The sequence below is a fragment of the Mycolicibacterium novocastrense genome, assembly GCF_001499835.1.
Lineage (GTDB): Bacteria > Actinomycetota > Actinomycetes > Mycobacteriales > Mycobacteriaceae > Mycobacterium > Mycobacterium novocastrense.
In genome coordinates this window covers 57,672-264,320 of record NZ_LQIH01000034.1, presented here as the reverse complement: position 1 = coordinate 264,320, position 206,649 = coordinate 57,672, and the positions used below count along the sequence as shown (strand labels likewise).

General features: G+C 66.7%; 200 protein-coding genes, 3 tRNA genes and 4 pseudogenes (1 of these 207 cut by a window edge). 74 read left to right on the top strand and 133 right to left on the bottom strand.

Annotated features, from left to right (window positions below):
* The 5 genes from AU072_RS21090 to AU072_RS21070 form a co-directional block, all read right to left on the bottom strand.
* Positions 1 to 541, bottom strand: a 541-nt coding sequence (locus tag AU072_RS21090; RefSeq protein ID WP_235630308.1) for an MlaE family ABC transporter permease, incomplete at its 3' end; no start/stop codon positions are given.
* 4 nt (positions 542 to 545) lie between these two features.
* Positions 546 to 1,319, bottom strand: a complete 774-nt coding sequence (locus AU072_RS21085; protein ID WP_064415600.1) for an MlaE family ABC transporter permease — start codon at positions 1,317 to 1,319, stop codon at positions 546 to 548.
* Positions 1,320 to 1,508: 189 nt separating this feature from the next.
* The gene (locus AU072_RS21080) at positions 1,509 to 1,703 is read right to left on the bottom strand and encodes a ferredoxin (protein WP_064415565.1); all 195 of its coding nucleotides are present in this window, start codon (positions 1,701 to 1,703) and stop codon (positions 1,509 to 1,511) included.
* On the bottom strand, positions 1,700 to 2,113 hold the full coding sequence (locus tag AU072_RS21075) for a nuclear transport factor 2 family protein (RefSeq protein ID WP_064415564.1): 414 nt from the start codon (positions 2,111 to 2,113) through the stop codon (positions 1,700 to 1,702). Before AU072_RS21075 ends, AU072_RS21080 begins: the two co-directional genes overlap by 4 nt.
* Entirely contained in the window at positions 2,110 to 3,345 is a 1,236-nt protein-coding gene (locus tag AU072_RS21070) for a cytochrome P450 (RefSeq protein ID WP_064415599.1), read from the bottom strand. The genes AU072_RS21075 and AU072_RS21070 overlap by 4 nt, the downstream gene beginning before the upstream one ends.
* A 125-nt stretch (positions 3,346 to 3,470) precedes the next feature.
* On the opposite strand from AU072_RS21070, the gene AU072_RS21065 reads away from it, so the two are divergent.
* The 3 genes from AU072_RS21065 (at position 3,471) to AU072_RS21055 (ending at position 6,514) form a co-directional block, all read left to right on the top strand.
* A complete protein-coding gene (locus tag AU072_RS21065; protein ID WP_064415598.1) occupies positions 3,471 to 4,652 on the top strand; it encodes a LuxR C-terminal-related transcriptional regulator in 1,182 nt (393 codons plus the stop codon).
* A gap of 201 nt (positions 4,653 to 4,853) precedes the next feature.
* Positions 4,854 to 5,246, top strand: coding sequence for a limonene-1,2-epoxide hydrolase family protein (locus AU072_RS21060; RefSeq protein WP_064415563.1), 393 nt, complete (start codon positions 4,854 to 4,856; stop codon positions 5,244 to 5,246).
* Between the two features lie 74 nt (positions 5,247 to 5,320).
* On the top strand, positions 5,321 to 6,514 hold the full coding sequence (locus AU072_RS21055) for a TetR/AcrR family transcriptional regulator (protein ID WP_064415562.1): 1,194 nt from the start codon (positions 5,321 to 5,323) through the stop codon (positions 6,512 to 6,514).
* 144 nt (positions 6,515 to 6,658) lie between these two features.
* Here the strand turns inward: AU072_RS21055 and AU072_RS21050 are convergent, their stop codons facing one another.
* The 6 genes from AU072_RS21050 to AU072_RS21025 are packed head-to-tail and all read right to left on the bottom strand — an operon-like array spanning position 6,659 to position 13,809.
* Positions 6,659 to 7,429 (bottom strand): glucose 1-dehydrogenase, encoded by a 771-nt coding sequence (locus AU072_RS21050; protein WP_064415561.1) that lies wholly within the window; start codon positions 7,427 to 7,429, stop codon positions 6,659 to 6,661.
* A gap of 35 nt (positions 7,430 to 7,464) precedes the next feature.
* Entirely contained in the window at positions 7,465 to 8,547 is a 1,083-nt protein-coding gene (locus tag AU072_RS21045) for a 3,4-dihydroxy-2-butanone-4-phosphate synthase (protein WP_064415560.1), read from the bottom strand.
* On the bottom strand, positions 8,544 to 9,056 hold the full coding sequence (locus AU072_RS21040) for a flavin reductase family protein (protein WP_064415559.1): 513 nt from the start codon (positions 9,054 to 9,056) through the stop codon (positions 8,544 to 8,546). The genes AU072_RS21045 and AU072_RS21040 overlap by 4 nt, the downstream gene beginning before the upstream one ends.
* Positions 9,056 to 10,111: an alpha/beta fold hydrolase gene (locus AU072_RS21035; RefSeq protein ID WP_110765754.1), complete on the bottom strand. Its 1,056-nt coding sequence runs from the start codon at positions 10,109 to 10,111 to the stop codon at positions 9,056 to 9,058. The genes AU072_RS21040 and AU072_RS21035 overlap by 1 nt, the downstream gene beginning before the upstream one ends.
* Before the next feature lie 31 nt (positions 10,112 to 10,142).
* Positions 10,143 to 12,677: a 2Fe-2S iron-sulfur cluster-binding protein gene (locus AU072_RS21030; RefSeq protein ID WP_064415557.1), complete on the bottom strand. Its 2,535-nt coding sequence runs from the start codon at positions 12,675 to 12,677 to the stop codon at positions 10,143 to 10,145.
* A gap of 22 nt (positions 12,678 to 12,699) precedes the next feature.
* A complete protein-coding gene (locus tag AU072_RS21025) occupies positions 12,700 to 13,809 on the bottom strand; it encodes an LLM class flavin-dependent oxidoreductase (protein ID WP_064415556.1) in 1,110 nt (369 codons plus the stop codon).
* Positions 13,810 to 14,039: 230 nt separating this feature from the next.
* Here AU072_RS21025 and AU072_RS21020 point away from each other — a divergent pair, with 230 nt between their 5' ends.
* The 8 genes and pseudogenes from AU072_RS21020 (at position 14,040) to mmsB (ending at position 24,131) form a co-directional block, all read left to right on the top strand.
* Complete coding sequence (locus AU072_RS21020) at positions 14,040 to 14,936, top strand: enoyl-CoA hydratase (protein WP_064415555.1); 897 nt, start codon at positions 14,040 to 14,042, stop codon at positions 14,934 to 14,936.
* Positions 14,937 to 14,949: 13 nt separating this feature from the next.
* Positions 14,950 to 16,164, top strand: coding sequence for an acyl-CoA dehydrogenase (locus AU072_RS21015; protein ID WP_064415554.1), 1,215 nt, complete (start codon positions 14,950 to 14,952; stop codon positions 16,162 to 16,164).
* 1 nt (position 16,165) lies between these two features.
* Positions 16,166 to 17,257, top strand: coding sequence for an acyl-CoA dehydrogenase family protein (locus AU072_RS21010; RefSeq protein ID WP_064415553.1), 1,092 nt, complete (start codon positions 16,166 to 16,168; stop codon positions 17,255 to 17,257).
* A 24-nt stretch (positions 17,258 to 17,281) separates the two neighbouring features.
* A pseudogene (locus tag AU072_RS28670) lies at positions 17,282 to 18,814 on the top strand (long-chain-fatty-acid--CoA ligase); the annotation flags it as partial.
* A complete protein-coding gene (locus AU072_RS28665) occupies positions 18,812 to 20,446 on the top strand; it encodes an AMP-binding protein (protein WP_328586843.1) in 1,635 nt (544 codons plus the stop codon). The pseudogene AU072_RS28670 and the gene AU072_RS28665, both read left to right, overlap by 3 nt.
* Positions 20,447 to 20,535: 89 nt before the next feature.
* The gene (locus AU072_RS21000; protein ID WP_064415552.1) at positions 20,536 to 22,056 is read left to right on the top strand and encodes a CoA-acylating methylmalonate-semialdehyde dehydrogenase; all 1,521 of its coding nucleotides are present in this window, start codon (positions 20,536 to 20,538) and stop codon (positions 22,054 to 22,056) included.
* A gap of 20 nt (positions 22,057 to 22,076) precedes the next feature.
* On the top strand, positions 22,077 to 23,243 hold the full coding sequence (locus AU072_RS20995) for an isobutyryl-CoA dehydrogenase (RefSeq protein WP_064415551.1): 1,167 nt from the start codon (positions 22,077 to 22,079) through the stop codon (positions 23,241 to 23,243).
* A 12-nt stretch (positions 23,244 to 23,255) separates the two neighbouring features.
* Positions 23,256 to 24,131 carry a 3-hydroxyisobutyrate dehydrogenase gene (mmsB, locus tag AU072_RS20990; RefSeq protein WP_064415550.1) on the top strand — a complete coding sequence of 292 codons (876 nt, stop codon included), beginning with the start codon at positions 23,256 to 23,258 and terminating at the stop codon, positions 24,129 to 24,131.
* 7 nt (positions 24,132 to 24,138) lie between these two features.
* Here mmsB and AU072_RS20985 read toward each other — a convergent pair whose 3' ends face one another.
* Together AU072_RS20985 and AU072_RS20980 are read right to left on the bottom strand one after the other, a co-directional pair.
* A complete protein-coding gene (locus tag AU072_RS20985) occupies positions 24,139 to 24,834 on the bottom strand; it encodes a nitroreductase family protein (protein WP_064415549.1) in 696 nt (231 codons plus the stop codon).
* Between the two features lie 44 nt (positions 24,835 to 24,878).
* Positions 24,879 to 25,691 carry an HAD family hydrolase gene (locus AU072_RS20980; RefSeq protein ID WP_064415548.1) on the bottom strand — a complete coding sequence of 271 codons (813 nt, stop codon included), beginning with the start codon at positions 25,689 to 25,691 and terminating at the stop codon, positions 24,879 to 24,881.
* A gap of 125 nt (positions 25,692 to 25,816) precedes the next feature.
* Between AU072_RS20980 and AU072_RS20975 the strand changes: the two genes are divergently transcribed.
* Both AU072_RS20975 and AU072_RS20970 read left to right on the top strand, forming a co-directional pair.
* Positions 25,817 to 26,479 (top strand): response regulator, encoded by a 663-nt coding sequence (locus tag AU072_RS20975; RefSeq protein WP_064415547.1) that lies wholly within the window; start codon positions 25,817 to 25,819, stop codon positions 26,477 to 26,479.
* Positions 26,476 to 27,714 (top strand): GAF domain-containing sensor histidine kinase, encoded by a 1,239-nt coding sequence (locus tag AU072_RS20970; RefSeq protein WP_064415546.1) that lies wholly within the window; start codon positions 26,476 to 26,478, stop codon positions 27,712 to 27,714. The genes AU072_RS20975 and AU072_RS20970 overlap by 4 nt, the downstream gene beginning before the upstream one ends.
* A gap of 6 nt (positions 27,715 to 27,720) precedes the next feature.
* On the opposite strand, the gene AU072_RS20965 is transcribed toward AU072_RS20970, so the two are convergent.
* Positions 27,721 to 28,197: a MarR family winged helix-turn-helix transcriptional regulator gene (locus AU072_RS20965; RefSeq protein WP_064415545.1), complete on the bottom strand. Its 477-nt coding sequence runs from the start codon at positions 28,195 to 28,197 to the stop codon at positions 27,721 to 27,723.
* A gap of 88 nt (positions 28,198 to 28,285) precedes the next feature.
* On the opposite strand from AU072_RS20965, the gene AU072_RS20960 reads away from it, so the two are divergent.
* Positions 28,286 to 29,242 (top strand): NmrA/HSCARG family protein, encoded by a 957-nt coding sequence (locus AU072_RS20960; protein ID WP_235629850.1) that lies wholly within the window; start codon positions 28,286 to 28,288, stop codon positions 29,240 to 29,242.
* An 18-nt stretch (positions 29,243 to 29,260) separates the two neighbouring features.
* Here the strand turns inward: AU072_RS20960 and AU072_RS20955 are convergent, their stop codons facing one another.
* From AU072_RS20955 to AU072_RS20920, 8 genes are all read right to left on the bottom strand, one after another.
* The gene (locus AU072_RS20955) at positions 29,261 to 29,773 is read right to left on the bottom strand and encodes a MarR family winged helix-turn-helix transcriptional regulator (RefSeq protein WP_064415543.1); all 513 of its coding nucleotides are present in this window, start codon (positions 29,771 to 29,773) and stop codon (positions 29,261 to 29,263) included.
* Positions 29,774 to 29,812: 39 nt separating this feature from the next.
* Complete coding sequence (locus tag AU072_RS20950; protein WP_064415596.1) at positions 29,813 to 30,847, bottom strand: pyridoxal phosphate-dependent aminotransferase; 1,035 nt, start codon at positions 30,845 to 30,847, stop codon at positions 29,813 to 29,815.
* Positions 30,847 to 31,857: a 3-oxoacyl-ACP synthase III family protein gene (locus AU072_RS20945; RefSeq protein WP_064415542.1), complete on the bottom strand. Its 1,011-nt coding sequence runs from the start codon at positions 31,855 to 31,857 to the stop codon at positions 30,847 to 30,849. The genes AU072_RS20950 and AU072_RS20945 overlap by 1 nt, the downstream gene beginning before the upstream one ends.
* Positions 31,858 to 31,864: 7 nt before the next feature.
* Positions 31,865 to 32,530: a DUF8713 domain-containing protein gene (locus tag AU072_RS20940; RefSeq protein ID WP_064415541.1), complete on the bottom strand. Its 666-nt coding sequence runs from the start codon at positions 32,528 to 32,530 to the stop codon at positions 31,865 to 31,867.
* Complete coding sequence (locus AU072_RS20935; protein WP_064415540.1) at positions 32,511 to 34,217, bottom strand: thiamine pyrophosphate-binding protein; 1,707 nt, start codon at positions 34,215 to 34,217, stop codon at positions 32,511 to 32,513. Before AU072_RS20935 ends, AU072_RS20940 begins: the two co-directional genes overlap by 20 nt.
* 70 nt (positions 34,218 to 34,287) lie before the next feature.
* Positions 34,288 to 35,013 (bottom strand): anti-sigma factor family protein, encoded by a 726-nt coding sequence (locus AU072_RS20930; RefSeq protein WP_064415539.1) that lies wholly within the window; start codon positions 35,011 to 35,013, stop codon positions 34,288 to 34,290.
* Positions 35,010 to 35,525 carry a sigma-70 family RNA polymerase sigma factor gene (locus AU072_RS20925; RefSeq protein WP_064415538.1) on the bottom strand — a complete coding sequence of 172 codons (516 nt, stop codon included), beginning with the start codon at positions 35,523 to 35,525 and terminating at the stop codon, positions 35,010 to 35,012. Before AU072_RS20925 ends, AU072_RS20930 begins: the two co-directional genes overlap by 4 nt.
* Positions 35,526 to 35,587: 62 nt before the next feature.
* Entirely contained in the window at positions 35,588 to 36,049 is a 462-nt protein-coding gene (locus AU072_RS20920; protein ID WP_064415537.1) for a MarR family winged helix-turn-helix transcriptional regulator, read from the bottom strand.
* 156 nt (positions 36,050 to 36,205) lie between these two features.
* Here AU072_RS20920 and AU072_RS20915 point away from each other — a divergent pair, with 156 nt between their 5' ends.
* Positions 36,206 to 36,637: a Fur family transcriptional regulator gene (locus tag AU072_RS20915; protein ID WP_064415536.1), complete on the top strand. Its 432-nt coding sequence runs from the start codon at positions 36,206 to 36,208 to the stop codon at positions 36,635 to 36,637.
* Positions 36,638 to 36,653: 16 nt separating this feature from the next.
* On the top strand, positions 36,654 to 38,144 hold the full coding sequence (locus AU072_RS20910; protein ID WP_120271085.1) for a catalase: 1,491 nt from the start codon (positions 36,654 to 36,656) through the stop codon (positions 38,142 to 38,144).
* Positions 38,145 to 38,159: 15 nt separating this feature from the next.
* On the opposite strand, the gene map is transcribed toward AU072_RS20910, so the two are convergent.
* The 3 genes from map to secY are packed head-to-tail and all read right to left on the bottom strand — an operon-like array spanning position 38,160 to position 40,845.
* A complete protein-coding gene (gene map / locus AU072_RS20905) occupies positions 38,160 to 38,954 on the bottom strand; it encodes a type I methionyl aminopeptidase (protein ID WP_064415535.1) in 795 nt (264 codons plus the stop codon).
* 5 nt (positions 38,955 to 38,959) lie between these two features.
* Positions 38,960 to 39,508 (bottom strand): adenylate kinase, encoded by a 549-nt coding sequence (locus AU072_RS20900; RefSeq protein ID WP_064415534.1) that lies wholly within the window; start codon positions 39,506 to 39,508, stop codon positions 38,960 to 38,962.
* Entirely contained in the window at positions 39,505 to 40,845 is a 1,341-nt protein-coding gene (secY, locus tag AU072_RS20895) for a preprotein translocase subunit SecY (protein WP_064400094.1), read from the bottom strand. Before secY ends, AU072_RS20900 begins: the two co-directional genes overlap by 4 nt.
* A 264-nt stretch (positions 40,846 to 41,109) precedes the next feature.
* Here secY and AU072_RS20890 point away from each other — a divergent pair, with 264 nt between their 5' ends.
* The 3 genes and pseudogenes from AU072_RS20890 to AU072_RS20880 all read left to right on the top strand — a co-directional run bounded on the left by AU072_RS20890 (position 41,110) and on the right by AU072_RS20880 (position 43,873).
* A complete protein-coding gene (locus AU072_RS20890) occupies positions 41,110 to 42,066 on the top strand; it encodes a class I SAM-dependent methyltransferase (protein WP_064415533.1) in 957 nt (318 codons plus the stop codon).
* Positions 42,063 to 42,964: pseudogene (locus AU072_RS20885) on the top strand (class I SAM-dependent methyltransferase). The gene AU072_RS20890 and the pseudogene AU072_RS20885 overlap by 4 nt, the downstream one beginning before the upstream one ends.
* A gap of 9 nt (positions 42,965 to 42,973) precedes the next feature.
* Complete coding sequence (locus AU072_RS20880; protein WP_064415532.1) at positions 42,974 to 43,873, top strand: class I SAM-dependent methyltransferase; 900 nt, start codon at positions 42,974 to 42,976, stop codon at positions 43,871 to 43,873.
* Positions 43,874 to 43,882: 9 nt separating this feature from the next.
* Here the strand turns inward: AU072_RS20880 and sppA are convergent, their stop codons facing one another.
* The 15 genes from sppA to AU072_RS20805 form a co-directional block, all read right to left on the bottom strand.
* Positions 43,883 to 45,679 carry a signal peptide peptidase SppA gene (gene sppA, locus AU072_RS20875; protein ID WP_064415531.1) on the bottom strand — a complete coding sequence of 599 codons (1,797 nt, stop codon included), beginning with the start codon at positions 45,677 to 45,679 and terminating at the stop codon, positions 43,883 to 43,885.
* Between the two features lie 171 nt (positions 45,680 to 45,850).
* Positions 45,851 to 46,192, bottom strand: coding sequence for a DUF732 domain-containing protein (locus AU072_RS20870; protein WP_064415530.1), 342 nt, complete (start codon positions 46,190 to 46,192; stop codon positions 45,851 to 45,853).
* Between the two features lie 117 nt (positions 46,193 to 46,309).
* The gene (rplO, locus tag AU072_RS20865; protein WP_064415529.1) at positions 46,310 to 46,753 is read right to left on the bottom strand and encodes a 50S ribosomal protein L15; all 444 of its coding nucleotides are present in this window, start codon (positions 46,751 to 46,753) and stop codon (positions 46,310 to 46,312) included.
* Positions 46,750 to 46,932: a 50S ribosomal protein L30 gene (rpmD, locus tag AU072_RS20860; protein WP_064415528.1), complete on the bottom strand. Its 183-nt coding sequence runs from the start codon at positions 46,930 to 46,932 to the stop codon at positions 46,750 to 46,752. The genes rplO and rpmD overlap by 4 nt, the downstream gene beginning before the upstream one ends.
* A 3-nt stretch (positions 46,933 to 46,935) precedes the next feature.
* A complete protein-coding gene (rpsE, locus tag AU072_RS20855; RefSeq protein WP_090340020.1) occupies positions 46,936 to 47,595 on the bottom strand; it encodes a 30S ribosomal protein S5 in 660 nt (219 codons plus the stop codon).
* Between the two features lie 34 nt (positions 47,596 to 47,629).
* Positions 47,630 to 48,040 (bottom strand): 50S ribosomal protein L18, encoded by a 411-nt coding sequence (gene rplR / locus AU072_RS20850; RefSeq protein WP_064415526.1) that lies wholly within the window; start codon positions 48,038 to 48,040, stop codon positions 47,630 to 47,632.
* A complete protein-coding gene (gene rplF / locus AU072_RS20845) occupies positions 48,041 to 48,580 on the bottom strand; it encodes a 50S ribosomal protein L6 (RefSeq protein WP_064415525.1) in 540 nt (179 codons plus the stop codon).
* A gap of 21 nt (positions 48,581 to 48,601) precedes the next feature.
* Complete coding sequence (rpsH, locus tag AU072_RS20840; protein ID WP_064345607.1) at positions 48,602 to 49,000, bottom strand: 30S ribosomal protein S8; 399 nt, start codon at positions 48,998 to 49,000, stop codon at positions 48,602 to 48,604.
* 135 nt (positions 49,001 to 49,135) lie between these two features.
* Positions 49,136 to 49,321: a type Z 30S ribosomal protein S14 gene (locus tag AU072_RS20835; RefSeq protein ID WP_059101363.1), complete on the bottom strand. Its 186-nt coding sequence runs from the start codon at positions 49,319 to 49,321 to the stop codon at positions 49,136 to 49,138.
* A gap of 3 nt (positions 49,322 to 49,324) precedes the next feature.
* On the bottom strand, positions 49,325 to 49,897 hold the full coding sequence (rplE, locus tag AU072_RS20830) for a 50S ribosomal protein L5 (protein WP_064345606.1): 573 nt from the start codon (positions 49,895 to 49,897) through the stop codon (positions 49,325 to 49,327).
* A gap of 1 nt (position 49,898) precedes the next feature.
* The gene (rplX, locus tag AU072_RS20825; protein WP_064345605.1) at positions 49,899 to 50,219 is read right to left on the bottom strand and encodes a 50S ribosomal protein L24; all 321 of its coding nucleotides are present in this window, start codon (positions 50,217 to 50,219) and stop codon (positions 49,899 to 49,901) included.
* Positions 50,220 to 50,588, bottom strand: coding sequence for a 50S ribosomal protein L14 (gene rplN / locus AU072_RS20820; protein WP_064345604.1), 369 nt, complete (start codon positions 50,586 to 50,588; stop codon positions 50,220 to 50,222).
* Between the two features lie 296 nt (positions 50,589 to 50,884).
* Positions 50,885 to 51,577: a hypothetical protein gene (locus tag AU072_RS20815; protein WP_064415524.1), complete on the bottom strand. Its 693-nt coding sequence runs from the start codon at positions 51,575 to 51,577 to the stop codon at positions 50,885 to 50,887.
* A 46-nt stretch (positions 51,578 to 51,623) separates the two neighbouring features.
* The gene (locus AU072_RS20810) at positions 51,624 to 53,975 is read right to left on the bottom strand and encodes an arylsulfatase (RefSeq protein WP_064415523.1); all 2,352 of its coding nucleotides are present in this window, start codon (positions 53,973 to 53,975) and stop codon (positions 51,624 to 51,626) included.
* A 41-nt stretch (positions 53,976 to 54,016) separates the two neighbouring features.
* Positions 54,017 to 54,700: a DUF2306 domain-containing protein gene (locus tag AU072_RS20805; RefSeq protein WP_064415522.1), complete on the bottom strand. Its 684-nt coding sequence runs from the start codon at positions 54,698 to 54,700 to the stop codon at positions 54,017 to 54,019.
* Positions 54,701 to 54,755: 55 nt separating this feature from the next.
* Here AU072_RS20805 and AU072_RS20800 point away from each other — a divergent pair, with 55 nt between their 5' ends.
* From AU072_RS20800 to AU072_RS20790, 3 genes are all read left to right on the top strand, one after another.
* The gene (locus tag AU072_RS20800; protein ID WP_064415521.1) at positions 54,756 to 55,445 is read left to right on the top strand and encodes a TetR/AcrR family transcriptional regulator; all 690 of its coding nucleotides are present in this window, start codon (positions 54,756 to 54,758) and stop codon (positions 55,443 to 55,445) included.
* Positions 55,446 to 55,529: 84 nt separating this feature from the next.
* Positions 55,530 to 56,294 carry a GAF domain-containing protein gene (locus AU072_RS20795; protein WP_082680776.1) on the top strand — a complete coding sequence of 255 codons (765 nt, stop codon included), beginning with the start codon at positions 55,530 to 55,532 and terminating at the stop codon, positions 56,292 to 56,294.
* 138 nt (positions 56,295 to 56,432) lie between these two features.
* A complete protein-coding gene (locus AU072_RS20790; RefSeq protein WP_064415519.1) occupies positions 56,433 to 57,965 on the top strand; it encodes a sugar transferase in 1,533 nt (510 codons plus the stop codon).
* A gap of 60 nt (positions 57,966 to 58,025) precedes the next feature.
* Here the strand turns inward: AU072_RS20790 and rpsQ are convergent, their stop codons facing one another.
* The 12 genes from rpsQ to AU072_RS20730 all read right to left on the bottom strand — a co-directional run bounded on the left by rpsQ (position 58,026) and on the right by AU072_RS20730 (position 65,568).
* Complete coding sequence (rpsQ, locus tag AU072_RS20785; RefSeq protein ID WP_064345598.1) at positions 58,026 to 58,328, bottom strand: 30S ribosomal protein S17; 303 nt, start codon at positions 58,326 to 58,328, stop codon at positions 58,026 to 58,028.
* 2 nt (positions 58,329 to 58,330) lie between these two features.
* Positions 58,331 to 58,564, bottom strand: a complete 234-nt coding sequence (gene rpmC / locus AU072_RS20780) for a 50S ribosomal protein L29 (protein ID WP_064345597.1) — start codon at positions 58,562 to 58,564, stop codon at positions 58,331 to 58,333.
* Positions 58,564 to 58,980: a 50S ribosomal protein L16 gene (rplP, locus tag AU072_RS20775; RefSeq protein WP_059101353.1), complete on the bottom strand. Its 417-nt coding sequence runs from the start codon at positions 58,978 to 58,980 to the stop codon at positions 58,564 to 58,566. Before rplP ends, rpmC begins: the two co-directional genes overlap by 1 nt.
* A gap of 3 nt (positions 58,981 to 58,983) precedes the next feature.
* Positions 58,984 to 59,856, bottom strand: a complete 873-nt coding sequence (gene rpsC, locus AU072_RS20770; RefSeq protein WP_064345596.1) for a 30S ribosomal protein S3 — start codon at positions 59,854 to 59,856, stop codon at positions 58,984 to 58,986.
* On the bottom strand, positions 59,856 to 60,419 hold the full coding sequence (gene rplV, locus AU072_RS20765) for a 50S ribosomal protein L22 (RefSeq protein ID WP_064415518.1): 564 nt from the start codon (positions 60,417 to 60,419) through the stop codon (positions 59,856 to 59,858). The genes rpsC and rplV overlap by 1 nt, the downstream gene beginning before the upstream one ends.
* Positions 60,419 to 60,700, bottom strand: coding sequence for a 30S ribosomal protein S19 (gene rpsS, locus AU072_RS20760; protein ID WP_007167837.1), 282 nt, complete (start codon positions 60,698 to 60,700; stop codon positions 60,419 to 60,421). Before rpsS ends, rplV begins: the two co-directional genes overlap by 1 nt.
* 21 nt (positions 60,701 to 60,721) lie before the next feature.
* Positions 60,722 to 61,558 carry a 50S ribosomal protein L2 gene (rplB, locus tag AU072_RS20755; protein ID WP_064415517.1) on the bottom strand — a complete coding sequence of 279 codons (837 nt, stop codon included), beginning with the start codon at positions 61,556 to 61,558 and terminating at the stop codon, positions 60,722 to 60,724.
* Positions 61,559 to 61,596: 38 nt separating this feature from the next.
* A complete protein-coding gene (gene rplW / locus AU072_RS20750) occupies positions 61,597 to 61,899 on the bottom strand; it encodes a 50S ribosomal protein L23 (RefSeq protein WP_064400118.1) in 303 nt (100 codons plus the stop codon).
* On the bottom strand, positions 61,899 to 62,567 hold the full coding sequence (gene rplD / locus AU072_RS20745; RefSeq protein WP_064415516.1) for a 50S ribosomal protein L4: 669 nt from the start codon (positions 62,565 to 62,567) through the stop codon (positions 61,899 to 61,901). Before rplD ends, rplW begins: the two co-directional genes overlap by 1 nt.
* Entirely contained in the window at positions 62,567 to 63,220 is a 654-nt protein-coding gene (rplC, locus tag AU072_RS20740; RefSeq protein ID WP_064345591.1) for a 50S ribosomal protein L3, read from the bottom strand. The genes rplD and rplC overlap by 1 nt, the downstream gene beginning before the upstream one ends.
* A gap of 11 nt (positions 63,221 to 63,231) precedes the next feature.
* Positions 63,232 to 63,537: a 30S ribosomal protein S10 gene (gene rpsJ, locus AU072_RS20735; protein WP_003883485.1), complete on the bottom strand. Its 306-nt coding sequence runs from the start codon at positions 63,535 to 63,537 to the stop codon at positions 63,232 to 63,234.
* Between the two features lie 393 nt (positions 63,538 to 63,930).
* A complete protein-coding gene (locus tag AU072_RS20730; protein WP_082680775.1) occupies positions 63,931 to 65,568 on the bottom strand; it encodes a carboxylesterase/lipase family protein in 1,638 nt (545 codons plus the stop codon).
* 52 nt (positions 65,569 to 65,620) lie between these two features.
* On the opposite strand from AU072_RS20730, the gene AU072_RS20725 reads away from it, so the two are divergent.
* Together AU072_RS20725 and AU072_RS20720 are read left to right on the top strand one after the other, a co-directional pair.
* The gene (locus AU072_RS20725; RefSeq protein WP_064415515.1) at positions 65,621 to 66,871 is read left to right on the top strand and encodes a cytochrome P450; all 1,251 of its coding nucleotides are present in this window, start codon (positions 65,621 to 65,623) and stop codon (positions 66,869 to 66,871) included.
* Positions 66,872 to 66,996: 125 nt separating this feature from the next.
* Complete coding sequence (locus AU072_RS20720; protein ID WP_064415514.1) at positions 66,997 to 68,259, top strand: cytochrome P450; 1,263 nt, start codon at positions 66,997 to 66,999, stop codon at positions 68,257 to 68,259.
* On the opposite strand, the gene AU072_RS20715 is transcribed toward AU072_RS20720, so the two are convergent.
* Complete coding sequence (locus AU072_RS20715; protein ID WP_064415513.1) at positions 68,225 to 68,878, bottom strand: TetR/AcrR family transcriptional regulator; 654 nt, start codon at positions 68,876 to 68,878, stop codon at positions 68,225 to 68,227. The genes AU072_RS20720 and AU072_RS20715 overlap by 35 nt on opposite strands.
* Before the next feature lie 90 nt (positions 68,879 to 68,968).
* Here AU072_RS20715 and AU072_RS20710 point away from each other — a divergent pair, with 90 nt between their 5' ends.
* A complete protein-coding gene (locus AU072_RS20710; RefSeq protein WP_064415512.1) occupies positions 68,969 to 70,618 on the top strand; it encodes an MFS transporter in 1,650 nt (549 codons plus the stop codon).
* On the opposite strand, the gene mftG is transcribed toward AU072_RS20710, so the two are convergent.
* The 7 genes from mftG to mftA all read right to left on the bottom strand — a co-directional run bounded on the left by mftG (position 70,541) and on the right by mftA (position 77,060).
* A complete protein-coding gene (mftG, locus tag AU072_RS20705; RefSeq protein ID WP_064415511.1) occupies positions 70,541 to 71,989 on the bottom strand; it encodes a mycofactocin dehydrogenase MftG in 1,449 nt (482 codons plus the stop codon). The genes AU072_RS20710 and mftG overlap by 78 nt on opposite strands.
* The gene (mftF, locus tag AU072_RS20700; protein WP_064415510.1) at positions 71,986 to 73,398 is read right to left on the bottom strand and encodes a mycofactocin biosynthesis glycosyltransferase MftF; all 1,413 of its coding nucleotides are present in this window, start codon (positions 73,396 to 73,398) and stop codon (positions 71,986 to 71,988) included. The genes mftG and mftF overlap by 4 nt, the downstream gene beginning before the upstream one ends.
* Entirely contained in the window at positions 73,395 to 74,138 is a 744-nt protein-coding gene (gene mftE / locus AU072_RS20695) for a mycofactocin biosynthesis peptidyl-dipeptidase MftE (protein ID WP_064415509.1), read from the bottom strand. Before mftE ends, mftF begins: the two co-directional genes overlap by 4 nt.
* A gap of 132 nt (positions 74,139 to 74,270) precedes the next feature.
* The gene (gene mftD, locus AU072_RS20690) at positions 74,271 to 75,461 is read right to left on the bottom strand and encodes a pre-mycofactocin synthase MftD (protein ID WP_064415593.1); all 1,191 of its coding nucleotides are present in this window, start codon (positions 75,459 to 75,461) and stop codon (positions 74,271 to 74,273) included.
* A gap of 2 nt (positions 75,462 to 75,463) precedes the next feature.
* Entirely contained in the window at positions 75,464 to 76,669 is a 1,206-nt protein-coding gene (gene mftC, locus AU072_RS20685; RefSeq protein ID WP_064415508.1) for a mycofactocin radical SAM maturase, read from the bottom strand.
* Complete coding sequence (mftB, locus tag AU072_RS20680) at positions 76,666 to 76,983, bottom strand: mycofactocin biosynthesis chaperone MftB (RefSeq protein WP_067387615.1); 318 nt, start codon at positions 76,981 to 76,983, stop codon at positions 76,666 to 76,668. Before mftB ends, mftC begins: the two co-directional genes overlap by 4 nt.
* Positions 76,968 to 77,060 (bottom strand): mycofactocin precursor MftA, encoded by a 93-nt coding sequence (mftA, locus tag AU072_RS27735; protein ID WP_067387614.1) that lies wholly within the window; start codon positions 77,058 to 77,060, stop codon positions 76,968 to 76,970. Before mftA ends, mftB begins: the two co-directional genes overlap by 16 nt.
* A 105-nt stretch (positions 77,061 to 77,165) precedes the next feature.
* Here mftA and mftR point away from each other — a divergent pair, with 105 nt between their 5' ends.
* The 4 genes from mftR to AU072_RS20660 all read left to right on the top strand — a co-directional run bounded on the left by mftR (position 77,166) and on the right by AU072_RS20660 (position 81,416).
* Complete coding sequence (gene mftR / locus AU072_RS20675; protein ID WP_064415507.1) at positions 77,166 to 77,765, top strand: mycofactocin system transcriptional regulator MftR; 600 nt, start codon at positions 77,166 to 77,168, stop codon at positions 77,763 to 77,765.
* Positions 77,766 to 77,823: 58 nt separating this feature from the next.
* Positions 77,824 to 79,482: an NAD-dependent malic enzyme gene (locus AU072_RS20670; RefSeq protein WP_064415506.1), complete on the top strand. Its 1,659-nt coding sequence runs from the start codon at positions 77,824 to 77,826 to the stop codon at positions 79,480 to 79,482.
* A 132-nt stretch (positions 79,483 to 79,614) separates the two neighbouring features.
* A complete protein-coding gene (locus AU072_RS20665) occupies positions 79,615 to 80,139 on the top strand; it encodes an RNA polymerase sigma factor (protein ID WP_064415592.1) in 525 nt (174 codons plus the stop codon).
* Positions 80,136 to 81,416: a VOC family protein gene (locus tag AU072_RS20660; RefSeq protein ID WP_064415505.1), complete on the top strand. Its 1,281-nt coding sequence runs from the start codon at positions 80,136 to 80,138 to the stop codon at positions 81,414 to 81,416. Before AU072_RS20665 ends, AU072_RS20660 begins: the two co-directional genes overlap by 4 nt.
* Before the next feature lie 52 nt (positions 81,417 to 81,468).
* On the opposite strand, the gene AU072_RS20655 is transcribed toward AU072_RS20660, so the two are convergent.
* Entirely contained in the window at positions 81,469 to 82,647 is a 1,179-nt protein-coding gene (locus AU072_RS20655) for an NAD(P)/FAD-dependent oxidoreductase (RefSeq protein ID WP_064415504.1), read from the bottom strand.
* Positions 82,648 to 82,704: 57 nt separating this feature from the next.
* Positions 82,705 to 83,151, bottom strand: coding sequence for an Rv2324 family transcriptional regulator (locus AU072_RS20650; RefSeq protein ID WP_064415591.1), 447 nt, complete (start codon positions 83,149 to 83,151; stop codon positions 82,705 to 82,707).
* Positions 83,152 to 83,266: 115 nt separating this feature from the next.
* On the opposite strand from AU072_RS20650, the gene ddaH reads away from it, so the two are divergent.
* Positions 83,267 to 84,118: a dimethylargininase gene (gene ddaH, locus AU072_RS20645; RefSeq protein WP_064415503.1), complete on the top strand. Its 852-nt coding sequence runs from the start codon at positions 83,267 to 83,269 to the stop codon at positions 84,116 to 84,118.
* Positions 84,091 to 85,326, top strand: coding sequence for an ornithine--oxo-acid transaminase (rocD, locus tag AU072_RS20640; protein ID WP_064415502.1), 1,236 nt, complete (start codon positions 84,091 to 84,093; stop codon positions 85,324 to 85,326). The genes ddaH and rocD overlap by 28 nt, the downstream gene beginning before the upstream one ends.
* Positions 85,327 to 85,344: 18 nt before the next feature.
* Here rocD and AU072_RS20635 read toward each other — a convergent pair whose 3' ends face one another.
* The 5 genes from AU072_RS20635 to AU072_RS20615 form a co-directional block, all read right to left on the bottom strand.
* Positions 85,345 to 86,196 carry a mycofactocin-coupled SDR family oxidoreductase gene (locus AU072_RS20635; protein ID WP_064415501.1) on the bottom strand — a complete coding sequence of 284 codons (852 nt, stop codon included), beginning with the start codon at positions 86,194 to 86,196 and terminating at the stop codon, positions 85,345 to 85,347.
* A gap of 113 nt (positions 86,197 to 86,309) precedes the next feature.
* A complete protein-coding gene (locus tag AU072_RS20630) occupies positions 86,310 to 87,554 on the bottom strand; it encodes an arginine deiminase (RefSeq protein WP_064415590.1) in 1,245 nt (414 codons plus the stop codon).
* A gap of 20 nt (positions 87,555 to 87,574) precedes the next feature.
* A complete protein-coding gene (locus tag AU072_RS20625) occupies positions 87,575 to 89,023 on the bottom strand; it encodes a basic amino acid/polyamine antiporter (RefSeq protein WP_064415500.1) in 1,449 nt (482 codons plus the stop codon).
* Complete coding sequence (gene nhaC, locus AU072_RS20620) at positions 89,020 to 90,504, bottom strand: Na+/H+ antiporter NhaC (RefSeq protein ID WP_064415499.1); 1,485 nt, start codon at positions 90,502 to 90,504, stop codon at positions 89,020 to 89,022. The genes AU072_RS20625 and nhaC overlap by 4 nt, the downstream gene beginning before the upstream one ends.
* Positions 90,505 to 90,576: 72 nt before the next feature.
* On the bottom strand, positions 90,577 to 91,416 hold the full coding sequence (locus AU072_RS20615; RefSeq protein WP_064415498.1) for an SHOCT domain-containing protein: 840 nt from the start codon (positions 91,414 to 91,416) through the stop codon (positions 90,577 to 90,579).
* 80 nt (positions 91,417 to 91,496) lie between these two features.
* Here AU072_RS20615 and AU072_RS20610 point away from each other — a divergent pair, with 80 nt between their 5' ends.
* The gene (locus tag AU072_RS20610) at positions 91,497 to 92,906 is read left to right on the top strand and encodes an MFS transporter (protein ID WP_235629849.1); all 1,410 of its coding nucleotides are present in this window, start codon (positions 91,497 to 91,499) and stop codon (positions 92,904 to 92,906) included.
* Here the strand turns inward: AU072_RS20610 and AU072_RS20605 are convergent.
* The 8 genes from AU072_RS20605 to AU072_RS20570 all read right to left on the bottom strand — a co-directional run bounded on the left by AU072_RS20605 (position 92,854) and on the right by AU072_RS20570 (position 100,317).
* Complete coding sequence (locus tag AU072_RS20605) at positions 92,854 to 93,726, bottom strand: cutinase family protein (RefSeq protein WP_064415497.1); 873 nt, start codon at positions 93,724 to 93,726, stop codon at positions 92,854 to 92,856. The genes AU072_RS20610 and AU072_RS20605 overlap by 53 nt on opposite strands.
* Positions 93,727 to 93,928: 202 nt before the next feature.
* Positions 93,929 to 95,119: an elongation factor Tu gene (gene tuf, locus AU072_RS20600; RefSeq protein WP_064345574.1), complete on the bottom strand. Its 1,191-nt coding sequence runs from the start codon at positions 95,117 to 95,119 to the stop codon at positions 93,929 to 93,931.
* An 82-nt stretch (positions 95,120 to 95,201) separates the two neighbouring features.
* Positions 95,202 to 97,307 carry an elongation factor G gene (fusA, locus tag AU072_RS20595; RefSeq protein WP_082680794.1) on the bottom strand — a complete coding sequence of 702 codons (2,106 nt, stop codon included), beginning with the start codon at positions 97,305 to 97,307 and terminating at the stop codon, positions 95,202 to 95,204.
* A gap of 96 nt (positions 97,308 to 97,403) precedes the next feature.
* Positions 97,404 to 97,874: a 30S ribosomal protein S7 gene (rpsG, locus tag AU072_RS20590; protein ID WP_064345573.1), complete on the bottom strand. Its 471-nt coding sequence runs from the start codon at positions 97,872 to 97,874 to the stop codon at positions 97,404 to 97,406.
* Positions 97,874 to 98,248: a 30S ribosomal protein S12 gene (rpsL, locus tag AU072_RS20585; RefSeq protein ID WP_064345572.1), complete on the bottom strand. Its 375-nt coding sequence runs from the start codon at positions 98,246 to 98,248 to the stop codon at positions 97,874 to 97,876. The genes rpsG and rpsL overlap by 1 nt, the downstream gene beginning before the upstream one ends.
* Positions 98,249 to 98,591: 343 nt before the next feature.
* On the bottom strand, positions 98,592 to 99,179 hold the full coding sequence (locus AU072_RS20580; RefSeq protein WP_064415496.1) for a TetR/AcrR family transcriptional regulator: 588 nt from the start codon (positions 99,177 to 99,179) through the stop codon (positions 98,592 to 98,594).
* A gap of 77 nt (positions 99,180 to 99,256) precedes the next feature.
* Positions 99,257 to 99,790, bottom strand: a complete 534-nt coding sequence (locus AU072_RS20575; RefSeq protein ID WP_235629848.1) for a DUF3558 domain-containing protein — start codon at positions 99,788 to 99,790, stop codon at positions 99,257 to 99,259.
* Positions 99,787 to 100,317 (bottom strand): DUF3558 domain-containing protein, encoded by a 531-nt coding sequence (locus tag AU072_RS20570; protein ID WP_064415495.1) that lies wholly within the window; start codon positions 100,315 to 100,317, stop codon positions 99,787 to 99,789. Before AU072_RS20570 ends, AU072_RS20575 begins: the two co-directional genes overlap by 4 nt.
* 86 nt (positions 100,318 to 100,403) lie before the next feature.
* Between AU072_RS20570 and AU072_RS20565 the strand changes: the two genes are divergently transcribed.
* Positions 100,404 to 100,838, top strand: a complete 435-nt coding sequence (locus tag AU072_RS20565) for a DUF3060 domain-containing protein (RefSeq protein ID WP_064415494.1) — start codon at positions 100,404 to 100,406, stop codon at positions 100,836 to 100,838.
* Between the two features lie 2 nt (positions 100,839 to 100,840).
* Entirely contained in the window at positions 100,841 to 101,248 is a 408-nt protein-coding gene (locus tag AU072_RS20560; protein ID WP_064345568.1) for a DUF3060 domain-containing protein, read from the top strand.
* Positions 101,249 to 101,365: 117 nt separating this feature from the next.
* Here AU072_RS20560 and AU072_RS20555 read toward each other — a convergent pair whose 3' ends face one another.
* The 6 genes from AU072_RS20555 to AU072_RS20530 all read right to left on the bottom strand — a co-directional run bounded on the left by AU072_RS20555 (position 101,366) and on the right by AU072_RS20530 (position 107,579).
* Positions 101,366 to 102,130, bottom strand: coding sequence for a crotonase/enoyl-CoA hydratase family protein (locus AU072_RS20555; RefSeq protein ID WP_174523734.1), 765 nt, complete (start codon positions 102,128 to 102,130; stop codon positions 101,366 to 101,368).
* Positions 102,127 to 102,885, bottom strand: a complete 759-nt coding sequence (locus AU072_RS20550) for a PaaX family transcriptional regulator C-terminal domain-containing protein (protein ID WP_064415493.1) — start codon at positions 102,883 to 102,885, stop codon at positions 102,127 to 102,129. Before AU072_RS20550 ends, AU072_RS20555 begins: the two co-directional genes overlap by 4 nt.
* A complete protein-coding gene (locus tag AU072_RS20545; RefSeq protein ID WP_064415492.1) occupies positions 102,885 to 103,823 on the bottom strand; it encodes a crotonase/enoyl-CoA hydratase family protein in 939 nt (312 codons plus the stop codon). Before AU072_RS20545 ends, AU072_RS20550 begins: the two co-directional genes overlap by 1 nt.
* A complete protein-coding gene (locus AU072_RS20540) occupies positions 103,820 to 105,475 on the bottom strand; it encodes an acyl-CoA dehydrogenase family protein (RefSeq protein WP_064415491.1) in 1,656 nt (551 codons plus the stop codon). Before AU072_RS20540 ends, AU072_RS20545 begins: the two co-directional genes overlap by 4 nt.
* A gap of 63 nt (positions 105,476 to 105,538) precedes the next feature.
* Positions 105,539 to 106,768, bottom strand: coding sequence for a phosphatase PAP2 family protein (locus AU072_RS20535; protein WP_064415490.1), 1,230 nt, complete (start codon positions 106,766 to 106,768; stop codon positions 105,539 to 105,541).
* A gap of 55 nt (positions 106,769 to 106,823) precedes the next feature.
* Positions 106,824 to 107,579: a deoxyribonuclease IV gene (locus tag AU072_RS20530; protein ID WP_064415585.1), complete on the bottom strand. Its 756-nt coding sequence runs from the start codon at positions 107,577 to 107,579 to the stop codon at positions 106,824 to 106,826.
* Positions 107,580 to 107,695: 116 nt separating this feature from the next.
* Here AU072_RS20530 and AU072_RS20525 point away from each other — a divergent pair, with 116 nt between their 5' ends.
* Positions 107,696 to 108,796 (top strand): YihY/virulence factor BrkB family protein, encoded by a 1,101-nt coding sequence (locus AU072_RS20525; RefSeq protein ID WP_235629847.1) that lies wholly within the window; start codon positions 107,696 to 107,698, stop codon positions 108,794 to 108,796.
* On the opposite strand, the gene AU072_RS20520 is transcribed toward AU072_RS20525, so the two are convergent.
* From AU072_RS20520 to AU072_RS20460, 13 genes are all read right to left on the bottom strand, one after another.
* Positions 108,720 to 109,715: a calcium/sodium antiporter gene (locus tag AU072_RS20520; RefSeq protein WP_064415489.1), complete on the bottom strand. Its 996-nt coding sequence runs from the start codon at positions 109,713 to 109,715 to the stop codon at positions 108,720 to 108,722. The two genes, AU072_RS20525 and AU072_RS20520, sit on opposite strands and share 77 nt — an antisense overlap.
* Before the next feature lie 134 nt (positions 109,716 to 109,849).
* Positions 109,850 to 113,794 (bottom strand): DNA-directed RNA polymerase subunit beta', encoded by a 3,945-nt coding sequence (locus tag AU072_RS20515; RefSeq protein WP_064415488.1) that lies wholly within the window; start codon positions 113,792 to 113,794, stop codon positions 109,850 to 109,852.
* 32 nt (positions 113,795 to 113,826) lie between these two features.
* On the bottom strand, positions 113,827 to 117,330 hold the full coding sequence (rpoB, locus tag AU072_RS20510; protein WP_064415487.1) for a DNA-directed RNA polymerase subunit beta: 3,504 nt from the start codon (positions 117,328 to 117,330) through the stop codon (positions 113,827 to 113,829).
* A gap of 381 nt (positions 117,331 to 117,711) precedes the next feature.
* A complete protein-coding gene (locus AU072_RS20505) occupies positions 117,712 to 119,667 on the bottom strand; it encodes an alpha/beta hydrolase (protein ID WP_064415486.1) in 1,956 nt (651 codons plus the stop codon).
* A gap of 58 nt (positions 119,668 to 119,725) precedes the next feature.
* A complete protein-coding gene (locus tag AU072_RS20500) occupies positions 119,726 to 121,966 on the bottom strand; it encodes a molybdopterin-dependent oxidoreductase (protein WP_064415485.1) in 2,241 nt (746 codons plus the stop codon).
* 40 nt (positions 121,967 to 122,006) lie between these two features.
* Positions 122,007 to 123,086 carry an ABC transporter ATP-binding protein gene (locus AU072_RS20495; protein ID WP_064415484.1) on the bottom strand — a complete coding sequence of 360 codons (1,080 nt, stop codon included), beginning with the start codon at positions 123,084 to 123,086 and terminating at the stop codon, positions 122,007 to 122,009.
* A 185-nt stretch (positions 123,087 to 123,271) separates the two neighbouring features.
* The gene (gene rplL, locus AU072_RS20490; RefSeq protein WP_064345556.1) at positions 123,272 to 123,664 is read right to left on the bottom strand and encodes a 50S ribosomal protein L7/L12; all 393 of its coding nucleotides are present in this window, start codon (positions 123,662 to 123,664) and stop codon (positions 123,272 to 123,274) included.
* Between the two features lie 98 nt (positions 123,665 to 123,762).
* The gene (rplJ, locus tag AU072_RS20485) at positions 123,763 to 124,296 is read right to left on the bottom strand and encodes a 50S ribosomal protein L10 (protein ID WP_064415483.1); all 534 of its coding nucleotides are present in this window, start codon (positions 124,294 to 124,296) and stop codon (positions 123,763 to 123,765) included.
* A 336-nt stretch (positions 124,297 to 124,632) separates the two neighbouring features.
* Positions 124,633 to 125,070, bottom strand: coding sequence for an anthrone oxygenase family protein (locus AU072_RS20480; RefSeq protein WP_064415482.1), 438 nt, complete (start codon positions 125,068 to 125,070; stop codon positions 124,633 to 124,635).
* A gap of 136 nt (positions 125,071 to 125,206) precedes the next feature.
* Entirely contained in the window at positions 125,207 to 126,133 is a 927-nt protein-coding gene (locus AU072_RS20475) for an ROK family protein (RefSeq protein WP_064415481.1), read from the bottom strand.
* Positions 126,133 to 126,699, bottom strand: coding sequence for a DUF7158 domain-containing protein (locus AU072_RS20470; protein WP_064415480.1), 567 nt, complete (start codon positions 126,697 to 126,699; stop codon positions 126,133 to 126,135). Before AU072_RS20470 ends, AU072_RS20475 begins: the two co-directional genes overlap by 1 nt.
* Positions 126,696 to 130,871: a glycoside hydrolase family 38 N-terminal domain-containing protein gene (locus AU072_RS20465; protein ID WP_064415479.1), complete on the bottom strand. Its 4,176-nt coding sequence runs from the start codon at positions 130,869 to 130,871 to the stop codon at positions 126,696 to 126,698. Before AU072_RS20465 ends, AU072_RS20470 begins: the two co-directional genes overlap by 4 nt.
* Positions 130,872 to 130,913: 42 nt before the next feature.
* Entirely contained in the window at positions 130,914 to 131,681 is a 768-nt protein-coding gene (locus AU072_RS20460) for an endonuclease/exonuclease/phosphatase family protein (protein WP_064415584.1), read from the bottom strand.
* Between the two features lie 60 nt (positions 131,682 to 131,741).
* Between AU072_RS20460 and AU072_RS20455 the strand changes: the two genes are divergently transcribed.
* Positions 131,742 to 132,293 (top strand): nucleotidyltransferase family protein, encoded by a 552-nt coding sequence (locus tag AU072_RS20455; RefSeq protein WP_094287688.1) that lies wholly within the window; start codon positions 131,742 to 131,744, stop codon positions 132,291 to 132,293.
* On the opposite strand, the gene AU072_RS20450 is transcribed toward AU072_RS20455, so the two are convergent.
* Positions 132,283 to 133,236, bottom strand: a complete 954-nt coding sequence (locus AU072_RS20450) for a helix-turn-helix transcriptional regulator (RefSeq protein WP_064415477.1) — start codon at positions 133,234 to 133,236, stop codon at positions 132,283 to 132,285. The two genes, AU072_RS20455 and AU072_RS20450, sit on opposite strands and share 11 nt — an antisense overlap.
* Positions 133,237 to 133,297: 61 nt before the next feature.
* Here AU072_RS20450 and AU072_RS20445 point away from each other — a divergent pair, with 61 nt between their 5' ends.
* Together AU072_RS20445 and AU072_RS20440 are read left to right on the top strand one after the other, a co-directional pair.
* Positions 133,298 to 133,828 carry a DinB family protein gene (locus AU072_RS20445; RefSeq protein WP_064415476.1) on the top strand — a complete coding sequence of 177 codons (531 nt, stop codon included), beginning with the start codon at positions 133,298 to 133,300 and terminating at the stop codon, positions 133,826 to 133,828.
* A 2-nt stretch (positions 133,829 to 133,830) separates the two neighbouring features.
* Positions 133,831 to 134,433 carry a DinB family protein gene (locus AU072_RS20440; protein WP_064415475.1) on the top strand — a complete coding sequence of 201 codons (603 nt, stop codon included), beginning with the start codon at positions 133,831 to 133,833 and terminating at the stop codon, positions 134,431 to 134,433.
* Here AU072_RS20440 and AU072_RS20435 read toward each other — a convergent pair.
* Together AU072_RS20435 and AU072_RS20430 are read right to left on the bottom strand one after the other, a co-directional pair.
* Entirely contained in the window at positions 134,428 to 134,778 is a 351-nt protein-coding gene (locus AU072_RS20435; protein WP_064415474.1) for a hypothetical protein, read from the bottom strand. The genes AU072_RS20440 and AU072_RS20435 overlap by 6 nt on opposite strands.
* A 191-nt stretch (positions 134,779 to 134,969) precedes the next feature.
* Positions 134,970 to 135,566 carry a TetR/AcrR family transcriptional regulator gene (locus tag AU072_RS20430; protein WP_064415583.1) on the bottom strand — a complete coding sequence of 199 codons (597 nt, stop codon included), beginning with the start codon at positions 135,564 to 135,566 and terminating at the stop codon, positions 134,970 to 134,972.
* A 101-nt stretch (positions 135,567 to 135,667) separates the two neighbouring features.
* Here AU072_RS20430 and AU072_RS20425 point away from each other — a divergent pair, with 101 nt between their 5' ends.
* The 7 genes from AU072_RS20425 (at position 135,668) to AU072_RS20395 (ending at position 144,380) form a co-directional block, all read left to right on the top strand.
* Complete coding sequence (locus tag AU072_RS20425; protein ID WP_064415582.1) at positions 135,668 to 136,666, top strand: oxygenase MpaB family protein; 999 nt, start codon at positions 135,668 to 135,670, stop codon at positions 136,664 to 136,666.
* Positions 136,667 to 136,817: 151 nt separating this feature from the next.
* Complete coding sequence (locus AU072_RS20420) at positions 136,818 to 138,185, top strand: ABC1 kinase family protein (RefSeq protein ID WP_064415473.1); 1,368 nt, start codon at positions 136,818 to 136,820, stop codon at positions 138,183 to 138,185.
* A complete protein-coding gene (locus AU072_RS20415; protein ID WP_064415472.1) occupies positions 138,186 to 139,103 on the top strand; it encodes an alpha/beta fold hydrolase in 918 nt (305 codons plus the stop codon).
* 123 nt (positions 139,104 to 139,226) lie between these two features.
* The gene (locus AU072_RS20410) at positions 139,227 to 140,096 is read left to right on the top strand and encodes a cyclopropane mycolic acid synthase family methyltransferase (protein ID WP_064415471.1); all 870 of its coding nucleotides are present in this window, start codon (positions 139,227 to 139,229) and stop codon (positions 140,094 to 140,096) included.
* 143 nt (positions 140,097 to 140,239) lie between these two features.
* A complete protein-coding gene (locus tag AU072_RS20405) occupies positions 140,240 to 141,136 on the top strand; it encodes a cyclopropane mycolic acid synthase family methyltransferase (RefSeq protein WP_064415470.1) in 897 nt (298 codons plus the stop codon).
* A gap of 60 nt (positions 141,137 to 141,196) precedes the next feature.
* Positions 141,197 to 141,496: a hypothetical protein gene (locus tag AU072_RS20400; protein ID WP_064415469.1), complete on the top strand. Its 300-nt coding sequence runs from the start codon at positions 141,197 to 141,199 to the stop codon at positions 141,494 to 141,496.
* Positions 141,497 to 141,614: 118 nt separating this feature from the next.
* Positions 141,615 to 144,380, top strand: coding sequence for a helix-turn-helix transcriptional regulator (locus AU072_RS20395; protein WP_064415468.1), 2,766 nt, complete (start codon positions 141,615 to 141,617; stop codon positions 144,378 to 144,380).
* Positions 144,381 to 144,415: 35 nt separating this feature from the next.
* Here the strand turns inward: AU072_RS20395 and AU072_RS20390 are convergent, their stop codons facing one another.
* The 15 genes from AU072_RS20390 to AU072_RS20320 form a co-directional block, all read right to left on the bottom strand.
* Complete coding sequence (locus AU072_RS20390) at positions 144,416 to 145,843, bottom strand: sugar nucleotide-binding protein (RefSeq protein WP_064415467.1); 1,428 nt, start codon at positions 145,841 to 145,843, stop codon at positions 144,416 to 144,418.
* Between the two features lie 14 nt (positions 145,844 to 145,857).
* The gene (gene rfbB / locus AU072_RS20385) at positions 145,858 to 146,856 is read right to left on the bottom strand and encodes a dTDP-glucose 4,6-dehydratase (RefSeq protein ID WP_064415466.1); all 999 of its coding nucleotides are present in this window, start codon (positions 146,854 to 146,856) and stop codon (positions 145,858 to 145,860) included.
* The gene (rfbA, locus tag AU072_RS20380; protein WP_064415465.1) at positions 146,856 to 147,725 is read right to left on the bottom strand and encodes a glucose-1-phosphate thymidylyltransferase RfbA; all 870 of its coding nucleotides are present in this window, start codon (positions 147,723 to 147,725) and stop codon (positions 146,856 to 146,858) included. The genes rfbB and rfbA overlap by 1 nt, the downstream gene beginning before the upstream one ends.
* A gap of 68 nt (positions 147,726 to 147,793) precedes the next feature.
* Positions 147,794 to 149,620, bottom strand: coding sequence for a PE-PPE domain-containing protein (locus AU072_RS20375; RefSeq protein ID WP_064415464.1), 1,827 nt, complete (start codon positions 149,618 to 149,620; stop codon positions 147,794 to 147,796).
* Positions 149,621 to 149,917: 297 nt separating this feature from the next.
* Positions 149,918 to 150,625 (bottom strand): 50S ribosomal protein L1, encoded by a 708-nt coding sequence (rplA, locus tag AU072_RS20370; RefSeq protein WP_064415463.1) that lies wholly within the window; start codon positions 150,623 to 150,625, stop codon positions 149,918 to 149,920.
* Between the two features lie 98 nt (positions 150,626 to 150,723).
* Positions 150,724 to 151,152: a 50S ribosomal protein L11 gene (gene rplK, locus AU072_RS20365; protein WP_059101294.1), complete on the bottom strand. Its 429-nt coding sequence runs from the start codon at positions 151,150 to 151,152 to the stop codon at positions 150,724 to 150,726.
* Between the two features lie 90 nt (positions 151,153 to 151,242).
* Positions 151,243 to 152,067: a transcription termination/antitermination protein NusG gene (gene nusG, locus AU072_RS20360; protein ID WP_064415462.1), complete on the bottom strand. Its 825-nt coding sequence runs from the start codon at positions 152,065 to 152,067 to the stop codon at positions 151,243 to 151,245.
* 41 nt (positions 152,068 to 152,108) lie between these two features.
* Positions 152,109 to 152,522, bottom strand: a complete 414-nt coding sequence (gene secE / locus AU072_RS20355; protein WP_064415461.1) for a preprotein translocase subunit SecE — start codon at positions 152,520 to 152,522, stop codon at positions 152,109 to 152,111.
* Positions 152,523 to 152,597: 75 nt separating this feature from the next.
* Positions 152,598 to 152,670, bottom strand: a tRNA-Trp gene (locus tag AU072_RS20350).
* Between the two features lie 193 nt (positions 152,671 to 152,863).
* Positions 152,864 to 153,427: a (3R)-hydroxyacyl-ACP dehydratase subunit HadC gene (gene hadC / locus AU072_RS20345; protein WP_064415460.1), complete on the bottom strand. Its 564-nt coding sequence runs from the start codon at positions 153,425 to 153,427 to the stop codon at positions 152,864 to 152,866.
* 2 nt (positions 153,428 to 153,429) lie between these two features.
* Positions 153,430 to 153,858, bottom strand: a complete 429-nt coding sequence (gene hadB / locus AU072_RS20340) for a (3R)-hydroxyacyl-ACP dehydratase subunit HadB (RefSeq protein WP_064415459.1) — start codon at positions 153,856 to 153,858, stop codon at positions 153,430 to 153,432.
* Positions 153,845 to 154,321 (bottom strand): (3R)-hydroxyacyl-ACP dehydratase subunit HadA, encoded by a 477-nt coding sequence (hadA, locus tag AU072_RS20335; protein WP_064415458.1) that lies wholly within the window; start codon positions 154,319 to 154,321, stop codon positions 153,845 to 153,847. Before hadA ends, hadB begins: the two co-directional genes overlap by 14 nt.
* A 53-nt stretch (positions 154,322 to 154,374) precedes the next feature.
* Positions 154,375 to 154,542 carry a 50S ribosomal protein L33 gene (gene rpmG / locus AU072_RS20330; RefSeq protein ID WP_059101288.1) on the bottom strand — a complete coding sequence of 56 codons (168 nt, stop codon included), beginning with the start codon at positions 154,540 to 154,542 and terminating at the stop codon, positions 154,375 to 154,377.
* Between the two features lie 37 nt (positions 154,543 to 154,579).
* Positions 154,580 to 154,653 (bottom strand) — tRNA-Met (locus tag AU072_RS20325).
* A 33-nt stretch (positions 154,654 to 154,686) separates the two neighbouring features.
* Positions 154,687 to 154,759 (bottom strand) — tRNA-Thr (locus tag AU072_RS20320).
* Between the two features lie 134 nt (positions 154,760 to 154,893).
* Here AU072_RS20320 and AU072_RS20315 point away from each other — a divergent pair.
* The 8 genes from AU072_RS20315 (at position 154,894) to AU072_RS20280 (ending at position 162,633) form a co-directional block, all read left to right on the top strand.
* Positions 154,894 to 155,754, top strand: coding sequence for an NYN domain-containing protein (locus AU072_RS20315; protein ID WP_064415457.1), 861 nt, complete (start codon positions 154,894 to 154,896; stop codon positions 155,752 to 155,754).
* Between the two features lie 21 nt (positions 155,755 to 155,775).
* Positions 155,776 to 156,489, top strand: coding sequence for an MBL fold metallo-hydrolase (locus AU072_RS20310; RefSeq protein ID WP_064415456.1), 714 nt, complete (start codon positions 155,776 to 155,778; stop codon positions 156,487 to 156,489).
* 207 nt (positions 156,490 to 156,696) lie between these two features.
* A complete protein-coding gene (locus AU072_RS20305; RefSeq protein ID WP_082680771.1) occupies positions 156,697 to 157,752 on the top strand; it encodes a phospholipase effector Tle1 domain-containing protein in 1,056 nt (351 codons plus the stop codon).
* A 140-nt stretch (positions 157,753 to 157,892) separates the two neighbouring features.
* Positions 157,893 to 158,711 carry a DUF8453 domain-containing protein gene (locus AU072_RS20300; protein WP_064415581.1) on the top strand — a complete coding sequence of 273 codons (819 nt, stop codon included), beginning with the start codon at positions 157,893 to 157,895 and terminating at the stop codon, positions 158,709 to 158,711.
* Between the two features lie 170 nt (positions 158,712 to 158,881).
* On the top strand, positions 158,882 to 159,583 hold the full coding sequence (locus AU072_RS20295; protein ID WP_064415455.1) for a crotonase/enoyl-CoA hydratase family protein: 702 nt from the start codon (positions 158,882 to 158,884) through the stop codon (positions 159,581 to 159,583).
* A 9-nt stretch (positions 159,584 to 159,592) separates the two neighbouring features.
* Positions 159,593 to 160,201, top strand: coding sequence for a TetR/AcrR family transcriptional regulator (locus AU072_RS20290; protein ID WP_064415454.1), 609 nt, complete (start codon positions 159,593 to 159,595; stop codon positions 160,199 to 160,201).
* 103 nt (positions 160,202 to 160,304) lie between these two features.
* Positions 160,305 to 161,042: a hypothetical protein gene (locus AU072_RS20285; protein ID WP_407937618.1), complete on the top strand. Its 738-nt coding sequence runs from the start codon at positions 160,305 to 160,307 to the stop codon at positions 161,040 to 161,042.
* Positions 161,014 to 162,633 carry an HD domain-containing phosphohydrolase gene (locus AU072_RS20280; protein WP_082680770.1) on the top strand — a complete coding sequence of 540 codons (1,620 nt, stop codon included), beginning with the start codon at positions 161,014 to 161,016 and terminating at the stop codon, positions 162,631 to 162,633. The genes AU072_RS20285 and AU072_RS20280 overlap by 29 nt, the downstream gene beginning before the upstream one ends.
* Before the next feature lie 4 nt (positions 162,634 to 162,637).
* On the opposite strand, the gene AU072_RS20275 is transcribed toward AU072_RS20280, so the two are convergent.
* Together AU072_RS20275 and AU072_RS20270 are read right to left on the bottom strand one after the other, a co-directional pair.
* Positions 162,638 to 163,771, bottom strand: coding sequence for an NAD(P)/FAD-dependent oxidoreductase (locus AU072_RS20275; protein ID WP_064415452.1), 1,134 nt, complete (start codon positions 163,769 to 163,771; stop codon positions 162,638 to 162,640).
* A gap of 60 nt (positions 163,772 to 163,831) precedes the next feature.
* Complete coding sequence (locus AU072_RS20270; protein ID WP_407937617.1) at positions 163,832 to 164,188, bottom strand: VOC family protein; 357 nt, start codon at positions 164,186 to 164,188, stop codon at positions 163,832 to 163,834.
* 69 nt (positions 164,189 to 164,257) lie between these two features.
* Here AU072_RS20270 and AU072_RS20265 point away from each other — a divergent pair, with 69 nt between their 5' ends.
* The gene (locus AU072_RS20265) at positions 164,258 to 164,986 is read left to right on the top strand and encodes a DUF3060 domain-containing protein (protein WP_064415451.1); all 729 of its coding nucleotides are present in this window, start codon (positions 164,258 to 164,260) and stop codon (positions 164,984 to 164,986) included.
* Here AU072_RS20265 and AU072_RS20260 read toward each other — a convergent pair.
* The gene (locus tag AU072_RS20260) at positions 164,983 to 165,879 is read right to left on the bottom strand and encodes a haloalkane dehalogenase (protein ID WP_064415450.1); all 897 of its coding nucleotides are present in this window, start codon (positions 165,877 to 165,879) and stop codon (positions 164,983 to 164,985) included. The genes AU072_RS20265 and AU072_RS20260 overlap by 4 nt on opposite strands.
* Positions 165,880 to 166,050: 171 nt before the next feature.
* Between AU072_RS20260 and AU072_RS20255 the strand changes: the two genes are divergently transcribed.
* Positions 166,051 to 166,293 (top strand): hypothetical protein, encoded by a 243-nt coding sequence (locus AU072_RS20255; RefSeq protein WP_064415449.1) that lies wholly within the window; start codon positions 166,051 to 166,053, stop codon positions 166,291 to 166,293.
* A 57-nt stretch (positions 166,294 to 166,350) separates the two neighbouring features.
* Here the strand turns inward: AU072_RS20255 and AU072_RS20250 are convergent, their stop codons facing one another.
* From AU072_RS20250 to AU072_RS20240, 3 genes are read right to left on the bottom strand one after another with little or no spacing between them, the layout of a single operon-like run.
* Positions 166,351 to 167,199: a sulfurtransferase gene (locus AU072_RS20250; RefSeq protein ID WP_064415448.1), complete on the bottom strand. Its 849-nt coding sequence runs from the start codon at positions 167,197 to 167,199 to the stop codon at positions 166,351 to 166,353.
* Positions 167,200 to 167,202: 3 nt separating this feature from the next.
* The gene (locus AU072_RS20245) at positions 167,203 to 167,811 is read right to left on the bottom strand and encodes an HD domain-containing protein (RefSeq protein ID WP_064415447.1); all 609 of its coding nucleotides are present in this window, start codon (positions 167,809 to 167,811) and stop codon (positions 167,203 to 167,205) included.
* Between the two features lie 14 nt (positions 167,812 to 167,825).
* Complete coding sequence (locus tag AU072_RS20240; protein ID WP_064415446.1) at positions 167,826 to 168,293, bottom strand: LppP/LprE family lipoprotein; 468 nt, start codon at positions 168,291 to 168,293, stop codon at positions 167,826 to 167,828.
* A gap of 106 nt (positions 168,294 to 168,399) precedes the next feature.
* On the opposite strand from AU072_RS20240, the gene recC reads away from it, so the two are divergent.
* From recC to AU072_RS20205, 7 genes are all read left to right on the top strand, one after another.
* Positions 168,400 to 171,642 carry an exodeoxyribonuclease V subunit gamma gene (gene recC / locus AU072_RS20235; RefSeq protein WP_064415578.1) on the top strand — a complete coding sequence of 1,081 codons (3,243 nt, stop codon included), beginning with the start codon at positions 168,400 to 168,402 and terminating at the stop codon, positions 171,640 to 171,642.
* Complete coding sequence (gene recB, locus AU072_RS20230) at positions 171,642 to 174,929, top strand: exodeoxyribonuclease V subunit beta (protein WP_064415445.1); 3,288 nt, start codon at positions 171,642 to 171,644, stop codon at positions 174,927 to 174,929. The genes recC and recB overlap by 1 nt, the downstream gene beginning before the upstream one ends.
* On the top strand, positions 174,926 to 176,614 hold the full coding sequence (gene recD / locus AU072_RS20225) for an exodeoxyribonuclease V subunit alpha (protein WP_064415444.1): 1,689 nt from the start codon (positions 174,926 to 174,928) through the stop codon (positions 176,612 to 176,614). Before recB ends, recD begins: the two co-directional genes overlap by 4 nt.
* A gap of 169 nt (positions 176,615 to 176,783) precedes the next feature.
* Complete coding sequence (locus AU072_RS20220) at positions 176,784 to 178,388, top strand: SLC13 family permease (RefSeq protein ID WP_064415443.1); 1,605 nt, start codon at positions 176,784 to 176,786, stop codon at positions 178,386 to 178,388.
* Entirely contained in the window at positions 178,385 to 179,464 is a 1,080-nt protein-coding gene (locus tag AU072_RS20215) for a tartrate dehydrogenase (protein ID WP_064415442.1), read from the top strand. The genes AU072_RS20220 and AU072_RS20215 overlap by 4 nt, the downstream gene beginning before the upstream one ends.
* Positions 179,465 to 179,684: 220 nt before the next feature.
* Positions 179,685 to 180,131: an SRPBCC family protein gene (locus AU072_RS20210; protein ID WP_064345967.1), complete on the top strand. Its 447-nt coding sequence runs from the start codon at positions 179,685 to 179,687 to the stop codon at positions 180,129 to 180,131.
* Positions 180,128 to 181,882 carry a sulfatase-like hydrolase/transferase gene (locus AU072_RS20205; protein WP_064415441.1) on the top strand — a complete coding sequence of 585 codons (1,755 nt, stop codon included), beginning with the start codon at positions 180,128 to 180,130 and terminating at the stop codon, positions 181,880 to 181,882. The genes AU072_RS20210 and AU072_RS20205 overlap by 4 nt, the downstream gene beginning before the upstream one ends.
* A gap of 15 nt (positions 181,883 to 181,897) precedes the next feature.
* Here AU072_RS20205 and AU072_RS20200 read toward each other — a convergent pair whose 3' ends face one another.
* Together AU072_RS20200 and AU072_RS20195 are read right to left on the bottom strand one after the other, a co-directional pair.
* Complete coding sequence (locus AU072_RS20200; protein WP_064415577.1) at positions 181,898 to 183,025, bottom strand: fatty acid desaturase family protein; 1,128 nt, start codon at positions 183,023 to 183,025, stop codon at positions 181,898 to 181,900.
* Between the two features lie 263 nt (positions 183,026 to 183,288).
* Positions 183,289 to 183,492 (bottom strand): cold-shock protein, encoded by a 204-nt coding sequence (locus AU072_RS20195; RefSeq protein ID WP_064345510.1) that lies wholly within the window; start codon positions 183,490 to 183,492, stop codon positions 183,289 to 183,291.
* Between the two features lie 251 nt (positions 183,493 to 183,743).
* Between AU072_RS20195 and AU072_RS20190 the strand changes: the two genes are divergently transcribed.
* The 3 genes from AU072_RS20190 to AU072_RS20180 are packed head-to-tail and all read left to right on the top strand — an operon-like array spanning position 183,744 to position 187,571.
* Positions 183,744 to 185,195: an LLM class flavin-dependent oxidoreductase gene (locus AU072_RS20190; RefSeq protein WP_064415576.1), complete on the top strand. Its 1,452-nt coding sequence runs from the start codon at positions 183,744 to 183,746 to the stop codon at positions 185,193 to 185,195.
* A 10-nt stretch (positions 185,196 to 185,205) separates the two neighbouring features.
* A complete protein-coding gene (locus tag AU072_RS20185; RefSeq protein ID WP_064415440.1) occupies positions 185,206 to 186,375 on the top strand; it encodes an LLM class flavin-dependent oxidoreductase in 1,170 nt (389 codons plus the stop codon).
* Entirely contained in the window at positions 186,372 to 187,571 is a 1,200-nt protein-coding gene (locus AU072_RS20180; protein ID WP_064415439.1) for an SfnB family sulfur acquisition oxidoreductase, read from the top strand. Before AU072_RS20185 ends, AU072_RS20180 begins: the two co-directional genes overlap by 4 nt.
* Before the next feature lie 81 nt (positions 187,572 to 187,652).
* Here the strand turns inward: AU072_RS20180 and AU072_RS20175 are convergent, their stop codons facing one another.
* The 3 genes from AU072_RS20175 to AU072_RS20165 are packed head-to-tail and all read right to left on the bottom strand — an operon-like array spanning position 187,653 to position 190,369.
* The gene (locus AU072_RS20175; RefSeq protein WP_174523733.1) at positions 187,653 to 188,072 is read right to left on the bottom strand and encodes a pyridoxamine 5'-phosphate oxidase family protein; all 420 of its coding nucleotides are present in this window, start codon (positions 188,070 to 188,072) and stop codon (positions 187,653 to 187,655) included.
* A 3-nt stretch (positions 188,073 to 188,075) separates the two neighbouring features.
* Positions 188,076 to 189,455, bottom strand: a complete 1,380-nt coding sequence (locus AU072_RS20170) for an LLM class flavin-dependent oxidoreductase (protein ID WP_064415438.1) — start codon at positions 189,453 to 189,455, stop codon at positions 188,076 to 188,078.
* Positions 189,452 to 190,369, bottom strand: a complete 918-nt coding sequence (locus AU072_RS20165) for a MetQ/NlpA family ABC transporter substrate-binding protein (RefSeq protein WP_064415574.1) — start codon at positions 190,367 to 190,369, stop codon at positions 189,452 to 189,454. Before AU072_RS20165 ends, AU072_RS20170 begins: the two co-directional genes overlap by 4 nt.
* A 171-nt stretch (positions 190,370 to 190,540) precedes the next feature.
* Between AU072_RS20165 and AU072_RS20160 the strand changes: the two genes are divergently transcribed.
* The 3 genes and pseudogenes from AU072_RS20160 (at position 190,541) to AU072_RS20150 (ending at position 193,162) form a co-directional block, all read left to right on the top strand.
* Positions 190,541 to 191,548: a methionine ABC transporter ATP-binding protein gene (locus AU072_RS20160; RefSeq protein WP_064415437.1), complete on the top strand. Its 1,008-nt coding sequence runs from the start codon at positions 190,541 to 190,543 to the stop codon at positions 191,546 to 191,548.
* Positions 191,545 to 192,256, top strand: a pseudogene (locus AU072_RS20155) (methionine ABC transporter permease). Before AU072_RS20160 ends, AU072_RS20155 begins: the two are co-directional and overlap by 4 nt.
* 9 nt (positions 192,257 to 192,265) lie before the next feature.
* Positions 192,266 to 193,162, top strand: coding sequence for a MetQ/NlpA family ABC transporter substrate-binding protein (locus AU072_RS20150; RefSeq protein ID WP_064415436.1), 897 nt, complete (start codon positions 192,266 to 192,268; stop codon positions 193,160 to 193,162).
* Between the two features lie 3 nt (positions 193,163 to 193,165).
* Here AU072_RS20150 and AU072_RS20145 read toward each other — a convergent pair whose 3' ends face one another.
* Complete coding sequence (locus AU072_RS20145) at positions 193,166 to 193,588, bottom strand: nitroreductase family deazaflavin-dependent oxidoreductase (RefSeq protein WP_064415435.1); 423 nt, start codon at positions 193,586 to 193,588, stop codon at positions 193,166 to 193,168.
* Between the two features lie 67 nt (positions 193,589 to 193,655).
* Between AU072_RS20145 and AU072_RS20140 the strand changes: the two genes are divergently transcribed.
* From AU072_RS20140 to AU072_RS20130, 3 genes are all read left to right on the top strand, one after another.
* On the top strand, positions 193,656 to 194,522 hold the full coding sequence (locus AU072_RS20140) for a formylglycine-generating enzyme family protein (protein ID WP_064415573.1): 867 nt from the start codon (positions 193,656 to 193,658) through the stop codon (positions 194,520 to 194,522).
* 39 nt (positions 194,523 to 194,561) lie between these two features.
* Positions 194,562 to 194,924: a hypothetical protein gene (locus AU072_RS20135; RefSeq protein WP_133147306.1), complete on the top strand. Its 363-nt coding sequence runs from the start codon at positions 194,562 to 194,564 to the stop codon at positions 194,922 to 194,924.
* A 188-nt stretch (positions 194,925 to 195,112) separates the two neighbouring features.
* Positions 195,113 to 196,477, top strand: coding sequence for a flavin monoamine oxidase family protein (locus tag AU072_RS20130; protein ID WP_064415433.1), 1,365 nt, complete (start codon positions 195,113 to 195,115; stop codon positions 196,475 to 196,477).
* On the opposite strand, the gene AU072_RS20125 is transcribed toward AU072_RS20130, so the two are convergent.
* From AU072_RS20125 to AU072_RS20115, 3 genes are all read right to left on the bottom strand, one after another.
* The gene (locus AU072_RS20125) at positions 196,467 to 197,459 is read right to left on the bottom strand and encodes an ERCC4 domain-containing protein (protein WP_064415432.1); all 993 of its coding nucleotides are present in this window, start codon (positions 197,457 to 197,459) and stop codon (positions 196,467 to 196,469) included. The two genes, AU072_RS20130 and AU072_RS20125, sit on opposite strands and share 11 nt — an antisense overlap.
* 62 nt (positions 197,460 to 197,521) lie before the next feature.
* Positions 197,522 to 197,914 (bottom strand): TA system VapC family ribonuclease toxin, encoded by a 393-nt coding sequence (locus AU072_RS20120; RefSeq protein WP_064415431.1) that lies wholly within the window; start codon positions 197,912 to 197,914, stop codon positions 197,522 to 197,524.
* The gene (locus tag AU072_RS20115) at positions 197,915 to 198,139 is read right to left on the bottom strand and encodes a hypothetical protein (protein WP_064415430.1); all 225 of its coding nucleotides are present in this window, start codon (positions 198,137 to 198,139) and stop codon (positions 197,915 to 197,917) included.
* 122 nt (positions 198,140 to 198,261) lie between these two features.
* Here AU072_RS20115 and AU072_RS20110 point away from each other — a divergent pair, with 122 nt between their 5' ends.
* On the top strand, positions 198,262 to 200,598 hold the full coding sequence (locus tag AU072_RS20110) for an AAA family ATPase (RefSeq protein ID WP_082680769.1): 2,337 nt from the start codon (positions 198,262 to 198,264) through the stop codon (positions 200,596 to 200,598).
* A 7-nt stretch (positions 200,599 to 200,605) separates the two neighbouring features.
* Here the strand turns inward: AU072_RS20110 and AU072_RS20105 are convergent.
* Positions 200,606 to 200,910: pseudogene (locus tag AU072_RS20105) on the bottom strand (type II toxin-antitoxin system death-on-curing family toxin).
* Positions 200,911 to 200,937: 27 nt separating this feature from the next.
* On the opposite strand from AU072_RS20105, the gene AU072_RS20100 reads away from it, so the two are divergent.
* Positions 200,938 to 201,972 carry a DUF2293 domain-containing protein gene (locus AU072_RS20100; protein ID WP_064415429.1) on the top strand — a complete coding sequence of 345 codons (1,035 nt, stop codon included), beginning with the start codon at positions 200,938 to 200,940 and terminating at the stop codon, positions 201,970 to 201,972.
* On the opposite strand, the gene AU072_RS28820 is transcribed toward AU072_RS20100, so the two are convergent.
* The 5 genes from AU072_RS28820 to AU072_RS20080 are packed head-to-tail and all read right to left on the bottom strand — an operon-like array spanning position 201,973 to position 206,309.
* The gene (locus AU072_RS28820; RefSeq protein WP_263987711.1) at positions 201,973 to 202,098 is read right to left on the bottom strand and encodes a hypothetical protein; all 126 of its coding nucleotides are present in this window, start codon (positions 202,096 to 202,098) and stop codon (positions 201,973 to 201,975) included. It lies immediately after the preceding gene.
* Positions 202,099 to 202,122: 24 nt separating this feature from the next.
* Entirely contained in the window at positions 202,123 to 202,455 is a 333-nt protein-coding gene (locus AU072_RS20095) for a hypothetical protein (RefSeq protein WP_064415428.1), read from the bottom strand.
* Positions 202,448 to 203,263, bottom strand: a complete 816-nt coding sequence (locus tag AU072_RS20090) for an SPFH domain-containing protein (RefSeq protein WP_235629852.1) — start codon at positions 203,261 to 203,263, stop codon at positions 202,448 to 202,450. Before AU072_RS20090 ends, AU072_RS20095 begins: the two co-directional genes overlap by 8 nt.
* A gap of 11 nt (positions 203,264 to 203,274) precedes the next feature.
* Positions 203,275 to 203,919 (bottom strand): hypothetical protein, encoded by a 645-nt coding sequence (locus tag AU072_RS20085; RefSeq protein WP_064400421.1) that lies wholly within the window; start codon positions 203,917 to 203,919, stop codon positions 203,275 to 203,277.
* The gene (locus AU072_RS20080) at positions 203,916 to 206,309 is read right to left on the bottom strand and encodes a nitric-oxide reductase large subunit (RefSeq protein WP_234787613.1); all 2,394 of its coding nucleotides are present in this window, start codon (positions 206,307 to 206,309) and stop codon (positions 203,916 to 203,918) included. The genes AU072_RS20085 and AU072_RS20080 overlap by 4 nt, the downstream gene beginning before the upstream one ends.
* Before the next feature lie 171 nt (positions 206,310 to 206,480).
* Here AU072_RS20080 and AU072_RS20075 point away from each other — a divergent pair, with 171 nt between their 5' ends.
* A protein-coding gene (locus AU072_RS20075; RefSeq protein ID WP_064415425.1) for a TIGR03617 family F420-dependent LLM class oxidoreductase crosses the window boundary here: on the top strand, positions 206,481 to 206,649 show its 5' end (the start). 848 nt of this gene lie beyond the right edge of the window; the window shows 169 of its 1,017 coding nt (coding positions 1-169); its start codon is at positions 206,481 to 206,483; the stop codon falls past the right edge of the window.

The following is a 206,649-nucleotide window of genomic DNA, read 5'->3' as shown; positions in this document are numbered from 1 at the left end:
TCAGCCCCACACAGAACAGCGGGACCGCCACGATCACTCCGGCCACCACCCGCGTCGACGCCAGGTAACTCACGGTGCGGATACCGATCGCCTCGAGCGCGTCGATCTCCTCGTTGATCCGCATCGCGCCCAACTGGGCCGTAGCGCCGGCACCGATGGTCGCCGCCAGCGCCACCATCACCGTGCCCGGCTGGATTTCGCGGGTATTGAAGAAGGCCGACGCGAACCCGGTCAGCGCCTCCACCCCCACCGATGCCAACTGGTTGTAACCCTGCACCGCCACGATCGCCCCCGTGGTGATCGTCAAGAACGCGATGATCACGACCGTTCCGCCGATCACCGCCAAAGCCCCACTGCCCAAACCCATCTGGGCGATCACCCGCAACAGCTCACTGCGGTATTTGACCACCGCATCGGGAATCCCGGCTAGCGTGGTGGCATAGAACCGCGTCTGCGCTCCGATTCGGTGCCACCCGCCCACCGCAGAGCTCGCAGTGCGCTGTACCCGCGGATGAAGCGTGCTCGGAACACTCACTGCCATGACTTCACCTCACCATGAACGGAACACCGACAGCGGTGACGATGATGTTGATCAGGAACAAGACGATGAACGCGAACACCACCGTTTCGTTCACCGCGCGACCCACACCGGCCGGACCACCGCCCACCGACATGCCCTGATAGCAAGCGATCAGCCCGGCCATCAGCCCGAAAAGGGTCGCCTTGATCATCGAGATGATGACGTCGGCCAAGCCGGTCAACGTGGTCAGGCCCGCCACCCACGCGCCCGCCGAGACGTCCATGAGATAAACCGAACACAGAAACGCGCCAACAAGACCCGTCACGATCAGCACCGAGTTCAGTGCCAGCGACACCGTGGTGGCCGCCAGCACTCGCGGAACAACCAAGGCCTGAATGGGGTCGATGCCCATCACCCGCAGCGCGTCGAGTTCCTCCCGAATGGTCCGCGCCCCCAGATCGGCGCACATGGCGGTGGCACCGGCGCCAGCGACGACCAACACCGTCACGATCGGACCGCTTTGGGACACAGTGAAAATCGCGGCACCCGTGCCGGAGAAATCGGCGGCACCGATGTCGGACAACAGAACGTTGAAAAGAAACCCTGAGATCACCGCCCACGGGATCGTCATCAGCAGTCCCGGAAGGGTCGACACCCGCGCTACGAACCAGCACTGGATCAGATATTCGCGCCACGCGAACGGCGGCCGGAACATCATCACGAAGGTGTCAATGGACATGGCGACGAATCCACCGACCGCGCGCACGGGCCTGGCCATCGTCTGCGCGTCGATCACCATGGCGCCGTGCACCTCCCTCCGGGCAGGTCGATGTGGACGTGTGACATGCGCGAGGGTACGCGGTCCGTCACAGCTATGTCCATAGTCAATACGCTCTCAGCGCGTACTAAGAAACACTAATTGACGCTCTAACAGTCACTTATCTCAAGTCAAGTATCTTATCGATATCGAAGAATATGGATAGCGCAGTCAAGACGGCAACACCTGGATGGCGCCCGACGGGCACAGTCCGACGGCGAGCCGGACCCGTGCTTGCTCGTCGTCGGGCACTGCCGCGCAAGCGAGTACGACGACACCGTCTTCGTCCTGATCGAAGAACTCGCCGGCGGTCATCACGCACATCCCGGCGGACATGCAGATTTCCCGGTCGGCGGTGATTCTCATCGGCTGAACGCCTCCTGGGTCAGGGCGGAATTCATGAAGTCGCGGAAATGCAGCCAGCGCCCGCGGCGGAGCGTGATGATGTGCGCGAACTCCGACTGCCATTCGTACCCGATGTCGATCCTGCGGAAGCGCTGCCGGCCCCACACCGCGAGGTCGTCACCCTGCGCGATGAACTTCCACGGTTCCATCTCGACGATCTCGATGCTCTGCCCGACCCTGGTGAAGAACGTCATCGCTTCCGCGATGCCGTGGTAATCACCGGCATACGGGATCGCCTCGGTGCCGTAGTAGGTAATGCGGACATCTGGATCGAGGTGCCGCAGCGCCGTGTTCAGGTCCCCCGCGAGCACTGCGGTGTAGATGGCCTTCGTCGCCGCGATGTTACGTGCCTCTTCGGTGATGGCGGTCATGACAGGCAAAGGGGCAGACGGACATACGCGTGGGTCAGCAGGCTGGCGGTCTGCTTGGTGCCCGGGTCGTCGCTCAACGCGATGTGCTGATAACGGTCGAGCACCCCGTTGAGCATCGCCGTCACCTCCAGCCGGGCCAGCGAGGAACCGAGGCAGAAATGCAACCCGTGACCGAACGAGAGCTGTCTGCGCAGATTCGGGCGATCGATGTCCAGCCGCGACGGATCGGGAAATACCGCTGGATCGCGATTGGCCGAACCGAAGAACAGCGCCACCCATTCCCCCGCGCGGATCAGCTTGCCCCCCACCTCCACATCGCGGGTGGCGATCCGAAACAGGCGTTGCGGCGGCCCGTCGAGCCGCATCGTCTCCTCGATGAAAACCGTCAACAGTGACCGGTCTGCGCGGATGCGCGCGGCGATCTCGGGTTCGCGCGCCAGGGCATGCAACAGGTTGCCTATCAGAAACGTCGTGGTCTCACTGCCGGCGACCACCAAGGTGACACAGAACCGGACGATCTCCTCCGGAGTCAGCCGCTGACCGTCCACCTCGGCGCGCAACAACGCCGATATCAGATCTTCGGCGTCCTCGACCTCCTCGCTCGTCTCTTGCTGAGCAACCCGGGCGGTGTGGTCGGCGAGCCGTGCGGCGAACGTGGCGACCATCTCCTCGTTGCTCGCGATGCGCTCCTCCGGAGTCAGTGACGACGACAACATGAAAGCGTTGGCCCACCGCCTGAACCGGACATGGTCGCCTTCGGGCAGACCGAGCAGGCGCACCATGGCCCGGGTGGGAATCTCGGCGGCGAACGTCATCACGTCCACTTCATCCTCACCGAGATCGTCGAGCAGTTGCGGTATCAACCCGTTGAGCCAGCCTTCCAGCCGCCTGACCCGACGCGGAGAGAACGCCTGCCCCACCAACTTCCGTTCCACTTCGTGTTTGGGCGGATCCGTGTTGACCAGCATCAGGCTGGGCGCGGAGGAGGCCTCTTGCAAGGGATCGCGCGACGAGAACGTGGCACTGTCACGCGCCGCCTCGAAGATCTGGTCGTAGCGGAAAAGCGCCCAGGCGGTGACGGGTTCGTCGGCGCCCGGCACGGTGCCCGGCGGCCAGTCCCGGTAGCCCGGGACCGGGGAGTGGGTCCGCAGCTGGTCGTACAGCGGATATGGGTCGGCGATGCCCTGCGGCGTGGTCAGCAGCTCGAGCGCCGAAACGGTGGTTGATGACATGTCCATCAGCCTCGGCCAGCCGCGGCAGCAAAGCGATCCCCCGTTGGGGAGTACTCCCGCCCCCGTACGAGGGCAATTTGCGGTTCTGACCGCAACGCAGCCGCCGCCGGAGGACAGTGGGCACCATGATCATCGCCGGCGGCGCACCCGAGTCCGACTCGGCCGAGTCGTTGACCGGCCATCCCGGCTGGGCGTCACGCCCGGCAAGGGAAAGCGAGGCCGCTCGCCGTTACCGGGAGACATTCCAGGGCTGGGGCGTCGACCCCACCGATGATCCGATGGCCGTGGTGTCGGAGGCCATCGACAGCAAGGCCACCGAGGTGCGAAATGCGTTGGAGGCGTGCGGTGACGACGAGGCGCTCCTCGCGCTCGAATCGGTGCTCGATCTGTGCGCACTCGAACGAGAGTTGATCGAGGACGGTGCGAGACGGCGCACCTTCGCGCTGTTGCAGGTGCAGGAGGGTTTGAGCAAGCTGCGCGTGGTCGACGACGTCGCGACGATCGTCGACCGGGCGCCACGGGAATTGGTGGAGTCGTGCGGGTTCGATCGGGCGGTGCTCTTCCGCGTGCACGAGGGCCGGATGTTCATGGAATCGGCGTACTTCGGCGAGGACCGCGAGGGCGCCGAGAAGATGGTTGCGTTCGCCCAGTCAGTGGCGCCTCCGCTGAATCACATGCTGTTGGAAACGCAGATGATCCGCCGCCACGCACCGGCGATCGTGCGGGATGCCCGCAACGACGCGCGAGTCAACAGGCCGATCGTGGACTTCTCGATGACCCATTCCTACGTTGCGGCCCCGGTGATGCCGACGGGGAAGGTGATCGGTTTCCTGCACGCCGACCGGCTGTATTCGGGCCGCCTGGTCGACGAGATCGACCGTGACACGGTGTGGGCGTTCGCGGAGGGCTTCGGCTATGCCTACGAGCGCACGGTGCTATTGGAAAGGATGCGCCGCCAGCACGCGGAGGTACGCAACGCATTGGCGTCGGCGGACGAAGCGGCACGTGCGTTACAGGACGCGGATTTGGACTTGCGCAAGATCGAGCCGCTGGAGCGCAGCCCCGCGGCGCGATCGTTGGCCGAAGTCCAGACGAGGGTGATGGCGATGCTTACGCGCCGCGAGGTCGAGGTGCTTCGGCTGATGGCCGCAGGTCGCACGAATCAACAGATTGCCGATGAGCTGGTGATTTCGGCCGGCACGGTGAAGTCCCACGTGAAGAGGGTGCTGCGAAAGCTGCACGCGACCAACCGTGCCGAGGCGGCATCGGCCTATGTGCGTCTGGCCAGCGTGCCCGAAGTCGGCTGACGCGAGGCCTTTCGGTAATCCGGTGCGTCCGGGGTCGATGCACTACGCAAACCGCTTGGCATCTATGTCTATCACCGGTATCACTTCGCATGACCATTTCACGCCCAAAACACTTGTGATGACTTGCTTTGTAAATTAGTAAGTCTTCTGACAATACTGCTAATATGCGGTAGACGCGGGGCGGGCTCTAAGGAGGTCTCGATGACCGACACTGCACAGGCAACGGAAACGCTTGTTCGCGACTTTCTCGACGCATGGACGACAAGGGATCTCGACACGATCTGTTCGGCCTTCGCCGACGATGCCGTCTACCACAACGTGCCGGTGGACCCGGTTGCCGGCATCACCGACATCCGGGCGATCTTTCAGGCGTTCCTTGACGCCTTCGCCGAGGCCAAGCTGGACATCGTCTCGCTCGCCGCCGCGCCCGGTCTGGCACTCGTCGAACGGGTCGACTACTTCACGCTCAACGACGGCGGCAAGGTCGAATTGCCCGTGACGGGTGTGTTCGAGACGGCGAACGGCAAGATCACCCGCTTCAGCGACTACTTCGACCTCGCGGACTTCGAGCGCCAAAGCGGATTCAAGTTGTAGGAGATTTCGCGGTCGGCGCTTCTGGCAGGATTCGAGGTGCTCCTCGGTCGCGGAGCGAGGAAGGGGGGTCGGACATGGAGTCCGTCGTGGGCGCGGTCAAACGCCGCCCGAAGGATCGTAAGAAGCAGATCCTGCAGCAAGCCGTGCGGCTCTTCACCGAGCGCGGTTTCCACTCGGTGCGCTTGGAGGAGATCGCAGAGGCGGCGGGTGTCACCGCCCGTGCCCTGTACCGCCACTACGAGAACAAGCAGGCGCTGCTCGCCGCCGCGATCATCACCGCGCAGGACGAGTACCAGAGCGTGCGCCGGCCGATGGGCCGGAAATCGGACTCGACCGATCAGCCGCTGCGCGACGAGCTACCGGATCTCATCGCCGCCGCCGTAGCCACCCGCGCGCTGACGGTGCTGTGGCAGCGCGAGGCGCGCTATCTCAACGACGGCGACCGCGCACAGGTACGCAGCAGGATCAACGCCATCGTGGCGGGCATGCAGGCCGGTGTCCGCCTCGAAGTGCCCGGATTGAGCGGCCGGCACTCCGAACTGCGCGCTTGGGCGGTGTCCAGCACGCTGACCAGCCTTGGCAGGCACTCACTGACGTTGCCACGGGAGGAGCTGAAAGACGTTCTCTATCAGGCCTGTATGGCTGCGGCGAAGACGCCTCCGGTCAGCGACCTTTCGCCCACCACGGTGCAGCGGCATGATGAACGCGCCTTGTTCTCCCGACACGAGACGCTGTTGGCCGCGGGCGCGCGGCTGTTTCGGGCTCAGGGCTACCAAGCCGTCAGCACGAGCGAGATCGGGAAGTCGGTCGGCATCGCGGGACCGGGTCTGTACCGGTCGTTCCCCTCGAAACAGGCCATCCTGGACACCCTGATCCACCGTCTCGAAGAATGGTGGACCCTCGAATGCGTCCGCGCGCTGCGGGCCGACGGTGACGACGCCGAGAGCCTGCACCGACTCGTCGCGGGGCGGGTCCGCATCAGCCTGGACGATCCGAATCTGGTGGCGGTCTCGATCACCGAGCTGGCCCACGCCTCCGATGAGGTTCGGGACGGCTATTCCAGGAGCCAGGCGGATCGAGAGGCGGTGTGGAGTGAACTCATCCGCAAACTGGTACCCGAAACCACCGTCGCACAGGCACGCCTACTGGTGGCGGCCGCCGACAGCTTCGTCGACGACGTTTCTCGCACATGGCATCTCACGCGCTATTCCGGCGTGGCCGAGGAGATCACCGCGCTCGCACTGTCGATTCTGACCAGCAGGCGCTGACGCCGTCAGCACTGCCTCATGCACGGACCGGCCGAGTCTGGTGGGCGGCCGCGGGCGCCGGCATGAGGGGTCTGAACGAATCGGCTGTTGCTTGCGTTTCTCGTTCAATTATTCACCGCCGCAGCATGAGTGAGTGCACCGGCGTCACCAGAGCGCGGCGACGGTGCCACCGTCGACGAGCTGTGCCGTGCCGTTGACCATCGACGCGTCATCCGACAATAGGAACGCAACCACGCCGGCCATCTCCTGCGGTCCGGCCATCCGGCCCTGCAGCCGGCCGATCATGGTGTCCGCCCCGCCTTCGCCGAGCACCTCGTCGAACGTCGTCATCGCGGTCCGCTGCATCGGAGTGTCGACGAACGCCGGCAGCACCGCGTTGGATCGGACTCCGACCGACCGTAATTCGGCCGCCGTGATGCGGCTCAGATGGATGATTCCCGCCTTCGACATGCCGTATGCCGCCGTGCCCGCCGCAGCGACCACGCCACCCAGCGACGACATGTTGACGATGGCTCCCCCGCCGCGTTCGATCATCTTCGGCGCGGCGTGCTTGGTGCACAACCACGCACCGCGCAGGTTGATCCGGACGACGCGGTCAAAATCCTCGACCGTGGTGTCGAGCACTGACGCGAAGTGCACCACACCGGCATTGGCGACCAGCTTGTCGACGCCTCCGAACGCAGCCGTGCAGGCGGCGACCATGGCGATCACCTGCCGCTCGTCGCTGACATCGGCAGTATGCGCGACCGCGCCGCACCCGATCGTCGCCGCTGCCCTCTCGGCGGATGAGCCGTCGATGTCAGCGCACAGCACGCGAGCGCCCTCGGCGGCGAGTCGTTCGGCGATGGCGAGGCCGATGCCCGCGCCCGCACCGGTCACGATCGCGGCCTTTCCGGCGAGGTCTGGATGTGTCATCGAATCACCTCGGGTCGTTGCGGCACCCTGCTATTTCACCCCGCGACCCGTAGCCCGTGCTCGCGAATCGCGCCGAAGATCACCAGGCCGAATCCCGGTGCGTCGTCGGACAGCCGGACGGTGTAGACGCCCAGATCGCGCAGAATCCATGCCACCGTCTGTGAGATCGCTTCCGAATCGAACTCTTCGGTGTTCGTCAGGCCGCAGGCGCGCATCGAACCGGGCGGGCGCAAATAGATGACGACCCCGCCGGCTTGCGCCCTCATATCGCTGCGCGCGCGGTCCAGATCGGTACCGCATCGGCAAGCGGTCGACCCGAAGACATCTGCCGTCAGACACTCGACGTGGACGTGCAGCGGTACCGGCACCCCGGCGCCGACATCACCGATGATGATCGCCAGGTGCTCACCGTCGCCGTGCGCGTCACGGAACCCGATGGCACGGAACGCGCTGCCCCCGTTCGGCAGCACTGTCTCGGCGATTCGCACGACCTGGGGCTCGACGCGCCGTCGATAGCTGACGAGCTCCGCCACGGAGACGACGGCCAACCCGTGCTCGAGGGCGAATTCGAGCAGTTCGCCACCTCGCGCCATCGCGGTGGGCCGGTGGCGGGACACGATGTCGCACATCCCCGCGGCCTCTGGCCGGCCTGCGAGGCGGGCGAGGTCGAGGGCTGTCTCGGCAGGACCCGGCCGTCCCAGCACGCCGTCCGGAGCCACCTCGACCGGAACCACGTGCCCGGGCCGGCGAAAGTCCGATGCCTCAGAGCTTTTCGCCGCCAGCGCGGTGATTGTCGCCGCCCGGTCGGTCGCCGATATCCCGGTGCCGGTACCTCGCCAGTCGACCGCCACCCGATGGGCGCCCGTATCGGAGTGGGTGTCGCCGCGGTGGCAGATCGGCGGCAGGTTCAGCCGCTCGCATTCGGCGGTCGGCAGCGCGACCCTGACATAGCCCGAGGAATGCCGGACCGTGAAGGCCAGTAACTGGGACGTGGCCGCTTCGGCGGCGAAAGCGAGATATCCCTCATGGTCGTTCTCCGGGCCCATCGTGATGACCACGGGGCGCCCGGCGCCCACCGCTGTGATTGCGCGACGGACCCTGGTGTCGGTCGTCTTCATATCTGCTCCTGTAAGTCCGCACGGGCGATCCGGTGAAACCGGCTGCCGTGAAACACAAGTGGCGGCATGGCGGCATCCGCGTCCAAGGCACAGACCTCGAGGACCGCGATCGTGTGATCACCTGTCCGTACCTCGCTGCGTAGTCGGCAGTCCAGCCAGGCACTGGCCCTCGACACGACCACCGCTCCGGTCGCCAGCTCCGTCCAGGGCACACCGGCGAACCGGTCACCGTCTTTGCGCGAGAGACTGCGGCATGCATCGCCGTGGTCCTCGGCCAGCACACTGAGGCCCAGCCGCGCGGCCTTTTTCAACCGTGGCCACGTCCTGGAGTCGTTTTGGATACAAATCGAGACGAGCGGCGGTTCGACCGAAACCGACGTGAATGAACTCGCCGCCATCCCCACCGGCTCTCCGTCGACCATCGCGCACACGGCGGTCACCCCCGACGGGTAGCAGCCGTATACCCGTCGCAGTTCGGCGCCGTCAATGGGTGGGGGTCGCAGTTCCACTAGTGCAGCCCCGCCAGGAAATCGAGCAACAGCCGGTTGGTTTCCTTGGGCTCTTCTTGTTGGATCCAGTGCCCGACATCGGCGATCATGTGGGTGCCGCAGTAATTGGGCATCACCTCGTGGGCCCGTTCGACCGCCTCGGCCCCCCATGTCGTCCCGACGTCGTACTCGCCCCCGATGAACAGCGCCGGCGGGGTCAGCGGCGTGCCGTCCTGCTCGGCGAGGTCGCACCAGTCGTTGTCGATGTTGTGGTAGAAGCTCAACGGCCCGGCGAACCCGGATCGCTCGAACTCTGCGGTGTAGAAGTCGAGATCGGCATCGGTGAACCAGTCCGGCATCGTTTCCGGGTAGATGAACGCGTCCTTCAGGCGCGCCCCTGCCGGTAGGCACAACGGGCCGGAGCGGATCACCTCGACGGGATCCATCGACGCCAGATCGACGCCGGCGGCCACCGCCGCCTGGGTGGCCGCGATCATTCCCTGACCCGACACGGTATAGGTCAGGCCGAGCAGCCAGCCGCGGAGATCCTCTTCGATCTCGGCGATGATGGCATCTTGTTCGGAGAAGTAATCCTGGTACCACAGCTTCCCGGGACCGGCCAGCTCGAGGTGGTAATCGTTGGGCCTGCGCTCACCGAATGGGCTACCGGGCAGGCCGATCACCCCACGGCCGGCGAACGGAACACTGATGCCGACGACGCCGCGGCACCTCTCCGGATGCAGCCAGGCCGACGTCCACGCCACCGGGGCGCCCCAGTCGTGGCCGACGACGACCGCCTGCTTCTCGCCGTAGGCGTCGATGACACCCACGATGTCGCCGACCAATTCCTTGATGCGGTAAGCCTTTTGCACCCGGTACTTCGACGAGCGCCCGTAGCCACGCTGGTCGATCGCCACCACGCGGTATCCCGCGTTGGCCAGGGCGGGAATCTGGTGGCGCCACGAGTACCACGACTCCGGGAAGCCGTGCACCAGGATCACCAGCGGTCCCTCACCCTGCTCCACCGCGTGGATGCGGGTTCCGCGGCAGTCGAGCAACCGATGGATTGACGACAGCTGCGATATCTGCGACATGTGGGACCCTTCTCTAGCGGGTATGGCTTGCGGCGAAATCGACTGCCGGTTCTTCGGATTGCGCCAAATGGTCGGGAGGCGGGATGGTGCGGTTCTGGTAGTTGCGGGCTATCAACGTCTGCTGGCCCGAGAGCCTGGTCCGCGCCCACTTGCCCAGGACCCGCCCGGCGACCCTCGGCGACATCAACGCCGCGGGTGGCTTGACCAAATGGACGACCGCCAAGAATTCCCGGTAGGTGTCTGGGTCGTCGTGAACCAGTTCCATCACCCGATCCATGTACCAGGTCAGCGCGCGGAAGTAGAAGGGGCGCTTCTTGGCCACATCTTTCACCCAGTCGAACCGAAGGTTCTGCTCCCTGATCACGAACCACGCCGTATCGGCCAGCTTTGCGATCCGGCGGTAGTACCGCCGTGGCAGCTCAGGATCACCCGGACCGTGGTTGGCGAGGAGCGTCTGCATCTCGCGGACTTCCTTGAGCGCCAGCGTCATACCGAGCCCCGACACCGGGTCGGCGCTGGTGTAGGCGTCACCTACCGCCAGCAGCCCGCGCGGCAGGTTGCGCTTCTTCTCGTAACGCAGCCTCAACATGTTCGGATAGCGGAAGTTGTAGATCTGCGACGCCGGCTCCAGCCCGTCGATGTTCTCGCCGACAACCGGTGAGGGCATCAAATCGGCGAATCGGCGGAACTCCTCGGCGGTCCGTGGTGGCGAATAGCAGTTGTAGGCAACGAGTGTGGTGGACAGGATCGTGCGCGAGCTGTCGGTGTAGTACTGCGCCGCATAGGTGTCCTCGTACGGTCGGTACGCGTAGCAGATCATCATCACCCTGTCCCGCCACTGTCGTTCAGGTGGCACCCGGTGGTGCATGGTCGAGTAGAAGCAGTTGATGATGTCCTGTTCGACCTCGGGCGCCCCGAGCCCCACCTGGTCGAGGAACTCTGGAACACGGGTGTTCTTGCCCGAGGCGTCCACCACGAATTCGGCCGGTATGACCTCTAATTCACCACGCCTGTCCACCGCGACCCCGATCACGGTGTTGGCGTCGCTGTCGTAGACCAGATCGGCGACCTCTGCCTCGTAGTGGAAGTCGACGCGCGGTTCGTCGTCCAACCGACGGCGCACGCACCACTCGAGCAACGGACGACCGGCGCAGACGATCTGGATGTCGCCGGTTCCCGGCTTCTTCCAGGTGCCGCCCAGGCGGATGCGGTACTGGGCGGCCATGTCGACGTCGAATGCGCCTTCGCGCACCATATCGTCGATGATGCCGGGAAAGATGCGCTCCAACTCGATGCGTCCCGCAGTGAGCAGATGGTGCAGGTGCCAGCCCTGCGCCGCGCCCGGCCGGCCCTCGCGGCGGCGGTGCGGGTCATCCTTCTCCAGCACGATCACCCGCTCGAAGAACTCGGTCAGCATCTTGGCGGCCGTGATGCCAGCGATGCTGCCCCCGATGACCACTGCGGTGCCGCTGCCGCGCCGCCGCACGTCGGCCATGTCGACATCGGCATAGTCCAGCCGCAGCGGGGCCCGCCGCCGCGCGGCACCGCTCGGCACGAACTTCTCGTAGTAGAGGCCGACGCGATGAATATTGCGTTCGTCCAGCCAATTCCGGACCGCCTCGACCATCCCGGCCGGGCCGCACAGGTACACGTCGGCATCGCCGCCGCCGAACATGGCGTCGTCCAGCAGGTCGGTCACCAGCCCCACCGGTCCGGACCAGTGGGCGTCTGGGCGCGACACGATGGTGTGCACATGCAGGTCGGGGATCACACGCTGCAGTCGGTCGAGTTCGTCGAGTTTGCAGAGGTCCGCGACGTCGGTCACCCCGTACAGCAGGTGGACGGGCTGACCGGCATTGTGTGCCATGCTCTGCGCCATCGCCAGGATCGCCGACAACCCGGTGCCACCGGCGACCAGCACCACCGGCCGCTGCACCGGCCTCAGATAAAAGCTGCCCTTGCTGCCCCGCAGCGCGATTCGGTCGCCCGGCTTCGCCCGGTCGCGCAGGTAATCCGACATCACCCCGGTGGGGAGCAACCGGATGATGAACTCGAGTTCATCGCGTCCGCCTGCGGGGTGCGCGTAGGAGTAGTTGCGCCATGCCCCGCTGCCGGGGACCTGTAACTGCGCGAACTGGCCGGCCTTGAACGTCAGCGGCGGCATACCCGAAACATCCAGCCGCAGAAGTGCCGTGGTGGACGAGACCAGTTCTACCCCGATCACCGTCGCGTGCCCCGTCACCAGGCTGGCCGCGTTGCCGTCCATCGGATACTGAAGTTCGATCAGGCATTCGGAGTTGGCGAAGGTCTGACAGGTCAATACCTTTCGTGCGTCGCGTTCGACATCGGACAGTCCCTCGGTACGGCCCATCTCGTAATCACCCGACCGGCAGGTGGCCACGCAGGTGCCGCAGATCCCGCTCTGGCACTCGTTGACGATTGCGATGCCGTTTTCTTCGGCCGCCTCCAGAATGGACTGGTCGGGCTGCGCCGTCATCGTCTTGCACGTTCCATCCGAATACCGGACGGTGATCTTCTGCGCCTCCATCGGGATGTCCTTCGGTTGAGCGCTAGGCGATGGCGACCGTGGACTTCTTGGCGATCCGAGCGTTGAGCTTGGGCATGACCTCCTCGGCAAGCAGCCGCATCGACTCCTTCCAAGGTCCGGGGTTGTCGCTGTAATCGCAGCCGAGGATCAGCAGGTGGCCGAAGCCCCCGACCTGGTCATAGGTGGCCTCCAGCTTGTCGACCACCGTCTCGACGGAACCGACCACAAAAGTGTTCTCCGCCAGGTATTCCGGTGTTACGTCCTCATCGGGAACCGAGGGGTTGTGCTTGTAGAACTTGGTCATGCCGAACATCCGGAACGTCGGCAGGACATAGGAGCGCATGAAGCGGCCGATCATACCGTCGACGGCGTACCGAAATGCCTGTTCGTCGGTTTCGGCGACGACGACCTCACGTACCAGTCGCCAGTCACGGCGGTCCGGAGTGCGGCCACTGCGCGCGGCACCCTCGAGCACTGCGTCCCAATGCGTCGCGACGTACTCGGCGTTCAGATCGAGGCTCATCGGGAGATAACCGCGCTCGCCGGCAAGCTTGAGCGTTTCGGAGCCGGCGCTGAACCCGGTGACCCCGATCGGCGGGTGAGGCGCCTGGAAGGGCTTGATGTGCCGATGCATCAGGCCTTCGAACATCGGGGCGATCCCGTTGGCATTCCAGTACTTTCCGCGGTACTCCCACGGGTCGTCCTCGGTCCAGACCTTGAGCATGATCTCGAGTGCTTCCCGGGTCATCTCGCGGTGCTCACCGTTCTGTCCGTCGACATCGAACAGAGCCCAGTCGCCGGGGATGCCGCTGGCACCCACCCCGAGCATGAAGCGGCCTTGGGCAAGGTGGTCGAAATAGGCCACGCGGTGGGCCAGCTCCACCGGATGGTGGTACGGAAGCAGATGGGCCCCGGGCGCCAGCTTGATTGACTTCGTCCGCAGTAGCGCCTGAGCGAGCAGCAGGTCCGGTGCGCAGATGGGCTCCCAGGGCACGGTGAAGTGCTCGCCGACCCACGCCTCGACGTAACCCAGTTCGTCGGCGAGTTGGATCAGCTCCAGATCCCACTGGGTTGCGTCGTACAGGCTGCGCTCCGGCGGGTGCGCCGGCATCAGGAAAAGTCCCAGTTCCATCTTCAACCCTCTCAGTAGTGGTCGCTCGCCCGACGGCTTGCTGCGATGTGCACCACAGTACTAGCAAGATACTTCATTGCGCGCAAGTAGGCTACTGTCTTGGCAATTTACTCCTACAAAAGTTCTACTGTTGACGTACTGGCTATGGACATTTTGGTTTCGCGCCGCGTAGCCTGCAGCTCAGCAGCGTGACCGCGCGCCGAGCGGTGACGACCTGAAGGGAGCACTTCGTGCAGCATTTCGACTACATCGACTACGAACTGCTCGATGGCGGCCGAATCGCCGTGATCACGCTCGATCGCCCGAAACAGCGCAATGCGCAGAACCGCGGCCTGCTCGTCGAGCTCGGAGCGGCGTTCGAACTCGCCGAAGAGGACGACACCGTGCGGGTGGTCATCCTGCGCGGCGCGGGACCATGCTTCTCGGCGGGCCATGACCTGGGTTCCGCCGACGACATCCGCGAGCGATCGTCGGGCCCGGGTCAGCACCCGACGTATCACTGCAACGGCGGGACGTTGGGCGGGGTGGCGACGCGCCATCGCCAGGAGTGGCACTACTTCTTCCAGAACACCAAACGCTGGCGCAACCTGCGCAAGATCACCATCGCCGAGGTGCACGGGATGGTGCTGTCGGCCGGCCTGATGCTGGCATGGTGCTGCGACCTGATCGTCGCCGCCGACGACACGATCTTCGCCGACGTCGTGGGCACTCGCCTCGGAATGTGCGGGGTGGAGTACTTCGGCCATCCGTGGGAGTTCGGTCCGCGCAAGGCCAAGGAGCTGTTGCTCACCGGGGACGCCCTGACTGCCGACGACGCGCATGCACTCGGCATGGTCAGTAAGGTGTTCGACGGTGACGAACTGTCTGACGCCACAGTCGAATTCGCCCGCCGGATCGCCAAGCTGCCGCCACTCACGGCGTTGCTGATCAAGGAGTCGGTGAACCAGACCGTCGATGCCATGGGGTTCGGCGCTGCGCTCGACGCCTGCTTTTCGCTGCACCAACTCAACCACGCCCATTGGGCCGACGTGACCGGCAACCCTTTGGGCATCGGCAGTGTCGAGTACGGCCTCGAGGACTGGCGGCTCACACCGGAGATCCTGCCCGCGGCCAAGCGGCGGCCCTGACCGGAGACCAGAAGTGGACGTCGACTACCCGCCCGAGGCGATCGCCTTCCGCGACCAGATTCGGGAATTTCTGGCCGAACACCTGCCCGCCGAGTGGGGCGGCGCCGGCGCCCTGCCCCCGAACGAACGTGAACAACTCGGGGTTCGATGGCGCAAGGTGCTCGCCGACCGGGGCCTCATCGCGGTGGCCTGGCCGAAGGAGTACGGCGGCGGTGGGCTTTCGGCGATCGAACAGTCGGTGCTCGCCGAAGAGTTCGCCCGCGCAGGTGCACCGGACCGCGCGGAAAACGACCTACTCGGCATCGACCTACTGGGCAACACGATGATCGCGTTGGGCTCCGAGGAGCAGAAGCGCCGATTCCTGCCGCGCATCCTGTCCGGAGAGGACCGCTGGTGCCAGGGCTTCTCCGAACCCGAAGCCGGTTCGGATCTGGCGTCGGTACGGACGAAGGCGGCGCTCGACGACGACGAGTGGGTGATCAACGGACAGAAGATCTGGACGTCGGCCGGACCAACGGCGAACTGGATCTTCGTGCTCGCGCGCACCGATCCGGCTGCGGCCAAGCACAAAGGCTTGTCAGCACTGCTGGTGCCGATCGACCAACCCGGCGTCACGGTCCGGCCGATCGTGAACGCGGCGGGGCACGCGTCCTTCAGCGAGGTCTTCTTCACCGATGCCCGTGCACGGGCAGCCGACGTGCTCGGCGGTGCCGGTGGCGGTTGGCACACCGCAATGACGCTGCTCGGCTTCGAGCGTGGATCGCAGATCACCATTGCGGCGGTGGAATTCGGCAGGGACCTGCAGCGGCTGATAGCCCTGGCCCACGACCACGGCCGGCACACCGATGCTCACATCCGTGACGGACTGGCCTGGTGCTACTCGCGCGTCCAGATCCTGCGGTATCAGGGCTACCGTGGTCTGACCGCATTGCTCCGGGGCGAGCTTCCCGGTGCTCAAGCCGCGATCAACAAAGTGATCTGGAGTGAATACTTCCGGCGCTACACCGAGCTTGCGGTGGAGATCCTCGGTCTCGAAGCGCTGAGCCCACAAGGGCCGGGAAACGGTGCGGCACTGCTGGTTCCGGCAGCAGGCACGCCGAACTCCGCGGCGTGCTGGATGGACGAGCTGCTGTATTCGCGCGCCGCCACCATCTACGCAGGAAGTTCGCAGATCCAGCGCAACGTGATCGGAGAGCAACTGCTCGGACTTCCCAAGGAACCTCGCTGACATGGACTTCCGCTACAGCACCGAGCAGGTCGACTTCCGCGCCGCCCTGCGCGGCTTTCTCACCGAGACCGCGCCCATGGCGCGGGTGCGTGAGGTGGCCATCGCCGGCGGTCACGACCATCGCCTGTGGCGGCGGTTGTGCGGCGAGTTGGAACTACCCGCACTACACCTTCCGCCTGAGCACGGCGGGGTCGGCGGCACACTGGTGGAGGCCGCCATCGCCTTCGAGGAGCTCGGCCGGGCGCTGACGCCGGTTCCGCTGGCGGGCAGTGTCTTCGCGATTGAGTCGGTGCTGCGGATGGGCAATGCGGAGCAACGGCAGCGCTTGCTGCCCGGATTGGTCAGCGGTGAGCGAATCGGAACGTTCACCGCCGTCGGACCCGATGCCGCCGATCCCACGACGGCCACCGTGCGAGCCGACCGCACCGGTCACGGTTCCGTGCTGCATGGCGAATGCGCGCCGGTGATCTATGGGACCGTCGCGGATGTTCTCGTGGTTCCAGCCGAAACCGGCGACGCTGTCACCCCGTACGTCGTCGCCGCCGACGCGCCCGGGGTCACGGTCGAACCGCTCCCCTCGTTCGACACCACTCGGCCGGTGGCCCGTCTGACGTTCACGAACACCCCGGCGGAGGCACTGACCGGTACCCAGGAACTGGACCGTGTGCTCGACACGGCGCGGGTGCTGTTGGCCGCCGAAATGCTCGGCGGCGCCGAGGCATGTCTCGAAACGTCCGTCGAATACGCCGGCAGCAGAAGACAGTTCGACCGCTCGATCGGCTCGTTTCAGGCGGTGAAGCACGCGTGCGCCGAGATGATGATCGAGATCGATGCGACGCGCGTCGCCGTCATGTTCGCCGCGATGAGCGCCACCGACCCCAACCAGCTGGCGATCACCGCGCCCCTGGTCAAGGCGCAGGCCGCCGACACCTTCGCGCTGTGCGCCGGTTCGGCGATCCAGGTGCACGGTGGAATCGCCTTCACCTGGGAACACGACATCCACCTGTACTACCGGCGCGCCAAGACCACCGAGGCACTGTTCGGCAGCAGCACCCACCATCGCGCCCTGCTCGCCGACCGTGCCGGTTTGTAGCCCCGCATCCGGGAGGAGCCGACGATGATCAGCACGCCAACCGTGGCAGTTCCCTCGCCGTCCACGGGAATCACCCTCAGCGACGTTCTCACCCGGCACGCTCGGGTGCGTCCCAGCCACGTCGCGTTCGTCGACTCCCGGCGCCGATGCACCTTCGGTGAGCTGGACGGTCGGGTGACTCGGTGGGCCGATGCGCTGTCCGCACGGGGAATCGGCCCCGGCGATCGGGTCGCCGTGCTGGGGCTGAACAGCCTGGAGATCGTCGAAACCTGGTTCGCTGCACTGCGTGTCGGCGCGATCGTGGTGCCGGTGAACTTCCGGCTCGTCGCCGATGAGGTCGGCTACGTGCTCTCCGACAGCGGTGCTGCGGCACTGATGGTGGACCGGGCCCTGAGCGGCGTGGCCGAACGGGCCCGCGCCGCGGCACCGTCGGTACGCACCGTGCTGACGATCGGGCCGGACTGCGAGGAAGCCATCGCCGCCGCTCCGGCACAAGACATCGCGGTCTCGGTCGCCGACGAGGATCCCGCATTCCTCGTCTACACCTCGGGTACCACGGGTTTCCCGAAGGGCGCGGTGCTCACCCACCGCAACCTGTACCTGCACGCGTTCAGCTCGATCGCCACTCTCGGTCACCGGTATGACGACGACTGCTGGATGGCAGTGGCCCCGCTTTTCCACACCGCGGGCATCTCGGGAATGCTGCCGGCGTTCCTGACCGGCGGCAAGGTCGTGATCACGCCGTCGGGCGGCTTCGATGCCGAGACCACGATCCGCACGATGGCCGACGAGCGGGTGTCGTCGTGCTTCATGACGCCGACACAGTGGCAGAGCGTTTGCGCGATGGACGATCTCGCCGCGCGGGACCTGTCCGGTCTTCGCCGTGTGTGGTGGGGTGCGGCACCGGCCTCGACGACGTTGTTACAGAAGATGATCGAGGCATTCCCCCAGGCCGAGGTCATCGCGGCGTTCGGGCAGACCGAGTGCAGCCCCATCACATGTCTGCTGCGGGGGAAGGACTCGATCCGCAAGATCGGCTCGGTGGGCACGCCGATGCTCAATGTCGAGGTGCGCATCGTCGACGAGGACATGAACGACGTCGCACCCGGCACCGTCGGCGAGATCGTTTATCTGGGCCCGCTGGTGATGAAGGAATACTGGAACAAGCCGGAGGAGACCGCGGACGCCTTCCGCGGAGGGTGGTTCCACTCGGGAGACCTCGTCCGGGAAGACGAAGACGGCTACATTTTCGTCGTCGACCGGAAAAAGGACATGATCATCTCGGGCGGAGAGAACATCTACAGCGCCGAGGTCGAGAACGCCTTGGCGGCTCACCCGAAGGTCGCCGAGGTAGCGGTGATCGGAGCCCCCGACCCGGAGTGGGGCGAGACACCGCTGGCCGTGATCGTTCCGCGCGACGTCTCGGATCCGCCGACCATGGCCGACGTGGAATCGCACTGCCGTGCGCACCTGGCCGCGTACAAGCGACCCCGGCGCATCACGATCGTCGAGGAACTACCCCGCAACGCCGGAGGCAAGGTCTTGAAGAACAAGTTGCGCGACACATACGGCACGCCACTGTCGTATGCGGCCGGGCCCACCGACGTCCCGCTACTCGAGGAGACCATCGGACACAACTTCGAGCGAACAGCCTCGGCCCATCCCGACGTCGATGCCCTCGTCGACATTCGCTCTGGCCGTCATTGGACATACGCCGAGTTGAATTCCGAGATCGATGTCGTTGCAAGAGGTTTGATTGCCAGTGGTATCGAGAAGGGTGACCGGGTCGGTATCTGGGCGCCGAACTGTGCCGAATGGACGATTCTGCAGTACGCCACGGCGAAAGCCGGTGCGATCCTGGTCACCGTCAATCCCGCGTACCGCACACACGAGTTGGCGTACGTCTTGCGACATTCGAGCATGCGGATGTTGGTGTCGGCGACCGAGTTCAAGACTTCCGATTACCGAGCAATGGTCGCAGAGGTGCGGCCCGAGGTCCCCGACCTGACCGAGGTGGTGCTCCTCGGCACCGACGACTGGCAGCGACTCCGGCAGCGCGCGGACGAAGTGTCGCACGAAGAGCTCCGATCGCGAATGGGCGCCTTGGCTTCGACTGATCCGATCAATATTCAATACACCTCCGGCACAACGGGATCCCCGAAAGGGGCCGTGCTGTCACACCGCAACATCTTGAACAACGGATACTTCGTCACCGAGCTGATCAATCTGAGAGAAGGCGATCGGCTGTGCATACCGGTGCCGTTCTATCACTGCTTCGGCATGGTGATGGGCAATCTGGGGTGCACCACCCACGGTGCCACCATGGTGATCCCATCTCCCGGCTTCGACCCCGCGGCGACGTTGGCGGCGATCGAGGCCGAACGGTGCACCGGCGTGTACGGCGTTCCGACCATGTTCGTCGCGATGCTGGCCCACGCAGATATGGCCGACCGAGATCTGTCGTCTCTGCGAACCGGCATCATGGCGGGGTCGACCTGCCCGATGGAACTCATGAAGCGCTGCATCAACGAGCTGAACATGGCGGAGGTGGCGATCGCGTACGGCATGACCGAGACGTCCCCGGTGTCGTGCCAGACCCGGATCGACGACGACCTCGACCGCCGCACCGCCACCGTCGGGCGAGTTCATCCGCACGTCGAGATCAAGATCGTCGACACCGATACAGGCGAGACGGTCGAACGCGGTGCGCCCGGGGAGTTCTGCACCCGGGGCTACTCGGTGATGACCGGCTACTGGGACGACGAGGTCAAGACCCGCGAGGCCGTCGACGCCGACGGCTGGATGCACACCGGCGACCTCGCTGTGATGCGCGACGACGGGTACTGCCAGATCGTCGGGCGCATCAAGGACATGGTGATCCGTGGGGGCGAGAACGTCTATCCCCGTGAGATCGAGGAGTTCCTGCATTCCCACCCGGATATCGAGGATGCCCAGGTCGTCGGCGTGCCCGACGCCAAGTACGGCGAGGAGATCTGCGCCTGGATCAAAATGCGTTCGGGCCGTGCTCCGCTGGACGCCGCGGCGGTGCGCGCATATGCGACGGACAAGCTCGCGCATTACAAGATTCCCCGTTATGTCCATATCGTCGAGGAGTTTCCGATGACGGTGACCGGGAAGGTGCGCAAGGTGGACATGCGGGCCGAGAGCATCCGGCTACTGGGGCTCTAGCACCCTCTCGCGCACGGGCCGAAGCCCCTTGCGTCGCGCACCCCCGCATTACTAGGATATCCAACTATCTAGTAGTGAGGGGCACGCTCATGACCACCCAGGTTCCGCATTTCATCGACGGCAAGCGCACCAACGGCCAGTCGGGCCGCACCGCCGACGTCTTCAACCCCAGCACGGGTGAGGTGCAGGCGCAGGTGGTGATGGCGTCGGCCGCCGACGTCGACGCAGCGGTGGCGGGCGCGGCCGAGGCGCAGAAGTCGTGGGCGGCGTTCAACCCGCAGCGCCGGGCCCGCGTGCTGATGAAGTTCATCGAGCTGGTCAACCAGAACGCCGACGAGCTCGCCCAACTGCTGTCGCTCGAGCACGGCAAGACGCATGCCGATTCCCTCGGCGACATCCAGCGCGGCCTCGAGGTCATCGAGTTCAGCGTCGGCATCCCGCACCTGCTCAAGGGCGAGTACACCGAGGGCGCCGGTCCGGGTATCGACGTGTACTCGCTGCGCCAGCCCCTCGGGGTCGTCGCGGGCATCACGCCGTTCAACTTCCCGGCGATGATCCCGTTGTGGAAAGCCGGTCCCGCGTTGGCGTGCGGCAACGCGTTCATCCTCAAACCGTCCGAACGCGACCCCTCGGTGCCGGTCCGGCTGGCCGAACTGTTCCTCGAGGCCGGTCTGCCCCCCGGCGTCTTCCAGGTGGTGCAGGGCGACAAGGAAGCCGTCGACGCGATCCTCGAACATCCGGCGATCCAGGCGGTCGGCTTCGTCGGCAGCTCCGACATCGCGCAGTACATCTATTCGGGCGCGACCGCAAACGGCAAGCGCGCGCAGTGCTTCGGCGGCGCGAAGAACCACATGATCGTGATGCCCGACGCCGACCTCGACCAGGCCGTCGACGCCCTGATCGGCGCCGGCTACGGCAGTGCGGGTGAGCGCTGCATGGCGATCAGCGTCGCGGTACCTGTCGGCGACGAGACCGCAGATCGCTTGCGCGCCAGGCTCGTCGAGCGAATCAACAACCTACGGGTGGGCCACAGCCTGGACCCGAAGGCCGATTACGGGCCGCTGGTGACCGAGGCGGCGCTTCAGCGGGTGCGCGGCTACATCGACGCCGGCGTCGAGGCGGGCGCCGAGATCGTCGTCGACGGCCGCGAACGCGCCAGCGACGAACTGCAATTCGGTGACGACAGCCTGGAGAACGGCTGGTTCATCGGCCCCACCCTGTTCGACCACGTCACCACCGACATGTCGATCTACACCGATGAGATCTTCGGGCCGGTGCTGTGCATCGTGCGCGCGAAGGACTACGAACAGGCGCTGGCGCTGCCCTCCGAGCATGAGTACGGCAACGGCGTCGCGATCTTCACCCGCGACGGCGACGCGGCCCGCGACTTCGTGTCACGCGTGCAAGTCGGCATGGTCGGGGTCAACGTGCCGATCCCGGTTCCGGTGGCCTACCACACCTTCGGCGGCTGGAAACGGTCCGGTTTCGGGGACCTCAACCAGCACGGTCCGCATTCGATCCTGTTCTACACCAAGACCAAGACCGTCACGCAGCGGTGGCCGTCGGGCATCAAGGACGGCGCGGAGTTCGTCCTGCCGACCATGAAGTAGCGCACGAGAACACCGGCAGCATGGACTACTTCGGGCTCGACGACGACGAGCGCGTGATCGCCGAGACGGCGGCCGCATTCGCCGAGAAGCGGCTCGCGCCGTTCGCGCTGGAGTGGGACAAAACGCACCACTTTCCCACCGACGTGCTACGTGCGGCCGCCGAACTCGGAATGGCCGCGGTCTATTGCAACGAGGACGTCGGTGGCAGTGGGCTGCGCAGGCTCGACGGCGTGCGGATCTTCGAGCAACTCGCGACGGCCGATCCCACGGTGGCGGCGTTCCTGTCCATCCACAACATGTGCACGTGGATGGTCGACACCTACGGCACCCCCGAACAGCGCAAGAGCTGGGTGCCGCGGCTGGCGTCGATGGAGCTGATCGCCAGCTACTGCCTGACCGAACCCGGCGCGGGGTCCGACGCGAGCGCGTTGCGCACCAGGGCCGTTCGGGACGGCGACCACTACGTCCTCGACGGGGTCAAACAGTTCATCTCCGGCGCCGGGTCGTCCGACGTGTACGTGGTGATGGCGCGCACCGGTGGCGAAGGCCCGCGCGGCATCTCGACGTTCCTCGTTGAAAAGGACACGCCCGGCCTCACTTTCGGCGCCGACGAGGAGAAGATGGGCTGGCACGCCCAGCCCACCGCCCAGGTGATCTTCGAAGGGGTCCGTGTGCCCGCCGATGCGATGTTGGGCGGCGCCGACGGCGAGGGCGCCGGCTTCGGGATCGCGATGAACGGGCTCAACGGCGGGCGGATCAACATCGCCGCGTGCTCGCTCGGCGGTGCACAGGCCGCATACGACAAGGCCATCGCCTATGTGCGAGACCGCGAAGCGTTCGGGGGCCCACTTCTCGACGAGCCCACCATCCGGTTCACCCTGGCCGAGATGGCTACTGCGCTGGAGACGTCGCGAAACCTGTTGTGGCGAGCCGCGACTGCGCTGGACGACGACCATCCGGACAAGGTGGAGCTGTGCGCGATGGCCAAGCTCTACGTCACCGATGCCTGCTATGCGGTCGCCGACCAGGCGCTGCAGTTGCACGGGGGCTACGGCTACCTCAACGAGTACGGGTTGGAGAAGATCGTCCGGGACCTACGGGTACACCGGATCCTGGAGGGCACCAACGAAATCATGCGCGTGGTCATCGGGCGGTCGCAGGCCGCCAAGGTGCGGGCGTCCGCTTAGGAGAGGTCATCAATGACGACGATCGCGTTCTTGGGCCTGGGCAACATGGGTGGGCCGATGGCGGCGAACCTGGTCGCCGCCGGCCAGACCGTTCACGGCTTCGATCCCCAGCCCGCGCTGAAATCGGCCGCCGCCGAGCGGGGTGTGTCGGTATTCGACAGCGGCGCCGAGGCGGTCGGCGACGCCGAGGTCGTGATCACCTCGCTGCCCAACGGCGACATCGTCAAAGCCTGCTACGCCGAAGTGCTTCCCGCAGCCAAGGGCAACGCGCTGTTCATCGACACCTCGACCATCTCCGTCGACGACGCGCGGACCATCCACCAGCAGGCCCTCGAGCGCGGATTCGCGCAACTCGACGCCCCGGTGTCGGGCGGGGTGAAGGGCGCCACCGCGGGCACGCTGGCGTTCATGGTCGGCGGTGAGGACGCCGCGGTGGAACGCGCCCGGCCTGTGCTCGAACCGCTGGCAGGCAAGATCATTCACTGCGGCGCCTCCGGTACCGGCCAGGCCGCAAAGCTGTGCAACAACATGGTGCTCGCGGTGCAGCAGATCGCGATCGGCGAGGCATTCGTCCTCGCCGAGAAGCTGGGCCTGTCGGCACAGTCGCTGTTCGACGTGATCACCGGAGCCACCGGCAACTGCTGGTCTGTGCACACCAATTGCCCTGTCCCGGGCCCGGTTCCGACGTCACCGGCCAACAACGACTTCAAACCCGGTTTCGCGACCGCGTTGATGAACAAGGACCTCGGCCTGGCCATGACCGCGGTCGAGTCGACGGGTTCGAATGCGCCACTGGGCAGCCACGCCGCCGAGATCTACCGGACGTTCGCCGCCGACCATGCCGACAAGGACTTCAGCGCGGTGATCGAACTGCTGCGGGGCAACTGACCCGACGTCACCCAGCGTCGGCGTCGAGCCAGGCGCGCTCGCCGTACTTGTCGAGGTGAGCCACCTGTCCGACCGGCTTACGCGTCGTCGGCCCGTAGCGCCCACGCGGCCAGCCCAGGGGCACGACGCAGACCGGTGTCACGGTCAACGGCAGGCCCAGGGTTCGCCGGGCCGATGTCACGCTCCACAGCGGCAGGGTGATCAGCGACGCACCCAGCCCCATCGCCCGGGCAGCGAGCAGCAGGTTCTGCACGCTGGGATAGATCGACCCGAAGAACGACGACTCGCCGACGAACGGCGAGGGCATGTAGGGCAGTCGTGAACCCCCACGCAGGCACGGCACGACGAGCACCGGAATCTCACTGAAATGGTCGACCTGCCACTGCACGGCGCGCAGAATCTTCTGCATCGATTCGTCGCCGGCGGTGAGACGCCTGCCGATCCCGCCGTACAGCGACCAGGCTTGGCGATAACGCTTACCGAGCTGATCCTTGACGGCCTGGTCCTTCACCACGATGAACTCCCAGTTCTGCCCGTTCGACCCGGTGGGGGCCCGCAGCGCCAGCTCGATGCATTTCAGGACGACGGCGTCGTCGACCGGGTCGGGAAGGACGCGGCGCACGGCACGCTGGGTCATCATCGCGTCGATCAGCGGCATGTCGAGCCGGGCGAACGCTTCTTCGGTGCTGGGAATCTCGGCCATGCGTCGAAACTACCGCCGGCCGGCGCGGGCCGGGCCAGCCGCTACTACGCGGCCGTCGGCTTACGGCTCCGCGACCAGCCGGCGTGCAGGCGCTGGCAATCGGCGAGGCGCAGCGGGTCAGCGCCGCCGTAGTCGGGGCGCACGGCCACCGCGGCCGGGATGTCGGGGGTGCCCTCCCCCGTGATCACCAGCGTCGGCATCCCGGCGGAGTTGGCCGCGCGCAGCCCCGAGGCCGATCCGGTGACGGCGAACGCGTCGTCGGCCGACAGGCCGAGTTCCCACAGCGCGTGCCGGTGTGCCTCCGGATCGGGCATCGGCTTGACGATGTCCTCGGCGGCGACCACGACCTCGACGAGGCCCTCGCCGACGAGTTGGCGCACCAGCGGCTCGGCCCAGCCGCGTTGACCGTTCACCACGACGGCCACCTGCACGCCGGCACCGACGGCATCCATCACGAAGTCCACCAGCCCGGCGCGCGGAGACAGGTCGCGCTCGAGGATCAACTCGTCGAACAGCATGGTCTTGGTGGTGTAGATCTCGTCTGCCAGCAGTTTGGTGAGCACGTCGGCCTCGGTGGCCACGCACCGCTTGCGAAGCTCGGCGGCGACCCTCTGGCGCTCGTCGGTGAGCGCGAGCAACTGTCGATACCGCGGCACCGACCACTGGAAATCCAGGCCGTGCGTTGTGAAGGCCGCGTTGTAGGCGACCCGGTGACCATCACATTCGATGTCGGTCAGTGCGTCGAGGTCGAACACCAGACCTCGTACTGCACAGCCGGAACCCGGCCCGGGACCCGCAGGGGCACCCTCCCACCAGAACCGGCCCGCGCGCCACGTCGTCTCCTGCGTTGTCGGCATATGTAGAGGGTGGCCCTCATCACAGCCTCGGGCCTCCCCCAATCGGGGGATCGTCGGTGCCGACTCGGCCCGCCGGGCCGCGCCGACATGCGTTACCTGGGAAATGGCACCTCTAAGGTGGGTGCATGCCGAGCAGCCCACCGGTGCGTCTTGTGCTGGTCGACGACCACGAGATGGTCATCGAGGGCCTCAAGGCGATGCTGGCGGCGTTCGCCGACCGGGTCCAGGTCGTCGGGCAGGCCGTCGGCGCCGAGCGCGCGGTCGCGGTCATCGACGATCTCGATCCCGACATCGTGCTGTGTGATGTGCGGATGCAGGGCGCGAGCGGCCTGGACCTGTGCGCCGAACTGCGCCAGCGCAACGCCGCCCGCAAGATCGTGATGCTGTCGGTCTACGACGACGAGCAGTACCTGTTCCAGGCCCTACGCGTCGGGGCTTCCGGATATCTGCTCAAGAGCATCAGCAGCGACGAACTGGTGCGCCAGCTGGAGTTCGTCCATCGTGGCGAGACCGCGATCGATCCCGGCATGGCGGCCAGGGCCGTCGACACCGCGGCGCGGCTTCAGCGCGACGAGTTCTGGCCGGGTGCGCGCCAGGGGTTGACCCAGCGCGAAAGTGAGATCCTCTCGCTCGTCGTCAACGGGCTGTCCAATCGGGCGATCGCGGCCAAGCTGGTGATCGGCGACGAGACGGTCAAAACCCACCTCAGCTCGATCTACCGCAAGCTCGGGGTCAGCGACCGCACCGGCGCCGTCGCGACGGCCCTGCGTGAGGGAATCTTCAAGTGACCACGGAATCGGGTCCGTCGGACGCGGTACGGGAGCTGAGCCAGTACGCGCTGGCCGCCGACCGCGAACTGGCACTGCTGCGCGAACTGATCCAGGCCGCGTCCAAGGGGCCGGGTGTCGAACCCCTGGCCGCCGCGGCCGCGCGGATGATCACCGCGGCCACCGCCAGCGACGTGTGCTTTGTCCACGTCCTCGACGACAGCGACCGGTCGCTGACGCTGGCGGGCGCCACACCACCCTTCGACGCCGCGATCGGCAAGATCAGACTTCCTCTGGGACAAGGCATCTCGGGCTGGGTCGCCAGCCACCGCGAGCCGGTGGTGATCACCCAGGACAAGGAGTCCGATCCGCGCTACATGCCGTTCCAGTCGCTGCGGGGCAGCGATTTCACATCGATGGTGTCGGTGCCGATGGAGACCGATCCCGGCGGCCTGGTCGGTGTGCTCAACGTGCACACCGTCGAGCGCCGCGAGTTCACCGAGCGCGACGTCGAGCTGCTGGTGGTGATCGGGCGGCTGATCGCAGGGGCCATGCACCAGGCCCGGCTGCACCGGCAGCTGGTGGCGCGCGAGCGGGCGCACGAGAACTTCGTCGAGCAGGTGATCGAGGCGCAAGAACTCGAACGGCGAAGGCTGGCAGGCGATATCCACGACGGTATCTCGCAGCGGCTGGTGACGTTGTCCTACCGACTGGACGCCGCGACCCGATCCGACGACCCCGCGATCGTCGCCGAACAGCTCGGCAAGGCACGCGAGTTGGTCGACCTGACACTGCAGGAGGCCCGCGCGGCGATCAGCGGGCTGCGCCCGCCGGTCCTCGACGACCTCGGACTGGCCGGCGGACTGGCCAGCCTCGCCAGGTCGATACCGCAGATCGGCATCGAGGTGGATCTGGTCGAGCGCCGCCTGCCCGACCACATCGAGCTCGCGCTGTACCGCATCGCCCAGGAGTGCCTGCAGAACGTCGTCAAACACGCCAAGGCCACCTCGGCCCGGCTGATGTTCGCCGTCGACCCCGGCGACAGCGGCGACGTTGCGCGGCTCGAAATCATTGACGACGGAGTCGGTTTCGACACCTTCGAGCATCCGTTGGGCGGGGACGACATGGGCGGCTACGGCCTGCTGTCGATGGCCGAGCGCGCCGAGATCGTCGGCGGCCGACTCAACATCCGGTCGCGCCCGGGAGCGGGGACCGCGGTGACGGCGACCATCCCGTTGCCGTCGGTACCGGACTAGGGCCGATCACTTCAGGGTGCAATCCGTCGCCAGATGTTCCTCGATCGCGGCGATCACGTCTTCGGACACTTCGCGAAGCGCCGCCAGGCGTTTCGGGCCGAGCACGTCGATGAACAACTCCCGCACCCGCGCGGCATTGGCGGGTGCCGACGCCTTGATCGCGTCACGCCCGGTCTCGGTCAGCACGATGTCCGGATAGCGGGCCCCTGAGTCTTCGCGGCGGATCATTCCGCGCTTCTCCATCCGCCGCAGGTGGTGCGACAACCGGGTCTTCTCCCAGTGGGTGGCCCTGCCCAGTTCATAGGCGCGCATCCGGCCCTTCGGTGCCTCCGACAGGTTGACCAGGATCTCGAAATCGGAGTCCGACAGCCCGAATTCCCGCTGCAGGTGGGCTACCAGGTGACGTTCCAGCCCGTGCCGCATCGCCACGAACGCGCGCCACGCGTCCAGTTCTTCCCGCGACAGCCGCCCTTTTCCAGCCATGTCACCGATCCTAGCGCATTGGGTTGACATATCAACCCAACGCGCTACCGTGGGTTGGGTTGACGTATCAACCCAAAAGGAGATGACCATGTCGCAGCAAGTGATCACCGTTGTGGGGGCCACCGGTAAGCAGGGCGGCGGGCTCGCACGAGCCATCCTCACCGATCCGGACCGGCAGTTCCGGGTGCGCGCGATAACGCGCAACCCGCAGTCGGCGCAGGCCAGGCACCTGGCCGACGCCGGCGCGGAAGTGGTCGAGGCCGACCTCTACGACTCCGCCAGCTTGGAGCGCGCATTCGACGGCGCCTCAGCGGCGTTCGTCGTCACGAATTACTGGGCGGACCGAACGGCGCAGGAGGAGGCCGCACGCAGCCGGGCGGAATCCGAGCTGTACCAGGCCGAAACGGCCGCGCGCGCGGCGAAGTCAGCGGGCGTGGCGCACGTCATCTGGTCGACGTTGGAGGACACCCGGGACCACTTCGGCGCCGACGACCGGGTGCCGACCGTCGAGGGACGCTACAAGGTTCCGCACTTCGACGCGAAGGCAGAGGCGGACGGCCTCTTCACCCAACACGGCGTACCCACGACGTTTCTCCGCACCGCTGGGTTCTACGAAGGGTTCACCGCCGACCTGCAACCGGTGCGCGTCGACAGCGGCGAACTCGTGCTGACCCTGCCGATGGCGGACCGGCCGATGGCCGCGATCGCCGTGGAGGACATCGGCCGCACCGCGCTGGGCATATTCAAGCGCGGTACGGAATTCATCAACAAGACGGTGAGCATCGCCGGTGACCACTTGACCGGCGACCAGTTCGCCGCGGAACTCTCGACCCTGCACGGAGAACCGGTGCTCTATCGGCCGCAGGCCTGGGACGAGTTGCGCGCGCTGGGCTTCCCCGGCGCCGTCGAGATAGCCAACATGTTCCAGTACTACGCCGAAGACTGCGAACAATTCATCGCGGTGCGCGATCTGGAGTTCGTGCGGACGCTCAATCCCGATCTGCAGTCATTCCGCGAATGGGTGGCGCGGCAGAAAGCGGCATGATCCACGCCCCGACCGGACCTAGAAGTCCCCGGAGTTGCGCCGCAGCGTCTGGATCGAGTCCGCCAGCGCCCGTGACTCGGCGGCCGACATCCCGATGTCGGCGAAGACCTCGTTGTTCAACGTGACCGTGGCGTCCTCGACGGTCGAGCGGCCGAGGTCGGTGATCCGCACCAGCGTGGTACGCCCGTCGGTCGGGTGGGGAATCCGCTCGACCAGGCCATCGCCCTCCAGCCGCCGGATCGCGTGCGTGACGCTGGTGACGTGCACCTGCAGCCGGTCGGAGGCCTTGGTGATCGGCAGCGCCCCGTCGCGGCTGAACGCCAGCAGCCTGAGCAACTCGAACCGCGAGAAGCTCAGGTCGTAGGGCCGAAGGGCGCTTTCGACGCGGGCCAGCAGGATCTGGTGGGCCCGCATCACCGACGTCACCGCGACCATGCCGTCGGCCACCTCGCCCCACCCGCAGCGCTCCCAGTTGGCCCGCGCGAGCGCGATCGGGTCGCGGTCGTCCTGCCGCGGCGGTTGGGAGGCCACGCCTCTTCATACCGCATCGGCCGACGCGGTCAGCAGATTTCAGCTCATGGCCTGGGCCACCGCCGCCACCACGGCGCGGGTGGATCTGCGGTCTCCCACGGTGATGCGCACGCCGCCGTCGGCGTAGTGGCGGACGCGGACCCCGCTCGCCGAGAAGAACTGCCCCCAGCCCGTCCCGCAGTCGGGCACGTAGACGAAGTTGGCGTGGCTCTCGGTGCTGTAGACACCCATCGACCGTAAACGCATGCCCAGGTACCGACGCTCGCTGGTGATCATCCGGATGCGTTGATGCAGTTCGGCTTCCGCATCGAACGATGCCGCCACCGCGACGAGCGCGGTGATCGCGACGCCGAACGGCAGTTGCATGCTCCACAGTCGGCGAGCCAGCCGGGGCGCGCAGAAGCCGTATCCGATGCGGAGCCCGGCCAACCCGTAGGCCTTCGAAAACGTCCGCAACACCACCACATTGGGGTATCGCGCCACCAATCCGACGGCGTCGATCCGGCACTCCGGCGCCAGAAACTCCGCGTAGGCCTCGTCGAGCAGGACCACGGTCTCCGGCGACAGGTGCCGAATGAACCGCTCGAGGTCGGCCGCATGCTCGATGGTGCCGGTCGGGTTGTGTGGACGGCACACCACCACGACCCTCGCATCCGCCGCGGCCGACGCCATCGCGTCGAGATCATGGTGACCGTGTGCGTCCAATGGAACCGGAACGGATTCCAGCCGCGCCATCTGCGCGAAGATCGGATATCCGTCGAACGTCGGCGAGGCCATGACGATTCGGTCGCCGGGATCTGTCATCGCATGCAGCACCTGCATGATCACACCGGTCGCACCGGCCCCCACCACGACCTGCTCGTCACCCAGACCCGTGTGTGCGGCGATCAGCGAGCGCAGCCGCTCGGGAAGATACTCCGGATACCGGTTGGCCACCTCGATCGAGGCGCTCAGCGCCGAACGCACGGACGGCAGCGGCGGAAAGGGATTCTCGTTGAGCGACAGCGCCATCGGGTTCAACGCGGTGGGTAACGCACCGACCGCCTCGGTTCCGCTGCGCCTCGGTTCGGTCATCAGCCGCGACCGCCCCACCGCACCGCGGCCGCCCCGGCGAAATCACCGGCATGGGCGAACGCCGCCATCAACACAACGCCACCCGGTTCGAGCCTGCCGCGCTCGATCGCACGATCCAGATTGACCGGAATACCCGCGGCGAACAGGTTGCCACACGCGTCGAAGGTGTCGACGTGACGCTCGGGCGGGAGTTCGAGCGCTTCGCGCCAGTTGCGCAGGAACACCCGGTTCGGCTGGTTGGTGACCAGCAGGTCCAGATCGGGGGGTTTGATCCCGATGCGGTCGCACACCGCGTAGGACACCTCGGGAACCTGCCGGTTGCCCCGCGCCAGCACCTTGGTGATCTTGCTCTCGGTGAAGCCGATGTAGCCCTCTCCCGGACCTGGCTGCCACCACTTGCGCGGCGGGTCCGAAGCGATCGTCATATCACCGGCGAATTCACCATAGGTACGACACTCCACGTCGAGGATGGGTGACTGTTCGGACACCGCCACCAACCCGACGGCGGCTCCGTCGCCCGGCACCGACGCCTGCGCCTTGCGCCGCACCCCCGGTTGGTCGAAGACCTGCCCGGCGGCGTTCTGCGCGACGGCGACCAGCGCCGTGCGGCCCGCGCCCGACGACAGCAGTTGCCGCGCCACCTGCAGACTGAACACGAACGCCGCACAGCCGCCGTTGTGCAGATCGAGCACCCACGACGGTTTCATGCCGAGTCGGTGGGCCATGGCGCCGCCGCCACCGTAGAACGGCACGTCGGGCATCTGGGTGTGGGTGATCAGTACATCGGCACCGGCGACGGCGTCCTGGCCGTGACGCTCGATCAGGCCGGCGGCCGCGCGCTCGACCATGTCGACGGCGGTCTCGTCGGGCGCGACGTGGTGCCGGAATCTGGGCGCGCGAAACATCATGTTGTCACGCAGATCGTCGGATTCGGCGAACTGCGCATAGTATTCGGCGCCGATCGGCTCACCCGGCAGGTATGTCGAGACGTCGAGAAGGCTGACGGTCATACCGAACTCACCTCATCCAATCGGGCGTCACGGCAAGGCCGTTGCGGTGCCGGTACTCGGCGATCGCTTTGAGATTGCGCAACTCGAGCAGATGGCCGGGACCGAACATGTCCCAGAAATCGCCGACCCATACCGGTCGCTCGGGCGGGGCCGACTCCGGATACGGATTGCGGTCGTAGAACGGGTGATGACAGTTGGTCCACAGCACCACCGAACCGGGCTTGTCGAACACGACCTGCGCATCGACGACGCGCATCAGGTAGATCATCCACAAGTGCCTGCCCTGATCCCAGGCACAGTGGTAATCCACTGTCATGGCCGCCTTGTTGGCGACCGTGCGCGTGAAGATCTGCGTCTGCGAACCCAGCCGGTCATAGGCCACCCACAGTCCTGGTTCCTCGGTGGGGGTGAAACCGCGCAAGCTGTACGTCCACTCCTCCAAGCAGCGCGTGTCCGACAAGTATTCGAACAATTCGTCTGGCGGACAGTCGATGTAGTCGTTGACCGTGCAGTACTCGCCGTAGACGTAGTCGTGCGGATAGACCGACCGCATCATCTCCATGATGACCGGTGTGGCCTTCTCACGAGGCGATGTCTCGATGCGAATGAGGCCGTCCAGCGGCTCGACAGTGCCGCGGTGGGCGGTGATGTCGTCAAGGGCGGGTAGCGACATGGGTCCGGATCTCCTCTACGGCAGGCGGTTTGATGTTGGTGCGGTCGAGGAACGCCGCGAACGGGGGAATCTCGTCGGCGGAACATTCGACACCGATGACGGCGGGGCCGTCGGTCTCGAGCGCGGCGGTGAGCGCGGCGGGCAGCTTCTCGATCTCCTCGATGTCGGTCGTGGGCAGTCCCGGGAACATCGCGGCCAGCCCGGCACCCAACCGGCTCGGCCCGAACCGGTTGTAGCTGTAGCGATCGCCGTAGAACATCTGCTCGCGGGTCAGGCACATCGCATGCGCGTGGTTGTCGAACAGGAGGAAGGTCACCGGCAGCCCGTACTCTCGCGCGGTGTGAATCTCCATGCCGTGCATGAGGAAACTGCCATCGCCTGCTATCACCAATGTCCGTCTGCCCCGGCCGAAGGCCATTCCGATTCCGGCACCGAAGCTGTAACCCATGCCTCCCATGCCGAGGGCGACGACGAATCGGCCGTCGCGCCGCACGGGCAGGTGATGAATCGCCGCCGCCCCGATGTTGCCCGCGTCGACCACGATGTCCACTCCGTCGGGCAGCGCCGCGTCGAGCGCGGCCATCGCGTCGCGATACCGGACTCCGGGCCCGTGATGGGGCGGCGGCTGTAACTCGTCACGCCTCACCGCGTCGGGAACCCGTAGGTGGGCAGGCCGGCCCGCACCCGACAGCGCATCGGTGAGCACCCGCAGCGAGGCCCGCAGATCGTCGGTGTGCGCGTGTGTGCACGCGAGATACGGTGGGGCGGAACCGATCGAGAACACGGGGACCGCAGCCAGGGCGTCCTCGAGGCCGGCCCGCGCCGTGACCGTCATCCTGGTGCCCACCAGCAGGCACAAGCCACTGTCGGCGAGGGCCGAGGCGATGGTCGGATGACCCATGACTCCCGTCACGCCCAGCGCTGACGACGATCCCATCCCCGGTGTGCCCGCCACGTCCTTCGCGTCGGGCACGGTGGCCACCCGGGCGCGCAGCAGTGCCCGCAGTGCCTCGAGTTCGACGCGTGCATCGTCGCGGGCAACCTGTTCTCCCGCGACGATCGTCACGGGACCCGCGACCCGCCGAAGCGCCCGCACGATCGCGTGCGGGGCAGGCGGTTGCACAACGGTGCGCTCGCCGACCACCACACCGCCGTTGACGGGCAGCTCAGCTTGCTGGATGTCCTTGGGCAGCAACAGCACCGACGGCCCCCGCCGGGCCCGCGCGGCCTCGATCCCGGCGGGAAGTGCGGTCACGATGTCCGCGGGCGTCAGTACCCGCCGGCAGTGCACCGACACCGCCGAGAACAGTGCGTGCGCGTCCAGTGCCCCGTTGCGGCCGCTGGTGTCCTGGAACGCACCCCGCCCGTCGAGCGCGCTCGGCGACTGCCCGATCAGCGCCAGCACCGGCACCCGGCTGGCGAGGGCCTCCCCCAGCGCGGGAACGGTGTTCAGCGCGCCGCCGCCCGATGTCGCCGCCACCACGCCGATGCCGCAGCCGCTGCGGCTGTATCCGTCGGCCATGGTGGCCGCGGAGAACTCGTGTTTGGCGAGCACGGCGTCGATGTCGGAGCGGAAGTACGCCGCGTCGTAGAGGTCTTCGATGTTGGCGCCGTCGACACCGAAGACGAAGCGCACGCCGATCGCAGCGAGGTACTCGACGATGTGGTCGACGACCCGATGGCCCATTGCTCACCTGCTTTCGGAATTCACGAGTGACACGGTGCGCGGGCGTGTGAGGTTCATCGACTCAGCACATTCACAGCGAACGCTCGAGGAGCACTTCGCCGGAGTCGGGTGAAACCAGTTGCACGGCAGCGATTTCGTTCATCTGCATCGGCGTGGTGGCGCTCGGCAGTGCGGTGGCGCCCGACACCCCCAGCCACGTCGCCACCTGGTTGCGGCTGCCGTCATGACCCACGACGACCATCCCCAGGTTCTGCGGCGGCGCATCGCGTCGGCCCCAGTCGCCGTAGGTGCACGCCATGTCGATTCGGGTGCCCCAGCCGTATCCCGTCATCGAGATGGTCGCGTTGATCGGCGTCTCGGAAACCTTCGTCATCTCCAGTTGCTGTCCCGTCGCCTGAGGCGGTGCGCCGGTCTGCAACCCGAACGTCTCCGGTCGGACCGCGACCACGATGCCGATCGCCAACAGCGCGGCGGCCAGACCGATCGCGGCCGAGGCCATCCACCGCGACCGCCTGCGTCGTGCACGCACCGTGTCCAACAGCCCGCCCAGCAGCTCCGGCGGAGGGTCGGCCTGCGCCGGCGCGAGGCCCTCGAACTCGGCGGCTTCCACCCCGCTCAGCAGCACGGGAATGTCGCGCAGTTCGGCGACAGCGGCCGTGCAGCGCCCACACGTTGCAAGATGTGCCTCGTACTCGCGACGCTCCTGTTCCGGTAGCGAACCCAGGACGTAGGCGGCGTCCCACGTCGCGTACCGGTGGTCGTCCACGTGGCCGAGGACTGGTTCGAATGCCGTCACCGCGTCACCCCCATCTCCTCCAACCTGAGCTTGAGCGCACGTACCCCGTAGTGCAGCCGTGACTTCACGGTGCCTTCGGCGATGTGGAGATCGGCGGCGATCTGCGCCGTGGTCCAGCCCTGGTAGTACGCGCGACGGATGACCGCGCGGTGCTCCTCGGAGAGCTCACCGATGGCTTCGCTGAGCATCATTCGGTTCAACGCAGCCTCCACCTCGTCGGGCCCGGCCCGGTCCGCGGTCGTCTCCATGTCGGCGGTGCCGGATTCGCTGCGAAAGCGTGCACTGCGCGTCTCGTCGATGATGAGGTTGCGGGCGACGGTGAACAGCCATGCCCGCGCTGACCTCGAGGCGTCGGCCGTCACCTCGGGGTGTCGCCACGCCCGCAATAGCGTCTCTTGCACCACATCCTCCGCCCGGGCCGTATCGCCGGTCAGCCGGACCGCATAGCGCCAGATTGCTGCGGCATGCTCCGCATAGAGCACCCGCATGACGGTCGCTTCCGGATCGTCCAATATCAACCTCCGCTGTAGACACGAGGTTGGCGGTCATCCGGTTCAGTATCGGCGCTGCGCCCTCACAGCGGGACGGAGTTGCGCCGGGCGCCGGCTTGGGTGTCGGCGAACCGCTCATGCAGGGTGCGCAGCACCGCCGCGCACGCCGCACGCTCGGCCGGGTCGATGTGGTCCAGCACCCGGGCGAGTTCGCGGCGACGGCGAGCGGTCACCTGTCGTACCAGTCGGCGCCCCTGGGCGGTCAGTTCCAGGGTGACGACGCTGCGGTTGGACGGGTCCGAACCGCGCACCAGGTGACCCGACGCATGTAGCCGGTCGGCCAACCGCGTCACCGTGGACCCGACCACGCCGAGCGCCTTGGCGCATTCCGTCGACGTCGACCGGCCCTGCTGCTGCAACACGGCCAGCAACCGGAACTGCGGCAGCGAGACGTCGACCTCGTCGACACTGCGCAGCGCCAGACCCACCAGGTCCCGGGCCGCGGCCTCGAACGCCGTCAGCTCTTCTTTCGGCGTCTTGGTCACATCGGTATTCCGCGCGCGTGCATGCCGAAAGTATCGCACGCAGCCGGTCCCACTCAGCGCAGCCGAGCACCAGGTATTGCGTTTTGCAAGCCTTGCATAATGCAAGTGTTTGGGGCACACTGGATTTTTGACTGGTTCAAGTATTCGGAGGGCGGCATGTCCGTGACTCGCTGGCACGAGGAGCTGCGGGCCGCGGGGCTGCGTGTCACCAAGCCCCGTCTCGCGGTGCTCGCCGAGGTGCAGAAGCGTCCGCACGCCGACGTCGAAGAGATCGCCGCCGCAGCACGCCGGCGCATCGGATCCCTGTCGACACAAGCGGTTTACGACGTGCTCTACGCCCTCACCGGCGCGGGCCTGTTACGCCGCGTCGAGCCGGCCGGCTCACGCGCCCGCTTCGAACTGCAGACCGGCGACAACCATCACCACGTGGTCTGTCGATCCTGCGGCGCCATCGACGACATCGACTGCGCCACCGGGCGAGCCCCGTGCCTACATGCCGACGGCGCCACCGGCTACGTGATCGACGAGGCCGAAGTGACTTTCTGGGGCCTGTGCCCCGACTGCAGAGGCAGCACACAACCCACCTGAATGAATGGAGATTCCCATGACCGCTTCGAAATTCGGCTCCACGACCGGCACCGGCGCACCGGCCCCCAGTGACCGCAACACGCTCAGCGTCGGCTCCAACGGACCACTCGTCCTGCACGACGTGCATTTCTTGGAGCAGATGGCCCATTTCAACCGTGAACGGGTGCCCGAACGCAGCCCGCACGCCAAGGGGTCGGGCGCCTTCGGCGTTTTCACGGCCACCGAGGACGTCTCGCAGTTCACGAAGGCCGCGCTGTTCCAGAAGGGCGCGAAAACCGATCTGCTGATCCGGTTTTCGACCGTGGCCGGCGAGCAGGGCAGCCCGGACACGTGGCGCGACGTACGCGGCTACTCGCTGAAGTTCTACACGTCTGAAGGCAACTATGACCTGGTCGGCAACAACACACCGATCTTCTTCGTGCGCGACCCGATGAAGTTCCCCCACTTCATCCGTAGCCAGAAGCGGCTGCCGGACTCCGGTCTGCGGTCGTCGCAGATGCAGTGGGACTTCTGGAGTTTGAACCCCGAGTCCGCCCACCAGGTGACCTACCTGATGGGTGAGCGCGGCCTGCCGCGGACCTGGCGCCACATGAACGGCTACGGCTCGCACACCTACATGTGGGTCAACGCCGCTGGCGAGAAGTTCTGGGTGAAGTACCACTTCCACACCGACCAGGGTCTGGAGTTCCTCACCAACTCCGAGGCCGCCGCCCTTGCCGGTGAGGACAGCGACTTTCACCGCCGGGACCTCTTCGATGCGATCAACCGCGGCGAGCACCCGAGCTGGCGGCTCTCGGTGCAGGTGATGCCCTACGCCGAGGCGGCCGACTACCGGTTCAACCCGTTCGACCTGACCAAGGTGTGGCCGCACGCGGACTACCCGCTCATCGCGGTCGGCACCTATACGCTCAACCGCAACCCGGAGAACTTCTTCGCCCAGATCGAACAGGCGGCGTTCTCCCCGGGCAACACCGTGCCGGGTATCGGGCTGTCGCCGGACAAGATGCTGCTCGGTCGGGCGTTCGCCTACAGCGACGCACAGCGCAACCGCATCGGCACCAACTTCCACCAGCTGCCGGTGAACCAGCCGCGCGCCGGTGCTCCGATGAACTCCTACATGTTCGACGGCCAGATGGCCTACCACCATTCGGGCGCCGCACCGGTGTACGCGCCCAACAGCGGCGGCCGGCCGTGGTCGGACACCACCGGTCCGGCCGAGGACGGCTGGGAGGCAGACGCCGAACTGGTCCGCTCGGCGTACTCATTGCACGCCGAGGACGACGACTTCGGCCAGGCCGGCACGATGGTGCGCAAGGTGTGGAACGACGCGCAACGCACCGCGGCGGTCGAAACCATCGCGGGCAGCCTCGAGGGGGTCACCGGCGAGGTGCTCGACCGGTCGCTGGACTACTGGCGCAAGGTCGACGACGACCTCGGGGCCCGCATCGAGAAGGCCGTGCGGGCCGAGGCCGTGAGCCAGCCGGTCCAGGGCATGGGTGAGGGCTGAGACTCGGCGGGCGGCTTACTGAGTGAGGATGCGTGGCCCGTCCTCGGTGACGGCCACGGTGTGCTCCCAGTGGGCCGCCCGTGAGCCGTCGGCGGTGACGACGGTCCACTCGTCTTCGAGAACCACCGTCTTGGTGGTGCCCAACGTCAGCATCGGCTCGATGGCCAACACCGAGCCGACCGCCAGATGGGGTCCGCGGCCGGGAGCGCCCTCGTTGGGCAGGAACGGGTCCATGTGCATCTGCCGCCCGATGCCGTGACCGCCGTAGCCGTCGACGATGCCGAACTTGCGGCCGTACCGCTTCTCGGCGGCGCGCGTCGCGGTCTCGATGGCGTGAGAGACATCGGTGAGCCGGTTGCCGGGCACCATCGCCGAAGCGCCGGCCTCCATGGCCTCCTTGGTGGCCTGCGACAACGCCTCGTCGACGGGGATCAGCGTCCCGACACCGAACGTGATCGCCGAGTCGCCGTGCCAGCCGTCGACGATCGCCCCGCAGTCGATGGACACCAGGTCCCCGGGCGCCAGGATCTCTTCTGCAGACGGAATGCCGTGCACGACACGGTCATTGACCGAAGCGCAGATGCTCGCCGGGTAGCCGTGATAGCCGAGGAAGGACGGCACGCCTCCGCCGTCGCGAATCACCGATTCGGCGACCTCGTCGAGCGCCGATGTGGACACTCCGGGGGCGGCGGCCTGACGGACCGCGGCGAGGGCAGACGCCACCAGGGCTCCCGCGACGGCCATCGCGTCGAGTTCACCGGGGGTGCGCTGTGGGACGACCTTGCGTCCACGCAGGCCCATCAGGCCCATATCCGCTACTTACCGAGGGCCTGCAGAGCGCGCGCGAAGACCTCGTCGAGGGCGCCGACCGCGTCGACCTGCTGCAGGTTGTTGCTGCTGTAGTACTCGAGCAGCGGGTAGGTCTCGTCGCGATAGACCTGCATCCGGTTGCGGATCACGTCTTCGGTGTCGTCTTCGCGGCCCCGGGACTTGAGCCGCTTGAACAGCTCGTCCTCGGAGACCTTGAACTCCAGCACCGCGTCGAGCTTGGAGTCGTGGCGCTTGAGCATGTCGTCGAGCGCCTTGGCCTGCTCCACGGAGCGGGGGTAGCCGTCGAGAATGAACCCGTCGGCCGCATCCGGCTGTTCGATGCGGTCCTCGACCAGCTTGTTCGTCAGCTCGGAGGGCACCAGGTCGCCGGCGTCGAGATACTTCTTGGCTTCCAGCCCCAACGGCGTGCCGTCGCCGATGTTCTTGCGGAAGAGATCGCCAGTCGAGATCTGCGGAATGCCGAGCTTCTCGGAGAGTTTCTGGGCCTGTGTGCCCTTGCCGGCGCCGGGCGGTCCGAGCAGAACGACTCTCACTTCAGGAACCCTTCGTAATTGCGCTGCATCAGCTGGCTCTCGATCTGTTTGACGGTATCCAAGCCAACCCCGACGAGGATCAGTACGCCCACACCACCGAACGGCAGGTTCTGCACGGGCCCGCTGCTTCCGACGGAGAGGAACAGGTTCGGCAGCACAGCGATCAGACCCAGGTAGATCGACCCTGGAAGGGTGATCCGGCTCAGCACGTAACGCAGGTAGTCCGCGGTCGGCTTACCCGGCCGGATGCCGGGAATGAAGCCGCCGAACTTCTTCATCTCGTCGGCCCGCTCATCGGGATTGAACGTGATGGAGACGTAGAAGTAGGTGAAGAACACGATCAATGCGAAGTAGACCCCGATGTAGGCCAGGCTGCTGGGATCCGTGAGGTAGTTCGCGACGAACGTGTTCCACCAGTTGGTGCTGTTCGGGTTGGAACTGCCGCTCTGGATGAGCTGCGTGATGAGCTGCGGGATGTAGATCAGCGACGAGGCGAAGATCACCGGGATGACGCCGGCCTGGTTCACCTTCAACGGCAGGTACGTCGACGTGCCGCCGTACATCTTGCGGCCGACCATTCGCTTGGCGTACTGGACCGGGATCCGGCGTTGGCCCTGCTCGACGAACACCACGCCGACGATGATCGCCAGCGCACCGGCGCAGACCAGTGCGAACACCAGGCCGCCGCGGCTCTCGAGGATGGTCTGACCCTCACCGGGAATCGCCGAGGCGATGCTCGCGAAGATGATCAGCGACATGCCGTTGCCGATGCCACGCTCGGTGACCAGCTCACCCATCCACATCACCAGCGCCGCGCCGGCGGTCATCACGAGCACCATCACGACGAGGGTGAAGATGTTCAGCCCCTCGCTCTGGCCCTGGATGATGTCCAGCGAGCAGCCTTGGAGCAGGCCGCCGTTCGCCGCCAGCGCCACGATGCTGGTGCTCTGCAGGATGGCCAGCGCGATCGCCAGATAGCGCGTGTACTGCGTCATCTTGGCCTGGCCGGACTGTCCTTCTTTACGCAGCTGCTCGAACCGCGGGATCACCACGGTCAGCAGCTGCACGATGATGCTCGCGGTGATGTAGGGCATCACACCGACGGCGAACACCGACAACTGCAGCAGGGCGCCGCCGGAGAACAGGTTGATCAGCGAGTAGATCTGTCCGGACTCACCCCCGGTGACCTCTGCGATGCACTCCTGCACGTTCGGGTAGTTCACTCCCGGAGACGGGATGGCGGCGCCGACCCGGTAAAGGATCACGATGCCCAGGGTGAACAGGATCTTTCGCCTCAGGTCGACCGTCCTGAGTGAAGAGATGAAAGCCGAAAGCACTCTTCCTCCTGCGCAGCCGGCCTGTTGATCGCGGCGTGCGGATGGGGCTGGATTCGACCAGCGTCTTGGTTAAGTCGTGTGCGGACCCCCGTCAAGCGCGCAGCCTGCAGAGTTACCCGTCAAACAGTCTACGAGAGTAACAGTTGGGGCCCCGTTGGCCCGCATCCCGCTGATCGTCCCCGCCTCACAGCGACCTCTCAGGCCGGGAACATACCGTGGAACCGATCTCGTTATATCCACTAATCAATAGCGTCAGGAGTTGAAATGGCACGTACCGGCCCGCGATATGAGGGAGACACCTGGGATCTCGCGTCGAGCGTCGGCGCGACCGCGACGATGGTCGCGGCGGCGCGGGCGATCGCCAGCACGGGTGACGGCGCGCTGATCTCCGATCCGTACGCCGAGCCGTTGGTGCGCGCCGTGGGCGTGGACTTCTTCACTCGACTCGCCGGCGGCGAGCTCACGCTCGAGGAGCTCGACGGCGACACCTCGGATGGGGCCACCGTCGGAATGGCCCGGATGACCGACAACATGGCGGTGCGGACGAAGTTCTTCGACGAGTTCTTCGAAGCCGCGGGTGCCGCGGGCGTCCGGCAGGCGGTGATCCTGGCGTCGGGGCTCGACGCGCGCGCATACCGGTTGGCCTGGCCGGCCGGCACGACGGTCTTCGAGATCGACCAGCCCGACGTCATCGCGTTCAAGAGCCAGGCAATGGCCGATCTCGGCGCCGAACCGACCGCACAGCGCAGGGCGGTGGCGATCGACCTTCGCTTCGACTGGCCGGCGGCGTTGAGGGCCGCCGGTTTCGACCCGGCCCTGCCGACCGCATGGAGCGCCGAGGGCCTGCTCGGCTATCTGCCGCCGGAAGCACAGGACAAGCTGCTCGACACCATCACCGAATTGAGCGCTCCCGGTAGCTGGGTGGCCGTCGAGAGCGGCCCCGCCAGCAGCGACCCGGACGATCGCGAGAAGGTGCTGGCCCGGATGCAGGAATCGGCCCAGCGGTGGCGCGAACACGGCTTCGAACTCGACTTCTCCGAACTCGTCTACATCGGTGACCGCAACGAGGCCGGTGCCTATCTCGAGAATCGGGGCTGGCGGCTGACTCGCCGAACCGTCGGCGATCTGCTGGCCGAGAACGGTCTGCCGCCGCTGCCCGAGGACGACGAGGCCGGCAGGTTCGGTGAGATGCAGTACATCATCGGCATACTCGAGAAATGAGCCGAACGGATTCGGACAGCTGGGATCCGGCATCGAGCGTGGGTACCACGGCCACGATGGTCGCGGCCGCCCGCGCGATCGCCAGCCGCGAGGAGGACCCGCTCTTCGACGATCCGTACGCCGCACCGTTGGTGCGCGCGGTCGGCATCGACTTCTTCACGAGCCTGGTCGACGGCGGCATCGAAGGTGACGACATCGACGGCGCCGGGGCCGATTTCATGGCGCGGATGATCGCGGTGCGCACGCGGTTCTTCGATGATTTCTTCCTGACCTGCACCGGCGGCGGGATCCGGCAGGCGGTGATCCTGGCATCGGGATTGGACTCGCGGCCCTACCGGCTGCCGTGGCCCGATGGCACCGTCGTCTACGAGCTCGACCAGCCGCAGGTGATCGAGTTCAAGACCGCGACGATGTCCTCGCTGGGGCGGCCCCTTCGGCCCAGCTGCGCACCATCGGTGTCGATCTGCGCGAGGACTGGCCGAAAGCGCTGCGCGACAACGGTTTCGATCCGACGCAACCGACGGCGTGGAGTGCGGAAGGACTGCTCGTCTACTTGCCGCCCGAAGCGCAGGACAAGCTGTTCGACGACATCGGCGCGCAGAGCGCACCGGGCAGCAGACTCGCCACCGAGTACCACCCCGACGCCGCGGCGACAATCGGTGAACGCAGTAAGGCGATCAGCAAGCAGTGGGGCGAGAACGGCGTCCACCTCGACATCTCGCACCTGTTCTACGAGGGCGAGCGCCGCCACGTCGTGGAGTATCTGGCCGAACACGGGTGGGCGGTGTCCACCAAGAGCCGTCCCGAGGTGTTCGCCGAATACGGCCGAGTATTTCCCGACACGGAACTTCTTACCCCGATGCGTGATTCGCTCGCGATCATCGCAACCCGCAACTGAGGAGCGCCAATGGCCCGCACCGACAACGACACCTGGGATCTTGCATCGAGCGTCGGCTCGACCGCGACGATGGTCGCAGCGCAGCGCGTCCTGAGCCACCGCGAGGGTCTGATCGACGACCCCTACGCCGAACCCCTGGTGCGCGCGGTCGGCCTGGACTTCTTCGTCCGGGCGCTCGACGGCGAGATCTCACTGGATGCCATCGACCCCCGTTTCAACACCCGCCGCGCCGCCGAGGGAATGGCGGTGCGCACGCGCCATTTCGACCGGCTGTTCACCGACGCCGCGGCGGCAGGTGTCCGCCAGGCGGTGATTCTGGCCGCCGGACTCGACGCCCGTGCCTACCGTCTGGGGTGGCCGACGGGCACCGCCGTTTTCGAACTCGACCAGCCCGAGGTGATCGCCTTCAAGAGCGACACCCTGGCGGCTTTGGGGGCCGAACCGAGCGCGGACCGGCACGTGGTGGCCATCGATCTGCGCGACGACTGGCCGAAGGCGCTGCGCGACAACGGTTTCGACCCGAGTCAACCGACCGCGTGGATCGCCGAGGGGCTGCTGATCTACCTGCCGCCCGAGGCTCAGGACCTGCTGTTCGACCGGATCGACGACCTGAGTGCGCCCGGCAGCCGGGTGGCCACCGAGCACATCCCCGACGTCAGCATGTTCTCCGACGAGCGGTCCCGGGAGATCGCCGAGAAGCTCCAGGCGTACGGACAGAACATCGAGATGGGCGAGCTCATCTACCACGGTGAGCGCAACGATGTGGTCGACTATCTGACCGACCGCGGATGGGACGTCACGACGCAGAAGATGCCGGATGCGTACGCCGCCAACGGTTTCACGTTCGACGAGGACAGCACGATCGGCTTGTTCAGCGATATGAGCTACCTGTCGGCGATCAAGCGCTGACCCGTTCGCTCAGAATCGGTAATCGCCGAACAACAGCGCGCTAACGCCACTGAGCGAGCGCTCGGTCTGGTCGGCCAACTGCACCATGGAGCGCCCGAGCAGTCCGACGACGGCATCCGGTAGCGAGGCTGCCGGCTGTGAGGACGCCTTGGGCCGCAGCCGGTCCAGCAGCGACGAACCGGGATACGAGACGATGCGGACCTCGGCGTCGGCGTCCATCCCCGCGAGCACCTTGGCCCTCGTGATCGCGGCGCGTAGACCGCCGAGGTGATCGACCAATCCGCGCTCGTGCGCGTCCGCGCCGGTCCACACCCGGCCGCGCGCAACGGCGTCGACGGCCTCGACGCTCATCCTGCGGCCCACGGCGACCCGCTCGATGAAATCGGTGTAGAGCAGGTCCGCCTCGGCCTCCACCTGTGCGCGCTGCTCGTCGGTGAACGGCTCGTTGAGCGACCACGCGTCGGCGTTGCGGTTGGTCCGCACTGTTCCGGAGCCGACACCCAAACGCCCCCTGAGTTCACGGGCCACCAGCTTGCCCGCCAACACCCCGATCGACCCGGTGATGGTGCCGGGATTGGCGATGATCTCATCGGCGGCCATCGCAGCGTAGTAGCCGCCCGACGCCGCGACCGCACCCATCGACGCGACCACCGGTTTGCCCTTGTCCCGGCTGCGATGCACTTCGCGCCAGATGGTTTCCGATCCGGTCACCGAACCGCCGGGGCTGTCGATGCGCAGCACGATCGCCGAAACGTCGTCGTCGGCGGCGGCTTCGCGAAGCGCCGCGGCGATCGTGTCGCCACCCGCGCTCGAACTGCCCAGCGGCAGCGGCTGCGTGCCGCCGCGACCACTCACGATCGGCCCGTGCAGGGTCACCACGGCGATCGTCGCCTTCTTGCGTCCCGGGATGGACGGCATCGACAGAGCCGGGCGGTCCGCGGTCGCACGCGCATAACGCGACAGGAACAGCCGCGGTGGCGCGTCGTCGGCGTCCGCGTCCGCCCCCGGCTTGAAGCCCGGCGCGCCGACCAGTTCGGCCATGCGCGCATAGGCCTCGTCGCGGAAGCCGACATGGTCGATCAGGCTTCCGGCGAGGGCGTCGTCGCGCAGCAACGGCGCCTTGTCGGCGAGGGCGTCGATCTCCGCAGGATCGAGGTGACGCGACTGCGCGACCGCCTCGAGCACCTGGGCGTGCAGGCTCTGGATCAACCGCTCATCGGCCTCACGATGAGCCTCGGTATAGCCGTCCTCGGTGAAACGGTTTGCCGCAGACTTGTATTCACCGCGCGCGACGAACTGCGCCTCGACCCCGATCTTGTCGAGGGTGCCGCGCAGGAACAGTGCGTTCGTCGCGAACCCCACCAAAGCCACCGTGCCCGCAGGCTGCATCCACACCTCGCGGAACGCCGATGCCAGGTAGTACGACAGCGTGCCGGGATAGGTCTCGGCCCACGCCAGTGACGGCTTGACTTCGCTGAACGCCGCGACGGCCGAACGCAGTTCCTGCACCGGGCCCGGCGACGTGGCAGGCAGCTGCACCCGGGCGACCAGCCCGGCGACCCGGTCGTCCTCAGCCGCCCGGTGGATCGCTGCGACGGCCTCCCTCAGCAACAGCGGGCGGCCCGTCCCAGAGATCAATGCGAGCGGGTCGAACCCACCGGTCTCATTCGGCACCGACGTCAGATCGAGTTCGAGCACGCATCCGTTCGGGACACCGTTGTGGCGGGCGGTGTCGATGCGCCGGGCCAGCGCGCGCACGTCGTCGAGACCGGGAAGTCCGGACATGCCGGGCAGGAAAGCGGACATGGTTCGAGCGTACCGACGCCGGTGAGAACCGTGAGTTCGCGGCCTTCGACGCCCAACAGCCGTTTCGTCACGTCGATGGGCGGTGAGCCAGCAACTCCCCGAACAACGAAGGGCTGCATGGGCTCTCATTGTGAGCCGGGGTGGTGCTGCGTCGACTCGAAAGATGTCCGGTCAGCGGCCCATGAAGCGGCCGTGCTGCGGGCAGTAGACGGCGACCGCCGCACGCATCAGCCCCGCGGCCTGCCCGCGATCCATCCCGCTGCTGGCAAGGCGGTTGACCACCCCGCGTACGACAGGAACCGGGTTGGCGCTGCCCTCGAGCCCCGCGGTGAGCATGTCGCAGATACCCCGTCCCAACGCCGGCAGGTCCGTTTCGCCCAGCGGAATCTGCAAAGCCTCGACCTGATCGGCGAACTTCGCATCGTTGTCCTGGGCATGGGCGGTCGCCGTGGCGCCGAACAAAGCGATACCGGCGGCCCCAACGACGGCGGTGAGCCGGCGGAGGTAGGTCATATCTGCTCCTGATGTGTCACGCCTACGCACCATATCGGCGGACGGCGCGTGGCGTTACCACCGCCCAACACACAGAAGCCCCCACCTTCACGGCAGGGGCTTCCGGTCGCTTGGGGTTTACAGCTCGGTCGCCGAGCCGCCCGCGGAGGTGATCTTTTCGCGAGCACTGCCGCTGAACTTGTGCGCGGTGACGTTCACCTTCACGGTGAGCTTACCGTCGCCGAGCACCTTCACCAGCGCGTTCTTGCGCACCGCACCCGCGGCCACCAGCTCGTCCACACCGACGTCGCCGCCCTTGGGGAAAAGCTTGTTGATGTCGCCGACATTGACGACCTCGTACTCGGTGCGGAACCGGTTGCGGAAACCCTTGAGTTTCGGCAGCCGCATGTGGATCGGCATCTGGCCGCCCTCGAACGTCGCAGGGACGTTCTTACGGGCCTTCGTGCCCTTGGTGCCGCGACCCGCGGTCTTACCCTTCGAACCCTCACCGCGACCCACGCGGGTCTTGGCGGTCTTCGAACCGGGTGCCGGTTTCAGGTCATGCAGTTTGATAACGCTCATCTGACTTCCTCCACCTCTACGAGGTGATGCACGGTCTTGATCAACCCGCGCGTTTGCGCGTTGTCCTCACGGACGACCGACTGGCGAATCTTGCGCAGCCCCAACGACCGCAGGCTCTCCCGCTGCTTCCAGCGCGCACCGATGGTGCTGCGCACCTGGGTGATCCTCAGCTCTGCCATGATTTACGACCCTTCACGCGCAGCCGACGCGGCAAGCGCCTCGGCCTCCCGGCGCGCCCGCAGCATGCCCGCAGGCGCCACGTCTTCGATGGGCAGCCCGCGTCGGGCCGCGACCTCTTCGGGGCGCTGCAGCAGCTTGAGCGCGGCGACGGTGGCGTGCACCACGTTGATCGCGTTGTCGCTGCCCAGCGACTTGGCCAGGATGTCGTGCACTCCGGCGCATTCCAGCACCGCGCGAGCCGCACCGCCGGCGATCACACCCGTACCGGGGCTGGCCGGACGCAACATCACCACACCGGCGGCGGCTTCGCCCTGCACCGGGTGGGTGATGGTGCCGCCGATCAGCGGAACCCGGAAGAAATTCTTGCGCGCCTCTTCGACGCCCTTCGCGATGGCGGCGGGAACTTCCTTGGCCTTGCCGTATCCGACGCCGACCATGCCCTTGCCGTCACCGACGATCACCAGCGCGGTGAAGCTGAACCGGCGGCCGCCCTTGACCACCTTGGAGACACGGTTGATCGAGACGACGCGCTCGAGGTAGTTGCTCTTGTCGCCGCCGTCGCGGCCACGACCGCCGCGGTCGTCGCGGCGGCCACGTCCGTCGCGGTCGCCCCGCGACCCGCGGCCGTCCTGGGGGCCGCCGGCTGTTGCCTGTTCGGCCATCATGCAGTCCTTCCCATTGTGTTGAAGTCAGTCATCAGAATTTCAACCCGCCTTCGCGCGCCGCATCGGCCAGCGCCGCGATCCGTCCACCGTAGGTGTACCCACCGCGGTCGAACACGACCTTGTCGATCCCTGCGGCCTTCGCGCGCTCGGCGATCAGTTGACCGACCCGCACGCTGTGGGCTTTCTTGTCACCGTCGACCGCCCGCACGTCGGCCTCGATGGAGGATGCCGCTGCGAGCGTCGTCCCTTCCAGGTCGTTCACCAACTGCACGTGGATGTGCCGCGAGGAGCGGTTGACCACCAACCGCGGCACCTCTGCCGTGCCGGAGATCTTCTTACGCAACCGAGCGTGCCGACGCAGTCGCGCCGCCCGCCGGGTCTGCGAGATGTTCTGGCCCACGGGCTTGCGCGTCGGCGCTGCCGAATTTGTTGTCGAAGCCATTTACTTACCTGTCTTTCCGACCTTGCGGCGGATCTGCTCGCCCTCGTAGCGGATGCCCTTGCCCTTGTAGGGATCGCTCTTACGCAGGCGGCGGATGTTCGCCGCAACCTGGCCGACCTTCTGCTTGTCGATGCCGGAGATCGAGAACTTCGTCGGTGTCTCCACCGCGAACGTCACCCCTTCGGGGGCGGTGATCGTCACCGGGTGGCTGTAGCCCAACGCGAACTCGAGGTTGGAACCCTTGAGCTGCACGCGGTAGCCGACACCGAAGATCTCCATCTTGGTGGTGTAACCCTCGGTGACGCCGGTGATCAGGTTCGCCACCAGGGTGCGTGACAGACCGTGCAGCGAACGGCTGCGCCGCTCGTCGTCGGGACGCGTCACCACGATGGCGCCGTCGTCGTCACGGGCGATTCGGATCGGGTCGGCCACCGCCAATTCCAGAGAGCCCTTGGGCCCCTTGACCGATACGTTCTGCCCGTCGATCGACACATCGACCCCGCTGGGGACCGGGACCGGCTGCTTTCCAATACGCGACATTTGAGCTCTACTCCTTCTCGCCTACCACACGTACGCGAGGACTTCGCCGCCCACGCCCTCTTGGGCTGCCTGGCGGTCGGTCCGCAGGCCCGACGACGTGGAGATGATCGCCACGCCGAGGCCGCCGAGAACCCGCGGCAGGTTGGTGGATTTCGCGTACACCCGCAGACCGGGCTTGGACACGCGGCGCAGACCGGCGATGCTTCGCTCCCGGCTTGGGCCGTACTTCAGTTGCACGACAAGCGACTTGCCGACCCGCGCGTCCTCGGTGCGGTAGTCGGCGATGTAGCCCTCTTTCTTCAAGATCTCGGCGATGTTGGCCTTGAGCTTGGAATGAGGCAGTGTCACCTCGTCGTGGTACGCCGAATTGGCGTTGCGCAGACGGGTCAAGAAGTCTGCGATCGGGTCCGTCATAGTCATCGAGCGCTGCTCCTCTTCGTCGCTGCGCTCCGCATCGTCGTCATCGCGGTCATGACAGCGGGTTCACCTTTCTCGCGGTGGTTCCCGGTATCCGGGCCTGCCGCAACCTGTTTGGTTGGACTGGTCGGGGCTGGATTACCAGCTGCTCTTCTGCACACCGGGCAGTTCGCCCGCATGTGCCATCTCGCGCAGGCAGATCCGGCACAAACCGAACTTGCGGAAGACGGCGTGCGGCCGCCCGCACCGCTGGCAGCGGGTGTAGGCGCGCACCTTGAACTTCGGCTTCTTGTTGGCCTTGTTGACCAGTGCCTTCTTTGCCATTACTCAGTTCTCCTTGAACGGAAAGCCCAGCGCCCGCAGCAGCGCTCGTCCTTCGTCGTCGTTCGTCGCCGAGGTGACGACGGTGATGTCCATGCCACGGGGGCGGTCGATGGAGTCGACATCGATCTCGTGGAACACCGACTGCTCGGTGAGTCCGAAGGTGTAGTTGCCGGTGCCGTCGAACTGCTTGGGCGACAGGCCGCGGAAGTCGCGGATACGCGGCAGCGCGATCGAGATCAACCGGTCGAGGAACTCCCACATCCGGTCACCGCGCAGCGTGACGCGAGCGCCGATCGGCATGCCTTCGCGAAGCTTGAACTGCGCGATGGACTTACGCGCCCGGCGGATCTCCGGCTTCTGGCCGGTGATCAGTGCGAGATCGTTGACCGCGCCGTTGATCAGCTTCGCGTCACGAGCGGCGTCGCCGACGCCCATGTTGACGACGACCTTGACCACGCCGGGGATCTGCATGACGTTCGCGTAGCCGAACTCCTTGGACAGCGCGTCGCGGATCTCTTCGCGGTAGCGCTGCTTGAGGCGCGGGAGGGTCTTTGCGGTGTTTTCGACGGTGGTCATGTCAGTTGATGTCCTTGCCGTTGGTCTTGGCGATGCGGACCTTCTTGCCGGTCTCCTCGTCAACCCGGTAGGTGATGCGGGTGGGCTTGCCGTCGGAGTCGACGACCATCACGTTCGAGACGTCGATCGGCGCCTCCTGGGTGACGATGCCGCCGGACTGTGCGCCGCGCTCGTTGCTCGACACCGCCGTGTGCTTCTTGATCCGGTTGACGCCCTCGACGAGCACCTTGTTGCGGGCGGGGTAGGCGACCAGCACCTTGCCCTTGGCGCCCTTGTCCTTGCCGGAGATGACCAGCACGGTGTCGCCCTTGTGGACCTTCATCTACAACACCTCCGGAGCAAGCGAGACGATCTTCATGAAGCGCTTCTCGCGCAGTTCACGGCCGACGGGGCCGAAGATGCGGGTACCACGCGGGTCGTTGTCGGGCTTGATGATGACGGCAGCGTTCTCGTCGAATTTGATGTAGCTGCCGTCGGCGCGACGGCGCTCCTTGACGGTCCGCACGATGACGGCCTTCACGATCTCGCCACGCTTGACGTTGCCGCCGGGAATGGCTTCCTTGACGGTCGCCACGATGACATCGCCGATGCCGGCATAGCGCCGCGACGAGCCGCCGAGCACGCGGATGCACAGGATCTCCCTGGCGCCCGTGTTGTCGGCGACCTTGAGCCGCGATTCCTGCTGAATCACTCGATCTCCTCGACCTGGTTTTTGTATGCACGCCAGATACCGACCTGGACGTGCGCGGTCTTGCTGTCACCGAAGGGCACGCGGGGTTTTCTCGAAGAGAACCGAGGTCTGCCCAAGGCAACCGCCTGATTCTATGGGAGGACCTGCAGGAAGCCAAATCGCCGCTGATCACGCACCCCCTGCACCGCGAGCGCGCGTGTCTGTCGACGACACACCGCGGATCCTCGACACTTCATGCACGCTCGCTGGGCTCCGAGCGACCGCAAAGCCCACGAACCTCGCGCGCAGGCGAGCGATCAGGGAATGACGATGCCGAACTCGCCCAGCAGCGGCGAAGCCAGCGGGTCGAAGCCCGGCGTCTGAGCAGGAGCTTGGACGTGCACCGCCACCAGGTAGTCACCGGTGCTCGTCGGGATGTGGGCGATCCTGTCGCCGAACTCCACCGCGGATCCCGGGGCGTCCGCCCACGATCCGAGCAGCTTCTGACCGCTGTAGCCGCACAGTTCGGCCGGAAGCACGCTCAGCGTGCTGATGTCGGACGCCGCCACGGCGTCGTCGGCATAGCGTTCGAACGCTTCGGCCGGCGGTAGCGCCGTCTTGGCGATGGTGACCGTCGCCCACATTTGATCCGGTCCGGTCAGCCGCAGCCCGACATCGCCCTGCCCGGCCGTCGTTGACCAGCCCGCCGGTAGCGCCACCGTGATCGTGGGCGCCGCCGGATCGGGTACCGCGGCCGACACCTGCTCGGAAGGCGGGCCCGACAAGGTGCAACCGCCGCCGGGCGCCGACGGTGGCGGGGTCGGCACGATGCCGGGCTGGGCGGTATCGACATCCGGGTCCGAGGGCAGGGTCGACGACGGCGTCGTGGTGGCGGTGATCGTCGTGTCGGAGACCGCGGCCTCTTCTGCGATGGGGACGCCTTCGCTGTTGTCGACGCACGCGGTCAGCAGGCACGTCAGCGCGATCGCCTGTCCCACGGCGTACTTCATGAATCCCGTCCCGCCTCGGCCCTTTGGTGGCTTTCGTCCTTTTTACTCAGTCTTTCGCGAATGCCCGCGCGAACTCCCTTTCCAGGTCCAGATACGGCTTGCCCGAGACGTCGATGTTCACCGCAACGATGGTGCCACCGGTGAACGCGAACGGCGGCTTGTACGAACGCGAAACCGGCGAGCCGGCGTTCCTGCCGATACTCAGACTCGCACCGGCGAGCCCGAACGTTCCCGGGTGGACCCGCATTCCACTGAATGTCGCGACCTGCTGATCGTCGATGTACAAAGCGGCGTCTCCGATAGGGGTATGGCTGCCTTCGGCAGTCCCAGTCCGCACATACGCGACCCCGAACGAGTGCCGCCCCGACGGAACCGCCTCCGATGACGACATCCGCTGTTCCTCTTCGCCCAGGAAGTTGTATACGTAGTGCAGCCGCCCGTCCTGGACGAACATCGCGTGGCCGCCGTGCGCGCCACCGTGCTTGAAGATCACGCCTTGAGCCCCTGACGTGTCGATCACCATCTCGGCCATGGCGGCGAAGGATCGTCCTTGTATCTCGACCGCCGCTCCCATGCCGACGTCGGCTGTGCCCGGGTAGTAGCGGTACGACTCACGCCGGCCCGCCAGACTCGGCCGCCACCGGGAGATCGTGTCGAAGATGTTCAGGTCGCCAAGCGGCAACCCGTTGTACTTATCGGCCTCGGCGAACCACAGTTTCTTGAGTTCTTCGATTTTGTCGGGGTTTTCGACAGCCAGATCGTGGCACTGGCTGCGGTCGGCTTCGATGTGGAACAACTCCCAGCGGTCGCTGTCGAAATGTGACCAACCAGCCGGGGACGCGGCGTGCACGGTGTTGGCGAACCAGCCGTCGTGCCAGATCCCCCGGGTTCCGAGCATCGTGTAGAACTGCGTGTGCTTGTCGGTTGTCGCCGACGAATCCCTCAGCACAGCTTCGAAACTCACGCCGTCCAGCGGCTTCTGCGGCACTCCCCTGACCGTCTCGGGCGGGGTGATCCCGAGGAGCTGATAGATCGTCGGTGTGACGTCGCAGACGTTGATGTAGCTGTCTCGCACCTCGCCGTGTGCGCCAATCCCCTTCGGCCAAGAGATGATTGCGGGGTCCGCGATCCCTCCTTCGTGCGATGCGTACCGCTTGAAGAGTTTGTACGGGGCGTTGAACGCCATCGCCCAGCCGGTCGGATAGTGGTTGTAGGTCTCCGGGCCACCGAGGTTGTCGAGAAGACGCAGTCCGTCCTCGACGGTGTCGATGTATCCGTTGAAGAACTTGACCTCGTTCACCGAACCGTTCGGGCCCCCTTCGCCGCTCGCGCCGTTGTCGGAGATGACGACGATGATCGTGTTGTCGAGCTGGCCCGACTCCTCCAGATAGTCGAGGATGCGGCCGATCTGCGCGTCGGTGTAGGACAGAAATCCGGCGAACACTTCGGCCATGCGCGAGAACAGGCGCTTCTCGTCGTCCCCGAGCTCATCCCACGGTCGCACCGTGTCCTGCGTCGGCCACGGTTCACCGTTGGGCCCCTTGACATCTGCATACGGATTCATCGGCGACAGCTCGGTGTCGGGGGGAACGATGCCGAGCTTCTTCTGGTTCTCCAGGACGATCTCGCGGTACCGCTCGTAGCCCATGTCGAATTTGCCGGCGTAACGGTCGGCCCATTCGGCGAAGATGTGATGTGGGGCGTGCCCGGCTCCCGGGCAGACGTAGGAGAACCACGGCTTGTCTGGCGCGATGACCTTCGCATCGCGGATGAACTCGATGGTCTTGTCCGCCAGGTCCTTTGACAGGTGGTATCCCTCTTCGGGCGCCGCAGGCGGCGCGACGGGGTGGTTGTCGTAGATCAATTCCGGGTACCACTGGTCGGTTTCGCCACCCATGAAGCCGTAGAACCGCTCGAAACCGCGCGACAGAGGCCAATGCCGTTTGGTGGAAGCCAGATTGGACTCCTCGAGCGGCGTCAGATGCCACTTGCCGACGCAGTAGGTGTTGTATCCGCGTTCGGCCAGCACCTCGGACAACAGCGCGGTGTCGAGCGGGATCCGCCCGTTGCAGCCCGGGAAGCCCTCGGTGAACTCCTCGATCGTCGCCATGCCGACCGTCGTCGGGTTGCGGCCGGTCAACAGCGAGGCCCTGGTCGGCGAGCAGAGCGCGGTGGTGTGGAACTGCGACAGCCGAACGCCGCGTTCGGCGATTCGGCTCATCGTGGGCATCTCGACGAGGCCGCCGAAGCAGTCCCATGTGGCGATACCGATGTCGTCCCACACGAGGTAGAGCACATTGGGGGCGCCTTCGGGGGCGGTCGGTGCGGCGTACGGGCCCCAGTCCGGTTCGGAGTCTCGGATGTCGAGTTCGATCTTGCCGTTGAATTCGGTTGCCATACCCCGCCTGTCCGGTGTCGCGTCGCAGTTTGGCCCGGAGATTACACCCGGGGTATCTCGATTGGCTGACGATTCGACGACGACGCCGTCACCGCTCGCCTGGTCAGGCGCCACTGCACGATTCCGAGAGGAACCGTCCACCCCAGCCATCCACCCACTCCCGCGGCGAACCACTGGAGGAGCTCGTCGCTGCCGCGAAAAATGCTGTCCCGCAAGGGGTGAAGGGATAGATAGATGACCGGCGTCCAGATCCGGTTGGTAATGACCGACAGCGCCAGCACCGCGCTGCGCACCATGTCGCGCCGGTGATCCGAGATGCGCCGCCTCCGGGCCGCGGCGTAGCCCCTCGCGGTGAACCACAGCCACAGAGCACCCAACGTCACGTTGCTGACAGCGAGGAGCGGCCCGAAGGGAGTGACCGCCCCGACCACTATCGCCGATGCGGCGGCCGGAAGCGCAGAGATGACGTAGACGCGACCGCAGCGGCGGTGCAACGCGGGGTGGCGGATACGAAGCCGGGGCCAAATCTGCACCACTGCGGTGACCATGGCGACGCTCGCGAACATCACATGGGACACCAACAACGGGTAGTGCAACGGAAAAGTTGCCGGCACCCGTGTGCCACCGGCGAGATACGGCGGCACCGAGAAGCCCAGGAATATCGCAACGACGACCGCGAGTGCGAGCGCAGGCCGCGGAGAAGACCGGCGTGATGCGTATGTCATACGCATATAGCGTACGGCATACGCACTCGATGTCCAGTGGCTAGGCTGAGGACCGATGAGCGAATCCATCCCGCGCGCCCTGGAGCTCCTGTGGCACGAGCCGAGCGAGCCGGCACGGTCGAGTGGGCTCAACCGGGAGCGCATCGTGCGGGCAGCCGTCGAACTGGCCGACGCCGAAGGTCTGCCCGCCCTGTCCATGGCCCGGCTGGCCGAGCGTCTGGGCTGCGGCACGATGTCGCTGTACCGGCATGTCGCGAACAAGGATGAGCTCGTGATATTCATGTCGGCTGCCGCCGTCGGCCGTCCGCCAACCGGCGAGTCCACCAATTGGGCTGAGGCACTTACGGATTGGGCAGAGGCGTTGTGGGAGATCTACCACCTACATCCGTGGGTGTTGCAAGCCGTGTCCGCCGGGCCGCCGGCCGATCCGGGCCAGGTGGCGTGGCTGGACGCGGGGCTGGCCGCGCTGGCCGACACCGGGCTCACCGAGCGCGGGAAACTCGCAGCGGTCATGGCGGTTCTGCACTTCGTGCGCGGCGCAGCGGCAGTGGACATCGAGGCGGATCGTTTCGGTTGGTCGGACTATCCGGCGCTTCTGCGCGGGCTGCTCGACCCGGAAAGGTTCCCCGCGCTCGCCACGGCGTTGCGAGAGGGCGCCTTCGACCGCGCAGACAACGACCCGTACACCGACTTCCGTTCCGGGTTGAGCCAACTGCTCGATGGCATCGGCACCAGGATCGGTTAGCGCACCGGTCGCCGACCAAAGGCGCGTTGCGCAACGGATTTCGAGCCACACAGTCGCGCGTTGGCGACGCCATCACCTCGGTGAATGTTCGACCCTCCGTGCGGATCAGCCAATTCGTATACCGTTCGCCTCGTGACTCGTTCGTTTCGGCGTTTCGATGAGTGGCTCAACCGCCAGCTCGAAGAGTGCGCGCGCAATGCCGGTACGGACGTGGACACCTATGTCGCGCGTGCTGTCGCAGCACAGATGGTCGCCGACCAGATGCGCACCAAGGTCTCCGCGAAAGAACTGCTTACCCACCTGTCCGAATCAGGGGTGCTCGTCAGCGATTCCATGCCGGATGTGTCGACGATTGTCACCGACCCCGATCGACTGAACTCACTGCGTTCGACCGGCTTGCTCGACTCACCTCCGGACCCGGCCTACGACCGGATCACTCGAGCGGCCGCAGAGGCGCTGGGGACCCCGTTCGCGGCGGTGAGCCTGGTCGATGCCGACCGTACGTTCTACAAGAGCACCGCCGGGATGGGGAAGCTCTCCGTCGAGGAGCGAGCGATGCCCTTCGACCAATCCATCTGTCAGTACACCGTGGCCGATGGAGCCGCGCTGGTCATCGAAGATGCGCGAACCGACCCCGTGTTCATGAACCACCCGGTGGTCCGTGGCGGCGCGATGGCCGCGTACCTCGGCATCCCCTTGATTGATCAGGACGGCCTCGCGATCGGCACGCTGTGCGTGTCGGATAGCAAGCCGAGACAGTGGAGTACCGGTCACGTCCAGATTCTGAGCGATTTGGCGCAACTGACCGTGGAGCGGATTTTCGCCACTCCTCCCACTTCAAGCGCTTGAGAGTAGACCTTCAGCTAACCCGGGTTTCACCCTCTCGCAAGAGCGCATTGCCGACAGTTGCCCTAAGTGCGCTTTTTGACATTGAGGTCGGTACAGTGCATCTAGCATAGTTGCCAGTTTTGTCCGAGAGAGTGATAAATGCAGCTTACCGCGGATGCTTCGGAGCACGAGCCTAGTAGCCGTCCGACGGTGCCGCGGTTGCAGGTCGTGCCGGCTCCGTCTCCCAATCCGGCACCGCGCTGGGTCGAGGTTCTCCGCGTCGATCCGTGGTATTCGGCGATCACCGTGGCGATCGACGCCGTCCTGGCCGCGGCCGCGGTGGCGTTGGCCCAGTGGTGGATTCCCGGCGAGATGGAGCACGAACGCAACATCGCCCTGTTCTCGTGGCTGTTCGTCCCGATGCTGCTGTTGGTGATGGCCACCCGGTCGATGTATCGACAGAAGCTGAATGAGGGGTTCCTGGACCAGTTCGAGCCCGTGGCAACGTCGATCGCGGTGGCCGCCCTGGCGACGTTGACCCTGATGGTGATCCTGGTGCCTCGTCTCCCGGTCGGAGAGGTCCTCACACCTTACGTTCGCCCGAGCGAGCTCGTCCTGAAGATCTGGGTGTTCGCCGCCATTCTCATTCCCGTGGTACGCCTGGCCCGGTCGTTGGTGAACCGCTGGCTGCGAAGGAGGTTCGAAGTCGGCAGGCCGGCCTTGGTCGTCGGCTCCGGCCCGGTCGCCCATCAGCTCATTTCCCGCATGCGTCAGATCCGGGACTACGGCATGTGCCCGGTCGGCTTGTTGGACGACACGCGACCCAAAGACGCGGAGATGTTCGACGTCCCGTACCTGGGCAGTACAAGCGATCTCGAGAGCGCCGCGCGCGCCACGCGAGCCGAGGAGCTCATCATCGCTCCCTCGCCGTTGCCCGACGAACAGCTTGCGCGCACCGCGCAATTGGCCCAGGAACTCGGGCTGCGTGTGCGGGTGGTGCCACGCTTGATGGACTCGGTCGGTAGCGGCACCCGAATCGAGCACATGGGTGGCGTCCCGCTCATGGTGCTGACCCACGTCAATCCGAAAGGCTGGCAATTCGCCGTCAAGCATGGTGGTGACCGCGTCGCCGCGCTGGTCGGACTCGTGCTCATCTCGCCGTTGCTGGCTGTGCTCGCGATGGCGGTGAAGTTCAGCTCACCGGGCCCGATCTTCTTCGCTCAGGAGCGGATCGGACGCGACGGAAAGGTCTTCGGGTGCTTGAAGTTCCGCACCATGCGTCTCCCTGACAAGGCCGGTGCGAGCTTTGAACCCGAGGAGGGCACGGCGCCGGGCGGGGTCGAGGGCGAGGATCGCCGTACCCGGATCGGGCGCATCATGCGCAAGGCATCGCTGGACGAACTGCCTCAACTGATCAACGTGCTGCGCGGTGAGATGAGCCTGGTGGGGCCGCGCCCCGAGCGGCCGGAGTTCGTCGAACTTTTCGAGATGCACGTGCGCCGCTACGGCCAGCGGCACCGGGTGAAGGCAGGCATGACGGGCTGGGCCCAGGTGCACGGATTCCGGGGACAGACATCGATCGCAGACCGCGCCGAATGGGACAACTACTACATCGACAACTGGTCCCTGCTCTTGGATTTCAAAATCCTGATCCTCACCGTGCTGGCGGTCCTGCGGCCGGCAGAAGACTGAGCACGAAAAGCAAGTAACCCCCGACACATTCGTGTTCGGGGGTTTTCCTTGCGGTCCGGCCTATTTGGCCTTCTCGAGAATCTCGACCAGCCGCCAGCGCTTGGTCGCCGACAGCGGACGCGTCTCCATCAGCGACACCCGGTCGCCGATGCCTGCGATGTCGTCCTCGTCGTGTGCCTTGACCTTCTTGGTGGTGCGGATGATCTTGCCGTACAGCGGGTGGCTCTTACGATCTTCCAACTCGACCACGATGGTCTTCTGCATCTTGTCCGACACCACGTAGCCGATGGCCGTCTTGCGGCGGCCACGCTCCTCGTCCTTGCGCGGGGTGTACTTGGGCCCTTTTGCAGTGTTCTCAGCCATTTTTACGAATCCTCACCCACGGGTCCGGAGGCCAGACCCAACTCACGTTCGCGCAGCACGGTGTACACGCGCGCAATTTCCTGACGCACCGTGCGAAGCCGGCGGTTGTTCGACAACTGGCCGGTCGCCATCTGGAAGCGCAGGTTGAACAACTCTTCCTTGGACTCGCGCAGCCGTTCCTTCAGTTCGTCGTCGGTCAGCTCGCGCAGCTCGCCCGGCGTCACTCCCACTGCCATCAGAAGTGCTCCTCTCGGGTAACGATGCGTGCCTTGATCGGCAGCTTGTGGATCGCACGGGTCAGCGCCGCCCGGGCGGTTGCCTCATCGGGGTAGCTCAACTCGAACAGCACGCGGCCCGGTTTGACGTTGGCCACCCACCACTCGGGTGAACCCTTACCCGAACCCATGCGGGTTTCGGCCGGCTTCTTGGTCAGCGGGCGGTCCGGGAATATGTTGATCCACACCTTGCCGCCACGTTTGATGTGCCGGTTGATCGCGATACGCGCGGACTCGATCTGCCGGTTGGTGATGTAGGCGTGCTCGAGCGCCTGGATGCCGTAGTCGCCGAAGCTGACCGTCGTGCCGCCGCTGGCGATGCCGCGTTGCCTCGGGTGGTGTTGCTTACGGTGCTTGACCTTGCGGGGAATCAACATGATTCAGCTCTCCGTTTTTTCTGTGGGCGTCTCGACCGCCGCTGCGGCCTGCGAAGCCGCGGCGTTGTCTGCCACGCTGCCGGCCGGAGCCGTGCCGCTCTCGGAACCGCCGGTGGCGGCCCGGCCGGCTTCGGTGCTCGTCGCGGTGGTGCCGGATGCGCCGCTGCGACGGGGCCGGGTGCCCGAAGGACGCTCGCGACGCGGACGATCCGCACCGGCGGGCACGGCGGCGGCGAGCTCACGCTTGCCACCGACGATGTCACCCTTGTAGATCCACACCTTCACGCCGATGCGGCCGAAGGTGGTCTTCGCCTCGTACAGGCCGTAATCGATGTCGGCGCGCAGCGTGTGCAGCGGCACGCGGCCTTCGCGGTAGAACTCCGAGCGGCTCATCTCGGCGCCACCGAGGCGCCCCGAGCACTGCACGCGAATTCCCTTGACGTTGGGCTGGCGCATCGCGGACTGGATCGCCTTGCGCATGGCGCGGCGGAAGGCCACGCGGTTGGACAGCTGCTCGGCAACGCCTTGCGCCACCAGCTGCGCCTGCGACTCGGGATTCTTCACCTCGAGGATGTTCAGCTGCACCTGCTTGCCGGTCAGCTTCTCCAAGTCGGCGCGAATACGGTCGGCTTCCGTGCCGCGGCGGCCGATCACGATGCCCGGCCGCGCGGTGTGGATGTCCACGCGCACGCGGTCACGGGTGCGCTCGATCTCCACGTCGGCGATGCCGGCGCGCTCCAGACCGGTGGCCAGCAGCCGCCGGATCGCGACGTCTTCCTTGACGTAATCCTTGTACTGCTTGTCGGCGTACCACCGGGACTTCCAGTCGGTGGTGATACCGAGCCGGAAGCCGTGGGGATTGATTTTCTGGCCCACTACTCCGAGCCCTCCTTCGAATCGGACGCTTCAGCAGTCGATTTCTTGGGCGCCGCCTTCTTGGCGGGCGCCTTCTTCGCGGGCGCCTGCTCTGCGGCTTTGTTGGCGGGAGCCTTCTTGGCCGCTTCAGCGCTCTTGGCCTTACTGCCCTGTGCGCGACGCGCCCGGGCCGCGCTGGCCGACTGACCGCCGCCACGCTGCTCCTGGCTCACCCTGCTCTCCACGATCACCGTGATGTGGCTGGTGCGCTTGCGAATCCGGAACGCACGGCCCTGTGCTCGCGGCCGGATGCGCTTGGCGGTCGGCCCCTCGTCGGCGTAGACGGTCGCGACCACAAGGGTGGACGGATCCAGGCCCTCGTTGTTCTGCGCATTGGCCGCCGCGCTCGCGATGACCTTGGCGACCGGCTCGCTGGCCGCCTGCGGAGCCCACCGCAGGATGTCCAGCGCTTCGGCCACCGACTTGCCGCGCACCAGGTCGATGACGCGGCGGGCCTTCGTCGGCGATACGCGCACAAAGCGCGCCTTCGCCGTCGCGGACGGATATTCGATCGCTGTAGTCATTAGCGCCTCTTCGCCTTCCGGTCATCCTTGATGTGACCCTTGAAGGTGCGGGTGGGGGCGAACTCGCCGAGCTTGTGCCCGACCATCGCCTCGGTGACGAACACCGGGACATGCTTGCGGCCGTCATGCACCGCGAAGGTGTGCCCGATGAAGTCAGGGATGATGGTCGACCGACGCGACCAGGTCTTGATGACCTGCTTGGTGTTCTTCTCGTTCTGCGCGTCGACCTTCTTCAACAGATGGTCGTCGACGAACGGACCCTTCTTCAGGCTGCGTGGCATATTCCTTGTACCTGCCTAGTCTCAGCGCTTCTTGCCGGTGCGCCGGCGACGGACGATGAGCTTGTTGCTCGCTTTGTTCGGCTTGCGGGTGCGGCCTTCCGGCTTGCCCCACGGGCTCACCGGGTGACGACCACCGGAGGTCTTACCCTCACCACCGCCGTGCGGGTGGTCGACCGGGTTCATCACGACACCACGGACGGTGGGGCGCTTGCCCTTCCACCGCATGCGGCCGGCCTTGCCCCAGTTGATGTTCGCCTGCTCGGCGTTGCCGACCTCGCCGACGGTGGCGCGGCAGCGCACGTCGACGCGGCGGATCTCACCCGAGGGCATACGCAACGACGCGTAGCTGCCTTCCTTGCCCAGCAACTGGATGCTGGAGCCGGCCGAGCGCGCCAGCTTGGCACCGCCACCAGGCCGCAGTTCCACCGCGTGCACCAAGGTGCCCGCGGGGATGTTGCGCAGCGGCAGGTTGTTGCCCGGTTTGATGTCGGCGTTGGGACCCGACTCGATGATGGTGCCCTGCTTCACCCCTTCGGGGGCGATGATGTAGCGCTTCTCCCCGTCGAAGTAGTGCAGCAGTGCGATGTTCGCCGTGCGGTTCGGGTCGTACTCGATGTGCGCGACCTTGGCGTTGACGCCGTCCTTGTCGTGGCGACGGAAGTCGATCACCCGGTAGGCGCGCTTGTGCCCACCGCCCTTGTGCCGGGTGGTGATGCGGCCGTGCGCGTTTCGGCCACCCTTGCCGTGCAGCGGTCGAACCAGCGACTTCTCCGGGTGGTCGCGGGTGATCTCAGCGAAGTCGGAGACGCTGGCACCGCGGCGACCGGGGGTCGTCGGCTTGTACTTGCGAATTGCCATGATTCTCTAGGTCTTCCTCCGTCGCCGGCCTGACGAAATCAAGCCGGTGCTCCGAACAGGTCGATGGGCTTGCTACCCGCGGCCAGCGTCACGATGGCGCGCTTGGTGCTCTTGCGCTTCCCGTAACCGGTGCGGGTGCGTTTGCGCTTGCCCTGCCGGTTGGCGGTGTTCACCGAGTCGACCTTGACACCGAAGATCTTCTCGATGGCGATCTTGATCTGTGTCTTGTTCGAGTCGGGATGCACGATGAACGTGTAGACGTTGTCCTCGATCAGCCCGTACGACTTCTCGGAGATGACCGGCGACAGGATGATGTCGCGGGGGTCAGTGACGGTCGCCATCAGGCCGACACCTCCTCTTTCGCAGTCTGGTTCGCGCTGATGTAGGCGTTGAGCGCCTCGACGCTGAAGATCACGTCGTCAGCATTCAGCACGTCATAGGTGTTGAGCTGGTCGGGCGAAAGCACGTGCACGCCCGGGAGATTGCGCACGCTCTTGGCGCTGACCTCGTCGGCGCGCCCGATCACCACGAGCACCTTGTTCTTCTCGAGCTTGCGGTCGCCGACCAGCGTGGTCAGGAATGCCTTGGCGCTCTTGGTCGACGGCGCCTGGCCCTCGACGAGTTCGGTGACCGCGTGGATCCGGTCATTGCGGGCCCGGTCGGACAGCGCACCGCGCAGAGCGGCCCGGATCATCTTCTTCGGCGTCCGCTCGCTGTAGTCGCGCGGCTTCGGGCCGTGAACGGTGCCACCGCCGGTGAACTGCGGCGCCCGGATCGAGCCCTGGCGCGCACGGCCGGTGCCCTTCTGCCGGTAGGGCTTCTTACCGCCGCCGCGGACTTCACCGCGTGTCTTGGTGGAATGCGTGCCCTGCCGCGCCGCGGCCAGCTGCGCGGTGACCACCTGGTGCATCAACGCGATGTTCACCTCGACGTCGAACAGCTCGGCGGGCAGCTCGACGGAGCCGTCTTTCGTCCCCGCAGGCGTGTGGACATCTACTTTGAGAGCCATTACTTCTCGCTCCTCTTGATCGCGCTGCGGACCATCACGAGCCCGCCGTTACGGCCGGGGATTGCGCCCTTGATCAACAGCACACCGTTCTCGGCATCGACCTTGTGCACCAACAGGTTCAGCGTCGTCACGCGGTCGTTGCCCATCCGGCCCGACATGCGCGTGCCCTTGAACACCCGGCCGGGCGTGGCGCAGCCACCGATGGAACCGGGGCGGCGGTGCACCGCCTGTGCGCCGTGGCTGGCGCCCTGGCCGCGGAAACCGTGCCGCTTCATCGTTCCGGCGAAACCCTTGCCCTTGCTGGTGCCGGTCACGTCGACGTAGGTGCCGTCGGCGAAGATCTCGGCGGTCAGCTCCTGGCCGACCTCGTATTCGGCGGCGGCGGACTCGTCATCGAGCCGCAGCTCGGCCAGATGCCGGCGCGGGTTGACCCCGGCGGCCGAATACTGGCCCGTGACAGGCTTATTGACCTTGCGCGGGCTGATCTCACCGTAGGCCAACTGCACCGCGCTGTAGCCGTCGCGCTCCGGCGTGCGGATGCGCGTCACAACATTGGGCCCGGCCTTGACGACCGTCACCGGCACGACCCGGTTGTTCTCGTCGAACACCTGCGTCATGCCCAGCTTGGTGCCCAGAATGCCTCTTCTAGCCATGTCCTGGTCTCCTACTGGATGTTGACGTCGACGCTGGCCGGCAGATCGATGCGCATCAAGGCGTCAACGGTCTTGGGCGTCGGGTCGAGGATGTCGATCAGCCGCTTGTGGGTGCGCATCTCGAAGTGCTCCCGCGAGTCCTTGTACTTGTGCGGGGACCGGATGACGCAGTACACGTTCTTCTCGGTCGGCAGCGGCACAGGACCAACCACGCTGGCGCCGGTTCTGGTGACCGTTTCCACGATCTTGCGCGCCGAGGCGTCGATCGCCTCGTGGTCGTAGGCCTTGAGCCTGATGCGGATCTTCTGTCCCGCCACGCTTCTCCTACCTCACTCATACTGGGCCCGGAAATGGGCCGCTCTCACCGGCGCAGTCACGCTGCTATGCCGCCGCTGTTCTTCTGTCTGTGGTCCACCGGTACCCGCGGTCGGGTGTGTCGCCCGCACACGCTCGTCCGCTCCGAAAATCTTCGCGATCGAGATTGGCACCGGATGCGCCCGGTTGGGCGCCGGTCGTATGCCCTGGCCACGCGGTCCGAACAGGCACCGTCCCGGCTCAAGGCAACCCGAACAGTATGCCCTAGAAAACGGCACGCTCCAAATCCCTGGCCACGGGATACCCGGTTGCCCGGCGCTGAGCCTGCGGGCCCACCCTACCCGTGACGAAAGCGGTGCCGCCGGGCTCCGTTCAGCCCGCGCTCGAGGCGTACCTCAGCTTCCCAGTCCGGTCCAGAACGCACATTGGTGTTTGCGCTCGAAATCGGTGACGACGCGGTTGCCATCCGGTTCCAGCCACATCCGCTCACCCGCCGGTCCGCTGGTCAACTCGGGCCAACCGGGGCCTGGTGATCCGGTCGCGACGAACCGCGCCCAGTAGTCGACCATCTCCTCGGACAACCGTTGTTGGGCGGCATCCAGCGGTGGCGCGCCGCCGACGTCGAACAGGTAGCGCAACTCCAGGGAATGCGCCGCGCCGACCGGGAACGGCGCCTCGCGCAACGGTTCGGGCGCGGGTGCGCCGCGGTCGCCGAATTCGTAGGCATAGACGGGTTGGTCGACGAGGGCGTCGGCCATCCGGTCGGCCACGCAGGCGTATTCGGCCGCCGTCACCGCCGCCGAATACGCCAGCGCAACGCTTCCGCCATACCGTTCGGGCGGATACCGCGCCGCGACGGCCGGACCGTGCGGCCCGAACGCCTCGGCGAGCAGTTCGGGGTAGCTCCCGGCATCGAATGGCCGCCCGCGCAACGCCTGCAGCGCCGCGAACAGCGTGTGTTCGTCTTGTGTGGTGCCGATCAGCACGGGGACCCGGGCAGCCTTACCGCCGGTGATGGCGGTGAACGAGTTCTCGGGCAGCGCCTCGGTTCCCGCCACCGGGCCGCTCAGGCGTTCGGTCCCGAACCGCGCGTACATCAGCGGGGCCTGCAATCGATCGGCGGGCACAGACCGTAGGCAGTCCGCGGCGAGGTGAGGATCCGCGCATCCGATATCGGCTGCGTACGCGGTGCTGGCCTCCTGGGCGGCCGGCAGGTCGTACTGCGCTTGACAAGGCGCACTCTGGATGATTGCCGCGCTGAACAGTCCCCGGGACCCCGGTGCCACGAGGTGGTCACACACCGCCATTCCGCCTGCCGATTCACCCGCGATCGTGACCCTGTCCGGGTCCCCGCCGAATCCGGCGATGTTGTCGCGAACCCACCGCAGCGCCGCCTGCTGGTCGGCGAGGCCGTAGTTGCCGACGTCGCCGCCCGAACCGAACGCCGGGTGGGCGAGAAAGCCCAGCGCCCCGAGGCGATAGTTGATCGTGACGACGACGACGCCGCGGGCGGCCAACCGCCGCGCGGGGTAGATGTCGCCGCTGCCGTTCAGGAAGCTCCCGCCGTGGATCCACACCATCACCGGCCGCGGTTCGTCCGACGGCGGCGGGGTCCAGACATTGAGGGTCAGGCAGTCCTCGCTGGGCGGGCGTCGGTCGACGTCGGAGCTGGTGTCCTGGATGCAGCGCGCACCGGGGCGCGTCGCGTCGCGAAATCCCGGCCACGCCGCGACCGGCGCGGGCGGTTGCCAGCGCAGCGCACCGAGAGGCGGTGCGGCGTAGGGGATTCCAGCAAAGTACCGATGGTCGTCGGCGACGGTACCGCGGACCGCGCCCGCGGCGGTCCGCACGACCCCGGGGTCGGCTGGCACATTCACCGCGGCGGTCCCGCCCTGGGCACAACCGGACAGTGCGGCGGCCAGCAGCGCGAGCGCCGCCGCGCGACAGACGCCGCGCCGGACAGTCGGGCCGCCCCTTCCACTCGCCACCTCGCGAGCGTACTGAGGCGGCCCGGATCCCCCGGCCCGGACCATCGCTTAGAGTGCATAGTTGACAGCTGTCAAGTATGACCCCGAGCGAGGGAACATGAGCACGCCGATCATCGATGACGCCGCCAAGGTGCTGGCCGACCCGAAGGCCTACACCGACGAGGCGGGCCTGCACGCCGCGTTGACCCACCTGCGAAAGCACGCCCCGGTGTCCTATGTCGACGTGCCGGACTACCGGCCGTTCTGGGCCATTGCCAAGCACGCCGACATCATGGCGATCGAGCGCGACAACGAGCTCTGGATCAATGCACCGCGCCCGATGCTCGTCACGGCCGCGACCGACGATCTGTCGCAGGCCAACCTCGCCGCCGGTGGCGGACTGCGGACGTTGATCCACATGGACGACCCGCTGCACCGCGACATCCGCAAGATCGGCGCGGACTGGTTCCGGCCCAAGGCGATGCGCGCGCTGAAGGCCCGCGTCGACGAGCTGGCCAAGATCTACGTGGACAAGATGGTCGAAAAGGGTCCCGAATGCGACTTCGTCCAAGAGGTCGCGGTGAACTTCCCGCTCTATGTGATCCTGTCGCTGCTCGGCCTGCCCGAGTCCGACTTCGGCCGCATGCTCAAGCTCACCCAGGAGATGTTCGGCGGCGACGACGACGAGTTCACCCGCGGAAAGAGCGCGCAGGAACTGCACGAGGTCATCACCGACTTCTTCCGCTACTTCACCGCGCTGACCGCCGATCGCCGGGCCAACCCCACCGACGATCTGGCCTCGGCGATCGCCAACGCCAAGATCGACGGGGAGTACCTCAACGACGTCGACTGCCTGTCCTACTACGTCATCGTCGCCAGCGCGGGCCACGACACCACGAGCGCGGCGATCTCGGGCGGCCTGCTGGCGCTGATCGAGAACCAGGACCAGCTCGCTCGATTGAAGGCCGAGCCGGAGCTGATGGGCACCGCGGTGGAGGAGATGATCCGCTGGACCACCCCGGTCAAGGAGTTCATGCGCACCGCCACGGCCGACACCGAGGTGCGCGGTGTGCCGATGAAGGCGGGCGAGTCGGTGCTGCTGTCCTACGTCTCGGCCAACCGCGACGAGAACATCTTCGACGAGCCGTTCCGCTTCGACGTCGGCCGAGACCCGAACAAGCACCTCTCATTCGGCTACGGCGTGCACTTCTGTCTCGGCGCCGCTCTGGCACGCATGGAGATCAACAGCTTCTTCACCGAGTTGGTGCCACGGCTCGATTCGATCGAGTTGGCCGGCGACCCGGAGTTCATCGCGACGATCTTCGTCGGCGGGCTCAAGCACCTGCCGATCAGATACTCGCTGCGCTGAACTTCGGCGCCATCGCGGTGATTTCGCGGTGATTTCGCGGTGATGAAGCCCACCCTCGCAGTGCGAAGTGGCATCGGTCACATAGACTGCGCTTGACACCCGTCAAGTCGTTCCCGAGGAGCTTCATGAGCACGCCGACGATGGACCAGAAATCACAGGAAGCCGCGAAGGTCTTCGCCGACCCCAAGGCGTATGCCGACGACGATCGGCTGCACGCCGCGCTGACTCATCTGCGGGCCCACAACCCGGTCCCCTATGTGGACCACCCGCCGTATCGGCCGTTCTACGCCATCACCAAGCACGCCGACATCATGGCGATCGAGCGCGACAACAACCTGTGGCTGAGCGAGCCGCGGCCGCTGCTCGCGACCGCCGAGGCCGACGACCTGGCGAGGGCGCAGCTGGAAGCCGGTATGGGTCTGCGAACACTGATCCACATGGACGACCCCCACCACCGCGATGTCCGCAAGATCGGCGCGGATTGGTTCCGCCCCAAGGCGATGCGCGAATTGAAGGTTCGAGTCGACGAGCTGGCCAAGCGCTACGTCGACAAGATGCGCGACATCGGTCCCGAATGCGACTTCGTCGAGGACATCGCGGTGCACTACCCGCTCTACGTGATCCTCTCGCTGCTCGGGCTGCCCGAGGAGGACTTCCCGCGCATGCTCAAGCTCACCCAGGAGATCTTCGGCGGTGACGACGAGGAGTACCAGCGCGGCACCACCCCTGAGGAGAAGCTGCAGACGGTGCTCGAGTTCTTCGCCTACTTCGGCGAACTGACCGCTTCACGCCGGGCGAACCCGACCAATGACCTCGCATCGGCGATCGCCAACGGAACCATCAACGGTGAGCCGTTGTCGGAGGTCGACACCGCGTCGTACTACGTCATTGTGGCCACCGCGGGCCACGACACCACGAAGGACGCGATCTCCGGCGGTCTACGCGCGCTGATCGACAATCCCGACCAACTCGCACGGCTACAGGCCCAACCGGAATTGATGGGGACCGCGGTCGAGGAGATGATCCGCTGGACCACCCCGGTCAAAGAGTTCATGCGCACCGCAGCCGACGACACCGAGGTCCGTGGCGTACCGATCGCCAAGGGCGAATCCGCCTATCTCGCTTACGTATCCGCCAACCGTGACGAAGAGGTGTTCGACGAGCCGTTCACGTTCGACGTGGGCCGCGATCCCAACAAGCATCTCTCGTTCGGCTACGGAGTGCACTTCTGTCTGGGAGCCGCGTTGGCACGGATGGAGATGAACAGCCTGTTCACCGAACTGCTCCCAAGGCTGGACTCGATCGAACTGGCCGGCGAACCCGAACTAGCCGCGACGGTGTTCGTCGGGGGCCTCAAGCATCTTCCGATTCGCTACTCACTGAGGTGATCTTGCTCGGCTTCTTCGCGTGGGTGGCCAGGAAACCGTCCACCGAAGCCTCCGCGCACGCGCGGTAGTCGAAGTCGGCCACTGTCGACAGCTTCCCGAGAATCAACGGGCCGATCAGAAGTGCGATGGTCTGGATCCGGTCCACCTCGTCGAGTTCCTCGGCCGCCTGGGCACCGTCGAGGATCGCGTCGAAGGGCGCCGAGTACAGCGCGATGATGCGTGACCTCAGGGTGCCGACGGCATCCGAATCCGGCTGCTGCACTTCGGAGTACGTCCCCACGTCGGGACCGGACGCCATCCACGTCATGGCGGTGATCATCGCGGACGCCTCGGCGATCGACTCCGCCCACCCGACCACGACCGCGATCAGCCGCTCGCGCAGGCTCCCCTCCGACGGCGGCATAGGCGCGGGGTTGAGCAGGCTCATGAACGCCGCCGCCATCAAGTCGTTGGCGCTCGGGAAGTGGCGATACAGCGTGGCCCGCGCGACGTTGGCGGTTCGGGTGACCGCGTCGATGGTGACCGCGCTCGGGCCGCCCGCCCGCAGCAGCGTTGTCGCCGCGTCGAGCAGGCGGGCACGCGACCGGGCCGGCCTCGGGTCGGTACTTGCCCCGCTCATCGTTTAACCCACCTCCTCGCCGGGAACAAGACTATCGGTCTCGCAACAAGACTGTTAGTCTCAAAAATCTCCTTCGGAAGAGAGCGACGCATGGTCGACACCCTCAGCCGGTCTGAACAGGATATCGGCGCCAGCGTCGCCCACCTGTCTCCTCGGGCGCGCGTCTGGTTACTCACCGTGGCCTGCATGGGCGTCGCGCTGGCCATCAGTTCGATGGTGGCTCTCAACGCCGCGCTGCCCGACATCGCGATCGAAACCACGGCCACACAAGCACAGTTGACATGGGTGGTCGACGGTTACACCTTGGTCCTCGCGTGCCTGTTGTTGCCTGCCGGCGCGATCGGCGACCGGTACGGTCGCCGCGGCGCTCTGCTCGCCGGTCTCGGAATCTTCACGCTGGCCTCGGCCGCGCCGCTGATTTTCGACGGTCCAGTCGCGTTGATCATCGCTCGCGCCGTGGCCGGCGTCGGTGCGGCGTTCGTCATGCCGGCCACGCTGTCGCTGTTGACGGCCGCGTACCCGAAGGCCGAACGCAACAAGGCCGTCGGCATCTGGGCGGGGGTCGCGGGTTCGAGTGCAGTGGTCGGTTTCCTGGGATCCGGTGTGCTGCTGCACTTCTGGTCGTGGCAATCGATCTTCTGGGCATTCGCGATCTCGGGTGCGGGGCTGTTCGGCCTCGCGTGCACGGTGGCCTCGTCTCGTGATCAGCAAGCCACACCGCTGGACTGGCCGGGAGCCGTATTGGTTGGCGGGGCCGTCGCGGTTTTCGTCTACGGCGTGCTCGAGGCGCCCATGCGCGGCTGGACCCACCCGGTCGTATACGGGTGCATGGCCGCCGGGGTTGTCATGGCGGCCGCCTTCGCGGTGTGGGAACTGCGCAGCGCGCACCCGCTACTCGACGTCCGCTTGTTCGCCAAGGCCGACTTCACCACCGGTGCCGTCGTCGTGACGTTCTTCTTCCTCGCCAACTTCGGATTCTTCTTCGTCTCGATGCAGTACATGCAGCTGTTGCTCGGCTACACGCCGCTGCAGACGGCGTTCGCGCTGGCGCCCCTCATCGCCCCCCTGCTGGTCCTGAGCCTCACAACGCCGTGGTATCTGCCTCGACTGGGTCTCCGGATCGTCTTGTCCACCGGCCTGACACTGATTGCGGCCGGGCTGTTCTACATGCGAACACTAGATGTCGACTCACCGTACTTGGATCTGGCGCTGCCGCTGCTCATCATGTCGACGGGAATCGGGTTATGTACGGCGCCGGCGACTTCGGCGATCATGGGGGCGGTGCCGGACGAGAAGCAGGGCGTCGCGTCGGCGGTCAACGACACCACCCGCGAGGTGGGGGCCGCCCTGGGCATCGCAGTCGCGGGCTCCGTGCTGGCCGCCCAGTACGGCGACAGGCTGCAGCCCCATCTGAGCGCACTACCCGAATCGCTCCGCACCGCCGCGTCGAATTCGTTGGCCGAGGCGCTTGAAGTGGCCGCGCGGCTCGGCCCCCAGGGCGCTTGGCTTTCGGAGTTCGCGCAGCGAGCCTTCCTGGAGGCCATGCACATCTCGCTGATCGCACTCGGCGTCCTCTGCGCCGTAGCGGCCGCGTTCATCGCGCTGTGGGCGCCGGGCCGCGACGGCAGGCAGTTTCGCTTCATCGAGCGGATGGTCTCGCGGTCAGACGATGAACTCGGCCGCCCGGTGCCCGACCATGACGATGGTGGCGTGCGGACCCCGGCTCGGGATCACCGGTAGCACCGACCCGTCGACCACCCACAGCCCCTCGACCCCGCGCGCCCGGCACCGCGGGTCGACCACGGCGAGGTCGTCGCCGTCGCCCCCCATCGGCGCGGTCCCCGACAGATGCTGCGACGTCGACCATGACGCCGGACCGACCCCGGCCGCCCCGCCGACGAGTTCGCGGGACAATGCGATTCCGGCACGCAGCTTTTCCACATCGTCGGGCTCACTGTCGTAACGGTGCTCGATGACCGGGGGGACATCGGGGTCGGCGCTGACGATCGTGACGACCCCTCGTGACTTCGGGCGCATCAACGTCACGCCGATATGGGGGTGGTCAGCTGGATCGTCACGCCGTCCGCTCACCATGGCCCCGAAACCCGCTGTGTACGGACGAATCTCGAGCCCGTCGTCGGTGGTGAGCACGGCCTCCAGAGGTGGGAGCCCGTGTGTTTCCGTCCAGTTCACCGGTAGCACCCATTCGGGATGGTCCGACATCACGGCTCCCACGGGGAGGTTCGCCGCCACCGGTATGCCGACGCGCTCGAGGGCGTCAGGCGGACCCACACCAGAGAGCATCAGAAGGTGTGCCGACCCGATTGCACCGGCGCACAACACGATCCGGTCCGCCTCGAGATAAACGGCACCATCCGGGCCCGTACACTCCGCGCCGACCGCGCGTCCGGCCGCGATCCGGATGCGGCGGACCCGGGTGCTGGTGAGCAGTGTCAGGTTCGCGCGGTCCGAGGCTGGTTGCAGGTACGCCCCACCGGGGCCCATCCGGGCGCCCTGGTAGACGTTCAGCGGCACCGCCCCCACTCCGGCACCCACCGGCGCCTCGGCCGTCGACCCGTTCAGATCCGCTACCCACGGATGTCCGGCTTCGGTGGCTGCCTTCACGAACGATGCTGTGCAACCGTCGAATTCGGACACCCGCTGAATCCGTATCGGCCCTTCTGAGCCGTGTACCGCATTGTCGAAGTCGAGGTCGGTCTCGATGGCCCGGAAGTGCGGAAGCACTTCCGGCCATGTCCAGCCGGGCAGTCCCCAGCCGTCGAAGTCCGACGGCAGCCCGCGGCAGAAGTAGCCTCCGTTGACGGCGCCCGATCCTCCGACCACCTCACCGCGCATGAGCGTCGCGTGACGAAGCGGGTCGACGGTCAGTGTGGTCGGGTACCGCCGTACCACCGAACTCGCGGCGCCGATGGGCAGCCGCAGTCCGTCGTTGATCTGCGCCGCGACCCGCGGGTCGGACGGTCCGGGACCCGATTCGACGACGGTGACGCGACATGAGGGGTCGGCGGAGAGCCGCTCGGCCAGAACGGATCCGGCGCTGCCGGCACCGACGATCAGGACGTCACTGCGGACGAACCAGGGTGGCCTCAAGTCCGGATCTGGGGTTTGAGCGCACCGAGGTGTCGCTCACGGACAACCCCTGTCCACAGACCTGCCCCGTAGGCGATGTCGTCGAGGCGCTTGAGGACGATGTAGGTGAGCAGGCCGACCCGTTGGGTGTCGTCTTCGGTGTTCCGGCTCCGGGTCAGCCAGTCGACGACCCCCTCCACCACCGCGGCCACGAGCACGACCTGTCGGCATCGTCGAGACAAGAGCGCGGCGACGAGCGCGAGCGGCCAGTAGTGCCGGCAGATCGCCGACGCCAGCTGCATGGCCGCCGACCACAGTCCGTGTGCGGCCACCACCGCGACGTCCTTGGGTTCGGGTTCGACGCTCGACAGGGACTTGGCGATGCGGCGCCCGGTGATGGTTGCGACCACGATCGAGGCCAGATAGCCGATCGACGATCCCATCGCCATCAGCATCCACGCCACCAGCGTCCAGCCCGAGATCACCAGCGGAGCGGTCTTGCCGGGGTGGCGGACCGAGAGCGGTGCGGCGGCTTCGCCGTAGAAAGACCTGCGCGAGAACCACTCTCGCAGTTGCGTCCGATGATCGTGCGCCACCAGCGCGATGGGCTCATAGCGCAGTCGCGCGCCGGATTCGATGAGTCGCCAGCACAGATCGACATCCTCACCCGATGTCAGCGTCTCATCGAAGCCGCCGACCTCGCCCAGCATCGCCCGCCGCCCGATGATCGCGGCACTGGGTACATAGGACACCGTTCCATAGGGCATCACCGGGGCCTCCCGCAACCCGAGGTCCAGCGATGAGCGCACCGCCTCGTAGCGGGCGACCACATTGTCGGGTTCGCGGAGGCCGACGATGCGCGGTGCGACCAGGCCCACGGCCGGGTCGCAGAAGTGGCCCAGCAGCGCTTCGAGCCATCCGCGCCGCGGTACGACGTCGCTGTCGAGGAAAGCCACGAAGTCGGTCGTGCATGCGGCCAGACCGGTGTTGCGGGCCGCCGCGGGCCCGCGGCTGCGCTCGTGCCGCAGCACTTGCACCCCGCCGTGAACGTCAGCGAAGTCGGCCGCGTCCAGTGGTGTCTCAGAGCCGTCATCGACGACGATCACCCGCAGGCCCCGCACGGCGGTGAGCAGTCTGCTCACACCAGAAGCGTTGTCGCGCACCGGTATAACCACCGTCACGTCCCGGTGCGACGGGCCGCTGGCGGGACGGGGATGCGCGACCGTCGCGTCGAGCAGGGTCCGGGCCAACTGAGCGCTGACGGCGTCGTGCACTTCGAGCCTGCCGCCGTTGAGCATGGTCTGCGCCGCCGGCGCCAAGCGAAGGAGGCGGGTCGGGGAGCCGCCGAGCAGGGCCGAGCCGTCGCCGAGCACCTTCACCCGGCGGTCCACCTGTACGGCGAAGCCGTCGGGCAGTCGCGGTCCGGTCATGTCAGCATCCCGTCGCGATCGGGTGCCCAGCGCACGATCCGCCGAAGGCATGTCTCGACCATATCGGGAAAGATGCGGGCGCCGTCCTCGACGGTGGCGGTGGTCGGATCGCCGAGCACGCCGACCTCGCTGACCGCGGCCACCCCACCCCGCCGCATCTCGGGGATCAGCTCGCGAAGGGGCGCCTTGTTGCCGGGCACACGCTCGTCGATGCGGACATCCTGCGGCGAAATATGTAGCAATACAGACGTTTCGGTATGGCCCGCGTGCGCGTCGGCGCCCGCGACCGTGCACGAGCACCAGCCCGCATCGCGTCCCTCGTACCGCAGCAAAGCGGTCGCGGCGGCCAGCGCTTCGACGTTGCCGCCATGACCGTTGACGAAGACCAGCCTCGACGCCCACCGGGATGCGGACCGGCCGTACTCCACCAGCAACAGCCTCAGCGCGGACGTCCCGATCGAAACGGTGCCGCTGAACTCCTCGTGCTCACCGCTCGCGCCGTAGCCGATGGCCGGCGCGATCATCCAGTTGACGCCGTCGGTGCCGACAAGCCGGTCAGCAACCGCCCTACATACGGCGGTCGCGATCCGGGTGTCGGTGTCCAAAGGAAGATGGGGGCCGTGCTGCTCGGTGGATCCGACGGGTACGAGGAGGGCTGACGGCTTGCTCTGCAGCTGCTTCGACGTCGCATTCGCGAGCTCGCTGACAGATGGCACCCGCCGATGGTAGGCCGAATTCACCTGTCGTGCGCCAATTGTTGAAGCATGCGCAGCAATTGATTCACCGAATTTCTCGCCGCCGGCAGCGCCGTCGCCCCCTCAGTCCCCTGCGCCCCGCCTGTACCAGCACGTTCCCGGGCGCCGGGCCGGCTGTCAGGTGGTCGAACCTCCGGGCACGCCGAGCGCCCGGACGAACCCGGGAGGGACCAGCACGTCGTCGGGCCCGAGATCGTGCACCGATGCGCGCCCGAGGCCCATCAATGCAGAATCGATGCCTCCCCGCAGAACGTCGAGCACGTTCTCGACACCGGCCTGCCCGTTGGCCGCCAGACCCCAGAGATACGCCCGCCCGATCATGACCGCGCGGGCACCGAGCGCGACCGCCTTGACCACGTCGCTGCCCCGTCGGATACCACCATCGAGCACCACCTCGATGTCGTTCCCGACGGCCTCGACGATCGGCGGCAGCGCGCGAATTGACGCGGGCGTCCCGTCCAGGTTGTTGCCACCGTGATTGGACACTGAGATCGCTGAAACACCCGCGTCCACAGCACGTTTCGCATCGTCCACCCGCATCACGCCCTTGAGCATGAAAGGACCGCCCCACAGTTCACGGAGCCAGGCGATGTCCTCCCAGGTCGGCGGCGGGGTGCCCATCCACTCGCCGTACGCGGCGAAGAACGGTGGACCCTCCTCGCCTCGCGCGGCCTGATTGGGGACCCGCAGGTTCGGCGGCCGCAGGGTCTTACCCCACTGCCACATCCAGCTCGGTCTGGTCAGCCCGGTCGGGAGCATCCGCACGGTGGTGCGCAGGTCCATCTGCTCGGGGATCTTCGGGCTGCCCCAGTCGCGGCCGTGCGAGAAGCTCCAGTCCGTGGTGACGATCAGGCCGACCGCACCCGCCTGCCGAGCGCGCTCGACCCGGGCCGCGATCGCGTCCCGCCCGCCCAGCCAGTAGACCTGGAAGAAGAGCTTGGGGTTGACCGCGATCACTTCTTCGATCGGCTTGCTGGCGAACGACGACAGACCCATCGCGGTGCCGCGGGCGGCGGCCGCGCGCGCCACCGCGACCTCGCCGTCCGGGTGGACCGCCTGCACCCCTGTCGGTGAGATCAGCACCGGCAGCGAAATCTCTTGTCCCATCACGGTGGTGGCGAGGTCGCGCTTCTCGGTCGCACCGACGACGTGCGGCGCGAAGCCCAACTCGGCGAACGCCTCGACGTTGTCGGAGACCGTCACGCCCTTCTCGCTGGCGGCGATGAGCGCCGAGTACACCGGCTTGGGGAGCCGGCGCCTCGCGCGCTCCTGGGCGGCGGCGACCGTTTCGAACCAGGTGTCGGCCATGATCACACCGGACTTTCGTTGCAGAGGCGTTTCGGAGGCGCTCCGGCGCCGACATCCGATCGGGGAGGCGTCGTCAGCAGCTTGAGCATCACCGGACCCGATCGCGAGTGGTCGACGCTGGACTTCGGCTTGATCCGCTCTTGAGCCAGGGCCGGAGCGCCGTAGCCCTGGACGCACTCGGGGTCCGGGCCGTCCATCGGCAGCCCGGTGAAGAACTTGGCGGCCATGCACCCGCCGCGGCAGCTGTCATAGTGCCCACAGCTGCCGCACGCGCCGGCCGACTGCGGTTCGCGCAGCTCGCGGAAGAGCGGCGCGTTCTGCCAGACATTCTTAAAACCACCGTCGGACAGAATGTTTCCGGCGTGGAACCGGTCGTGAATGGCGAACGGGCACGCGTAGACGTCGCCGACAGGATCGATGAGGCAGACGACGCGCCCGGCCCCGCACAGGTTCAGCCCGGCGAGCGCGCCGGGTTCACCCAACCCGGCGAGGTGAAAGAACGAGTCCCCGGTGAGCACCCGCTCACCCTTGGCGACCAGCCAGTTGTAGAGCTGGACCTGCTGGTCGGCGGTGGGGTGCAGGTCGTCCCAGACGTCAGCGCCCCGGCCCGACGGACGCAACCGCGTGATGCGCAGCGTTGCACCGTATTGCGCTGCGAGAGCGGCGAAGTCGTCGAGTTGGTCGACGTTGTGGCGGGTGACGACCACCGAGATCTTGGCGTCCTTGAAACCGGCGTCGGCCAGGTTCTGCAGGGCCCGGGTCGCCATCGCGAAGGATCCCGCCCCGCGGACGGCGTCGTTGATCTCCGCCGTGGCGCCGTCGAGGGAGATCTGCACGTCGACGTAGTCGCTGGCCGCCAGCCGGGCCGCGACCTCGGGCGTGATGCGCACACCGTTAGTGGAGAACTTCACGCCGACGTGGTGGGCGGTGGCGTAGTCGACGAGCTCCCAGAAGTCCGAACGCACGGTCGGCTCGCCGCCGCCGATGTTGACGTAGAAGACCTGCATGCGCTCGAGCTCGTCGATGATGTCCTTGCATTGCTGCGTGGTCAGTTCGCGCGGGTCGCGCTTACCCGACGACGACAGGCAGTGCACGCACGCGAGGTTGCAGGCGTAGGTCAGTTCCCAGGTCAGGCAGATCGGCGCGTCGAGGCCGTGCTCGAACTGCTCGACCAGCCGGGGCACACGGACGGCTTCGGTTGATGTCATTGCGGCACCAGCATTTTCGATCGAGCAAGCACACCGAGTGCTTGCAGGTACGGCGCCTGCTGCGTGTCGTCGATACCGGCGGCACGGCAGGCGGATCGGACGTCGGGATGGTCGGACAAGGTGTTGACGACGTCGACGATGGTCCGGTTCTTCAGGAACGACAGCTTGCGCGTCCCGAAGTGGTAGAGCAGCGCCCCGAACGGCTCCGGCCGCACCGCCACCTGGTGGTGCAGCCGCCAGCCGAGTTCCGGGTCGAATGCGGTGCCTTCCTCGGGCGCCGCCGACGACGAGGTCACGGTCAGTAGACCCCGCACATCCCGTCGATCGACACCTCTTCGACGAGCGTCTCGGAAACCAGCTCGTCGTTCTCCACCTGCTGCTTCGATTCCATTTGGCCCTCCATTGACTTCTGCTTCCGATATCACCGGTTCTCGACAACTGTGATCGAGGTCGCAATAATATGGCATCGAGTGCCTAAATGGAAAGGGGACCCCCGATGGGGCCGGACCAGCACCGGGTGGGCCGCCGGCGCTCGACGACGTGGGACCACATCAGCAACGTGGCCATCGACCTGTTTGCCGCGCACGGCTTCGACGACGTCAGCGTGGACGACATCGCCGAAGCCGCGGGAATCGCCCGGCGCACGCTGTTCCGCTACTACCCGTCCAAGAACGCCTTGCCCTGGGGGGATTTCGACGCCCATCTCGCCCACATGCGGGATCTGCTGGCCGATCTCGATCCCGAGGTGCCGATCGGGGATGCGCTGCGCACCGCGTTGCTGGCGTTCAACAGTTTCGATGCCGCCGAGACGGCGCGCCACCGGATGCGCATGCGGGTCATCCTGGAGACCGCCGCGCTACAGGCCTACTCGATGACCATGTACGCCGGCTGGCGCGGCGTGGTCGCCGAGTTCGTCGCCAAACGGCTCAACGCCACCGCAGCAGACCTGGTACCGCAGACGGTGGCGTGGACGATGCTCGGGGTGGCGCTGTCCGCGTACGAACACTGGCTGGCCGACGAGACGGTCCCGCTGGCCGCGGCGCTCGGCGCGGCATTCGACACCGTCGCCGACGGGCTGTGGGCCCTCGATCGCTGAATCACCTCGACGCACTGGACCACCGCGATAGCTTGGTGCGGTCGCGGAAAGGAAGCCGATGGCCGAGCAAAGCGCTGAGCAGAAGACGGGTCATGATCTGCTCTACGACTCGCTGTGGACGAAGGGCACGGCTTTCACCCACTCCGAGCGTCGCCGATTCGGTCTACTGGGACTGCTTCCTGCCGCAGAGAAGAGCCTCGAGCAGCAGACCGAACATTCGTGGCGCGAGTTCAGCAGGCGTCGTGAGCCGCTGGACAGACACATCTATCTGCGAAACCTGCAGGACCGCAACGAGACGCTCTTCTACCGCGTGCTGCGCGACCATATCGCCGAAACCATGCCGATCGTCTACACACCGACCGTCGGGGAGGCGTGCCAGCGCTTCAGCGAGATCTACCGGCGCCCACGCGGTCTGTTCGTCTCCTACCCCGACCGCGACTTCCTGCGCGAGATGCTGCGCAACCGCCCGCGCCGGGAGGTCGACGTCATCGTCGTCACCGACGGCCAGCGCATCCTGGGCCTGGGCGATCAAGGCATCGGCGGCATGGGTATCCCCATCGGCAAGCTCTCGCTGTACACACTGATCGGCGGAATCGACCCGGCCCGCACGCTGCCCGTCGTGCTCGACGTCGGTACCGACAACGTCGAACTGCTCGAGGACCCGCAATACCTCGGCTGGCGCCATCGCCGCATCGGTGAGGACGAGTATTACTCGTTCATCGACGATTTCGTCACCACGGTGCACGACGAGCTGCCCGACGTCCTTCTGCAGTGGGAGGATTTCGCCACCGCGCACGCGCTGCCGATCCTTCAGCGCTATCGCGACAAACTGCTCACGTTCAACGACGACATCCAGGGCACCGCCGCGGTGACGTTGGGAGCGCTGCACGGTGCGGCCAAGGTGGCGGGGCGCCCGCTGTCCGAGCAGCAGGTGGTGATGCTGGGGGCCGGCTCGGCGGGCATCGGGGTGCTCGAGATGGTGCACCGTCAGATGGTCAGCGAGGGCCTGTCGGCGCAGCAGGCGTCGGCGCAGATCTGGGTCGTCGACGTCAACGGTCTGCTCACCGATGACCGCACGGACCTGTCCCCCGGTCAGCGGGCGTTCGTCCAGCCCGCGGAGCGGGTGGCGAGCTGGGGTTTGTCCGGGCCGGCTCAGCTGGCCGATGTCATTCATCACATCGATGCCGGTGTTCTACTCGGATTGTCAACCGCCACAGGTGCTTTCACCGAGGACATCGTGCGCGAGATGGCCACCAAGGTCGATCGCCCGATAATATTCCCGCTGTCGAATCCCACCAGCCGGGCCGAGGCCCACCCCGCCGAACTCGACGCGTGGACCGGTGGACGGGCGTTGGTGGCGACAGGCTCGCCGTTCGCGCCGTTGCAACGCGACGGCGTCGAGCGGCCGATCGCGCAATGCAACAACGCCTACATCTTCCCCGCGATGGGCCTGGCCGTCACGGCGGCGCAGGCGACCCGGGTGACCGACGAGATGATGCGCGCGGCGGCGGCCGCGCTCGGCGACGCGTCCCCCGCCCTCGCCGATCCCGGGGCACCGCTGCTGCCGGCGTGGTCGGACATCCCCGATGTGGCCGGACACATTGCGCAGGCGGTCGCGACACAAGCCGTCGCCGACGGCGTCGCGCCCACCCGCACCCCCGACGAGTTGGCGCAGCGGATCGTCGACGTGCGGTGGACTCCTCAATACCGGGACTGAACCCTCCGTCCCTGTCCGCGAGCGCTCATCCTTGTACGGTCCGGGCGCCGAATCTGTACAGAAGTGAGCGCTCACCGAAAAAAGTTGCGGCAAGACCGTCGGAGTTCGGCGCGCGACGGCGACGATATGGGTGTGAGCGCCGAACCGAATGGCACCGACGCTCCACGGGAGCTGCTGGCCTTGTACGACGAATCCTTGCCGGTGGTGTACGGATACTTCGTCCGGCGCTGTGGTGACCGTGGAACCGCCGAAGACCTGACGTCGGAGACCTTTCTGGCGGCGATGGATGCCGCGAGAAAGGCCGCTCCGCCACCGATGACCGTGCCGTGGTTGCTCGGCGTGGCGCGCCACAAGTTGGCCGACCACTACCGGCGCCGCCACGACCGGTTCACCACCCCGGTCGCAGATCTGCCCGAACCCATCGAGCCGCCCGACGACTGGGATGCCGAGCTGGACCGCATCGTCGCTGAAAGCGTGCTCGCCAAGCTGCCCGAGCAGCACCGCACGGTTCTGGCGCTGCGCTACATGGACGACTGCTCGGTGCCTGAGTGCGCCGAGCTCATCGGCCGCACGGTGCACGCGACCGAGGCGCTGCTGGTGCGGGCCCGCAGGGCTTTTCGCGCTCACTACCCGGAACCGGAAGGGAGGAAGTCGTGAACAACAGCCACGATCCGCTGGCCGTGCTGCGCGGCGACGAGCTTCCGGTCACCCCAGACCCGGCTTTCGCCGCCGGGCTGCGCGCACGACTGGAGTCGGCGCTTTCGCTACCCAATCGAACCGAGGAGGTCGTCATGAGTGGAACCGATACCGCGATCGCCGAACTGTCCGAGCCGAGCGTCGAGTCGACGCTCCCCCGGTCAGCGGCACTTCCGTATCTCACGGTGCGCAATGCTCGCGATGCGATCGCGTGGTACGTCGAAGCGCTCGACGCCACGGTGGTCGGGGAGCCGTTCGAGATGGACGACGGCCGCATCGGTCACGCCGAGTTGGCGATCGGCGACGGCGTGCTCTACCTCGCCGACGAGTATCCCGAGATCGGACTGAGAGCGCCTGCAAGGCAGTCTGTTTCGGTGAGCCTGATGCTGCGTGTGGCCGATACGGACGCTTCGCTGGAACGGGCGCGCCGGCTTGGGGCGGAGGTGCAACGCGAACCGTACGAGAACTACGGCGCGCGCAGCGCCGCAATCGTCGATCCGTTCGGCCACCGCTGGATGCTCACCGGGCCCGTGACGGCTACGGCCGTCCCGATCCAGCACGGCGACGTCGGCTACGTGTCGGTGTGGGTGCCCGACGCTGACCGGGCCGCCGTCTTCTACGGTCATGTCCTCGGCTGGACCTATGACCCCGCGACCCACCAGGTGACCAACACCGATCAGCGAATCGGCATCTTCAGTTCCGACAGGCCCCAGGGCATGCTGTGCTGCTACGCGGTCACTGATCTCGACGGGGCACGACAGTCGATCATCGACGGCGGCGGCACTGTGGGACAGTCCCAGGAGTTCGACTTCGGCAGCGTGCTCGACGCCACCGACCCCGCCGGGACGGCGTTCGCGGTCTTCCGGCCGGTCCCCGGCATACCGCGTCCAGCACTCAATGGCACTGGGCCGGGCGAACTTTCGTATATCACCTATCAGGTCCCGAGCTCCGGTGCGTTCAAGGAGTTCTACAGCAGGTTCCTGTTCTGGACGTTCGAGCCCGGACGCATCGACGACGGCTGGGGGGTGCGCGAGACGCATCCGATGGCGGGCGTCGCCGGGGGTAACGCCGATGCGGTGACCGTGCCGATGTGGTCGGTCGCCGACATCGACGCGGCAGTCGCGCGGGTGCGCGAGGCGGGTGGCACCGTCATCGAGGAGCCCTCGCAGCAGTCCTACGGGAAGTCCGCGCTGTGCACCGACGACCAGGGCACCCGTTTCTACCTCGGCGAGCTCTAATCGGCGGTTCCGGTGTCCGAACCCTCGCTCAGCGACTGTTCGGACACCCGAATCACTTGGCCAGAAGGTCGGTGATGGGTGCGCGCGCCGCGATCTTGGCGCGCACCTTCATCACCTTGCCCGGCATGCCGCCACCGACGACGCCGGCCACCACGCCGTCACGCTCGTAGTAGGCGAGGAACTTGCGGCCGTCGTCCTCGACGACGTGGACGACGTCTTCGGCCTCCGGTTCGCCGAGGCACTGGATCTTGACGTCGTACTGGTCGCTCCAGAAGTACGGCACCGAGACCGCCGTCGGCGGTTCCTGCCCCAGCATCGTCGGCACCAGCACGCGGGCTTGGTCGGCAACATTGCTCCAATGCTCAACGCGCACTTGGTGACCGAGGTTGTGCCGCCATGACGCGACGTCCCCGATGGCCCAGACGTGCGGCGCGCTGGCGCGGCCATGGTCGTCGCAGACCACCCCGTTGTCGAGCTTGATGCCGCTGCCTTCGAGCCAGTCGGTCGTCGGACGCGATCCGATGCCGACAACCACCAGATCCGCTTCGAGTTCGGTGCCGTCGCTGAGCACCACCGTCTCCACGCGATCCGAACCACGCACTTCCGAAACGCCGACGCCGCAGCGCACGTCGACACCCTCGGCTCGATGCACCCGGGCCACGAGCTCACCGATCTGCTCACCGAGCACCGACGCCAAGGGTGCCGGTTGCGGCTCCACCAACGCGACCTCGACGCCGAGCTTGCGCAGGCTCGCCGCCACCTCGCAGCCGATGAACCCGGCACCGATCACGACGGCGCGACGAGCCGAATCGGCCTCCTGCCGAAGGGCCACGCTCTCGTCGTAATTGCGAAGCACGTGGATGCCCGCGAGGTCGGGAAAGGACGGAATGCGCTTGGGCACCAGGCCCGTAGCGATGATGAGTTCGTCGTAGGGCAACTCGGTGCCGTCGGCGAGCGTCAGCGTCTGGGCGGCCGTGTCGACAGAGCGCGCGCCGTTGCCCAGCAGCACGGCGATGTCGTTCTCCTCGTAAAACTCCGCGGGCTTGAGCGTGACGTCGTCGGTCTCGGCGCGCAGCACCTCCTTCGACAGCGGAGGCCGGTCGTATGGCAGATGGTCCTCGTCGCTGACGATCGTGACCGGTCCGGTGTACTCCGACCGACGCAACTGTTCGGCGGTACGGGCGGCTGCGAGTCCGCCGCCGACGATGACGATGCCCGCTGATGTGGTCATGGGCAGTTTCTTACACGATCCCTACGGCCATTTGTCCGCCACCCCGGGCAATGGTGCTCAGCCGCGATCGCGGTCGATGACGTTGGTCAGCACGACGATGCTCTCGCTGCGCTCTACCTGGGCAGCCGAGCGGATACGTTCCAGCGCCTCCTCCAGGTGGCGCATGTCGCGCGCCACGACGTGCAGGATCGCGTCGGCGGTGCCGGTGACGGTGGCCGCGCTGATGACTTCAGGGATGTCGATCCATGCCGCCCGCAGGCGTTCTGGGGCAATGGTTCCGCGACGGAACACTTGCACGTACGCCTCGGTGGTCCATCCGAGCGCCGTCCGATCGACAACGGTCGTGAAGCCGCGGATGACGCCGTTGTCGAGCATGCGGTCGACTCGGCGTTTCACCGCGGGGGCGGACAGGTTGACCCGCTCCCCGATCTCGGCGTAGGTCGCGCGGGCGTCATCGGTGAGTGCGGCGAGAATCTGCTCGTCGGTCGCGTCGAGGCGGTCCATCGTCACCTCCACACGCAATAGATCATCGCTTTCGCGCACTGTACACAACAAACCGCTGCTAGACACGCAACGAACGGAAATTGATTGCATCAGGACCGGTATCTACCGTTGATTCATGACGTCCTTCGGTGTGGCTGCCGCCTCCCGGTCCGGTCACCGGCGCCGGCGCGACGTCCGACTGCGCAACTTCGTCATGACACCGCCGACGTACTTTGCCGTCGAATACTCGATCAACCCGTGGATGGATATCGAGGCGCCCGTCGACCCCGCACTGGCCCTGGCTCAGTGGGAGAGATTGCGGCGCACATATCAGGAACTCGGACACGTCGTCGACCTCGTCGAGCCTGTCCCCGGACTGCCTGACATGGTGTACGCCGCCAACGGCGGCCTGGTGGTCGGCGGTACAGCAGTGGTTGCGAAGTTCGCCTACCCGCAGCGCGCGGGCGAAACAGCCGCGTACGGCGCTTGGATGGTCCGCCACGGATACGAACCCGTACAGACGCGCCACACCAACGAAGGCCAGGGCGACCTGCTGGTCGCGGGTTCGATCCTGTTGGCAGGGTATGGATTTCGGACCGATCGCCGTGCACACGGCGAAATCGCGCAACTGGTCGGTCGACCGACGTACAGCTTCGAACTGGTCGATCCGCGGTTCTACCATCTCGATACCGCCCTTGCGGTACTCGACGACACGACGGTCGCGTATTACCCGCCGGCGTTCAGCAACGCCTCGCGGGTGAGCCTGCGGACACTGTTCCCCGACGCGATCGAGGTGGCGAGCACCGACGCCTACGTCTTCGGCCTCAACGTGGTGTCCGACGGGTGCAATGTCGTGCTGCCTGCCGCGGCGACCGGCTTCGCCGCCCAACTGCGCGACGCGGGATTCAACCCCATCGGCGTCGACCTGTCCGAGCTGTTCAAGGGCGGCGGCTCCATCAAATGCTGCACGTTGGAGGTACATTCGTGACCACGCTGGAAGCGACGGGAGCCGCGATCGCGATCGACGATCGCTGTGTGGCGCACAACTATGCACCGCTTCCCGTGGTCGCAGCGAGCGCCGAGGGCGCGTGGATCACCGATGTGGAGGGCCGCCGCTACCTGGACTGCCTGGCCGCATACTCGGCGGTCAACTTCGGCCACCGCAACCCGGAGATCACCGCCGTCGCACACGCGCAGCTGGACACCGTGACGTTGGTCAGCCGCGCGTTCCACTCCGAGCGGCTCGCACCCTTCTGCGCGGCGCTGGCCGAACTCTGCGGCAAGGACATGGTGCTGCCGATGAACAGCGGCGCCGAAGCGGTCGAGACCGGGATCAAGGTGGCCCGCAAATGGGGCACCGACGTCAAGGGTGTTCCCGCCGGCGCGTCGAATACCGTGGTGGCGGACAACAACTTCCACGGCCGCACGACCACGATCATCAGCTTCTCCGACGACGAGACGGCCCGCCGCGGCTTCGGTCCGTACACCCCCGGATTTCGTGCTGCGCCGTTCGGTGACGCCGACGCCTTCGCCGACGCGATCGACGACAACACCGTCGCGGTGCTGGTCGAACCGATCCAGGGTGAGGCGGGAATCATCGTTCCGCCCGACGACTTCCTGCCGCGGCTTCGCGCGTTGTGCACGCAGCGCAACGTGCTGTTGATCGCCGACGAAATTCACTCCGGGCTCGCCCGAACCGGGAAGACGTTCGCCTGCGAGCACTGGGGCGTTGTTCCCGATGTCTACCTGCTCGGAAAGGCGCTCGGCGGAGGGGTGCTGCCGTTGTCGGCGGTGGTGGCCGACTCCGAGATCCTGGGCGTGCTGCATCCTGGTGAGCACGGCTCCACCTTCGGCGGGAATCCACTGGCCGCGGCCATCGGCTCGACCGTGGTGGCGATCTTACGGCGTGGCGAATTCCAATGCCGCTCAGCACAACTCGGTGCGCACATGCACCACAGATTGCGACAGTTGACCGGTCACGGCGTCGTGGCGGTCCGCGGCAAGGGGCTGTGGGCCGGCGTCGACATCGATCCGGCGTTGGGCACCGCCAAACAGGTCAGCCTGCGCCTGGCGCGGCGCGGGGTCCTCGTCAAGGACACCCACGGTTCGACCCTGAGATTCGCTCCCCCGCTGGTGATCACCGAGCACGAGATCGATTGGGCCATCGACCAGTTCGCCGCCGTCCTGGCCGGCTAGCCCTTCGCGCGCGAAAGGTCAGTGTTTCATCGCGCCGCGGTCGACGGCGATCTGGCTGCCGGAGAGCGTCTTCGAGCCGTCACCGGCGAGCCACGCGACGACGTCGGCCACTTCCTCGGGCTCCATGAACCCCTGCAGACCCTTGTTCTCCTCGTCCAGCGGGTTATATGGCATCGGCGCGAAGCTGTGCAGATAACTCGGATGCTTGGCGAAGATCGCCATCATCGCGTCCTTCTCGACCATCGGCGTCTCGATGGAGTACGGATGGATCGAGTTCACCCGGATCCCGAACTCACCGGCCTCGATAGCCAACGCGTTGGTGAGCGCCGTCAGCCCGTGCTTGGACGCCGCGTAATGCGCGTTGCCGGGTGTCGCCTTCAGCCCGGCCGACGAGCTGACGATGATGACCGATCCGCCGTGACCCGCAGCGATCATCGCGGGCAGCGCCGCCCGGATGGTGCGCCACGTCCCGTTCAGGTTGACGTCGATGACGGTGTCCCACTGCTCTTCCGACATCTCCCAGATGCGGCCCCAGCTGAGCACACCGGCGTTGGCGACCAGGATGTCGAGCCTGCCGAACTGCTCGACACCGTCGGCGACCACCTGCTGCAGCGCGGCCAGGTCGCGGATGTCGACCTCACGGGCGAGCACCTTGCGGCCCGTCGCTTCGACCGCGCGCACCGTCTCGGCCAGGTCCTCCGACGTCGCCATCGGGTAGGTGATGGTCTCCGAGATCGGGGCGCATATGTCGATCGCGATGATGTCGGCGCCCTCGCCGGCCAGTCGGACCGCGTGCGCCCGACCCTGCCCGCGCGCGGCCCCGGTGATGAATGCCACTCGGCCTTCAAGTGGTCGGTTGATCGCCGTCACCGCCGCTCCTTCCGGGAACCTGCCCCACCGCGAGCGACCGTGTCTGTACGCGACACACCGCCCCGGCGCGGACATCCGCGGTCGCTCGCCGGAGGTGAGAGCCTGCGCACAGGCTAGTCGATGGGGTCGCGGATGATCGGGCAGGTCATACAGTGCCCGCCACCGCGGCCCCTGCCCAACTCGGCGCCGACGATGGTGATCACCTCGACACCGGCGCGACGCAGCAACGTGTTGGTGTGGGTGTTGCGGTCATAGGCGAACACCACGCCGGGTTCCACGGCGACCAGGTTGTTGCCGCTGTCCCACTGCTGACGTTCCGAGTCATAGGCCGTTCCGCCCGTCTCCACCACCCGCAGTTCGCTCAACCCGAGCGCGGATGCCACGACCTCGATGAAGGGCTTGTGCGCCTCGACCACCTCGACGCCGGGGGCGGCGTCGGCCGGGTACAGCGTGAATGTCTCCATGGCGTCGACGATCTCGGGATAGATGGTCACCACGTCGCGATCGGCGAACGTGAAGACGGTGTCCAGGTGCATGGCCGCCCGCAGCTTCGGCATACCGGCGACGATCACCTGGGTCGCCACGCCTTCATCGAACAGCTTCGCGGCCACCTGGGTGATGGCTTGCCGCGACGTCCGCTCGCTCATGCCGATGATTACGACGCCCTGGCCGGGCACCAGGACATCGCCCCCTTCGAAGGAGGCAAGACCCCACGACTGCTCCGGATCGCCCCACCACACCCGCGAGCCGACGAAGTCGGGATGGAATTGATAGATCGCCTTCATCAGCAACGTCTCGTCGTGCCGCGCGGGCCAGAACAGCGGGTTGAGCGTCAGTCCACCGTAGATCCAGCAGGTGGTGTCGCGGGTGTAGAGCGTGTTGGGTAGCGGAGGCATCAAATACTCGGTTACCCCTGCGTTTTCGCGTGCCAGGGACCGGTAGCCGGAGTGCAGTTCGCTCGGCAGGTCGCGGATGGACATGCCGCCGATCAGCAACTCCGCCAGCCGTTGCGGCTGTAGCTCCTCCAGGAATCCGCGTGTGTCGTCGACGAGGCCGAGACCCACTTCGTTGGCGACTATCTTGCGGTCCAGCAGCCACGCCTTCGCCTCCGGGATGGCCATCGTGTCGGCGAGCAGCTCGTGCAGTTCGACCACCTCGACGTCGCGCTCGCGCATCTTGTCGATGAAGTCGAAGTGGTCGCGCCGGGCATTCTGCACCCACAGCACGTCGTCGAACAACAACGCATCGCAGTTGGTCGGGGTCAGGCGTTCGTGGGCGAGTCCGGGTGAACAGACAAGCACCTTGCGCAGCTTGCCGACCTCGGAGTGGACACCATAGTCGGCAGATCGGTCGGACACTTCGATTCCTCTCGTGTGCACTAGATTTCGATCGCGCCGGTTGACAGCGACACGACGGCGATGATCGCGCCGAGCACGATCACGCCGAACAGGACAGCCTCAGCCGGGCGGAACACCCGCAGGCCCCGTTCCCTGCGGGCCCTGAAGTACAGCGCGGCGGCCGGCGCATAGAGGATGCAAGACAGCAGTAGCTTGTCCATCCCCGCGGCGTAGACGAGGAACAGGGTGTACACGGTTGCGATAGCGGCGATGCTCATATCGCCGACGAGTGACCTGCCGTCCTCGTAGGTCTCGCGCGTGGCCGTCAGCTTCAGGGCGTAGGCCGCCGCGAGCAGATACGGGATCAGCGACAGCGCCGCGGTGAGGTCCAACATGAAATCGAGCGCGTCCGCGGCGAACAGCAGCGCGACGAGCAGGAGCGTGGTCAGCGCCGCGGCCATGACCAGCGCGGCGACGGGAGCATCGTGGCGGTTGGTCCGCGCCAGAAACCGCGGCATGTCATCCGATTTCGCGGGGATGAACAGCACCTCAGCGGCCATCAATGTCCATGCGAGGTAGGCCCCGAGCACCGAGACGATCACGCCGACCTTGATGAACACCGCGCCCCAGGGGCCGACGATGGATTCCAGTACCGCCGCCATGGACGGTTGGCTGACACCTGCCAGTTCGTCCTGCGGCAGCACACCGTAGGAGACCAGCGTGACCATCGCAAAGACGCTGAGGACGCCGAGGAAGCCGAAGACCGTTGCCCGCCCGACATCTTCGCGCTTGCGCGCCATGCGCGAATACACCGCCGCGCCCTCGATGCCCAGAAAGACGAAGACCGTGATCAGCATCGTGCCAGTCGCTTGATCCCAGATCGATGCGAACGAGTATCCGCCGTCGGCGCCCCAGAAGTTGTCCGCGAAGACGCCGGCTTCGAACGCGATGATGGCGATCACGATGAACACGAGGATCGGCAGCACCTTGGCGACGGTGACGATGTAGTTGATCACCGCGGCGTCCCTGACCCCGCGCATGACCAGCGCAGCGAAAAGCCACACCCCGATGGCCGAAACCACCACGGCCAGCACGGTGTCGCCCGCGCCGAACGCCGGAACCACCGCGCTGAGCGTCGTGGTGATCAGGACCCAGTACGACACGTTGCCCGCGCAGGCCGACGCCCAGTAACCGATGGCGGAGTTGAATCCCACGTAGTCCCCGAAGCCGGCCTTGGCGTACGTGAAGATGCCCGCGTTCAGATCCGGCTTACGGATCGCCAGGCGCTGGAACACGAACGCCAGCATCAACATCCCGGAGCCGGCAATGGTCCAGGCGATGATCGCACCGAGCACGCCGGTCTCGGTTCCGAAGCGTCGAGGCAGCAGGAAGACGCCCGAACCGATCATCGACCCGACCACCATCGCGGTCAGGGTCGGCAGGCTGACCTTCTGTTCGGACTGCTCGGTGCGAGTCTCGGCTGAGGTCATGTCGCTTCTGCTTCCTTGGTGGGTGACGCCTTGACGAGTTTGAAGCCGGTGTAGCCGTACACCACGCTGAGAAGCGGGCTGACGATGTTGAAGACCGCGAAGGGCAGGTACGCAAGTGTCGACACTCCGAGAACCGCACTCATGAACGCGCCGCAGGAGTTCCACGGAACGAGCGCCGACGTCACCGTGCCGCTGTCTGCGGCGAGGCGAGACAGGTTCTGCGGCGCGAGACCGCGTTTCTCGAACTCGAGCCGGAAGACGCGGCTCGGGAGCACCAGTGCGATGTATTGGTCGCCCGCGACGATGTTGAGCCCGATGCCGGTGGCGAACACCGAAAGATAGAGTCGGCCAGTTGATTTCGCGGCTGCGATCATCGGATTGACGAGCCTGTCGATCAGCCCGAACTGCTCCAGCAACGCACCGAACGTCACCGCGCCGATGATCAACCAGATGGTGAGCAGCATGCTGTCCATACCACCGCGGGACAGCAGGCGGTCGATTTCGCCGATCCCCGAGTTGATGGTGAACCCGTTGGCCATCGCACGCCAAACAGCTTGTATTGAACCGATGACCACGTTGGTGCTGCCGTGAATCTCGCGAACGAAGCCTTCGACGACATCGTGTTGCAGGACAACGGCCTGGGCGCCGGCCCACAGCGAGGCCGCCAGCAATGCCAACGACGCGGGCGCCTTGCGGGCGGACAAGATGACGAGGACCGCCAGGGGCAGGAGGTTCAACGGGGTGATGGAAAAGATCTGGCTGAGCTTGGCGAGTTCGACTTCCTCACCGACGGTGTCCAGAGGCGGTGGACCGGCGACACCCAGGATCGTGAACACAACCGCCGCGATCACGAACGCCGGCACCGATGTCCACGCCTGACTGCGGATGTGCGTGTAGAGGTCGACCTTGACCATCTGCGCGGTCAGGATCGTCGTTTCCGACAACGGTGAGAGCTTGTCTCCCAGGTAGGCGCCCGAGATGACGGCACCGGCGGTGATGGCCGGTGACACCCCCAGCATCGTCGCGATGCCGACCAGACCGACGCCGACGGTTCCCGCTGTGGTCCATGAACTTCCGATCGACATCGCTACGCCACCACAGATGATCGCGGTGGCAACGTAGAAGTAACCCGGCGAGAGCACCTGAATGCCGTAATAGACCAACGTCGGGATGGTGCCGGACAGGTTCCATGTTCCGATCAGTGCGCCGACAGCAAGCAAGATGAACAGCGCGCTCGTGATCGACGACAGCGCGCCTTGGCCCGCCTCCTGCACTGCGCTCCAACGGTGCCCGTTCTTCAGCGCGATCAGGGCCGCGACCGCGCAGCACATCACCAACGCCACTTGAATGGGCCCGTCGAGGGCATCCAGTCCGAAAAGCGCTATCGAGCTGCCGATCAGCACGGTCAGCGCGACCAACGGAATGATGGCATCGGCCAGCGACGGACTCCGGATCGCCCTTTGCTCGAGCGAGTCCGTCATGGCAGCACCCCACGGAGGCGCGAGGCAGCACGACGAAACGGTATCAGCCGGCGACGGGGTTGAGGCGATAAACTAGAGGTCAGCGATTATCTGCTGGCGCTTCGCGGTGTATTCGTCGTTGGAAATCGAACCCATCGCGCGCAGCGTCTCGAGTTCCTGCAGGCGCTGTGCGGTCGACGGTTGAGGCGGTGCGATCGAGGCGGCCGCCGTCGGCGCGGCAGGAGGGGGCGACGGCACCGCGCCGGCCGGTGCCTGGTGAGTGGCTGCGCGGCGCACCACTTCCTGAACCTGTTGGCGGGCAGCGGGATTCGACCTCAAATCGATCATGTTGTTGAGACCGATGTTGTTGGCCTTGAGAATCTGCAGAATCTCCATCAGCGGCTCGGCCTGGCCCGTCAAGTCGTATGTTCGGTTGTCCTCGGCGATGGTGAAAGTCGCGGGCATCATCCCGCTGACCAAGCCGCTTCGCTCCCAATCGATCTGATACTCGCTTGTCATCGGGTCGACCAGCGCGACCAGCTTTCGGTTGGTGATCATCGGCAGCCTCGAAATCGAAGCGATGACCCGATCCTGGCTGGCGAACGGCGCGATACCGGGTCCCGAGATCTGCAGGTCCAGCTTCACCAACGGTTGTTCGTTGATACGCGTTCCGGTTTCGTGAATACCGGTGACTTGGGCTAACGCCAGCACTCCGGTCTGCTCGAGCGCGGCGGTCCTGGCGGCCGACCGGGCTCCTCCCGCGGTGATGGCCAACGCGATCAGCACATCAGCGGCGGTGATCAGCAGCCCCGTCCAGAACATCCACTTCAGCAGCGGGTCGCCACCCGTGGCGAAGTAGACCACCAGGAAGATCGGTCCGACGATCCCGCACAGCAGCACGAGGGCTTGGACCTTGATGTAACGCCACAACATCGCCTGCCACGCTCCCGTCGTCCGTGATCTGCGTGTCAGATTAACGCCAAATCACCGCTTGCGAGCCGTATCGTCGGGCGATGGCGGCGGGAGCAGGCACCCGGTCGCGATGGACCCTGGCTGCGGTCGCCATGGCACTGTTCTGTGTACAGATCGACTACTTCGCGATGAATCTCGCCCTCCCCAGAATCGCCGTCGAGTTCGGCACCGACACAGCGGAACTGCAATGGATCATCAGCGTGTACATGCTCGCTCTGGGGGCCTTCATGGTGCCCGCGGGCCGTATCGCTGATATCTTCGGCCGCCGCCGGGCGCTGCTGACAGGCGTGGCGTTGTTCGGCGCGGCTTCGGTGGCCTGCGCGCTGGCACCGTCGCCGGGCATGCTGATCACCTTCAGGGCGGTGCAAGGGATCGGCGCAGCCCTGATCTTTCCCGCGTCGATCAGCGTGCTGACCAACGCCTACGAGACCGCCAGGGCCGGCAAAGCTATCGGATTGGCCTATGGCATAGCGGCTTTGGGGAACGCCGCGGGTCCACTCATCGGCGGGGTGTTCACCGACACCATCGGCTGGCGGTGGATCTTCTGGCTGAACCTGCCGCTGACGTTGGTGTCGCTCGTGATCGGGGCGAGGGTCATCAGCGAATCGTTCGATGAGTCGGCGCCACGGCGCATCGACGTGGCGGGACTGGCGCTCATCAGCACCGGAATCGGATTGTTCACGTTGACGTTTGACCGCGCGCCCAGCTGGGGCTGGCTTTCGGTTACGACGATGATCGCGCTCGCCGGATCACTGCTTGCGCTCGCCGCGTTCGTCGTCGTCGAGAACAGAGTTCGGTGGCCGCTGGTGGATCTGTCGCTCGCGCGCAACGCAAGATTCACGATCCTGGTGATGGCCGGCGCCGTCGCGAACATCGCGTACGCGGTGACCATCTTCTTGTCCACGCTGTCCCTACAGGAGGTCCGTGGACTCGATCCGTTGACCGCGGGACTGATCTTCCTCGGCCCGTCGGCGGGCGCAGCCCTCGGCGGTGTGCTGGCCGGCCGGCTCGCCGCCCGTCGTGCACCGGTATCGGTGATGGCCGCGACGACGGTTGTCGCCGCCCTGAGCCTGTGTGCACTCGCTGGACTCCGCGGGTGGACGCTGTATCTGCTCGCGCTGAGCGCATGCGGCCTGACGCTGGGCCTGGTCTATGCCTTCACCACTGTCGCGACGCAGGCGGTGGTGCCTCCCGAGCGGGCGGGAGAGGCGGCCGGGGTCACGCTGACGGTCTTGGTATCGCTGGCCGGCGTCGGCGTGGCGGTGTCGTCGACGGTGCTGGAGATGCTGCAACGCAACGGAATACCGACAGCGCGTGCGATCGACGCCATACTTGCCGTGCTCGGCGTGCTTCTCCTGGCGGCGGGCACGGTCGTGTTGTGGACCGCCCGGCGATCGGTTACTCGCTCGGCGCCGTCGCGGCCATCGGCGTCGCAGCGGCCAGCGGGATGACCGGAAGCGCCTCGGGAGCCTGCGTGGTGACGGGGCCGGGGCCGATGAGTTGATACAGCGGCTGAGTCCAGCGGTATCCACCCGAGGACTTCGTGTAGCTGGTGTGGATGAGCGTCGAGACCTTCGACACTTCTTCGGCGTCGGGGTCGTAGTCGCAGACCGCATCGCCGAGCTCACACACGCTGATCGTGCGTGCGCCGATGGCCGGCGGGAGCGGCTTGGGCGCGTGCGCGAGAATCGGCCAGTCCTGGGCAACCCCCTTGCCGGCGCCCGGGACGCTGGTGACCGAGCCGATGTTGATGGTCGGGTCGGCGGGCAGGCGGTCGCCGTCGGCGATCAGCAACGCGGCCACCACGTTCGGATTCGTGCCGGCGGCGTGCAGATTGCGGTGCACCACCATCGCGCCCTGCGAATACCCGGCGAGCACCACCTTCGACTCGGGGCAACGTTGAGTGAACGCCGTGTACTGCGACTCGAGCGCGGCCGCGCCGGTGTCGACGCTGCCCATGAAGCCCATCCATTCCCCGACGCCGCCGTCGTCATCGGGCACCGGTACAGCGGGATATTCGACAGCCTCGGCCGTCATCGTGCGACCGTCGGCGGTCACCAGCTGCTGCACGTCGAGGTAGGACTGGTAGATGTCGTCGCCCATTCCGGCGTTCGAGCTCAGGTCGCCGTCCCGCTGTCCCGACCCCGCGGCGCCGAACCAGTGCACATCGGGGCAGCCGGGTGCGGCCTGCGCCGAAGCGGTGGAAAGACCCGCGAATGCGGCACCCGCGATCGCGGCGGCGCTGGCGAGCGTGGTGAGACGACCGAACATGAACCCTTACCCTTCTCCGCCCCGACCAGGGCATACGCGAAATACATCGTCGCGGCGTCCACCGGCGTTACTCCCCACATTCGCGAGATGTACACCAGGGTCGCGGTCGTCGAAGAATCGCAGCCCTGTTGTACGTTTCGCGAAGCGCACATACGAAAGCGGCGCCCCGGAAAGGTGAGCGCCGCTTCGCAGCAGTCGGAAACTACTTGACGATCTTGGTGACCCGGCCGGCGCCGACGGTACGACCGCCCTCGCGAATCGCGAAGCGCAGACCCTCGTCCATGGCGACGGGCTGGATCAGCTTGACGGAGATGTCGGTGTTGTCACCGGGCATCACCATCTCGGTGCCCTCCGGCAGCGTCACCACGCCGGTCACGTCCGTGGTACGGAAGTAGAACTGCGGACGGTAGTTGTTGAAGAACGGCGTGTGACGACCGCCCTCGTCCTTGGACAGGATGTAGACCTGGCCCTCGAACTCGGTGTGCGGCGTCGTGGTGCCGGGCTTCACGACGACCTGACCGCGCTCGACGTCCTCACGCTTGATGCCGCGCAGCAGCAGACCGACGTTGTCGCCGGCCTGGCCCTGGTCGAGCAGCTTGCGGAACATCTCGACACCGGTGACCGTGGTCTTGGTGGTGTCGGGGCGGATGCCGACGATCTCGACTTCCTCGTTCACGTTGATCACGCCACGCTCGACGCGACCGGTGACCACGGTGCCGCGGCCGGTGATGGTGAAGACGTCCTCGACGGGCATCAGGAACGGCTTGTCGGTCTCGCGGACGGGGTCCGGGATCGACTCGTCGACGGCCTCCATGAGCTCCTCGACCGACTTGACCCACTTCTCGTCGCCCTCGAGGGCCTTGAGCGCCGACACGCGAATGACCGGAGCGTCCTCGTCGAAGTCCTGGGCGGCCAGCAGTTCGCGGACCTCCATCTCGACGAGCTCGATGAGCTCCTCGTCGTCGACGGCGTCGGCCTTGTTCAGCGCGACCAGGATGTAGGGCACGCCAACCTGACGGGCGAGCAGCACGTGCTCACGCGTCTGCGGCATCGGGCCGTCGGTCGCCGCGACCACCAGGATCGCGCCGTCCATCTGGGCGGCGCCGGTGATCATGTTCTTGATGTAGTCGGCGTGACCGGGGGCGTCGACGTGCGCGTAGTGGCGCTTGTCGGTCTGGTACTCCACGTGGGAGATGTTGATCGTGATGCCGCGCTGACGCTCCTCAGGCGCATTGTCGATCTGGTCGAATGCGCGCGACTCATTCAACTCCGGGAACTTGTCGTGCAGCACCTTGGTGATTGCTGCGGTCAGCGTCGTCTTGCCGTGGTCAACGTGACCGATGGTCCCGATGTTGACGTGCGGCTTCGTCCGCTCGAACTTCGCCTTCGCCACTGTGTGGTCCTCCTGGACTGTTAGTGCTTGTCTAAAGCAGTGTTGATCTTTGCAGTTGTTTCTCGCCGCGACGCAACCGGGGTTACTGCCCGGTCGCCTTCGCGATGATCTCCTTCGACACGGCCGCCGGAACTTCGGCGTACGAGTCGAACACCATGGAGTAGTTAGCCCGGCCCTGGGTCTTCGACCGAAGGTCGCCGACATAGCCGAACATCTCCGACAGCGGTACCAGCGCCTTGACGACGCGGGCACCCGATCGCTCCTCCATGGCCTGGATCTGACCACGGCGGGAGTTCAGGTCGCCGATCACGTCACCCATGTAGTCCTCGGGTGTGGTCACTTCGACCGCCATGATCGGCTCGAGGATCACCGGCTGCGCAGCCTGTGCCGCTTTCTTCAGCACCTGCGAACCCGCGACCTTGAAGGCCATTTCCGACGAGTCCACCTCGTGGTAGGCGCCGTCGAGCAGCGTCACCTTGAGGTTGACCAGCGGGTACCCGGCCAGCACGCCGTACTGCATGGCGTCCTGGGCGCCGGCGTCGACCGACGGAATGTACTCCCGAGGGATACGGCCACCGGTGACCTTGTTCTCGAACTCGTAGGTCGCCCCGTCCTCGCCGGTGAACGGCTCGAGGTCGATGAGAACCTTCGCGAACTGGCCCGAACCACCCGTCTGCTTCTTGTGGGTGAACTCGACCTTCTCGACCTTGCGCTTGATGGTCTCGCGGTAGGCCACCTGGGGCTTGCCGACGTTGGCCTCGACCTTGAACTCGCGCTTCATCCGGTCGACGAGGATGTCGAGGTGAAGCTCGCCCATACCGCCGATGACGGTCTGGCCGGTCTCCTGGTCCAGGTGGACCTTGAACGTCGGATCCTCTTCGGCCAGCTTCTGGATCGCCGTGCCGAGCTTCTCCTGGTCGCTCTTGGTCTTGGGCTCGATGGCCACCTCGATGACCGGGTCCGGGAACGTCATCGACTCGAGCACGATCTGCTCGTTGGCGTCGGACAGGGTGTCGCCGGTGGTGGTGTCCTTGAGGCCGATCACCGCGTAGATGTGCCCCGCGGAGGCCCGCTCGACAGGGTTCTCCTTGTTGGCGTGCATCTGGAACAGCTTGCCCAGCCGCTCCTTCTTGCCCTTGGTGGAGTTGATGACCTGCGAACCGGACTCGACGGTGCCGGAGTAGACGCGGACGTAGGTCAGCTTGCCGAAGAACGGGTGCACCGCGATCTTGAACGCCAGGGCCGAGAACGGCTCGTCGGTCGACGGCTTGCGGCTGATGGCCTCGTCCTCTTTGCCCGGCACGTGGCCCTGCACGGACTCCACGTCCAGCGGGGACGGCAGGTAGTCGATGACAGCGTCGAGCATGGGCTGCACGCCCTTGTTCTTGAACGCGCTGCCACACAGGACCGGGTACAGCTCCGAGCCGACGGTCAGCTTGCGGATCGCCGCCTTGATCTCGGCGACCGAGAGTTCCTCGCCGCCGACGTACTTGTCCAGCAGCGCCTCGTCCGTCTCGGCGACGGCCTCGAGCAGCTTGGTGCGGTACTCCTCGGCCTTCTCGGCGAGCTCGGCCGGAATGTCTTCGACCTCGTACTTCTCGCCGAGGGCGGTTTCACCGCGCCACACCTTGGCCTTCATCTCGACCAGGTCGACGACGCCGATGAAGTCGTTCTCGGCGCCGATCGGCAACTGGATCACCAACGGCGTCGCCCCCAGGCGCTCCTCGATGGTGCGCACCGTGAAGTAGAAGTCGGCGCCCAGCTTGTCCATCTTGTTGACGAAGCAGATGCGCGGAACGTCGTACTTGTCGGCCTGGCGCCAGACCTGCTCGGACTGCGGCTCCACGCCTTCTTTACCGTCGAACACCGCAACGGCACCGTCGAGCACACGCAGGCTGCGCTCCACCTCGACGGTGAAGTCGACGTGGCCCGGGGTGTCGATGATGTTGATCTGGTTGTCATTCCAGAAACAGGTGACGGCCGCGGAGGTGATGGTGATACCGCGCTCCTGCTCCTGTTCCATCCAGTCGGTGGTCGAAGCGCCGTCGTGCGTCTCACCGATCTTGTAGTTGACACCGGTGTAGTACAGGATGCGTTCGGTCGTCGTGGTCTTACCGGCATCGATGTGCGCCATGATGCCGATGTTGCGGACCTTGTTCAGGTCGGTTAGCACGTCCTTCTGTGCCACAGAAGTCTTCTCTTTCGCTTGGTAGTTGCTGTTGTCATTTCGCCCCGGCGACACCGCTTTGTGCCATCTCGTCGCTCGCGACTCCGGGGCGTCACATCACCAGCGGTAGTGCGCGAACGCGCGGTTTGCCTCGGCCATCTTGTGGGTGTCCTCACGCCGCTTCACGGCGGCACCCAGACCATTGCTGGCGTCGAGGATCTCGTTGGCCAGGCGCTCGACCATGGTCTTCTCGCGACGGGCCTTGGAGAAGCTGACCAGCCAGCGAAGTGCCAGCGTGACCGAGCGATCCGGACGCACCTCCACGGGAACCTGGTAGGTGGCGCCACCGACGCGACGGCTACGAACCTCGAGTGCCGGCTTGACGTTGTCCAGAGCGCGCTTGAGGGTGACCACCGGATCGGTGCCGGTCTTGTCGCGGGCCTGTTCGAGCGCACCATAGACAATGCGCTCGGCCAACGATTTCTTCCCGTCCATCAGAACCTTGTTGACCAGCTGGGTCACCAGCTGCGACCCGTACACCGGATCGTTGACCAACGGACGCTTGGGCGCCGGTCCCTTGCGCGGCATCAGCTCTTCTCCTTCTTGGCGCCGTAGCGGCTGCGCGCCTGCTTGCGGTTCTTCACGCCCTGGGTGTCCAGCGAGCCGCGAATGATCTTGTAGCGCACGCCGGGCAGGTCCTTCACACGGCCGCCGCGCACCAGCACCATCGAGTGCTCCTGCAGGTTGTGTCCCTCGCCCGGGATGTAGGCGGTGACCTCGACCGCGCTGGTCAGCTTGACGCGCGCGACCTTCCGAAGCGCCGAGTTCGGCTTCTTCGGGGTGGTCGTGTACACGCGGGTGCACACTCCGCGGCGCTGCGGGCTGCCCTTGAGGGCCGCGGTCTTCGCCTTGGCGGGCTTGTCGTGGCGACCCTTGCGGACCAGCTGCTGGATGGTTGGCATCTACCGGCTTTCTGTGTTGCTGCTTTTTAGTTCTGGTCAAGTCTGTGTACTGCGCTTTTGTCCCGGACACGTACCCCGCGACCGGGTGTGTCGCACGCGCCCGCCCGAAGCAAGTCGAAGGCAACTTGAAGGCATTGCCTCAATTCTCGGAGCATGGCGACATGCGAATTGGCCCGGCGTGCAGGCACGCTTAGCAGGTCCATTTCGTCCACGCACCCGCGAAGCGCCTTATCTGCCAGGCACGATCGTCCACAATACCAGCACAGGGGCAGCGCTCCAAACCCGCGCTCCGCGCCCTAACCGCAGGTCAGATCGCCTTCTCCGAAGGCCGCGGAGTGTATGGCTAACGACGCTCCATCCCGGAGGCCAGCCGCATCACCATGTCGCTGTATACCGCGTCGGTGTCGATACCGTCCATCGCCCCGGTCATCTCCAGCAGGACGAAACCGTGCATGGCCGACCAGAACTCCAACGCCGCATAGAACGCGTTCTCACCCTCCAGTCCGTAGGAACCCAGGACCGCGATGACCGGCGCGGCCGCGGCCCGGGTGGCTTCGGTGAACTCCGGGTCGTCACCACCCAGCGGCATCCGGGTGAAGGCCGAATACCGTCCCGGATGGTGATGGGCGTAGCTGCGGTAGGCGCTGGCCATCGCGGTGACCGCGTCGTCGCGGGTGCGGCCCTCTGCGACGTTGGTGAGCATCCCGATGATGTCGCCGACGACGCGCATCCGCACTGTTCGGCGCAGGTCCTCGAGGCTGTTGACGTGGTTGTACAGCGACGGGCCCTTGGTGCCGAGCTGGGTGGCGAGCGCGTTGATGGTCAGCGCGTCCCAGCCTTCGCGATCCAGGAATGTCAGCGCGGCGTTGACGATGGTCTCGCGGCTGAGCCGGGGGACTCTCCTGGCCGAGGTGCCCGGGGGTTGTGCCATGCGCGCTTCGCCCCCCTGCCGTCTCGTCTGCCCTTGCTGATACCCGGAGAAAACTAACACCTCTAGTTCCCTCGCGGTCAGTTGACGCGCTCCTGACTGAGCTCGGCGAGTTGTTCGGTGATCGAGCACAGATCGGGCAGCGTCGCGGGGTTCATCGTCTGGATGGACCACGTGATGACGTCGCCGCCCTTGGCCACGTAGAAACTGCACGCATTGCCGTCGAACGCCTTGAACCCTTTGTTGCCGTCGAGGGACAGTTCGGTCAAGGTGCGGCCGGCCTGTTGTTCCAGCGACCGCTCGGTGTCCATATCGCTGCCGCGGTACCACCAGGTCGAGATCCCCATTCCCGCCCCGACGGTGCCGAACATCGTGTTCTCCTGCCAGAAGCAGCCTGCGTCGCTGACGACAGCCCTGGTGAACTCGTCTGACCCGGCGGCCGCCGCGATGTCGGTGTCGGTGATGCCGTTGCAGTCCCCGCTGCGGAACCCGGCGCCCGGGTTGGCGGTCGCCGGAGAGGTCGGCGCCTCGTCGGTCGATCCGCACGCTGTGAGCGCCGCGGCGCAAGCGGTGAGCGCGACGAACCGCCGATTCCAGCAGGCGAACACGGTCACATCTCCGACTTCAGGGTGGCCGAAAGGAGCTTCTGCGCTTCCTGGCATGGATCACCGGTGCGTTGATCGCGGAACTGCACCCACCAACTCAGCACCCCGGTGCCCGCGGCGGCGGTGACCGAGCAGGCCGCGCCGGTGATGTCCCGGCGCGCGACGAACGCCGGGTGGCGCTCGACCACGGTTTCGGTGATCGTCGCGCCGCGCCCGACGGCAAGCGCGCGTTCGCGATCGAGGCTTCCGGTCTGGAACCAGGAGAAGGTCGCGTCGATGATCACGTCGCCGCGGAACGACACGTACTGGCAGACCGCTCCGCTGTAGGGCCGCACGACGCTGTCGGCGCCCAGGATCTGCTGGACGGTGTCGTCGTCGAGCAGGGCGCAGCGGTCGTCGACGTAACCGTAGTTGCGTTTGGGATCGGGTACCGCGGGTGTGGCCCGCTGCGCGGTTCCGCTGACGGTCTCAGCACACCCCGCCACCGTCACCACCGCCACGACCGCCGCGACAGCAATCGGAAACCGCCAACGCATCGCTGCTCACGCTACCCAGCGCCACCGTTAATAGCGACTCGGGTGAACGTCTGTGGATCTCACCGGTCGCGTCGTACGCTTCCTCCATGATGTGGACAGCTGTGAGTCGGTCGCTTGCGGCATCGGCCGCGGTGTTTCCGCTGATTCTCGCCGCCCCCGTGGCGCAGGCGGAACCGGTGGTCTGCAATCCGTTGGCGCGTGAGTGCGCCGATAACAGTGTCGTGGGTCGCCATCAGGGAACCGACACCACCATCACGGGTATCGGCGTCGTCGAGACGATCGACTGCGCCAACTCCACGCTGCTCGTCAACGGCGCCAACAACCAGATCACCACGCTGGGGACCTGTTGGGCAGTGACGATGCAGGGCAACGGCAATGTCGTCGTCGCCGACAACGTGATCAACGACATCACGGTCTACGGCTGGGATCAGACCGTGCTGTACAAGAACGGCAACCCGATCGTCTTGGACCGCGGACGTGAATTGGGGATGACCAACCGCATCAACCGGGTACCCGCGTGAGCATGCGCGCCACATCCATCGCTTATCCGCTCATCGGTGCCACCGCCGCCGCGTTTCTGCTCGCGGGGTGCGGATCGGAAAGTTCGGACACCAACACCCCCACCGCGACGGCGGGCACGTCGGGCGCCCAGGTCGAGGTCGGCAACACGATCAACTACGGATCCTTCGGCACGACCGCCGACATCGACTGCGCCGACGGCAAATCGCTGAACATCGGCGGGTCGAACAACACCCTGACGGTGAAGGGCACCTGCGCGAACGTCAACATCGGCGGCGCCGACAACAAGGTCACCTTCGAGCGGGTCGACAAGGAGATCAGCGTCGTCGGCCTCAACAACACGGTGACGTACAGAGACGGTGATCCGAAGATCAACGACACCGGCAACAACAACAAGATCACCAAGGGCTGAAAACCCTTCCCCTCGCTGTCGTCATTGCCGCGAGCGTCCGTGTTTGCTCTACGACACGCCGCGAATTCCCGGCCCTTTGCGGTCACTCACACCAGGGCGAGGGCCCGCAAACTGCCGCTAGGCGTTGGCGCCGTGCCTGCCCGCACCGGCCGCGAAACGGGCTGCCCCCTCAAGGGATTCGGCGGCGACGCGCGACATGCTGCCGAACTCGAAGTCCATCGCCTCGGGCTCCGAGCGGCCCCACTGGTTGAGAGCCGACAGGCGATCCGCGCGCATGCACTGCTGCGGCAGCGCGGCCAGTTCCGCGGCGAGTTCCTCGGCCCGCTGACGCGCTTCGCCCGTGGGCACCACCCGGTTGGCCAGACCCATCGCAAGGGCTTCGGTGGCATCGACGGCGCGACCGGTGAGGATGAGGTCCATCGCCCGGCTGTGCCCGATCAACCGCGGCAACCGAACGGTTCCACCATCGATGAGCGGCACCCCCCAGCGCCGGCAGAACACCCCCATGATCGCGTCCTCTTCGACGACCCGCAGATCGCACCACAACGCCAATTCCAGACCGCCGGCCACGGCGTAGCCGCTGACTGCCGCGATCACCGGTTTGGACAACACCATTCGACTGGGTCCCATCGGGCCGGGACCGGTGCGATGCACCGGGTTGGCATCGGGCGTCCCGAACGCCTTCAGATCCGCTCCGGCGCAGAATGTCCCGTTGTCGCCCCACAACACCGCGACGGCGGCCGACTCGTCCTTGTCGAACTCGTCGAAGGCGGCGTACAACCCCGCGGCGGCCGGGCCGTTGACGGCGTTGCGCGCCTCCGGACGATTCATGATCACCGTCGTCACGGCACCGTTCCTCTCGACCCGCACTCCGCCCGTCATCTCGCCTCCATCAATTGGTCACGTCGCGTCTGCGACAATCCGGTGCTGTCGCGCCGCGCAGACAACTCCGCGGCGAAGTCGTTGTAGGCCTGGCGAAGCGCGGTGCCCGGCCAGTCGTCGGGCAGCAGTTCCTCCGGCAGCACCGGATCGGTGAGCAGGTGGCGCACAATGGCGGCCGCTGCGACGAACCGATCGGGAACGTCTGGCGCCGAACCGATTTCGTCGAGCAACAACCGGCCCTCCCGGGCCCACGCCGACAGGTCCCACAGCAGGGAGACCAACGAGGCGGGTTCGGCGTCACGGGAAGCCAGCACCCGCACCCGCTGCAACACCTCGGGCGGCAACGCCGCGTCCAGGTTGTCCGGTCGAAGCCACACCCCCTCGCGCAGTTCGGCGAACCGGTTGTTCTGCAAGGTGTTTCTCAACCCGGCCCGCGAGCGGGGGTCGGAGCCGACGCTGGTGATCACCACCGTGGTCCAGTCGCCCCGCCACGGCCGCAGCCGGGGATTGATGGCCTCGTCCTGCCGTCGCTGCCGTGCCAGCAAGCGGTCGGACAACCGGTAGCCGTCCTCGGAACGAACCAGGTCACCGGCGCCGACCATCCGGGTCAGAGCGACCCGCACCGTCGACTCCCTGAGGCCGAAATCGGCTGTCAGCTTGATCAGTTCGCTCGCGGTTGCCCACGCCGGGTGCGCCCCGAGCAGGACGCTCAGCACGACGGATCGGGCCGTCATCCGCGAGAGCGACTTCGCCATCAGACCTCTGACGCCCTGCGGCCGTGATCGCCGAACGGTTCGTCACGTTGGCGGACCGCTTCCCGGAATCCGTGTTCGCGCGACTGCGCGACGAATGCGTGCCCCTCGGGTGTGTGGCGGGCGATGCCGTCGAACACGGTCGAGACCATCGCGCTGTTGGCCGTCCCCTGTGAATACAGCGCGGAGTTCATCGCTAGCTTGACCATGATCAGCTGGTTGATCGGCACGCGGGCGATCCGCTCCACCAGTCGTTCCGTGCGCGCGTCCAGGTCCTCGGGTGACGGCGCCTCGACCGCCAGGCCCCACTCGGCGGCCTGTGCGCCGGTGATCGAATCACCGGTCAGCAGAAGGCGTTTGGCACGCTGATCACCGAGGCGGTGTGCCCACATCCCGGCGGCGGGCACCCCCCACACGCGGGTCGGCGGGTAGCCGATCTTGGCGTCCGAGGCGGCGATCACCTGATCGGCGTGCAGTGCGATGTCGGTGCCGCCGGCCACGCAGTACCCGTGGATCTTCACCACTGTCGGCTTGTCGCAGTGCATCAGGCTAGAGAAGCCGCGGACGAACCGGCTCATCATCTGGTAGTCGACCATCGGATCCCACGGCTGATTCGGCAGGTGGTTGACAGCCTGCGTCCTGCCCGACAGCACGGTGTCGCGATAGGGGCTGCCGCCACCGGCCGATGACGACCCCTCGGCGTAGGCGGACAGATCGAATCCGGCGCAGAACCCTTCGCCCCGACCGGAAACCAGGATCACGTGCACGTTCGGGTCGAGGTCGGCACGTTCGACGAGCGCGGACAATTCCAGCGGCGTGTCCGCGACGATGGCGTTGCCCTTCTCCGGCCGGTTGAACGTGATGCGGGCCACCCGGTCGGTGACCTCGTAGGTCATCGTTGTCAGGTTGTCGAAGTCGACCGGCCTGATCGCGTGGGTCATCCGTTGTCGGTCCTGCCCGCGTCCGGAGCCTTGACCAACGCGCGTTCGATGATCGGCGCGAGATCGAGTCCGGTGGGCAGGGTTCCGAACGCGCCGCCCCAGGCGCCGCCCATGCGGGTGGCCAGGAACGCCTCGGCGACGGCGGGATGCCCGTGGCGCACCAGCAGCGAACCCTGCAGCGCGAGGCTGATGTCCTCGGCGACCTTGCGGGCGCGGTACTGGATGGTCTCGAGGTCACCCAGGCTCAGTCGCAACGCCTCCACAAACGCATCCAGTCGCGCATCTACACCCGCGGTCCGAGCGAGTTCGTCGAACAGCACGTCGACGCACTCGGGGCGAGTCGCCATGGCCCGCAACGTGTCCAACGCGCTGACGTTGCCCGACCCCTCCCAGATGCCCATCAGCGGCGCTTCCCGATACAGCCGCGGCATGCCCGACTCCTCGACATAGCCGTTGCCGCCCAGGCACTCCATCGCCTCGGCCGCGTGCGGGGTGGCACGTTTGCACACCCAGTACTTACCGGCCGCCAGGCCGATGCGCCGCAGCAAGGTCTCGCGGGCGTCGCCGCGCACTGCGGCATCGGTCGCGCCGGCCATGCGCATAGCCAGGATCGTGGCCGCCTCGGCCTCGACCGCGAGGTCGGCCAGCACGTTGCGCATCAGCGGCTGATCGATCAGGTACTCGCCGAACGCCTTTCGGTGCTGGGTGTGATGGATGGCGCGCGCCAGTCCGTTGCGCATGCTGGTCGCGCTGCCGAGGGTGCAGTCCAGACGCGTCAGGTTGACCATCTCGATGATGGTCGGGACGCCGCGGCCCTCTTCGCCGACGAGCCACGCGACGGCGCCGTCGTATTCCACCTCGGAGGACGCGTTGGCGTGATTGCCGAGCTTGTCTTTCAGCCGCTGCAGAAACATCCGGTTGCGGCTGCCGTCGGGCAGGACCCGCGGCAACAAGAAACACGAGAGCCCCCCGGGCGCCTGCGCGAGCACCAGGAAGATGTCGCACATCGGCGCCGAGGTGAACCACTTGTGCCCACGCAGTGAGTAACTGCCGTCGCCGTTGGGGGTCGCCTCGGTGGTGCCCGCGCGCACATCGGACCCACCCTGCTTCTCGGTCATCGACATGCCCGCGGTGATGCCGGCCTTGGTGGTGGGCACCTTCAGCTCGGGGTCGTACTCGCGACTAACGAGCAGCGGCTCGTACACCGCCGCCAGTTCGGGGTTGTGCCGCAGTGCCGGCACCACGGCGTAGGTCATCGAGATCGGGCAGATGTGACCGGGTTCGGGGGTCCACACCGAGGTCTTGGCCGCGCGCACGACGTGGGCGCCGGGCCGGTCGTCAGCCCACGGCGCGGCATGCAGGCCGTGCTTGATGGCCACCGTCATCAGCGAGTGGTAGGCGGGGTCGTACTCGACCTCGTCGACGCGGTGGCCGTAGCGGTCGTGAGTGCGCAGGATCGGCTGGTTGCGGTCGGCCAGCTCGCCCCACCGCTGGGCCTGCCGCGAGCCCGACAGCGCGCCCAACTCGGTGACCTCGTCGAGGCCCCATTCACCGCCCTCGCGGATCAGCGCCTCGGTGAGTACGGGCGAGGTCGCCGGGTTGTAGTCCTCCAGCGGCGGGACCTGGTTGGTGACGACATGGGTATCGGCCATGAGACCACTATTACACTTTCACGAACAGCTGCACAATAGTCGTAACAACAGCCGCGGAAGGGGTCAGCGGCTGTCGACCTCTGCGACGACGTCCCGCCGGCGCGGCTCAGGTTCGTCAACGGGTTCCGGCTCGGCGACAGGCTGGGACTCGACCGCGGGGCTCGACTCGGTCGCTACCGCGGGATCGTCCCGCCGGTCGTAGAGCGGAACCATCTCGCCCGCGCGGTCCGCCGAGCGCGCCGCCCTCCCCCGCCGCCACCCCTGGTAGCGGTGGAGGACGACGATGACCGCGGCCGCCAGGGCCCAGCCGAGCAGGATGTCGATGACGTAGTGCTCGGCGGTGTACACCAGCGTGAAGGCCATCAGGAGCACATAGGCCACGAGCAGTGGGCGCCACGCTCCGTGCACGCGACGCCACAGGAAGGCCGCGACCGCCGCGGTCATCCCGGCGTGCAGGGAGGGTATCGCCGCCACCAGGTTGACGCTGGCCTGCCCCGCATCGAGCAGCGCGCTGGCGGTGTGCATGTTCAGATTGCCCCAGCCGCGGCCGACAATCCGCTCGATCCACGGGTTCGCCCCGTCATGGCTGGATTGCATCGCCCCGAGCACACCGCCGTCGGGCACTCCGCGCGCCGAGCGGAACATGCAGCGCGCGTAGGCCGGTCCACCTTCGACGTCGTCCGGGGTGCAGCGAGCCGCGGCCCACGGCGGCGCGGCAGGCACCAGGGCGTAGATGACCAAGCCCGCGAAGTTCAAGCCGACGAACAGACGCACGAACGCCTTCCACTCCGCGCGGTCACGCAGCCACAGCACCCCGGCCACCGCGTACGGCAGGATGAAAAACGACATGTAAACGCAGCTCAGGACCACCTCCCACCACGGCGGATGTCCCTGTTTGAGCTGCTCCTGAAGCCATACGGTCGGCACGGTGCCGAAGAAGAGCCAACGATCGGCCTCAACGGGCCACTCCCACAGCGTCGGGCGCCCGATCATGTCGGCGGCGCCACGGCTCAGGTCGTAGGCGATCAATATCAACGCGAAGGGAAGCCAGTCGCGGATGACGTAGAGCATGCGGCGGACCTGACCGATGCTCGCGGCCAGCAGACCGGTGGCGATGTAGAGCAGCACGAGCTCGCGGTTGAACGCAAAACCTTCGGTGACCGTGCGAAACACGATGACGGCAGCCCATATCGCGACGGCGGTCCGGCGCACGTACTTGAGCCGGCGTTCCCGCGTCTGGGCTGCCTCGGGGGAGCGCTGCGACGCAACTGACGACTCGTCGACCGCAGACACTCCGTTGAATCTAGTTCACCCCGCAGTTGCCGAGCGTTCGACTGCGGTTCGGTTATCAGGTCGTGATGTGCTCGCGCAGGAAGGCGATGTCGTCTTTGCGGCCCTCGTCTGCGGTTTCGCAGATGACGGGTGCGCCGGCGGCCTGCACCACCGCGACCAGCAGCTGAGGATCGATCTGGCCGGTGCCGAAGTTGGCGTGCCGGTCGGCGCCCGAACCGGCGGCGTCGCGTGAGTCGTTGCAGTGCACCAGGTCGATGCGCCCGGTGATGGCCTTGATCCGGTCGACGGCGTCGATCAGCTTCTCCCCCGCGGCCCACGCGTGGCAGGTGTCCAGGCAGAAGCCGATGCCCTTGTCGCCGATGTGGTCCCACAACCGGGCGATGACGTCGAAATGGCGGGCCATCGCGTGGTCGCCGCCCGCGGTGTTCTCCAGGTAGACGGGCACATCGGTTTCGAGATAGTCCAGCGCCTTGACCCAGCGTTCGAAGCCGGCTTCCCAGTCCTTGTCGTCGGCGTGCCCACCGTGCACGATGACCGCCGTCGCGCTGATCTCCGAGGCGGCGTCACAGGTGTCCTGCAGGATCTTGCGCGACGGGATTCGCACCCGGTTGTTGGCCGATGCGACGTTGATCAGATACGGCGCATGCACGTACAGCGGGACGCTCGAAGCCTTGAGTACATCGGCGTCCTCGCGCGGTTTGGGTTTCTTCCAGCTCTGCGGATTGCCGAGGAAGAACTGCACCACGTCGGCACCGTCTGCCTCCGCGGCGGCCAGGGGGTCGTCACCGTGGACGTGCGAACCGATCAGCACGACGCCCAGTCTAGGCAGGGCCACCGACATGGCCACCGCACCGGCCCACGGTCACGGCACTCGATCGCACCACTTGCGTTCGCCGCATGCGTGAGGGCGCCGCCTAGGCTCGGAGCGTGGGATCTGGAAGCGACCCGTCTCCGTTCTCGTCGTTGTCCGACGCGGTCACCTCCGCCCGTTCGACTCTGCAACGACGCGCCTTTTCGATGTTGTCTCGTGCGCCCCGGCCGGTGCGGCAGGCGGGCCGGCTGATCGTCCGAACCGTCAACGACACGCTCCGAGACCGCGTGCCCGGTCTGGCGGCCGAGGTCGCGCTGTTCTCCTTGATCTCGCTGCCATCGCTCCTGATCGCGGTGCTCGGCTCGCTCGGTTTCATCGCCGAAGCGCTCGGCCCTGAAGGCACGGCGCGACTGCATCGGCTGCTGCTCGAGGTGCCCAGCTCCTTCCTTGCCGAGCGGACCTTCGAGTCATACCGTCGCATGGTCGAGGCCGGGCTCACGCAATCGCGTGGAAGCGTGGTCTCCATCGGAATCGTGCTCAGCCTGTGGTCGGGTTCGCGGGCGGTGAACCGGTACCTGGAGACAATCACCATCGCCTACGGTGTCGAGCCCCGGCCTGCCTGGCGACGACGGCTGCTGGCGTTGGGGCTGACCGCGGGCGGACTCCTCGGTGCCGTGGCGATTCTGCCGCCGCTCGTCCTCGGGCCCGACCTGGTGGCGTGGGTGACGCCCGACCCGTTGACCGAAAGCACCTTGCGCGCACTAGATCTGCTGTTCTGGCCCGGGGTGGCGCTGCTGATCCTGGTCGGATTGGTCACGCTGTATCACCTCGGTGTGCCCTGGCGACTGCCGTGGCGCCGCGACATTCCGGGGGCGGTGTTGGCGATGGTGCTGTGGTTGGTGGCATCGGCGGGGCTGCGCGCCTATCTGTCGGTGAGCGCACGTGACGACGCCGTGTACAGCCAGCTCGCCGTGCCGATCGCCGTCGTCGGGTGGCTTTACATCACGGCCTTCGCGGTGTTGCTGGGTGCGGAGTTCAACGCCGAGATCGAAAAGATGTGGCCGCATGAGAAGCATCCGTGGCGGCTGCGTCGGCGTCGGCGGGCCAGCCAGGACCGCCCCACCCCGCCTACACGTTCCGTCAGGTCCGGACGGTCAGCAGCAAGATCAGGTACGCCGCGTAGGCCGCAACCATCAGCGCGCCTTCGACGCGGGTGACGCGCCGACCCGAGATGAAGATCGGGATACAGAGCAACGCGACCGCCACCATGACCGGCAGGTCGATGGTCACCAGGCTGGACGGCAGGTTCAGCCCCTGAGCCGGCACCAAACAGGTCACGCCGAGGATGAGCAGAATGTTGTAGATGCTGCTGCCGATCAGGTTTCCGATCGCGATGTCGCGGTCGCCGCGGATGGTGGAGATGATGGTGGTCACCAACTCCGGCGCCGACGTGCCGATCGCGACGATGGTCAGACCGATCAGAGCGTCGGACACCCCGAACTGTCTGGCCATCCCGACCGCACCGTCGACAAGCCAGTCGGCTCCCAGCACGACGACGGCGATACCGCCCAGCGTCATCGCGACGTTGATCGAGGTGCGGTGCCCCTTGGTGGCCACCGCGCCCACCTCTTCGGTGGCGTACTCAGCGACCAGCTCGGCTGCGAATTCCTCGACGACAGCGTGGGATTCGCGACGTGCCGACCAGATCACCGCGACGGTGTAGACGAACGCGCCGCCGACCAGGATGGCGCCGTCCAGACGCGTCAGCACACCGTCGGCCGCCAGCGTCCACAGCAGCAGCGCCGCGGCGGCCATGATCGGAAGTTCGAAACGGATGGTGCGCGACTGCAATGTCAACGGCACCAGCACGGCGCTCAGACCGAGGATGAGCAGGACGTTGACCACATTGGTGCCCGCGATGTTGCCGACCGCCAGCGCGCCGCTGCCCTCCCCGGCGGCCACCACACCGACCGCCAGTTCGGGCATGCTGGTGCCGATCGACACGATGGTCAGCCCGATGACGATCGGGCTGATTCCCAGTCGCACAGCGACTTCCGCGCCACCGCGGACCATGACCTCGGCGCCGACGATCAACGCGCCCAGTCCGAACAGGAACCACGCGGCGTTCGCCAGCATCAGATCCTCACCGCCGAGTGTGGGCTCGTGTCACGCACAGACCGCGCAGGACGTGCGGGTAACCCACGTTCGGCGCAACCCTCGAGGCACGAAAAAGCCCCCGGGTCGAAACCCGGAGGCCTTTCCGTGGACTGTTAGCGGTAATCGCTGTAGCCGTAATCGTCCAACGGCACCGCGGCACCGGTGGCCTGGCCGAAGTCCGGGCTGTAGTACTGATCCTCGTACGACGGGATCGTGTACGCCGCAGCGCGGGCTTCTTCGGTCGGCTGCACCTGGATGTTGCGGTAGCGGTTGATACCGGTACCGGCCGGGATCAGCTTGCCGATGATCACGTTCTCCTTCAGACCCTGCAGCTTGTCGCTGCGGCAGTTGATCGCCGCATCGGTGAGCACGCGGGTGGTCTCCTGGAACGACGCCGCCGACAGCCACGAGTCGGTGGCCAGCGACGCCTTCGTGATACCCATCAGCACCGGACGACCGGCCGCGGGCTCGCCGCCCTCGGCGACCACCCGACGGTTCTCGGTCTCGAACTCGCCGCGCTCGGTCAGCGAGCCGGGCAGGAACTCCGTCGAGCCCGAGTCGATGATCGTGACGCGACGCAGCATCTGCCGGACGATGACCTCGATGTGCTTGTCGTGGATCGACACGCCCTGAGCGCGGTAGACCTCCTGGACCTCCTTGACGAGGTGGATCTGCACCTCGCGGGGGCCCTGGACACGAAGCACCTCGTGCGGGTCGGCCGCACCTTCCATCAGCTGCTGGCCCACCTCGACGTGGTCGCCGTCGGCGAGCAGACGCTCGGTGCCGTCGTCGTGCTTGAACACCTTCAGGCGCTGACGACGAGAGAGCTTGTCGTACACCACTTCTTCGCCACCATCATCGGGGATGATGGTGATCTTGTAGAAGCGCTCGCCCTCTTCGAGCTGCACCCGGCCGGTGACGTCGGCGATCGGCGCCTTGTTCCGCGGGATGCGGGCCTCGAACAGCTCCTGCACACGGGGCAGACCACCGGTGATGTCCTCACCCACGCCGCCCTGGTGGAACGTGCGCATGGTCAGCTGCGTGCCGGGCTCACCGATGGACTGCGCGGCGACGATGCCGACGGCCTCGCCGATGTCGACGAGCTTGCCCGTGGCCATCGAGCGGCCGTAGCACATCGCGCACACGCCGGTGCCCGTGGCGCAGGTCAGCACGGAGCGGACCTTCACCTCGGTGATGCCGGCGGCCAGCAGTGCCTCGATCGCCGGATCGCCCAGGTCGTGGCCGCGCTCGACGACGACGTTGCCGTCCTTGTCGACCGCATCGGTGGCCAGCGTCCGGGCATAGGCCGACGTCTCGATGTGCTGATCGCGCACCAACGCGTCGCCCTGTAGCTCGGCCAGCGTGACATTGATGCCGCGCTCGGTCTCACAGTCGGTCTCGCGCACGATGACGTCCTGCGAAACGTCGACCAGACGGCGGGTCAGGTAACCCGAGTCTGCGGTACGAAGAGCGGTGTCCGCCAGACCCTTTCGGGCGCCGTGGGTGTTGATGAAGTACTCCAGCACCGTCAGGCCCTCACGGAACGAGGACTTGATCGGACGCGGGATGAACTCACCCTTCGGGTTGGTCACCAGACCCTTCATGCCGGCCAGCGTCCTGGTCTGCGTGAAGTTACCCGTGGCACCCGAGTCGACGATCGTGATGATCGGGTTGTCCTTCGGGTAGTGCGCCCGCAGCGCCTCGCCGACCTCTTCGGTGGCGTCCTGCCAGATCTTGACCAGTGCGTCGTTGCGCTCGTCGTGGTTGAGAGCACCGCGCTGGTACTTCTTCTCGATCTGGTCGGCTTCCTTCTCGTAGCGGTCCAGGATCTCCTGCTTCTGCGGCGGCACCAACACGTCGGCCATCGACACGGTGACACCCGAACGGGTGGCCCAGTAGAAGCCGGCGTCCTTGAGCTTGTCGACGGTCTGCGCGACCACGATCATCGGGTAGCGCTCGGCGAGATCGTTGACGATCCGCGCCTGGACCTTCTTGTGCATCTGCTCGTTGACGAACGGATAACCGTGCGGCAGAAGCTCGTTGAACATCACCCGACCCAGAGTGGTCTCCGCGGTCCAGGCGTCACCGGGCTTCCAGCCCTCCGGGAACAGCTCGGCTTCCAGATCGGCGGACGGACGCAGCTGCGTCAACCGCACGCGGATCTTGGCCCGCACCGACAGCGCACCGCGGTCCATCGCCATGATCGCCTCGGCGGGCGAGCTGTACACACCGGTCTCCGCCTGATCCTTGGCGGCCGGCGTGTACTGACCGGTGTCGCCCTCGATCATCGTCGTCAGGTAGTACAGGCCGGTCACCATGTCCAGACGCGGCATGGCCAACGGCCGACCCGACGCCGGGGACAGGATGTTGTTCGACGACAGCATCAGGATGCGCGCCTCGGCCTGCGCCTCCGCACTCAGCGGCAGGTGCACGGCCATCTGGTCGCCGTCGAAGTCGGCGTTGAACGCCTCGCACACCAGCGGGTGCAGCTGAATGGCCTTGCCCTCCACCAACTGCGGCTCGAACGCCTGGATACCGAGGCGGTGCAGCGTCGGTGCGCGGTTCAGCAGCACCGGGTGCTCGGCGATGACCTCTTCGAGGACATCCCACACCTGCGGACGCTGACGCTCGACCATGCGCTTGGCGCTCTTGATGTTCTGCGCGTGGTTCAGGTCCACCAGACGCTTCATCACGAACGGCTTGAACAGCTCGAGAGCCATCAGCTTGGGCAGACCGCACTGGTGCAGCTTGAGCTGCGGGCCGACCACGATGACCGAACGGCCGGAGTAGTCGACGCGCTTACCGAGCAGGTTCTGACGGAACCGACCCTGCTTGCCCTTCAACAGATCCGACAGCGACTTGAGCGGACGGTTGCCCGGTCCGGTGACCGGACGGCCGCGGCGGCCGTTGTCGAACAGCGCGTCCACCGACTCCTGAAGCATGCGCTTCTCGTTGTTGACGATGATCTCGGGCGCGCCGAGATCGATCAGTCGCTTCAACCGGTTGTTGCGGTTGATCACGCGGCGGTACAGGTCGTTGAGGTCCGACGTCGCGAACCGGCCACCGTCGAGCTGCACCATCGGGCGCAACTCCGGCGGGATCACCGGAACCGCGTCGAGCACCATGCCCATCGGCGAGTTGGAAGACTGCTGGAACGCCGCGACCACCTTGAGCCGCTTCAGTGCGCGAAGCTTCTTCTGCCCCTTGCCGCTTCGGATGACCTCGCGCAGCTCCTCGGCCTCGGCCTCGATGTCGAAGTTCTCGATGAGCTTCTTGATCGCCTCGGCACCCATCGCACCGGTGAAGTACTCGCCGTAGCGGTCCTGCAGCTCCCGGTAGAGCACCTCGTCGACGACGAGCTGCTTGGGCGCCAGCTTGGTGAAGGTGTTCCAGATCTCCTCGAGCCGGTCCAGCTCCCGCTGGGCCCGGTCGCGGATCTGGCGCATCTCGCGCTCGCCACCGTCGCGCACCTTGCGGCGCACGTCGCTCTTGGCGCCTTCCTTCTCCAGCTCGGCCAGGTCGGCCTCGAGCTTCTGGGACCGCTCGGCCAGATCGAGATCGCGCTGATCCTCGACGGCCTTGCGCTCCACGGCCATTTCGGCTTCGAGCGTGGACAGCTCGTTGTGGCGCATCTCGTCGTCGACGGCGGTGATCACGTAGGCGGCGAAGTAGATGATCTTCTCGAGATCCTTCGGGGCCAGATCGAGCAGATAGCCCAGCCGCGAGGGCACACCCTTGAAGTACCAGATGTGCGTGACGGGCGCGGCCAGCTCGATGTGGCCCATCCGCTCACGACGCACCTTGGCGCGAGTGACCTCGACGCCGCAGCGCTCACAGATGATGCCCTTGAAGCGGACGCGCTTGTACTTGCCGCAGTAGCACTCCCAGTCGCGAGTCGGTCCGAAGATCTTCTCGCAGAACAGGCCGTCCTTCTCCGGCTTCAGCGTGCGGTAGTTGATGGTCTCCGGCTTCTTGACCTCACCGAACGACCAGTTACGGATGTCGTCCGCGGTGGCAAGACCGATGCGGAGTTCATCGAAGAAGTTGACGTCTAGCACGTAACTCCCTTTCCCCTTGCGGGACTAGAAATTTAGGCCAAATCTTCTACGGACGCGGATTCGTTGCGCGACAGGTTGATTCCCAGGTTCGCCGCGGCGCGCTCCAGATCCTCGTCGTCGCCGTCGCGCATCTCGATCGCGGCGCCGTCGCTCGACAGCACCTCGACGTTGAGGCACAGCGACTGAAGTTCCTTGAGCAACACCTTGAACGACTCGGGAATGCCCGGCTCGGGGATGTTCTCGCCCTTGACGATCGCCTCGTACACCTTGACCCGGCCGACGGTGTCGTCGGACTTGATGGTCAACAGCTCCTGCAGCGTGTACGCCGCGCCGTAGGCCTGCATGGCCCAACATTCCATCTCGCCGAACCGCTGGCCACCGAACTGCGCCTTACCGCCCAGCGGCTGCTGGGTGATCATCGAGTACGGGCCGGTGGAACGGGCGTGAATCTTGTCGTCCACCAAGTGGTGCAGCTTGAGGATGTACATGTAGCCCACCGTCACCGGGTACGGGAACGGCTCGCCACTGCGACCGTCGAACAGCATCGCCTTGCCGTCCTCGTCGACGAGCGTCTCGCCGTCGCGGTTGGGCAACGTGGACCCGAGCAGACCCTGCAGCTCCGCTTCGCGAGCACCGTCGAACACCGGTGTCGAGACGATGCTTCCCGGCTCGGACTCGAGCAGCTCCTTGGGCAACGCGCTCGCCCAGTCCGGCGAACCGTTGATCTTCCAGCCGCTCTTGGCCACCCACCCGAGGTGGGTCTCCAGGATCTGACCGATGTTCATACGACGCGGCACACCGTGGGTGTTCAAGATGATGTCCACGGGGGTGCCGTCGGGCAGGAACGGCATGTCCTCGACGGGCAGGATCTTGCCGATGACGCCCTTGTTGCCGTGGCGCCCGGCCAGCTTGTCGCCGTCGGAGATCTTGCGCTTCTGCGCGACGTACACGCGAACCAACTCGTTGACCCCGGCGGGCAGCTCGTCGTCGTCCTCGCGGGAGAACACGCGGATGCCGATCACCTTGCCGGACTCACCGTGGGGCACCTTCAGCGACGTGTCGCGGACCTCGCGCGCCTTCTCACCGAAGATCGCACGCAGCAGCCGCTCCTCCGGGGTCAGCTCGGTCTCACCCTTCGGGGTGACCTTGCCGACCAGGATGTCGCCGTCGCGGACCTCGGCGCCGATGCGGACGATGCCGCGCTCGTCGAGATCGGCCAGCACCTCATCGGAGACGTTCGGGATGTCCCGGGTGATCTCCTCGGCGCCCAGCTTGGTGTCGCGGGCATCGATCTCGTGCTCCTCGATGTGAATCGAGGTGAGCACGTCCTCCTCCACCAGGCGGTTGGAGAGGATGATCGCGTCCTCGTAGTTGTGCCCCTCCCACGGCATGATCGCCACGAGCAGGTTCTTGCCCAGCGCCATCTCACCGTTTTCGGTGCACGGCCCGTCGGCGATGACCTGACCGGCCTCGACCCGCTGGCCGGCGTCCACGATCGGGCGCTGGTTGGCGCAGGTGCCGTGGTTCGAGCGCGCGAACTTGCGCATCCGGTAGGTGTGCCGGGTGCCGTCGTCCGCCATCACGGTGACGTAGTCGGCCGAGACCTCCTCGATCACGCCGGCCTTGTCGGCGACGACGACGTCACCGGCGTCGATCGCGGCACGCAACTCCATACCGGTGCCGACCAGCGGGGCCTCGCTGCGCACCAGCGGAACCGCCTGGCGCTGCATGTTGGCACCCATCAGGGCGCGGTTGGCGTCGTCGTGCTCGAGGAACGGGATCATGGCCGTCGCGACCGACACCATCTGGCGCGGCGAGACGTCCATGTAGTCCACCTCGCTCGACGAGATCTGCTCGACCTCGCCGCCCTTGCGGCGGACCAGGACGCGCTCCTCCAGGAAGCGGCCGTTGTCATCGATCGGCGAGTTGGCCTGCGCCACGACGTGGCGGTCCTCCTCGTCGGCGGTCAGGTACTCGATGTCGTCGGTGACAACACCGTCCTTGACCTTGCGGTACGGCGTCTCGATGAAGCCGAACGGGTTGACCCGCGCGTACACCGACAGCGAGCCGATCAGGCCGATGTTCGGACCCTCCGGGGTCTCGATCGGGCACATGCGGCCGTAGTGCGACGCGTGCACGTCGCGGACCTCGAGGCCGGCGCGCTCACGGGACAGACCGCCGGGGCCCAGCGCCGACAGGCGGCGCTTGTGGGTCAGGCCCGAGAGCGGGTTGTTCTGGTCCATGAACTGCGACAGCTGGCTGGTGCCGAAGAACTCCTTGATCGCCGCCACGACGGGACGGATGTTGATCAGGGTCTGCGGCGTGATCGCCTCGACGTCCTGAGTGGTCATGCGCTCACGCACGACGCGCTCCATGCGCGACAGGCCCACCCGGATCTGGTTCTGGATCAGCTCGCCGACGGTGCGCAGACGACGGTTGCCGAAGTGGTCGATGTCATCGACCTCGACGGGAACCTCGACACCACCCGGGACGGTCATCGTCTTGTCGCCCTGATGCAGCCGCACCAGGTACTCGATGGTGGCGACGACGTCCTCTTCGGTCAGCGTGGTCGAAGTGGTCTGCGCCGGGTTCTCGGTGATGCCCAGCTTCTTGTTGACCTTGTAGCGACCGACGCGGGCCAGGTCGTAGCGCTTCTCCTTGAAGAACAGGTTCTCCAGCAGGGTCTGCGCGGACTCCTTGGTCGGCGGCTCGCCCGGGCGCAGCTTGCGGTAGATGTCCAGCAGCGCCTCGTCGGTTCCGGCGGTGTTGTCCTTCTCCAGCGTGCTCATCATGATCTCGGAGAAGCCGAACCGCTCGGTGATCTGCTCGTTGGTCCACCCGAGCGCCTTGAGCAGCACGGTGACCGGCTGACGACGCTTGCGGTCGATGCGCACGCCGACGGTGTCGCGCTTGTCGACGTCGAACTCCAGCCACGCGCCGCGGCCAGGGATCACCTTGACGCTGTGCAGCGTCTTCTCGGTGGACTTGTCGATGCTCTCGTCGAAGTAGACGCCCGGCGACCGGACCAGCTGGCTCACCACGACACGCTCGGTGCCGTTGATGATGAACGTGCCCTTCTCGGTCATCATCGGGAAGTCGCCCATGAAGACCGTCTGGCTCTTGATCTCACCGGTGTTGTTGTTGATGAACTCGGCCGTGACGAACAGCGGAGCCGCGTACGTCATGTCCTTGTCTTTGCACTCGTCGACGGGGGCCTTGACCTCGTCGAAGCGCGGATCGGAGAAGGACAGCGACATCGAGCCGGAGAAGTCCTCGATCGGGCTCAGCTCGGAAAGCACCTCTTCGAGGCCACCAACGGGGTTTTCCTCGCCGCGCTCCTTGGCCTTTTCACGCCAGGCGTCGGAGCCGATCAGCCATTCGAAAGACTCGGTTTGAACGTCGAGAAGCCCGGGAACCTCGAGGGGCTCACGGAGCTTTGCAAAGGAAATTCGGTTTGGTGCTCCTGGGACGGAGTTTTTAGTAGCTTCTGCTGTCTTGCTTGGGCGGGACCCTGCCAAGATGCATCCTTCCAGCACCTCATGCGACTATCGTGCCGGTAGACCACCGGTCCGTTTCGTCGCGATATCTGCGTCGGTTCGGCTGGCCACTCACGACCACAAACTTCCCGAACGCACGGCACGCGACTAGATCACTGAGCTGGGCTCAGGCTAGGACATCGGTGTCAGGTGCGGGTTTAGGTGGGCAGGATGCAGCCAGCGCAACGTCCAACAGTACCGCAGGACGGCGTATTCCTCAACATCCGCAGAACATCCACAACCCAACCGCATGTATGGCACGCATCGGGGCGCTGGCTGGCGACTCGATCCTTCTCATCCGTCCATACATTGCTGCAGAACAGATTGGCCCCTCTACGGCTTCCCGTCAAGAGATAACACGCGTTGTTGTGGAGTTTTGCGTCAGGCGGCGATCGTGTTGCTGCAGTGTCCGGACCCGGCCGAGCCGACCGATTCGCGCACACACACCGGGTCCATGGCGAACAACCCGTCGGCCAACGGCATGAACGGCTTCAGGAAGTTCAGCAGGTACGGCTTGGTCAACGTATTGGGCAGTGCGACGACGGTGGCCTGCCCGGCCGGGGTGTCGAAGCGGAACTGCTCGCCGCGCTCGAGGTAGATACCCGTCTTCCGGTCACCGGCGAACATGTCGTTGACCCAGCCAACCATCAGTATCTGCGCGGCGGCGGCGTTCTCGGGCCGCGAGAAGCCGGCCACCAGCTCCTGGGCGAACTGGATGAGCGGATTGCCGCCCCGCATGGCGTCGACGTGTGAGCCGTTGACCAATGTGACGCCGATGAACCCGGTCGGTCGCGCGGCGGCCAGAGCGTCGAGGCCGGCGCCGAAGTTGTTCCACATGTAGACCGGTGCGGCGAGCTGGTAGATCGGGACGTCGACGGGGACCTTCCTCAGCGATTCCGTCATCCGCGCCGGGTCGCCCAGCGCCACGCCGTCGAGCAGCACGACCCCGGCCAGCCTGTCGATGCGCTCGTCGTCGGCCAGGTAGCCGGCGATCCCCGACACCGCGCCGCCGCCGAGCGAGTGGCCCATCAGCACGACGCGGTCGGGGATGTCCCCTGCGTACCCGGCGGCTCGCGCACTGTCCTCCAGCGCGGTGTTTCCGTCGTCGAACAGTCCCGCCATCGCCTCGTGCATCGGCGCCCCGCCGAGCCAGCATCCGTCGACGGCAAAGAAGTTGGAGCTGATCGACGGTGCGACCACGATGCTCTGGGTCCGCTCGGCCAACGCGGCGGCGGTGTGGCTGTACCACGGGCCGCTGGCCAAAAAGCCGTGCTGCAGGTAGATCAGGCGCTCGGGCGGCTCGCCGGTTGCCGTCTCCGGGATGTACCAGTCCGCGGGCACTTCCTTGCCTTCACCTTCTGCACAGGCGCAGTCGATCCGCAGCGTCGACGAGCGCACGCTGACCGTGCTGTTGGGCGGCAGGATCGGTGGGCCGCCCAGCAGTCGGGTCGCGACGGCGTACAGGTCGAACACGATCGTGCCGATCACCCGCAGGATGAGGGGGACCTGGGGGGCGGTCGCAGTGGTCACCCCCGGTGGCGCCGACGCGAAGGCCACCGCCTGGACACCGACTTCCTCGACGTCCTCGACGACGCTGGCGACCGGTTGTTCGAGGACCACCGCCGTGCGTTGCTCAGGGGCGGTCGGGTCGCCGGTGTCGCCTGTCTCCGCGACGAGTGCGGCCTTCTTCTCGGTCCGGTCCGGCTCGGTCCGGTCGGTGGTGTCGATGTCCGAGGTGACCGTGGGGACGTTCGCAGAGACCCGGGCCGCCGCCTGCTGGACCGTGTGGTCACGGTCGGAGTCGGACTTCGCGACGACCTCCTCGATCACCTCGGAGTCGGTCACGGGCTGTTCGACCACGGCGTCGACCACCGGTTGCTCGACCACGGCGTCGGCGCCCGCGGCGTCGTCGGTGGTCCGGGTGTCGGCGGTCTTGTCGTCCTTTGCCTGATCTGTTGCGGCGTCGGCGGCGTCCGTCGGGCTCGAAGCGGGCTTTTTCCGCTCCTCGCCACGGTCGGTGTCGCTGGTGGCCTCGGAACCCTTCGCATCCTTCGTATCGTCGGGAGCCTTCGCGCCGACGCGGGTGCGCGGGGCGTCGCCGCTCGTGCGGGTGGTGCGCGCGTTCGAGGACCGGCCACCGGTCGGGACCGAGGACTCACCGGCGACCGAATCCTTCGTGCTGTCAGCGGAATTCGACGACCCCGAGGCCGTGGACCCACCGCCATCTGACGACGAACCGTCGTCGGCGATCGCCGCACCCGCACCGGCGAGCACCGCGGCCGACAGTCCCGCGGTGACGACACCCGCTCTCACCCAGATCAGAAACCGGTCGACCATGACCTCTCCCGCTCGACGACGGGAGAAAGATAACGGGTTTGCTGGCCGCGAACCGGCCTTATCCGAAAGTTTGCGCACGCTCGGGTTGCGGGGCTACCGACGCGACCCGCTCGACGCGCACCGGGACACCAGTCAGCCGGGCCATTCCGGCCAGGCTCTCGATCTCCGCCGGATCGCTGGACATCAATCGGTTGACGTTCGCGCCGCCGGCGTCGTTGGCGATGCGCCATCCGGCCGTGCCCTTGTGTCCCCAACCGTGTGGGACCGCGATCACGCCGACGACGATGTCCTTGGTGGCGATGACCGGAATCTCGATCTGGCCATGTCGGGAGGTGATCCGCACGGTGTCACCGTCGGCGATGTCGGCGGCGGCCGCGTCGTCGACGTGCATGAGTGCCCGGTGCGAACGCTCACCGCGCATCAGAAGCGGCGAGTTGTGCATCCACGAGTTCTCCGACCGCGCCTCGCGCATGCCGATCAGCCGCATCGGATAGTCGTCGGCGACGCGGCGGCGCGACAGCTTGTCGACTTCGGCGGCGACCTCGTCGTGACGCAGACGCACCCGGCCACCGCGGTAGACGACGATGTCGCCCAGCACACCGGCCCGCAGATGGTCCGCCAGCACCGTGCCGTGCGGATGGTTGGCGGTGAGTTTCGAGAAGCTCAAGCCGCGTCGCAGGCCGAACCGGTCGCCGCCCGCGGCCAACCGGATCACCGCATCGGCGAGCATCCGCGGGCTGAGTCGGACCCCGAACGCGGACAATGCCTTTCGCACGCCGGCGAGCACCGCCAGGCCGGGCGTCGCCCGCCACATCCTGGCCGTGAGGTCGTCGATGATCTCCCACTCCGCGCGGGCCTGGCCCACCGGCGCGACAACGGCCTCGGTGGCTTGCCGGAACGGCGTGGGTTGCAGCGTCTGGAACGGCAGCGGAAAGTCGTCGCGTTCGTACATCGACGTGGCGGGCAGTACGTAGTCGCAGTGCGCCAGCGTCTCGTTGAGATAGAGGTCGATGCCGACCAACAACTCGAGAGACTCCAACGCGGTCTCGAGTTCGTCGCCGTTGGGCACTGAAAGCACGGGGTTGCCCGCGCCGACGAACAGCGCCCTGACCTGCCCGCGTCCCGGCGTGGTGATCTCCTTGGCCATCACGCCCGCGGGTTCGGAACCGAGGACGGAGGGAAACCCGCCGATGCGCGACCGTTTGCGCGTGTAGACGGCGCGCAGCAGTGCGCCGCCGGCCTTGTTCAGCCACCGCTCCCCAGGGATACCGAGCCGGCCGAACATGCTGCCGCCGGGCACATCAAGGTTCCCTGCCACCAGGTTGACGGCGTCGAGCAGGTAAGTCGTCAGCGTTCCGTTTTCGCCGACGCTGGTGCCGACGCGACCGTAGACCGCCGCCCGTTCGGTTCCGGCCAAGTCGCGGGCCAGGGCGCGGACGGTCTCGGGGTCGATCCCGGTGCGCGCCTCGGTGACCTCGGGGCTGAACGGTGTGGCCAGCCGCTCGAGCCAGGCCGCGCCGTCGGCCCGCTCTGCGAGCCCTCGGCGGTCGGCCAGGTTCTCACCGAACATCACATGCAGCAGGGACAGCAGCAGGTAGGCGTCGCCGTCGGGGACGATGCCCAGCCACTCGAACTGCGCTGCGGTCTCGGTCCTGCGCGGGTCGATGACCAGCACGCGGCCACCGCGCGTGACGATGTCGTGCATGCGATCCCGAATCCGCGGCGCGGTGAGCACGCTGCCGTGCGAGACGACCGGGTTGGCGCCGATGACCACCAGTAAGTCCGTCCGCAGCAGGTCGGGTATCGGGAGTGCGAGCGGCGACCCGTAGAGCAACTGGCTGGCGACGAAGCGGTTGTTGACGTCCTGCGAGCCGGCGGTGAACACGTGCAGGCCGCGGCCGGGACCGCCGAGGAGCCCGAGCCCGAATCCGCCCATCAGCATGTTGAGGCCCAGAGTGTACGAGTAGCTGAACGCGCCCGGGTTACCGAAATACCAGCCGATTGCGCCCGCACCGTGCCTGCGGTGGATGACGGAGAGTCGGGCGGCGATGTCGGTCATCGCCTCGTCCCAGCCGACGGGTTCGAACCCGGAACGAGTGCGTCGCAGCGGCGTGGTCACCCGGTCGGGGTCGTTGACCACCTCGGTGAAGGCGATGCCCTTCTGGCAGGCGAATCCCGATGAGAGCGGATGGTCCTTGTCGGGGCGCAGCTCAACCAGTCGGCCGTCTTCGACGGTCGCGATCATGCCGCACAGCGGCTCGCAGATCCGGCAGAACGTCGTCCGGTGCTCGCGCGTCATCTCTCAGCGCAAGCGGTCGTCGACGTTCACATCGGGCGGCCTACTGCTGCGCGCGCGGGATGGCGCCGGTCGGTGCTTCTTCGTCGACCGTGGTGTGCCGAGCCGTCGTGGCATCCGGGAAGGCGCTGCCCGCATGGGTGTTCGAGCCTTCGAGATCGGCGCGGATGGCTTCCTGAGCCTTGGGCGGCAGGGTGTGCATGATCTCGCGCACCCGGGCCTGCCGGCGGTAGACGGCCTGGCGCTCCGGCATACCGGGCGTCGCCTGGATCTGCGGCGGCACACCCTCGATCTCCTCGACACCACCGTCATGGTGACCGGCGTCGATCATGGCCTGCTCCTCGGCCATCGTCGACTCGTCCTTCTCCTCGGACATACCGATCGGACCGATACGCCGACCGTTGAGGAACTGCCGCACCACCGGCTCGTCACTGGTCAACAGCACCTCGCGCGGACCGAACATCACCAGGTGCTTGCGGAACAGCATGCCCATGTTGTCGGGCACCGTCCGGGCGATGTTGATGTTGTGCGTCACGATCAGGATCGTGCAGTCGATCTGCGCGTTGATGTCGATCAACAACTGGCTCAGGTACGCGGTACGGACCGGGTCCAGACCCGAGTCCGGCTCGTCGCAGAGGATGATCTGCGGATCGAGCACCAGGGAGCGGGCCAGGCCGGCACGCTTGCGCATACCACCGGAGATCTCGCCGGGGAACTTGTTCTCGTCACCGGCCAGACCCACCAGCTCGAGCTTCTCCATGACGATCTGGCGGATTTCGCTTTCCTTCTTCTTGGTGTGCTCACGCAAGGGGAAAGCGGTGTTGTCGTACAGGCTCATCGAGCCGAACAGCGCGCCGTCCTGGAACATCACACCGAACAGCGTGCGGATCTCGTAAAGCTCCTTGGCGGTGCACTGAATCACGTCGGTGCCGTCGACGATGATCTTGCCGCGCTCGGGGCGCAGCAGCCCGATCAGCGACTTCAAGAACACGGATTTACCCGTACCGGAGGGGCCGAGCAGAACGCTCACCTCACCCGGCGGCAGGTCGAATGTGACGTCCTCCCAGATTCGCTGGGGGCCGAAGGACTTGGTCAGTCCCTCAATCTGGATACCAATGCCCACGCGAGATCCTTCCGCCAATAATCGTCACGCCACAGGCCTCACCGCTTGTGGCTTGAGTCACTGTAGCCTACCGCTCCTGGCCACAACACGAGTCTGGGGTTGATTGTGACCCATCGAGAAAACGACTGTGGGGCCGACCCGCTTTGCTGGATCGACCCCACAGTTGTGGTACTGCGGGCGCGGTGCTACTTGACGGTGACCGTCGCGCCCGCGGCCTCGAGCTTGGCCTTGGCGTCGTCGGCGGCAGCCTTGTCGACCTTCTCGAGCAGCGGCTTGGGAGCGCCGTCGACGAGGTCCTTGGCCTCCTTGAGACCCAGGCCCGAGACGATCTCGCGGACGACCTTGATGACGCCGATCTTCTTGTCGCCGGCACCCTCGAGGATGACGTCGAACTCAGACTGCTCCTCGGCGGCCTCGGCGGGCGCACCACCGGCGGCGGGGCCGGCAGCCGCGACGGCGACCGGGGCAGCGGCGGTGACCTCGAAGGTCTCCTCGAACTTCTTGACGAACTCGGAGAGCTCCAGCAGCGTCAGTTCCTTGAACGCGTCGAGCAGCTCGTCGGTGGACAGCTTGGCCATGAGTGGTCCTTTCTGATTCTTACTTTCAGTGCGATTTGTGGCGTGTTACCGGCGGTCAGCGCCGGTGCGGCTCCACAAACCGCGGGGATGGTGGGTGGTTATGCGGCTTCTTCGCCTTCGCCGGCCTTCTTCTCTTGCAGAGCGGCGGCCAGCCGTGCGACCTGCGACGCCGGGGCGTTGAACAGACCGGCGGCCTTGGACAGGTTCGCCTTCATCGCGCCGGCCGTCTTGGCCAGCAGCACCTCGCGCGACTCCAGATCGGCGATGCGCTCGACCTCGGACACGCTCAGCGGGCGGCCGTCCATGTAGCCGCCCTTGATGACGAGGGCCTTGTTGTCCTTGGCGAACTTCTTGATCGCCTTGGCGGCGTCGACGGCCTCGCCCTTGACGAACGCGATCGCGGTGGGGCCGACGAACAACTCGTCGAGCCCCTCGATGCCCGCCTCCGCCGCGGCACGCTTGACCAGCGTGTTCTTGGCGACTGTGTAGGTGGCGGAATCACCGAGCGAACGGCGCAGGTCCTTGAGGTTGGCCACCGTCAGCCCGCGGTACTCGGTGACGAGCGTCGCCGAAGCCTCCTTGAACTGCTCGGCGATGTCGGCAACCGCGGTGGCCTTGTCAGCCTTGGCCATGCATGCCTCCTCGTGGATGGGAACCGTGGGCCGAGTAAGGGTTGCGGGGCCGGAAACGACGAACGCCCCGACGCAGACAGGTCGGGGCGCGCAATAGCTGTAGCCTCGTCCTCCTGCGTGGGCCGCCCGGGTGGTCCGGGACCTTCAACCGATTGCTCGGTGACCGACGGTCTTCGGTGGAACGCCGTCGAGAATAGCCGACTACCTGCTCATCAGCCAAAACGCACCCGATCCACGCGAATTCTTTCCGCGCGACAGTGCGCGTCTGCCCACGACACACCGCAATTTTCCAGCAGCTCGTGCACCCTCACCCGGACACGGGCGTGCGCAAACCGCCTAAACCCCCGCCACCGCGACGACCGCCAGCCCGAACACCACCACAAGTAAGGCCACCCGACGCCAATGCAGCCGATCCCACTGCCGCGCCAACCCGCGGTCGACGTCGGCACCGGAGGACCAGCGCCCGATGCGGTTGTTGATCGGCACCATCAACGCCACGGTCGCCACCACCGCCAGCGCCATGGTCAGGGCCGCGGTGATGAACAGCCAATCCCTCCGCAACAGCACGGCCGCCGCGATCAGAACGACAAGCGCCGCGGCGTACCAGAACGGCATCACCTTTCCCAGTACCCGCCCGCTGTCGCTGCGAGCCTGCGCGAACGCTTCGTCGGGCAGCCGGCCCAGCACCGGGTTGAGGAACACCGCGACCGCGAGTTCGACCCCGACCAACGGTCCGACGATCAGCAGGGTCAGCACGTGAACAATTGCGTCCATACCTCGACCGTGCCCATCACGCTGACACAAAACAAGGTACTGACACATTCGGCAGCTTGGGAGAGCCTGCGCGACTGGGGCCGAAAGACATGGGCCGCACGCACTCCAGGCAGGCACAGGAGGACACGCAACCGGCTCAGGTCAGCCGTCCCCCCGTGTGCTCGTGTAGCAGGGCGGCCGCCCCGACCAGGCCGGCGTCGCCGCCGAGTTCGGCCGGCACCACTTCGACGCCGCGGATGAAGTCCAGCCCGGCGTGGGACGCGAGCGCTTCCCGCACGGGGTCGAACAGCAGCGCCCCCGACTTGGCCACGCCACCGCCGATCACAACCCGGTCCAGGTCGCAGACGGCGCCGACCGACGCGATCATCGCCCCCACCGCCGCCGCACCGCGGCGAAAGGCGCTCAGCGCCACCGCGTCTCCGGCATTGGCGGCATCGGCGAGTTCCTTGGCGTCGGCATCGGCGGGGGCCACCCACCCGTGCTCGCGGGCCCACTGCGCCATGCGCGGGCCACCGGCGATGGTTTCGACGCAGCCGCGCCCGCCACACGTGCATGGCGCGCCGTTCGGGTCGACGACGAGGTGCCCGACGTGGCCCGCGTTGCCGGTCCGGCCGTCGTAGGGGGCGCCGTCGAGCACCAGGCCTCCGCCGACACCGGTCGAGACCACCATCCCGAGCAGGAAGTCGGCGCCGCGTCCGGCGCCGCGCCAGTGCTCCCCCATCGCCATGCACAGGCCGTCGCCGGCAAGTCGCACCGGTGCGCCGACGGTCATCGCCACCCGCTCGACGATCGGAAACCGTTGCCACGAGCCGATGTTGATCGGACTGACGGTGCCCGCCGACAGATCGATCGGTCCGGCCGAGGCGATCCCGGCGCCGCGGACCCGTCCGTCGGCGGTGGCCAAGGCCTCGGTGAGCAGCGAATCCGCGACGGCCCAGATCGTTTCCGCATCACCGTCCGGTGTCGGCAATGTGGCTCTGTGCACCAGCGTGCCCGCATCGTCGACGAGACCGACGGCGATCTTCGTGCCGCCGATGTCGAGCGCGAGAACGAGGTCGGCCATCAGTGCCGGTGGGTGTTGTCGGGCTGACGGGGATCCCCGGGATGTTCATAGCCCGGGGCGAGCTCGACGACCGCCGCACAGCGGGCGTCCAGCCAGAGCCGGAAGGCCCGGCGCCGCGCGGCGGCACGCAGGTGCGCCGCGGCCGAAGCTATATCGCTGAAGCGCAACGGGTTTCGCTCCCGGTACGCGGCCACCTCGTCGTCGGTGACGTCGGTACCGGCCGTCACCTCGGCGAACACCGCGCGGGCCAACGGGTCGGCGAGCACCGAAGCAGCCACGCTGCCGATCTCCATCCGCACGGTCATGTCCGGCAGCACCTCGGCCTCGGCCGGCGCGTCATCGACGTTCACTCCGCGTGCCGCGGCCTCGGTCGTCACGACGCGCTCGGCAACCAGGAGCTGGGTCAGCCAACGCCGCAGCTGTCGACCTTCGCTGGTGCCGGGGCGCGGCAGCGAGGACGCGATCGGTGAGGCGCGCAGGGTGGCTTCGCGAGCATCGACCTCGTCGACCGACACCGGCACACCGTCCACGGTAGCCGCGACGCCGGCCCTCCCGGAATCGTTCACCGCACCGTCACCTTCACCGCGGGTGAATAGACGAGGTGTCCGGCGGCGGCCAATCGGATGAGCGCCCACCACTCACCCGGTTCGACCCATTCCGGCGGGGCGACGTCGAAGTCGATCTCACTCGTGCCGCGAGCGCTCAGCTCGACACCGGATACCGCCGGGCCAAACCATTCCCATGTACCCCACGGGCTGATCAGGTGTGCTTCGACCGCGACGTCGGCGCACGCGTCGGTGCCGACGGTGACCCCGATACGGGCCGTGTCACCGGCCACCACGTCGACCGGCTCCGGTCCAGCGACGAGGCGCAACAGGGCGTCGTCCGGAGGCGCGTCGACCCCGACGACACACACGTCCTCGACCACCTGGCGCCACGATGGCGGGATCGAAACGTGCGCACCGGTCAACGCGAGTTCGGCACGTATGGGATACAGCCCGGGTGACACGGCATTCGACGGGGTGACGTTCACGGTGGTGTCCACGTATTCGCCGGGCGGCAGCATGAACGGCAACACATCGGGTTCTGCCGCCCAACCATCCGGACACAGCAGCCGCACCCGGCCGTGCAGAATCTCGTCGCAACAATCGCTGGCCACGGTGAGACGAAGCTGCAGCGCCGAACCCGATGACACCACGTGTTGCGGGTGCAGATGGGCGACGGCGGGCAGGCCGCCGAGCGGGGCCGGACCGCGGTTGTGCAGCCAGTACCTGGCATACAGCGGCTGGGCCTGCTCCGCCTCCGGCGCGAGGGCGGCATGATCGGCCTGTAGAACCTGCGGCAGATTGAACCGGGCCAGAACGGTGGCGACCTCGAAACCGTGCAACGACAGGCCTTCGGGCGTCACCTCCTGCACCCGCGGTTGCTCGAGCAGATCCACCCGGACCGCGGCGGATACCCGGCGCAACCCCGAAGTGACCGTGACGTCGGTTGTGCTCCCGGTGGTTTCGACCAACCTCATCGCGACGCCGTCAGAGGGGTGGACCGGCCGCGCGCTACCGCTCGCGAGCGGGTTGCCCGCGGCCTTGAGCGCGGCCAGCCGCACCGAGCCCGTCGGCTGAATCTCCAACAGCGAACCCGACGGCGGCAGACCGCCCACCGTGCCCCACTTCTCGGTCACCGCCAGGAGCGGATTTGAAAACTCGATGCTGCGAGCCGGAACACCGGCCCGGCGCCAGTCACCGTCCCCGCAGACCAGCGCGTAGTCGAACGTGTGTGTCCAGTGCTGCAGTTGGAAGTTGGACCCGTCCGGTGCGGTGCGTCGCGGCGGATCGATCCACGTGCCCGAGGGCCAACCGGTACATGACCGCATCAACGAAAGGTTCAGCGTTCCATCCGATTCGACGGCGAACCCGGGCACGCCGCGGTTGAGCAGCGCGACCGTCCGGTCTTCGAACGGTTCGATATCGGCCGGCGCGGCCTGCTCGACGACGATCTCCCAACCGCGCAGGTCGTCGACAACACCCTGCACCACATGGTCCAGGGCCGACCCGGCCAGAATCAGCACCGGTAGCGCGCGCACATCGCGCAGATCCGCGCTCGGCACCCACGCCTCTTCCAGGCGACGGGCCGCCGGTACCCATACCCTGGCCGCGCCGGTCGCGTCGAGCTGTCGCTTCACCTCTTCGGCGTACGACGAATCGGCGGCATCGAGAACTGTTGCAGTGAAGCGGTTCTGGTCTGAGTCACCGAGTGCGATCCGCACGTCCGGAAGGTTGGAGTCGACGGCGAGATCGCCGTAGCGCGGCCTGTCGGAGCCGCTGCATGTCGCGGTGACACCTGCGCGCGCGAGCGCGACCATCAACGGCCGCACCATCGAGGCTTCGTCTTCGGTCGGGGTGATCACCTCGGCAACCGAGACCGCGCGACACGCCTTGCCGACCCGGATCCGCATCGTCGACGACAACCCGAACCAGCCGTATGCGGGGTTGTCCAGCGTCCACGGATGCGTCGCGGCGTCGATCGCCGTGTCCCGGCCGCGTTCGTGCAGCAGCGCGAACCCGCGTGCGATCACCGCGTCACCGACCTCGCTGACCGGCATCGCCCCGGGAACCGGACACGGCCAGCGCAACCGCAACAGCCGGTCGGCGCCGGTGAATTCGTTGATCGTGGTTCGGCAGTCGACGCGCGCCACACCGTGCCACAGGGTCAGAACCTGCGTGTAGCGCAGCACATCGGCAACGGCGCCGTCGATCACCAGACGCTCTCCGAGCACACCGCGGTAAGCCTGCACCGTGGCAGGCGATGACGAGGAGCCGATGACTGGGCCCTTGGGCAGAAGGTGCCATGGCCCCTCTCCCGCCTCGGGATGCGCGGGGTACTCGTCGTACACCACCAACTCGTTGCCGACCCGGCCGGGAGCGATCAAGGACCGGCCCGAACCACATTCGACCAACGACTCGACCGCACCGCCTCGTGACGGGTCGACCCTCAGCCGGTAATGGTCGTTGCCGATCTCGTTCCCGCTCACCGGTTTCCAGCCCGCCGCCGAGCCGTCCGACCGCTCGATTCGGTAGGACTGCCACCCCATCGAAGGCACGTCACCGGCGAGCCAGGTGACCGTTCGTCCGCCGTGCTCGACGTGAGCGGGTATCTCCTCACCCGCGGAACCGACAACCCGCACCGCTCCGGCAGCCTGCGGGATGCGGGCGGTGACGACGTCGGTGCGCTTGTGCGCGACGGGATTCCACACGACGACCGATTCGTCGACGGCCCCTGACAACACGGCCAGCGCATGGTCGCGGGCGGTCCTGCCCAGCTCCCATGCGTCTCGCCAGCTCGTCAGCAGGTCGAGGTACACCTGGTCGGATTCCGAGCCGGTGATCGCATCGTGGTGCGCGCCGTAGGCCAATTGGACCCACGCCTTGGCCAGAGCGGCCTGAGGATAGGTCGCACCACCGAGAAGCCCGGCGAACACCGCGAACTTCTCGGCGTCGACCACGACGTCCTCGGCCGCCCGGTTGGCCTGCTTGGTGTCGATGTAGGAGACGTCTTTGCCGGTGTAGATCGGGTTCATGTCCCGGGTCTGCGGCGAGGCCTCGGCGCCGCGCTCGGCCAGTTCGGCGCGGACCGCGGCGAAGAACTCCTTGGGCACCGCACAGATGAACCGCGGCCAGGTGTATCGGGCGTTCCAGTCCCGGTGAATCTCGGTGACCCACTTGTTCGGTGGCGTGTAGTCGGTGCCTACCGGCAGGAGGACGTTGCGAGTCAACGCCACCTTCTTCAGTGACGTGAACAGTCCATAGGTCTCGGCTTCGGCCGCCTCCAACGTCGGTGCCGAATCCATCCACCACCCTGCCGCGTAGTGCGCGGGCATGTAGTGCGTCAGCAGTCCGCGCCCGGACGGGGAGAGCCACTCGAATTCGCTGCTGAACTGCATGCGCTCCGGGTCGCCGCCGCCGGCCATCGGGCCCCACTGATGGTGTGGGCCACGGGCCCACGAACTCGACGTCAGCCCGGCGTCGGCGGCCATACCCGGAAACTGCGGGTCATGGCCGAACGCGTCGAGCTGCCAGGCTGTGGCCGGGTCGGCGCCGAGCACATCGCGCTGAAACCCGATGCCGTGCACAAAATTCCGGATGGTCGTCTCGGGGCTGGTGAGGTTGGTGTTCGGCTCGTTGTACGTTCCGCCCATGATCTCGACGCGACCCTCGGCGACGAAGCGGCGCAAATCGTCGCGGTCCTCGGGGTGGGTGTCCCAGAACGGTTTGAGGTAGTCGACCTCGGCCAACACGAACTTGTATTCCGGTTCCCGGCGGGCCATTTCGAGATGGGCGCTGACCAGATCGAAGCCGTTGGTCTGGCGGCACCGGCCCGGCGGATCCTCGCTCCACACACTGGTGTACGCCCCCTGCGTGTTCCACCACACCGGGTCATAGTGGAAATGGCTGATCATGTACATCGTCCAGCCGGGTTCGGCGACGGTGAACACGAACGGTGTGATGCCGTCGCCCGTGACGATCCGCGCCGGGCGCCGCTCACCGGGGACCGGGTCGGTGACCGTGACCGCCACCTCGACGCTGCCGTCGCCGGCCGCCGCTCGCGCGTGGCCCTCGAGCCCGTCACCGTCGACGCGCACCTCACCCGCGCCATCGGTATAGGTGACCCGCACGATCTGCGACGGCGCGTCCGCGGGCCCGACGAACAGATCCGTCGACTCCGCCGAAATGACCCGCACAGCCAAACCCTACGTGCGGTCACCCCCGCATCGCGGTGGAAATCAGGCTCGGGAGATGTCGACGACCAGGGCGCGGTGATCCGATATCGGAAGCGAAGGGGCGCAGCACCGCTCCACCCGCAGGCCGGGGTCGTCGGTGACGATGTGGTCGAGTTGGCGGTCGGGCCCGTCGGCCGGAAACGTCACTGCCGAGGCGAGCGGTCGCAGGCGGGTCCAGCGACGGATCGTTCGCGGCACCATGTTCAGATCGCCCATCAGCACTCGCGGCGACGGGAAGCCACGCAGGTCGCGCAGCAGCCTGCGCAACTGCACCCGATTCCACCCCGGCACGAACGACAGATGCGTGTTGGCGACGGTCAGCGAACCCAGCGCAGTGTTCAACTGGCCGACCACCGCCGCCCGAGGCTCCTCGTTGACGATTTGCACCCGGTTCGGTCCCGGCAGATACATCGGAAAGGGCACCGGGATCCGCGGTAGGCGCAGCACCTGCCACGACTCGGCGGGGAATCGCGACAGCAGCGCGATGCCGTAGGCGGCGGTTCCTGGCTGCTCGTCGCCGGTGGCCGCCATCCAGGTGGCTCCGGGCGTTCCGGAGATCGCCGCCACGAACCGGTGGCTCACCGCACCCATCGCTTCGGCGGCGACCGCGGTCAGGTCGGCCATCCCCGACCGCGGCTGGTCGAGGTCGACTTCCTGCAGGGCCAGGATGTCGACGTCGAGTTCCCGGACGGCCTCCACGAGGCGGTCTCGGTGAACGAGCCCGTCGTGCACGCTGCGTCCGTGCAAGATGTTGAAGGTGGCCATCCGCATCTGCATGGGTACTAGCTACCCACAATGGCTGCTAGCCGATCAGCCGGCCCCAGGAGAGTAGTGCCCCAGAGAAACGATGATCTGCGCGACGCGCTCAAACGTGCCGCGTCGGCGTTGCGCGCACAGGGCCCCGATTTCGCCTTGGGCGGCAGCTATGCGCTGTGGGTGTTCGGGGGTCCAGAACCCGTGCACGACGTTGATTTCGTTGTCGCCGAGCCCGACACCGAGAAAGCCGCGGCGACGCTGGAGGAGGCGGGTTTCCGCGTCGAGCGCACACCGGAGGACTGGTTGTTCAAGGCATGCGTCGAGGACGACTTCGTCATCGACGTCCTGCACCGGCTCAACGGCGTTCCGGTCGACAAGGAGAGCATCCTGGCGGCCGAGGAGTACGACGTGCTCGCGGTCCGGATGCGTGTGCTGGCGCCGACCGAGGTCATGCGCGAGAAGCTGAACTCCCTCAACGAACACCATTGCGACTTCGCCGCACTGCTTCCCGCCGTGCGTGCGGTTCGCGAACAGCTGGACTGGGAGCAACTGCGCGCCGAGACCGCCGACAACCCGTTCGCCTCGGCGTTCCTGATGTTGGCCGACCGCTTGGGGCTCACCGGCTGACGCTTCGTCGCAGGCGTTTCCAGACCGCCTCCGCCGCGTGTATCACCTCCGGCGGTGAGAGCACCCGGAAATCGCATCCGACCGCCGCGAAGTAGAGCACCATGCGTTCGGGGTCGTCGGCGCCGGCCGTGACGACGCATGCGTCCGGACCGTCAGGCTCGACCATCGCCGAGGACGGCGAGAAATGCTGTGCGACAACGCTTTCCGGAGCACTGAAGTGAACGCGCGCGACGTAGCGGTACGGTGAGCTGCTGATCGACCGCCGCACGTACGCCGCCGCGTCGGGCGCCTCGCGCGGCACGAAGGTGCTGCCCTGCGCGCGCACGTCGTTCATCCGGTCGAGTCGCAGGCTGCGCCAGTCCTGCTTGTCGCGGTCGTAGGCCAGCAGGTACCAGCGCCGACCGGTGGTGACCAGCTGATAGGGCTCCACCCGACGCATGGTCGCATTGCCGCGGATGTCGACGTAGCCGGTCGCCACGTGCTCGTGGTCGCGGCAGGCCCGCGCGAGGGTCATCAGAACGTCGGGTTCGACCGTATCGGAGGTGGGCGCCGTCAGCGTGACGGTCGAATCGTGCACCGCGGCCACCTGGGACCGCAGCTTGGAAGGCATCACCTGATCGAGCTTGCTCAGTGCCCGCAGCGCCGATTCGCCGACGCCCGCCACGGTTCCGCCCGCGGCCAGGCGCAGGCATACCGCCATCGCGACGGCCTCATCGGGGTCGAGCAGCAACGGCGGCAACGCCGCACCGGCGCCGAGTTGATAACCGCCGCCGTGGCCCTTGCTGGCGTGGACCGGATACCCGAGGTCGCGCAGCCGTTCGACGTCGCGACGCACGCTGCGGGTGGTCACCCCCAACCGCTCGGCGAGCTCCTCGCCCGTCCACACCCGCCGCGACTGCAGCAACCCCAACAGCTGCAGTATCCGGCTCGTCGTCTCCGACATGAATGCAGCCTGCCTCATTCAAAGGACCGAAACTGTCCTATAACTCTGTCAGAGTGATTCTATGCCGACGAGGATCTCGCACGAGCTGGCCGAACAGGCCGACTTCCACTGGATCAACTTCCTCCGCCCCCGGTTCGAGGGGCTCACCGACGACGAATACTTCTGGCAGCCGGTCCCCGACTGCTGGACCGTGCATCCGGACGGGTCGATCGACTTCGATTACCCCGAACCGACGCCGGCACCGTTCACGACGATCGCCTGGCGCCTCGCGCACGTCATCGTCGGCGTGTTCGCGATGCGCAACCACAGCCATTTCGGCGCCCCGTCCGCTGACTACCAGTCCTGGCAGTACGCCACCGACGCCGCGACGGCGCTGCGGCAGCTCGACGAGCAGTACCAAACCTGGATCGACGGTGTGCGCGGGTTGTCCGACGAGGATCTGAACCGACCGTGCGGGCCGGCAGAAGGTCCGTACGCCGAGTATCCGATCATCGCGCTCGTCCTGCACATCAATCGCGAGTTCATCCACCATGGCGCCGAAATCGCTTGCCTTCGAGACCTGTACGCCCACACCGATCGAAAGGGAAAGTAACCATGCCAGGAATGCCGCCGCCCGCCGCAGACCAACGTCAGACGCTGGTGCACTTCCTCGCCTTCCAGCAGAACGCGTTCTTCTCGGTGGCGTACGGACTGACAGACGAGCAGGCACGGTCGACGCCGTCGGTCAGCACGCTGTCGATCGGCGGTTTGGTGAAACATGCCGCCGGTGTGCAAAAGGGCTGGACGGAGCGCATCGTCGCGGCGCCGCACTTCCCGCCGAAGGACGACCGTCCGATGGACGAGATCATGGCCGAGTACGCCGACCAGTACGTGATGCGCGACGACGAGACACTCGCCGGCCTGCTCGACACGCTGCGGACACAGAACGAGTTGACGCTGCAGGCCCTTCGTGAAGCCGATCTGTCGACTCCGGTTCCCATTCCGCACGAGGTGCCGTGGTTCCCGCACGACATCGACCACTGGGACGTGCGCTGGGTCGCGCTGCACCTGATCGAGGAGCTGTCCCGACACGCCGGCCACGCCGACATCATCCGCGAATCGATCGACGGCGCAACGATGTACGAGCTGATGGCCGCCAATGAGGAGTGGCCGGAGACGGACTTCGTCAAGCGGTGGCGTCCCGCCGTGGCGTCATAGCTCGTCGCCGCACAGCCGGTTCCAGAAACTGTCGGACTCGTCGTCGGCCGCGAGCGCGGCGGCCTCCTCGCGCAGCGCCATCACACGCCGGTGGATGTAGTGCTCGGTGGAGCGCGGCATCGCGCCGGGGCCGTAGTGGCCGCGTCGGAGCCGACGGACGCGGCCACGCCGGACCTCCCACCGCAGCGCGTCGGACACCGTTTTGGAGGGCCGCCCGTCGACCGTGAAGAAGTGGTGGTCGAGTAACCGGATCAACGCGTCGACGCCGGTCGCACCGTGCACCGCGAGATACATCGTCAACACGTGACGTAGCTCGGTGCCGCGCAACACTTTCCGTCGCGTCATACCTCGACGGTGGCATCGGCCACCGACACAGAACCGCCGTCGTGGCCGGCCCTGTGGATAACCGGCGCCCTGCGGGAGTATGTGCCTCTCTGCCAGCCTCGGAGCGACAATGTCGCTCATCTACTATCGGCCGTCATCGTTTCAGCGACAAAGTCGCTCAGAGGCTGGCAGAGAAACAGGTGGTGCCCCGCCTAGCGCAGCCACTGCCGCACGGCGTGCTCGACGACCGCGTCCAAATCGGTCCCGAGCCGGCCCGTCAGCCACTGCTGGGCCAGTTCTGCCATCGCGCCGGTGTACATCGCCGCACCCACCTGCGCCGCGATCGGATCCGAGTCCGGCTCCAGTCGCCAGCCCTCGGTGAGCACGCCTTCACGCAACAGATCCTGCGTCGCCGCACGCCGAGCCGCCAGCACCGGATTCGATCGCGCATCGGTGAACAGCACCCGGCCGCGGCGTGGATCCTCGGAGCTGAACCCGAGCACCGCCGCGATCCCGGCCCGTGTCCTGGCCCGCAGAGATTCGCCGGCCTGCGACATGGCCGCTTCGATCGCGTCGGTCAGTTGGGCGCTCACCTCGTCGTAGACGGCCCCGAGGAGGTCATCGGTATCGGCGAAACTCTCGTAGAAATACCGCGTGTTCAGCCCGCATTCACGACACACCGACCGCACCGACAGGGCGGTCTCGCCGCCATCGCCGAACAGCCGGAAGGCCGCGTCGATCAGCTGCGCTCGGCGCTCGGCGCGGCGGTCCGTCAGCGGCACGCCCGCCCATCGGGTCGGACTGGACACCATCCCAGCGTAGGCGGCATCGCGCCAACTCTGGTCACATACGTGACCAAAATGTATTCTGGCTACAGCCGTGACCAGAGTTTGACCTAGGAGCCGACGTGATTCTGCTGCCGCACCAGTTCCTCGGAGAGGCCCTCAACCAGCGCTTCGACAAGGACATCCGGCGCAACTACTTCCGCGGTATGGAGTTCGCCGCGCCGGTGGGCGATCCGGGCTGGTTCGGCCCCGGCAGCGCGGTCTGGCATGTGCACTCGCACATGCAGGCGCTGATCTTCGGTCTGCAGTGCGCGGCGTTCATGGAGCGGCTCGATCCGTCGATCTACTGGATGGGCATGCACCACTCACGGCTGGTCAAGCGCGACCCGAAAACAGGGGTCGCCGTTCCCGAGATCGACCCCAAGGGCGCGGCGGTACGCCTGGGCCACTCGATCGCGTTCTTCATCGGCACCGCCTACGGCTCAACCGAGACCGCCGAGCGCCTGGCCAAGGCCGTCCGCTCGATGCACCACACCATCAAGGGCACACGTCCTGACGGCGCCCGCTACGACGCCGACGACCCGGACTGGTTGCGATGGAACTACGCCACCGTGGTGTGGGGCCTGGCCACCGCGCACGAGCTCTACCATCCGAACCCGTTGCGCGGCAACAAGATCGACCGCTACTACCGCGAGTTCGTGCGGGTCGGCCACGCACTGGGCGGCGCCGACCTGCCCGAGACCAAGGCCGAGGTCGCCGACTGCCTCGAGTCCTACCTACCGCGATTGGCCGTCACGCACGGCACGGCGCTCGCCACAGGACCCGGCCTGCCGCTGGCGCAGAGCGCGATCAACTGGGCCATCCGCGACACGATGCCGCGCTGGGCCAAGCAATTGATCCAGCACAAGGACCCCAACATCCTCGAGCGCACCGCGCGCCGGGCGACCGTCTGGTCGGTGATCAACGGCTTGCACCTCGCGCAGGGCCCGATACCGGAGTTCCGCCAGGCTCAGGACAGGGTGGCGTCGGGAACCGATGTACCGCACACGCTGCCGGCGTACCGGTTGGGCGACGACCAGGTCCTCAGCCGCGACGAGGTCGAGCGCAGTTTCGCCGAGGCATGAAGACCGCCGCGAAATGGCATTCCAGCTGGAAAAGTACGGGTAACGGCCTGCTGGAATGCAATTTCGGCGCCACGGGGCCCCGTAGTAGGCCGATTGTGAGCCCGTCCACAGGTTTTTACGTGCCACCGCGGACTTTGAGACACTGGCTCCCATGAGTGCCACGCGAAAGACGCAGCACCGCGATGTAGCCAAACTGGACAGGGTCCCCCTGCCGATCGAGGCTGCCCGCGTCGGTGCCACGGGTTGGCAGATCACCCGAACCGGCGCGCGGGTCGTCTCCAAGATCGGCGGCCGCGGTTCGCTGCAGCAGAAGGTCATCAAGCAGGTCCCACAGGCCTTCGCCGACCTTGGACCCACCTACGTGAAGTTCGGCCAGATCATCGCCTCGAGCCCCGGCGCGTTCGGTGAGCCGCTGTCCAAGGAGTTCCGCAGCCTGCTCGACCGGGTTCCGCCGGCGGACCCAGAGGAGGTGCACAAGCTGTTCGTCGAGGACCTCGGTGACGAACCCGCGAACCTGTTCAAGAGCTTCGACGAGAAGCCGTTCGCATCCGCGTCGATCGCCCAGGTGCACTATGCGACGCTGCACAGCGGGGAAGAGGTCGTCGTCAAGATCCAGCGGCCCGGCATCCGCAGGCGGGTCGCCGCGGATCTGCAGATCCTCAAGCGCGGGGCGCGGCTGGTCGAATTCGCGAAGCTGGGTCAGCGCCTGAGCGCTCAGGACGTCGTCGCCGACTTCGCCGACAACCTGGCCGAGGAACTCGACTTTCGGCTCGAGGCGCAGTCGATGGACGCCTGGGTCGCGCACATGCACGCCTCGCCGCTGGGCAAGAACATCCGTGTGCCGCAGGTCTATTGGGACCTGACCAGTGAACGAGTGCTGACGATGGAACGCATCCAGGGCACCCGCATCGACGACGTGAAAGCCATCCGCGAGAAGGGTTTCGACGGAACCGAACTGGTCAAGGCCCTGCTGTTCAGCGTCTTCGAGGGCGGCCTGCGGCACGGCCTGTTCCACGGCGACCTGCATGCGGGAAACCTCTACGTCGACGACGACGGCAAAATCGTGTTCTTCGACTTCGGCATCATGGGCCGCATCGACCCGCGAACCCGTTGGCTGCTGCGGGAACTGGTGTACGCGCTGCTGGTCAAAAAGGACCACGCCGCTGCAGGCAAGATCGTCGTGCTGATGGGCGCCGTCGGCACCATGAAGCCCGAGGCGCAGGCGGCCAAGGATTTGGAAAAGTTCGCGACCCCGCTGACCATGTCGACGCTGGGCGACATGAGCTACGCCGAGATCGGCAAGCAACTGTCGACACTCGCCGAGGCCTACGACGTCAAGCTCCCGCGCGAACTGGTGCTGATCGGCAAGCAGTTCCTCTATGTCGAGCGCTACATGAAACTGCTCGCGCCGAAGTGGCAGATGATGTCGGATCCGCAGCTGACCGGCTACTTCGCCAACTTCATGGTCGAGGTCAGCCGAGAGCATGACGCGGAACTCGACAGCGAGGTTCGGAACTGAATGCAGGTCCGAGCCGGCATCGCCAAGTCGAAAGATGCCAAGTCCGGCGATCTCGACATCCATTACGAGGACATGGGCGACCCGAACGATCCGGCGGTGCTACTCATCATGGGGCTCGGCGCGCAGCTTGTGATGTGGCGCAGGGATTTCTGTGAGCGGCTCATCAACCAGGGCCTGCGAGTCATCCGATTCGACAATCGCGACGTCGGCCTCTCGTCGAAGCTGCGCGGACTGCACACCGACGCACCGCTGGTGCCGCGGATGCTGCGCTCGCTGCTCGGGCTGAGCAGCCCGGCCGCTTACACACTCGAAGACATGGCCGATGATGCGGCCGCCGTGCTGGACCATCTCGAGATCGAGCGCGCCCACATCGTCGGCGCGTCGATGGGCGGGATGATCGCCCAGGTGTTCGCCGCCCGGCACAAACCGCGCACCCAGTCGTTGGCGATCATCTTCTCGAGCAACAACCAGGCGCTGCTGCCGCCGCCGGGTCCGCGACAGCTGCTCGCAATCTTGCGCCGGCCCAAGGGCAACACGCGCGAGGCGGTCATCGAGAACGCCATCAGGGTCAGCAAGATCATCGGCAGCCCGGGTTTCCCCGCGTCCGAGGAGCGGCTGCGCGCCGACGCGATCGAGGACTACGACCGCTGCTACTACCCGGCCGGGATCGGCAGGCATTTCGCAGCGATCCTGGGCAGCGGCAGCCTGTTGCACTACGACCGCGAGATCACGGCGCCCACATTGGTGTTGCACGGCAAGGCCGACAAATTGATGCGACCGTCCGGCGGGCGAGCGATCGCCAAGGCCATCGAGGACGCCCGGCTGGTGCTGTTCGACGGCATGGGTCACGAACTGCCCGAGCCGCTGTGGGACGACATCATCGGTGAACTGAAATCCATTTTCGCCGCGTCTTTTTGACGTCGGCGCAAGTGTTCCACGATTGGCCGGCCGGCACGGCTGCGCGTACATTCGTCCCGAGTGCTTCGGGCTTGAACTGTCACAGGCGACGCGAGCTCTGATTCCGCCCAGAAAGGCACCATTGTGGCCGCAACACGCAACTTGACACCGCACTTCGCCGACGTGCAGGCGCACTACGACCTCTCGGACGAGTTCTTCCGGCTCTGGCTGGATCCGACGCAGACCTACAGCTGCGCGTATTTCGAGCGCGACGACATGACGCTCGAGGAAGCTCAGCGCGCCAAGGTCGACCTCGCGTTGGGCAAATTGGGACTCGAGCCGGGGATGACGCTGCTCGACGTCGGCTGCGGCTGGGGTTCGACGATGATGAGGGCGGTCGAGAAGTACGACGTCAACGTCGTCGGACTCACCTTGAGCGAGAACCAGCACGCCCACGTCGAGAAGGTCTTCGCGGCGTCCGACAGCCCGATGTCCAAGCGGGTGCTGCTCCAGGGCTGGGAACAGTTCGACGAACCTGTTGACCGAATCGTGTCGATCGGCGCGTTCGAGCATTTCGGCAGGGACCGATGGGACGACTTCTTCGGCATGGCTCATCGCGTCCTACCCGATGACGGGGTGATGCTGCTGCACACCATCACCGCGCTCACGCTTCCGCAGATGGCCGAGAGGGGTATGCCGCTGACGTTCTCGGTCGCCCGGTTCGTGAAGTTCATCCTCACCGAGATCTTCCCGGGCGGCTATCTGCCGACCATCGAACTGGTCGGCGAGCACGCCGAAAAGGCCGGCTTCGAATTGACCCGGCGCCAAAGCCTGCAGCCTCACTATGCGCGCACCCTCGACTGCTGGACAGCGGCGCTGCAAACCCACGAGGACGAAGCGATCGCCATCCAATCCCGGGAGATCTACGACCGCTACATGCACTACCTGACCGGCTGCGCGCACGGCTTCCGCGTCGGATACATCGACGTCAACCAGTTCACGCTCCAGAAATAGCCCCGGCCTCACAAATCGCCGCCCCCGTGGCGGCAAGCCGAATTAGGGTCTGGCAAGCGCCGAACGATATGGTGTCGACCAGATCATCGCGTGACGGCGTGCAGGCCCGAGTCACGCATTGGGAAAGGCCAAGCAGGGGAAATATGTCTGACAACTCAACCGGCACGAAGGACATGCGGCCTCATTTCGAGGACATCCAGGCGCACTACGACCTGTCGGACGACTTCTTCGGCGTGTTCCAGGATCCGACGCGCAAGTACAGCTGCGCATACTTCACCGGCCCGAATGTCACGCTGTCAGAGGCGCAGATCGCCAATGTCGACCAGCACCTCGACAAGCTGGACCTCAAACCCGGTATGACGCTGCTGGAGGTCGGCTGCGGGTGGGGCCTCACGCTGCAGCGTGCGATGGAGAAGTACGACGTCAACGTGATCGGGCTGACGTTGTCGAAGAACCAGCAGGCCTACTGCAACCAGCTGTTGAGCAAGCTGGACACCCAGCGCACCTACGACGTCCGGTTGGAGGGCTGGGAGCAGTTCCACTCCCCCGTCGACCGCATCGTCTCCATCGAGGCGTTCGAGCACTTCGGGTTCGAGCGCTACGACGACTTCTTCAAGACGTGCTTCGACATCCTGCCCGACGACGGCCGGATGACCATCCAGAGCAGCGTCGGCTATCACCCCTATGACCTGGCCGCACGCGGTAAGAAGCTGACCTTCGAGATGGCTCGCTTCATCAAGTTCATGATCACCGAGATCTTCCCGGGCGGCCGCCTTCCGACGACGCAGATGATGATCGAGCACGGCGAAAAGGCCGGCTTTCAGGTTCCCGAGGCCATCTCTCTGCGCAACCACTACATCAAGACGCTGGGCATCTGGGCCGACCGCCTCGAGCGCAACAAGGACGCCGCGATCGCGGCCGCCGGCGAAGAGAACTACGACCGCTACATGCGGTACCTCAAGGGCTGCCAGTGGTACTTCATCGACGAGGGCATCGACGTCAGCCTGGTCACCTATCTCAAGTCCGGCGCGGCCGCGTAGGGACAGAACGTAGGGAAATACCTGATTCGCCCGGCGTGAGGAATCGCTACCGTTCGACAGATGAGCGGGAGTGGGGAGTCCGCGTGTTACCTGGCGGAGTGGTACCTGCCCGAGCTCACCGAGCAATCCGTCGAGGACCTCGTCGCGCGTCTTGACGCCGCGGCGGCCGCCGCCACCGGCGAGGGGACTCCCGTCGAGCTGTTGATCACGCTGGCCGTCCCCAGCGACGAGGTGCTCTACGGCGTCTTCGGCGCCGGCTCCCGAGAGATCGTCTCTCGGACCTGCCTCGCCGCGGGTGCGCCACACCAGCGGCTGTCCGCTCCGGTGGGCACCCGGATCCGGCGCCATAACCGAACATGACGTTGCCGTACTTCGCGCCCTTCCCGGCTCCGCCGATTAAGCACACCTCTTAGCTGCATATCCCCGGGCCTACGACTTCTGCGCTCATACGTCAGCGGATATCCTCGATTTGCTGTCGATGAGGGGTGTGGTTCTGGTGTCCGGCGTAATCGAGCGTCCGGCCGAATTTCGGGCGGTGAGCGATTTCCTGGAATCCGCCGGCAGCGGGCCCTGTGCACTGGTCATCGAGGGCGATGCCGGAGCCGGCAAGACCACCCTGTGGCTGACGGGTATATCGGCGGCCCGCGAACGCGGCTTCCGTGTGCTGACGGCGCGAGCCGGACAGGCGGAGACCGCCCTGGCCTATGCGGCCGTCGCCGACCTTTTCGGCGACATGCCCTCTGAAGCCTTCGCCGACCTGCCGGACCTGCAGCGCCTCGCTGTGGATCGCGTGCTGCTTCGCGCTGACGGCGACGGCCCACCGACGGACCAGCGAGCGGTGGCGGCCGCCTTCACCGCCGCCGTCGAGCAACTCTGCGGAGACGCGCCGGTGCTCATCGCGCTCGACGACGTGCAGTGGCTGGATCCGTCCAGCCAAGCCGTGGTGGCCTTCGCCGCGCGGCGGCTCAGCGGGCACGTGGGCATGTTGGTCACCGAACGCACCGAACACGAGGGACCCGATGCGGCGTGTTGGCTGCAGGTGGGCGACGGATCCGGGGTGCGCCGGGTACACGTGGGTCCGTTGAGTCTCGGCGGATTGCACGCCCTGATCTCGACGCGGCTCGGCCGGACCTTTCCTCGCCCGACGATGGTCCGGATTGCCGAGATCTCCGGCGGCAACCCGTTCTACGCACTCGAGCTGGCACGGGCGATCGACGCGGGCGGTTCCCAGTCGGTGTTGCCCGCGACGCTCGCGGAGTTGATGCGCCGACGCATCGGCCGTCTGGAACCTGAGATCCAGGTCCTGCTGCTGGCCGCGGCGTGCGAGGCCGCCCCGACCGTCGACCTGCTGGCGCGGGTCACCCGCAGCACGGCCGATCGCACGGCCGAACTGCTGGCCGACGCCAGAAGCAAGGGCATCGTGACCATCGACGGTGACGCAGTGGCGTTTTCGCACCCGCTGTTGGCGCGCAGCGTCTACACCGATGCCAAACGGAGTGAGCGACGCGCGATGCACCGGTCGCTGGCCGAGGCGGTGATTCTTGACGAATCGAGAGCCAGGCATATGGCTCTGGCAGCCGCCAGCGCCGACCCGGCCACCCTGGAGGCACTGGACATCGCGGCTGATACGGCGGTTGCACGCGGTGCGCCCGCGGCGGCCGGCGAATTGCTCGAGCTCGCAATCGGTCTGGGCGGTGACACACCGGCGCGGCGGATTCGCGCGGCTGACCACTACCTGCATGCCGGCGATCTGGAGCGCACGCGTTCGCTGCTCGACGGGTTGACCGAGCGCGTGACGGGTGGCGTGCACCGGGCGAAGGCGTTGAACTTGTTGGCCAGCATGCACATTCAGCACAACAACTTCACCGATGCCGTCGTCCTCCTGGAACAGGCGCTCGACCATGACGAGGGCGACCGCGAGGTTCGCGTGCGCACGCTGCTGCTCTTGGCATATGCACGGCTCAACGCCGGCGAGTTCGGGGCAGCGCTGCAGAGCGCGGAACGGGCGGCCGCGTACGCGGAAGACGTGGGGATCGCCGACCTCACGAGTCAGGTCCTGGCGGTGCGCACCAACATCGCCTGCATGTGCGGTCGCGGCGTCGACTGGGCGGGCATCAGCCGAGCCTTGGCACTGCAGGATCTGACCAGCGAGGCGCCAATCGCGTTCCGCGCCAGAGCCAATCACGCTCTGCTGCTGGCGTTCACGGGACGGTTGGATGAGGCGATCGATCAGATGGCCTTCGTGCGTGCGCGTTGCAACGAGCGAGGGGCCGAAACCGATCTGATCTTCGTCGCGGTGTTCAGTGCGCTGATCGAGATCTGGCGGGGACGCTACGAGGAGGCGACCCGCATCGCCGAGGAGACCGTGGAGCGGGCACAACAGCTCGGCGGCGAGCACATGCGAGTGGTCGCCAAGACCATCCAGTCCGCGGTCGCGGCGTATGCCGGCAGGCAGGACGAGACCCGCGCTGTCGCGCGGAAGGCGATCGACCTCGCCGAACGTTGCGGTTCGCCCCGGCTGGCGGATTGGGCCTCGGTCAACCTGGCGTTCCTCGAGGTGTCGTTGGGACACTACGAGCAGGCGCTGCACATATTGCAGCCGTTGGTCGACCGGTTCCCGTTCCTGCCCGGCACGGAGATCATCACCGCGGGATTCGTCCCCGACGCGGTCGAGGCGATGGTCGCGCTCGGCCGCGCAGCGGAAACCGAGCCGATGATCGAGGCGCTGGAAGCCAACGGGAGGCTGTTGGACAGGCCGTGGATGCTGGCCATGGCCGCACGGTGCCGCAGCCTCTGGCTGGCAGCCCAGGGTGAGGTCGACGAGGCGGCCGACATGGCGAGGCGAGCGCTGGCCCATCACGAGCGCCTGCCGATGCCCTTCGAGCGCGCCCGAACGCTGTTGCTACTCGGCCAGTTACAGCGGCGTCAGCGGCAGAAGGAAGCGTCGCGCACCACGATGACCGAGGCTTTGCACGTGTTCGAGAGCTTGGGCACCCCTCTGTGGGCGCAGCGGGCGCGCGCCGAACTCGCGCGAGCCGGCGCGTCGAGCAACGGACATCTGGGTCTGACGCCGTCGGAGCACCGCGTCGCCGAACTCGCCGCATCGGGTATGACGACCAAGGATGTGGCCACCGCGCTGTTCATCAGCCCCAAGACGGTCGAGACGAACCTGTCTCGCATCTACCGGAAACTCGGAATCAGATCACGGGCAGAACTGGGCCGCGTATTCGGCGAGCACCGTTGAGAGTCTGCCGTTAAGCAGGTGCGGATCGCCGAGATCTATTGTGCAGCAGGCACTTGCTCGCGCACATAATTCGCGAGAGTCCCGCCTGCATCAGCGGGCTCGAAACCGACGGCCTGAACCTTGGCTAGATCCAAAACACTGTTGGCCGGTCGAGGGGCGGCAGGTTTCGCAGCGTCGACGAAGTACTGCTCGGTGGTCACATCCGTCACCCGGTTGGGATCATGGCCAGCCAATTCGAAGGTCCGCCGCGCGACCTCAGCCCACGTCATCACCGGACCGGAGCCCGTCACGTTGTACGTGCCGTACGGGGCGCGCGTCTCGATCAAATGCCGGATCGCTCGTGCGAGTTCAGAGGTGAACGTCAGCCGGCCGTGTTGGTCGTTGACGACAGACGGGTTCACCCCACGTTCGGCTAGAGACAGCATGGTGCGCACGAAGTTGTGGCCGTCACCAATCACCCACGAAGTCCGAAGGATGTAGTGCCGATCCACGGTCGCCACGGCAAGGTCGCCCGCCGCTTTGGTTTGGCCGTACACACCAAGCGGTGAAACCGGATCGTCCTCGCGGTACGCCCTCGTGACGTGGCCGTCGAAGACGTAGTCGCTGGAGACGTGTACCAGCGTGATGTTGTTGTCGGACGCAGTGCGCGCCAGCGCGGCCACACCGGCGACGTTGGTGGACCACGCCGCCGCACGGCCTTCCGGCGTCTCGGCCGCGTCAACACCCGTGAAGGCGGCGGCGTTGATGATGGTCTCGTATTCGCGCCAGCGGCGCGCGGATTCGATACCGGGGGCAGTGAGATCGATATCGCCGCGTTCGGCGAATTCAACGCTGGGGGTGTCGGCGAACACCTCACGAAGTGCCCGACCCAGCTGACCACCGGCACCTAGGACCAGCGTTTTCCGCGGCGGAATCGGCTTGACGTCGGCCAGGCGCGGATGGTCGCGATCCTTGGCTGACATCTCGGCCTTATCGAGCGGGATTGGCCAGTCGATCGCGGCCGTCTCGTCTGCCAGGTTCACAGATGTGTACTGGGCATCAGGTGAGTAGTGGTCGTTGACGAGATACACGTAGACGGTGTTGGGTTCCAAGGTTTGGAACGCATTGCCGACGCCGCGGGGAACGAAAACCGCCCGGGACGGGTCGATTTCGGTGCTGAACGTCGTGCCGAACGTGGGGCCGGCTCGCAAATCGACCCAGGCAGCGAAGCCGCGTCCGGTCGCAACCGAAACGAACTTGTCCCACGGTTCAGCGTGAATTCCGCGGGTCGTGCCCGCCGGACCGTTATGGGAGATGTTGTTCTGCACGGGCTTGAAGTCGGGCAGGCCGAGCGCGACCATCTTTTCGCGCTGCCAGTTCTCCTTGAACCACCCGCGATTGTCCGCGAACACCGGCAATTCCCATATCACCAGGCCAGGTATAGGAGTCTCGTTGGCGCGCAGTGCTTTTGGAGATTCAGTCATTGTCGTAAGTTCTCTCACTGGCCCAGGCGTGCGTAGAAACTCTCGGTGGCATCCTTGGCCGGGGACCACCAGTCTTCGTTGTCGCGGTACCACTGAATCGTCGCCATCAAACCCTTCTCGAAGTCTTGATATCGCGGTCGCCAGCCGAGTTCGTCCCGCAGCTTGGTGGAATCGATGGCGTACCGCAAGTCGTGGCCGGCTCGGTCAGTGACGTGGTCGTACGCGTCGGCCGGCTGGCCCATGAGGGTGAGGATCAACTCGATGACGGTCTTGTTGTCCTTCTCACCGTCGGCACCGATCAGGTACGTCTCGCCGATACGGCCCTTGTCCAGGACGGTCAGCACCGCCGAGGAGTGGTCATCGGCGTGAATCCAGTCCCGCACGTTGCGGCCCTCGCCGTAGAGCTTGGGGCGGATCCCGCGTAGCACGTTGGTGATCTGTCGCGGAATGAACTTCTCCACGTGCTGATAGGGACCGTAGTTGTTGGAGCAGTTCGAGATCGTCGCGGCCACACCGAACGACCGAACCCACGCCCGCACCAGTAGATCGCTTCCCGCCTTCGTCGACGAGTACGGAGACGACGGGTTGTACGGCGTCTGCTCGGTGAACCGGCGCGGGTCGTCGAGTTCCAGGTCCCCGTACACCTCGTCGGTCGAGATGTGATGGAAGCGCGTGGCGTGCTTGCGCGCGGCCTCCAGCAGGGTGAAGGTGCCCGCGAGGTTGGTGTGCAGGAACGGCTCGGGGTCCGCGAGTGAGTTGTCGTTGTGCGATTCGGCGGCGTAATGCACGACCGCGTCGGCGTCGGCGAACAATTCGTCCACCAGAGGGACATCCGCGATGTCGCCGTGCACGAAAGTCATTCGGTCTTCGGGCAATCCGGCGAGAGAGGCGCGATTGCCGGCGTAGGTGAGCTTGTCGAGCACCGTGACGTGATGGTCGGTGTGGTCGATGACGTACCGCACGAAATTCGAGCCGATGAAGCCCGCTCCACCGGTGACGAGAAGTCGCGACATCAGCGTCCTCTCTCCAGGAGGTTCAACAGATAGTTCCCATAGCCGGACTTCACCAAAGGCGTGGCACGTTCCCGTAATTCGTCGTCGCTGATCCAGCCCTGCAACCAGGCGATCTCTTCGGGAGCGCCGATCTTCAGCCCGGTGCGCCGTTCCATGGTGCGCACGTACTCGGCGGCGTCGGTCATCTGGTCGAAGGTGCCGGTGTCCAGCCACGCGGTTCCGCGGGGCAGCACGTGCACCTGAAGGCGCTCCCGCTCGAGGTAGCAGCGGTTGACGTCGGTGATCTCGTACTCGCCGCGGGCACTGGGCTTCAGGCCCTTGGCGATCTCGACCACGTCGTTGTCGTAGAAGTACAGACCCGGGACGACGTAATTGCTCTTGGGTCGGTCGGGTTTCTCCTCGAGGGAGATGGCCAAACCGTTGTCGTCGAATTCGATCACGCCGTACGCGGACGGATCCGCGACCCAGTAGGCGAAGATCGCACCACCGTCGATGGTGGTGAAGCGTTTGAGCTGGCTGCCCAGGCCGGGCCCGTACAGCAGGTTGTCACCGAGCACGAGGGACACATTGTCGGTGCCGATGAACGTCTCGCCGATCGTGAAAGCCTGTGCCAGACCGTCCGGAGACGGCTGCTTGGCGTAGGTGATCGACACTCCGAAGCGCGATCCGTCACCGAGCAGGCGTTCGAAGCCCTCCGCGTCGTGGGGCGTCGTGATCACCAGGATGTCGCGAATGCCGGCCAGCATCAGCGTCGAGAGCGGGTAGTACACCATCGGCTTGTCGTAGACGGGCACCAATTGCTTCGACACACCCAGGGTTATCGGGTGCAGACGCGTGCCACTCCCGCCAGCCAAGATAATGCCCCTCACGCGACCAATCGTGACACACAGCGAATTAGCACTCGCAGAGAGACGCTGGTCCCGACGGTTGAGCGCGATCAGGCCGCGGCCGGTTCGGAATCCTGCGAGACGTCCGCGTCGTCGGCGTCCTGGGCGTCTTTGATGGCCCCGGTGGGTCCGGGGTTCGTCGTGAGGTCCTCAGAGGGCTCCGGGCTCGGCGCGGTGATTTTCTGCACGGCGCCGTTACCGGCATCCTTGGGCGTTTCACCGGACTGGTTCGGCGAGGCGTTCAACGACACGCTGCGACCGTTCGCGTCGATCCGGTTCTGTGGGGGATCCGTCTTGACCTCCGGATCCTTCACGGCAACCAGGGCGTTGCCGCCGGCCGGGTCGGTCATCTTCTCCTCCACGATTTCCGGGTCGGAGATCGGGGTGGGCTCGAGCACGGCCCCCGGCAACTCCTCACCCTCGATGACCTCGCCTTCATTCGGGTCTGTGATGATCTCGCCCTCGGCCGGATCGGTGATGGCCGGGTCTTCCGCACCTGCAGTCAGCGCAAGTTCTCCGTTGCCGGTGACGGAAAGCACCGTTCCCTCGGCGTCTCCCCGCGCGGCGAATCGCCGCAGGTTGTCACCTTGATTCTCGCCGGCATCCGCCAGATTCTCGACCTCATTGTCCAGCGATTCGTCCTCATCCGACCCAGGCGCGAGCGACGTGGTCACCGGTTCGGGCGTGATCTCAATCGGCTTCGGCGCCAGCGACGGGATGAAGTTGCCAAGGAAGTTCACGACGCCCTGGAACACAGCCGGAATCATCCTGAGCACCAGCGTGATCGGGTTGAAGAACGGGATCAATCCGATCGGGGAGTACTGCCCGAACGGGATGTTGCGGTTGTATCCAGTCTCCTCGATGAGCACCTCGAGTATCGGTTCCCAAAAATCTGCGATCGGCTTGCCGATCAATGGGATGGAGTGCAGCGGGCGCACGAACGGAAGCACCTTCGGCCTGACGGTGTAGTACGTCGTGTCTCCGTACTCCTGAATCTGGACGAGGTCCGGATGCTTCTCCGGATATTTCGTGAGCTCCCGCCATTCGGCTTCGGTGTAGCCCGCGGGCAACTCACCAGGGTCGCTGTCCTGGTTGACCGCCAGGTAGGTGCCGTGGTCGTAGTAGAAACCCATGACCGAGTTGATGATCGCCAGCGGATTGAGCAGGTACTGCGGGAAATCCGCGATGCCCTCCCATCGGATCGCCCAATCGTGCGTTTCGAACGGCGTGTTGGTCGGCGTCGGCTGCCCCGTGGTCACGTCGAGTATCGGAATGTGACCCAAGGCGCCGAAGCGCGAGAGGATGCCACCATTCGGGCGGTTCGGGTTGCCGATATAAACGAACTCGACGGAATTGACCTTGTTGAGGAACGCCTGCCAATCGCCATTTGCGAACTGCATCTTCGCGATGGTGACGACGCGAGCCCCCTGGGAGTAGCCGGCGATCACTATGTCGCCCCCGTAGTTTGGATCGAGACTCTGTATCGCCTGCAGTGCGGTGGTCAGGTTCTTCACGCCGTCAGCGACGGACACGTCGAACTTCTCGCACCGACCCGGGTCGCACCAGCCCGGCAACGGTATGGGCCAGAACGATGCAAAGTAATTGATGCCGAGTAGTCCTCCGTTCCGAGGCTGGTTCTGGTTGTACGTACCGCAGTTTGTGCTGTTGGTGCACGGCGTGCTCTGCATGTAGTAGTCGCGGAAGTTCGGCATGTAGAGGTTGATGCCGTTCGCGTTCGGCGTTCCGGTACCCGGCACGATCAGTGCGGTCGTGGCCGCCAGGCTGACCGCCGCCAGCAGCGCGGTCGCGGCGCTGAGGACGGCAGCGCTCAGCAGGCCTAGCAAAGTAAGAAAGGCGACCCGAATGCACTTACGCATGGGTCAACTTTCACACAGGAGCAGCGCCAGCGACGACCAAACAGGCGAAGTTCGCCGAGGGAATTTCGGTTGGCCAGTTCGCTACTCGCCCAACGCAGCCGTCGTCCCCGCTGCGCCGCCGACGACGTGGACTTTCCCGAGGCGTCGGTCGGTCATCTCGAGCCGACCGAAGAACGGGCCCTGAGTCGCTTAGCGCAACTACCAGCTACCGCTCGCCATCACTCGGGCGAAGCGCCCCGAGGGTGTTCTCGGCTCAATGGCCCCACGCCGTGGCGCAAACCCGCGCCACGGGTTTGCTCAGGCCTCGGCGAAGTTGCGCGTCACCGACGGATCGACCGGAATGCCCGGGCCGGTCGTGGTCGAGATGACGATCTTCTTGAGGTAACGCCCCTTCGACGACGACGGCTTGGCCCGCAGGATCTCGTCGATCGCGGCGCCGTAGTTCTCCGCCAGCGCCTTCTCGTCGAACGAGGCCTTGCCGATGACGAAGTGCAGGTTGGCCTGCTTGTCGACGCGGAAATTGATCTTGCCGCCCTTGATGTCGGACACGGCCTTGCCGACGTCGGGCGTCACGGTGCCGGTCTTCGGGTTCGGCATCAGGCCACGCGGGCCCAGGATCCGCGCGATGCGGCCGACCTTGGCCATCTGGTCGGGAGTCGCGATCGCCGCGTCGAAGTCCAGCCAGCCGCCCTGAATCCGCTCGATCAGGTCGTCGCTACCCACGGCGTCGGCACCCGCGGCCTCCGCGGCCTCGGCCTTGTCGCCGACCGCGAACACCACAACGCGGGCGGTCTTACCGGTGCCGTTCGGCAGGTTGACGGTGCCGCGCACCATCTGATCGGCCTTACGCGGGTCGACACCCAGCCGGATCGCCACCTCGACGGTCGCGTCCTGCTTCTTCGATCCCGTCTCCTTGGCCAGCTTCGCCGCCTCCAGCGGCGTGTACAGCCGGCTGCGGTCCACCTTCTCGGCGGCTTCGCGGTATGCCTTGCTCGTCTTGCTCATTCGTTTCTCCTAGTTGCTGAGTTGTGGTCTGTGATGAACGCTCTTCGCGCGAGCGCTCATCGCCGGGCCGCAGCTGGCCCTCCCACGAATCGGTCGAACTACTCGACCGTGATCCCCATCGACCGGGCGGTGCCGGCGATGATCTTGGCGGCCTGATCGATGTCGTTGGCGTTCAGGTCTTCCTTCTTGGTCTCGGCGATCTCGCGCACCTGATCCCAGGACACCTTGGCGACCTTGGTCTTGTGCGGCTCGCCCGAGCCCTTCTGCACACCGGCGGCCTTCAGCAGCAGCTTGGCCGCGGGCGGTGTCTTGAGGTTGAAGGTGAAGCTGCGGTCCTCGTAGACGGTGATCTCCACGGGGATGACGTTGCCGCGCTGGTTCTCCGTCGCGGCGTTGTACGCCTTGCAGAACTCCATGATGTTGACGCCGTGCTGGCCGAGCGCCGGACCGACCGGCGGGGCGGGGTTGGCCTGCCCGGCCTGGATCTGCAGCTTGATCAGCCCGACGACTTTCTTCTTCGGGGCCATTGGTGTGGTGTTTCCTCTCTCGGTTCTCTGCGATTTGTGCACGGTTTGTTGCGCCGCCGAGCGCTCCTAGACGTGCCCAAATCGCCGGGCTTAGATCTTGGCGACCTGGTTGAAGGTCAGTTCGACAGGTGTCTCGCGACCGAAGATGGACACCAGCACCTTGAGCTTCTGCTGCTCGGCGTTGACCTCGCTGATCGAAGCGGGCAGCGTCGCGAACGGGCCGTCCATGACGGTGACCGACTCGCCGACCTCGAAGTCCACCTCGATCGGCGCGCGCTCGATGCCCCCGGCCTCCGCGGCGGTCGCACCCGCGGCGGCGGCGGCCTTCCCGGGCTTCTTCGCCGCGGCGGGCGGCAGCAGGAACTTCACCACGTCATCCAGCGACAGCGGCGACGGCCGCGACGTCGCACCGACGAAGCCCGTCACACCCGGCGTGTTGCGCACCGCGCCCCACGACTCGTCGTTGAGCTCCATGCGCACCAGGATGTAGCCGGGCAGCACCTTGCGGTTGACCTGCTTGCGCTGACCGTTCTTGATCTCGGTGACCTCTTCGGTCGGCACCTCGACCTGGAAGATGTAGTCGCCGACGTCGAGGTTCTGCACGCGGGTCTCGAGGTTGGCCTTCACCTTGTTCTCATAACCGGCGTAGGAGTGGATGACGTACCAGTCGCCCGGCTTGGTCCGCAGCTCCTTCTTCAGCGCGACCGCCGGATCCTCTTCCTCGGGCTCGACTTCAGCGGCGGGTGCTTCACCGGCCGCGTCGTCCGTGGTGGCCGCCTCGTCGCTCACGGCGTCACCGGCGACATCGGCGTTCTCGGTCGCCGGGTCGGTGGTCGCGTCGGTCGTCGCGTCCGTCGTCTCGTCGATCAGGTCAACGCTGTCGGCCGAAGGCGTATCGCCCTCGAAGCTAGTCACTTGTCAGTCCTCTCGAAGTTCTCATCCGTCGCGCGTACTCGTCAGCCGAACACCAGCGAGACCAGCTTGGCAAGGCCGAAGTCGACGCCGCCGATCATCGCCAGCATGAAGGCCAGGAACAGCAGCACCACGCCGGTGTAGGTGGCCATCTGCTTGCGGTTCGGCCAGATCACCTTGCGCAGCTCGGCCACGACCTGCTTCAGGTAGTTCCAGACGAACAGGAAAGGGTTCCGCGACGGTCCGTCGGCGCGCTTCTTGGCGGCCTTCTTCGCGGCGCCCGACCCGTTCTTGGTGGGTGACGCCGCGGTGCCGGTGGACAGGTCGACGGCTTCGCTGGCGTCTTCGCCGGCGGCCGCCCGACGGGTCCGCTTGCCCGACGGACGGGTGGGTCGGGTCACGACGGCGCCGCGGCCGTTTTCGGTGTCGGAGCCGGCATCGTCGTGCTCGTCGCTCACCGCATGCTCCCTTGTCTGGTCATCTGGTTTGTGGGTCACCTTCCAGTGTCCACACTTGTCGAGTATTCAGTTGAGCAGGGGCGACAGGACTTGAACCTGCAACCTGCGGTTTTGGAGACCGCTGCTCTGCCAGTTGAGCTACGCCCCTTCAGAGTGGCACTGCGAAAGGCCACCCGTTCGGGGCTCACACAATTCGCGCGCTCCCCGATCGGTCGATCTTCAAACCGACGGACAGCGCGCTGGACTGGGAAAACCCCGAGGACCGAGTGTAGCGCGCCACCCGTCCGAGTTACTAATCCACCGGCGAGCCGGTCATCAGGCTTCGACCGGCAAGCCGGCCATCAAACAGACGCCTCGCCGTTCACGCTGTCGGCGCCATCGGGATCCTCGACCGGATCGTGGACGACGGGCTTACGTACGACCTGCCCCGTCTCCGGATCCCAGCCCGCCGAGATCGAGTTGTCGCCCTCGTGGCCCATCAGGGTGGTGAACGACTCCATCACGAGCACGCCGTTCTGGTCGATCAGCTTGTTGCGGGTGGTGACGATGTCGGCGCCGAAGCGCTCGTCCACCGACTGAATCTCCAGCGTCCCGGTCAACACGTCACCGGCGCGGATCGGACGATGGAACTTGAACTTCTGGTCGACCTGCACGATCTGCATGGTCTCGAAGCCCACATCGTTGTGCTGGAAGAAGTGCCGCTGAATCATCACCGCGAAGATCGACATGAACGTCGGCGGCGCGATGAGCCCGTCATGACCGGAAGCCTTGGCCGCCTCCACGCTGTGGCTCTGCGGATCGTGGGCCTTGACAGCGTTCGCGTACTGGCGAATCTGCTCCGTACCGACGTGATAAGGCTCCGGATACTCCCAGACCATTCCCTTGATGTCGATTTTGAGAGCCACGGCTATGCCAGCTTCGCGACGGCCACCGCGCGGCCGAAGATCTTCTTGCCCCCAGTGGTTGCCGAGAGCGCGATGGTCACCGACTTGGTCTCGGGTTCAACGGATTTCACGCGTCCGTTGAAGACGATCTCCGCCCCGATGCCGTCGTTGGGCACCGGCACGACAGCGGTGAACCGCACGTTGAACTCGGTGACCGCCGCCGGATCGCCGACCCACTCGGTGACGTAACCGCCACCCAGGCCCATGGTCAGCATGCCGTGCGCGATTGCGGTGTCCAGGCCGACCTGCTTGGCGATGTCGTCGTCCCAGTGGATCGGGTTGAGGTCACCCGACACCCCGGCGTAGTTGACGAGGTCCTGCCGCGTCAGCGGAATCACCTTCTCGGGAAGCTCGTCGCCCTTCTTCACCGAGGCGAACTCACGCAGTGGCATCTGAAAAACCCTCTTCTCCGTCACCCGTCCGACCCGCCAGGGTCGTGAACGTCTCCTGCACCACGTCACCGGCTTGGTTGGTGACGATGTTCTTCAACACGACGATGTCGGTGCCATGCGCCTGACGCACGGAGTCGACCTGCACCTCGCAGTAGAGCTTGTCGCCCGCGAAGATCGGCTTGAGGTACTTGATCACCTGGTCGACCTGCACGATCTTCGCGTCTTTGATTCCGACGCCTGCGTGCTCGAAGAACGATATCTGCGCCATGTACCCGAGGACGCTCATGAATGTCAGCGGTGCGGGCAGCGCCTTGTGGCCGAGTTCGGCCGCGACATCCTCATCGAAGAACGCGGGATGGTCGTTCTTCACCGCGACCGCGTATTCGCGAACCTTCTCGCGACCGACGACGTAGTGGTCGGGGTAGCGGTATTGCATCCCGACGATGCGCTCGGACAACGACACAGTTAGTGAACCTACCTAGCACCCGGGGCGACGCGCCTACGGGCTGACTCGTCTTAGCGCGATTCCTTATGCGGCTGGTGCTTGCCGCAGTTCGGGCAGAACTTCTTGATCTCGAGCCGGTCCGGGTCGTTGCGGCGGTTCTTCTTGGTGATGTAGTTGCGGTGCTTGCACACCTCGCAAGCCAAAGTGATCTTCGGCCGTACGTCGGTACTGGAGGCCACGTTCTTCGTCCTTCGTTTGCGCGTTCGATGTTGCCTGTAGCGGTGGGGGGGCTCGATCCCCCGACCTCACGATTATGAGTCGTGCGCTCTAACCAGCTGAGCTACACCGCCCCGGGATCCGGGCGGATGTCCGCCCGCTCACCGAGCCCCCTAACGGAATCGAACCGTTGACCTTTTCCTTACCATGGAAACGCTCTGCCGACTGAGCTAAGGGGGCCTGCCTACTTCGAGGTTCGCGCACCGCGGCGCGAGCCTTAAAGAGGGTACAGTCTCGCCGATTGCCGCGCCAAACCGCTGATCACCCGCAACCGTTACTGTCCGACTCTAGTCGCCGAATGATAGGACGGAACAGTGACCGAACCCGGCGCGACCCGTGTGGCGGTGTACCTCGACTTCGACAACATCGTGATCTCCCGGTATGACCAGATCCACGGGCGCAACTCGTTTCAGCGCGACAAGGCGGCGGGCTTTCACAAGAATCCGGGCCGGCTGACCCAAGCCACCGTGGACGTCGGCGCGATCATCGACTACGCGTCGTCGTTCGGCACGCTGGTGCTGACCAAGGCCTACGCCGACTGGTCGACCGACGTCAACGCCGACTACCGCGACCAGCTTGTCGGACGCGCGGTCGACCTGGTGCAGCTGTTCCCGGCCGCGGCGTACAGCAAGAACGGGGCCGACATCCGGCTGGCGGTCGACACCGTCGAGGACATGTTCCGGCTGCCCGACCTGACCCACGTCGTCATCGTCGCCGGCGACTCCGACTACATCCCGCTCGCGCAGCGGTGCAAACGCCTCGGGCGCTACGTCGTCGGGATCGGCATCACCGGATCGATCAGCCGCTCGCTCACCGCAGCTTGCGACGAGTACGTCTCCTACGACGCGCTGCCCGGCGTTCCGGCGGTGAAGTCGGAAGCGCCGAAGCGGCGCCGCACCAAGGCCGACGCCGAGCAGGAACCGGAGCAGCCCGACCCGCAGGCCGCCGCGACCGCGCTGCTCGAACGGGCGCTGCGCATCGCGCACGGCAAGGACGACTCCGACTGGCTGCACAACTCGGCGGTCAAGGCTCAGATGCGGCGCATGGACCCGTCGTTCTCGGAGAAGTCTCTCGGATTCAAGTCCTTCAGCGACTTCCTGCGTTCGCACACCGACCTCGTCGAACTCGACGAGAGCAGCACCATCCGCATGGTGCGGTTGCGCAGCCAGGACTGAGTCGCCGATACGCTGACGGACATGGCTTCGGATCGGCTCTACTTCCGTCAGTTGTTGTCCGGTCGCGACTTCGCGGCCGGCGACATGATCGCCCAGCAGATGCGCAACTTCGCCTATCTGATCGGCGACCGCGAGACCGGCGACACGGTGGTCGTCGACCCCGCCTACGCCGCAGGCGATCTCGTCGACGCGCTGGAGGCCGACGGCATGCGGCTGTCCGGCGTGCTGGTCACCCACCACCACCCCGACCATGTCGGCGGCTCGATGATGGGGTTCGAACTCAAGGGGCTCGCCGAACTGTTGGAGCGCACGAGCGTGCCGGTGCACGTCAACGCGCTTGAGGCGGACTGGGTTTCGAAAGTCACGGGCATCGCGCGCAGCGAGCTCACCGCACACCAGCACGGTGACGTCGTCAAGGTCGGCGACATCGACATCGAACTTCTGCATACGCCCGGTCACACCCCCGGCAGCCAGTGCTTCCTGCTCGACGGGCGCCTCGTCGCCGGCGACACCCTGTTTCTGGAGGGCTGCGGCCGCACCGACTTCCCCGGCGGCAACGTCGACGACATGTTCCGCAGCCTGCAGGCGCTGGCGAAGCTCTCCGGTGACCCGACGGTGTTCCCCGGCCACTGGTACTCGGCCGAGCCCAGCGCCTCCCTGTCGGAGGTGCGCCAGACCAACTACGTCTACCGGGCGAGCACCCTCGACCAGTGGCGCATGCTGATGGGCGGCTGACCTTCGCCGGCACCCGCTCCAACGCGATGCGCGGAAGGTGCGCCACCATTCGGGCAACTGCGACATGAGTTTGCCGACGATTCGGCTACTGACTTTTTTCGCAGGTTGCCGGCATATGGGTCAAGAAGCACGAATTTCTGGACAAGATGGCCGCGCGGGGGCAAACTTGAAGACCCTAGCGTCAATTATTCGGGCCGGGGGGCCACTATGAAGAAGCTAGTGCTGTGCTTCGACCGCACCCGTGGCTATCCCGAACCCCAGACGGCAACCAACGCGCATCGACTCTTTCGTCTTCTCGACGACGTCCCCGACCAGCTCACCTGGTATCACCCGGGAGCCATCACGAGCCCCGGGAAGACGCTGCGCCCCTTCAGGGCCGCCGCAGACGACGCCCGCGGTGCCATCGCCGAGGCTTATCGGTTCCTGGTCGACAGCTGGGAGCCTGGTGATCCGATCTATCTGTTCGGCGTCGGTCGCGGCGGTTACTGCGCTCAGACCCTGACCCGGTTGCTGTCCACCGTCGGGGTGCTGCCCGAGCTGACGGATTTCGTGCTCGGCGCGTATGCCCTGCCGAAGACCGGACGCGACCAACAGGACTGGACGCGCGTCACACAGATCGCCTCGCGGTTGGACCAGCAGCGCGAAATTCCCGTCCCCGTGCGGTTTTTGGGCATCTGGGACGCGGTGAGCATCCCTGGCTTGACGCGTCGGTCGATGCCGGCGCCGATGCCCAACGTCGAATCCGGCAGGCACGCGGTCGCGATCGACGGGCGTCCCGGCGAACGGTTGACGACCTCGGCGTCGCAGCGTATCGAGGAAGTCTGGTTCCGCGGCGCCCACTGCGACGTCGCCGGGGGGCCGGGGGCATGCATCCCGCTCGCCGAGATCAGCTTCGACTGGATGCTCGACGGCGCGCTGAGCGCCGGGCTGTCGATTTCCGACGAACGCATGGACACGCTGCCCGCACCCGGTCAGTACGACGCGCTCGCCGAGACCGCCCACACCGTCTCGCTGCGCAAGCTGCCCGACAACGCGGCCGTCCATTCCAGTGTGGAGTTGTACCTGCGCGAGCGTCCGCAGTATTGGAAGCGGTTGCCAACCCGCGTGACGTGGTCGGATCTGGACTGGGCGGCGCGCGGTGAGCGATTGGTCCACCCGAGGGCTGCGACGGCCGATCGTGTGATGGCCGACTTGAGGCTCGCCGCGTCGTTCGGCGAGCTGGTCAGCAATACCGCGGAGTTGACGCCGGCAAGCCGGCCGTGACGAATTGCGCCGGTCAAGATCGTCGGCGCCGGCCCTTCTAATCGACGTGAACGCCAAAATAGCAAAGGGTGTGGGATCCGCGGCTGCATGATATACAGCGGTGCGTGGATGCGGATGGGGTTCTGGGCCTCTCGGCCGGCATGTGGACGGCGCTGGCCGCCTGGCTCGCCGTCGTGGTGGGGATCGCCGCCCTGGTTTACGCCTGGCGGCAGTATCAGCGGGCGCGGCGGCAGAGCGAAGAGCTGATGCAGCCCAACGTGGCGATGTTCATGGAGCCGGCGGCCAACGACTGGCACCTGATCGAGCTCGTGGTCAAGAACTTCGGCCGGACGCCGGCCTACAACATTCGGTTCGAATTCGCGCATCCGCCGACGGTGGCCAAATACGAGAACGTCTACGACGACCGCTATGTCGACATCGCGCCGCTGAACCTCCCCGCCGAGATCCCGTATCTGGCGCCCGGACAGGAATGGCGCATCGTCTGGGATTCGGCATTGGACCGTCGCGAGCTCGGCGAGGCCATCGCATCCCGGTTCGACGGTGCAGTCACCTATTACGACCGGCAGGGGTACGCCAAGAAGAAGGGCTCACGTCACCGGTACCGCTCGACGGCAGTGCTGGACTGGTCGACGCTGCACCCGGTCGAGCGGCTAGAGCTGTTGACCACGCACGACCTGGCCCGTCAGGAGAAGCAGAAGCTGGAGCTGCTGCGTCATCTGTTGACCTACTACCACTACGCGGCCAACGAGAGCCGCGAAGACGTGCTGCGTCAGGAGATCAACCGGGTGCGGTCATCGGTCGACGAGATCCGCGAGCGGTATCGCACGGAAACCGAAGGGCCGCAGCGCAAGCCACGCAACGGAGCGATTCCGGGTCGGCCGATCGACATCGACGCCGAATTCGAAGAAGCGCACACCCAGATCCTCAAGACCAACACGGCGCGGCACCGTATCGCGTGAGCCCCGGCGGGTGCGATGGAGCCCGGCAACCCCTCGCTACCGGGCTTCTCGAACGGTACGAGGGCCGCGGTCGGGCGTCGCGCGTAGCCGACTACCCCAGATTTCTTGGCATACGTATCGGTGTTTCGTAACATCGATACGATTAGCCGCCCGCATTCGAAGGAGAAGCGATGAGCAGCCCCGTTGGCTATGAACACCGCGATTCGGTCGCCACGATCACTCTGGACGACGGCAAGGTCAATGTCCTCGGCCCGGCCATGCAGACCGCGATCAACGAGGCGCTCGACCGCGCGGAGAAGGATGCGGCCAAAGCGGTCGTGCTCGCGGGCAACGGTCGCGTGTTCAGCGGCGGTTTCGACCTGACGGTGTTTCAGTCCGGCGACGCGCAGGCCGCACTGGGGATGCTCGCGGGCGGGTTCGAGCTTGCGGTGCGGTGCCTGACCTTTCCGGTGCCGGTGGTCATGGCCGCGACGGGTCCGGCCATCGCGATGGGATCGTTTCTGCTGCTGTCCGGCGACCACCGGGTCGGCCAGCAGAAGACCCGCTGCCAGGCGATCGAGGTGGCGATCGGCATGACGATCCCGGTCGCCGCACTGGAGATCATGCGGTTTCGGCTGACGCCGGCGGTCTACCAGCGGGCCGCGGCGCTGGCGTCGACGTTCGCCGGCGACGAAGCCGTCTACGGCGGGTGGCTCGACGAAATCGTCGAGGCCGATCGCGTGTTGGCGCGAGCGCAGGAGGTGGCCGCGGAACTGGCGAACACCGTGCACACCAGCGCGCACGTCGCGACCAAGATGAAGGCCCGCGAGTCGGCGCTACAAGCCATTAGGGCCGGAATCGACGGGCTGGCAACCGAATTCAGCCTCGGCTAGGCCGCCACGGTGCCGAGGGCGAAGCAGCGCACGCCCGAGCTGAAAGACCACCTGCTGGAGGTGGCGATCGCGACGCTGTCCGAGGAAGGGATCTCGGGGTTCACCACGCGCCGCGTCGCCGAGCGGGCAGGCACGTCGGTGCCCGCGGTGTACGAGCTGTTCTCCGACAAGGCGGGACTGCTACGGGCGATGGTCTTCGAGGGCTTCCGGCTGCTGGGTGCCGAACTGGAGACCGTTCCGCTGACCGAGGATCCCCTCGCCGATCTCGAACGGCTGGTGCCGGTCTTCCGGTCGTTCTGCCGGTCGTATCCCCGCCTTGCCCAGCTGATGTTCGCGCGGCCGTTCGCCGAGTTGGAGCCCGGGCCCGACGAAGCGGCTGCCGGCGCCTCGGTGCGCGCGGCGTTCACCGGCCGGATCCAGCGCTGCGTCGACGCGGGACTGCTGACCGGTGACGTCGCCGACATCGCTCACGTGCTGCTGGCGCTCGCCCAGGGGTTGGCGGTCCAGGAACTCGGGCGGTGGCTGGGGTCGTCGGCGCCCTCGATCGAACAGCGGTGGCGCCTGGGCGTGCGCTCCCTACTGGCAGGCCTGCGCCCCACCCTCCCAGGCGATTTGTGAGTGATCCCGTTCGTTCACCGATCGAAATCACTCACAAATCGCAACACAGTTTGGGGTGTTTGCCCCATGTGGGCGGTCGGCCCGCTACCCCACGATGACGACCATGACCAAGACACCCCAGGCCTTCGCGGCCGCCACCAAGACCATGCCCCTGCCCGACGGAGACGAGGAGCGTGTCGTCGGCTTCGGCGTCATGGGCCTGCCGTTCGCCAACGGCCACTACCTCGCCTACCGGGATTTCCCCGAGACGTCGTTCTCCCCCGCCTACAAGTCGGTGTGGCACCGCACGCCGGACGGGGTGTGGACGTTCTACGCCACCACGCCCGGCCCGCAGAGCTGCTCGCGGTACTTCAGCTCGGCAACACCGGTCGACCCGGTTGTCTGTCCCATCGACGCCAATTGGCTCACGCCGTGGTCGCTGTCGATTTCCATTGCCGGAGTGCTGGATTGGCGTGTCGACATCGGGACTACTCCGGCCACCCGTCTGATGAGCGCCGTCGGATCGCGCATACCCGCCGCCGCGGCACGCAACCGCCGAACGCTGATCGCGATGAGCCGCATCGTCGGACCGGTGCTGGGCATCGGCAAGGTGCGGCTGACCGGCAATCTGCCCAACGGTCAGGAATTCCGCATCGCACCCCGGCGGGTGTGGGCGGTCGCCGACTCGTCGGCCGTCGTGCAGGGGGTGGACCTCGGTCCCGTCGGTCCACATCCGGTACAGGGCAACCTGGCCGACTTCCAACTACCGCAACGCGGTATCTGTGTGGTCGCCCAGGGCCGGTTCGAGGCGTTCGACGTGGCCCGTCACCGAGATGCGGACCGTCTTGACCTATCGCACTGATCCGGCGTTGCAGAGGGTGCAGAATCGGGCTGTGACCGGCGCCCGCACCCCGCAGGAGCTTCCGACCAGGGCGGAAGTGCTCGCGGCGCTGTCGGTCGCGGTCGACCTCGGGCTGGGGCAGCCTGCCGAGCACATGCTGCGGTCCGCGCTGATCGCGACACGGCTGGCCGACCGGCTGAACTTGACTGCGCAGCAGCGCGATTGCATCTATTACACGACGCTGATCATGTGGATCGGCTGTCACGCCGATTCACATGAGTACGCCCGGTGGTTCGGTGACGACATCGCGGTGCGGCGAGGCTCGTACCTCGTCGACTGGTCCGGGCTGCCGTACCAACGATTCCTGCTGACCAACGTCGGCCGCGGTGAGTCGCTGCTGACCCGGTTGAGGACGGTGGCGACGCTGTATGCCAATGCGCGCGGCAACATCTCGCAGCTCATTCACTCGCATTGCACGTCGGCGGGCCTGCTGGCAGAACGTATCGGGCTGGACACCGATGTGCGGCATGTGCTGCGGTACACCTTCGAACGCTACGACGGCGGCGGGCTGCCGACCGGCGTGTCCGGCGACGGGATACCGGTTGAGATGCGGGTGGCCCAGGTGGCCGACATGGTCGAGGTGCACCAGCGCGAATACGGCGTCGACGGTGCTCTCGCCATGGCCCGCAGCAGGCGCGGTGGCCAGTTCGATCCCGCGGTCGTCGACGCGTTTGTCGCCGATCCGGTCGACGTGCTGGCGGTCCCGTCGACCGGGGACGTGTGGGCGACGGCGCTGCAGCACGCGCCGGACCGCGGAACGCGCCTCGACTCCGGCTCGCTCGACACGTTGCTGATGGCCCTCGGCGAATTCGTCGACCTCAAATGTCCGTTCACACTGGGGCATTCACGCGCGGTGGCCGACCTCGCCGCATCCGCAGCCCAAACGCTCGGCCTCGACGACGAAGCGGTCGCGACGACGCGGCGCGCCGGGTATGTGCACGATCTCGGCCGCATCGGTGTGTCGAATCAGGTGTGGTCGAAACCCACGGCGCTGACCATGGCGGAGTTCGAGCGCATGAGGCTGCACCCGTACCTCACCGAGCGGATCCTCTCGCAGGTGCCGGCCCTCAGGGACATCGCGTCGGTGGCGGCCAACCACCACGAATGTCTCGACGGCTCAGGGTATCCGCGGGGGTTGGCCGCGCGACAGCTGACGATGCCTGATCGGCTGCTGGCGTGCGCGGTCAGCTATCAGAGTGCGCTGGAACCGCGGCCGTACCGCGAGGCTCTCGGACCCGCGGGAGCGGCGAGGCGCCTGCGGCAACGGGTGTCGGAGGGGCAATTGGACTCGGCGGCCGCCGATGCGGTCCTGCACGCGTCGGGGCACGCGTCGGGCAGGCGTCAAGCGGGGCCGGACGGCCTCACGGGCCGAGAGGTCGAGGTGCTGCGACTGGTCGCGCAGGGCGCGAGCAACAAGGACATCGCCGCCAAGCTGGTGCTCAGCGAGAAGACGGTGCGCAACCACGTCGAGCACGTGTACGCCAAGATCGGCGTCTCCAACCGCATCGGGGCGAGCATGTACGCACTCGAGCACGGGCTAGCGCCGGGCTGACCGGTCAACGCGCGCCGAGCAACTCGCCGGCGCGGTGGTGGTCGTCGTCGGCGTTGAGGGTCAGCACACCGACGACGTCGCCACCCGCCTCATACCAGACCGTGAACCCGGTGTGGTGGTCGACGAATCGGGCCTGCTCGAAGTTGACACCCCAACCGCGGTACTTGAGCACGGAACTGCCGATGGTGCAGGAGAACCCGGGCACGGTGTCCCATGCCGCGGGGAAACCGGCCGCGGTCAGGCCGGCGACGTGGCCCTGGTGCGCGGCGTCGCGCCAGTGTTCGGCCGGGATGGGTCTGCCGGCGGTGACGTTGTGCGCCAGCGCCACATCGCCCGCGGCATACACGTTGCGCGCCGAGGTGTGCATGTGCGAGTCGACGACGATGCGCCCGTCGCGCGTCTGCAGTCCGGCGGCTTCGGCGAGGCGGATGTCGGGGCGCACACCCGTGGCACACACGACGAGGTCGGCGTCGACGGCCTCACCGCTGTCCAACATCACACGGGTGTCCTCGACCGCGGCGACGGTCGTCTCACCGGCGAACCGGACGCCGTTGTCCGACAGCAGTTTCGCGACGCGTTCACCGGCCTCGAGCCCGAACCGGCGCTGCAGCGGGACATGTTCGGCGGCGACGACCATCGTCGCGACGCCCCGCTCGGCCAGACACGATGCGGCCTCGCATCCGATCAGGCCGCCGCCGATGACCACGGCGCAGTCGGAGTAACGGGCGGCCATCTTGAGCGCCACCGCGTCGGCGAACGACCGCAGCGTCAACGCCGACTCGACCCCGGGAATGGGCGGCCGCACCGCCACGGAGCCCGAGGCGATGACGAGATGCCAGTAGGGATAGCGCTGACCACCCGCCGTCACGACCTGCTGGCGGTTCACGTCGATGCGCTCGACCGTGATGCCGCGGACGAGGTCGACGGCGTTGCGCTCGAACCAGTGCTCACTGTGCAGGGCGAGCTTGGTGTCGCGGCCGCACAGGAAATCCTTGCTCAGCGGCGGCTTGGCATACGGCAGCGCCGGGTCGGTGGTCAGGATGCGCACGGGGATGTCGGGGTGCTTGCTGCGGAACGTCTCCGCGGCGCTCACCCCGGCAGGACCGCTGCCCACGGCAATGAACCCTGGAGCCACCACGGGTTGTGAGTACCAACTTCGGCGTCGTGGTAACCGTGCGTCAGCAAATCGGCTTCGCCGCTAGTCGGCGATGCCCCAGACCAGACAGAATGTGTGTCCCGCCGGGTCGCGGAACACCCGGAACTTCGAGTCCTCCTCGGCGTCGGACACCCGGGTGGCGCCGAGCTCGAGGACTTCGTGTTCAGCGGCATCGGGGTCGTCCACCGCAATGTCGAGGTGGAATTGTTGCGAACCGCGCGGATCCGGAAAGCGCGGCGGCTCGTGTTCCGGCGAGAACTGGAACGCCAGCCGTCGGCCCTGCGGGTCGGTGAGCACCACCCAGGACTCGTCCTGCTTTTCGATCTGTCCGCCGAGGACGCCCGCGTAGAACGTGGCCAGCCGCATCGGCTCCCGGCAGTCGACGACGGTGGATCGCAACGTGCCAATCATGATCGTCGGGTTGCCGGTATTCAGGCGGTGCAAACGACGGTGTGGCACCATCTGCGCATGAAACCCGAGGACGACCCGGAAGCGCGTATCCGGCAGCTGGAGCAACCGCTGGCCGACTACGGCGCCGTCGAATTGGGCACGTCGCAACCGCCCACCAACGACTACCCGACGTCGGCGCTGCCCCCGCCGGTCTACGGTCCCCCGCACCAGCCGCCCTACCCCGCTCAGTCGCCCTACAGCGCGCCGCCGTTCGGCGTCTCCTTTCCGCCGGGGCCGACGAAGAGCGGCGCGCCGTTCGGGTTGATCTTCGGGCTGATCGGGGTCGTCGTGGTGGTCATCGTCGCCGGCATCGGCGCGCTCGTGTGGACGCTGTCGTCGGCGACCGAGGAGATCCCCGGCCGCCCGGGGATCTCGATCGCGACCGGGGACGACCCCCGCGGCGGCAGCGTGACGATCGGGCCGTCACGCGGGGCGCCGACGCAGCTGCCCGACGACGAGCCGCCGAAGGTCGCCGTCGCACCGGCCGGCGGGCACTACAGCGTGTCCGGGGTCGACGAGAACGAGACGATCGAGTGCAACGGCAGCAACATCTCCGTCAGCGGCGTCGACAACACCGTGACGCTGCTCGGCCACTGCCTGAGCGTGACGGTTTCGGGGGTCGAAAATCAGGTCACCATCGACAGCGTCGACCAGATCGGCGCGTCTGGGTTCGACAACCAGGTGATCTACCACTCCGGCGATCCCGAGGTGAACGCCACCTCGAGGAACACCGTCACCCGAGGTTAGTTGCGCCACTGCAGGATTCGCTCGGCCAGCTCGGGGCCGCAGTCCTCCTGCACGAAGTGGCTGCCGTTGATGCGGGCATGCGGTTGACCGGCTGCACCGGGAATGTGTTCGATCAACGGGCGATCGGCACGGCCGAGGATCGGGTCCTTGGCGCCGAAGACGCACAGAAACGGTTTCTCCCAGCGCCCCAACGCTTCCCACGCCGCGCGGTTGGCCGGTAACGCCGGGTCGTCCGGCTCTGTCGGCACCAGCGCGGGGAACGCCCGGGCACCGGCCTGAAATCGCTTGGCGGGGAACGGCGCGTCGTATCCGGCCCGGATGCGCGCGGGTACGTCGGTGACCGTGCCGAATGCGACGATGCGTCCGGCAGGCAGCACCGGCGAATGCCGCGCGAACGCTCGCCAAACTCGGAACGGTAGGTTGGCCGGCGTCTGTCCTGCCGGCAGGAAGCCGTTGGCCACGACGATGCGCGCGATGCGCTCGTCCTGCTCGGCGGCGATGCGCAGCCCGATCAGCGAACCCCAGTCCTGGACGAAGATCGTGGTGTCGCGCAGGTCCAGCGCCGAGAACCACGACGTCACCCATTCGACGTGACGCAGATACGTGTAATCCTCGATGCGACTGGGCTTATCGGAGCGCCCGAACCCGATCAGGTCGGGTGCCAGCACCCGGCATCCACCGGCGACCAGTGGCGGAATCATGGTGCGGTACAGGTAACTCCACGTCGGTTCGCCGTGCAGCAGGACGACGACCGGCCCTTCGCGTGGGCCTTCGTCGACGTAGTGCATGCGCAGCGGTTCGGTGTCGGTCGCGGTGACGTCGACGTAGTGCGGCGCGAAGGGATAGCCCGCGAGGTTGGCGAAGCGGTCGTCGGGCGTGCGCAGAACGTCCATGGGTGCTCCTATCCGCTCCCTGGAGCTTAGAACCTGTCCCCCGATCGGTGGACGCGTGATTCCTCCGGTTCACCCGCCGATCGGTCGACATACATCGGTGCCGCGGTGCAGCACTGTTGGGTCATCGCCGGAGCACCGGCGCAGACCCGGACTCGACGAGGAGATCCCGACATGAACGCCACCACCACCCGCCGCATCGCCCAGCTTTTCGCCCTGCCGGTCGTGGCAGCCGCAATCCTGGCCGGGGCCTTCGTCCTTGCCGGCGCCGCCAACGCCGAAACCCACTCACCGACTCCCGCACCGCGGCCGGGCATCGTCGCAACGCCGACCGTGACCGCGCACCCGACTCCCGGCAGCCCCCACACCCACGGCATCCCCCATCTGCAGCAGGTCCAGCCTGGCTACCATCCCTGACTCCGCAGCCACTCATCACAGAGGCCCTCCAGGTCGCCCTTCCCTGGAGGGCCTCGATCATGGGCGGGAGCCGCGAGCGACCGGGCGCGACGGGTCCGAACTCCATTGCGACCATGAACCGGGAAACAGCGCGGCATTCACTCCCGCCGCCGCCAGGCCCGCGATCGTCACCGCCGCGGTGACGCCCGACCCGCAGTAGACCGCCACCTCGCCGTCGCCCACATCCCCCAACGCCCGGGCCAACTCGTCGTCGTCCAGCAGGGCCCCGTCCTGGGTCAGCAGGCGGGTGCTCGGCACGTTGAGCGCACCGGGAATGTGGCCGGCGACCGGATCGACCGGTTCCACGTCGCCGCGGAACCGTTCGGGCGCCCGCGCGTCGAGCACCAACCGGCCCGGTTCGAGTAGCGCGTCGGCGGTGACGGTCGGGCGTGCCCCGTCGTACAGGTCGTCGTGGGCGACGGTGACGTTCCCGGGTGCGGGTTCGACGATGCCGGATTCCAGCTGGCGGCCAACCGCCGTCCACGCCGCGAGCCCGCCGTCGAGGATGCGGACGTCGTCGATGCCTGCCGCGGTCAGCACCCACCAGGCTCGCGCGGACCCGGCGCGGTTCCAATCGTCGTACACGACGACCGGCGTCCCGGCTCGCACGCCCCACCGGCGGGCGGCGGCTTCGAGCGCGGATCCGGACGGCAACGGGTGCCGTCCGCGGCCTTCGACGGTGTGGTCGCTCAACTCGTCCTCGAGCGACACGTACACCGCGCCCGGCAGGTGTCCTTGTTCGTAGGCGGCACGGCCGTCGGGCTGCCCGAGCTGCCACCGCACGTCGAGCAGCGTCAGCGGTTCACCCGCGTCCAGTCGCCGCGCCACCTCCGCGGCCGAGATCCACACCGTGTCGCGTGCGCTCATACCTCAGACGGTAGCGGCGACCGGTGGGCCGATCTCCTCGGCCAACGTCTCGACGACGCGGGACAGTTCGTCGACCAACCAGCTGTCGCTGCGACGCCGGTACACCTCGAGCAGCGAGCGGTAATACCACAGATGCTCGTGCGGGTCGTCGGTGTTGAAGCGCTGCCACACCTTCGGGCCGAAGCGGCGCAGGTCGCGCAGGATCGCCCTCGCATTGTCCAGCTTGTCGGCCATCGACACGCGAATTGTGCTGTCGGAAGCGGTGTTCAGGTGCTCGATGTACGCCTGCTTGCGCTCGCGCCACGGCGGTTTGGGCGTCAGGACCGTGTCGCTGCACTCCTCGACGATGGCGGCGACCTCGTGCCCGAAACGTTCTTCGATCTGTGTGAGCGTCACGTCTCCGCCCTGATCCTCGGCGGCGTCGTGCAGCAGCGCGGCGATGGCCTCGGTCTCGGTGCCGTCGGCTTCGATCACCAGGCCCGCCACCGACAGCAGGTGCCCGACGTAGGGCACCTGGCTGGCCTTGCGGGTCTGGGTGCGGTGCAGTTCGGCGGCGAATCCCAGCGCCTCTTGGAATTTCGGGCCAAGGCGCGGTGATGTCGTCTCGCTCACTTCGCGCTCCTTCCTCAGGCCGTCGGTGGCGGCGGATCCAGCATCACGGCGCGGTCGCCGTTCCAGCGGTACCGCGCGCTGTGGATGGCCGCGGGCTCGCAGGCATTGCACTCACCCGGCACCCTGTAATTGAGCACGACCATGTCGTCGCTGCTGGCCGCGCTGTCCAGTGACGTGAAGCCGTACGCCTTGGAGGTGCCGGTTCCCAGATACTCGCCGCGATGGAACAGCAGCGCCTGCACGGGCGAGCTTCCGGTGCCGCCCTCGGTGGTCACCAGGATGGTCGACAGTTCCGCGCACGGGTCGTAGTTGCTGTCGACGGGGGTGCTGTCCCACTTGGCGCCGGTGAGCGGCTCGAACGGCAGCCGCGCGAACGCCAGGCGCAGCGCGGCGGCCTGGTCCGGGCCGCACGATGGCTGGGCGTTGGCGACCGGCGTCGCGACCAACGGGATACAGGCGGCCATGGTCATCATCGCGGCCATCGAACGAATCATCGAATGTTGGCTTCCCTGGCTTCTTCGCTTGCAAACGTCCACCGCCACCGTAAACCCCGCGCCGCGTCGGACCGACCTCCTATCGTTGGCTGCGATGGCGCTTCACATCCATCGGGCAGAACGCACCGATCTTCTCGCCGACGGGCTCGGCGCCCTGCTTTCCGACCCCCTACCTGACCCGTTCGCCGAGGAACTGGTCATCGTCCCGGCCAAGGGTGTCGAGCGCTGGTTGAGCCAGCGGCTGAGTCACGCGCTCGGGCGTGGCGCGGGCGCCGACGGCGTCTGCGCCGGCATCGCCTTTCGCAATCCCCGCTCTCTGATCGCCGAGCTGACCGGCACCGAGCGGGACGACCCGTGGTCGCCCGACGCGATGGTGTGGCCACTGATGGAGGTCATCGACGCCACCTGCGCCGAGGACTGGTGCACGCCGCTGGCCACTCATCTCGGCCACTTCGAAACCGGTGAGGAGAGGGAACTGCGGCAGGGCCGGCGCTACGCCGTCGCCCGCAGGCTGGCCGGGTTGTTCGCCTCCTACGCGCGCCAACGCCCGCAGCTGCTGGTCGACTGGGAGAACGGCGCCGACGGCGACATCCCGGCCGATCTCGCCTGGCAGCCGCCGCTGTGGCGCGCGCTCATCGAGCGCATCGACACCGACACGCCACACATCCGCCACGCCAAAACCGTTGTGAGACTGAGGGAGTCACCGACAGATCTGCCCGAGCGGCTGTCGCTGTTCGGGCACACCCGGCTGCCCAGCACCGAGATCGAACTGCTCGAGGCGCTGTCGACCCACCACGAGCTGCACCTGTGGCTGCCGCATCCCAGCGACGATCTCTGGCAGCAACTCAGGGGAACGCGCGGGCAGATTCCCCGGCGCGAAGACACCAGCCACCGCCGAGTCGGCCATCCCCTGCTCGCCACCCTCGGGCGCGATCTTCGCGAACTGCAGCGCGCATTGCCCGACGATGCGCACACCGACGGCTACCTCGGCGGCCGCGAGCACCCGAACACGCTTCTCGGGTGGCTGCAATCCGACATCGGCCTCAACACCATCCGGCGAGAAGGCCGCAGGCACACCGCCACCGACCGTTCGGTGCAGGTGCACAGCTGCCACGGGTCGGCCCGCCAGATCGATGTGCTGCGCGAAGTACTGCTCGGACTGCTCGCCGATGACCAGACGCTCGAACCGCGCGACATCCTCGTCATGTGCCCGGACATCGAAACCTACGCACCGCTGATCGTGGCCGGATTCGGGCTCGGCGACATGATCAAGGGGGTGCATCCCGCGCACCAGCTCCGGGTCCGTCTCGCCGACCGGTCCCTCGTCCAGACCAATCCTCTGCTCGGGGTCGCGTCCCAGCTGCTGGCATTGGCCGGCGGGCGGGCCACCTCGAGCGAGGTGCTCAACCTCGCGCAGGCCGCAGCGGTCCGCGCCCGCTTCGGCTTCACCGACGACAACCTCGAGGACATCACCCGCTGGGTTCGGCAGGCCAACATCCGCTGGGGCTTCGACACCGAGCACCGCAAACCCTACGGTGTCGACTTCATCCAGAACACATGGCGTTTCGGCATCGACCGCGTACTGGCGGGGGTGGCCATGTCCGACGACTCCCACGCCTGGCTCGACACCACACTGCCCCTGGACGACGTGAGCAGCAACCGGGTCGACCTGGCCGGCCGGCTCGCCGAGTACATCGACCGCCTGCGATGCGTCGTTCAATCCCTCACCGGCACAAAGCCGCTCGCGGACTGGCTACAGTCGTTGACCGACGGCATCGCCTTGCTCACCCGGGTGAGCGACGACGATGCGTGGCAGACAGCGCAACTCGAGCGCGAGTTCGCCGACGTGCTCGCCACCGCGGACACCCGGACCCACACCCCGATGCGGCTCTCCGACGTCCGCGCGCTGCTCGACCGCCATCTTGCCGGCCGGCCGACCCGCGCCAACTTCCGCACCGGCACCCTGACGGTGTGCACGATGGTGCCGATGCGGTCGGTGCCCCACCGGGTCGTGTGCCTGGTCGGGCTCGACGACGGGGTGTTCCCCCGGTTGGGCGTGGTCGACGGCGACGACGCGCTGGCCCGTGAACCGATGACCGGCGAACGCGATATCCGTTCCGAGGACCGGCAATTGCTGCTCGACGCGATCGGCGCTGCCACCGAGACGCTGGTGATCACCTACACCGGCGCCAACGAGTACTCCGGTCAGGACCGACCGCCCGCCGTTCCGCTCGCCGAACTGCTCGACACCCTGGATCGCACCACCGAGCGCCCGGTCCGCGACGCGATCGTGGTGAAACATCCCCTGCAGCCGTTCGACACCCGCAACGTCATCCCCGGCGAGCTGATCCCGGACGTGCCGTTCACGTTCGACTCCACGGTCAAACGCGTGGCACTCACCCGGGCGGCCGAACGCGCGCAACGGCCGGCATTCGTCTCGGGACCGCTGCCCGCACCCTCACCCGACGACGTCGTACTCGCCGACCTCGCCGGGTTCTTCCGCGATCCCGTCAAGGGGTTCTTCCGTGCGCTGGACTACACATTGCCGTGGGAGGTCGACGGGGTCGAGGACGCGATGCCAGTCGACATCGATGCGCTCGAGGAGTGGACGGTCGGCGATCGCGTGCTGCGAGACATGTTGAGCGGCATGGATCCCAACCAGGCCCGCCAGGCCGAATGGCGGCGTGGCACGCTGCCTCCCGGTCACCTCGGATGGCGTCGTGCGAACGAGATCTGCGAGCAGGCCTCGCTCATCTCCGAGGCCGCGCGGCCCTTCCGCGGCGCCGACGCGACCGCGATCGACATCGACGTCGAGATCGGCGGGGGCCGCCGGGTCACCGGCACCGTCACGCCGGTCTACGGTGAGCGGCTGGTCTCGGTCACCTACTCCAAGCTCGACGGCCGCCATCTGCTGGCGCCGTGGATTCTGTTGCTGGCGTTGCTGGCTCACGAACCCGGCCGCGAGTGGAAGGCGGTCAGCATCGGGCGGGCCGCGCGCGGCACCACGCCGCGGGTCGAGTCGATGGGTAGGCCGGCCGAGCATGCGCGCGAGCTGCTCGCCGATCTCGTGGCGATGTACGACCAAGGCCGTCGTGAACCGCTTCCGCTGCCGGTGAAGACGTCCTATGCGTGGGCAGAGGCCGTACACGGCCACGGCGACCCCGAACAGCGGGCCGGCTACAAGTGGCGGTCCGGTCGGTATCCCGGCGAGGAGGCCGAACCCGCCTACCAACTGGCATTCGGCAAGAACACCTGGTTGCAGCACCTCGTCGAACGCGGCCTCGACACGTACGCCGGTCGGTTGTGGCTGCCGATGCTGCGGGCACTGGAGACCTGATGCAACCCTTCGATCTGTTGGGTGAGCTACCCGCCGAACGCTCCACCACAGTGCTGGAAGCCAGTGCGGGAACCGGTAAGACGTTCGCGTTGGCCGGGTTGGTCACGCGCTACCTCGCCGAGGGTGTCGCGACGCTCGACCAGATGCTGCTGATCACGTTCAGCCGCGCGGCCAGCCAGGAACTGCGAGACCGGGTCAGGCGTCACATCGTGGACGCCGTACAGGCTTTCGCCGATCCGTCGAGCGTCGACACCAATGAGATCATCGAGCATCTCCTCGGGGGCACCCCGGACCAACTGGCCGAACGCGAGACCCGCCTGCGCGACGCGCTGGCCGCGTTCGACGCCGCGACCATCGCCACCACACACCAGTTCTGCCAACTGGTACTCAAATCGCTGGGCGTCGCGGGTGACAGCGACTCCCGCGTCACTCTGGTCGAGAGCCTCGAGGAGCTCGTCACCGAGATCGTGGACGACCTCTACCTGCACCACTTCGGCCGCGAACGCGACAATCCGCTGTTGACCTATGCCGATGCGCTGCGGCTGGCCAAGCAGGTCGTCGAGCATCCCGCGACCGAGCTGAGACCGAAAGACCCCCAACCGGACTCGCGCGCCGAGGTGTGCGTCCGGTTCGCCAGAGACGTTCTCGACGAGCTGGAGATCCGCAAGCGACGCAAGGGGATTCTCGGATACGACGATCTGCTGAGCAGATTGGCCGAGGCGCTGGAGGCCGACGACTCCCCCGCGCAGCTGCGCATGCACCAGCGCTGGCCGATCGTGATGGTCGACGAGTTCCAGGACACCGACCCGGTGCAGTGGCGGGTGATCGACCGCGCGTTCACCCGACGTTCGACGCTGATCCTGATCGGCGACCCCAAGCAGGCGATCTACGCGTTCCGCGGCGGCGATATCGTCACCTACCTGAGCGCGGCCTCCAAGGCCGACGTTCAGAAAACCTTGGCCACCAACTGGCGCAGCGACGAGGCGCTGGTCAACCGGCTGCAGGCGGTGCTGCGCGGCGCACAACTGGGTCACGAGAAGATCGTCGTGCACGACGTCGCCGCCAAGCACGAAGGCTCACGACTGGCCGGCGCGCCGTGCGATGAGCCGTTCCGGTTGCGGGTCGTGCGCCGAAACGCGTTCGGCCGCAGCGGAACCAGCGTCTTGCCGATCGATCAACTGCGCACCCACATCCCCAAGGATCTGGCGAGTGACATCGGCGCCCTGATCAATTCGAATGCGACGTTCGACGGTCGTCGCCTCGACGCGGGTGACATCGCGGTCATCGTCGAGAACCACCGCGACGCGCGGGTCTGCTACCGGGCGCTGTGCGACGCCGGCATCCCCGCGGTGTACACCGGCGACTCCGACATCTTCAATTCCGACGCCGCCGAGGACTGGTTGGCGCTGCTCGAGGCGTTCGACCAACCGCACCGGCACGGCGTGGTGCGCGCGGCGGCCGCGACCATGTTCTTCGGCGAGACCGCCGAGACACTCGTCACGGGCGGCGACCAGCTGACCGACCGCATCGCAGAAACGCTGCGGGAGTGGGCGGGCCACGCCCGCGAGCGCGGGGTCGCGGCGACCTTCGAGGCCGCGCAACTCGCCGGCATGGGCGACCGGGTGTTGTCGTGGCGCAACGGTGAGCGGCAGATGACCGACCTGGCCCACATGACCCAGCTGCTGCAGGAGGCCGCCCACCGCGAACACTTCACGCTGCCCGCGCTGCGGGACTGGCTGCGGGCCCAGCGCGACGAGCGCAGCGGCGCCGCTGAGCGATTCCGTCGCCTCGACAACGACGCCGCCGCGGTTCAGGTGATGACGGTGTTCGTCGCCAAAGGCCTGCAGTTCCCGGTGGTCTATCTGCCGTTCGCATTCAACCGTCACGTGTTCGAGCCCGAGCTGGTGCTCTACCACGAAGGCGAGACGCGGTGCCTGCACATCGGCGGCAACGACAGCCCCGACTTCCACGCGGTGTCCAAGGTGGGCCGCGAGGAGGACGCCAGCGACGACAGCCGGCTGATGTATGTCGCGATGACGCGGGCCCAGTCGCAGCTGGTCGCCTGGTGGGCGCCTTCCCGCGACGAGCCGAACGGCGGGCTGTCACGGCTGCTGCGCGGCCGGCGGCCCGGCGAATCGATGGTCCCGGATGTCGTTGTCCCCGGCAAGGTCTCCGACGACGACGCGATGGCGCGCTTCAAGGAGTGGGAGGCCGTCGGCGGTCCGGTGATCGAGGAGTCGATACCGCGAGCGAGGCGCGCACGTCCGGAGCCCCCGAGCCCCGCCGAGGTGGACGCCCGCCACTTCCACCGTTCCATCGACACGGCGTGGCGCCGGACGTCCTACAGCGGGTTGATCCGCGCCGTCGAGGCGACACCGGTCAGCAGCGAACCCGAAGTGGCCGAACTCGACGACGAGGCCGCCGAGATCCCGTTGACGGCCGAGGCCGTCGGCGCCGACGTGCCCTCACCGATGGCCGAACTGCCTACCGGTGCGAAGTTCGGCTCACTGGTGCACGCGGTGCTCGAAACCGCGGATCCGTTCGCCCCCGACCTCCTCGCGGAACTTCGGGCTCGGATCCGTGAGCACTCCGCGTGGTGGCCGGTCGACGTCGACGCCGGTGAGCTGGCGGCGGCGATGGTGCCGATGCACGACACACCGCTCGGGCCGCTGGCCGGAGGCGCGACGCTTCGCCGGATCGGGTTGGGCGACCGGATGCGGGAGATGGACTTCGAATTCCCGTTGGCCGGTGGTGATCTGCGCACCACCGCGCCCGACATCCGGCTCGCCCACGTCGGTGAACTGGTGCGCGCGCACCTGCCCGCCGACGACCCGCTGGCGTCGTACGCGGAGCGGCTGACCGGAGCGGGCCTGGGGCCGCAGCCGCTCAAGGGTTACCTGTCGGGTTCGGTGGACGCGGTGCTGCGAATCGGCGACCGCTACCTCGTCGTCGACTACAAGACGAACTGGCTCGGCGACCCCAATCGCCCCCTCACCGCGGCGGACTACTCCCGGCCGCGGCTGGCCGAGGCGATGCTGCACTCCGACTATCCGCTGCAGGCGCTGCTGTACAGCGTTGTGCTGCATCGGTTCTTACGGTGGCGGCTGGCCGGTTACACGCCCGAACGGCATCTGGGCGGTGTGCTGTATCTGTTCCTGCGCGGGATGTGCGGGCCGGACACACCCATCGAAGACGGCCATCCCGCCGGCGTGTTCAGCTGGCACCCGCCGACGGCGCTGATCACCGCGCTGTCGGATCTGCTCGACGCCGGCAGGGCCGCAGCATGACCGGCGTGGAGTGGCGGCGGGCGATCAGCGCCACGGGACTGCTGCGCACCTTCACCGATGCGGAAGTTCTCGAAGCATCGGATGTACATGTCGCACAACGGCTCTGCGATCTCGTCCAGGCGCCCGACGAGCCTGTCGCGCTCGCGATCGCGCTCGTCGTGCGCGCGCTGCGCAACGGTTCGGTATGCCTGAACCTGCGGACCGTCGAACAGCAGGTCGGCCTCGACGGGCTGCCGTGGCCCGCCGTCGACGATTGGTTCGCCGCCATCGCCGCGCACCCGCTGACCGGCCGGCCACCGGCGCTGCACGTCGACGGCGATCTGCTGTACCTCGACCGGTACTGGCTCGAAGAGCAGCAGGTGCGCGACGACATCCTGTCGATGACCGCCGCCAGGCCGACCCAGCCGATGCCGGACCTGGACAGGCTCTTCCCGCCGGGCTTCGAGGAGCAGCGCGCCGCCGCCGAACTGGCGCTGTCGCAGGGTCTGACGGTGCTCACCGGCGGTCCGGGCACGGGCAAGACCACAACGGTGGCGCGTCTGCTCGCGCTCCTCACGAGCGGAACACGGTTGCGGATCGCGCTGGCGGCGCCGACCGGCAAGGCGGCGGCGCGGCTGCAGGAGGCCGTGCAACTGGAGGTCGACAAACTCGAGACGGCCGACCGCGAGGCGTTGTCCGGACTGCACGCCACGACGTTGCACCGCCTGCTCGGCAGCCGCCCGGACACGTCGGCGCGGTTCCGGCACAACCGCGCCAACAGGTTGCCGCACGATGTGATCGTCGTCGACGAGACATCGATGGTGTCGTTGACGATGATGGCGCGACTGCTGGAGGCGGTGCGGCCGGAGGCCCGGCTCATCCTGGTCGGCGACCCGGACCAGTTGGCATCGGTGGAGGCGGGTGCGGTTCTTGCCGACCTGGTCGACGGGCTGGGCGAGGGCCGCATCGCGGAGTTGAAGACGTCGCACCGGTTCGGCGAGTCGATCGGGCGGCTGGCCGGCGCGATTCGCGCCGGTGACGAGGACACCGTCATCGACGTGTTGCGTTCCGGCGGTGAGCACATCGAATGGGTGGACACCGAGGCGCCGTCCGAGCGTCTTCGTAAAGTGTTGGTGCCAAACGCGATTGCGCTGCGTACGGCGGCGGTTCTCGGTGACGCCGATGCGGCGCTGGGCATCTTGGCCGAACATCGGTTGCTGTGCGCGCATCGCCGCGGCCCGTTCGGAGTGCGGTATTGGAACCACCAGGTGGAGCGGTGGCTGTCGGAGTTGACCGGCGAGCCGATGTGGTCGACGTGGTACGCGGGGCGACCGGTGTTGGTGACCGCGAACGACTACGGGCTCAACCTCTACAACGGCGATACGGGTGTCACGGTGCTTCGCGACGGGGTGCTCCGCACGGTCATCGCCGGCACGGAGCGGCTGGAGTTCGCGACCAGCCGGCTCGCCGAGGTCGACACGATGCATGCGATGACGATTCACAAATCGCAGGGCAGCCAGGCCGACGAGGTCACGGTGCTGCTGCCGCCGGAGGATTCCCGGCTGCTCAGCCGCGAGTTGTTCTACACCGCGGTGACCAGGGCCAAGAAGAGGATCCGGGTCGTCGGCCCGCAGGCCTCGGTGCGGGCCGCCGTACAGCGCCGCGCCGTGCGCGCATCGGGCCTGGCGCGCCGCCTGCGCAGCTGACCCTCATTACTTTGTAGCGCGAACGTGGGTTACCCGCACGCTTTCCGGCGCCGGAACGTGCGGGTAACCCACGTTCGGCGAGGGTCTGATGTTTAGCCTCACCGGAGTACAGGGCACTCCTTCCCGGCGATTGTGGCGTTGCACACACACCGGGTGGACGGAGCCGGCAATGAGCACGGAAAACCAGGTCACACCGACCGACGTCGACAAGGCACTGCTCGGCAGCGCGACCTACCGAAGCCTGGGCGAACAGAAGCTCTCGCCGCGAGAGGAACGGTTCGAGAAAGGCCGCCGCACGGTCGGCCTGTTCCTCGCCCCACTGCTCACCGTCGTCTTCCTCGTCCTGCCGCTCGACATCCCGCGCGAACAACAGGTGCTCGGCGCGGTCCTGCTCGGCGTGATCGCGCTGTGGATCAGCGAGGCGGTGCCCATTCCGATCGGCGGCCTGCTCGGCGTCGCGGTCGCGGTGTTCCTCGGAGTCGCACCGGTCGACGATGTGCTGGGCCCGTTCGGCTCCTCGACCATCTTCACGTTCATCGGGGCGTTCATTCTGGCCCAGGCGATGCTCAAACACGGTGTGGCGCGGCGCTTCGCGTTCCGCATCCTGGCGTTGCCGCGGGCCGGCCGCTCGACCACCGGTGTCATCATCGCGTTCGGCGCCATCACCTGCCTGCTGTCGGCGTTCGTTTCGAACACCGCGACGGTGGCGATGCTGCTGCCGACCGCGATCGGCATCCTGTCGGTCATCGCCAAACTGCTGCAGCAGCGCGGCGACGTCGAACCCGACTTCGACCCACAACGGTTGCGGGTGGGCGCCGCCCTCATGCTGATGCTCGCCTACGGCGCCAGCGTCGGTGGCCTGCTCACCCCCGTCGGCAGCCCGCCGAACCTGATCGGGCGCGGGCTGATCGAAGAGGCCACCGGCGAGCGGATCAGCTTCGGCCAGTGGATGGCGATGGCCATCCCGATCTGCTTCGTGATGTTCCTGCTGCTGGCGCTGATCCTGCTGCGGCTCAACAAACCCGAGATCAAGCGCATCGACGGCGTGGCCGATTACGTCGCCAGCGAGCGCGAGAAGCTGGGCTCGCTGTCGCGGGCCGAGAAGAACACGCTGATCGCATTCGGCATCACGGTGACGCTGTGGATCCTGCCCGGTGTGGTCGCCGTGATCACCGGAACCGAGTCCACCACCTACGAATTCGTCAGCGACCGCCTCGACGAGGGCGTGGTCGCGGTGTTCGGCGCGTCGCTGCTGTTCCTGCTGCCCACCGACTGGCAGGAGCGCGAGTTCACCCTGCGCTGGAAGGACGCCGCCGAAATCGACTGGGGCACAATCATCCTCTTCGGTACGGGCATCATCTTCGGGTCGCTGATCTCATCGACGGGGCTGGCCGAGACCATCGGCACCTCCGTCAACGACGCGCTCGGCCTGACAAGCGGCGTCGCGATCACCATCTTCGCGGTGGTGCTGGCGATCATCGTCTCCGAGACGACCTCCAACACCGCCTCGGCCGCGGTGGTGGTGCCGATCATCATCCCGGTCGCGCTGGCCGCGGGCGTCAATCCGTTCGTGCCCGCGCTGGCGGCGACGTTCGCGGCATCGTTCGGCTTCATGCTGCCGGTGTCCACACCGCAGAACGCGATCGTCTACGGTTCGGGCGTCGTGCCGATCACGAAGATGATCCGCTCGGGCATCACATTCGACATCGCGGGCGCTATCCTGATCATCATTCTGTTGCCGTTGATGATCAGCCTCCTGGGATTGGGGACATGACCGAGTCTGATGCTCTTCGTGCAAGCGGCTCATCGTCCATCGCCGTCATTCCCGGTGACGGGATCGGTACCGAGGTGATCGCGTCGGCGCGCGCGGTGCTCGACGCCGTGGCACGCAAGCACGCAATCACCTTGTCCTACACCGAGTTCGACTGGTCGTGTCAACGCTACGCGGACGAGGGCGCGATGATGCCCGACGACGGAATCGAGACGCTGCGCGGGTTCGATGCCATCCTGCTGGGCGCAGTCGGGTGGCCCGGTGTACCCGATCATGTGTCACTGTGGGGGCTGCTCATCCCGATCCGCCGCGCGTTCCGCCAGTACGTGAACATGCGGCCGATCCGGGTGTTCGACGGTGTCGAAAGCCCGCTGCGGACGGCGCACGACGTCGACTTCGTCGTGGTGCGCGAGAACGTCGAAGGCGAGTACAGCGAGATCGGCGGACGGCTCAACCGGGGCTTTCCCGATGAAATGGCCGTGCAGGAATCGGTTTTCACGCGCAACGGCGTCGGCCGCATCGCCGATTTCGCGTTCGAGCTCGCCCGCACCCGCCGCGGTTACGTCACGTCGGCGACCAAGTCCAACGGCATCGTGCACACGTTGCCGTTCTGGGACGAGGTGGTCGCCGAACGGGCGTCGCACTACCCGGACGTGCGGCTCGACAGCGAGCACATCGACGCGCTGGCCGCCAAGTTCGTGCTGCAGCCGCAGCGATTCGACGTCGTGGTCGGCTCGAACCTGTTCGGCGACATCCTCAGCGACCTCGCGGCAGCGGTGGCGGGCTCGATCGGGATAGCCCCCTCGGCCAACCTCGACCCCACCAAGCAGTACCCCTCGATGTTCGAGCCTGTACACGGTTCGGCCCCCGACATCGCCGGACAGGGCATCGCCAACCCGATCGGCGCGGTGTGGTCGGCGGCGCTGATGCTCGAGCACCTCGGATACGCGGCGGCCGCCGGCGAGGTGCTGGCCGCCGTCGAGTCGACGCTGGCCGCACCGGAGACCCGGACCGGGGACCTGGGCGGGCGGGCGTCGACCGCCGAAGTGACCGACGCGCTCGTCACACGGCTGCAGTAACCGGCCCAGCAAACTCCCGCTATCCGCGGATACACCGCTGCGACGCCCCCGAAATTCGTGCATTGGGGGGTATCCGGGCGGTTCGCCTGACGGCGTCGCCGCCGCCGAGAGTACGGTTGTTGCACCGAAATCCGTGATATACGTGCAACAACCGTACTTTCGGCGCACCACCAAGCAAGGTTCGCCTGACGGCGTCGTCAGTTTCACGTACGGTGGGGCCGTGGCCGAATTCGACCGCAGCCGCGTCGTCGCGGCGAGCCCGACGCAGATCTGGGATGTACTCGCCGATTTCGGCGCCATCGCGACATGGCTCGACGTCGACCACTCCTGCATCCTGACGCGGGGGCCCGACGGCGGCTTGGTCGGAACCGCGCGGCGCGTGCAGATCGGGCGCAACACCCTGGTCGAAACCGTCACAGAATGCGATCCGCAGTACGTCCTGGCCTACGAGATCGAGGGCCTGCCGAAATTCTTGGGCACGGTCAGCAACCGCTGGAAGCTCGAACCGACCAGCGGCGGCGAGACCGTCGTGACGATCACCAGCACCGTACGCAAGGGCCGCGGCAGAACGCAGCAACTCGTCGAACGGTTGGCCACCCGGGCGTTGGCCCGCGGATCCGACACCATGCTCGCCGCGCTGGCGAAGCGATTGGAGAACACCACATGACAGATCGGCCCGACATCATCATCGTGATGACCGACGAGGAGCGCGCGGTGCCGCCCTACGAGGCGCCGAACGTCCTGGCTTGGCGCCGAGACACGCTCGCCGGCCGCGCCTGGTTCGACCAGCACGGCGTGAGCTTTCAACGGCACTACACGGGGTCGCTTGCCTGCGTGCCCAGCCGCCCGACGATCTTCACCGGCCAGTACCCCGACCTGCACGGCGTCACCCAGACCGACGGCATCGGCAAGGTCCACGACGACTCCCGGATGCGCTGGCTGCGCCCGAACGAGGTACCGACGCTGGGTAATTGGTTCCGCGCGGCCGGCTACGACACGCACTACGACGGCAAGTGGCACATCTCGCATGCCGATCTGACCGACCCCTCCACCGGTGAGCCGTTGGCCACCAACGACGCCGACGGCGTCGTCGACCCGAAGGCGGTACAGCGCTACCTCGACGCCGATCCGCTTGAGCCGTACGGGTTTTCGGGCTGGGTCGGCCCGGAACCGCACGGCGCGCCACTGGCCAACGCGGGAATCCGGCGCGATCCGCTGATCGCTGACCGGGTGGTGGCGTGGCTCAGAGACCGCTACGACCGGCGTCGCGCCGGAGATGTCGACGCCATGCGGCCGTTCCTCCTGGTGGCCAGCTTCGTCAACCCGCACGACATCGTGCTGTTCCCGGCGTGGCAGCGGCGCAGCCCCGTGCGCCCGTCGCCGCTGGACCCGCCGCCGGTCCCGCCCGCGCCGACGGCCGACGAGGATTTGTCGAGCAAGCCCGCCGCACAGATCGCCTACCGGGAGGCCTACTACTCCGGCTATGGACCGGCGCCGGCCATCGATCGCACCTACACCCGCCAGGCCCAGCGATACCGGGACCTGTACTACCGGCTGCACGCCGAGGTCGACGCCCCGATCGATCGTGTGCGACGCGCGGTCACCGAGGACGGCTCGCAGAACGCGGTGCTGGTCCGCACCTCGGACCACGGCGATCTGCTCGGCGCCCACGGCGGCCTGCACCAGAAGTGGTTCAACCTGTACGACGAGGCAACGCGGGTGCCGTTCGTGGTGGCGCGGATCGGTGAGCAGGCCACGAAGGCGCGGACGGTGACGGCGCCGACGTCGCACGTGGACATCGTCCCGACGTTGTTGGGCGCGGCCGGTGTCGACGTCGAGGCGGCGGCGGCGAAACTGGCCGAGACCTTCTCCGAGGTGCACGACCTGCCCGGCCGCGATCTGATGCCGGTGGTCGACGGCGACCCGGTGGACGAATCGCGAGCGGTGTATCTGATGACGCGCGACAACGTGCTCGAGGGCGACACCGGCGCGTCAGGTATGGCCCGCAAACTGAAGATGTCAACGAAACCCCCTGCGCCCCTGCGGATCCGGGTACCGGCGCACGTCGCATCGAACTTCGAGGGGCTGGTTGTGCGCGTCGATCAGGCCGGCGGCCAGGGGCATCTGTGGAAGCTGGTGCGGACATTCGATGATCCAGCGACGTGGACGGAGCCGGGAGTGCGTCACCTCGCGGCCAACGGTCTGGGCGGTGAGGCCTATCGGACGTCCCCGCTCGACGACCAGTGGGAGCTGTACGACCTGACCGACGACCCGGCCGAGGCCCGTAACCGGTGGACGGATCCGGATCTGCACGACCTGCGTCAGCACCTGCGCATGCAGCTCAAACAATCCCGCGCGGGGTCGGTACCCGAGCGCAACCACCCGTGGCCGTACTCACCGCGCCGCTCCCGAAAGTAAATCCGCGTTCGACCGTCAGGCGAACTTTTGCTCCGAAGCGGTTTCGGGGGCATCGTGGCTCGTCGCCGTCAGAAAGCGATCCGGCAGCGCCAGCTTGTGGATCGTTCGAAGCGTCAGAAGATATTGGCGCACAAGCGATCCGCTGGTGTAGGGCAGGTCGTACTTCTCACACACCGCTCGGACCCGCACGGAGACCTGCGCAAGGCGGTTGCTCGGCAGGTCGGGAAACAGGTGATGTTCGATCTGGTAACACAGGTTGCCGGTCGAGAACGCCAGCAGCGGCCCCGCCTTGAAGTTCGCGGCGCCGAGCATCTGACGCAGGTACCAGTCCGCGCGGCTTTCCTCCGCGATGGCGTCGGCGGTGAACTTCTCGGCTCCGTCGGGGAAGTGTCCGCAGAAGATCACCACATAGGTCCACAGGTTGCGCACGAGGTTCGCCACCGCGTTCGCGGCCAGCGCACCACGCCAGCGTCGTCCACTCAGCGCCGGGAACAACACGTAGTCTTTGACGCCCTGGCGGGCGATCTTGCGGAGCAGCTTCCTTCTCTCGCGGGTCACCCGCGCGGCGTCCCCCGCCGCGCGGTCGCGTTCGGAATGAACGCCGTGCAGCGCGATACCCCACTCGAAGATGGTTGCCAACAACAGGTTTCGTAAGGGCTGCAGCAGATGGACCGGTTGCCACGGCTCATCGCGGGTGATCCGCATGATGCCGAAGCCGAGGTCGTCATCCACACCCACCACATTGCTGAACATGTGGTGGCGGTAGTTGTGCGAGTACCTCCATTGCGCCGAGACGGCGACCATGTCCCATTCCCATGTGGTGGAATGGATTTCAGGATCGTTCATCCAGTCCCACTGGCCGTGGCTGACGTTGTGGCCGATCTCCATGTTCTCGACGCACTTGGCGAACGCCAGCGCGGCCGTCCCGACCCACCAGGTGGTACGGGACCGACTGGTGCCGATGAGCACTCGGGCGAAAACCTCGAGCGCCCGCTGGAACTTGATGGTCCGGCGGATATAGGCCGCGTCACGTTCCCCGAGCGACTCTTCGACGTCGCTGCGAATGGCGTCCAACTCGGCACCGAGGGCTTCGATGTCCGCCTCGGTCAAATGGGTGTACGCACCGACGTCGGTGATTGCCAAAAGGTGTCCTGGTCGTTCGGGTGGTCGGACGGGCTCGTACATGAACCCGGCGTGATTGCGGACCACCGGCCGAAATCGACGGAGACGACGCAGTGCGTCGGCGTTGCAGCCAGTCTAGAGAACTCGCCGCGGGGTGTCGACGCCGCTGGTCAGCGGTTCCACCGAGCGACACCAGTTGGCCGCAACCTCGGGCCTGATTTCTTTCCCCGTAAACGAAATGTGGGCCGGTGGGAATTCCCACCAGCCCACAGTCGTCGTGCAAGCTAGACGGCGGTCACGCCGATTGCCTGAGGTCCTTTGGCGCCCTGTTCGACCTCGAACTGAACGCGTTGGTTCTCCTCCAACGACCGGTATCCATTTCCCTGGATCTCCGAGAAATGGACGAAAACGTCCTTCTCGCCGCTGTCGGGAGCGATGAAGCCGAAGCCCTTATCGCCGTTGAACCACTTCACAGTTCCCTGTGCCATACTTTTCAACTTCTCTCATTCTGAACGGATGTAGGAAAACACCCGCGACGAGGCTATCACGCCGCAGGTCATCCAAATTCCGCGAGCAGGCCCCCCTCTTTTCGCGCGAGTGCCCGTGTTTGCACGCGGCACGCCGCAAAATTTCGCCCTTATGCGGACGCTCGCCGCGGCCGAGCGTCCCCCCAGCGGTGGTTCTGATCGCGCTGAACCTAACCGGTGACTGCGCCGCGCACGATGGGCAGCATTTCGGGGTGACTCGTGTGATCCGCTTCAACGCCTTCGACATGAACTGCGTCGCCCACCAGTCCCCCGGGCTCTGGAAGCACCCCGACGACCAGTCGTGGCGCTACAAGGACCTGGAGTACTGGACCGAGTTGGCCAAGCTGCTCGAACGGGGCCGCTTCGACGGGCTGTTCATCGCCGACGTGCTAGGGACCTACGACGTCTACGGCGCCGACGATGAGGCCGCCATAAGGCAGGCCGCGCAGATCCCGGTCAACGACCCGATGCTGCTCGTGTCCGCGATGGCGCTGGTGACCCAGCACCTCGGCTTCGGCATCACGACCGGCACCGGCTTCGAGCACCCCTATCCGTTCGCCCGCCGCATGTCGACCCTCGACCACCTCACCAAGGGCCGCATCGGCTGGAACGTCGTCACGGGCTACCTCCCGGCGGCCGCCCGCAACATAGGCCAGACCGACCAGCCCGCCCACGACGCCCGCTACGACCACGCCGACGAGTACCTCGAAGTGCTCTACAAGCTGTGGGAAGGGTCCTGGGAGGACGACGCGGTCGTTCGCGACACCGAACGCGGGGTGTTCACCGAACCGCACAAGGTGCACCACATCGGCCATCAGGGAACGCATTTCAGCGTTCCGGGTGTGCACCTGTCGGAACCGTCACCGCAACGCACCCCGGTGATCTACCAGGCCGGCTCGTCGCCGCGCGGTGTGCGGTTCGCCGCCGAGAACGCCGAGGCGATCTTCACCGCCTCACCGACGAAAGAGCTTCTGCGCCAAACGGTGAGCACCACCCGCCAGGAACTCGAGATCGCCGGCCGCGACCCGTACAGCGTGAAGATCTTCAACCTGTCGACGATCGTCACCGCCGCCACCGACGAGGAGGCCCACGCCAGACATGCCGAGTACCTGTCCTACGGCGACCCGGAGGGCGCGCTGACGTTCATGTCCGGGTGGATGGGCGTCGACCTGGCGCGCTACGGCCTCAACGAACCGGTCGGCAACGTCGACTCCAACGCGATCCTGTCGGCCGTCGCGGCGTTCCAGTCCGCCGACCCCGACGGGCGCGAGTGGGCCATCCGCGACATCGCCGAATGGGGAAAGATCGGCGGCATGGGCCCGCGCTTCGTGGGTTCCGGTGCGCGCGTGGCGGATACGTTACAGGAGTGGGTCGAGGAGACCGACGTCGACGGGTTCAACCTCGCGTACGCCATCACCCCCGGTTGGTTCGCCGAGTTCGTCGATCATGTGGTGCCGGTACTCACCGAGCGGGGCGCATACCAGTCGTCGTACACGCCGGGTACGTTGCGGCACAAGCTGCTCGGCAACGGAGACCGGTTGCCGGAGGACCATCGCGGCTCCCGCTATCGTGTCGGCGGCCCGCTGTCGACGATCATCGACCGGCCGTCCACGGTGCCGTCGTCTTCGGCATCGGTGGCGTCCCAGCCGACCCGCGGACGTTGAGGAGTAGCACGTGACTATGCAATTGCACTGGTTCCTACCCACTTACGGCGACAGCCGGCTGATCGTCGGGGGCGGCCACGGTATGCCCGCCGGCGCGGCGCACGGCGATCGCGACGCGTCGATCGACTACCTGGGCTCGATCGTGCGGGCCGCCGAGTCGTTCGGTTTCACCGGCGCGCTCATCCCGACGGGCGCGTGGTGCGAGGACGCGTTCATCACCGCGTCGCTGCTGGCCCGCGAGACGACGTCGTTGGCGTTCCTGGTCGCGTTCCGGCCCGGCCTGGTCAGCCCGACGCTGTCGGCGCAGATGGCCGCGACGTTCGCGCGGCATGCACCCGGCCGCATCCTGCTCAACGTGGTGGTCGGCGGTGAGGCGCACGAACAGCGCTCGTTCGGCGACTATCTCGACAAGGACGGCCGCTACCAGCGCTGCGACGAGTTCCTCGAAGTGGTCCGCCGTCTGTGGGCCGGCGAGACCGTCTCACTGCAGGGCGAGCACATCCGTGTCGAGGAGGCGGCGCTGCCGACGCTGCCGAATCCCGTGCCTCCGTTGTACTTCGGCGGGAGCTCGGCGGCCGCGGGGCCGGTCGCGGCGCGGCACGCCGACGTGTATCTGACGTGGGGCGAACCGCCGTCGGCGGTGCGCGAGAAGATCGAGTGGATCCGCGGGCTGGCCGCCAAGGAGGACCGGCAGGTGCGGTTCGGTATCCGGTTGCACACCATCTCGCGGGACAGCTCCGACGAGGCGTGGGCGCAGGCCGACCGGCTGGTCGCGGCGCTCGACGAGGAGACGGTGCGCAACGCGCAGAAAGGGTTGCACCGCAGCGACTCCGAGGGGCAGAAGCGGATGCTGGCCCTGCACGAGGAGCACCGGCGCAACGGCAGTTGGAGCGACGCGCGCTCGCTGGAGATCGCGCCGAACCTGTGGGCGGGCGTCGGCCTGGTCCGCGGCGGCGCGGGCACCGCACTGGTCGGCAGTCACGTCGACGTCGCCGACCGCATCGCCGAATACGCCGACATCGGCATCGACGAATTCATCTTCTCCGGCTACCCGCACCTCGAGGAGTTGTACTGGTTCGGTGAGGGCGTGGTGCCCATCCTGCGCGAGCGCGGGCTGTACAAGGGCACGGCGACGACGGCCGCCCCGGCGTCGATCCCGTTCGTGAGCGGTTCGCGATGACCCCCATCGCGTCGCCGGACGAAGCGCTCGAGGTCGCGGCGAAACTGGCCGCCGAATTCGATGCCCAGGCCTCCGCGTGCGACGCCGACCGGCGATTGCCACACGATCAGGTGCAGGCGCTCAAGGAGTCCGGGCTGCTGGCGTTGACGGTGCCGACCGACTACGGCGGCATCGCGGCGCCCGCGACGGTGCTGGCCGAGGTGTTTCGCCGGATCGCCCACGCCGACCCCTCGCTGGCCCAGATTCCCCACTCGCACTTCGTGTTTCTCGAGGCGCTGCGGTTACAGGGCAGCTATACGCAGAAGTCGTACTTCTACGACCGGGTGCGCAACGGGGCCCTGCTGGCAAATGCTCAGTCCGAGCGCGGCCCGCACACCGTCGACGTCGACACGACCACGTTGGCGCGCCAGCCATCGGGCGACTATGTGTTGTCGGGGCGCAAGTTCTACTCAACGGGCGCGCTGTTCGCCGACTGGGTGCTGGTGCGGGCGTCGCTGGCCGACGGTTCTGAGGTGCCGACGGCGCAGACGCCGAAGGCAGTGGCGTTCGTCGCGCGCGACGCCGAGGGGTTGTCGGTGGTCGACGACTGGGACGGCATGGGTCAGCGCACGACGGCGTCGGGCACGGTGACGCTCGACAACGTCGCGGTGCCCGTCGAACACGTGGTGCCGTTCTCGCCGATCTTCGCGCGGCCGTCCGTGTACGGTGCCCGAGCTCAGTTGCTGCACAGCGCGATCGACGTCGGCATCGCGACCGGGGCACTCGCGGCCGGTGTGCGCCAGGCCGAACGGGCGAGGCCACACTTCGAGGCCGGCGTGGCCGCCGCGGTCGACGACCCAACACTGATCACCGTCGCGGGAGAGTTGGCCGTGACGGTGCGGGCGGCGCAGGCGCTCCTGGTCGAGGCGGCACGAGCGGTCGACCACGCCGAGGCCCATCTGTCCGACGAGACGGCGGCCGAGGCGTCGATCGCCGTCGCGGCGGCGAAGGTCGCCGCGGTGCGTGCGTCGCTGGAGGCCTCGAACGTGTTGTTCGAATTGGGCGGAACCAGAAGCGCTTCGGCGTCGGTCAACCTGTCGCGATACTGGCGCGACGCCCGAACTCATACATTGCACGACCCGACGCGGTGGAAGATCCAGCACATCGGCCGCTACACCCTGACGGGCACACCCCCGCCGCGCCACGGCCAGATCTAATTCCGGCGCGAGCGACCGTGTTTGCCCCTCGACACGCCGCGCATTGTTGGCATTTCACGGTCGCTCGCGGACCGATGAGCCCTACTCCGCGGAGTAGTCGAAGCTCAGCCAGCGCTTCGGGCGCATCCGGATGACGACCGACGTCGGCGTCAGGTTCTGGTCGGCGAACGCGTTGCCTTCCTTCTCTCCGAGGTACCGAATCGCGAGCTCCCGAACGTCCGCGTCCTCGGCGGGATCGATCGCGGTGACGTCGCCCTCCGCCGTCACATACCGGTACGGCGGCGCCTCGTCCTGCGCGGTGATCGAGAACCGGCCCGCCTCCTTGATGAGACGGTGCTTGAGCGACGACGCCTCCGTCCACAGCAGCACGTCGCCGCCCGGTTTGTAGCCGTACCAGATCGGCACGCTCAGCGGCGCCCGGTCGCGCCGCTCGACGGCGATCACCCCCACATGGACGTCGGACAGGAACTTCTCACGCTCATCGGTGGTCATGTTGCCCATGACTCACCCAACCGCTGCGACCCCGATCACATTCCCAGCGCCGTCCGACCTACCGCTTCGGTCCGGCACCCGCGACAAGCCCAGGTGGCCGCGCAACGTGGTGCTCGTGTACTCGCGGCGGAACAACCCGCGGTCGCGCAGGATCGGCACGACATGGTCGACGAACAACTCCAGCCCGGACGGGAACACGTCGGGCATCAGGTTGAATCCATCGACCGCGCCCGCGACTAACCACTCCTCGATCGCGTCGGCGATCTGCTCCGGCCCGCCGATCACCAGCCGGTGCCAGGTGATCACCCGGTCGAGCAGTTGGCGCACCGTCAAGTTCTCCCGCCGCGCCAGGTTCACCACGATGTCGCGCGCACCCTGTGACCCGTGGTCGGTGACCGCGCCGTCGAGCAGATACCGCGGAAGCGGCTTGTCCCACGACAGCTCCGACGGGTCGACCGACAGCTGCGACGCCAGGTGCGCGAGCCGGCGCTCCCCCGCCAGCTCGTTCAGCTCGTCGTTGCGGCGCCGCGCCTCATCGAACGTGCTGCCGAGCACGAATGACAGCCCCGGCATGATCCGGACCGCATCCCGCGGGCGCCCGTATGCTGCGGTCCGCGAACGCAATTCGGCGGCATTCCGCAGCGCATCCGGCAGCGACGCCTGCGCCGCGAACACCCCGTCGGCGTACTTGGCCGCCAGGTCCAGCCCGCCGGCCGATCCGCCGGCCTGAAACAGCACCGGATGGCCCTGCGGCGATCGCGGAAGCGTCAACGGGCCGTCGACACTGAAGAACTCGCCGTGATGGTCGATTCTGCGGATCGCGCCGACCCTGCTGAACGCCCCGGACGCCTTGTCGGCGAGCACGGCGTCGTCGTCCCACGAATCCCACAGCGCCCGAACCACATCGATGAACTCCGCCGCCCGACGGTACCGGTCGCGCCGGTCGGGCTGCCCAGACACACCGTCCCCATGACCGAAGTTGTTCCACGCATACGGGTCAGAACTGGTGACGACGTTCCACGCCACCCGCCCGCGGCTCAAATGGTCCAGCGTCGCGAACCGGCGCGCGATGTTGTACGGCTCCTCGAACGACGTCGACACCGTGCCGATCAGCCCGAGGTGCGTGGTCGCCGATGCGAGCGTCGACAACAGCACGATCGGGTCCAACGCCAGCGGCGGTGCGGTCAACGGCTCATCCGGCGGCTGGAACAGCGACGGGCTGTCGGCGAGGAACAGCGCGTCCAGGGTCCCGCGCTCCGCGATGCGGGCAACCTCGATCCAGTAGGCCGGGTCGGCGAACCAGTGCGGGTCCGCGCTGGGATGCTGCCACGCCGCCGGGTGCATGCCGTCGGACAGCACGTTGACGCCGAGGTGCAGCTCACGCTCGGTCATGTCGGATCACCGGGCAGGGCAAGCTTTTTCACCTCGGGGTCGTTGGCGATATAGGTCTGCACCCGCGGATCCTCGAAGGCCTTGATCAGGTTCTTGATGTTCTGGGTGTCGACGTAGTCGCTGCCGACGGTCAACACCGAGGCGAACTCGTCGGGAGACTTCGGCGCGAAGATCAGCTTGTCCTCCGGCACACCCGCCGCCAGGAACGACTCCGCGTAGCCGACGATCGCGTCGAGGTCGCGCAGCGCACGCGGCTGGGCGCCGAGGTCGAGCATCGTGAACGTGAGGTTCTTCGGGTTGCCGACGATGTCTTTCTGCGTGAGCGCGGTGATGTCGGCCTCGGGCCGCAGCGTGACCAGCCCCGCCTGCGCGAGATACCAGATCGCCTGCGCGTTGTTGGCCGGATCGGTGGGCAGCGACACGCTCGCCCCCTCCGGAAGGTCCTGCGGCCGCTTGTACTTGTCGGACCAGATGCCGAACACCCAGTGGAAGAACGGACCCGTCGCGGCCTCTTCGCGGAACCCGGGGTTGGCGTCCAGGACCTGCTGCAGCCAATGCCGGTGCTGGAAAATCGTTCCGGCGTAGCGGCCGTCGCTGACGGCCTGATTGATCTGCGTGCTGTCACCGAGGCCAACAGCGGCGACCTTGACGTCGTAGTCGGCCGCGATGTTCTCGGCGATGTACTCGATGATCAGCTTCTCGGCCGGGTTCGAGTCGAGGTAAACCACCGAAAGCGTGGCCCCGGCGGTCTCGTTGGGCGAGGTGCTCCCACTCGTGCGCGCGATGACGAACACGGCGACGACGGCGACGACCACGATCGCGCCGATCAACAGCAACGGCCACCGCCGCCGCCTCGCGATCGTGAACCCGTGCTGTTCTGCCGCACTTACCGGGACGGACTCGTCGAAGCTCATGTGTTCCGGAGTCTGAACCACGACGCGGATGACGCCCATGGTTTGGATCAGGGTGAGCCGCATTGGCATTGATTCAGCGTGAGCGCAACGGTGTCGAACGCCCATCGCGTTTGACAGCGTCACCCCGATGGCGATGACGCCTGCGCACCTTCCCCCTTCGCTAGGACTTCCATGATCGAGTTGACCGACCTGACCAAGGTCTACGGCAACGGTGAGCACCGCACCGTGGTGCTCGACCGGATCAACTTCCGCGTCGAGGCGGGCGAGATCCTCGCCGTCGTCGGCCCCAGCGGTGCCGGCAAAAGCACGCTGGCGCAGTGCATCAACCTGCTGACGCTGCCGACGTCCGGATCCGTCGTCGTCAACGGTGAAGACCTGACCACGCTGTCGTCGCACAAGCTGCGGGTCGCGCGCCGGCGCATCGGCACGGTGTTCCAGTCGTCCGGGCTGTTCGAACGGCGCACCGCGGCCGAAAACGTCGCCCTGCCATTGGAATATCTCGGCGTGACGGCGACCGAGACCCGCAAGCGGGTCGCCGAGCTGCTCGACCGGGTGGGGCTGACGGAGCGCGCGAACCACTACCCCTTCCAGCTGTCCGGTGGCCAGCGGCAACGGGTCGGCATCGCCCGGGCTCTCGCGCTGCGGCCGTCGGTGCTGTTCTCCGACGAGGCGACGGCCGGGCTGGACCCGACGACCACCGCATCGGTCGTCGACCTGCTGCGCGAACTGAGAGACGACCTCAACCTGTCGATCGTGTTCATCACCCACGAGATGGACACCGTGCTGAAGATCGCCGATTCGGTGGCGCGCCTCGACCGCGGCAGCATCGTCGAGTCGGGCCGGCTCGTCGACCTGCTCACCGACCCGAACTCCGCCCTGGGCGCGGAACTGCGCCCGCAAGGCGTGGCCGCCAACGCCGCGGCGGGTCAGCGGGTATGGCAGGTGGTGTACGACGCGCCGGATGTGCCGTCGGACTGGATCGCCCGCGCGTCAGCGGATCTCGGCGCGCCGCTGTCGGTGTTGGGCGCGTCCGTGCAGCAGGTCGACGGGGTGGCGGTCGGCAGCGCGACGCTGGGCATCGCCGACGGGTTGAGCGCGCGGGTTCCGGAGGTGTTGGGGCGCTACGGGCTGGCGACGACCGGCTCCGTCGCGCACAAGGAGTTGGAGGGCGTGGCGTGACGACCACCGTACTGGCCAACGCCAAGGTCCCGTTCAACGAGCTGCCCGCCTTGCTGTTCCCCGCGCTGCTCGACACGCTGATCATGGTCGGCATCGTGATGACCGTTGTGGTGTTGGTCGGTGTTCCGCTGGGCGCGCTGGTTCACAACCTGGCTCCCGGCGGACTGTTCGAAAACCCGGCCCTGCACACGGTTTTGAGTTGGATCATCAGCATCGGGCGGTCGCTGCCCTTCCTGATCCTGATGGCCGCGATCATGCCGTTCACCCGGTTCATCACCGGCACGAACATCGGGATCGCGGCGGCGGTGGTCCCGATGTCGCTGGCCGGTATCGCGTTCTTCACCCGCATCGTGGAGAACTCGCTGCGCTCGGTGCCGCCGTCGGTGGTGCAGGTTGCGCGCGCGTCGGGCGGATCGCGACTGCAGATCGTCCGCACGGCGCAGATCAACGAGGCGGTGCCCTCGATCCTCGGTGGCCTGACCATCAACATCATCGCGATGATCGAATACACGGCCATCGCGGGCACGATTCGGCGCGGGCGGAATCGGCTACGTCGCCGTGACATACGGCTACCAACGCTTCGATCAGGGCGTCATGCTCGCCACGATCGTGATCCTGGTCGTCACCGTCGCCGCGGTGCAGTTGATCGGCGATGCGCTTGTCCGGTTCACCACACCGCATGCGCGGGTCCGCGCGGCGACAGTCTGAGAGGAAGTCATGGCAACGACAACCACGCCGGTCGACGGCGACCACGGATTCGAGCTCAAGCGCAGACCGAAGTGGGTGTGGATCGCGCTGAGCCTGCTCGTCGTCATCGCGCTCGTCATCGCGGCGCGCTTCGTGTTCTTCGGTAAAGCGCAGTCCCCTAACGAGATCGAGGGCGCGACGCTCGTCGTCGCCACCAATGAGGGCAACGCCGCCGAGCAGGCGCTGATCGAGTTCATTGCACGCGAGGTCGCGCCCAAGCACGGCATCACGGTGGCGTTCCGCGGGCTGGCGGACAGCAACACCATCAACCGCGCGGTCAGCGACGGCGAGGTGGCCGGCACCATCTATCAGCACAAGCTGTGGCTGGGACAGGTACTCGAGGCCAACCCCGACTTCCGCGAGGAGGCGGCGACGCCGGTGTTCCGCTGGGGCTTCGGCATCTGGTCGGACAAGTACAAGACCCCGGCACAGCTGCCGGACGGGGCGAACGTGTCGCTGTACTCGGATCCCGCCAACGAGGCGCAGGGGTTGTGGCTGCTCGAACGCGCCGGGCTGATCACGCTCGATCCGGCGGTGGACAAGTGGACGGCCACGCAGAAGGACATCGTCGCCAACCCGAAGAACCTCGAGTTCACGCTGCTGGACTTCGCGGCGCAGTCACGCTCACTGCCGGATCTCGATGCGGCCGTCGGCTACACCGAGTACTACCTGGCCGCGAAAGTGCCACTGCAGTACCAGATCTTCGCCCCGCCGGCGCCGGACGAGTTCGCCGGGCAGCTGACCATCGGCAGCCGGTGGGCCGACACCGACAACATCAAGAAGCTCGTCGAGACGTTCAAAGACGCTGCGGTGCAACAGTTCCTGGCCACCGATCCGAGCGTCAAGAACATCCTGCTGCCGCTGTAGCGGCTAGGCGAGTTCAAACACCGGGATGACGCGGTCGGTGCGCTGCTGGTACTCGCCGAAACCGGGCGCGCGCTCGACGACGATGCGGTAGATGCGGTCGCGTTCGTCGCGCGGAAGCTCGCGGGCGGTCACCTGCCGGGGCGGATCGGCACCGATCTCCACCGACGCGGTCGGGTTGGCGCGCAGGTTGAATACCCACCCCGGGCTCGCCGGGCGGCCCGCGGACGAGCCGACGACGTAGATACGGCCGTCGATGTCGAAGTACGCGACGGGGTTGACACGCTGCTGCCCGCTCTTGGCACCGGTCGAGGTGAGCAGCAGCAGCGGAAATCCCTCGAACTGGCCGCCGACCTTGCCGCCGTTGCGGCGGAACTCCTCGATGTTGCGCTCGTTGAAGTCGCGCTCGGCGGCCTTGTCATCGGTCATCGGGTCATCGTGGCACGTGCGGTGGCCTTCCGGTCGCGAGATCGGCCGCAGCGCCTAGCCTGATGTGGTGCTGACCGAACTGATCGAGTTGCCCGCGGGCACCTTCCAGATGGGATCGACCGACTTCTACCCGGAGGAGGCACCCGTCCACGAGGTGACGGTCGAGGCGTTCTCGATCGAGCGCCATCCGGTCACCACCGCGCAGTTCGCCGAGTTCGTCGCCGAGACCGGTTACGTCACGATCGCCGAGCGGGAACTCGACCCCGCCGCCTACCCCGGGGCCGATCCCGCTGACCTGGTGCCCGGCGCGCTCGTGTTCCGCCCGACCCGCGGCCCGGTCGACCTGCGCGACTGGCGGCAGTGGTGGACCTGGGTGCCCGGCGCCAGTTGGCGCCACCCATTCGGGCCCGACTCGTCGATCGACGACCGCCCCGACCACCCCGTGGTGCAGGTCGCGTATCCGGACGCGGCGGCCTACGCGGCGTGGGCGGGGCGCCGACTGCCGACCGAAGCGGAGTGGGAGTACGCTGCGCGGGCCGGATCCCAAGCCCGCTACGCCTGGGGCGACGACGTGCAGCCCGACGGACGCCTGATGGCCAACACCTGGCAGGGCCGCTTCCCCTACCGCAACGACGGCGCGCTCGGCTGGGTCGGCACCTCGCCGGTGGGCACGTTCCCGCCCAACGCATTCGGTGTGGTCGACATGATCGGCAACGTCTGGGAATGGACGACGACGACGTACTCGCCGCGCCACAGCCCCCAGAAGTCGGGCTGCTGTGCACCCCCGACCGGTGACCCGTCGAAATTCCAGACGCTCAAGGGCGGCTCGCACCTGTGCGCACCCGAGTACTGCCATCGCTACCGCCCGGCCGCGCGGTCGTCGCAGTCGCAGGACAGCGCCACCACGCACATCGGGTTCCGCTGCGCCGCCTGACAGGTCGACCTGTCGTACCCCACACATACAGTGCCAGCCATGACTACTACGGTCGCCGTCGCTTTGGCCCGTCCACGCGGATCCGCAATCCGCTACTCGGCCTGCTCGGGCAAACAACGCTGGACCGGAAGCGTGCGGGCGGATTCGGTCGAGACGGCGATCCTCGACGTCGTGCGACGCGTCCGCGAGGAGTCCGAGACTGAGCGGCTGCGGTTCCTTGTGGAGGCACCGCCGCGGAGCGTGTTGTGGGCGCTGCGCGACGAGATTGCCCTGTTGATACCCGGTGCGCACCTCGACCGTCCGCGCTTCACCGACGAACAGTTGGTGCGCGCGGCGTATGAAGGACTGCGCGTCGTACCGTTCACAACGGCAGCAGGATCCGCTGAGCGACAACAATTTTGACGTGTAGGACGTCCAACCGCACATCGGCGTCCCGCTTCCCACCCTCACGAGAACCTTCCCGACGCAACAGTTTATTGACACGCGCGGCAATCAGGCGTTGAGTCTAGGTGCCTTCGCGTCCGCATGAGGGCGCGCCGAGGCTTGCACCCGGCCGCCCGGCCCCGCGCAAATTGACCGAAGGGGCTGTCATGGCAGACGTGGATTATTGCGTTGTGGGTGCCGGGTTCGCCGGCCTGACCGCGGCACTGCGCTTGAAACAAGCGGGTCATTCGGTGGCGCTGCTGGAAGCCCGCGACCGTGTCGGCGGTCGCACCTTCACGGAGGTACGCGACGACGGGGCGTGGATCGACCGCGGCGGCGCGTGGATCGGTCCGGGGCAGGACGCGATCTATGCGCTCATGAAGGAATTCGGGGTGCCGAGCTACAAGCAGTACACCGACGGCGACGCCATGATGTTCGTCGACGGCAAGAAGTACCGGTACACCGGAACCATTCCGCTGTCGATGAGTCCGTGGGCGGTCGCCAACATCGGCACGGTGTTTCTCGAGCTCACGCAGATGTGCAAGACCATTCCGGTGGAGGCGCCGTGGACCGCACGCAAGGCGCAGAAGTGGGACCAGACCAGCTGGGCGGCGTGGCTTGACAGGAACACGCTGTCCAAACCCGCCCGCGAACTGCTGGAAAGCGCTGTTGCGGGGCTGTATACGTCTGCGGCATCGGAGATTTCCTTGCTGTTCGTGCTGTATCAGATGGCATCGGCCGGCGGCCCGAGCTTCGTGCTAGGCGTCAAGGATGCAGCCGAGGACGAGCGGCCGGTCGGCGGCATGGGCGCCATCCACCGTGCGGTCGCAGCCGAGCTCGGTGACGTCATCCACCTGTCGCAGCCGGTGCGCAGCGTCGAGCAGAATGCCGACGGGGTGATCGTGCGCTCCGAGGACATGGTGGTCAACGCGCGACGGGCCATCGTCGCGGTGCCGATCTCGATAGCTAGCCAGATCTCCTATGAGCCAATGCTTCCCGTCGACCGGTCGTTCCTGCACCAACGCATGCCGAGCGGGGCGGTCTACAAGATCGCGCTGGTGTTCGACGAGCCGTTCTGGCGGGCCGACGGCCTGTCGGGGCAGTCGTTCGGGCCCGGATCGCCGGCGAGCCTGACGATCGACTCGTGCACCGACACCGGCACTCCGGGAATGCTCACGGTGATCACCGAGGGTCCCGAAGCGCGCCGGTTGACCAACCTCGACGAGGACGAGCGCAGGAGCGCGGTCCTGGGCGCTGTCGCGGAACGTCTTGGCGACAAAGCGCTCAAACCGGTCGACTATGTCGAACAGAACTGGACCATCGAACGGTACTCCGGCGGAGGGATGATCGCGCACTCCCCTCCGGGGGTGCTCACCGAGTTCGGACCCGCGCTGCGTGAGCCGTGCGGACGGATCCACTGGGCCGGCACCGAGACGTCGGCGGTGATGTATGGGTTCATCGACGGCGCCGTGCGTTCCGGTGAGCGCGCCGCGGCCGAGGTCATGGCCCGCGAAGCGATGGCTATGGCTTGACCGAGGGGTCGTGCGCGTCGCGCCACGCCTGCCATATTTCGGGGCGCAGCCGACCGCGGTCGGGTACCGGCAGGCCCGCGTCGCGCGCCCACGCGCGGACTTCGGCGGTGCTCGGTTCGGACTCCGCACCCGCCGGCCCAGATATTGCGATTCGCTCCCCCGAGATGCGTTGTTGCGCAGCTTCTTCGGTGAGCGCCCAAGTGTGCGCGGCAGCGAGGAAACGGTAGGTCCATTCCTCGGCGAGCTGGCGAGTCTCGCAGAACACGATCGGCACACTGGGCCACCGAATCTGCAACTCGGCGAGGGCGTCGGCGACCACGGCGGGGCGGACGAAGTTGTGCCGGAACAGTTGCGAGTAGCGGTCTTCGACCACAACCGCTGCGCGCGGGAGTGCCGAGAGATGGGCGACCTGAAAGCGAAGCTTGCCGGTGGTCAGGCCGGACACGAGATCGGGTAGTGATTTTCGTTCCACGCTGGCCACCAGCGAGCCGTCCACGGTGATCCCGTAGTCACCGCATGGCAGTGCCCGCTTCACGATGCTGACCTGTTGCGAGCTGAAGGTGTAGGCGTACCGCTCATGCGCATCCACCAGCACCTGCAACTCTTCGATACCTTGAGCGCGTGCGGTCGGCGTTCGCACGTTGGGGCGTGCTTGTTTACGGGTCCGCGGCGACTGCCAGAACACCACCTCGCGGCCCCGGGCAGTGGTGAACACGATCTGGGAGCGGTTCTCACGCCCCCGCTGCAGAATGACATCGATGGCCGCGCCCCGGCGCTGACACGATTGCAGCGGAAGCCGTTCGATGACCTCGGCGTCGGCGGGCCACTCGTCAAGACTCATCGGGTGGCAGTACAGCGCTTTGACTCGCGGCCACGTGCCCGAGGTCCGGAAGACCAGATCCCCGCCCGGTTGCGGAAGTCGCAACAGATACCGCAGCCGGGAATCGGGCTGCGGGTTCGCCGCGATCAGCAATTCCGCCACGCGCTCCAGTGTGCCGCGTGCGGGCGGGATTCGGCAGAGCCGATGCCCGTCCGCCGCGTAGATCAGGCGATGAGGACTGCCACGTCGCTGTGCAGATGCGCCAGGCCAGAGTCGAGCGTCGCCAACTGTGCACCCCGGCTGCGCGCGAGTTGAGCGAGGTAGGCATCGGTCACCTGCCGGTGTCCGATGATCCCCGTGGGGTCGATCTCGGCATACGACACCTCGTCGGGCCAAAACTCGTGGCGCGCCGCGGCTCCCAGGCCGATGATGACCTCGCGAGCGGCGCTGGCCGGCTGACCGGCACGGATCAAAAACCTCATCAAGCTGCCCTGGGTGAGCGGACATGTCGCGAACGGCGTCTTCGATTTCGACAACCACTCGGCAGAAATATCGTGGTGTACATGGTCCCTCACGACGAGCGCCACAAGCACATTCGCGTCGAGCAGCACGGTCACCTACTCATCCTCGAACGACCGCACGTCCTCGGATGTCACCACCGTGCCGACGCTGATGACCGGCAGGCCCGTCCTGGGATCGGTCGAAACCGGCGCCACGCTGTGGGCACCCAGTCCCCGTCTCATCAGATCTGCAACGGTCTGACTCAAGGAGCGGCCCGTGTCGCGGGCGATCGCTAGCGCCTGTTTATGCAGGTCCTCTGGTAGATCCACGGTCGTGCGCATACCCGACCATAGCATCAGATCATCATGGTGCGGTGATGCACACAACAAGCGCCGGCGGTGTCGCCTACGTCGGCTGTGGACAACTTCCTGGGACCCCGAAGCCACGAGGTACTGTCCGACCAGTGAGCGGGGATCTGATCCTCACCGACGAGTTCCGGGAGGCCTTGGCGCTCCTGGCCGGCGGCAAGCATCTGTTTCTCACGGGCAAGGCGGGCACCGGCAAGTCGACGCTGATCCGTCGCTTCATGGCGGACACGGACCGCAACGTCGTGGTGGTCGCGCCGACGGGGATCGCAGCGCTCAACGTCGACGGCTACACCATTCACCGGCTGTTCGGCTTCCGTACGACGACGACGCTGGGCGACGTCACCGGCGGTCAGTACCGGCCGGGCCGATTCGCCAGGACGCTGGCGTCGCTGCAGACATTGATCATCGACGAGGCCTCCATGGTCCGCGCCGACGTCTTCGACATGGTCGCCACGGCGCTGGAGCGCTACGGACCGGAGCCGGGCGTGCCGTTCGGCGGCGTGCAGATCGTGCTCGTCGGCGACCTGTACCAGCTTCCACCGGTGGTCGGCGACGGCGAAGAAACCTACTTCTCGACGGTCTATGAGACTCCCTACTTCTTCTCGGCTCGCAAGTTCGCCCGCGAGGACTTCCCCACCATCTCGTTGACGACGGTCTTCCGCCAACTCGGCGACGACCGGATGACCGCGATCCTCAACGAGATTCGTGAAGGCGTCCTACTCGGCCACGCCCAGGAGCAGCTCAACGCGCGCGCCGACAACGACTTCATCCCGCCCGACGACGAGTTCTGGCTGACACTCGCGCCGACCAATCGACTCGTGACCGCACGCAACCGCCAGCATCTCGAGCGGCTCGACGGCGACGAGATGATGCACCGCGCCCGCGAGTCCGGCGACTTGTCGCTGTTCGACAAGCCGATCGAGGACGAACTGCGCTTCAAGGTCGGCGCGCAGGTGATGATGCTCAACAACGACCAGGGCAACCGGTGGGTCAACGGCTCGATCGGCCGTGTCGTCGGCGTCGGCTACGACCGCTACGGCGTCGTGGTCGAGGTCGAGTTCGCCGACGGATCATGCGCGGAGGTCACGCCTTTCACGTGGGAGGCGACGCGCCCGGTGGTCGACGGCGGCACGCTGCGTCGTGAGGTGATCGGCACGTTCACGCAGCTGCCGTTCAAGCTGGCGTGGGCGATCACGATCCACAAGAGCCAGGGGCAGACGCTGGAGCGCGTCGTCGTCGATCTCACCGGCGGCATGTTCTCCACGGGTCAGTTGTACGTGGCATTGAGCCGGTGCACCTCGCTGGCGGGGTTGGTGCTGAAACGCCCTGTGTTGCCGAAAGATTTGAAGACCGACCGGCGCATCGCGCGCTTCCTGCGCATCTCGGTCGGCGGTGCCGCGGCGCGCAGGTACTGCGCGATCGGCATGCTCACCGTCGGCGACGAAGGACGGATGTCGCGGCCGCGGCCGGTGGAGCTGGCGGTGGCCTTCGACGACGGTACCGCCGTCTCCACGCTGGTCAACCCCCAGCGTGATCTGGCCGATGCGCGAAACGCCTACGGCATCAGCGTGTCCGATGTGCTGCTGGCGCCGACGCTGCGCGAAGCCTGGGCGGTGATCGCGCCGATGCTGGCCGGCTGCACGCCCGTAGGGCCGGGAGTGGACGAGACGTTGGGGCTGATCGACTTCGAGCTCAAACGCCTCGGCCACGTCACGCCGATGCCGCTGGGGGTCGAACTGCGCGGAGCGCGCGTGACGGGGCGGACGGCGTTGGAACGTGCGCGGTCGGCGCTGGGGGCGTTGGCTACCGCGGACGTCGAGGAGGGTTCGTCGCCGTTCGAGGAACCCGAACCTGCGGAGTCGGTTTCGGGTCTCCTGGTCAGCCGCGACCCGGACGTGTCGACCCCGACGGCCGAGCATCTGCCCGGGTTGTCGGCGCTGTTACGCATCAGCCGCGACGTCGGAGCGGTGCTGCTGGGCGCATCGGTGCAGCGAGACCTGGAATCGTCGTGGGACGCGGCGGCCCAGTCGACGGTCGCGGATCAGTTGCGTGCGGCGGCCTCCCGGACGTTGCTGCCCGACGAGGTGGTGCCGCGCCTGCACGCGGTGTCGGACCTGCTGGGCGTCGACGTGGTGAGCGACGCGGAGTTGGCCACCCGCCACGACATCGGAGAAGCACTGGCGCCTGGCGCACGGATCTGTTTCACCGGAACGGCTTTGGACCCGAACGGCCGCGTGGTGGAGCGCGACGAGATCGAGCGGATGGCTGCGAAGGCGGGCCTGAAGCCGGTGGGGTCAGTGACCAAGACGCGTTGCGAGGTGCTGGTCACGGCCGAGGCGGGCACGCAGTCGGGTAAGGCGCGCAAGGCGCAGGAGTACGGCAAGCCGGTGTTCACCGCCGAGGAGTTCTTTGCCTGGCTGGCCGATCGCTAACCGGGTTTCAAGCGCACCATGTCCTCAACTGTGTCCCGATCTCGGACACGTCGTCGATCACACCCGAAGCGATGGCGATCACGAAGTCGAAACGAGCGTCCTCGCCTGCCGTCACCCACAGAGGGAAGCAACCGCGGCCGCCTTGGTGTGGATGTCGGGATAGGCGTCGGCCCCCGCGACGGTGGTCCTGGACCGCGCCACCGCCGATTCCAACAGGCCGTAGTCCCTGACGACCACATCATTGGAGATCGCCCGCCCCGCGATCAGGAGCAAGTCATCGAGCCCAGGTAGACGCGCGTCCCGCTCGGCGATGTCACCCGCGAGAAGTAACGTCGGCTCATGGCGAACGTGAAGACGCGCGTCGCCCGCGCGGCAGATGCGGTGCTGGCCGAACGAGGAGCGGTCCGAACCATCGACGTTCTCGTGGAACTGGGCTGGCTTGCGCAACCGAACGTCGAGCGGTGGGAGCGGGGCCGAGTTCCGCGGCTGGAGATGTGCGTACAGGTCGGCGGCGACAAGGTCGTCGAAGCCGCGGAGGCATCGCGGCGCTGGGCCGAAGAGCGCGGGCTCGAACAGCGTGAGGCCACCTATGGCGATCTGGTCTTCACCGCCGAAGGCAACCCCGACGTCGAACAGGCCTACCGCACGTATTGGGCGACGGCGGGTCACGTCGAGCCGGTGCGCGAACAGCCGCGTCCCCGCGACCTCGTCGTGATCTCGCCGCACAACCCCTGGGACTGTTCGTCGTGCGGCGACGCTCATGACCCCGGCGATCTGCTGGTCCAGGGCACGATCGGCACCCTGTGCCTCGACTGCGCCGACCTCGGCCATCTCGAATTCCTGCCGTCCGGTGACGCCGCGCTCACCCGTCGCTCCAAGAAGGCCAGCCGGTTGTCCGCGGTCGTGGTGCGCTGGGCCAGGCGACGTCATCGCTACGAACGACAGGGCGTCCTGGTGGAGTCGGCAGCGATCGAACACGCCGCGCGAGAATGCCTGTCGGACACGGACTTACGGGCAAGGCGCCGCGATCGCGACAGGATTCGTCGCGCCGATGAGGACGTGCGCTTCCAGGGCGAGTTCGCCGCCGCGATCCGTGAGCAGTTCCCCGGGTGTCCCCCGGACCGCGCGGAAGCGATCGCGATGCACACCGCGGCGCGCGGCAGCGGCAGGGTGGGCCGCAGCGCCGCGGCACGGAGTTTTGACCCCGAAGCGGTCCGACTCGCCGTCGCCGCGTCGATCCGCCATATCGACACCGAATACGACGACCTGCTGATGTCGGGTGTCGACCGCGACACCGCCAGGGCGCGGGTGTACGACCGCGTCGAGGATGTCCTCACCGCCTGGCGCGAGGGTGTCACGCTGCTCGACACCTGACTATCGCCGTTCGTCGCGGCGGGCGAGCGGCTCCCGCAGCGTCGGCAATACCCGTTGATCCTTCGGCCGGTTGGCGGCCTGCTCCGCACGGATCACGTCGGCGAGCGATGCGATTTCGACTGTCACACCGTAGATTTCGGTCGAGATCTGTTATATACCGTCGGCCTCCGGGAGCGCGTCCTGCCGGTGGAAGTGCCGCCACAACCGCGCTCCGCCCGAGAGCGCAACGAGCACCCCGACGCCGCCGATCACGATGCCGGCGAACAGCGACAGGAACATCGGATCGACGGAGTCGCCGGTGGTTCCGGCTCCGAAGATGCCGCCGACCAGGAACCCGAACAGGGGCGCCAGCACCGCCACCGCCGTTCCCAGCAGCGCGCGCCACAGCCCGGGTGGCGTCGGCTCGAGCACGACGGGACGCCCATCGTCCAAGACGTCGTCCGTCTCGCCGACGGCCGCGGGGTCAGGTGTGGTGCTACTCATCGGATTTCACCCTCCTGATGTGGGGAACCGCCTCACTGGGGCCGCCCGCGTCGACGGCCTTGTCGGACCGTGAACCTTCGAGGAACGGGCGCACGATGTCCATCGGGATCGGGAAGACGACGGTGGAGTTCTGGTCGGCGCCGAGCTCGAGCAGCGTCTGCAGATAGCGGAGTTGCAGCGACGCCGGGCTCTCGCTGAGCGTGATCGCCGCATCGCGCAGTTCCGTCGACGCCTGCAGCTCGCCGCGCGCGCTGATCACCTTGGCGCGCCGTTCCCGTTCGGCCTCGGCCTCGCGGGCCATCGCGCGCTGCATCATCTCGGGGATCTCGACGTCCTTGATCTCGACGACCTCGACGACGATCCCCCATGGTTCGGTCTGTTTCGCGATCGACGCCGCGAGATCCTCGTTGAGATCGGCGCGGTGCGCGAGCAGCGTGTCGAGGTCGGCGCGCCCGACGACCGAACGCAGCGTGGTCTGCGCGATCTGCGACGTCGCGATCGCGAAATTCTCCACGGCCATCACCGATTTCGTCGGATCGGTCACCCGGAACAGCACCACGGCGTTGACGCGCGCGGTGACATTGTCGCGGGTGATGACCTCCTGCGGCGGGATCGTCAGCGTCACCGTCCGCAGGTCGACGCGCACGAGCTTGTCGATGCCCGGCAGCACGACGACGATGCCGGGTCCCAGGGGCCCACGCAGCCGGCCGAGGCGGAACGCCACACCACGCTCGTACTCCTTGACCACGCGTATCGATGCGACCGCAGCCGCCAGCAGCACGATCGCGAAGAAAACCACAACCACCATCCAGGCGTCCATCAGAGCACCTCCTTCGGCTCGCTCCGCCGGTCGGACGCATACGAGCTACGACGCCGGATCTCCGCTTCTGCCAGCCGCTTTCGTTCCTCGAGGTTCTCGTCGAGCGACTGGAACACCACCCCGTCAGGGACGGCCGGGGTGCGTCGCAGGTGCGACCACAGCGGCAGACTCATCACACCGACCACGACCGCGGAGCCCAACAGCAGCAGCGCCTCCGGTGCGGTGTCGGCAGCCAGGGCCGTCGCCAACGGCAGGATCACCGCGATGGCGCTGACGGCGCAGGCGATTCCGCGGTGGAAGCGCGCGGCCTCCGACGCCGGCCAACTGTCGATCGCGCGGCTCACCTCGCGACCGTCGTGCGACGAGGTACAGGTGTGCTTGACCGGGCAGGCGTTGCAGATCGACGGGGTCCCCCGGTAACGCATGACCCGGTTGTCGGGGTCAAAGGACGTGGGCCACAACCACTGATCCTCCGGACACTGCCAGGCATCGTGGTCTTCGTGGTAGACAAACGCGCCCGTGCGGTGCCCCTCGACCTTGGCCGCGGCGCGGCGGGCGAACGTGTCGATGCCGTAGGCGATGGCGACGAGAACCACCGCGTAGCCGATCGTCAGCCACGCGGCGATCCCGATGCCGGCGATCACGGACCCTCACCGCTTTCGTCGGGCGTCACCCGTCGGTCCGAGGCATAACGGCTGCGTCCCGGTACCGCCATTCCCGTGCGGTCCTCCTCGGCGTGGGCGTGTTCCTCCACGAACAACGTCTCGGCGGGCAGCGTGTGCGTGGTCGCCTTGATGCCGTATCGCACACCGAGCCAAGCGATCCAGAGGAACGGCAGGACACCGCCGAGGATGAACAGGAAGTCACCGGGCATGCGCAGCCACTCGAGCACGACGTTGCCCGACTGGGTGATGTAGTTCAACGTGCGGGCCTCGTAGTAGCCGTCGTTCACCGAGTGCCACAGCTGAAGAACGCCGAGCGGCAGCAGCGTGGCGAACACCATCCACGCCAGCCCGATGTTGAGCGACCAGAACGACAGCTTCGCCAGCTTCTCCGGCCAGCGTTGCGGCGGGATGATGTAGCGCAGCGCGAACAGCGCCAACCCGACGGCGAGCATGCCGTAGACGCCCATCATCGCGCCGTGCGCGTGGTTGGCTGTGAGCGCGGTGCCGATCTGGTAGTACGACACGATCGGCAGGTTGATCAGGAAGCCGAAAATGCCTGCGCCGACGAAGTTCCAGAAGCCGACGGCGACCAGGAACATCACTGCCCACCGGTGCGGGAACGGCGCGCTGCTGCGCGACTGCTGCCGCGAACCCAGCTGCAGGAATGTCCACGCCTCGACGGTCAGGAACGTCAGCGGGATGACCTCCAGCGCGGAGAAGAACGCGCCAAGAGCCATGTGCTCCACCGGAGTTCCGGAGAAGTACAGGTGGTGCATCGTGCCGATCACACCGCCCATCGAGTACAGGATGACGTCGAGGAAGATCAGCTGGATCGCGATCTTGCGTCGTACCACGCCCAGCATCACGAAGATGTAGGCGACCATGACCGTGGTGAACAGCTCGAGGAAGTCCTCGACCCACAGGTGCACCACCCAGAACCGCCAGAATTCGGCGACGGTCAGATGGGTTTCGGTACCGGCGAGCATGCCGACGGCGTAGAACGCCGGGATGGCCAGACCGGCGTAGAAGAACAGCCACGGCATGTTCAGCTTGCTCTCGGTCTTCAGCCGCGAGCGGATCGCGCGGAAGATGATCGCCATCCACAGGAACAGCCCGATCACGAGCAGCGCTTGCCAGAAGCGCGGCAGGTCAAGGTATTCCCACTGCTGGTCGAAGAAGATCGAGCCCTTGGCCCAGTCGACGCCGAAGGTGCTCAGCGCGGTGCCGATCAGGGTGCCGGCGACGACGACGAACAACGCGCCGAGCAGCCCGTAGGTCAGCCAGGACTGGCGGCGGGGTTCGCGGCCGGAGATGATCGGCGCCAGGAAGATTCCCGCGGCGAGGAAGGACGCCGCTGTCCACAGCAACGACAGCTGGACGTGCCAGGTCCGCGCCAGGTTGAACGGCAGAATCTGGGCCAGGTCCAGACCGAAGAAGTTGCTCAGCTCGGCGCGGTAGTGCTCGATCGCGCCGCCCAGTATCGCCTGGCCGAGGAAGAGCACCGCGACGACGAGGAAGAACCACGCGGTTGCCTTCTGCGACGGGGTGATCGCGACCTCACCGGGCTGGCGGAACTTCAGCGACGGGGTTTCGGTTGCGTGCCAACCGATCTTGCGGCTCCACCGGCCGTAGAGGGCGAACAGCGCGCCGAGCCCGGCGAGCAGCGCGATCAGCGACATCGCCGACCAGACCAGGATGTCGGCCGTGGGCGTGTTGTTGACGCGTTGTTCGGGCGGCCAGTTGTTGGTGTAGGAGTAGGAGTGGCCGTCACGTTGGGCCGCACTGGCCCAGGCCGTCCAGCTGAAAAACGCTGTCAGCTCCTTGATTTCCTGCGGGTCGGTGATGACCTGCGGGATGAGGCCGTACTCGGTGGAGTCGGTGCCGAAGAAGTCGGCGTAGTAGTCGCGGATCTTCTCGAAGGCGCTCACCTGCTCGGCGGTGAACTGCAGCGTTCCGGTGGCCTCGTCGTAGCGGTTGGTCCGCATCATCTCGACGACGGCGGCGGTCGGATCCTGCACTCCCGCGTCGCGCAGCTCCTGGCCGACATGGTCGGCCGACAGGCGAAGGTATTCGGCGGTGTAGTCGGGTCCGAGATAGCCGCCGTGGCCCATCACCGACCCGTACTGCTGCAACCCGCGGCGCAGGAAGATCTGCTGTCCGGCAGTGATGTCCTGCGCGGTGTAGAGCGTCTGGCCGTCGGGTCCGACGACGCGCTGCGGCTGCGGCATCGAGTCGGAGTAGGTCCGGGCGGCCAGCATGCCCATGATCAGGAAGCCGAACACCATGACCAGGGCGACGCCCTGGACCCAGCCTTTGGAGATGGCGAGTTCCGCCTTGCTCGGCGCGGGCTCCAAGAACTGGTCTGTCACGGCTATCCCTTCCGACGACATCGGATTCACGATCGCAGCGTGTAGCCAAGGTAACGAAAGGCACCGCGAAAGTGGTGGAGGTTCCGAGAGTTCGCGTCGACCTTGGCGGTTGTTAAGCAAAGGCTAGCCAAAGTTGGCGTGGCAGACCGGTGGTCGGGCTAGGGTGCGACTGTGCACGTCGACGTGATGACGACCCCGCAACCGCTTCAGGACATCGGCGAGTTGGCCCGACGGACGCAGACGGCCGGCTTCTCCGGGTTGCTGTTCACCGAGACCGGCCGCACGCCGTACTTGAATGCGGCGGTGGCGGCGCAGGCCGCGCCGGGGCTGGAGTTGTCGA

Bases quoted from the DNA above. Each gene is read 5' to 3' on its own strand.
- AU072_RS20100 (WP_064415429.1), top strand. From the start codon at position 200,938: ATGGCGAACGTGAAGACGCGCGTCGCCCGCGCGGCAGATGCGGTGCTG.
- AU072_RS20805 (WP_064415522.1), bottom strand. From the start codon at position 54,700: ATGACATACGCATCACGCCGGTCTTCTCCGCGGCCTGCGCTCGCACTC.
- AU072_RS20890 (WP_064415533.1), top strand. From the start codon at position 41,110: ATGGCACGTACCGGCCCGCGATATGAGGGAGACACCTGGGATCTCGCG.
- AU072_RS21075 (WP_064415564.1), bottom strand. From the start codon at position 2,113: ATGACCGCCATCACCGAAGAGGCACGTAACATCGCGGCGACGAAGGCC.
- AU072_RS20405 (WP_064415470.1), top strand. From the start codon at position 140,240: ATGTCTGACAACTCAACCGGCACGAAGGACATGCGGCCTCATTTCGAG.
- AU072_RS20835 (WP_059101363.1), bottom strand. From the start codon at position 49,321: ATGGCAAAGAAGGCACTGGTCAACAAGGCCAACAAGAAGCCGAAGTTC.
- AU072_RS20505 (WP_064415486.1), bottom strand. From the start codon at position 119,667: ATGGTCGACCGGTTTCTGATCTGGGTGAGAGCGGGTGTCGTCACCGCG.
- AU072_RS20960 (WP_235629850.1), top strand. From the start codon at position 28,286: ATGTCGCAGCAAGTGATCACCGTTGTGGGGGCCACCGGTAAGCAGGGC.
- AU072_RS20720 (WP_064415514.1), top strand. From the start codon at position 66,997: ATGAGCACGCCGACGATGGACCAGAAATCACAGGAAGCCGCGAAGGTC.
- AU072_RS20540 (WP_064415491.1), bottom strand. From the start codon at position 105,475: ATGGCCGATACCCATGTCGTCACCAACCAGGTCCCGCCGCTGGAGGAC.
- map (WP_064415535.1), bottom strand. From the start codon at position 38,954: ATGGGCCTGATGGGCCTGCGTGGACGCAAGGTCGTCCCACAGCGCACC.
- AU072_RS20295 (WP_064415455.1), top strand. From the start codon at position 158,882: ATGAGCAGCCCCGTTGGCTATGAACACCGCGATTCGGTCGCCACGATC.
- rplA (WP_064415463.1), bottom strand. From the start codon at position 150,625: ATGAGCAAGACGAGCAAGGCATACCGCGAAGCCGCCGAGAAGGTGGAC.
- AU072_RS20460 (WP_064415584.1), bottom strand. From the start codon at position 131,681: ATGCGGATGGCCACCTTCAACATCTTGCACGGACGCAGCGTGCACGAC.
- AU072_RS20390 (WP_064415467.1), bottom strand. From the start codon at position 145,843: ATGACTGAATCTCCAAAAGCACTGCGCGCCAACGAGACTCCTATACCT.
- AU072_RS20520 (WP_064415489.1), bottom strand. From the start codon at position 109,715: ATGCTGGCGAACGCCGCGTGGTTCCTGTTCGGACTGGGCGCGTTGATC.
- AU072_RS20565 (WP_064415494.1), top strand. From the start codon at position 100,404: ATGATGTGGACAGCTGTGAGTCGGTCGCTTGCGGCATCGGCCGCGGTG.
- rplB (WP_064415517.1), bottom strand. From the start codon at position 61,558: ATGGCAATTCGCAAGTACAAGCCGACGACCCCCGGTCGCCGCGGTGCC.
- mmsB (WP_064415550.1), top strand. From the start codon at position 23,256: ATGACGACGATCGCGTTCTTGGGCCTGGGCAACATGGGTGGGCCGATG.
- AU072_RS20300 (WP_064415581.1), top strand. From the start codon at position 157,893: ATGTGGACGGCGCTGGCCGCCTGGCTCGCCGTCGTGGTGGGGATCGCC.
- rfbB (WP_064415466.1), bottom strand. From the start codon at position 146,856: ATGTCGCGACTTCTCGTCACCGGTGGAGCGGGCTTCATCGGCTCGAAT.
- nhaC (WP_064415499.1), bottom strand. From the start codon at position 90,504: ATGACGGACTCGCTCGAGCAAAGGGCGATCCGGAGTCCGTCGCTGGCC.
- AU072_RS20500 (WP_064415485.1), bottom strand. From the start codon at position 121,966: ATGACGCGCGAGCACCGGACGACGTTCTGCCGGATCTGCGAGCCGCTG.
- rplD (WP_064415516.1), bottom strand. From the start codon at position 62,567: ATGGCTCTCAAAGTAGATGTCCACACGCCTGCGGGGACGAAAGACGGC.
- AU072_RS20180 (WP_064415439.1), top strand. From the start codon at position 186,372: ATGACCCCCATCGCGTCGCCGGACGAAGCGCTCGAGGTCGCGGCGAAA.
- AU072_RS20670 (WP_064415506.1), top strand. From the start codon at position 77,824: ATGGCCGAGCAAAGCGCTGAGCAGAAGACGGGTCATGATCTGCTCTAC.
- AU072_RS20870 (WP_064415530.1), bottom strand. From the start codon at position 46,192: ATGACCTACCTCCGCCGGCTCACCGCCGTCGTTGGGGCCGCCGGTATC.
- mftD (WP_064415593.1), bottom strand. From the start codon at position 75,461: ATGGCCGACACCTGGTTCGAAACGGTCGCCGCCGCCCAGGAGCGCGCG.
- AU072_RS20810 (WP_064415523.1), bottom strand. From the start codon at position 53,975: ATGGCAACCGAATTCAACGGCAAGATCGAACTCGACATCCGAGACTCC.
- AU072_RS20710 (WP_064415512.1), top strand. From the start codon at position 68,969: ATGGTCGACACCCTCAGCCGGTCTGAACAGGATATCGGCGCCAGCGTC.
- AU072_RS20655 (WP_064415504.1), bottom strand. From the start codon at position 82,647: ATGACCACATCAGCGGGCATCGTCATCGTCGGCGGCGGACTCGCAGCC.
- AU072_RS20175 (WP_174523733.1), bottom strand. From the start codon at position 188,072: ATGGGCAACATGACCACCGATGAGCGTGAGAAGTTCCTGTCCGACGTC.
- AU072_RS20095 (WP_064415428.1), bottom strand. From the start codon at position 202,455: ATGAGTAGCACCACACCTGACCCCGCGGCCGTCGGCGAGACGGACGAC.
- AU072_RS20480 (WP_064415482.1), bottom strand. From the start codon at position 125,070: ATGGACGCAATTGTTCACGTGCTGACCCTGCTGATCGTCGGACCGTTG.
- AU072_RS20965 (WP_064415545.1), bottom strand. From the start codon at position 28,197: ATGGCTGGAAAAGGGCGGCTGTCGCGGGAAGAACTGGACGCGTGGCGC.
- AU072_RS20615 (WP_064415498.1), bottom strand. From the start codon at position 91,416: ATGTTGTGGCGTTACATCAAGGTCCAAGCCCTCGTGCTGCTGTGCGGG.
- AU072_RS20795 (WP_082680776.1), top strand. From the start codon at position 55,530: ATGTTCGACCCTCCGTGCGGATCAGCCAATTCGTATACCGTTCGCCTC.
- AU072_RS21070 (WP_064415599.1), bottom strand. From the start codon at position 3,345: ATGTCATCAACCACCGTTTCGGCGCTCGAGCTGCTGACCACGCCGCAG.
- mftF (WP_064415510.1), bottom strand. From the start codon at position 73,398: ATGACCGGACCGCGACTGCCCGACGGCTTCGCCGTACAGGTGGACCGC.
- AU072_RS20280 (WP_082680770.1), top strand. From the start codon at position 161,014: ATGCGGACCGTCTTGACCTATCGCACTGATCCGGCGTTGCAGAGGGTG.
- AU072_RS20445 (WP_064415476.1), top strand. From the start codon at position 133,298: ATGCCGACGAGGATCTCGCACGAGCTGGCCGAACAGGCCGACTTCCAC.
- AU072_RS20135 (WP_133147306.1), top strand. From the start codon at position 194,562: ATGACTACTACGGTCGCCGTCGCTTTGGCCCGTCCACGCGGATCCGCA.
- AU072_RS20255 (WP_064415449.1), top strand. From the start codon at position 166,051: ATGAACGCCACCACCACCCGCCGCATCGCCCAGCTTTTCGCCCTGCCG.
- AU072_RS20170 (WP_064415438.1), bottom strand. From the start codon at position 189,455: ATGACCGAGCGTGAGCTGCACCTCGGCGTCAACGTGCTGTCCGACGGC.
- AU072_RS20995 (WP_064415551.1), top strand. From the start codon at position 22,077: ATGGACTACTTCGGGCTCGACGACGACGAGCGCGTGATCGCCGAGACG.
- rocD (WP_064415502.1), top strand. From the start codon at position 84,091: ATGCTGCACGTTGGAGGTACATTCGTGACCACGCTGGAAGCGACGGGA.
- AU072_RS20550 (WP_064415493.1), bottom strand. From the start codon at position 102,885: ATGGCGAAGTCGCTCTCGCGGATGACGGCCCGATCCGTCGTGCTGAGC.
- AU072_RS20650 (WP_064415591.1), bottom strand. From the start codon at position 83,151: ATGGACCGCCTCGACGCGACCGACGAGCAGATTCTCGCCGCACTCACC.
- rplV (WP_064415518.1), bottom strand. From the start codon at position 60,419: ATGACTACAGCGATCGAATATCCGTCCGCGACGGCGAAGGCGCGCTTT.
- AU072_RS21030 (WP_064415557.1), bottom strand. From the start codon at position 12,677: ATGGAGGCGCAGAAGATCACCGTCCGGTATTCGGATGGAACGTGCAAG.
- AU072_RS20560 (WP_064345568.1), top strand. From the start codon at position 100,841: ATGCGCGCCACATCCATCGCTTATCCGCTCATCGGTGCCACCGCCGCC.
- mftC (WP_064415508.1), bottom strand. From the start codon at position 76,669: ATGACATCAACCGAAGCCGTCCGTGTGCCCCGGCTGGTCGAGCAGTTC.
- AU072_RS20715 (WP_064415513.1), bottom strand. From the start codon at position 68,878: ATGAGCGGGGCAAGTACCGACCCGAGGCCGGCCCGGTCGCGTGCCCGC.
- AU072_RS20570 (WP_064415495.1), bottom strand. From the start codon at position 100,317: ATGCGTTGGCGGTTTCCGATTGCTGTCGCGGCGGTCGTGGCGGTGGTG.
- AU072_RS20240 (WP_064415446.1), bottom strand. From the start codon at position 168,293: ATGGCCGCGATGATGACCATGGCCGCCTGTATCCCGTTGGTCGCGACG.
- hadB (WP_064415459.1), bottom strand. From the start codon at position 153,858: ATGCCACTGCGTGAGTTCGCCTCGGTGAAGAAGGGCGACGAGCTTCCC.
- AU072_RS20880 (WP_064415532.1), top strand. From the start codon at position 42,974: ATGGCCCGCACCGACAACGACACCTGGGATCTTGCATCGAGCGTCGGC.
- AU072_RS20400 (WP_064415469.1), top strand. From the start codon at position 141,197: ATGAGCGGGAGTGGGGAGTCCGCGTGTTACCTGGCGGAGTGGTACCTG.
- AU072_RS20420 (WP_064415473.1), top strand. From the start codon at position 136,818: ATGAGTGCCACGCGAAAGACGCAGCACCGCGATGTAGCCAAACTGGAC.
- AU072_RS20130 (WP_064415433.1), top strand. From the start codon at position 195,113: ATGGCAGACGTGGATTATTGCGTTGTGGGTGCCGGGTTCGCCGGCCTG.
- AU072_RS20115 (WP_064415430.1), bottom strand. From the start codon at position 198,139: ATGCGCACGACCGTGGATCTACCAGAGGACCTGCATAAACAGGCGCTA.
- mftR (WP_064415507.1), top strand. From the start codon at position 77,166: ATGGGGCCGGACCAGCACCGGGTGGGCCGCCGGCGCTCGACGACGTGG.
- AU072_RS20980 (WP_064415548.1), bottom strand. From the start codon at position 25,691: ATGCCGACAACGCAGGAGACGACGTGGCGCGCGGGCCGGTTCTGGTGG.
- AU072_RS20950 (WP_064415596.1), bottom strand. From the start codon at position 30,847: ATGACCGAACCGAGGCGCAGCGGAACCGAGGCGGTCGGTGCGTTACCC.
- rplK (WP_059101294.1), bottom strand. From the start codon at position 151,152: ATGGCCCCGAAGAAGAAAGTCGTCGGGCTGATCAAGCTGCAGATCCAG.
- rplO (WP_064415529.1), bottom strand. From the start codon at position 46,753: ATGAGCGTTATCAAACTGCATGACCTGAAACCGGCACCCGGTTCGAAG.
- rpsE (WP_090340020.1), bottom strand. From the start codon at position 47,595: ATGGCCGAACAGGCAACAGCCGGCGGCCCCCAGGACGGCCGCGGGTCG.
- AU072_RS20160 (WP_064415437.1), top strand. From the start codon at position 190,541: ATGATCGAGTTGACCGACCTGACCAAGGTCTACGGCAACGGTGAGCAC.
- AU072_RS21010 (WP_064415553.1), top strand. From the start codon at position 16,166: ATGGACTTCCGCTACAGCACCGAGCAGGTCGACTTCCGCGCCGCCCTG.
- AU072_RS20545 (WP_064415492.1), bottom strand. From the start codon at position 103,823: ATGACCCACGCGATCAGGCCGGTCGACTTCGACAACCTGACAACGATG.
- AU072_RS20605 (WP_064415497.1), bottom strand. From the start codon at position 93,726: ATGTTCGGTCGTCTCACCACGCTCGCCAGCGCCGCCGCGATCGCGGGT.
- AU072_RS20265 (WP_064415451.1), top strand. From the start codon at position 164,258: ATGAAACCCGAGGACGACCCGGAAGCGCGTATCCGGCAGCTGGAGCAA.
- AU072_RS20555 (WP_174523734.1), bottom strand. From the start codon at position 102,130: ATGACGGGCGGAGTGCGGGTCGAGAGGAACGGTGCCGTGACGACGGTG.
- rplC (WP_064345591.1), bottom strand. From the start codon at position 63,220: ATGGCTAGAAGAGGCATTCTGGGCACCAAGCTGGGCATGACGCAGGTG.
- AU072_RS20215 (WP_064415442.1), top strand. From the start codon at position 178,385: ATGACCGAGTCTGATGCTCTTCGTGCAAGCGGCTCATCGTCCATCGCC.
- AU072_RS20395 (WP_064415468.1), top strand. From the start codon at position 141,615: ATGAGGGGTGTGGTTCTGGTGTCCGGCGTAATCGAGCGTCCGGCCGAA.
- AU072_RS21045 (WP_064415560.1), bottom strand. From the start codon at position 8,547: ATGAAGACGACCGACACCAGGGTCCGTCGCGCAATCACAGCGGTGGGC.
- AU072_RS21085 (WP_064415600.1), bottom strand. From the start codon at position 1,319: ATGGTGATCGACGCGCAGACGATGGCCAGGCCCGTGCGCGCGGTCGGT.
- rpsS (WP_007167837.1), bottom strand. From the start codon at position 60,700: ATGCCACGCAGCCTGAAGAAGGGTCCGTTCGTCGACGACCATCTGTTG.
- AU072_RS20915 (WP_064415536.1), top strand. From the start codon at position 36,206: ATGTCCGTGACTCGCTGGCACGAGGAGCTGCGGGCCGCGGGGCTGCGT.
- AU072_RS20625 (WP_064415500.1), bottom strand. From the start codon at position 89,023: ATGACCTCAGCCGAGACTCGCACCGAGCAGTCCGAACAGAAGGTCAGC.
- AU072_RS21025 (WP_064415556.1), bottom strand. From the start codon at position 13,809: ATGGAACTGGGACTTTTCCTGATGCCGGCGCACCCGCCGGAGCGCAGC.
- rplE (WP_064345606.1), bottom strand. From the start codon at position 49,897: ATGACCACCGTCGAAAACACCGCAAAGACCCTCCCGCGCCTCAAGCAG.
- AU072_RS21055 (WP_064415562.1), top strand. From the start codon at position 5,321: ATGGAGTCCGTCGTGGGCGCGGTCAAACGCCGCCCGAAGGATCGTAAG.
- rpsQ (WP_064345598.1), bottom strand. From the start codon at position 58,328: ATGGCTGAGAACACTGCAAAAGGGCCCAAGTACACCCCGCGCAAGGAC.
- AU072_RS20935 (WP_064415540.1), bottom strand. From the start codon at position 34,217: ATGGGCCATCGGGTCGTCGACCACATCGTCGAGTACCTCGCTGCGATC.
- AU072_RS20945 (WP_064415542.1), bottom strand. From the start codon at position 31,857: ATGACCGTCAGCCTTCTCGACGTCTCGACATACCTGCCGGGTGAGCCG.
- rpsG (WP_064345573.1), bottom strand. From the start codon at position 97,874: ATGCCGCGCAAGGGACCGGCGCCCAAGCGTCCGTTGGTCAACGATCCG.
- mftA (WP_067387614.1), bottom strand. From the start codon at position 77,060: ATGGAATCGAAGCAGCAGGTGGAGAACGACGAGCTGGTTTCCGAGACG.
- AU072_RS20165 (WP_064415574.1), bottom strand. From the start codon at position 190,369: ATGAGCTTCGACGAGTCCGTCCCGGTAAGTGCGGCAGAACAGCACGGG.
- AU072_RS20250 (WP_064415448.1), bottom strand. From the start codon at position 167,199: ATGAGCGCACGCGACACGGTGTGGATCTCGGCCGCGGAGGTGGCGCGG.
- AU072_RS20305 (WP_082680771.1), top strand. From the start codon at position 156,697: ATGAAGAAGCTAGTGCTGTGCTTCGACCGCACCCGTGGCTATCCCGAA.
- AU072_RS20580 (WP_064415496.1), bottom strand. From the start codon at position 99,179: ATGGCACAACCCCCGGGCACCTCGGCCAGGAGAGTCCCCCGGCTCAGC.
- AU072_RS20730 (WP_082680775.1), bottom strand. From the start codon at position 65,568: ATGGTCCGGGCCGGGGGATCCGGGCCGCCTCAGTACGCTCGCGAGGTG.
- rpmD (WP_064415528.1), bottom strand. From the start codon at position 46,932: ATGGCAGAGCTGAGGATCACCCAGGTGCGCAGCACCATCGGTGCGCGC.
- sppA (WP_064415531.1), bottom strand. From the start codon at position 45,679: ATGTCCGCTTTCCTGCCCGGCATGTCCGGACTTCCCGGTCTCGACGAC.
- AU072_RS20285 (WP_407937618.1), top strand. From the start codon at position 160,305: ATGACCAAGACACCCCAGGCCTTCGCGGCCGCCACCAAGACCATGCCC.
- rpsH (WP_064345607.1), bottom strand. From the start codon at position 49,000: ATGACTATGACGGACCCGATCGCAGACTTCTTGACCCGTCTGCGCAAC.
- AU072_RS21000 (WP_064415552.1), top strand. From the start codon at position 20,536: ATGACCACCCAGGTTCCGCATTTCATCGACGGCAAGCGCACCAACGGC.
- AU072_RS20415 (WP_064415472.1), top strand. From the start codon at position 138,186: ATGCAGGTCCGAGCCGGCATCGCCAAGTCGAAAGATGCCAAGTCCGGC.
- AU072_RS20150 (WP_064415436.1), top strand. From the start codon at position 192,266: ATGGCAACGACAACCACGCCGGTCGACGGCGACCACGGATTCGAGCTC.
- rplW (WP_064400118.1), bottom strand. From the start codon at position 61,899: ATGGCGACCGTCACTGACCCCCGCGACATCATCCTGTCGCCGGTCATC.
- AU072_RS21050 (WP_064415561.1), bottom strand. From the start codon at position 7,429: ATGACACATCCAGACCTCGCCGGAAAGGCCGCGATCGTGACCGGTGCG.
- AU072_RS20910 (WP_120271085.1), top strand. From the start codon at position 36,654: ATGACCGCTTCGAAATTCGGCTCCACGACCGGCACCGGCGCACCGGCC.
- AU072_RS20800 (WP_064415521.1), top strand. From the start codon at position 54,756: ATGAGCGAATCCATCCCGCGCGCCCTGGAGCTCCTGTGGCACGAGCCG.
- AU072_RS21065 (WP_064415598.1), top strand. From the start codon at position 3,471: ATGATCATCGCCGGCGGCGCACCCGAGTCCGACTCGGCCGAGTCGTTG.
- AU072_RS20450 (WP_064415477.1), bottom strand. From the start codon at position 133,236: ATGTCGGAGACGACGAGCCGGATACTGCAGCTGTTGGGGTTGCTGCAG.
- rplP (WP_059101353.1), bottom strand. From the start codon at position 58,980: ATGTTGATTCCCCGCAAGGTCAAGCACCGTAAGCAACACCACCCGAGG.
- rplX (WP_064345605.1), bottom strand. From the start codon at position 50,219: ATGAAGGTCCACAAGGGCGACACCGTGCTGGTCATCTCCGGCAAGGAC.
- AU072_RS20440 (WP_064415475.1), top strand. From the start codon at position 133,831: ATGCCAGGAATGCCGCCGCCCGCCGCAGACCAACGTCAGACGCTGGTG.
- AU072_RS21080 (WP_064415565.1), bottom strand. From the start codon at position 1,703: ATGAGAATCACCGCCGACCGGGAAATCTGCATGTCCGCCGGGATGTGC.
- recB (WP_064415445.1), top strand. From the start codon at position 171,642: ATGCAACCCTTCGATCTGTTGGGTGAGCTACCCGCCGAACGCTCCACC.
- rplF (WP_064415525.1), bottom strand. From the start codon at position 48,580: ATGTCGCGTATTGGAAAGCAGCCGGTCCCGGTCCCCAGCGGGGTCGAT.
- AU072_RS20725 (WP_064415515.1), top strand. From the start codon at position 65,621: ATGAGCACGCCGATCATCGATGACGCCGCCAAGGTGCTGGCCGACCCG.
- AU072_RS20475 (WP_064415481.1), bottom strand. From the start codon at position 126,133: ATGGCCGACCTCGTTCTCGCGCTCGACATCGGCGGCACGAAGATCGCC.
- AU072_RS20940 (WP_064415541.1), bottom strand. From the start codon at position 32,530: ATGTCGCTACCCGCCCTTGACGACATCACCGCCCACCGCGGCACTGTC.
- AU072_RS20260 (WP_064415450.1), bottom strand. From the start codon at position 165,879: ATGGACGTTCTGCGCACGCCCGACGACCGCTTCGCCAACCTCGCGGGC.
- recD (WP_064415444.1), top strand. From the start codon at position 174,926: ATGACCGGCGTGGAGTGGCGGCGGGCGATCAGCGCCACGGGACTGCTG.
- AU072_RS20220 (WP_064415443.1), top strand. From the start codon at position 176,784: ATGAGCACGGAAAACCAGGTCACACCGACCGACGTCGACAAGGCACTG.
- AU072_RS20985 (WP_064415549.1), bottom strand. From the start codon at position 24,834: ATGGCCGAGATTCCCAGCACCGAAGAAGCGTTCGCCCGGCTCGACATG.
- recC (WP_064415578.1), top strand. From the start codon at position 168,400: ATGGCGCTTCACATCCATCGGGCAGAACGCACCGATCTTCTCGCCGAC.
- AU072_RS20815 (WP_064415524.1), bottom strand. From the start codon at position 51,577: ATGAAGTACGCCGTGGGACAGGCGATCGCGCTGACGTGCCTGCTGACC.
- AU072_RS21060 (WP_064415563.1), top strand. From the start codon at position 4,854: ATGACCGACACTGCACAGGCAACGGAAACGCTTGTTCGCGACTTTCTC.
- ddaH (WP_064415503.1), top strand. From the start codon at position 83,267: ATGACGTCCTTCGGTGTGGCTGCCGCCTCCCGGTCCGGTCACCGGCGC.
- AU072_RS20375 (WP_064415464.1), bottom strand. From the start codon at position 149,620: ATGCGTAAGTGCATTCGGGTCGCCTTTCTTACTTTGCTAGGCCTGCTG.
- rplL (WP_064345556.1), bottom strand. From the start codon at position 123,664: ATGGCCAAGCTGTCCACCGACGAGCTGCTCGACGCGTTCAAGGAACTG.
- AU072_RS20790 (WP_064415519.1), top strand. From the start codon at position 56,433: ATGCAGCTTACCGCGGATGCTTCGGAGCACGAGCCTAGTAGCCGTCCG.
- rplR (WP_064415526.1), bottom strand. From the start codon at position 48,040: ATGGCTTCGACAACAAATTCGGCAGCGCCGACGCGCAAGCCCGTGGGC.
- rplJ (WP_064415483.1), bottom strand. From the start codon at position 124,296: ATGGCCAAGGCTGACAAGGCCACCGCGGTTGCCGACATCGCCGAGCAG.
- AU072_RS20975 (WP_064415547.1), top strand. From the start codon at position 25,817: ATGCCGAGCAGCCCACCGGTGCGTCTTGTGCTGGTCGACGACCACGAG.
- AU072_RS20310 (WP_064415456.1), top strand. From the start codon at position 155,776: ATGGCTTCGGATCGGCTCTACTTCCGTCAGTTGTTGTCCGGTCGCGAC.
- AU072_RS20195 (WP_064345510.1), bottom strand. From the start codon at position 183,492: ATGGCACAGGGAACTGTGAAGTGGTTCAACGGCGATAAGGGCTTCGGC.
- AU072_RS20435 (WP_064415474.1), bottom strand. From the start codon at position 134,778: ATGACGCGACGGAAAGTGTTGCGCGGCACCGAGCTACGTCACGTGTTG.
- AU072_RS20610 (WP_235629849.1), top strand. From the start codon at position 91,497: ATGGCGGCGGGAGCAGGCACCCGGTCGCGATGGACCCTGGCTGCGGTC.
- AU072_RS20145 (WP_064415435.1), bottom strand. From the start codon at position 193,588: ATGACCGATGACAAGGCCGCCGAGCGCGACTTCAACGAGCGCAACATC.
- AU072_RS20205 (WP_064415441.1), top strand. From the start codon at position 180,128: ATGACAGATCGGCCCGACATCATCATCGTGATGACCGACGAGGAGCGC.
- rpsL (WP_064345572.1), bottom strand. From the start codon at position 98,248: ATGCCAACCATCCAGCAGCTGGTCCGCAAGGGTCGCCACGACAAGCCC.
- rpmC (WP_064345597.1), bottom strand. From the start codon at position 58,564: ATGGCAGTGGGAGTGACGCCGGGCGAGCTGCGCGAGCTGACCGACGAC.
- AU072_RS20090 (WP_235629852.1), bottom strand. From the start codon at position 203,263: ATGGTGGTTGTGGTTTTCTTCGCGATCGTGCTGCTGGCGGCTGCGGTC.